This window comes from Streptomyces sp. NPDC021019, assembly GCF_044333295.1.
Taxonomy (GTDB): Bacteria; Actinomycetota; Actinomycetes; order Streptomycetales; family Streptomycetaceae; genus Streptomyces.
In genome coordinates this window covers 1-228,077 of record NZ_JBIRQR010000007.1, presented here as the reverse complement: position 1 = coordinate 228,077, position 228,077 = coordinate 1, and the positions used below count along the sequence as shown (strand labels likewise).

Annotated in this window: 195 protein-coding genes, 7 tRNA genes, 5 pseudogenes and 1 riboswitch (1 of these 208 running past the window's edge); of the genes and pseudogenes, 149 read left to right on the top strand and 58 right to left on the bottom strand. The window is 72.1% G+C overall.

The features are described from left to right. The 7 genes from ACH4RG_RS30200 to ACH4RG_RS30170 form a co-directional block, all read left to right on the top strand. A protein-coding gene (locus ACH4RG_RS30200) for a TrmH family RNA methyltransferase (RefSeq protein WP_397922819.1) crosses the window boundary here: on the top strand, positions 1–766 show its 3' portion. The gene continues 80 nt to the left of window position 1, outside the view; 766 of the gene's 846 nt are visible here — the last part of the coding sequence; its start codon lies beyond the left edge, outside the window; it ends in the stop codon at positions 764–766. A 172-nt stretch (positions 767–938) separates the two neighbouring features. Beyond that, entirely contained in the window at positions 939–2,096 is a 1,158-nt protein-coding gene (locus ACH4RG_RS30195) for an ATP-binding protein (RefSeq protein ID WP_397922820.1), read from the top strand. 116 nt (positions 2,097–2,212) lie between these two features. Beyond that, positions 2,213–3,352 (top strand): phenylalanine--tRNA ligase subunit alpha, encoded by a 1,140-nt coding sequence (pheS, locus tag ACH4RG_RS30190; protein ID WP_397922822.1) that lies wholly within the window; start codon positions 2,213–2,215, stop codon positions 3,350–3,352. Beyond that, complete coding sequence (pheT, locus tag ACH4RG_RS30185; RefSeq protein ID WP_397922824.1) at positions 3,352–5,904, top strand: phenylalanine--tRNA ligase subunit beta; 2,553 nt, start codon at positions 3,352–3,354, stop codon at positions 5,902–5,904. Before pheS ends, pheT begins: the two co-directional genes overlap by 1 nt. 417 nt (positions 5,905–6,321) lie before the next feature. Next, positions 6,322–7,674 carry a transcriptional regulator gene (locus ACH4RG_RS30180; protein WP_397931833.1) on the top strand — a complete coding sequence of 451 codons (1,353 nt, stop codon included), beginning with the start codon at positions 6,322–6,324 and terminating at the stop codon, positions 7,672–7,674. 86 nt (positions 7,675–7,760) lie between these two features. Continuing rightward, on the top strand, positions 7,761–8,291 hold the full coding sequence (locus ACH4RG_RS30175; protein ID WP_398162501.1) for an NUDIX hydrolase: 531 nt from the start codon (positions 7,761–7,763) through the stop codon (positions 8,289–8,291). A 103-nt stretch (positions 8,292–8,394) separates the two neighbouring features. Further along, positions 8,395–9,135 carry a DUF4839 domain-containing protein gene (locus ACH4RG_RS30170; protein WP_397922830.1) on the top strand — a complete coding sequence of 247 codons (741 nt, stop codon included), beginning with the start codon at positions 8,395–8,397 and terminating at the stop codon, positions 9,133–9,135. 549 nt (positions 9,136–9,684) lie between these two features. On the opposite strand, the pseudogene ACH4RG_RS30165 reads toward ACH4RG_RS30170, so the two are convergent. Further along, positions 9,685–9,789 (bottom strand): annotated as a pseudogene (locus ACH4RG_RS30165) (3-hydroxyacyl-CoA dehydrogenase family protein); the annotation flags it as partial. 642 nt (positions 9,790–10,431) lie between these two features. Here ACH4RG_RS30165 and ACH4RG_RS30160 point away from each other — a divergent pair. From ACH4RG_RS30160 to ACH4RG_RS30145, 4 genes and pseudogenes are all read left to right on the top strand, one after another. Continuing rightward, positions 10,432–10,620, top strand: coding sequence for a hypothetical protein (locus ACH4RG_RS30160; protein ID WP_397922832.1), 189 nt, complete (start codon positions 10,432–10,434; stop codon positions 10,618–10,620). Continuing rightward, on the top strand, positions 10,617–11,282 hold the full coding sequence (locus tag ACH4RG_RS30155) for a hypothetical protein (protein WP_398540525.1): 666 nt from the start codon (positions 10,617–10,619) through the stop codon (positions 11,280–11,282). Before ACH4RG_RS30160 ends, ACH4RG_RS30155 begins: the two co-directional genes overlap by 4 nt. Positions 11,283–11,284: 2 nt before the next feature. Then, a pseudogene (locus tag ACH4RG_RS30150) lies at positions 11,285–12,013 on the top strand (putative T7SS-secreted protein); the annotation flags it as partial. A 120-nt stretch (positions 12,014–12,133) separates the two neighbouring features. Next, positions 12,134–12,616 carry a hypothetical protein gene (locus ACH4RG_RS30145; protein WP_398540524.1) on the top strand — a complete coding sequence of 161 codons (483 nt, stop codon included), beginning with the start codon at positions 12,134–12,136 and terminating at the stop codon, positions 12,614–12,616. A 477-nt stretch (positions 12,617–13,093) separates the two neighbouring features. On the opposite strand, the gene ACH4RG_RS30140 is transcribed toward ACH4RG_RS30145, so the two are convergent. After that, the gene (locus ACH4RG_RS30140) at positions 13,094–13,951 is read right to left on the bottom strand and encodes a 3-hydroxybutyryl-CoA dehydrogenase (protein WP_397922839.1); all 858 of its coding nucleotides are present in this window, start codon (positions 13,949–13,951) and stop codon (positions 13,094–13,096) included. A 233-nt stretch (positions 13,952–14,184) separates the two neighbouring features. Here ACH4RG_RS30140 and ACH4RG_RS30135 point away from each other — a divergent pair, with 233 nt between their 5' ends. Further along, entirely contained in the window at positions 14,185–15,456 is a 1,272-nt protein-coding gene (locus ACH4RG_RS30135; protein ID WP_398540564.1) for a glycoside hydrolase family 10 protein, read from the top strand. A gap of 127 nt (positions 15,457–15,583) precedes the next feature. Here ACH4RG_RS30135 and ACH4RG_RS30130 read toward each other — a convergent pair whose 3' ends face one another. Together ACH4RG_RS30130 and ACH4RG_RS30125 are read right to left on the bottom strand one after the other, a co-directional pair. Then, the gene (locus tag ACH4RG_RS30130) at positions 15,584–15,787 is read right to left on the bottom strand and encodes a DUF1918 domain-containing protein (protein WP_397922843.1); all 204 of its coding nucleotides are present in this window, start codon (positions 15,785–15,787) and stop codon (positions 15,584–15,586) included. A gap of 47 nt (positions 15,788–15,834) precedes the next feature. Next, positions 15,835–16,707 (bottom strand): DMT family transporter, encoded by an 873-nt coding sequence (locus ACH4RG_RS30125; RefSeq protein ID WP_397922845.1) that lies wholly within the window; start codon positions 16,705–16,707, stop codon positions 15,835–15,837. Positions 16,708–16,873: 166 nt separating this feature from the next. On the opposite strand from ACH4RG_RS30125, the gene ACH4RG_RS30120 reads away from it, so the two are divergent. From ACH4RG_RS30120 to ACH4RG_RS30105, 4 genes are all read left to right on the top strand, one after another. Beyond that, positions 16,874–18,325: a PLP-dependent aminotransferase family protein gene (locus ACH4RG_RS30120; RefSeq protein ID WP_398540523.1), complete on the top strand. Its 1,452-nt coding sequence runs from the start codon at positions 16,874–16,876 to the stop codon at positions 18,323–18,325. Between the two features lie 61 nt (positions 18,326–18,386). Then, entirely contained in the window at positions 18,387–18,962 is a 576-nt protein-coding gene (locus ACH4RG_RS30115) for a histidine phosphatase family protein (RefSeq protein ID WP_397922849.1), read from the top strand. A gap of 55 nt (positions 18,963–19,017) precedes the next feature. Then, the gene (locus tag ACH4RG_RS30110) at positions 19,018–19,218 is read left to right on the top strand and encodes a hypothetical protein (RefSeq protein ID WP_397922851.1); all 201 of its coding nucleotides are present in this window, start codon (positions 19,018–19,020) and stop codon (positions 19,216–19,218) included. 74 nt (positions 19,219–19,292) lie between these two features. Then, positions 19,293–19,790: a peptidylprolyl isomerase gene (locus ACH4RG_RS30105; RefSeq protein ID WP_215109274.1), complete on the top strand. Its 498-nt coding sequence runs from the start codon at positions 19,293–19,295 to the stop codon at positions 19,788–19,790. A gap of 440 nt (positions 19,791–20,230) precedes the next feature. Here ACH4RG_RS30105 and ACH4RG_RS30100 read toward each other — a convergent pair whose 3' ends face one another. After that, complete coding sequence (locus ACH4RG_RS30100) at positions 20,231–20,629, bottom strand: DUF5997 family protein (RefSeq protein ID WP_018959460.1); 399 nt, start codon at positions 20,627–20,629, stop codon at positions 20,231–20,233. A 58-nt stretch (positions 20,630–20,687) separates the two neighbouring features. On the opposite strand from ACH4RG_RS30100, the gene ACH4RG_RS30095 reads away from it, so the two are divergent. Together ACH4RG_RS30095 and ACH4RG_RS30090 are read left to right on the top strand one after the other, a co-directional pair. Continuing rightward, entirely contained in the window at positions 20,688–21,488 is an 801-nt protein-coding gene (locus tag ACH4RG_RS30095) for a LysR family transcriptional regulator substrate-binding protein (protein WP_398162508.1), read from the top strand. Between the two features lie 218 nt (positions 21,489–21,706). Then, positions 21,707–23,023, top strand: a complete 1,317-nt coding sequence (locus tag ACH4RG_RS30090) for a hypothetical protein (RefSeq protein WP_397923161.1) — start codon at positions 21,707–21,709, stop codon at positions 23,021–23,023. Here ACH4RG_RS30090 and ACH4RG_RS30085 read toward each other — a convergent pair. The 3 genes from ACH4RG_RS30085 to ACH4RG_RS30075 form a co-directional block, all read right to left on the bottom strand. Beyond that, positions 23,002–24,000, bottom strand: a complete 999-nt coding sequence (locus ACH4RG_RS30085) for a MerR family transcriptional regulator (protein ID WP_398540522.1) — start codon at positions 23,998–24,000, stop codon at positions 23,002–23,004. The genes ACH4RG_RS30090 and ACH4RG_RS30085 overlap by 22 nt on opposite strands. Before the next feature lie 3 nt (positions 24,001–24,003). Next, positions 24,004–24,789, bottom strand: a complete 786-nt coding sequence (locus ACH4RG_RS30080) for a HEAT repeat domain-containing protein (RefSeq protein WP_398540521.1) — start codon at positions 24,787–24,789, stop codon at positions 24,004–24,006. Positions 24,790–24,873: 84 nt separating this feature from the next. Beyond that, a complete protein-coding gene (locus ACH4RG_RS30075; RefSeq protein WP_397922859.1) occupies positions 24,874–25,482 on the bottom strand; it encodes a GPP34 family phosphoprotein in 609 nt (202 codons plus the stop codon). Between the two features lie 195 nt (positions 25,483–25,677). Between ACH4RG_RS30075 and ACH4RG_RS30070 the strand changes: the two are divergent. Beyond that, positions 25,678–26,006: pseudogene (locus ACH4RG_RS30070) on the top strand (deoxyxylulose-5-phosphate synthase). Between the two features lie 834 nt (positions 26,007–26,840). Next, positions 26,841–27,185 (top strand): hypothetical protein, encoded by a 345-nt coding sequence (locus ACH4RG_RS30065; protein WP_397922860.1) that lies wholly within the window; start codon positions 26,841–26,843, stop codon positions 27,183–27,185. 404 nt (positions 27,186–27,589) lie between these two features. Here the strand turns inward: ACH4RG_RS30065 and ACH4RG_RS30060 are convergent, their stop codons facing one another. Further along, positions 27,590–28,027, bottom strand: coding sequence for a MerR family transcriptional regulator (locus ACH4RG_RS30060; protein WP_397922861.1), 438 nt, complete (start codon positions 28,025–28,027; stop codon positions 27,590–27,592). Positions 28,028–28,418: 391 nt separating this feature from the next. On the opposite strand from ACH4RG_RS30060, the gene ACH4RG_RS30055 reads away from it, so the two are divergent. From ACH4RG_RS30055 to ACH4RG_RS30030, 6 genes are all read left to right on the top strand, one after another. Next, complete coding sequence (locus ACH4RG_RS30055; protein ID WP_397922862.1) at positions 28,419–29,921, top strand: SulP family inorganic anion transporter; 1,503 nt, start codon at positions 28,419–28,421, stop codon at positions 29,919–29,921. A gap of 924 nt (positions 29,922–30,845) precedes the next feature. Beyond that, entirely contained in the window at positions 30,846–31,874 is a 1,029-nt protein-coding gene (gene argC, locus ACH4RG_RS30050) for an N-acetyl-gamma-glutamyl-phosphate reductase (protein ID WP_398540520.1), read from the top strand. Continuing rightward, positions 31,871–33,025 (top strand): bifunctional glutamate N-acetyltransferase/amino-acid acetyltransferase ArgJ, encoded by a 1,155-nt coding sequence (gene argJ / locus ACH4RG_RS30045; RefSeq protein ID WP_398540519.1) that lies wholly within the window; start codon positions 31,871–31,873, stop codon positions 33,023–33,025. The genes argC and argJ overlap by 4 nt, the downstream gene beginning before the upstream one ends. Next, entirely contained in the window at positions 33,022–33,951 is a 930-nt protein-coding gene (argB, locus tag ACH4RG_RS30040; protein ID WP_397922867.1) for an acetylglutamate kinase, read from the top strand. Before argJ ends, argB begins: the two co-directional genes overlap by 4 nt. Continuing rightward, positions 33,948–35,153, top strand: coding sequence for an acetylornithine transaminase (locus ACH4RG_RS30035; protein WP_397922868.1), 1,206 nt, complete (start codon positions 33,948–33,950; stop codon positions 35,151–35,153). Before argB ends, ACH4RG_RS30035 begins: the two co-directional genes overlap by 4 nt. 25 nt (positions 35,154–35,178) lie before the next feature. Continuing rightward, entirely contained in the window at positions 35,179–35,715 is a 537-nt protein-coding gene (locus ACH4RG_RS30030) for an arginine repressor (RefSeq protein WP_006123291.1), read from the top strand. A 10-nt stretch (positions 35,716–35,725) separates the two neighbouring features. On the opposite strand, the gene ACH4RG_RS30025 is transcribed toward ACH4RG_RS30030, so the two are convergent. Beyond that, positions 35,726–36,433: a L,D-transpeptidase gene (locus ACH4RG_RS30025; RefSeq protein WP_398162516.1), complete on the bottom strand. Its 708-nt coding sequence runs from the start codon at positions 36,431–36,433 to the stop codon at positions 35,726–35,728. Positions 36,434–36,497: 64 nt separating this feature from the next. Then, positions 36,498–36,846: pseudogene (locus ACH4RG_RS30020) on the bottom strand (pyridoxamine 5'-phosphate oxidase family protein); the annotation flags it as partial. A gap of 87 nt (positions 36,847–36,933) precedes the next feature. On the opposite strand from ACH4RG_RS30020, the gene ACH4RG_RS30015 reads away from it, so the two are divergent. From ACH4RG_RS30015 to ACH4RG_RS30005, 3 genes are all read left to right on the top strand, one after another. Next, positions 36,934–38,127: an argininosuccinate synthase gene (locus tag ACH4RG_RS30015; RefSeq protein ID WP_398540518.1), complete on the top strand. Its 1,194-nt coding sequence runs from the start codon at positions 36,934–36,936 to the stop codon at positions 38,125–38,127. A 113-nt stretch (positions 38,128–38,240) separates the two neighbouring features. Beyond that, complete coding sequence (gene argH, locus ACH4RG_RS30010; protein WP_398540517.1) at positions 38,241–39,668, top strand: argininosuccinate lyase; 1,428 nt, start codon at positions 38,241–38,243, stop codon at positions 39,666–39,668. Between the two features lie 108 nt (positions 39,669–39,776). After that, positions 39,777–40,748, top strand: a complete 972-nt coding sequence (locus tag ACH4RG_RS30005) for an aldo/keto reductase (protein ID WP_397931860.1) — start codon at positions 39,777–39,779, stop codon at positions 40,746–40,748. 43 nt (positions 40,749–40,791) lie between these two features. On the opposite strand, the gene helR is transcribed toward ACH4RG_RS30005, so the two are convergent. Next, on the bottom strand, positions 40,792–42,957 hold the full coding sequence (gene helR, locus ACH4RG_RS30000) for an RNA polymerase recycling motor ATPase HelR (protein WP_397931862.1): 2,166 nt from the start codon (positions 42,955–42,957) through the stop codon (positions 40,792–40,794). A gap of 285 nt (positions 42,958–43,242) precedes the next feature. Here helR and ACH4RG_RS29995 point away from each other — a divergent pair, with 285 nt between their 5' ends. Together ACH4RG_RS29995 and ACH4RG_RS29990 are read left to right on the top strand one after the other, a co-directional pair. Then, the gene (locus ACH4RG_RS29995) at positions 43,243–43,794 is read left to right on the top strand and encodes a TetR/AcrR family transcriptional regulator (protein WP_397922880.1); all 552 of its coding nucleotides are present in this window, start codon (positions 43,243–43,245) and stop codon (positions 43,792–43,794) included. After that, on the top strand, positions 43,791–45,335 hold the full coding sequence (locus ACH4RG_RS29990) for an MFS transporter (RefSeq protein ID WP_398540516.1): 1,545 nt from the start codon (positions 43,791–43,793) through the stop codon (positions 45,333–45,335). The genes ACH4RG_RS29995 and ACH4RG_RS29990 overlap by 4 nt, the downstream gene beginning before the upstream one ends. An 85-nt stretch (positions 45,336–45,420) precedes the next feature. Here ACH4RG_RS29990 and ACH4RG_RS29985 read toward each other — a convergent pair whose 3' ends face one another. Continuing rightward, positions 45,421–46,092 carry a lysophospholipid acyltransferase family protein gene (locus ACH4RG_RS29985; protein ID WP_397923163.1) on the bottom strand — a complete coding sequence of 224 codons (672 nt, stop codon included), beginning with the start codon at positions 46,090–46,092 and terminating at the stop codon, positions 45,421–45,423. Positions 46,093–46,355: 263 nt separating this feature from the next. Here ACH4RG_RS29985 and ACH4RG_RS29980 point away from each other — a divergent pair, with 263 nt between their 5' ends. The 3 genes from ACH4RG_RS29980 to ACH4RG_RS29970 all read left to right on the top strand — a co-directional run bounded on the left by ACH4RG_RS29980 (position 46,356) and on the right by ACH4RG_RS29970 (position 48,742). Then, positions 46,356–47,513 carry a glycerophosphodiester phosphodiesterase gene (locus ACH4RG_RS29980; protein ID WP_397922884.1) on the top strand — a complete coding sequence of 386 codons (1,158 nt, stop codon included), beginning with the start codon at positions 46,356–46,358 and terminating at the stop codon, positions 47,511–47,513. Positions 47,514–47,648: 135 nt separating this feature from the next. After that, a complete protein-coding gene (locus ACH4RG_RS29975; RefSeq protein ID WP_397922886.1) occupies positions 47,649–48,221 on the top strand; it encodes a sigma-70 family RNA polymerase sigma factor in 573 nt (190 codons plus the stop codon). 17 nt (positions 48,222–48,238) lie between these two features. Then, the gene (locus tag ACH4RG_RS29970) at positions 48,239–48,742 is read left to right on the top strand and encodes a GNAT family N-acetyltransferase (RefSeq protein ID WP_398540515.1); all 504 of its coding nucleotides are present in this window, start codon (positions 48,239–48,241) and stop codon (positions 48,740–48,742) included. Positions 48,743–48,778: 36 nt separating this feature from the next. Here the strand turns inward: ACH4RG_RS29970 and ACH4RG_RS29965 are convergent, their stop codons facing one another. Together ACH4RG_RS29965 and ACH4RG_RS29960 are read right to left on the bottom strand one after the other, a co-directional pair. Continuing rightward, positions 48,779–49,219 (bottom strand): hypothetical protein, encoded by a 441-nt coding sequence (locus ACH4RG_RS29965; RefSeq protein ID WP_397922891.1) that lies wholly within the window; start codon positions 49,217–49,219, stop codon positions 48,779–48,781. Position 49,220: 1 nt separating this feature from the next. Further along, entirely contained in the window at positions 49,221–49,580 is a 360-nt protein-coding gene (locus ACH4RG_RS29960; protein ID WP_030589738.1) for a hypothetical protein, read from the bottom strand. A 595-nt stretch (positions 49,581–50,175) separates the two neighbouring features. On the opposite strand from ACH4RG_RS29960, the gene ACH4RG_RS29955 reads away from it, so the two are divergent. The 8 genes from ACH4RG_RS29955 (at position 50,176) to ACH4RG_RS29920 (ending at position 61,478) form a co-directional block, all read left to right on the top strand. After that, on the top strand, positions 50,176–51,294 hold the full coding sequence (locus tag ACH4RG_RS29955) for a methionine ABC transporter ATP-binding protein (RefSeq protein WP_397922893.1): 1,119 nt from the start codon (positions 50,176–50,178) through the stop codon (positions 51,292–51,294). Continuing rightward, positions 51,291–51,962 (top strand): methionine ABC transporter permease, encoded by a 672-nt coding sequence (locus tag ACH4RG_RS29950; RefSeq protein WP_397931871.1) that lies wholly within the window; start codon positions 51,291–51,293, stop codon positions 51,960–51,962. Before ACH4RG_RS29955 ends, ACH4RG_RS29950 begins: the two co-directional genes overlap by 4 nt. A gap of 81 nt (positions 51,963–52,043) precedes the next feature. Then, positions 52,044–52,910: a MetQ/NlpA family ABC transporter substrate-binding protein gene (locus ACH4RG_RS29945; RefSeq protein WP_397922897.1), complete on the top strand. Its 867-nt coding sequence runs from the start codon at positions 52,044–52,046 to the stop codon at positions 52,908–52,910. 101 nt (positions 52,911–53,011) lie between these two features. Further along, positions 53,012–53,698: a GNAT family N-acetyltransferase gene (locus ACH4RG_RS29940; RefSeq protein ID WP_397922899.1), complete on the top strand. Its 687-nt coding sequence runs from the start codon at positions 53,012–53,014 to the stop codon at positions 53,696–53,698. 109 nt (positions 53,699–53,807) lie between these two features. Next, entirely contained in the window at positions 53,808–55,046 is a 1,239-nt protein-coding gene (gene cbiE, locus ACH4RG_RS29935; RefSeq protein ID WP_397922901.1) for a precorrin-6y C5,15-methyltransferase (decarboxylating) subunit CbiE, read from the top strand. Between the two features lie 333 nt (positions 55,047–55,379). Further along, on the top strand, positions 55,380–59,018 hold the full coding sequence (gene cobT / locus ACH4RG_RS29930) for a nicotinate-nucleotide--dimethylbenzimidazole phosphoribosyltransferase (protein ID WP_398540514.1): 3,639 nt from the start codon (positions 55,380–55,382) through the stop codon (positions 59,016–59,018). A gap of 260 nt (positions 59,019–59,278) precedes the next feature. Continuing rightward, on the top strand, positions 59,279–60,595 hold the full coding sequence (gene cobA, locus ACH4RG_RS29925; protein ID WP_397922905.1) for a uroporphyrinogen-III C-methyltransferase: 1,317 nt from the start codon (positions 59,279–59,281) through the stop codon (positions 60,593–60,595). Positions 60,596–60,659: 64 nt separating this feature from the next. Continuing rightward, complete coding sequence (locus ACH4RG_RS29920; RefSeq protein ID WP_397922907.1) at positions 60,660–61,478, top strand: TrmH family RNA methyltransferase; 819 nt, start codon at positions 60,660–60,662, stop codon at positions 61,476–61,478. Positions 61,479–61,496: 18 nt separating this feature from the next. Here ACH4RG_RS29920 and ACH4RG_RS29915 read toward each other — a convergent pair whose 3' ends face one another. Beyond that, the gene (locus ACH4RG_RS29915; RefSeq protein WP_397922909.1) at positions 61,497–62,825 is read right to left on the bottom strand and encodes a protein kinase; all 1,329 of its coding nucleotides are present in this window, start codon (positions 62,823–62,825) and stop codon (positions 61,497–61,499) included. Positions 62,826–63,443: 618 nt separating this feature from the next. Here ACH4RG_RS29915 and ACH4RG_RS29910 point away from each other — a divergent pair. From ACH4RG_RS29910 to ACH4RG_RS29900, 3 genes are all read left to right on the top strand, one after another. Continuing rightward, entirely contained in the window at positions 63,444–63,650 is a 207-nt protein-coding gene (locus tag ACH4RG_RS29910) for a hypothetical protein (protein ID WP_018959421.1), read from the top strand. A 307-nt stretch (positions 63,651–63,957) separates the two neighbouring features. Continuing rightward, complete coding sequence (locus ACH4RG_RS29905) at positions 63,958–64,959, top strand: phosphotransferase family protein (RefSeq protein WP_398540513.1); 1,002 nt, start codon at positions 63,958–63,960, stop codon at positions 64,957–64,959. Positions 64,960–65,024: 65 nt separating this feature from the next. Continuing rightward, positions 65,025–65,330 carry a zf-TFIIB domain-containing protein gene (locus ACH4RG_RS29900; RefSeq protein ID WP_371622467.1) on the top strand — a complete coding sequence of 102 codons (306 nt, stop codon included), beginning with the start codon at positions 65,025–65,027 and terminating at the stop codon, positions 65,328–65,330. 106 nt (positions 65,331–65,436) lie between these two features. Here the strand turns inward: ACH4RG_RS29900 and ACH4RG_RS29895 are convergent. From ACH4RG_RS29895 to ACH4RG_RS29875, 5 genes are all read right to left on the bottom strand, one after another. Next, a tRNA-Val gene (locus tag ACH4RG_RS29895) sits at positions 65,437–65,508 on the bottom strand. 22 nt (positions 65,509–65,530) lie between these two features. Continuing rightward, positions 65,531–65,602, bottom strand: a tRNA-Val gene (locus ACH4RG_RS29890). 36 nt (positions 65,603–65,638) lie between these two features. Beyond that, positions 65,639–65,710: transfer RNA gene (locus ACH4RG_RS29885), tRNA-Val, on the bottom strand. A gap of 1 nt (position 65,711) precedes the next feature. Beyond that, positions 65,712–65,785: transfer RNA gene (locus tag ACH4RG_RS29880), tRNA-Cys, on the bottom strand. 38 nt (positions 65,786–65,823) lie between these two features. Further along, positions 65,824–65,896, bottom strand: a tRNA-Gly gene (locus tag ACH4RG_RS29875). 145 nt (positions 65,897–66,041) lie between these two features. Between ACH4RG_RS29875 and ACH4RG_RS29870 the strand changes: the two genes are divergently transcribed. The 3 genes from ACH4RG_RS29870 to ACH4RG_RS29860 are packed head-to-tail and all read left to right on the top strand — an operon-like array spanning position 66,042 to position 68,809. Then, the gene (locus ACH4RG_RS29870; protein WP_397931876.1) at positions 66,042–67,094 is read left to right on the top strand and encodes a chorismate-binding protein; all 1,053 of its coding nucleotides are present in this window, start codon (positions 66,042–66,044) and stop codon (positions 67,092–67,094) included. Beyond that, positions 67,091–67,912 (top strand): aminotransferase class IV, encoded by an 822-nt coding sequence (locus ACH4RG_RS29865; protein WP_397922915.1) that lies wholly within the window; start codon positions 67,091–67,093, stop codon positions 67,910–67,912. The genes ACH4RG_RS29870 and ACH4RG_RS29865 overlap by 4 nt, the downstream gene beginning before the upstream one ends. Positions 67,913–67,972: 60 nt before the next feature. Then, complete coding sequence (locus tag ACH4RG_RS29860; protein WP_398540512.1) at positions 67,973–68,809, top strand: GNAT family N-acetyltransferase; 837 nt, start codon at positions 67,973–67,975, stop codon at positions 68,807–68,809. Positions 68,810–68,845: 36 nt separating this feature from the next. Here the strand turns inward: ACH4RG_RS29860 and ACH4RG_RS29855 are convergent, their stop codons facing one another. Next, the gene (locus ACH4RG_RS29855) at positions 68,846–69,364 is read right to left on the bottom strand and encodes a DsbA family protein (protein ID WP_397922919.1); all 519 of its coding nucleotides are present in this window, start codon (positions 69,362–69,364) and stop codon (positions 68,846–68,848) included. A gap of 330 nt (positions 69,365–69,694) precedes the next feature. On the opposite strand from ACH4RG_RS29855, the gene ACH4RG_RS29850 reads away from it, so the two are divergent. Both ACH4RG_RS29850 and ACH4RG_RS29845 read left to right on the top strand, forming a co-directional pair. Continuing rightward, entirely contained in the window at positions 69,695–70,162 is a 468-nt protein-coding gene (locus ACH4RG_RS29850) for a hypothetical protein (protein ID WP_397922921.1), read from the top strand. 205 nt (positions 70,163–70,367) lie between these two features. Further along, positions 70,368–70,523 carry a hypothetical protein gene (locus ACH4RG_RS29845; RefSeq protein ID WP_164494018.1) on the top strand — a complete coding sequence of 52 codons (156 nt, stop codon included), beginning with the start codon at positions 70,368–70,370 and terminating at the stop codon, positions 70,521–70,523. 24 nt (positions 70,524–70,547) lie between these two features. On the opposite strand, the gene ACH4RG_RS29840 is transcribed toward ACH4RG_RS29845, so the two are convergent. Together ACH4RG_RS29840 and ACH4RG_RS29835 are read right to left on the bottom strand one after the other, a co-directional pair. Continuing rightward, positions 70,548–71,144, bottom strand: coding sequence for a CGNR zinc finger domain-containing protein (locus ACH4RG_RS29840; protein WP_397922923.1), 597 nt, complete (start codon positions 71,142–71,144; stop codon positions 70,548–70,550). 271 nt (positions 71,145–71,415) lie between these two features. Beyond that, positions 71,416–71,829, bottom strand: a complete 414-nt coding sequence (locus ACH4RG_RS29835; RefSeq protein WP_003959770.1) for an SsgA family sporulation/cell division regulator — start codon at positions 71,827–71,829, stop codon at positions 71,416–71,418. 190 nt (positions 71,830–72,019) lie between these two features. Here ACH4RG_RS29835 and ACH4RG_RS29830 point away from each other — a divergent pair, with 190 nt between their 5' ends. Together ACH4RG_RS29830 and ACH4RG_RS29825 are read left to right on the top strand one after the other, a co-directional pair. Continuing rightward, complete coding sequence (locus ACH4RG_RS29830; protein ID WP_397922925.1) at positions 72,020–72,475, top strand: TIGR02611 family protein; 456 nt, start codon at positions 72,020–72,022, stop codon at positions 72,473–72,475. A gap of 55 nt (positions 72,476–72,530) precedes the next feature. Continuing rightward, positions 72,531–72,602, top strand: a tRNA-Val gene (locus tag ACH4RG_RS29825). A gap of 115 nt (positions 72,603–72,717) precedes the next feature. Here the strand turns inward: ACH4RG_RS29825 and ACH4RG_RS29820 are convergent. Then, positions 72,718–75,324, bottom strand: coding sequence for an SCO7613 C-terminal domain-containing membrane protein (locus ACH4RG_RS29820; RefSeq protein ID WP_398540511.1), 2,607 nt, complete (start codon positions 75,322–75,324; stop codon positions 72,718–72,720). Between the two features lie 140 nt (positions 75,325–75,464). On the opposite strand from ACH4RG_RS29820, the gene ACH4RG_RS29815 reads away from it, so the two are divergent. Further along, positions 75,465–75,536 (top strand) — tRNA-Val (locus tag ACH4RG_RS29815). 65 nt (positions 75,537–75,601) lie between these two features. Here the strand turns inward: ACH4RG_RS29815 and ACH4RG_RS29810 are convergent. Next, the gene (locus ACH4RG_RS29810) at positions 75,602–76,327 is read right to left on the bottom strand and encodes a 3'-5' exonuclease (protein WP_397922929.1); all 726 of its coding nucleotides are present in this window, start codon (positions 76,325–76,327) and stop codon (positions 75,602–75,604) included. A gap of 226 nt (positions 76,328–76,553) precedes the next feature. Here ACH4RG_RS29810 and ACH4RG_RS29805 point away from each other — a divergent pair, with 226 nt between their 5' ends. From ACH4RG_RS29805 to thrS, 3 genes are all read left to right on the top strand, one after another. Further along, a complete protein-coding gene (locus tag ACH4RG_RS29805) occupies positions 76,554–77,150 on the top strand; it encodes a DUF4365 domain-containing protein (protein WP_398540510.1) in 597 nt (198 codons plus the stop codon). After that, positions 77,150–78,403: a hypothetical protein gene (locus ACH4RG_RS29800; protein WP_397922933.1), complete on the top strand. Its 1,254-nt coding sequence runs from the start codon at positions 77,150–77,152 to the stop codon at positions 78,401–78,403. Before ACH4RG_RS29805 ends, ACH4RG_RS29800 begins: the two co-directional genes overlap by 1 nt. A gap of 98 nt (positions 78,404–78,501) precedes the next feature. After that, positions 78,502–80,478: a threonine--tRNA ligase gene (thrS, locus tag ACH4RG_RS29795; RefSeq protein ID WP_397922935.1), complete on the top strand. Its 1,977-nt coding sequence runs from the start codon at positions 78,502–78,504 to the stop codon at positions 80,476–80,478. Positions 80,479–80,521: 43 nt separating this feature from the next. On the opposite strand, the gene ACH4RG_RS29790 is transcribed toward thrS, so the two are convergent. Then, positions 80,522–81,199, bottom strand: a complete 678-nt coding sequence (locus tag ACH4RG_RS29790) for a potassium channel family protein (protein ID WP_397922937.1) — start codon at positions 81,197–81,199, stop codon at positions 80,522–80,524. Between the two features lie 66 nt (positions 81,200–81,265). Here ACH4RG_RS29790 and ACH4RG_RS29785 point away from each other — a divergent pair, with 66 nt between their 5' ends. Next, a complete protein-coding gene (locus tag ACH4RG_RS29785) occupies positions 81,266–81,841 on the top strand; it encodes an HIT family protein (RefSeq protein ID WP_397922939.1) in 576 nt (191 codons plus the stop codon). A 56-nt stretch (positions 81,842–81,897) separates the two neighbouring features. On the opposite strand, the gene ACH4RG_RS29780 is transcribed toward ACH4RG_RS29785, so the two are convergent. Together ACH4RG_RS29780 and ACH4RG_RS29775 are read right to left on the bottom strand one after the other, a co-directional pair. Beyond that, positions 81,898–83,568, bottom strand: a complete 1,671-nt coding sequence (locus tag ACH4RG_RS29780; protein WP_397922941.1) for a hypothetical protein — start codon at positions 83,566–83,568, stop codon at positions 81,898–81,900. Between the two features lie 152 nt (positions 83,569–83,720). Further along, entirely contained in the window at positions 83,721–85,946 is a 2,226-nt protein-coding gene (locus ACH4RG_RS29775) for an elongation factor G-like protein EF-G2 (protein ID WP_398162536.1), read from the bottom strand. Positions 85,947–86,378: 432 nt separating this feature from the next. Here ACH4RG_RS29775 and pgsA point away from each other — a divergent pair, with 432 nt between their 5' ends. The 15 genes from pgsA (at position 86,379) to ACH4RG_RS29700 (ending at position 101,836) form a co-directional block, all read left to right on the top strand. Next, positions 86,379–87,107, top strand: a complete 729-nt coding sequence (gene pgsA / locus ACH4RG_RS29770) for a phosphatidylinositol phosphate synthase (protein WP_397922945.1) — start codon at positions 86,379–86,381, stop codon at positions 87,105–87,107. Further along, a complete protein-coding gene (locus ACH4RG_RS29765) occupies positions 87,104–88,027 on the top strand; it encodes a phosphatidylinositol mannoside acyltransferase (protein WP_397922947.1) in 924 nt (307 codons plus the stop codon). Before pgsA ends, ACH4RG_RS29765 begins: the two co-directional genes overlap by 4 nt. Continuing rightward, entirely contained in the window at positions 88,024–89,184 is a 1,161-nt protein-coding gene (locus tag ACH4RG_RS29760; RefSeq protein ID WP_397931891.1) for a glycosyltransferase family 4 protein, read from the top strand. Before ACH4RG_RS29765 ends, ACH4RG_RS29760 begins: the two co-directional genes overlap by 4 nt. 55 nt (positions 89,185–89,239) lie before the next feature. Further along, the gene (locus ACH4RG_RS29755) at positions 89,240–89,788 is read left to right on the top strand and encodes a hypothetical protein (RefSeq protein ID WP_007457915.1); all 549 of its coding nucleotides are present in this window, start codon (positions 89,240–89,242) and stop codon (positions 89,786–89,788) included. A gap of 133 nt (positions 89,789–89,921) precedes the next feature. Beyond that, positions 89,922–90,842, top strand: a complete 921-nt coding sequence (gene pdxS / locus ACH4RG_RS29750; protein ID WP_018960500.1) for a pyridoxal 5'-phosphate synthase lyase subunit PdxS — start codon at positions 89,922–89,924, stop codon at positions 90,840–90,842. Between the two features lie 6 nt (positions 90,843–90,848). Beyond that, positions 90,849–91,442, top strand: coding sequence for a pyridoxal 5'-phosphate synthase glutaminase subunit PdxT (gene pdxT / locus ACH4RG_RS29745; RefSeq protein ID WP_397922951.1), 594 nt, complete (start codon positions 90,849–90,851; stop codon positions 91,440–91,442). Positions 91,443–91,503: 61 nt separating this feature from the next. Next, positions 91,504–92,256 carry a YebC/PmpR family DNA-binding transcriptional regulator gene (locus ACH4RG_RS29740; RefSeq protein ID WP_032794021.1) on the top strand — a complete coding sequence of 251 codons (753 nt, stop codon included), beginning with the start codon at positions 91,504–91,506 and terminating at the stop codon, positions 92,254–92,256. A gap of 162 nt (positions 92,257–92,418) precedes the next feature. Further along, on the top strand, positions 92,419–93,078 hold the full coding sequence (gene ruvC, locus ACH4RG_RS29735; protein ID WP_398540509.1) for a crossover junction endodeoxyribonuclease RuvC: 660 nt from the start codon (positions 92,419–92,421) through the stop codon (positions 93,076–93,078). After that, entirely contained in the window at positions 93,075–93,701 is a 627-nt protein-coding gene (gene ruvA, locus ACH4RG_RS29730; RefSeq protein ID WP_397922957.1) for a Holliday junction branch migration protein RuvA, read from the top strand. Before ruvC ends, ruvA begins: the two co-directional genes overlap by 4 nt. A gap of 29 nt (positions 93,702–93,730) precedes the next feature. Continuing rightward, positions 93,731–94,819, top strand: coding sequence for a Holliday junction branch migration DNA helicase RuvB (gene ruvB / locus ACH4RG_RS29725; protein WP_397922959.1), 1,089 nt, complete (start codon positions 93,731–93,733; stop codon positions 94,817–94,819). 166 nt (positions 94,820–94,985) lie between these two features. Beyond that, complete coding sequence (gene yajC, locus ACH4RG_RS29720; RefSeq protein ID WP_398540508.1) at positions 94,986–95,474, top strand: preprotein translocase subunit YajC; 489 nt, start codon at positions 94,986–94,988, stop codon at positions 95,472–95,474. 150 nt (positions 95,475–95,624) lie between these two features. Further along, complete coding sequence (secD, locus tag ACH4RG_RS29715) at positions 95,625–97,397, top strand: protein translocase subunit SecD (RefSeq protein ID WP_397931899.1); 1,773 nt, start codon at positions 95,625–95,627, stop codon at positions 97,395–97,397. 1 nt (position 97,398) lies between these two features. Further along, on the top strand, positions 97,399–98,487 hold the full coding sequence (secF, locus tag ACH4RG_RS29710; protein ID WP_397922965.1) for a protein translocase subunit SecF: 1,089 nt from the start codon (positions 97,399–97,401) through the stop codon (positions 98,485–98,487). Positions 98,488–98,490: 3 nt separating this feature from the next. Next, positions 98,491–99,042, top strand: coding sequence for an adenine phosphoribosyltransferase (locus tag ACH4RG_RS29705; RefSeq protein ID WP_397922967.1), 552 nt, complete (start codon positions 98,491–98,493; stop codon positions 99,040–99,042). A gap of 217 nt (positions 99,043–99,259) precedes the next feature. Then, positions 99,260–101,836, top strand: a complete 2,577-nt coding sequence (locus ACH4RG_RS29700) for a RelA/SpoT family protein (RefSeq protein ID WP_397931972.1) — start codon at positions 99,260–99,262, stop codon at positions 101,834–101,836. 63 nt (positions 101,837–101,899) lie between these two features. Here the strand turns inward: ACH4RG_RS29700 and ACH4RG_RS29695 are convergent, their stop codons facing one another. Further along, positions 101,900–103,129 (bottom strand): DUF349 domain-containing protein, encoded by a 1,230-nt coding sequence (locus tag ACH4RG_RS29695; protein ID WP_397922971.1) that lies wholly within the window; start codon positions 103,127–103,129, stop codon positions 101,900–101,902. A gap of 226 nt (positions 103,130–103,355) precedes the next feature. Further along, the gene (locus tag ACH4RG_RS29690; RefSeq protein ID WP_397922973.1) at positions 103,356–104,147 is read right to left on the bottom strand and encodes a peptidylprolyl isomerase; all 792 of its coding nucleotides are present in this window, start codon (positions 104,145–104,147) and stop codon (positions 103,356–103,358) included. 149 nt (positions 104,148–104,296) lie between these two features. On the opposite strand from ACH4RG_RS29690, the gene ACH4RG_RS29685 reads away from it, so the two are divergent. The 4 genes from ACH4RG_RS29685 to ACH4RG_RS29670 all read left to right on the top strand — a co-directional run bounded on the left by ACH4RG_RS29685 (position 104,297) and on the right by ACH4RG_RS29670 (position 108,651). Further along, positions 104,297–104,986 (top strand): MBL fold metallo-hydrolase, encoded by a 690-nt coding sequence (locus ACH4RG_RS29685; RefSeq protein WP_397922975.1) that lies wholly within the window; start codon positions 104,297–104,299, stop codon positions 104,984–104,986. A 15-nt stretch (positions 104,987–105,001) separates the two neighbouring features. Beyond that, on the top strand, positions 105,002–106,264 hold the full coding sequence (hisS, locus tag ACH4RG_RS29680) for a histidine--tRNA ligase (protein ID WP_397922977.1): 1,263 nt from the start codon (positions 105,002–105,004) through the stop codon (positions 106,262–106,264). A 312-nt stretch (positions 106,265–106,576) separates the two neighbouring features. Beyond that, a complete protein-coding gene (locus tag ACH4RG_RS29675; RefSeq protein WP_397922979.1) occupies positions 106,577–107,215 on the top strand; it encodes a vitamin K epoxide reductase family protein in 639 nt (212 codons plus the stop codon). Between the two features lie 65 nt (positions 107,216–107,280). Beyond that, positions 107,281–108,651, top strand: a complete 1,371-nt coding sequence (locus ACH4RG_RS29670) for a replication-associated recombination protein A (RefSeq protein ID WP_397922981.1) — start codon at positions 107,281–107,283, stop codon at positions 108,649–108,651. 261 nt (positions 108,652–108,912) lie between these two features. Here the strand turns inward: ACH4RG_RS29670 and ACH4RG_RS29665 are convergent, their stop codons facing one another. Then, positions 108,913–109,545 (bottom strand): FMN-dependent NADH-azoreductase, encoded by a 633-nt coding sequence (locus tag ACH4RG_RS29665; RefSeq protein ID WP_397922983.1) that lies wholly within the window; start codon positions 109,543–109,545, stop codon positions 108,913–108,915. A 119-nt stretch (positions 109,546–109,664) separates the two neighbouring features. Between ACH4RG_RS29665 and ACH4RG_RS29660 the strand changes: the two genes are divergently transcribed. Then, on the top strand, positions 109,665–110,300 hold the full coding sequence (locus ACH4RG_RS29660) for a TetR/AcrR family transcriptional regulator (protein ID WP_397922985.1): 636 nt from the start codon (positions 109,665–109,667) through the stop codon (positions 110,298–110,300). A 17-nt stretch (positions 110,301–110,317) separates the two neighbouring features. Here ACH4RG_RS29660 and ACH4RG_RS29655 read toward each other — a convergent pair whose 3' ends face one another. Next, positions 110,318–111,019 (bottom strand): DUF2470 domain-containing protein, encoded by a 702-nt coding sequence (locus ACH4RG_RS29655; protein ID WP_398540507.1) that lies wholly within the window; start codon positions 111,017–111,019, stop codon positions 110,318–110,320. A 188-nt stretch (positions 111,020–111,207) separates the two neighbouring features. On the opposite strand from ACH4RG_RS29655, the gene rpsD reads away from it, so the two are divergent. Continuing rightward, positions 111,208–111,822 carry a 30S ribosomal protein S4 gene (rpsD, locus tag ACH4RG_RS29650; protein ID WP_018960518.1) on the top strand — a complete coding sequence of 205 codons (615 nt, stop codon included), beginning with the start codon at positions 111,208–111,210 and terminating at the stop codon, positions 111,820–111,822. A gap of 17 nt (positions 111,823–111,839) precedes the next feature. On the opposite strand, the gene ACH4RG_RS29645 is transcribed toward rpsD, so the two are convergent. Further along, the gene (locus tag ACH4RG_RS29645) at positions 111,840–114,053 is read right to left on the bottom strand and encodes an ATP-binding protein (RefSeq protein WP_398540506.1); all 2,214 of its coding nucleotides are present in this window, start codon (positions 114,051–114,053) and stop codon (positions 111,840–111,842) included. Between the two features lie 222 nt (positions 114,054–114,275). Here ACH4RG_RS29645 and ACH4RG_RS29640 point away from each other — a divergent pair, with 222 nt between their 5' ends. From ACH4RG_RS29640 to nusB, 13 genes are all read left to right on the top strand, one after another. Further along, positions 114,276–114,737, top strand: coding sequence for a DUF948 domain-containing protein (locus ACH4RG_RS29640; RefSeq protein WP_397922991.1), 462 nt, complete (start codon positions 114,276–114,278; stop codon positions 114,735–114,737). 7 nt (positions 114,738–114,744) lie between these two features. Further along, entirely contained in the window at positions 114,745–115,092 is a 348-nt protein-coding gene (locus ACH4RG_RS29635) for a DUF6167 family protein (protein ID WP_397922993.1), read from the top strand. Continuing rightward, entirely contained in the window at positions 115,092–117,761 is a 2,670-nt protein-coding gene (gene alaS / locus ACH4RG_RS29630; protein ID WP_018960521.1) for an alanine--tRNA ligase, read from the top strand. The genes ACH4RG_RS29635 and alaS overlap by 1 nt, the downstream gene beginning before the upstream one ends. Before the next feature lie 8 nt (positions 117,762–117,769). Next, complete coding sequence (gene ruvX, locus ACH4RG_RS29625; RefSeq protein ID WP_397923165.1) at positions 117,770–118,243, top strand: Holliday junction resolvase RuvX; 474 nt, start codon at positions 117,770–117,772, stop codon at positions 118,241–118,243. 95 nt (positions 118,244–118,338) lie between these two features. Continuing rightward, the gene (gene mltG, locus ACH4RG_RS29620) at positions 118,339–120,117 is read left to right on the top strand and encodes an endolytic transglycosylase MltG (RefSeq protein ID WP_397922995.1); all 1,779 of its coding nucleotides are present in this window, start codon (positions 118,339–118,341) and stop codon (positions 120,115–120,117) included. Then, the gene (locus ACH4RG_RS29615; protein ID WP_397922997.1) at positions 120,104–120,955 is read left to right on the top strand and encodes a shikimate dehydrogenase; all 852 of its coding nucleotides are present in this window, start codon (positions 120,104–120,106) and stop codon (positions 120,953–120,955) included. Before mltG ends, ACH4RG_RS29615 begins: the two co-directional genes overlap by 14 nt. 144 nt (positions 120,956–121,099) lie before the next feature. Further along, positions 121,100–122,284, top strand: coding sequence for a chorismate synthase (gene aroC / locus ACH4RG_RS29610; RefSeq protein ID WP_397922999.1), 1,185 nt, complete (start codon positions 121,100–121,102; stop codon positions 122,282–122,284). Further along, the gene (aroB, locus tag ACH4RG_RS29605) at positions 122,281–123,918 is read left to right on the top strand and encodes a 3-dehydroquinate synthase (RefSeq protein WP_397923001.1); all 1,638 of its coding nucleotides are present in this window, start codon (positions 122,281–122,283) and stop codon (positions 123,916–123,918) included. Before aroC ends, aroB begins: the two co-directional genes overlap by 4 nt. Further along, positions 123,915–124,355 (top strand): type II 3-dehydroquinate dehydratase, encoded by a 441-nt coding sequence (locus ACH4RG_RS29600; protein WP_397923003.1) that lies wholly within the window; start codon positions 123,915–123,917, stop codon positions 124,353–124,355. Before aroB ends, ACH4RG_RS29600 begins: the two co-directional genes overlap by 4 nt. A 142-nt stretch (positions 124,356–124,497) precedes the next feature. Further along, positions 124,498–125,400 (top strand): Pro-rich N-terminal domain-containing protein, encoded by a 903-nt coding sequence (locus ACH4RG_RS29595; protein WP_397923005.1) that lies wholly within the window; start codon positions 124,498–124,500, stop codon positions 125,398–125,400. A 107-nt stretch (positions 125,401–125,507) separates the two neighbouring features. Further along, entirely contained in the window at positions 125,508–126,614 is a 1,107-nt protein-coding gene (locus ACH4RG_RS29590) for a M24 family metallopeptidase (RefSeq protein WP_398540505.1), read from the top strand. Between the two features lie 50 nt (positions 126,615–126,664). Further along, positions 126,665–127,231 carry an elongation factor P gene (efp, locus tag ACH4RG_RS29585; protein WP_007453234.1) on the top strand — a complete coding sequence of 189 codons (567 nt, stop codon included), beginning with the start codon at positions 126,665–126,667 and terminating at the stop codon, positions 127,229–127,231. A gap of 2 nt (positions 127,232–127,233) precedes the next feature. Next, the gene (gene nusB / locus ACH4RG_RS29580; protein ID WP_007453233.1) at positions 127,234–127,665 is read left to right on the top strand and encodes a transcription antitermination factor NusB; all 432 of its coding nucleotides are present in this window, start codon (positions 127,234–127,236) and stop codon (positions 127,663–127,665) included. A 203-nt stretch (positions 127,666–127,868) separates the two neighbouring features. On the opposite strand, the gene bldD is transcribed toward nusB, so the two are convergent. Then, entirely contained in the window at positions 127,869–128,369 is a 501-nt protein-coding gene (gene bldD, locus ACH4RG_RS29575; protein ID WP_003970358.1) for a transcriptional regulator BldD, read from the bottom strand. A 222-nt stretch (positions 128,370–128,591) separates the two neighbouring features. Here bldD and pyrR point away from each other — a divergent pair, with 222 nt between their 5' ends. The 14 genes from pyrR (at position 128,592) to ACH4RG_RS29505 (ending at position 145,267) form a co-directional block, all read left to right on the top strand. Beyond that, complete coding sequence (gene pyrR / locus ACH4RG_RS29570) at positions 128,592–129,176, top strand: bifunctional pyr operon transcriptional regulator/uracil phosphoribosyltransferase PyrR (RefSeq protein ID WP_397923009.1); 585 nt, start codon at positions 128,592–128,594, stop codon at positions 129,174–129,176. Positions 129,177–129,271: 95 nt separating this feature from the next. Further along, positions 129,272–130,258 (top strand): aspartate carbamoyltransferase catalytic subunit, encoded by a 987-nt coding sequence (locus tag ACH4RG_RS29565; protein ID WP_018960533.1) that lies wholly within the window; start codon positions 129,272–129,274, stop codon positions 130,256–130,258. 2 nt (positions 130,259–130,260) lie between these two features. After that, on the top strand, positions 130,261–131,547 hold the full coding sequence (locus tag ACH4RG_RS29560) for a dihydroorotase (RefSeq protein ID WP_397923011.1): 1,287 nt from the start codon (positions 130,261–130,263) through the stop codon (positions 131,545–131,547). Next, positions 131,544–132,152 (top strand): hypothetical protein, encoded by a 609-nt coding sequence (locus ACH4RG_RS29555; RefSeq protein ID WP_398540504.1) that lies wholly within the window; start codon positions 131,544–131,546, stop codon positions 132,150–132,152. Before ACH4RG_RS29560 ends, ACH4RG_RS29555 begins: the two co-directional genes overlap by 4 nt. Continuing rightward, positions 132,149–133,288, top strand: coding sequence for a glutamine-hydrolyzing carbamoyl-phosphate synthase small subunit (gene carA, locus ACH4RG_RS29550; protein ID WP_397923015.1), 1,140 nt, complete (start codon positions 132,149–132,151; stop codon positions 133,286–133,288). The genes ACH4RG_RS29555 and carA overlap by 4 nt, the downstream gene beginning before the upstream one ends. Beyond that, positions 133,281–136,589, top strand: a complete 3,309-nt coding sequence (gene carB, locus ACH4RG_RS29545) for a carbamoyl-phosphate synthase large subunit (protein ID WP_397923017.1) — start codon at positions 133,281–133,283, stop codon at positions 136,587–136,589. Before carA ends, carB begins: the two co-directional genes overlap by 8 nt. An 84-nt stretch (positions 136,590–136,673) precedes the next feature. Beyond that, entirely contained in the window at positions 136,674–137,786 is a 1,113-nt protein-coding gene (locus ACH4RG_RS29540) for a quinone-dependent dihydroorotate dehydrogenase (RefSeq protein WP_397923019.1), read from the top strand. Beyond that, positions 137,783–138,622, top strand: a complete 840-nt coding sequence (gene pyrF, locus ACH4RG_RS29535; protein WP_398162554.1) for an orotidine-5'-phosphate decarboxylase — start codon at positions 137,783–137,785, stop codon at positions 138,620–138,622. The genes ACH4RG_RS29540 and pyrF overlap by 4 nt, the downstream gene beginning before the upstream one ends. A gap of 244 nt (positions 138,623–138,866) precedes the next feature. Next, entirely contained in the window at positions 138,867–139,190 is a 324-nt protein-coding gene (locus tag ACH4RG_RS29530; RefSeq protein ID WP_003970367.1) for an integration host factor, read from the top strand. 38 nt (positions 139,191–139,228) lie between these two features. Further along, positions 139,229–139,822: a guanylate kinase gene (gmk, locus tag ACH4RG_RS29525; protein WP_026290991.1), complete on the top strand. Its 594-nt coding sequence runs from the start codon at positions 139,229–139,231 to the stop codon at positions 139,820–139,822. Between the two features lie 61 nt (positions 139,823–139,883). Continuing rightward, positions 139,884–140,156, top strand: a complete 273-nt coding sequence (gene rpoZ, locus ACH4RG_RS29520) for a DNA-directed RNA polymerase subunit omega (protein WP_003970369.1) — start codon at positions 139,884–139,886, stop codon at positions 140,154–140,156. A gap of 163 nt (positions 140,157–140,319) precedes the next feature. Next, complete coding sequence (coaBC, locus tag ACH4RG_RS29515; RefSeq protein WP_397923023.1) at positions 140,320–141,564, top strand: bifunctional phosphopantothenoylcysteine decarboxylase/phosphopantothenate--cysteine ligase CoaBC; 1,245 nt, start codon at positions 140,320–140,322, stop codon at positions 141,562–141,564. 199 nt (positions 141,565–141,763) lie between these two features. Then, a complete protein-coding gene (gene metK, locus ACH4RG_RS29510; RefSeq protein WP_397923025.1) occupies positions 141,764–142,987 on the top strand; it encodes a methionine adenosyltransferase in 1,224 nt (407 codons plus the stop codon). A 135-nt stretch (positions 142,988–143,122) separates the two neighbouring features. Next, complete coding sequence (locus ACH4RG_RS29505; protein WP_397923027.1) at positions 143,123–145,267, top strand: primosomal protein N'; 2,145 nt, start codon at positions 143,123–143,125, stop codon at positions 145,265–145,267. A gap of 92 nt (positions 145,268–145,359) precedes the next feature. Here the strand turns inward: ACH4RG_RS29505 and ACH4RG_RS29500 are convergent, their stop codons facing one another. Further along, on the bottom strand, positions 145,360–145,923 hold the full coding sequence (locus tag ACH4RG_RS29500; protein WP_397923029.1) for a hypothetical protein: 564 nt from the start codon (positions 145,921–145,923) through the stop codon (positions 145,360–145,362). 269 nt (positions 145,924–146,192) lie between these two features. Between ACH4RG_RS29500 and fmt the strand changes: the two genes are divergently transcribed. The 4 genes from fmt to ACH4RG_RS29480 all read left to right on the top strand — a co-directional run bounded on the left by fmt (position 146,193) and on the right by ACH4RG_RS29480 (position 150,693). Then, on the top strand, positions 146,193–147,125 hold the full coding sequence (gene fmt, locus ACH4RG_RS29495; RefSeq protein WP_398540503.1) for a methionyl-tRNA formyltransferase: 933 nt from the start codon (positions 146,193–146,195) through the stop codon (positions 147,123–147,125). 124 nt (positions 147,126–147,249) lie between these two features. Next, complete coding sequence (locus ACH4RG_RS29490) at positions 147,250–148,683, top strand: RsmB/NOP family class I SAM-dependent RNA methyltransferase (RefSeq protein ID WP_397923033.1); 1,434 nt, start codon at positions 147,250–147,252, stop codon at positions 148,681–148,683. A gap of 197 nt (positions 148,684–148,880) precedes the next feature. Beyond that, complete coding sequence (rpe, locus tag ACH4RG_RS29485) at positions 148,881–149,564, top strand: ribulose-phosphate 3-epimerase (RefSeq protein ID WP_397923035.1); 684 nt, start codon at positions 148,881–148,883, stop codon at positions 149,562–149,564. A 133-nt stretch (positions 149,565–149,697) separates the two neighbouring features. Continuing rightward, positions 149,698–150,693, top strand: coding sequence for a sugar-binding transcriptional regulator (locus ACH4RG_RS29480; RefSeq protein WP_397923037.1), 996 nt, complete (start codon positions 149,698–149,700; stop codon positions 150,691–150,693). Positions 150,694–150,784: 91 nt separating this feature from the next. Here the strand turns inward: ACH4RG_RS29480 and ACH4RG_RS29475 are convergent, their stop codons facing one another. Next, positions 150,785–151,861 carry a terpene cyclase gene (locus ACH4RG_RS29475; RefSeq protein WP_397923039.1) on the bottom strand — a complete coding sequence of 359 codons (1,077 nt, stop codon included), beginning with the start codon at positions 151,859–151,861 and terminating at the stop codon, positions 150,785–150,787. A 309-nt stretch (positions 151,862–152,170) separates the two neighbouring features. Here ACH4RG_RS29475 and ACH4RG_RS29470 point away from each other — a divergent pair, with 309 nt between their 5' ends. The 5 genes from ACH4RG_RS29470 to ACH4RG_RS29450 all read left to right on the top strand — a co-directional run bounded on the left by ACH4RG_RS29470 (position 152,171) and on the right by ACH4RG_RS29450 (position 158,611). Beyond that, positions 152,171–153,637, top strand: a complete 1,467-nt coding sequence (locus tag ACH4RG_RS29470; protein WP_397923041.1) for a GuaB1 family IMP dehydrogenase-related protein — start codon at positions 152,171–152,173, stop codon at positions 153,635–153,637. Positions 153,638–153,801: 164 nt separating this feature from the next. Further along, the gene (locus tag ACH4RG_RS29465; protein ID WP_397923043.1) at positions 153,802–155,259 is read left to right on the top strand and encodes an aldehyde dehydrogenase family protein; all 1,458 of its coding nucleotides are present in this window, start codon (positions 153,802–153,804) and stop codon (positions 155,257–155,259) included. 141 nt (positions 155,260–155,400) lie between these two features. Next, positions 155,401–155,871 (top strand): Lrp/AsnC family transcriptional regulator, encoded by a 471-nt coding sequence (locus ACH4RG_RS29460; protein WP_397923045.1) that lies wholly within the window; start codon positions 155,401–155,403, stop codon positions 155,869–155,871. Positions 155,872–156,069: 198 nt separating this feature from the next. After that, on the top strand, positions 156,070–156,867 hold the full coding sequence (locus ACH4RG_RS29455) for a carbon-nitrogen hydrolase family protein (protein WP_397931918.1): 798 nt from the start codon (positions 156,070–156,072) through the stop codon (positions 156,865–156,867). Between the two features lie 49 nt (positions 156,868–156,916). Next, positions 156,917–158,611: a flavin monoamine oxidase family protein gene (locus tag ACH4RG_RS29450; RefSeq protein WP_397923049.1), complete on the top strand. Its 1,695-nt coding sequence runs from the start codon at positions 156,917–156,919 to the stop codon at positions 158,609–158,611. 54 nt (positions 158,612–158,665) lie between these two features. On the opposite strand, the gene ACH4RG_RS29445 is transcribed toward ACH4RG_RS29450, so the two are convergent. Together ACH4RG_RS29445 and ACH4RG_RS29440 are read right to left on the bottom strand one after the other, a co-directional pair. Next, a complete protein-coding gene (locus ACH4RG_RS29445) occupies positions 158,666–160,102 on the bottom strand; it encodes a uracil-xanthine permease family protein (RefSeq protein ID WP_397931920.1) in 1,437 nt (478 codons plus the stop codon). Between the two features lie 217 nt (positions 160,103–160,319). Beyond that, entirely contained in the window at positions 160,320–161,549 is a 1,230-nt protein-coding gene (locus ACH4RG_RS29440; RefSeq protein ID WP_398540502.1) for an MFS transporter, read from the bottom strand. A 158-nt stretch (positions 161,550–161,707) separates the two neighbouring features. On the opposite strand from ACH4RG_RS29440, the gene ACH4RG_RS29435 reads away from it, so the two are divergent. Continuing rightward, positions 161,708–162,922, top strand: coding sequence for an ROK family protein (locus ACH4RG_RS29435; RefSeq protein ID WP_398540501.1), 1,215 nt, complete (start codon positions 161,708–161,710; stop codon positions 162,920–162,922). Positions 162,923–163,093: 171 nt separating this feature from the next. Here the strand turns inward: ACH4RG_RS29435 and ACH4RG_RS29430 are convergent, their stop codons facing one another. Then, positions 163,094–165,460: a chitinase C-terminal domain-containing protein gene (locus ACH4RG_RS29430; protein WP_397923057.1), complete on the bottom strand. Its 2,367-nt coding sequence runs from the start codon at positions 165,458–165,460 to the stop codon at positions 163,094–163,096. A 301-nt stretch (positions 165,461–165,761) separates the two neighbouring features. Beyond that, a riboswitch (FMN riboswitch) is annotated at positions 165,762–165,892 on the top strand. Positions 165,893–166,064: 172 nt separating this feature from the next. Here ACH4RG_RS29430 and ribD point away from each other — a divergent pair. From ribD to ACH4RG_RS29380, 10 genes are all read left to right on the top strand, one after another. Further along, positions 166,065–167,165: a bifunctional diaminohydroxyphosphoribosylaminopyrimidine deaminase/5-amino-6-(5-phosphoribosylamino)uracil reductase RibD gene (gene ribD, locus ACH4RG_RS29425; protein ID WP_398540500.1), complete on the top strand. Its 1,101-nt coding sequence runs from the start codon at positions 166,065–166,067 to the stop codon at positions 167,163–167,165. Continuing rightward, the gene (locus tag ACH4RG_RS29420) at positions 167,166–167,774 is read left to right on the top strand and encodes a riboflavin synthase (protein ID WP_397931927.1); all 609 of its coding nucleotides are present in this window, start codon (positions 167,166–167,168) and stop codon (positions 167,772–167,774) included. After that, a complete protein-coding gene (locus ACH4RG_RS29415; RefSeq protein ID WP_097868063.1) occupies positions 167,771–168,415 on the top strand; it encodes a nicotinamide mononucleotide transporter family protein in 645 nt (214 codons plus the stop codon). Before ACH4RG_RS29420 ends, ACH4RG_RS29415 begins: the two co-directional genes overlap by 4 nt. Beyond that, on the top strand, positions 168,412–169,710 hold the full coding sequence (locus ACH4RG_RS29410; protein ID WP_398540499.1) for a bifunctional 3,4-dihydroxy-2-butanone-4-phosphate synthase/GTP cyclohydrolase II: 1,299 nt from the start codon (positions 168,412–168,414) through the stop codon (positions 169,708–169,710). Before ACH4RG_RS29415 ends, ACH4RG_RS29410 begins: the two co-directional genes overlap by 4 nt. Positions 169,711–169,755: 45 nt before the next feature. Then, positions 169,756–170,241: a 6,7-dimethyl-8-ribityllumazine synthase gene (gene ribH / locus ACH4RG_RS29405; RefSeq protein WP_007453188.1), complete on the top strand. Its 486-nt coding sequence runs from the start codon at positions 169,756–169,758 to the stop codon at positions 170,239–170,241. Positions 170,242–170,276: 35 nt separating this feature from the next. Further along, positions 170,277–170,549 (top strand): phosphoribosyl-ATP diphosphatase, encoded by a 273-nt coding sequence (locus ACH4RG_RS29400; RefSeq protein ID WP_097868061.1) that lies wholly within the window; start codon positions 170,277–170,279, stop codon positions 170,547–170,549. 91 nt (positions 170,550–170,640) lie between these two features. Beyond that, a complete protein-coding gene (hisG, locus tag ACH4RG_RS29395) occupies positions 170,641–171,489 on the top strand; it encodes an ATP phosphoribosyltransferase (RefSeq protein ID WP_397923065.1) in 849 nt (282 codons plus the stop codon). 38 nt (positions 171,490–171,527) lie between these two features. Next, a complete protein-coding gene (locus ACH4RG_RS29390) occupies positions 171,528–171,998 on the top strand; it encodes a PH domain-containing protein (RefSeq protein ID WP_397931930.1) in 471 nt (156 codons plus the stop codon). A gap of 192 nt (positions 171,999–172,190) precedes the next feature. After that, the gene (locus tag ACH4RG_RS29385; protein ID WP_397923069.1) at positions 172,191–173,549 is read left to right on the top strand and encodes a hemolysin family protein; all 1,359 of its coding nucleotides are present in this window, start codon (positions 172,191–172,193) and stop codon (positions 173,547–173,549) included. Then, entirely contained in the window at positions 173,546–174,652 is a 1,107-nt protein-coding gene (locus tag ACH4RG_RS29380; protein WP_397931932.1) for a hemolysin family protein, read from the top strand. Before ACH4RG_RS29385 ends, ACH4RG_RS29380 begins: the two co-directional genes overlap by 4 nt. Positions 174,653–174,693: 41 nt before the next feature. Here the strand turns inward: ACH4RG_RS29380 and ACH4RG_RS29375 are convergent, their stop codons facing one another. Continuing rightward, positions 174,694–176,589, bottom strand: coding sequence for an AAA family ATPase (locus tag ACH4RG_RS29375; RefSeq protein WP_397923167.1), 1,896 nt, complete (start codon positions 176,587–176,589; stop codon positions 174,694–174,696). Between the two features lie 354 nt (positions 176,590–176,943). Next, on the bottom strand, positions 176,944–177,573 hold the full coding sequence (locus tag ACH4RG_RS29370; protein ID WP_397923073.1) for a uridine kinase: 630 nt from the start codon (positions 177,571–177,573) through the stop codon (positions 176,944–176,946). A gap of 185 nt (positions 177,574–177,758) precedes the next feature. Between ACH4RG_RS29370 and ACH4RG_RS29365 the strand changes: the two genes are divergently transcribed. From ACH4RG_RS29365 to ACH4RG_RS29355, 3 genes are all read left to right on the top strand, one after another. Beyond that, positions 177,759–179,129: a peptidase C39 family protein gene (locus tag ACH4RG_RS29365; protein WP_397931935.1), complete on the top strand. Its 1,371-nt coding sequence runs from the start codon at positions 177,759–177,761 to the stop codon at positions 179,127–179,129. A 126-nt stretch (positions 179,130–179,255) separates the two neighbouring features. Next, entirely contained in the window at positions 179,256–180,038 is a 783-nt protein-coding gene (locus ACH4RG_RS29360; protein ID WP_397923077.1) for an SAM-dependent methyltransferase, read from the top strand. A gap of 246 nt (positions 180,039–180,284) precedes the next feature. Beyond that, positions 180,285–180,437: an SCO1431 family membrane protein gene (locus tag ACH4RG_RS29355; RefSeq protein ID WP_018960604.1), complete on the top strand. Its 153-nt coding sequence runs from the start codon at positions 180,285–180,287 to the stop codon at positions 180,435–180,437. Positions 180,438–180,572: 135 nt separating this feature from the next. Here the strand turns inward: ACH4RG_RS29355 and ACH4RG_RS29350 are convergent. Beyond that, positions 180,573–181,309 (bottom strand): annotated as a pseudogene (locus ACH4RG_RS29350) (glycosyl hydrolase family 18 protein); the annotation flags it as partial. Positions 181,310–181,621: 312 nt separating this feature from the next. On the opposite strand from ACH4RG_RS29350, the gene ACH4RG_RS29345 reads away from it, so the two are divergent. Next, positions 181,622–182,794 (top strand): acyl-CoA dehydrogenase family protein, encoded by a 1,173-nt coding sequence (locus ACH4RG_RS29345; RefSeq protein ID WP_397923079.1) that lies wholly within the window; start codon positions 181,622–181,624, stop codon positions 182,792–182,794. Between the two features lie 436 nt (positions 182,795–183,230). Here the strand turns inward: ACH4RG_RS29345 and ACH4RG_RS29340 are convergent, their stop codons facing one another. Beyond that, positions 183,231–183,629 carry a hypothetical protein gene (locus tag ACH4RG_RS29340; protein WP_397931938.1) on the bottom strand — a complete coding sequence of 133 codons (399 nt, stop codon included), beginning with the start codon at positions 183,627–183,629 and terminating at the stop codon, positions 183,231–183,233. Between the two features lie 202 nt (positions 183,630–183,831). On the opposite strand from ACH4RG_RS29340, the gene ACH4RG_RS29335 reads away from it, so the two are divergent. The 4 genes from ACH4RG_RS29335 to fxsA all read left to right on the top strand — a co-directional run bounded on the left by ACH4RG_RS29335 (position 183,832) and on the right by fxsA (position 188,069). Further along, on the top strand, positions 183,832–184,272 hold the full coding sequence (locus tag ACH4RG_RS29335) for an Lrp/AsnC family transcriptional regulator (RefSeq protein WP_215111217.1): 441 nt from the start codon (positions 183,832–183,834) through the stop codon (positions 184,270–184,272). A 71-nt stretch (positions 184,273–184,343) separates the two neighbouring features. Beyond that, the gene (locus tag ACH4RG_RS29330; RefSeq protein ID WP_397923083.1) at positions 184,344–185,990 is read left to right on the top strand and encodes an amidohydrolase; all 1,647 of its coding nucleotides are present in this window, start codon (positions 184,344–184,346) and stop codon (positions 185,988–185,990) included. 583 nt (positions 185,991–186,573) lie between these two features. After that, positions 186,574–187,341: a polyprenol monophosphomannose synthase gene (locus ACH4RG_RS29325; RefSeq protein WP_397923085.1), complete on the top strand. Its 768-nt coding sequence runs from the start codon at positions 186,574–186,576 to the stop codon at positions 187,339–187,341. 119 nt (positions 187,342–187,460) lie between these two features. After that, the gene (fxsA, locus tag ACH4RG_RS29320; RefSeq protein WP_398540498.1) at positions 187,461–188,069 is read left to right on the top strand and encodes an FxsA family membrane protein; all 609 of its coding nucleotides are present in this window, start codon (positions 187,461–187,463) and stop codon (positions 188,067–188,069) included. 140 nt (positions 188,070–188,209) lie between these two features. Here the strand turns inward: fxsA and ACH4RG_RS29315 are convergent, their stop codons facing one another. The 4 genes from ACH4RG_RS29315 to ACH4RG_RS29300 all read right to left on the bottom strand — a co-directional run bounded on the left by ACH4RG_RS29315 (position 188,210) and on the right by ACH4RG_RS29300 (position 191,749). Continuing rightward, positions 188,210–188,584, bottom strand: coding sequence for an RNA polymerase-binding protein RbpA (locus ACH4RG_RS29315; protein WP_003959706.1), 375 nt, complete (start codon positions 188,582–188,584; stop codon positions 188,210–188,212). Between the two features lie 266 nt (positions 188,585–188,850). Then, the gene (locus tag ACH4RG_RS29310) at positions 188,851–190,224 is read right to left on the bottom strand and encodes an MFS transporter (RefSeq protein WP_397923089.1); all 1,374 of its coding nucleotides are present in this window, start codon (positions 190,222–190,224) and stop codon (positions 188,851–188,853) included. Between the two features lie 47 nt (positions 190,225–190,271). Continuing rightward, the gene (locus tag ACH4RG_RS29305) at positions 190,272–191,033 is read right to left on the bottom strand and encodes a glycerophosphodiester phosphodiesterase (RefSeq protein WP_397923091.1); all 762 of its coding nucleotides are present in this window, start codon (positions 191,031–191,033) and stop codon (positions 190,272–190,274) included. Next, on the bottom strand, positions 191,030–191,749 hold the full coding sequence (locus ACH4RG_RS29300; RefSeq protein WP_397923093.1) for a YitT family protein: 720 nt from the start codon (positions 191,747–191,749) through the stop codon (positions 191,030–191,032). The genes ACH4RG_RS29305 and ACH4RG_RS29300 overlap by 4 nt, the downstream gene beginning before the upstream one ends. A gap of 102 nt (positions 191,750–191,851) precedes the next feature. Here ACH4RG_RS29300 and ACH4RG_RS29295 point away from each other — a divergent pair, with 102 nt between their 5' ends. Continuing rightward, entirely contained in the window at positions 191,852–193,351 is a 1,500-nt protein-coding gene (locus tag ACH4RG_RS29295; protein WP_398540497.1) for a PLP-dependent aminotransferase family protein, read from the top strand. 92 nt (positions 193,352–193,443) lie between these two features. On the opposite strand, the gene ACH4RG_RS29290 is transcribed toward ACH4RG_RS29295, so the two are convergent. Together ACH4RG_RS29290 and ACH4RG_RS29285 are read right to left on the bottom strand one after the other, a co-directional pair. Further along, on the bottom strand, positions 193,444–195,123 hold the full coding sequence (locus ACH4RG_RS29290) for a hypothetical protein (protein ID WP_398540496.1): 1,680 nt from the start codon (positions 195,121–195,123) through the stop codon (positions 193,444–193,446). A 37-nt stretch (positions 195,124–195,160) separates the two neighbouring features. Beyond that, positions 195,161–195,355, bottom strand: coding sequence for a hypothetical protein (locus ACH4RG_RS29285; protein ID WP_003970432.1), 195 nt, complete (start codon positions 195,353–195,355; stop codon positions 195,161–195,163). Positions 195,356–195,681: 326 nt separating this feature from the next. On the opposite strand from ACH4RG_RS29285, the gene ACH4RG_RS29280 reads away from it, so the two are divergent. From ACH4RG_RS29280 to ACH4RG_RS29245, 8 genes are all read left to right on the top strand, one after another. Beyond that, on the top strand, positions 195,682–196,074 hold the full coding sequence (locus ACH4RG_RS29280) for an ankyrin repeat domain-containing protein (protein ID WP_018960616.1): 393 nt from the start codon (positions 195,682–195,684) through the stop codon (positions 196,072–196,074). Positions 196,075–196,364: 290 nt separating this feature from the next. Then, a complete protein-coding gene (locus tag ACH4RG_RS29275) occupies positions 196,365–197,783 on the top strand; it encodes a HEAT repeat domain-containing protein (RefSeq protein ID WP_397923099.1) in 1,419 nt (472 codons plus the stop codon). 98 nt (positions 197,784–197,881) lie between these two features. After that, positions 197,882–198,454 carry a DUF4240 domain-containing protein gene (locus ACH4RG_RS29270; RefSeq protein ID WP_398540495.1) on the top strand — a complete coding sequence of 191 codons (573 nt, stop codon included), beginning with the start codon at positions 197,882–197,884 and terminating at the stop codon, positions 198,452–198,454. An 84-nt stretch (positions 198,455–198,538) separates the two neighbouring features. Next, entirely contained in the window at positions 198,539–202,207 is a 3,669-nt protein-coding gene (locus ACH4RG_RS29265) for a hydantoinase B/oxoprolinase family protein (protein ID WP_398540494.1), read from the top strand. A 70-nt stretch (positions 202,208–202,277) separates the two neighbouring features. Further along, a complete protein-coding gene (locus tag ACH4RG_RS29260) occupies positions 202,278–203,807 on the top strand; it encodes a hypothetical protein (protein WP_397931949.1) in 1,530 nt (509 codons plus the stop codon). After that, positions 203,804–203,986 carry a hypothetical protein gene (locus ACH4RG_RS29255; RefSeq protein ID WP_397931951.1) on the top strand — a complete coding sequence of 61 codons (183 nt, stop codon included), beginning with the start codon at positions 203,804–203,806 and terminating at the stop codon, positions 203,984–203,986. Before ACH4RG_RS29260 ends, ACH4RG_RS29255 begins: the two co-directional genes overlap by 4 nt. After that, positions 203,983–204,927 (top strand): hypothetical protein, encoded by a 945-nt coding sequence (locus ACH4RG_RS29250; protein WP_397931954.1) that lies wholly within the window; start codon positions 203,983–203,985, stop codon positions 204,925–204,927. The genes ACH4RG_RS29255 and ACH4RG_RS29250 overlap by 4 nt, the downstream gene beginning before the upstream one ends. Before the next feature lie 108 nt (positions 204,928–205,035). Beyond that, on the top strand, positions 205,036–209,808 hold the full coding sequence (locus tag ACH4RG_RS29245; protein WP_398540493.1) for a hypothetical protein: 4,773 nt from the start codon (positions 205,036–205,038) through the stop codon (positions 209,806–209,808). A gap of 195 nt (positions 209,809–210,003) precedes the next feature. On the opposite strand, the gene ACH4RG_RS29240 is transcribed toward ACH4RG_RS29245, so the two are convergent. Further along, positions 210,004–210,357 carry a hypothetical protein gene (locus tag ACH4RG_RS29240; protein ID WP_361869570.1) on the bottom strand — a complete coding sequence of 118 codons (354 nt, stop codon included), beginning with the start codon at positions 210,355–210,357 and terminating at the stop codon, positions 210,004–210,006. Positions 210,358–210,980: 623 nt separating this feature from the next. Here ACH4RG_RS29240 and ACH4RG_RS29235 point away from each other — a divergent pair. The 4 genes from ACH4RG_RS29235 to ACH4RG_RS29220 are packed head-to-tail and all read left to right on the top strand — an operon-like array spanning position 210,981 to position 215,539. Continuing rightward, positions 210,981–214,061, top strand: coding sequence for a nitrate- and nitrite sensing domain-containing protein (locus tag ACH4RG_RS29235; protein WP_398540492.1), 3,081 nt, complete (start codon positions 210,981–210,983; stop codon positions 214,059–214,061). Beyond that, entirely contained in the window at positions 214,058–214,501 is a 444-nt protein-coding gene (locus ACH4RG_RS29230) for a roadblock/LC7 domain-containing protein (RefSeq protein WP_397923114.1), read from the top strand. Before ACH4RG_RS29235 ends, ACH4RG_RS29230 begins: the two co-directional genes overlap by 4 nt. Before the next feature lie 11 nt (positions 214,502–214,512). Continuing rightward, entirely contained in the window at positions 214,513–214,950 is a 438-nt protein-coding gene (locus tag ACH4RG_RS29225) for a DUF742 domain-containing protein (RefSeq protein ID WP_003970444.1), read from the top strand. Then, positions 214,931–215,539: a GTP-binding protein gene (locus tag ACH4RG_RS29220; RefSeq protein WP_397923116.1), complete on the top strand. Its 609-nt coding sequence runs from the start codon at positions 214,931–214,933 to the stop codon at positions 215,537–215,539. Before ACH4RG_RS29225 ends, ACH4RG_RS29220 begins: the two co-directional genes overlap by 20 nt. Before the next feature lie 160 nt (positions 215,540–215,699). Here ACH4RG_RS29220 and ACH4RG_RS29215 read toward each other — a convergent pair whose 3' ends face one another. The 4 genes from ACH4RG_RS29215 to ACH4RG_RS29200 all read right to left on the bottom strand — a co-directional run bounded on the left by ACH4RG_RS29215 (position 215,700) and on the right by ACH4RG_RS29200 (position 218,840). Continuing rightward, positions 215,700–216,902, bottom strand: coding sequence for a lipid-transfer protein (locus ACH4RG_RS29215; RefSeq protein WP_397923118.1), 1,203 nt, complete (start codon positions 216,900–216,902; stop codon positions 215,700–215,702). Continuing rightward, positions 216,899–217,366, bottom strand: coding sequence for a Zn-ribbon domain-containing OB-fold protein (locus ACH4RG_RS29210; protein ID WP_397923120.1), 468 nt, complete (start codon positions 217,364–217,366; stop codon positions 216,899–216,901). The genes ACH4RG_RS29215 and ACH4RG_RS29210 overlap by 4 nt, the downstream gene beginning before the upstream one ends. Positions 217,367–217,499: 133 nt before the next feature. After that, on the bottom strand, positions 217,500–217,901 hold the full coding sequence (locus ACH4RG_RS29205) for an Mpo1-like protein (RefSeq protein ID WP_397923122.1): 402 nt from the start codon (positions 217,899–217,901) through the stop codon (positions 217,500–217,502). A gap of 132 nt (positions 217,902–218,033) precedes the next feature. Further along, entirely contained in the window at positions 218,034–218,840 is an 807-nt protein-coding gene (locus ACH4RG_RS29200) for a M15 family metallopeptidase (protein ID WP_397923124.1), read from the bottom strand. 144 nt (positions 218,841–218,984) lie between these two features. Between ACH4RG_RS29200 and ACH4RG_RS29195 the strand changes: the two genes are divergently transcribed. Continuing rightward, complete coding sequence (locus tag ACH4RG_RS29195; protein ID WP_397923126.1) at positions 218,985–219,551, top strand: NUDIX domain-containing protein; 567 nt, start codon at positions 218,985–218,987, stop codon at positions 219,549–219,551. A gap of 156 nt (positions 219,552–219,707) precedes the next feature. Here ACH4RG_RS29195 and ACH4RG_RS29190 read toward each other — a convergent pair whose 3' ends face one another. Beyond that, complete coding sequence (locus ACH4RG_RS29190) at positions 219,708–222,071, bottom strand: glycoside hydrolase family 31 protein (RefSeq protein ID WP_398540491.1); 2,364 nt, start codon at positions 222,069–222,071, stop codon at positions 219,708–219,710. A 219-nt stretch (positions 222,072–222,290) separates the two neighbouring features. Here ACH4RG_RS29190 and ACH4RG_RS29185 point away from each other — a divergent pair, with 219 nt between their 5' ends. Next, a complete protein-coding gene (locus tag ACH4RG_RS29185) occupies positions 222,291–224,270 on the top strand; it encodes an acetoacetate--CoA ligase (protein WP_397923130.1) in 1,980 nt (659 codons plus the stop codon). Positions 224,271–224,345: 75 nt separating this feature from the next. Further along, positions 224,346–225,275, top strand: a complete 930-nt coding sequence (locus ACH4RG_RS29180; RefSeq protein ID WP_397923132.1) for a hypothetical protein — start codon at positions 224,346–224,348, stop codon at positions 225,273–225,275. A gap of 74 nt (positions 225,276–225,349) precedes the next feature. On the opposite strand, the gene ptsP is transcribed toward ACH4RG_RS29180, so the two are convergent. Further along, positions 225,350–227,020 (bottom strand): phosphoenolpyruvate--protein phosphotransferase, encoded by a 1,671-nt coding sequence (ptsP, locus tag ACH4RG_RS29175; RefSeq protein ID WP_397923134.1) that lies wholly within the window; start codon positions 227,018–227,020, stop codon positions 225,350–225,352. Positions 227,021–227,096: 76 nt separating this feature from the next. Beyond that, on the bottom strand, positions 227,097–227,546 hold the full coding sequence (locus tag ACH4RG_RS29170) for a PTS glucose transporter subunit IIA (RefSeq protein WP_397923136.1): 450 nt from the start codon (positions 227,544–227,546) through the stop codon (positions 227,097–227,099). Positions 227,547–228,077: the final 531 nt, after the last annotated feature.

Genomic DNA, 228,077 nt, shown 5'->3' with positions numbered 1-228,077 from the left:
CAAGGAGCGCAGGTTCATCGCCGAGGGGCCCCAGGCCGTACGCGAGGCAGCCGCCCACCGGGGCGGTGACGGCGAGCCGACCCTCATCGAGCTGTTCGCCACGCCCGAGGCCGCCGACCGGTACGCCGACATCGTCGAGGCCGCCCACACCGCGGGCGCCCGGGTGCACCTGGCCGACGACGACGTCCTCGCCGACGTCTCGCAGACCGTCACCCCGCAGGGCCTCATCGGCGTCTGCCGCTTCCTGGACACCCCGTTCCAGGAGATCCTCGCCGCGAAGCCCACCCTGGTGGCCGTTCTGGCCAACGTGCGGGACCCCGGGAACGCCGGGACGGTCCTGCGCTGCGCGGACGCGGCGGGCGCGGACGCGGTGATCCTGACCGACGCCTCGGTCGACCTCTACAACCCCAAGTCGGTACGGGCCTCGGTCGGTTCGCTCTACCACCTGCCCGTCGCCGTCGGCATCCCCGTCGAACAGGCCGTGCAGGGCCTCCGGGACGCCGGGGTGCGCATCCTCGCCGCCGACGGGGCCGGGGCCGACGACCTGGACGACGAGCTGGACGCGGGCACCATGGGCACCCCCACCGCCTGGGTCTTCGGCAACGAGGCCTGGGGGCTCCCCGAGGAGACCCGCGCGCTCGCCGACGCCGTCGTCCGCGTCCCCATCCACGGCAGGGCGGAGAGCCTCAACCTCGCCACCGCCGCCGCCGTCTGCCTGTACGCCTCCGCCCGCGCGCAGCGCCCCCGCCGCACCCCCGACGCGTAACGCGGCGCCGCTCCGACGACCCGTCAGCACACGATCCCAGCCATTCCCGCGCCCCTTCCACCGGCGCACTCCCCTCCGCGCCCCCACAGGGTGTCGCCGGTTCACCACCGCCTAGTAGGGTGACGAACTCGGGGGCCCACTGCACCGGTTCGAGAGGTGGGGATACGGGAAGATGGCTGTCGGCATGAGCTCGTCGCGACCGGCGCACACCACCGCGGCACGCGCTGCGGAAAAGGAACCGGACGGGTCGCCGGACGGCCTCGGCCAGGACGCTCCCGGCATCGACCCGGACGACCTTCCCGACGGTCTCGTCGTCGCCGACGCGAGCGGGCGCGTCGTCTGCTTCAACGCCGCCGCCGCCCGCATCACCGCCACCCCCCGCGCCGCCGCCATCGGACGCCCCCTGGACGTCGCCCTCCCGCTGGAGGACCTCAAGGGGAAGCGCTGGTGGGAGCTGACCGACCCGTACGGCGGTCTCGCCACCCGCAAGGCCCAGCCCGAGCGCAACCTGCTGCTGCCCGGCGGCCGCGAGGTGCTGGTCTCCGCCCGCTACGTGCGCGAGCACCCGCTCGGCCCGGTGCGACGGGTCGTGGTCTCGCTGCGGGGCACCGAGGCCCGCCGGCGTACCGAACGCAGCCACGCCGAGCTCATCGCCACCGTCGCCCACGAACTGCGCTCCCCGCTGACCTCCGTCAAGGGGTTCACCGCCACGCTGCTCGCCAAGTGGGAACGTTTCACCGACGACCAGAAACGGCTGATGCTGGAGACCGTCGACGCCGACGCCGGCCGGGTCACCCGGCTCATCGCCGAGCTGCTCGACATCTCCCGCATCGACTCCGGCCGGCTGGAGCTGCGCCGCCAGCCCGTCGACGTCTCCGCCGCCGTGGCGCGGCACATCCAGGCGCTCATCACGGGCGGCCAGGCACCCGACCGCTTCCGGGTCCGGGCCCGGGGGCCCCTGCCCGCCCTGTGGGCCGATCCCGACAAGGTCGACCAGGTCCTCGGCAACCTCCTGGAAAACGCGGTGCGCCACGGCGAGGGAACCGTCACCATTGAGATCGCCCCGGCACCCGCGCCGGGGGCGGACGACGAGACGGGAACGGCTGTCACCGTGAGCGACGAAGGCCCCGGCATCCCCGAGGAGTCGATGGGCCGTGTCTTCACCCGCTTCTGGCGGGGGAGCAAGCGCGGCGGCACGGGCCTGGGCCTCTACATCGTCAAGGGCATCGTCGAGGCCCACGGCGGCACCATCACCGTCGACCGGGGACCCGGCGGCGGAGCCGAGTTCCGATTTATTCTGCCCGTGAGCATGCCCGCCTACCTGGTGTGAGCGGCCCGCGGGCTCCCCGACCGTCCTGCGCCCTTTAGACTCGACCTTTGGCACCTTTGCGTCCTGCGGTCGTCGAGCCGGGTCGCGCCACCAGCCAATCGGAAGCACGGGAAGAGATGTCGGCACCGAACAAGTCGTACGACCCAGTCGAGGTCGAGGCACTGAAACCGGAAGAGATCGAGCGCCTGCGGGACGAGGCGTTCGCCGCCTTCGCCGCCGCCGGCGACCTCGACGCGCTCGCCCAGGCGAAGACCGCGCACACCGGAGGCACCTCGCCGCTGTCCCTCGCCAACCGCGAGATCGGCGCCCTGCCCCCGCAGGCCAAGGCCGAGGCGGGCAAGCGCGTGGGCCAGGCCCGCGGAGCCGTCTCCAAGGCGCTCGCCGCCCGCCAGGCGGAGCTCGAGGCCGAGCGGGACGCCCGGGTGCTCGTCGAGGAGGCCGTGGACGTCACGCTGCCCTACGACCGCACTCCGGCCGGCGCCCGCCACCCCCTGACGACCATCATGGAGCGCGTCGCGGACGTCTTCGTGGCCATGGGCTACGAGATCGCCGAGGGCCCCGAGGTCGAGGCGGAGTGGTTCAACTTCGACGCCCTGAACTTCGTGCCCGACCACCCGGCCCGCCAGATGCAGGACACCTTCTTCGTCCAGGGCGCCACGCCCGACGGGAAGGCGACCGAGGGCGACGAGTCCGGCGTCGTGCTGCGTACCCACACCTCCCCGGTCCAGGCCCGCTCGCTCCTGGCGCGCAAGCCCCCCGTCTACGTGGTCTGCCCCGGACGGGTCTACCGCACCGACGAGCTCGACGCCACGCACACCCCGGTCTTCCACCAGATCGAGCTGCTCGCCGTCGACGAGGGTCTCACCATGGCCGACCTCAAGGGCACCCTCGACCACATGGTCCAGGCGCTCTTCGGACCGGACATGAAGACCCGGCTGCGGCCGAACTTCTTCCCGTTCACCGAGCCGTCCGCCGAGATGGACATGGTCTGCTACGTCTGCCGCGGCGCGTCCGTCGGCAACCCGGACCGCCCCTGCCGCACCTGCGGCAGCGAGGGATGGATCGAGCTCGGCGGCTGCGGCATGGTCAACCCCAAGGTGCTCGTCGCCTGCGGCGTCGACCCCCAGAAGTACAGCGGATTCGCCTTCGGGTTCGGCATCGAACGGATGCTGATGTTCCGCCACAACGTCGAAGACATGCGAGACATGGTCGAGGGCGACGTCCGGTTCACCCGGCCGTTCGGGATGGAGATCTGATGCGCGTCCCGCTTTCCTGGCTGCGGGAGTACGTCGACCTGCCGGCGACGGAGACCGGCCGTGACGTACAGGCCAAGCTCGTCTCCGTCGGGCTCGAGGTCGAGACCGTCGAGCAGATCGGCGCGGGCCTCAAGGGCCCCCTGGTCGTCGGCAAGGTCCTGACCATCGAGGAGCTGGAGGGCTTCAAGAAGCCCATCCGTTTCTGCACGGTCGACGTCGGCACCGCCAACGGCACCGGCGAACCGCAGGAGATCGTCTGCGGCGCCCGTAACTTCTCGGTCGGCGACAAGGTCGTCGTGGTCCTCCCGGGCGCGGTCCTGCCCGGCGACTTCGCGATCGCCGCCCGCAAGACGTACGGCAAGACCTCGCACGGCATGATCTGCTCCACCGACGAGCTCGGCATGGGCGACGACGGAACGCACGGCATCATCGTGCTGCCGCCGGAGCACGAGGTCGGCACCGACGCGATCGAGCTGCTCCAGCTCGTCGACGAGGTCCTCGACATCGCCGTGACCCCCGACCGCGGCTACTGCCTCTCGATGCGCGGTGTCGCCCGGGAGACCGCCATCGCGTACGGGCTGCCGCTGCGCGACCCGGCGCTCCTGGACGTTCCCGCGCCGAACGCGTACGGCTACCCGGTCAAGATCTCGGACCCGATCGGCTGCGACCGCTTCACCGCGCGCACCGTCACCGGTCTCCAGCCCGAGGCCCGCTCCCCGATCTGGATGCGGCGCCGCCTCCAGAAGGCCGGGATGCGGCCGATCTCGCTGGCCGTCGACATCACCAACTACGTGATGCTGGAGCTCGGCCAGCCCCTGCACGCCTACGACCGCACCCGGGTCGAGGGGCCGATCGGCGTGCGCCGCGCAGCGCAGGGCGAGAAGCTCACCACGCTGGACGGCACCGTGCGCGTGCTGGACGCCGAGGACCTCGTCATCACCGACGACCGCGGGCCCATCGGCCTCGCGGGCGTCATGGGCGGGGCCAACACCGAGATCGCCGACGCGGAGGGCGAGCACGCCCTCACCACCGAGGTCGTCATCGAGGCCGCGCACTTCGACGCGATCTCGATCGCCCGTACCGCGCGCCGCCACAAGCTGTCCTCCGAGGCGTCCAAGCGCTTCGAGCGCGGCGTGGACCCGCAGGCCGCCGCCGCTGCCGCGCAGCGCACGGTGGACCTGCTGGTCCTCCTGGCGGGCGGCACCGCCGAGGCCGGGGTCACCGAGATCACCGCCCCGTCCGCGCCGCGCACCATCGCGATGCCCGCCGATCACCCGGACCGGGTCGCCGGTACGGGTTACGGCCGGGAGACCGTCGTCCGCCGCCTCCAGCAGGTCGGCTGCGACGTCTACGGGCAGGACGAGCTGATCGTCACCGTCCCGTCCTGGCGGCCCGACCTGAACGAGCCGAACGACCTCGCCGAAGAGGTCATCCGGCTGGAGGGCTACGAGAACCTGCCCTCCACCCTGCCGACGCCCCCCTCGGGCCGCGGTCTCACCGACCGCCAGCGGCTGCACCGCCGCATCGGCCGGATGCTGGCCGGAGCCGGTTACGTCGAGGCGCTGAGCTACCCGTTCATCGGCGACGCGGTCCTGGACCAGCTCGGCCTGGAGGCGGACGACGCCCGTCGCCGCACGGTCAAGCTCGTCAACCCGATCTCCGACGAGGAGCCGGCGCTGCGCACCACGCTGCTGCCGGGCCTTCTCGGCGCCCTGCGGCGCAACGACGGCCGCGGCAGCCACGACCTGGCGCTCTTCGAGACCGGTCTGGTCTTCCTTCCCCAAGCTCTCAGCTCCGTTCGAGCAGGGGAGGCCCCACTGACCGGTGAGGAGACGCCCGCCCTGCGGCTGCCCGTCGACCGCCGGCCCACCGACGAGGAGATCGCCTCTCTCGACGCGGCCCTGCCGCGTCAGCCGCGCCGCGCCGCCGTCGTCCTCGCGGGCGCCCGCGAGCAGTCCGGCTGGTGGGGCAAGGGCGCCCCGGCGACCTGGGCGGACGCCGTCGAGGCCGCTCGGTCGATCGCCGCGGAGGCCGGGGTGGAGGTCATCGTCCGCGCCGACCAGCACGCCCCCTGGCACCCGGGCCGCTGCGCCGCGCTGTACGTCACCGTGAACGGCGAGGAGACCCTCTTCGGACACGCGGGCGAACTGCACCCGCGCGTCACCAAGGCGCTCCACCTGCCCGAGCGGACCTGCGCCGCCGAGGTCGAGCTGGACGTCCTGGAACAGGCCGTCGACGGAGCGCTCCAGGCGCCCCGGATCTCCACCTTCCCGGTGGCGACCCAGGACGTCGCGCTCGTCGTCGCCGGGGACGTACCGGCCGCCGAGGTGGAGCGGGCCCTGCGCGAGGGCGCGGGCGAACTCCTCGAATCGCTGCGGCTGTTCGACGTCTTCACCGGTGAGCAGATCGGCGGGGGCAACAAGTCCCTGGCGTACGCGCTGCGCTTCCGCGCCGCCGACCGCACCCTGACCGTCGAGGAGGCCTCGGCCGCCCGCGACAGCGCGGTGGCCCTGGCCGCCGAGCGCACGGGCGCGGTGCTGCGCGGCGCGTAGCCCGTGCGGCGGCGTTGAGAAGGGGCGTATCCGGCCACCGGATACGCCCCTTCTCCATCCCGCCGAGCGACGGAGGGACCACACGCCGGAGCAGGAATCGGAACCGGGAGGAACGCGGTTCCGATGTCCGTTCCGCAGCCACCCTCCTTCGTCGTCGGTCAGTGGGCCGTGCGGTCCGGGCGCCGTCCGCGCTGCCTCGGAGTGTCGGGCAGGTCAGCAGCGCGGACGGCGCGGGTGCGGGTCGTGGGCCGTTACGAGGGGGAGCCGACGACCCGGCCGCCTCTTGCGAGGGAGCTCATTCAACCGAGCCCGGGACCCACGCGGCAGAGCGCACAGCAGGAGGGTTCGGGCATTCCGTTCACACCCCGTGTGAATCGTGCTCCACTAGGCTCATTGCGACACGCACCTGGGGGGACGATGGAGCCCAATGTCCTGCTCGAAGCCCTGATCGAGGAGGCCGGTGTGTCCCGCGCGGGCCTCGCCGGTCATGTCAACCGGGCGGGCCTGGCCCGTGGGCTGAGCCTGCGGTACGAACACACGGCGGTCTCCCGCTGGCTCAAGGGCCAGCGCCCGCGGGGGCAGGTGCCCGACCTGATCTGCGAGGTGCTGGCCGCCCGGCTGGGGCGGCCCGTCGGACTCGACGACGTCGGGATGGGCGCGTCGGCCGCTTCCGCCGGGACCGACGCCGGCGACGGGAGCGGCTCCCTCCGCGGGTTCGTCGAGCGGGCCACCGCCCTGTGGAGCTCCGACGAACAACGGCGCCCGCACCTGGCCACCGTGCCCGCCGTCACCGGCACCCCGGCGGTGATGCCGGTCTGGGAGTGGGAGAACCCCCCGGAGGACACCGACGTCTCGCGGCCGGGACCGGGCCGGGTCAGCGCGGCCGACATAGCGATGCTCAAGTCGGCCCGCGACCACTACGAGCAGATGTACCGCAAGACGGGCGGCCTCGCGACCAGATCCCGGATCGTCCGCTTCCTCAACGCCGAGGCGGCGCCGCTGCTGCGTGGCGGCTACAGCGACGTCCTGGGCCGGAGCCTGCACCGGGCGACGGCGGGACTCGTGGCGGTGGCGGGCATCTGCGCCTACGACTCCGACGCCCACGGACTCGCCCAGCGCTACTTCCACCAGGCGCTGCGGCTCGCCAAGTCCAGCGGCGACCGGGGGCTCGGCGGCTATGTGATCGCCCTGCTGGTCACCCAGTCGCTGTTCCTCGGCGACTACCGCCGTTCCATCGCCTTCGCCGAGGCCGCGCTGCGGGCCGCCGGCGGTCACATCACCCCCGCCCTCGCCGCCGATCTGCACGCCATGCAGGCCAAGGCGTACGCCCGGCTGGGCGACGCGGCGGGCACCCGGGCCTGCATCGGGCGGGCCGAGGCGCAGGCGGGCCGGATCCACACCGGACGGGAGCCGGACGAGACCGGGTACGTCCAGCCGGGCCTGGTCGACGTCCAGGTGGCGGAGGCGCTGCTCGGTCTCGGGGACCTGCCCGCGGCCCGGGAGCACGCGGCCTCCGCCGTGCGCGCCCCGGCGCACGACCGGGGGCGCGTGCACCGTCTCGCGATGTTGAGTCATATCGAGCTGCTTCAGGGCGAGGCCGACCGCGCGGCCGGTACAGCTGCCGAAATGGCGATGAGGGCCCGGGGAATGGAGTCCCAGCGGCTGCGCGACCGGCTGCGGCAGGTCCGGAGCGAACTGGCCGCGAGCGGCTGCTCCGAGGCGGTGGGGACCACCGACCTCATCGACGAGGCGCTCCGCGTGCCTCTGTGAGCTCTGCCGACGCCCCGTCATCAGCTCCCCGTGACAACCGAGCCTGCTGACATGTTGACCCCAACATGTCGAAAGGCGGCAGAACCATGCAGTGGACGAACTTGAGCGAACGGAATGTGTATCAGAACCCGTGGTTCCGGGTGAATCTGGCGGACGTCCAGCTTCCCGACGGCAGTCACCTCGACCACTTCGTCATCCGGCTGCGCCCCGTCGCGGCCGCCACCGTCGTCAACGAGGCGAACGAGGTGCTGCTGCTCTGGCGGCACCGGTTCATCACCGACAGCTGGGGGTGGGAACTGGCCGCAGGCGTCGTCGAGGACGGCGAGGACATCGCGGTGGCGGCGGCCCGCGAGATGGAGGAGGAGACCGGCTGGCGCCCCGGCGAGCTGCGCCCGCTGCTCACCGTGGAACCGTCGAACGGCCTCACCGACGCCCGCCACCACCTCTTCTGGTCGGACGAGGCGCACTGGACCGGGCATCCCGGGGACGCCTTCGAGTCCTCGCGCCGCGAGTGGATACCGCTCAAGGTGGTCCCGGACATGATCGCCCGGGGTGAGGTGCCCGCCGCGAACATGGCGGCCGCCCTGCTGATGCTGCACCACCTGAGACTGGGCTGACCCGGCCGCGCCCCCCCACGCGCGAGGAGCCGGTCCCGGGGTGACCGGGGCCGGCTCCAGGTGCAGTGCGAACTCCCACTCGATTCTGTGCACGCCGAAGCCGGTGGTCGTCGACCGATCGGCAGGCGCGCAGGGAGTGGCAGGAGCACTGACCTGGCGCGATCTCGAAGCTGGAGAAGGACGGCTGGATCTCGTTGAGCAGACCCAGGGCGTGCTTCGCTCCACCCTCACCTTTCGCCGGCCGAAGAAGCCGCAGCCGTGGCTCCTGATCGGCTCGGCAGCCGGCGTCCTCGTGATCCTGGCCATCGTCATCGGCGCTGCCTCGGTGCTCACTGACGGAGACGGGAAGAAGGACGATGCAGGCAAGTCGATGACTGCGGCGACCGAGAAGCCTGCCACTACGCCGAAGCCGGCCGCGGCCAAGTCGGCTGCCGCCGAGCTGATCACGCCCGAGAACAGACCGGAGTTCGCGGCATCGCTGAAGGCGGACTCGTGCGATGACGTGAACCTGGACTTCGCGACCAGGTATGAGGGCCGGACGGTCGCGTTCAACGGTTCGATCAGGCACATGGCGCCCCACGGTGACTTCGAGACCCGCTACGACTTCCTTCTGGGCCCAGGCGACGAGGGGTCGAACACGACGATCGGCCCGGCCTTCAAGTACGAGGACGTCAACACCGGGAACCTGAACCTGACCGGCAAGAGAATTCCTGCCACCGTCGGCGTGAACGACGCATTCCGCTTCATCGCGGAGGTACGCGAATTCAACGCGGCCCAAGACGGGCAGCCGCGTCAGCACGGAGCATTGTCCCCGACCGGCTACCGCTCGTCAGCAGCGTCCTGACGGCCTCCGCACGGCCACGATCCCTTGTCCTGGCCGCCGGTAGTCACGCCGCATCCAGTCGGGGACACCCCGACCCGCCGATGCTGACGCGCATCCTGCTGCGTGGCTGACGGACCGAGGTGTCCTGCTTCCCCAGGCGCGGCCAGCCGTGGTGAGTCGCCGCGCCGCCCGGAGGGGGCCGTCGCGGAGTCAGTGACGGTGAAGGGGAGCGCGGACCCTCTGGACGTGCCGACACGGGACGCCATGGGCGCCTCTGGCTAGTCTCTCCCGACCAGGCGAAACGACACCTGGCGGCACTCCCTCGCACGGTGTGTCAGGATCGCACGCGTACCCGAGGGAGTTCTCGCAGTACGAGCACGGAAGGCTGCGACAGCGCTGAAAGGCCCAGGGCTTCGGGCTCGCGCGCCCGCGCGCCCGCTCCGTAGCGCTCCGGCAGGGCGCCGGGTCGGCAGTAGAAGAAGAGGAACTTCGGGGCCGCCCGCGGTCCTGAGTTCGAAAAAGTCCCCTGGCGGGCCCGGCGGCGTGAGCGCCGGGCCCCGAAACGGGCGGTCAGGCGTACGGGTAGAACCCCGACCCCGTCTTGCGGCCCAGCCTGCCCGCGTCGACCATCCGCTGGAGCAGCGGGGGATCGGCGTACAGCGGCTCCTTGTACTCGCGTACAACTGGTCGGCGCCTGGCGCCCTGGTCGGTGGTCGGTGATCGGGGAGAGATTACCTACCCAAGCGTCGAGGACCGCCTGACCGCGCTCGGTTCGACGGCGTCCGTCTGAAGTAGGCGACCAAGGGACGGTTCAGCCGCGGTCGGTGTTCTTGGGCGGCCTGCCCCGGAAGTCGCGCCCGGGCGTTCGTCCTCACCTTGGACATGGCCTTCGTACCAGCTGCGGACGCCCGCGTGGAGAATCGCCTCCTCCGCCCTGGCTTCGCCGGTGGATCACGGCCCGGCTCCTTTCATACTCAAGGGGACGGGACATTCTGTCGCCGGAGGCCGGTGACGCTCCCACTCGACGGTCTCGGCGGGACGTACAGGAGGTGCCCATGCCCATGAGGCGGACGGACGGGGGCACTTGGACCTGCGAGAACCGGCCCACCCGCATACTTGTTCTGCCTTACGGTGCCATCAGCCGACCAGGACGAGGGGGGGACCCGTGGGACAGTCGAGGACGATGCTCGCTCAACGAATATCCGAGCAACGGGCGGGGGTTGACGATCCACGGGCGTTGGTGGGTGGATCTGCGCGTTCACGGACGAGACGGCGCTGGCCCGCTTAGCTGTTCATCGCGGCCCGGGTGATCGTCTGATGGATTACGTCGCGCTGCTCGGGGCGCGGATCGTGGATGAGATCGTGCCGACTCTGGACGAACCCGCCGGACTCGCGGTGGACATCGCCGACGAGGACGGTGCGATGTTCTTCCCGCCGGTCATCGGCGTCGTCCCGGACGGCGTCGCTGTCGATTCCGGCGCGGGGCAGGAGGGGGGACGGCCGTGAGCACGGACGGATCGGACCTCGCCTTCGATCAGACGTCGGTGGCGAAGTTCACGCAGGGCGTGGGCGCGACCATCGATCAACTCGGCGAACTCGGTGGCGCCACCGGGTCGGTGATGGGCAAGGGGTTCTCGGGTCTGGCCATGACGGGCATGGAGGCAGGGCATCGAGGGCTGTCGGTGGATTTCGAGGATTTCTGCGAACGGTGGGAGTGGGAAGTACGCGCCCTGGTGAGCGACGCGAGCGCGCTCGCGGACCGTCTCGGGCTGGCGGCGGGCACGCAGCGGGAGCACGACCAGTACGTCGAGGGCTCTTTCAAGGTCGGCGTCAGCGCGGCGATGGGCGGCAACCCACACGCCAGCGAGGAGGACATCTCCCAGCAGGGCTGGGGCGACATCTTGACTCCCGACTACCTGGACCCGGACTGGAGTGCCGAGTCGTTCGAGAAGGCCGGCCAGGACGTGGAGCAGACCTGGAAGGACACCGGCCGCACCGTTCTCACCGAGGGACAGGGCGGTCGGGAGGCGGAGAGGCTCAAGACCGAGCTCGCCCTCAGCGACGGTCAGTGGGACCGGGCACTGGACGACACGTTCGGGCCGTCGCCCGAGGAACGCGCCCAGCAGACACCGCAACAGGGCGACGCGAACGCAGGCGAGGACGACTGAGGATGGGCGTCGACGATTTCATCAGGGACATCACGCCCGACTCGGTCGAGGACGTGGTTGAGGACGGTGTGGAGTGGGCCGGCAACCGGGTCGAGGGCGCCGGGAACTGGACGGCGGACCGGCTGGACGACGTGGGCTGGGAATCCGATTCGGACTGGGTGCGGGAGCAGTCGCGCTCGCTTGCGAACCGGATGGGCGCCGATGTCGAGGAAATGGACCTCGGGCAGACCGAGGACAAGGCCAAGCTGGTGTACGGAAGCCCCAGCAAGCTCCATGCCACGGCAGAACAACTTCGCTCCTTTCAGAAGGCGTTCGACGACGCCGGGGGCGGGTTGAAGGGCCTCGACTCCTCGCGGCTGAAGGGCGAGACGGCCAATGCCCTGCGCACGGCGGTGAGTACCCAACCGCCGAAGTGGTTCACCGGTGCCGATGCCTTCGAGAAGGCTGCTGCCGCGCTGGAGGCGTTCGCCTACACCGTCACCTGGGCACAGCACCAGGCGCAGACGGCTATCGACATGTGGAAGGAAGGCGTCAAAGCCTCCCAGGGCGCGGCCGACGGACACCGCAAGCGGATCGACGACTACAACAAGGCCGTGAACCGCTACAACGCGCAGGCTCCCGAGGAGCGCAACCCCGGCACTCTGCCACCCTGCCCAGCGCCGACGTTCGACGACCCCGGCAAATCGATCATGCAGGACGCGCAGGAACTCCTCGCCCAGGCCCGCGAACAGCCCCACGCAGGCCACAGTGGTCCCAGGTGAGGGCGACCGTGTGTGGCTGGCCCTGTGTGTGGGCAGCGGGCAGCTGAAGGCGTATCACGTGCCCGGCAACGGCATGAGTGGAATGAGTTCATGGCTGAAGTGATCGCAATGCTGGAAGAGCTCAGGAGCATCACCCCGCTGACCGCCGAGGCTGCGGCGGCGCGGTTCGCGGCTCAGGAGTGGACGCCTGGGGGCAAGATCCGTGACGGCGTGGAGACGTCGTGGGACAAGGGCAGCGTCGGGGGGTGGATCCAGTCGTTCGGAGGTGGGGCGGTCAGCGTCTCGTTCTTCGTCTGGATCCGCGACGTCGACGAGTCGGGCTACTTCGACGACGTGGAAGCCGTCTACGAGGAGGGGGAGCAGATGCTGGCCGACTTCCTCCCCGAGATCGAGGAGTCCCCGCTTGCCGGCCACCTCATCGAGGCCGAGGTGACGGAGGCGGACAGGGACGAGTTCATCAAGCTGAGGAAGTGGACCCTCGGCGGCCGGATTCTGACCGCCGGTGTGATCCAGCATGACACCGATCTTCCGGTGATGGTCATGGTGGTGCTGGAGGATCCCGGCGCTGCCTGACTGAGCCCGTACGCCAGGGCGACCGCGTCTCCACTCGATGCCAGTCAGTGAGGGCGAAGGAGGCGCGGACCCCTCTGGAACATGCCGACACGGGACAACATGAGCGCACCCAACCAGTGCCTTCTGAACAGGCGAAACAACATCTGGCGGCACTCCCGGGCGCGGTGTGTCAGGACCGCTCGTGTACTCGCAATGCGTAGGTCCCAGGTCCGAGTCGCAGAAACTTTTCAGGGACTTTCAGCTCTGTCGGAGGGACGGGCGAGGGAGTTTTCGCAGGACAAGCACGGAAGGCTGCGACAGCGCTGAAAGGCCCAGGGCTTCGGGCTCGCGCATCCGCGCCGCCGCTCCGTGGCGCTCCGAAACGGCGGCGGGTCGGCAGTAGGGACGAAACTCTTCGGGCCGCACACGGTCCTGACCTCGGGGGAACGTGCGCCGGCGGGCCCGGCTGCGTGAGTGCCGGTCCCGCCAGAAGGACACTCAGTAGGCGTAGAACCCCGACCCCGTCTTGCGGCCGAGGCGCCCCGCGTCGACCATCCGCTGGAGCAGCGGGGGAGCGGCGTACAGCGGCTCCTTGTACTCGGCGTACATCGAGTCCGCGACCGAGGCCACGGTGTCCAGGCCGATCAGATCGGCCAGCTTGAGCGGACCCATCGGGTGGGCGCAGCCCATCTCCATGCCGTTGTCGATGTCCTCGCGGCTGGCGATGCCCGACTCGAACATCCGGATCGCGGAGAGCAGGTACGGGATCAGCAGCGCGTTCACGACGAAGCCGGACCGGTCCTGGGCGCGGATCGGGTGCTTGCCGAGCACGTCCTGCACGACGGCCTCGGCGCGGGCGATCGTCTCGTCCGAGGTGGTCAGCGCCGGGATCAGCTCGACGAGCTTCTGCACCGGGGCAGGGTTGAAGAAGTGGATGCCGATGACCCGGTCCGGGCGCGAGGTGGCGACGGCCAGCTTCACCAGCGGGATCGAGGAGGTGTTGGAGGCCAGAATCGCGTCCTGCCGGGTCACCACCTGGTCGAGCACCTGGAAGATCTCGGTCTTGACCTGTTCGTTCTCCACGACGGCCTCGATGACGAGATCGCGGTCGGCGAACTCCCCGAGGTCGGTCGTGAAGCTCAGCCGGCCGAGGGTCTCGTCCCGCTCCTCCGCGCTGATCTTGCCGCGCTCGGCGGCCTTCGAGAGGGAGTTGTACAGACGGGTGCGGCCGATCTCCAGCGCTTCGCCGGTGGTCTCGGCGACCTTCACTTCGAGGCCGCTGCGCGCGCACACCTCCGCGATACCTGCGCCCATCTGGCCACAGCCCACCACTCCGACGCGTGCAATGTCGGCCATAGAGTCCGTCACCTCGTGCCTTTCGCCGTTCTCCGTATCGCAGGGTCCCGTGTGATTCCGGTGCCCGCCTCGACCCCACGACGTTACTCCGCATGCCGATGGGGACGGCCCGCGGGTCATAGCGGCCACGGATGGGAAGGATGCGGTTACGTAGAGCTATCGGAGTCGGAGTGGGACGTGGCGGAGAGAGGTGGGCCAGGATGCGGCGTACGGGAGTGGCGAGAAGGGCGTTCGTGCTGGGTGCGGCCGGACTGCTGGCGGCGATGACGTCGGCCGGCGACGCGGTCGCCTTTCCGGCGGGGAGGAGAAGGGGCGGCGGACGGTCCGCGGCGCCCGGTCAGGTGCGCGGCATGTGGATCGCGACGGTCGCCAACATCGACTGGCCGTCCAAGCCGGGGCTCACGGCGGCGCGACAGGAGAGCGAGCTGTTCGCGTATCTGGACCGGGCCGTCGAGCTGCGGCTCAACGCGGTGGTGTTCCAGGTCCGGCCGACCGCCGATGCCCTGTGGCCCTCGCCGCACGAGCCGTGGGCCGCCTGCCTCACCGGGACCCAGGGGAAGGACCCGGGCTGGGACCCGCTCGGCACGGCGGTGCGCGCGGCGCACGACCGGAGCCTGGAGCTGCACGCCTGGTTCAACCCCTACCGGGTGGCGAACCACACCGACCCCACCCGCCTCAGCGCCTCCCACCCGGCCCGGTTGAACCCGAGCTGGGTGGTGCCGTACGGCGGGAAGCTCTACTACAACCCCGGGCTGCCGGAGGTCCGCCGCTTCGTCCAGGACGCGATGCTGGACGCCGTGCGGCGCTACGACATCGACGCGGTGCACTGGGACGACTACTTCTACCCGTACCCGGTGGCCGGTCAGACCTTCGACGACGACGCGGAGTTCGAGCGGTACGGCGGCGGCTTCGCCGACCGGGCGGCCTGGCGGCGCGACAACATCGACCGGCTCGTGCGCGAGACGGGGGAGCGGATTCGGCAGATCAAGCCCCACGTCCGCTTCGGCATCAGCCCCTTCGCCGTCTGGCGCAACGCGGGGACCGACCCGTCGGGTTCGGACACCCGGGCGGGCGTGCAGACCTACGACGACCTGTACGCCGACACGCGCAAGTGGGTCAGGGAAGGATGGATCGACTACATCTGCCCGCAGATCTACTGGTATGTCGGCCAGGCCGCCGCCGACTACGCCAAGGTCCTCGCCTGGTGGAGCCGGACCGTCCGGGGTACGGGCGTCGATCTGTACGTGGGCGAGGCGTTGTACAAGGCGGGTGACCCCGCCCAGGCGGATCCCTGGCAGGACCCGGCGGAGCTCTCCCGCCACCTCACCCTCGCCCGGGATCACGCGGAGGTGGGCGGCCATGTCTTCTTCTCGGGGAAGAGCGTGATGGCGGACCGGATCGGCGCGATGCGGCGCGTCGTGGCCGACCACTACACGAACCGGGTCCGGCTCTATCCGGACCGGGGCCGCACGTACCCGCACCGCGGTCGCCCTTCGGCGTGGTGATCCGGGTTCCGGGTCCGGTCTCCGGAGGTGTGCTGCCCCGACCGGGTCGGGGCAGCACAGCGCACCGCTGAGGGGCGCGCGGTGGCCGGGGCCCGGGTGTGCGAGCACCCGCCACGCGCTCCTGCCGCTACTGCCCGTCCTTCGGCGCCTTCCGGTGCTGGACGACGCTGTCGGGGCCCGGTGACATCAGGTGTTCGTGGCCGTTTTCGAAGCGGAGCCGGTACGGGGGAGCGCCCCCGTCGCCGAGCACCTCGATGATCTCGGCGACCCGGTCGTGCTGTCCCACGGTCCTGCCGTGCATCAGCAGCCGGTCGCCCGTGTGTGCCTCCATCGGGAGCGACCTCCTCACAGGGGGAGACGGTGTCCGTGTCGACAAGTCTATGACCGTACGCGCCGGGATTCCCCCGCTGCGCCGCGGCCGGCCCGCTGAGTGGCGGCGATGCAGAGGAGCACGGCCACCGCCGCGACCGGAGCCGCGGCGGACATCTCCTCGCCGAGCAGGAGGAAGGACCACACGAGCGTCAGCAGTGGCTGGGCGAGCTGGAGCTGGCTGGCCCGGGCGACACCGATCGCCGCCATGCCCCGGTACCAGACGTACAGTCCGAGGAAGGTCGACCCGGCGGCGACCCACACCAGGCCGAGGACGCCGTGGGCGTTCAGGTGCACGGGTTCGAGGGGCACGGCCACCAGGGCGCCCGCCACCGCGAGCGGCAGGCACAGGACCAGGGCCCAGCCGATCACGTGCCATCCCGGCATCAGCCGGGCCAGCCGGCCGCCCTCGGTGTACCCGGCCGCGCACACGAGCAGCGCGCCGAACAGGTAGAGGTCGCCGGGGGCGAGAGCCCCGCCGCTCTGCTGCATGGTGAAGGCGATCACCACGGCGGCCCCGGCGAGAGCCGCGGTCCAGAACGTGCGCGAAGGGCGCTCACCGGTGCGCAGGGTTCCCAGCACCGCCGTGGTCAACGGCAGCAGGCCCACGACCACGGCCGCGTGCGAGGTGGTGGAGGTCTGCAAAGCCAGCGTCGTCAGCAGCGGGAAGCCCACCACAACCCCGCCCCCGACGACCGCGAGACCGGCCCAGTGCCGGCGTTGGGGCAGCGGGACGCGCGCGGCCAGCAGCACACTGCCCGCGATCAGGGCGGCGAGCACGCTGCGCAGAGCGACGAGGGACCAGGGGCCGAAGCTCTCCAGGCCCCAGGCCGTGGCCGGGAAGGTGAGCGAGAACGCCACCACGCCGAGCCCGGCGAGCACGGTGCCGCTCCGACCGGCCGAGGGCTCCGGCGCGGGCGTGCTTCCCGACCTGTCCGTGGCCGAAGCCGCAGCCGCTTCCGACGGGATCTCCCGAGCGGTCCGAGGGGTGCCGACCGGCTCGGCAACCGCTATCGATGAAGGCGGGATAGCGCTATTGTCTGCTCTCATGCAAGAGCGTAGCAGCGTCGCCGAACTGGTCACTTCCCTGCGGGCCGATCTCAACCGCTACTCACCCGGTGGAAAGCTGCCGTCCAGTCGTGCGCTCGTCGAGCGGTTCCGGGTCAGCCCCGTCACCGTCTCCCGCGCCATCGCCCAGCTCGCCGCCGAGGGGCTCGTCGTCACCCGCCCCGGCTCCGGCGCCTTCCGGGCGCATCCCCGCGTCGCGCCGCCCGCGCCGGGCGACACGTCCTGGCAGGAGGTGTCGCTGAGCGGCGACGGCGGGCCCGAGGTGGTGCCGCGCACCGTGGACGCCTCCGGCGTGCTGGTCACCCTCCCCGCACCGCCGCCCGGCGTCATCGAGTTCAACGGCGGCTACCTCCACGCCTCCCTCCAGCCCGAGCGGGCGCTCTCCGCGGCCCTGGCCCGCGCGGGCCGCAGGCCCGGCGCCTGGGGCCGCCCCCCGACGGACGGGCTGCCCGAACTGCGTTCCTGGTTCGCCCGCGAGATCGGCCCCGCCGTCTCCGGCACCGATGTCCTGATCACCGCCGGTGGCCAGAGCGCCCTGGCCACCGCGCTGCGCGCGCTCGCCCCGCCCGGTGCCCCGGTCCTCGTGGAGTCGCCCACCTACCCCGGCATGCTCGCCGCCGCCCGCGCCACCGGGCTGCGCCCCGTCCCCGTGCCCATGGACGCCGACGGGGTACGTCCCGAGCTGCTCGCCGACGCCTTCCGAGCCACCGGCGCCCGGGTCTTCGTCACCCAGCCGCTCTTCCAGAACCCCACCGGGGCCGTCCTCGCCCCCGCCCGCCGCCCCGAGATCCTGGCCATCGCCCGTGCGGCCGGAGCGTTCGTGGTCGAGGACGACTTCGCCCGCCGGCTCGTCCACGACGACGCCGGGCCGCTTCCGGCGCCGCTGGCCGCCGACGATCCCGACGGCGTCGTCGTCCACGTCTGCTCGCTGACCAAGGTCACCTCGCCCAGCCTGCGGGTCGGGGCCCTGGCCGCCCGCGGGCCGGTACTGGAGCGCCTGCGGGCCATCCAGGTCGTCGACAGCTTCTTCGTACCCAGGCCGCTCCAGGAAGCCGCGCTGGAACTCGTCGGCTCCCCGTCCTGGGGCCGCCACCTCGCCGCCGTCGCCACCGAGCTGAGGCACCGCCGTACGACCATGGCGGCGGCTCTGGGCGGCGAGCTGCCGGAACTCGCGCTGCCGCATCTTCCGGCGGGCGGCGGCAGCCTCTGGCTCCGGCTCCCGGGCGGCGCGGGAACGGCCACCGGCGAGCCGGCCGTCGTCTCGGCCGCCCTGCGTGCCTCCGTCGCCATCGCCCCCGGGCGCCCCTACTTCTGCGCCGAACCCCCGGCCGGCCACGTCCGCCTGAGCTTCGCCGCGGTCTCCGGGGCGGCCGAGATCGCGGAGGGCGTCCGCCGCCTCCGTACCGCCTTCGACGGGCTCCTGGGCGGCTGAACGCGGCGCTCGACTTGCGCGCCCTCTTGACCAAACAGGCGTTCGGCCCCACGATCCCGCCATGACGCTTCGGGTCTCCCTGGTCGCAGCGGCGCGCAGCTCCTCCCGGCTGGCCGAACGCTTCGACGACGACCGGCCGCTCGACCAGGCCGGCTGGCATGAGGTGCAGCTCGTCGCCCACACGCTCGTGCCGCTCGGCGCCGCCGAACTGCGCTACTGCTCGCCCACTCCGCGCAGCCGTGCCACCGGGGACGCCCTCGGCTTCGCGCCGATGGCGCAACCGGCCCTGCGCGACTGGGACATGGGCCGCTGGCGTGGGCTGACGCTGGGCGAGGTGACCGCCCGGGAACCGGCCGCCGTGGACCACTGGCTGGCGGACCCGCGCAGCGCGCCGCACGGCGGTGAGTCGATGCTCGGCTTCATCGGGCGGGTCGGCGGCTGGCTGGACACCCGCCCCGCCGCCGACGGTCTCGTCGTCGCGGTCGCCGAACCCGCCGTGATCCGGGCCGCCCTCGTCTACGCCCTGAACGCCCCGCCCTCCGCGTACTGGAACGTCGACGTCCGTCCCCTGTCCACCATCACGCTGATCGGCCTGCCGGGCCGCTGGAGCCTGAGCCTGGAGGCGGGCATCCGCTGACCGGGGAGGGGGAGGGGCGGGATCGCGGGCGGGCGGGGGGAGGCCGGTGCCTGGCGTGCCGCCCCTTCTTTCCGGACCGCGGGCGCTCGGCCGCGGACCGGAGGTCGGCTGCTCCCGCGGTCCCGCCGGTCCGGACGCCTCGATCGCCGTCGGGTACGTCGTGAACCGCAGGGGCTCCCGGCTCGCCGACGACCCGCGCGGGACGGCCCTGGTGAACGCCGTCTGCGCGGCCGGCGAGGCGACCGCCGGGAGGTGAGCGGAACAGGGCGTCCGACGTGCCGACCCAACCCGGGTTTCGCCTGCGGTTGCCAGGAATGTGAGGATGTCACCATGACAACCAAGGTCTACTTCGACATCACCATCGACGACGCGCCCGCAGGGCGGATCACGTTCAACCTGTTCGACGACGTCGTCCCCAAGACGGCGGAGAACTTCCGCGCGCTCGCCACCGGCGAGAAGGGCTTCGGCTACGCCGGCTCATCCTTCCACCGCGTCATCACGGACTTCATGCTCCAGGGCGGCGACTTCACCCGCGGTGACGGCACCGGCGGCAAGAGCATCTACGGCGAGAAGTTCGCCGACGAGAACTTCACGCTCAAGCACGACCGTGTGGGCCTGCTCTCGATGGCCAACGCCGGGAAGAACACCAACGGTTCGCAGTTCTTCATCACCACGGTGCTCACCCCGTGGCTGGACGGCAAGCACGTGGTCTTCGGTGAGGTCGCCGACGACGACAGCATGGCCCTGGTCCGCAAGATCGAGGCGCTCGGCTCCTCCAGCGGCAAGACCCGCGCCAAGGTCACCATCGACAAGTCCGGCGTTCTCTGACCGGTCCGATAACCCGACGGGCCCGTGGCAGGGCCGTTCCACCGACGTGCGCGTCGGCGGGGCGGAACCCGGCCGCGGGCCTGTGGCGTGCGGCCGCCGGTTTCCCTGCCACGCGCCCCGGACTCGGGCACGATTCGACGTGTCCACACGGGGGAGGCGGGATGCGACGCACCGATGCCGCACTCGGCTCCGCCTCGGTCGAGGACGGACGCCCGCCGACCGAGGCCGGGGGACGGTCTTCGGCTTCGTCATCGAACCGCACGACGCGCGGAGGATCCGGGTGGACACGTTCACCGAGGACGCGAGGGAACCGGCCGAGACGATTCACCGTGCGGTGAACCCGGGCCAGTTCCCTCAGGGACGGGGCCGTCGGCCCTGACACCGGGCGCGTTCGTCCGCCGGTCTGCTGATGGCCGGACTACTGATGACGGGATTCGGGATTACTGCCGACCGGACTGCGCGGCCCGCTCGGCGTTGCGCTCCTTGATCCGTGCGGACTCCTTGCGCACCTCGGCCTGCGTGGCGCGCTCCTTCTCGAGCCACTCGGGCATCTCGTCCTTCAGCGCGTCGATCTGCTCGGTGGTGAGCGCCTCGGTGACCCCGCCGCGGGCGAGCCCCGCGATGGAGATGCCGAGCTTCGCGGCGACGACCGGGCGGGGGTGCGGGCCGGTGCGGCGCAGCTCCACCAGCCAGGCGGGCGGGTCGGTCTGGAGGGCGTTGAGCTCGGTGCGGGAGACGGCACCCTCCTGGAACTCGGCGGGGGTGGCCTGGAGGTACACACCCAGCTTCTTCGCCGCCGTGGCGGGCTTCATGGTCTGGGCGGTCTTGTGCGACGTCATGGGTCCAGGGTATCGACCATGGGACAAACCTCCGACCACCTGCCGGTAGCCTGGTTCCGTGACAGGCTCGGACATCCCCTCATCCTTCAGGCTCGCGTACGTTCCCGGCGTGACGCCCACCAAGTGGGTGAGGGTCTGGCGCGAGCGGCTGCCCCACACCTCTCTGGAACTCGTCCAGGCCACCGCGGCCGAGGCGCCGGAGCTGCTGGCGGACGGCGGGGCGGACGCCGGTCTCGTACGGCTCCCGGTCGACCGGGACGTCCTGAGCGCGATCCCCCTCTACACCGAGACGACCGTCGTCGTGATCCCCAAGGACCACGTCGCGACCGCCGCGGAGGAGGTGTCGCTCGCCGAGCTGTCCGACGAGATCGTGCTGCACCCGCTGGACGACCTCCTCGCCTGGGAGACCCTGCCCGGCCGCCCCGCCGTCGAGCGCCCGGCGACCACGGCGGACGCGATCGAGCTGGTGGCGGCGGGCGTGGGCGTCCTCCTCGTCCCGCAGTCCCTGGCCCGCCTCCACCACCGCAAGGACCTCACCTACCGTCCGGTCCCGGAAGCCCCCGAGTCACGCGTCGCCCTGTCCTGGCCCGAGGCGGAGTCCACCCCCGACCTGGTGGAGGAGTTCATCGGCATCGTCCGGGGGCGCACCGTCAACAGCACCCGTGGCCGAGCGGCCACCCCGCCGCGTCCGGCGAAGGACAAAGCGAAGGACAAAGCGAAGGACAAGGCCAAGGGCGACAAGGCCAAGCGGGCCGGGGCGGGCGGCACCCGCAACAGGGCCGCGGCGGGCAGGAAGCCCCAGTCGGGCGGCCGGACCGGCGGCCAGGGCGGTAAGCGCGGAAAGCCGCGAGGCCGGTAGCACACCGAGCTCGGGCCCGCGCCCGTCGCATCCGGATCCGGCCCGTGAACGCCACCACACGCCGGTTGTCTCGTTGATGGAGCAACCGCCGTATGCAGGGGAGCGTCCGTCCGATGCCGAACGTCCGCAGATCGATGCCGAACATCCGCAGGTGGTCGCCGACCGCGCGCGGGCCGTCGCCGAGCACCCGCAGAACCCAGCGCCTCGGCCTCGTCGGGATGCTGCTCATCGCCGTGGCCTTCGCGGGGGTCCAGCTGACAGCGGTCACCGGACGGGCCTCGCCCGACACGAAGAACTACCTCTCCTACGCCCTGAGCCTCAGCGGCGCGGACCGCCAGGAGGCGGGCCGGCTGGCCATCGGCTACTCCTGTGCCAGCGGGCAGCGCGCACCCCTGGACTTCATCCCCTGGACCAGCAGGAAGGCCGCGGGAGAGTCGGAGGAGCAGTGCGTGGGCCGGTTGAACGACTCGGTCGCGTACTGGTCGGACCACGGCAACACGTCGGGGATGACCGCGCCGTTCGCCAACCAGCGCTTCATGGCCATCTTCGAGGCCAGGCCCGGCTATCCGCTGTTCCTGGTCCCGTTCGTGGCCGCCTTCGGAGCCACCTGGGGTCTCTGGCTCGCCGGGCTCGCCGTCGCGCTGGCCGGCAGCGTCTGCGTCCTGCTCACCCTCCGGGCCGCGGGAGCTTCCCGGCGCGCCGGGCTGGCCGGGCAGGCCCTGTACCTCGCCCTGCCCACCGGCACCGTCGCCATGAACCCCCTGAGCGACGGGCTCTCCCTGGCGCTCGGCACGGTGGTCCTCCTCGGCTGTGTCCTGCTGCTGCGGGACCGGCCCCGTACGGGCGCGGCGCTCGTCGCGGGCGGCCTCGCCCTGATGTTCCTCGTCCGCTACTCCCAGGCCCTGCTGCTGGCGGCCGCTCTCGCGGGCGTCTTCCTGGCCTGGTCCGGGTTGCTCCGCCTGAAGCGGCGCGGGTCCGCCCCTGTACTCCGGGCGGCCGGACTGTGCGGTGCGCTGGCGGCGATCGTCTACGCCGGGGCGCATCTCCTGTCCTGGCCGATGGGTCAGGACAGTGCCCAGGACCTGCTGACCCACCACTACCAGCGCCCGGACCGGCCCGACCCCTGGCCCGAGTTCTTCGTCCAGGAGCGGGTCTTCTGGACGGCGTGGCTCCGGCGCCAGGCCACCTACCCGGTTCTCCCCGTCCTGCTCGCGCTCTCGGCCTGGGCGCTGCTGAAACGGCGCTCCGTGGTGCTGCCGATCGCGCTGGCGGCAGGGGCGGCGGGCCTCCTCAACCAGGCGGGCCACCCGAACCTCGACCAGCTGCTCGGCTACCGCCTCATCGTGTTCGTCTGGCTGCTGCCCGCCCTGGCGATTCCGCTGCTCCTGGACCGGCCGCCGACCGACACCGCGCCCCAGGAGGCGTCACGGGGCCCGGCGGAAGCGGAGGAGCCGTCCGACATGACGGCACACGCCGCACCGGTCCCCGCGGGCGACACCCCGGGCGAGGTCCGTCACCCCACGTCGCGCAACTGAAGAAGGTACGCGGCGGTCAGCGCGACCGCACGGTCCTCGTCGTGCAGAAGCCCCTGGAGGGCGCGTGAGGAACCCGCCCCCGGGACGCCCGCCAGCGCCTGGGCCAGCCGCCCGCGCGCCGACGCGCCGGTGGTGTCGCGGGCGAGGCGGTCGACGAGCTCGGCCGCGATCCGGTCCGCCGCCGCGTCGTCGCCGGCCAGCAGGCTCAGCGCGTCGGCCGCGTCGGTGTCGTTCGTCCCCGCCACGACCAGGTCGACGAGCACCGGGACCGCGTCCGCCTCGCCCCGAGTCCCGAGGGCCAGAGCGGCGTGGCCGCGGACCAGGTCATCGGGGCTCGCCAGGGCGTCCCGCAGCAGCGCGGTGGCCGTACCGCCGGGCATCTCGGCGAGGGACCGTACGGCTCGTTCCCGTACCGCGGCCACGGGTGCGCCGAGCCCCTCCGCCAGCAGTGCGGGGCCGCCGTCGCCCGATCGGGCCAGTGCCCATCGAAGGGCCCCGGCCACATTCGGGTCGCTCTCGCCGAGCGCCGCCTCGACCAGGGCCTCCACCGGCACCTCGTCGACCGAGGCGAGGGCCGCGCGCTGACGGGCGTCGGCGCTCTTGGACCCCAACGCCCCCAGGAGCGTGACGACTTGGAGGACGTCCTCCCAGCCTGCTGGGTCCGTGGCGTGGACCCGACGCAGCCGCGTGAGCAACTCGGTCTCCACCGCGATGCGTTCACGCGTCCGACGGATCAGGTCGTCGACGAGTGCCGAGGGCGCGAAGCCGGGATCGTCGAGGGCGCGCCCGATCTCCCGCAGCGAAAGCCCCATCGCCCGAAGGCTCTCGACATGGAAGATCCGTTGGATGTCCTCTCCGGCGTACTCCCGGTAGCCGGACCCGGTGCGGCCCGAGGGCCGCACCAGACCGAGCGACTCGTAGTGCCGGAGCATGCGGGCGCTGACCCCGGAGCGTCGCGCGACTTCGCCGATCAGCACGGCCTATGGACCTTCCTCGATGGAGCCACTGGAGCCACTGGAGCCACTGGAGTCACTGGAGCCGCTGACTCCGCCGGAGCGGACGGAGCCGGCGGAGTCACCGGGGCGGCCGGAGCCATGGGAGCCGCCATGGCCGCCGAGGGCCACGACGCGCTTCGCCTCCTCCACGGCGAGCGTGAATCCGGCGTCCGGCTCGCGCAGCAGCCGTTGCGTGGCGAGCGCGTGCGCGCGGACGAGCGGCTCGGGGGCCCTCGTCGCGGCGTCCACGGCCGGCGTCATCGCATCCCCCAGCGCGACCAGCGCCCGGCTGATACTCAGCCGGGTCTCCCGCCCGCCGCGCCCGAGCTGCGTCGCCAGCAGCGCGGCCAACGCGGCCTCCTCCCCTTCCGGTACCAGGACGACCGCCGCCCGCCAGGCACTCCGCGCCACCTCGTCGTCGGCGTCGGTCAGGAGCGCCCGGGTGATCGCCGGCCACGCCCGCCGGTCCCCGATCTTGGACAACGTGTGCAGCGCCTGGCTCCGCGCCCGCGCCCCCTCGGAGCGGACTTCGCGGATCAGCCGGGGAAGCGTGACGGACACCGGGTGACGGGTGAGCGCCCAGGTCAGCATGTCGCGTACAAAGAACTCCGGCTCGACCGCGCACCGCTCGACGAGCGTGCCGACGCAGCGCGGGTCCGGCGTCGAGCCGACCGCCAGAGCGGCTCGCAGCCGTACCGACGCACGGTCGTCCTCCAGCCCCCGGAGCGCTCGCACCATGTCCGTGTCCGTGTCGTTTCCCGTGACTGTCATCGAGACCACCTCCTCGGCAAGCAGTGAAGAGCTTGTCACCGTGTCAAGGTCAACCCTGCCGTGTGCCTCGGCCGGAGGCCCGGCTCACGGTCCGCGCCAGACGTTGGCGAAGGCCGTGTTCTCGATGGTCCGCCGCTGGCGTACGGCCTCCAGCTCCATCACCGCTTCATGGACGGTGGCGACCACGGCCGTCACCGTCTCGTCGTCGATGCGGGGCTCGTCGTCGCCGGACCGTCCGCCGTCGATGCCCACGGCCGACGCCAGGGCGGCCAGGACGGGTTCCCCCTCCTCCCGGCGGCCGATGGCCCGGCGGCGGCCGGGGGTGTCGACCAGTTCCACGCGGCGGGGGCCGAAGGGCAGCAGGCCGCTCCTCTTCTGGGTGAGCTCGCCGTCCTTCTCCAGCGCGTCCTGGTAGGTGGCCGAAAGATCCCGGCCGCGGCGCCACAGCCAGTCCTCGATCCGCTCGTAGGGCGGTTGCCGGGTGATCCGTGCGGCGGCCTCGCCGAGGAGCCGGTCGTCCGGCGTCGACGGCCCGCCCGGCACGATGAGGTCGCCGTCCACGGTGACGGTTCCCGCACCGATGAGGTCGAGCAGTTCGGCTCCCGCGAGGGCGAGCGACAGGTCGCCCTGCCCCACGGTGTGCTCCGGTACCGGATCCATGGCGATGATGAACAGGTCTTTCGCCGTGGTCATGAACGGCTCCCCTCAGAGGCATCGGCAAGGCGGGCCCCGTCGGCCGCCCCGGCCAGGAGCCGGGTCGGCGGCGGGGCGACTGCTGCGACCAGTATCGCCCCCGCCCGGGCCGTCCGGCCTGGGCCGGGGGCGGGTCCGGCGTCAGGTCCGAAGAAGTCGATGGCCGTCTCCCGGTGTGATCCCTGGGCTGAGCCGGTGAGCCATGGGAAAACCTCGTACGTCTGCCTCCCTGCCGGGTCTCCTTCAAGCAGCCCCACGATCGGGCAAGGCAGCGGAACTGTCCGCGCTGTGCGGAGCCGATGATCCACGTGGGATCGGCGTTCGCGGCTCCGAGAAGGCGGGACGTCGCGGCCTGGCGGGCCCTCGCCGTGCTGCTGAACGCGGGCGTGGGGTTCCACAAGAGCTGCTGCGGCGGGCCCGGATTCCGTCCACGGACCCCGCGTGAGGTACGCGAGCGGCTGACGTACGCGCGGCGCAGCGGCACGCCGGTCGCCAAGGCGCTCGTCCGGTTCGACGTGCCGTAGGGAGGGGTGGCCGTGGAACGGCGCAGGGCCGAGACCAGCGGCCGCGGCGGCCGGAGCGAGGGCGAGCGCGAGGCGCAGCGACACGGCGATGAACAGGGTAGGCGCGCAGGAGTCCGCCGACTCCGCCGCGCCGGCCCGGGAGCACACCGCCTGTAGTGCCGCGCTGCCGGATGCCGAGGAGAAGCAGGAAGAGCGGGAGCGTGCTGAGGGCGACCGACGCGAGGTCGGTGTGGTCGCGCACGCGGGAGTCCTCGGGGGTGTCGGTACCCGACGCGTTGGTCGCGCATACGGGTGAAGACGGGCCGGGTGAGTGCGAAGATCGCGGCGGTCACCAGCAGCCCGGTCAGCCCGGCCAGCCCGGTCGGCCTGGACAGACCGACGACGCGCGCCGTGTCACCCCCCAGGGCGCCCCGGTGCCGCGGCAGGACGGCGGACGTCGCCGCGGCGAGGCCGGGTCGAGGGCTCCCGCTCCTCGGTGACGCGGGACGGTCGTGCGGTGGGTGCATGGGACGGCCTCCCTCCGCGTTCTCCGTTCCGTACCGCACGGCCACGTCATGTCCCGGGGGACGCCGGGCGGGCCCGGCGCGGTTATCCGCCGGGCGTCGCCGCACCTGTTGTGCCCCTGCTCGCCGAGCCCCGCGGCGGTCTCGTGATCATGGTCGGTCGCTGTGTGTGTCACCATGTGTGCGCAGTGTCACGACGCTCTCACCTCGGTGACCCGTGCGTCGGCGCGCCTGCGGAAACACGTCTCCCTGCCCGGCCCCACCCGCGACCGGCCCTGCCTGCCAGGAAGAGGGCCACGGCAACACCCCCATCACCAGAAGGACTGCACCCATGCGCCTCCGCACCACCTTTGCCGCCGTTCTCGGCGCCGCTCTGCTGCTCGCCGCCGTCCCCTCCTCCGCCTCGGCCGCCGAGGGGCAGTTCCGCTACGACTATGTGACCGTCGAGGGGTATGAGGCGTCCGGCTTCCTGAACAGCCCGCCCAGTGGTGAGTGCGTCAACCTCCCGGGCGTCGGCCTGGAGAACCCCGAGCCCGGACACTCCCCGAAGAACCGCACGGACGCCTGGGCGGAGGTCTTCGCGGACGTCGACTGCGAGGGTGCTTCCTTCCCCCTCCGCCCGCACACCGGCGGGGCCTCGGAGCGGCTGAAGGTGCGTTCGGTCGTCTTCCACTGACGCGCTGCCGCACACCGAGCCGCCACACGCTCCTGCGCCACTGACGCGCTGCCGCACACCGAGCCGCCACACGCCTCTGCGCCACCGCTGCACACGCCGCCCGTGCCCCCTGAGGAGCCACGGGCGGCCGGGCGTGCTGGGGGCATCCATGTTCCCTTCGGGAAGGTAGCGGCGAAGGCGGTTGCGGGTGGGCGAAACCGTCCGGCACCTCCGCTCGAACAGCGGAGGTGCCGGACGGTTGCTCCGCTCCAGCAGCGGTCCGGCCCTGCTCAGCTCTTCTGCGGGGCAGCCGCCCTCTCCGCCCCGGCCCGCGCCGCGATCGTCACCGTCGGGGTGCAGGCGCTCCTCCACGGCTACCTGTCACACCCCGCTCCGGCGCCTCCGCGCTGAGGACAGACGTCGGGTCAAGCGCGGGCTGCCGCAGCGCGGGCGGCGGTGTCCACGCCGGGAGCGTCCCGGAGGCGGGCGCGGAGGGTGGCCGCGAAGTCTTCCGCGCGGGTCAGCTGGATACGCAGGTCCTCGATCTTCCGGGCGGCGGCCTGCTCGTAGACGCCCATGCGCTCCAGGAGCGCTTCGCGTTCGCCGCTGTCGGCCCGCGGGGCGGTGTCGAGGCGGTCGGTGATGTCAAGGAGATCGCGCATCTCGTCCAAGGTGAAGCCGAGGGGCTTCATCCGGCGGATGACCATGAGCCGGGCGACGTCGGCCTCGGTATAGAGACGGAATCCGCCCTGGGAGCGGGCGGAGGGGATGACGAGCCCGACTTCCTCGTAGTGGCGGATGGTGCGCAGGGACAGTTCGGTCCGTGCGGCGACTTCGCCGATCTGCATGTGCTCGTCGTCCACGCCTGTGGCCCTGGCCCTTCTCGTCGCGGCGGTCGCGTTCCCTGCGATCCACCGAACCCCACTCTAACGTTAGGGTAGAGTTGCTGGTGCGGCTGATCCGCGCCGTTGCTGCCGTTCCCGGGGTCGAAGACGCCCCCCGGCGAAGATTCCCGATTCTTGCAGGAGAGAGCGTGCGCGAGCCCATGACGCCGATCGCCGCCGCCTGCCCGCCGTGACCCTTCGCACCCCGATGTGACCCGCCGGCCGCACCTCGCGCCAGGCTCCCTTCCCATTCGGCTTCCGGTCCGCCCCGCGGGCCGTCCGCAGGGTTCCGCTCCGGCCCCTGCGTGTCCTTCCCGCACGCCCCGGCCTTCCCGCGGACTGTGCCCGAGCACGACAGGTGCCTGCTTCCTTGTCTTCTTCCGTAACGACTCCCGCCGGACGGCTGCGCGGCCTGCGCCCGGACTGGCTGAACAATCCGAAGGTCTGGCGCACCGAGATTCTGGCCGGCCTGGTCGTCGCACTGGCCCTGATCCCCGAGGCGATCTCGTTCTCGATCATCGCCGGTGTCGACCCGGCGGTCGGACTGTTCGCCTCGTTCACCATGGCCGTGGTCATCTCGGTCGTCGGCGGCCGGCGCGCGATGATCTCCGCCGCCACCGGCGCCGTCGCCCTCGTCATCGCCCCTCTGAACCGCGAACACGGCCTGGGCCACCTGATCGCCGCCGTCATCCTCGCCGGAATCATCCAGATCGCCCTCGGCGCCCTCGGTGTGGCGAAACTGATGCGGTTCGTCCCGCGCTCGGTGATGGTCGGCTTCGTCAACTCCCTGGCCATCCTGATCTTCATGGCCCAGGTCCCCGAAATGCGGGACGTCCCCTGGGCCGTGTACCCGCTGATTATCGGCGGGCTGGCGCTCATGGTGTTCTTCCCGAGGATCACCAAGGTCGTCCCGGCCCCTCTGGTGTCCATCGTCATCCTCACCGTCATCACGGTCGCGGCCGGGATCGCCGTGCCGACCGTCGGCGACAAGGGTGAGCTCCCCTCGTCCCTGCCGGTGCCGGGGCTGCCCGACGTACCCTTCACCTTGGACACCCTGACCACCATTGCCCCCTACGCGTTCGCGATGGCCCTGGTCGGGCTGATGGAGTCGCTGATGACCGCGAAACTGGTCGACGACATCACCGACACCCACTCCTCCAAGACCCGGGAGTCCATCGGTCAGGGCATCGCCAATATCGTCACCGGCTTCTTCGGTGGCATGGGCGGCTGCGCCATGATCGGCCAGACCATGATCAACGTGAAGGTGTCCGGCGCTCGCACCCGCCTCTCCACGTTCCTGGCGGGCGCGTTCCTGATGGTGCTGTGCATCGTCTTCGGCCCGGTCGTCTCCGACATCCCCATGGCCGCCCTCGTCGCCGTCATGGTCATGGTGGCCTTCGCGACCTTCGACTGGCATTCCGTCTCCCCGAAGACACTGAAGCGCATGCCCGCCGGTGAGATCGCCGTCATGGTCATCACGGTGGTCGTGGTGGTCGCCACCGACAACCTCGCCATCGGCGTCGTCGTCGGCTCCGTCACCGCCATGGTCATCTTCGCCAAGCGCGTCGCCCACCTCGCCCGCGTCAGCGCCGTCACCGCCCCCGACGGCAGCAGCGTCGTTTACTCCGTGACCGGCGAGCTGTTCTTCGCCTCCTCCAACGACCTCGTCGGCCAGTTCGACTACAACGGCGACCCCGACCGGATCATTGTCGACCTCTCCGCAGCCCACATCTGGGACGCCTCCTCCGTCGCCGCCCTCGACGCCATCGAGACCAAGTACAAGCAACGCGGCAAGACCGTGGAGATCATCGGCCTGAACGACCCGAGCGCCGACCTCCACACCAAGCTCACCGGCGAACTCACCAGCCACTGACTCCTCCACACCGACCAACCTCGCAGCCCAGGGCCCCGGCATCAGCGCCGGGCCCCGGGCGTTCCCGAGGCTCTGCTCCAGCCGAAGGGCCGCGGTAGGCGCCGAAGGTCCACGGGCTGCCCTCGGGCTCCCGCACCGTGCACACGAACGCCGCCGCACCCGACCCGAACCGGGCCTCGGGCGGCGGTTCGAGGACCCCGCCTCCAGCCGCGACGACCCGCCGGTGCACCGCGTCCGTCCGTGGTGTTCAGCTCCGCCCAGGTCGGCCAGGTAGTCCCGTGCACATCGTGGGGGCCAAAGCCGGCGAACTCCCCTTGCAGCCCGGGCGAGGCATCAGCCGGGAAGCCCCGGTCCTCCGCCAGGGGGCGGAAGCCGTAGGAGTTCCGGACTCCGGAGAGGCAGGCCAGGCCGTCGTAGGCGTTGCCCTGGTTGAGGAGGAAGAGATCGATGCCGACCTCCCCCACGGAGTCTTCGTCGTCGGGGCCCCATATGCGGGCCCCGGGCCGGCATTCGATCATTCCGCTGACATCGGTCGACGCGGAGCGATCCTGCCTGTGCAGGCCAGGGGACAGCACCTCCCTTTCTCCCGCGGCCGCGGGTGGCGTGTGTGCGCTTCATCCCTGTCGTGGGGCAGCCATGATGATCTCCGCGATGTGCCGCAGGGCGGCCTGGTATGCCACGGCGTCGACTGGCGGCTTCTGCCGGGTGCGCACTCGCCGTCCAGCCTGTCCAACGTGCCTGCCCAGACGTTGAGGAGGGGGTCTGGGACGGTGCGCGGGTCGAGGCGGCCTCTTCTGGTGAGGGGTTGGGGCGGCCTCTCCGGGTGGAGGTCGGGGGAAGAGGGGCTGCTGCCCGCAGCCGATACGCCTTTGCATAAACGTGCGGCTATGCGTATAGTCATGCCATCGATCAGGAGGGTAACCGATGGTGGTACGAGCAGCAGTGGCAGGGGCGAGCGGCTACGCCGGCGGGGAGCTGCTCCGTCTTCTGCTGGCGCACCCGGACGTCGAGATCGGCGCCCTCACCGGGCACACCAACGCCGGGCAGACGCTCGGGTCGCTCCAGCCGCATCTGCGGCCCCTGGCCGGCCGGGTGCTGGAGCCCACCACCGCCGAGGTGCTCGCCGGCCACGACGTCGTCTTCCTGGCGCTTCCGCACGGGCAGTCCGCCGCCGTCGCCGAACAGGTGGGACAGGAGGTCCTCGTCGTCGACATGGGGGCCGACTTCCGACTGAAGAACGCCGGGGACTGGGAAGCGTTCTACGGGTCTCCGCACGCCGGGACCTGGCCGTACGGGCTGCCCGAGCTGCCGGGCGGGCGGGCCGCGCTCGCCGGGACCCGGCGGATCGCCGTGCCCGGGTGCTACCCGACCGCCGTCTCTCTCGCGCTCTTCCCGGCGTACGAGGCCGGCCTCGCCGAGCCGGAGGCCGTGATCGTCGCCGCGTCCGGCACCTCAGGTGCGGGCAAGGCGGCCAAGCCGCATCTGCTCGGCTCCGAGGTGATGGGCAACATGACCCCGTACGGCGTCGGCGGCGGGCACCGCCACACACCCGAGATGATCCAGAACCTCAGCGCCGCCGCCGGGCAGCCGGTCACCGTCTCCTTCACGCCCACCCTCGCGCCCATGCCCCGCGGCATCCTCGCCACGTGCAGCGCGAGGGCGAGGCCCGGCGTGAGCGCCCAGAGCCTGCGCGGGGTGTACGAGAAGGCGTTCGCGGACGAGCCGTTCGTCGACCTGCTGCCCGAGGGGCAGTGGCCCGCCACCGCCGCGGTGTACGGCTCCAACGCCGCCCAGCTCCAGGTCGCGTACGACGCGGCGGCCGGGCGGATCATCGTGATCAGCGCCATCGACAACCTCGCCAAGGGCACCGCGGGTGGCGCCCTCCAGAGCATGAACATCGCCCTCGGACTTCCCGAGGACACAGGTCTTTCGACGATCGGAGTGGCACCGTGAGCGTCACGGCAGCACAGGGGTTCGTCGCGGCGGGCATCGCCGCGGGAATCAAGGAGAGCGGCAACCCGGACCTGGCCCTCGTGGTCAACAACGGGCCGCGCCGCGCCGCCGCGGGCGTCTTCACCTCCAACCGCGTCAAGGCCGCCCCGGTGCTCTGGTCGGAGCAGGTCCTCAAGGGCGGCGAGGTCACCGCCGTCGTCCTCAACTCCGGTGGCGCCAACGCCTGTACGGGGCCCCAGGGCTTCCAGGACACCCACGCCACCGCCGAGAAGGCCGCAGAGGTGCTGGAGGGTCACAGCGCCGGCGAGATCGCCGTCGCCTCCACCGGGCTCATCGGTCTCCTGCTTCCCATGGACAAGCTGCTCCCCGGCATCGAGCAGGCCGCCGCGGCCCTCAGCGAGCACGGCGGTGAGAAGGCCGCCATCGCCATCAAGACCACCGACACCGTGCACAAGACGGCCGTCGCGGGCGGCGAGGGGTGGACCGTCGGCGGCATGGCCAAGGGAGCGGGCATGCTCGCCCCGGGCCTGGCCACCATGCTCGTCGTGCTCACCACCGACGCGGATGTCGAGAGCCCCGCGCTGGACGCCGCACTGCGCGAGGCCACCCGCACCACCTTCGACCGGGTCGACTCCGACGGTTGCATGTCCACCAACGACACCGTGCTGCTGCTCGCCTCCGGCGCCAGCGGAACCGCCCCGGAACAGGCCGAGTTCGCCGAAGCCGTACGCGCCGTCTGCGCGGACCTCGCCCGGCAGCTCATCGGCGACGCCGAGGGCGCGTCCAAGGACATCAGGATCGAGGTGATCAACGCGGCCACCGAGGACGACGCCGTCGAGGTCGGCCGGTCCATCGCCCGCAACAACCTCCTCAAGTGCGCGATCCACGGTGAGGACCCCAACTGGGGCCGCGTCCTCTCCGCGATCGGCACCACGCAGGCCGCCTTCGAGCCGGACCGGCTCAACGTCGCCATCAACGACGTCTGGGTCTGCAAGAGCGGCGGCGTCGGCGAGGACCGCGACCTCGTCGACATGCGCTACCGGGAGGTCAGGATCACCGCCGACCTCGCCGCCGGCACGGAGTCGGCCGTCATCTGGGCCAACGACCTCACCGCGGACTACGTCCACGAGAACAGCGCGTACAGCTCATGAGCACCGCGCGGAAGCACACCGCACTCCCGAAGGCGCAGATCCTCATCGAGGCGCTGCCGTGGCTGACCCGGCACCACGGCAGGACCGTCGTCATCAAGTTCGGCGGCAACGCCATGATCGACGAGGAGTTGAAGGCCGCCTTCGCCCAGGACGTCGTCTTCCTGCGGCACGCCGGCCTCAAGCCCGTCGTCGTGCACGGCGGCGGCCCGCAGATCAGCGCCCAGCTCGACAAGCAGGGCCTGGTCAGCGAGTTCAAGGCCGGGCTGCGGGTCACCACCCCCGAGGCGATGGACGTCGTCCGGATGGTGCTCGCCGGACAGGTCCAGCGCGAACTCGTCGGGCTCCTCAACCAGCACGGCCCCCTCGCCGTCGGCATGACCGGCGAGGACGCCCACACCATCACCGCCACCCAGCACCGGCCCACCATCGACGGCGAGCTCGTCGACATCGGCCGGGTCGGCGAGATCACCGCCATCGACACCGGCGCCATCCAGGCGCTGCTGGACGACGGCCGCATCCCGGTCGTCTCCTCCATCGCCCGCTCCGCCGACGACCACCACGTCTACAACGTCAACGCCGACACCGCGGCCGCCGCGCTCGCCGCCGCGCTGAACGCCGAGACGCTGATGGTCCTCACCGACGTCGAGGGCCTGTACGAGGACTGGCCCAACAGCGACGACGTCATCAGCCGGCTCACCGCGAGCCAGCTGGAGAAGCTGCTGCCCGAGCTGTCCAGCGGCATGGTCCCCAAGATGCGGGGTTGTCTGCACGCCGTGCGCAACGGCGTCGAGACCGCCCGCGTCATCGACGGCCGCGTCCAGCACTCGATCCTGCTGGAGATCTTCACCGACGAGGGCGTCGGCACGATGGTCGTGCCCGACGCCCCCATCGCCGTACACACAGGGCCCGAACAGGGGGAATCATGACCGGCACAGAGGCTGCGGGACTCACCCAGCGGTGGCAGGGCGCACTGATGGACAACTACGGCACACCCCGGCTGCCGCTCGTCCGCGGCGAGGGCGCCTATGTCTGGGATGCGGAAGGCAACCGCCACCTCGACTTCGTCGGCGGTATCGCGGTCAACGCCCTCGGCCACGCCCACCCCGCCGTCGTCGAGGCCGTCTCCACCCAGATCGCCTCCCTCGGACACGTGTCGAACCTGTTCATCGCCGAGCCGCCCGTCGCGCTCGCCGAGCGGCTGCTCCAGCTGTTCGGCCGTCAGGGGCGGGTCTTCTTCGCCAACTCCGGCGCGGAGGCCAACGAGGCCGCCTTCAAGATCGGCCGGCTCACCGGGCGCACCCACATGGTCGCCACCGACGGCGGCTTCCACGGCCGGACGATGGGCGCGCTCGCCCTCACCGGCCAGCCCGGGAAGCAGGAGCCCTTCCGCCCGCTGCCCGGTGACGTCACCCACGTCCCGTACGGAGACGTCGGCGCGCTGAAGGCCGCGGTGACCACCGACACCGCGCTGGTCATCATCGAGCCGATCCAGGGCGAGAACGGTGTCGTCGTCCCGCCCGAGGACTATCTGGAGGCCGCCCGGGAGATCACCCGGGCGACCGGCACCCTGCTCGTCCTGGACGAGGTCCAGACCGGCGTCGGCCGTTGCGGCCAGTGGTTCGAGCACCAGGCGCACCAAGGCGTCGAACCGGACATCGTCACCCTCGCGAAGGGTCTCGGCGGCGGACTGCCGATCGGCGCGACGGTCGCCTTCGGACCGGCGGCCGACCTGCTGAAGCCCGGGCACCACGGCACGACGTTCGGCGGCAACCCGGTCGCCTGCGCCGCCGGACTCGCCGTCATCGACACCCTCGCGGCCGACGGCGTGCTCGCCGACGTCAAGCGGCTCGGGGAGAAGATCCGCGACGGCGTCGAGGCGCTGGGACACCCGCTCGTCTCCCACGTCCGCGGCGCGGGCCTGCTGCTGGGTATCGTGCTCACCGGACCCCTCGCACCGCAGGTGCAGCAGGCGGCCCAGGGAGCCGGCCTCCTGGTGAACGTGCCCGCCCCCGATGTCGTACGGCTCATGCCGCCGCTGATCATCGGTGACGCGGAGGTGGACGCGTTCCTGGAGGTTTTGCCGAGCGCTCTCGACGCGGCATACGGGGACGGACGATCCGGAGCATGACCCTCCGGAGAATGAGGCGACGACGATGACCGAGGCGCAGGAATCCGAGCACGGCGGGCCGTCCGTGCCGCAGACCCGCACCGCCCGCCACCGCCGGATCGTGGACATCCTGAACCGGCAGCCGGTCCGCTCGCAGAGCCAGCTGGCCAAGCTCCTCGCCGACGACGGACTGAGCGTCACCCAGGCGACGCTCTCCCGTGACCTGGACGAGCTGGGCGCGGTGAAGATCCGCAACACCGGCGGCGAACTGATCTACGCGGTGCCGAGCGAGGGCGGATTCCGCACCCCGCAGGCCCCGCTGGGCGGCTCGGCCAAGGAGGAGCGGATGCGCCGGCTCTCGGCCGAACTGCTCATCTCGGCGGAGGCCTCGGCCAACCTCGTGGTGCTGCGCACCCCGCCGGGCGCGGCCCAGTTCCTCGCCTCGGCCATCGACCAGGCCGAACTGCACGACATCCTCGGCACCATCGCGGGCGACGACACGCTGATGCTCATCAGCCGCGACCCGAACGGCGGCCAGGCGCTCGCCGACCACCTGCTGAGGCTCGCTCAGAACGACCGCTGAACAGCCCCGTTCAGTAGCGCGTGATCGCGGTCGGGCCCCAGGAGGTGCCGATCGCGATGTGCGGTCCGCTCTCCGGGTCCGCCCAGGCGAGGATCTCCGCCATGGCGTCGGCCGGGACCGAGACGCACCCGGCCGTCGGCCCGCGCCCGTTCACGTGCAGGAAGATTCCCGCGCCCCTGCCCCGTACCGGACGGGCGTAGTTGAAGCCGATCACCAGGGCGTGGGCGTACTGCGTGCCGTAGGAGACCAGGTGCTCGGCCTCCGCCGCCCGGCAGTCCGCCGGACGTGGCTCCACCCAGCGGTTGTACGCGCGCGAGTCGTTGTCCTGGCACCACCAGGAGTCCTCGGTGGCCTCGCGGTAGGGGTACGTCGTGCCGGCCGGAGCGGCCTCGGTGCCGAAGGCGTACGGCAGGTCGTACAGGCCGGTGGGCGTGGTGCTGGTGCCCTGCTCCCGGATGGCCCCCTCGGCCAGCCCGTTCGCCCCGAACCGGGCGGGCGCCGACCCGGCCTCCGTCCAGCGGCCCCCACGCCGCTCCCACCAGGTCACGGTTCCCGTCGTGGAGCCGGTGCCCGGGGCCTCGGCGGTGATCAGCTGGGAGCCGCCGCCCGTGTCCGCGAGCCGGTACGGCAGGGGAGGGGCATCGGTTCGGCCGGGCCCGGCCCCGAGGGAGCCGGCCAGGGCGAGGAGTACGGCGGCGGTCACCAGTGATCTGCGCATGCTCCGGACCGTACGGCGGCCGACGGGCGCGTCCCACCGGACCTGCTCCGTACGGCCCAGCGGCTCACCCCGGGAGCGCGGCCGGCAGGGGCGGCAGCGGGAGCGGCAGGCCCGGCAGCCCATCGATGCCCGTCGCGATGTCCTCCTCTTCGCGAAGCAGGCGCCGAGGCTCTTCTCGTCGCCGCGCCGGAACCGGTCCGCGTGCGGCGTGCCGTCCTCGTCGTAACTCAGGAACGGCACGCCGAACCCACGGGTGTCGCGGACCAGGTCGGCGGTCACCACGATGATCGGCGCAGCCCGTGCGGGGCAGGGCCGACACCGGGGAAGCGGGCGAGCGGCCCGGGGACCGGGGGGGCGTCACGGAAGACCGGCTCACCCCGGCCGTGCACGCGCACGATGTCCGGCGGCCCTTGGACTGGCCCCCGGGAAGGGCCTTTGACAAACCATACGGTGGACTGCATAGTTATACCCATCAGTGATTGCACCGTAAGGAGAAACCCGTGACCGAGCGCGTCGTTCTCGCCTACTCGGGCGGCCTGGACACCTCCGTCGCCATCGGCTGGATCGCCGAGGAGACGGGCGCCGAGGTCATCGCCGTGGCCGTGGACGTCGGCCAGGGCGGCGAGGACCTGGACGTCATCCGCAAGCGCGCGCTCGCCTGCGGTGCCGTCGAAGCCGAGGTCGCGGATGCCAAGGACGAGTTCGCCGAGGAGTACTGCCTCCCGGCGATCAAGGCCAACGCCCTCTACATGGACCGCTACCCGCTGGTCTCGGCCCTCTCCCGGCCGACCATCGTCAAGCACCTCGTCGCCGCCGCCCGCAAGCACGACGCCGGGATCGTCGCCCACGGCTGCACCGGCAAGGGCAACGACCAGGTCCGCTTCGAGGCCGGCATCTCCGCGCTCGGCCCCGACCTGAAGTGCATCGCCCCGGTCCGCGACTACGCGATGACCCGGGACAAGGCGATCGCCTTCTGCGAGGAGAAGAACCTCCCGATCGCGACCACCAAGAAGTCCCCGTACTCCATCGACCAGAACGTCTTCGGGCGCGCTGTCGAGACGGGCTTCCTGGAGGACATCTGGAACGCGCCGATCGAGGACATCTACGAGTACACCGACGACCCCGCCGTCCAGCGCGAGGCAGACGAGGTCGTCATCTCCTTCAAGGAGGGCGTGCCCGTAGCCGTCGACGGCCGTCCCGTCACCGTCCTCCAGGCGATCCAGCAGCTCAACGAGCGGGCCGGCGCGCAGGGCGTCGGCCGGATCGACATGGTCGAGGACCGGCTCGTGGGCATCAAGTCCCGCGAGGTGTACGAGGCGCCCGGCGCCATCGCGCTGATCACCGCCCACCAGGAGCTGGAGAACGTCACCGTCGAGCGCGAGCTGGCCCGCTACAAGCGGCAGGTCGAGCAGCGCTGGGGCGAGATGGTCTACGACGGCCTGTGGTTCTCCCCGCTGAAGCGCGCCCTGGACGGCTTCATCAACGAGGCCAACCAGCACGTCACCGGCGACATCCGGATGACCCTGCACGGCGGCCGCGCCGTCGTCACCGGCCGGAGGTCCGAGGAGTCGCTGTACGACTTCAACCTCGCCACCTACGACTCGGGCGACACCTTCGACCAGTCCAAGGCGCAGGGCTTCATCGAGATCTTCGGCCTCTCCTCCAAGATCGCGGCCAAGCGCGACCTCGCCTGACCCTCCCTCGTTGAACAGCCGCCTCCCCGTCGTCACGCGGCAGGGAGGCGGCCGCATATCCGCACCTCGGCCTACATTCCGGCCTTTGCCTTCGCCTTTTTGAGGAGCACGCAGTGAGCAGCAACAACGGTGACGTCCGGCTCTGGGGCGCGCGTTTCGCCGACGGACCGGCCGAGGCGCTGGCCAAGCTGTCCGCGTCCGTCCACTTCGACTGGCGGCTCGCGCCGTACGACATCGCCGGCTCCCGAGCCCACGCGCGCGTGCTCAACAAGGCGGGCCTGCTCAGCGAGGACGAGCTGACCCGGATGCTCGCCGGTCTCGACCGGCTCGAAGCGGACGTCGCCGACGGCTCCTTCACCGGGACCATCGCCGACGAGGACGTCCACACCGCACTGGAGCGCGGGCTGCTGGAGCGGCTCGGCGCCGACCTCGGCGGCAAGCTGCGGGCCGGGCGGTCGCGCAACGACCAGATCGCCACGCTCTTCCGGATGTACCTGCGCGACCACGCCCGGACCATCGGCGGCCTGATCGCCGACCTCCAGAGCGCACTGGTCGGCCTCGCCGAGGCCCACCCGGACGTGGCGATGCCCGGCCGCACCCACCTCCAGCACGCCCAGCCCGTCCTCTTCGCCCACCATGTGCTCGCCCACGTCCAGTCCCTCTCCCGGGACGCCGAGCGGCTGCGCCAGTGGGACGAGCGCACCGCCGTCTCCCCGTACGGCTCCGGGGCGCTCGCCGGATCCTCGCTCGGCCTCGACCCGGAGGCGGTCGCCGCCGACCTCGGGTTCGAGCACGGCTCGGTCGCCAACTCCATCGACGGCACCGCCTCGCGGGACTTCGTCGCGGAGTTCGCCTTCATCACCGCGATGATCGGCGTCAACCTCTCCCGGATCGCGGAGGAGGTCATCATCTGGAACACGAAGGAGTTCTCCTTCGTCACCCTCCACGACGCCTTCTCCACCGGCTCCTCGATCATGCCGCAGAAGAAGAACCCGGACATCGCGGAGCTGGCCCGGGGCAAGTCCGGCCGCCTCATCGGCAACCTGACCGGCCTGCTCGCCACGCTCAAGGCGCTCCCGCTCGCGTACAACCGGGACCTCCAGGAGGACAAGGAGCCCGTCTTCGACTCCTGCGACCAGCTGGAGGTCCTGCTCCCCGCCTTCACCGGGATGATGGCCACCCTCACCGTCAACCGTGAGCGCATGGAGGAGCTGGCCCCGGCGGGCTTCTCGCTCGCGACCGACATCGCGGAATGGCTGGTCAAGCAGGGCGTTCCGTTCCGGGTGGCGCACGAGGTGGCCGGCGCCTGCGTCAAGGAGTGCGAGCAGCAGGGCATCGAGCTCGACCAGCTCACCGACGAGCAGTTCGCCAGGATCTCCGAGCACCTCACCCCCGAGGTCCGCACCGTGCTCAACGTGCGGGGCGCCCTCGCCTCTCGCGACGGCCGGGGCGGTACGGCCCCCTCCGCCGTCGCCGTACAGCTCGCCGAGGTGAAGGAAGACCTGGCCGCGCAGCACGCCTGGGCGACCGCCCGCCAGTAGGAAGGCCGGCCAGGTGCGCGCGGGGAGCCGTGCCGCACCGGATGGACGAAGGGCATCGCGCGCTCACCGGGGTAGGAGTAACCGAAACCCGACCCCGAGGAGCCCGCGATGCCCTTCGCCGCCCTGGCCGCCGCGACGACCCCGACCGCCCACATCGGGCTGGGCCTTGCCGCCGTCGGGAGGCCCGGCTACATCAATCTGCACCGAGACCGGGACCTGCCCGCCGACCGCGACCCCGCCGCCCTGCGCGCCCGCACCCACGAACTGCTGGACGCCGCCTACGCCCAGGGAGTCCGGTACGTCGACACCGCCCGTTCCTACGGCCGCGCCGAGGAGTTCCTCGCGGAGTGGCTGGACGCCCGGCCCTCGTTCACCGACCTCGTCGTCGGCAGCAAGTGGGGGTACACCTACACCGCCGACTGGGACGTGGAGGCCGAGGCACACGAGGTCAAGGACCACAGCCTCGCCGCCTTCGAACGCCAGTACGCCGAGACCCGGGCCCTGGTCGGCGACCGGCTCAGCCTCTACCAGGTCCACTCGGTCACCCCGGACAGCCCCGCGCTCGCCGACAAGGAACTGCTCGGCCGGCTCGCCGCCCTGGCCGCCGACGGCGTCACCGTAGGCCTCTCCACCAGCGGGCCCGCCCAGGCCGACGCGATCCGGGCCGCCCTCGCCGTCACGGTCGACGGCGAACCCCTCTTCCGTACGGTCCAGGCCACCTACAACGCCCTGGAGACCTCGGCCGCGCCCGCGCTCGCCGAGGCCCACGACGCCGGGCTCACCGTGATCGTCAAGGAGGGCATGGCCAACGGGCGCCTCGCCGGGGACGAGGCCCCCGCCGTGTTCCAGGAGATCGCCGCCGCCGCGGGCGTGGGCGGCGACGCGGTGGCCCTCGCGCTGGTGCTGCACCAGCCCTGGGCGGACGTCGTGCTCTCCGGCGCCGCCACGGTGGGCCAGCTCTCCGGCAATCTGCACGCCGCCGTCGTCGACCTGGACGACGAGCAGCGGGCCGGCCTCGACGCCCTGGTCGAGGAGCCGGAGGCCTACTGGCGGCACCGGGCGGGACTGCCCTGGCACTGAACCCCGCAGGCGGGGCCGTCCCGGACGGCCCGGCCCCGACACCTCAGGAGCCCGTCAGGACGACGAGTTCCCGGGTCGCCCGCGTCATCGCGACGTAGCGGTCCACCGCCCCCGCGACACCCGCGCCGAAGTCCTCCGGCTCGACGAGGACGACCAGGTCGAACTCCAGGCCCTTCGACAGCTCCGGGGTCAGCGACCGCACGCGGGGCGTCGCCCGGAACGCGGGGTCGCCGATGACACAGGCGATCCCGTCGTCGTGCGCGGCGAGCCACCCGGCGAGGACGGCGTCCAGGTCCGCGACGGAGCCGTACCTGACGGGCATGCCGCTGCTTCGGACCGAGACCGGCACGTTGGCGTCGGGGAGCACGGCCCGGACCACCGGTTCCGCCTCCGCCATGATCTCCTCCGGCGTCCGGTAGTTGATGGTCAGGGAGGCCAGGGTGATCCGGTCGAGCCCGACCCGCTCCAGCCGCTCCTGCCACGACTCGGTGAACCCGTGCCGGGCCTGCGCACGGTCCCCGACGACGGTGAAGCTCCGCGACGGGCACCGCTGGAGCAGCATCTGCCACTGGGCGTCGGTCAGTTCCTGTGCCTCGTCCACGACGATGTGCGCGAACGGCCCGGCCAGCAGGTCGCGTTCGGTGCCGCTCGGCCGGTCGGTGGTGGCCAGGGACTCCCGGAGATCCGCCCCGCGCAGCATCACCAGCGCACCCTCGCCGTCCGCGTCCGCGTCGGCCAGGGTCTCGTCGGCGAGCAGGCTCTCGACGACCCGGTCCATCTGCTCGCGCTCGGCGGCGGCCGCGGCCTCGTGACGGAGCCTGCGCCGGGACGCCTCCGGGTCGCCGAGCCGCTGCCGTGCCGCGTCCAGGAGAGGGAGGTCGGACACCGTCCACGCGTGGGCGTCCGGGCGCTGCAACCGCCCGACCTCCTCCGAGGTCAGCCAGGGGGCGCACGTGCGGAGATAGGCGGGTACGGACCAGAGGTCGCCGATCAGGTCGGCCGCCTCGACCAGCGGCCAGGCGCGGTCGAAGAGGGCGAACAGCTCCCTGTTCCGCCGCAGCGAGGCCCGCAGCTGTTCCTCCGGGGCGTCGCCGTCGTGCTTGTCCACGAGGATCGTGAGCAGCTCCTCCCAGATCTCCTCCCGCGCCTCGTTGTGCGGTGTGCCCGGGTCCGCCGCCCCGAACGCCGAGGCCCAGTCGGCGGCGCTCAGCCAGATGTCGGACCAGTGCGTTTGGACCCGAACGCCCGTGGCGGGCGGCTCCTCGTAGAACCGGACGGCCGGCTCGACCGCCTTCACCAGCTCCGCCGACGCCTTCAGCCGCGCCACCTCCGGGTCGGTCTCGGCGCCCGCCTGCGCTCCCTCGGCGACCAGGTCCCGCAGGGTGCACGTCTGCACGCCCTCCTCCCCGAGGCTGGGCAGGACATCGGCGACGTACCCCAGATAGGGCTCGTGCGGCCCGACGAACAGCACGCCACCGCGACGGTGCCCGAGGCGCGGGTCGGAGTGGAGGAGGTAGGCGGAGCGGTGCAGGGCGACGACGGTCTTCCCGGTGCCGGGCCCTCCGTCGACGACGAGCGCGCCCCGGGAGCCCGCCCGGATGATGGCGTCCTGGTCGGCCTGGATGGTGCCCAGGACATCGCGCATCCGGGCCGACCGGTTGCCGCCCAGACTGGCGATGAACGCGGACTGGTCATCCAGCGCGGCATGACCGGCGAAGCCCTCCGGCGCGAACACCTCGTCCCAGTAGTCGCTGATCCGGCCGCCGGTCCAGCGGTAGCGGCGGCGGCTCGCCAGCCCCATCGGATCGGCGTGGGTGGCCCCGAAGAACGGCTCGGCGGCGGGGGAGCGCCAGTCGAGCAGCAGTCGGCGGCCCGTGCTGTCGGTCAGCCCGAGCCGTCCCACGTACAGCGGTCCGGAGCCGTCCGCGGCGACCATGCGCCCGAGGCACAGGTCGAGGCCGAACCGCCGCAGGGCGCGCAGCCGGCCGGTCAGCCGGTGGATCTCCGCATCCCGGTCCATCGCCTGCCGGCTCGCTCCGCCGGGCGCCCTGCGTTCGGCTGCGAGCCGGTCGGTCAGCTCGGCGACCGACTGCTCCAGGCAGTGGGCGACGGCTGCGAAGTGCTGCTCGTCGTCGGCGATCAGCGCCGGGTCGGCCTTGGGGGCGAGGCGGTCGGGGAGGTCGAACGCGCTGGCGGTCAGGGGTGTCACGGCATCGGTTCCGATCTGCGGTGCGTACGGAGGGCGGCGTACCGCCCCGGCTACGGCGGACGATTCTGCGGCAGATGGGGGGTCTTGCCGCAAGGCCCCCCGTGCGCTATAAGTTGAGAGTGGCAAGGAGTGGTTTCACCTCCGGCCACTTTTTTCGTTTCCCGTCCCGCCCTGCCTCCGGCCGCCCTGGTCGTTCCCCCGCCCTTGCCTCCCCGCTCTCCTGCCGCAGGCCCGCCCATGCCCTGTGGTGAGACGATGTTGTCTCACGTGGGTTATGGTTGTCTCATGACTCTCGATCGTGAGCAGGTGCTGCGCAGCGCCGCCGCCCTGCTGACCCGCAAATCGACCGCCACCATGGACGAGGTCGCCAGGGCGGCGGGCATCGGCCGGGCCACCCTCCACCGTCACTTCGCCGGGCGCGACGCCCTGGTGGGGGCGCTGGAGAATCTCGGCATCCAGGAGTTCGAGGCGGCCCTGGACACCGCCCGGCTCGACGAGGGCCCCTCCGAGGAGGGGCTGCGCCGCCTCATCGCGGCCGTCGAGCCCAGCGCCGGCCTGCTGTCCTTCCTCGTCAACGAGAACCAGCTCTTCGAGGGCGACGAGATCAACGAGGGCTGGGGCCGGGCCGACGCCCGTGTCTCCGCCTTCTTCCGTCGCGGGCAGGAGCGCGGCGAGTTCCGTATCGACCTCACCCCCGCCTGGCTGACGGAGGCCCTCTACGGGCTCGTCGGCACCGGCGCCTGGGCCGTCCAGGCGGGACGGGTCGCCGCACAGGACTTCCAGCACATGATCGTCGAGTTGCTGCTCGGCGGAGCACGCCGGAGCGTAGAGCAATGACCAGCATCGACCAGAACCCGGACACCCCGGACGCCGTACGCCGCCCGGGGCGGTGGATCGCGCTCGCCGTCCTCGTCCTCGCCGTGCTGCTGGTGGCCGTGGACGCGACCGTCCTCGGTCTCGCCACCCCGTTCCTCAGCGAGGACCTCGAACCGACCGGCACCCAGCTGCTCTGGATCGGTGACGTCTACTCCTTCGTCATCGCCGGTCTGCTCGTCTCGATGGGCAGCCTGGGCGACCGCATCGGCCGCAAGAAGCTGCTGCTGGTCGGCGCCGTCGCGTTCGGCGCGGTCTCCGTGCTCAACGCGTACGCGACCTCGCCCGAGATGATGATCGTGGCCCGGGCGCTGCTCGGTGTCGCGGGCGCCACCCTGATGCCGTCCACTCTGGCTCTGATCCGCAACCTCTTCCACGACCCGCGCGAGCGCAGCCTCGCCATCGGGATCTGGGGCGCGATGGCCTCGGCGGGCGCGGCCGTCGGTCCGGTCGTCGGCGGGGCCCTGCTCGAACACTTCTGGTGGGGTTCGGTCTTCCTCATCAACCTGCCCGTGATGGCCGTCCTCGTCGTCGTGGGCATCAAGTTGATCCCCGAGTCCAAGAACCCGGCTCCCGGCCCGTGGGACATGCTCAGCGTCGGGCTCTCCCTGGTCGGCATGATCGGTGTCGTGTACGCCATCAAGGAGGCGGCCGCGCACGGGGTAAACTGGGGGGCCGGGGCGGCGGCCGTCGTCGGCGTCGGCGCGCTCACCTGGTTCGTCCGCAGGCAACTGCGGCTGCCCGCGCCCCTGCTGGACATGCGGCTCTTCCACCACCGGGGCTTCTCCGGCGCGGTCCTCGCCGACCTGCTGACCATCCTCGGCCTGTCGGGTCTGGTCTTCTTCCTCTCCCAGTTCCTGCAACTGGTGCAGGGCCGTGGACCGCTGGAGGCCGGGCTCGCCGAACTGCCCGCCGCCATCGGCGCGGTGACCGCGGGTCTGCTGGCCGGGTTCGCCGCCCGTCGCTTCTCGGTCCGCTCCGTCGTCTCGGGCGGCCTGGCAGCGGTCGGTCTCGCCCTGGGCAGTGTGACACTGCTCGACCAGAACACGGGGTATCCGCTGCTCGGCTCCATGCTGCTGGTCGTCGGCGTCGGCGCGGGCTTCGCCTTCACCGTCACCGCCGACGTGATCCTCTCCAGCGTCCCCAAGGAGCAGGCGGGCTCCGCGTCCGCCGTCTCCGAGACCGCGTACGAACTGGGCGCGGCCCTCGGCATCGCCCTGCTCGGCTCCATCGTCACCGGCGTCTACCGGGGCTTCCCGACCCCGTCCGGCATCCCCGCCGACGTCGAGTCGGCCGCCCACGAGTCACTGGGCGGCGCGGTCGAGGCCGCCGGGACGCTGCCCGCCGCCCAGGCCGGGCCGCTGGTCTCGGCGGCCCAGGAGGCGTTCGTCGACGGACTGCGGTCGGCCGCGGGCCTCGGCGCGGCGGTACTGCTGGCGGCGGCGGTCGCGGCTTGGTTCCTGCTGCGGGGCCAGAAGCTGGAGGACGGCGTCGAGCACCCGTAGGGGCGGTCGACCGCGCCCGACCGGTACGGCGAAGGGCCCGCACCCCCCAGGGGACGCGGGCCCTTCGCCGTAACCGCCGTACGGGTCAGGCGGCCTTCGCTTTCGTCGCGTACATGTCCACGTACTCCTGGCCGGACAGCCGCATCACCTCGGCCATCACCGAGTCGGTCACCGCCCGCAGCACATAGCGGTCGCGGTCCATGCCCTCGTAGCGCGAGAACTCCATCGGCTCACCGAAGCGCACCGTGACCTTGCCCGGCCGGGGCAGGCCGGCGCCGCCCGGCTGCAGCTTGTCGGTCCCGATCATCGCGAACGGGATCACCGGAGCGCCCGTCATCAGTGTCAGCCGCGCGATGCCCGTACGGCCCCGGTAGAGCCGGCCGTCGGGGGAGCGGGTGCCCTCCGGGTAGATGGCGAAGGCCTGACCCCCCTCCAGCACCCGGCGCCCCGTCATCAGCGCCGCGACCCCGCCCCGGCCGCCGTCCCGGTCCACCGGGATCATGCCGCAGCCGGTGAAGAACCAGGCCATCAGCTTGCCCTTGAGGCCCTTGCCCGTCACGTACTCGTCCTTGCCGATGTAGAACACCGGCCGGTCGCAGCAGATCGGCATGATCATCGAGTCGATGAACGTGAGGTGATTGCCCGCGAGGATCACCGGCCCGGTCCCGGGGATGTTCTCGGCGCCCTCCACCTGTGGGCGGAACATCAGGCGCAGAATCGGTCCGAGCACTGCCTTGATGACCGTGAGACGGGACAACGGTTCCTCCGGTGTCGTGGCCTGGCCGGCCGCGATGGAATGGGTCGTACGGGCGGTGGCCGGTGCCGACGGGTGATGGTCGGTGCAGGTGAGGACGATACTCGCGGGTACGCGCTGATCGCACATCGGGTTCACGAAGCGGATACGCGGTGTTGACGTGTGTTTCCGCCATGTTGGCCGACGGTCCGCCTTCCCGTACACCTCCCAGCCTACGATCGGGCCTCGCTCGACCGGTCCCGGACATCACCAAGCGAGGAGCATTCATGACGGAGCGTGCGCGGAAGACACCTGGCCGACGGAGCCTCCTGGGCGCCGCGGCCCTCGGTACCGCGGCCCTCGGCCTGCCCGCCACCGCCCGGGCGGCCGAGCGGGGCCGCGGCCACGGCGGCGGCCACGGATCGCTGCGCGATCTGCCCGTGCCGACGGTGATCGGCCACCGCGGGGCCAGCGGCTACCGCCCCGAGCACACCCTCGGCTCCTACCAGCTGGCCCTGGACATGGGTGCGCACATCATCGAGCAGGACCTCGTGCCGACCAAGGACGGCCACCTCGTCTGCCGTCACGAGAACGACATCACCGCGACCACCGACGTCGCCGACCACCCCGAGTTCGCCGGCCGCAGGACGACCAAGAGCATCGACGGCCTCTCCCTGACCGGCTGGTTCACCGAGGACTTCACCCTCGCCGAACTGAAGACCCTGCGGGCCAAGGAGCGCATCCCGGGCAACCGTCCGGACAACACCCTCTACGACGGCCGCTGGACGGTCCCCACCTTCGAGGAGGTGCTGCGCTGGGCGGAGCAGGAGGGCCGCAAGCGCTCCCAGCCGGTCTGGCTGTACGTGGAGACCAAGCACCCCACCTACTTCCGCAAGCTGGGCCTCGGCCTGGAGGAGCCGCTCGCCCGGCTGCTGCGCCGCTACGGCCGGGACCGCCGGAACTCCGCGCTCATCCTCCAGTCCTTCGAGCCCGGCTCCGTCCAGCGCCTCGCGCGCCTCGTCGACACCCCGCGCATCGTGCTGCTCTCCGGCCCGAAGGAGCGTCCCTGGGACTTCGTCGAGTCGGGCGACCCGCGCACCGTCGCCGACCTGGTGACCCCCGCCGGGCTGGCGTGGATGGCCTCCTTCGCCCAGGGCATCGGCCCCACCCTCGATCTGGTCATCCCCAAGGACGCCTCGGGACGGCTCACGACCCCGACCACGCTGGTGCGGGACGCCCACGCCAAGGGCCTGCGGCTGCACCCGTACACGCTGCGCAACGAGAACAGCTTCCTGCCCGCCGACTTCCGGCGCGGCACCGACCCCAACGCCTACGGTGACGTGTTCGGCGCCTGCGCCGCCTACCTCGCCACCGGCATCGACGGGATCTTCGCCGACCATCCGGACACGGCGCTGCTCGCGGCGGCGGACCACGCCGGGCGCTGACCCGGTACGGAGGCGGGCGCGGCGCACCACTCGTACAGGAGGTGCGCCGTCAGCCGCCCGCCCCGGCGTCCCCCGGTCGGGTGGTGGAGCATCGCCCGGGGCAACCGGCGGCCGTCCCGGCACGTCCGCCGTGGCATGACGCTTCCCGATCACGACCCCGACCCGGCCGCCTCCACCGCCCTCGTCGTCCGCGCCTTACAACCTCTGGTGCGCGCGGAGGCGAGGGCCGAGGCCCCGGCCGCCGGGCTCGACCCCGCCGACCTCGAACAGAGCGTCTGGGTGCGGCTGCTGGAGCGCCCGGCCGCCGCCGGACCACCCGCCGACGCGGCCCGATGGGTGCGCGACACCGTGCGGGGCGAGGCCCGCCGCGGACGCCGCGCGGCCCGGCGGGAACGCCCGTACGCCGGAACGGAGCCCGCCGCCGGGCCGGCCGACTGCCCGGAACGCGCCGCCCTCGGGGCCGCCGAACGCCGGGCGTTGCGCTCCGCGCTGGCCCGGCTGCCCGGCCGCTGCCCCCGGCTGCTGGAGGCGATGCTCGCCCCCAGCGACCCGACCTACCGGGAAATCGCAGGGGAGTTGGGTATGTCACAGGGGAGCTTGGGCCCGATCCGTTCCCGTTGCCTTGGATGTCTGCGCAGAATGCTGGCTGCGGAGATTGTCGCTCCTTCCGTGCGGGAAGGGAGCGGTAGGCAATCGGCGAACAGGTGAGCGGGAGGCGTGCACACATGGGCATGAGCGTGACCATCTCGGCGGCGACGGCACGGGACGTCGAGCAGATCTTCAGACTTCAGTACCTCTGCTTCCAGCGCGAGGCGGAGCTGTACGACAACTACCGGATCGACCCGCTCGTCCAGACCCTCGAATCCCTGCGCGCCGAAGTCGCCGACGACCTGGTGTTCGTGGCCCGGCTCGGGGACGAGGTCGTCGGCTCGGTCCGAGGGGGCACCGACCAGGAGGGCACGGGCCTCATCGGCAAGCTCTGCGTCCACCCCCGGCTCCAGGGCCACGGCCTCGGGGCCAGGCTGCTGCTCGCCGCCGAGTCGGCGCTCTCCGCCGAGCGGGCGGCGACCCGCTTCCGGCTGCACAGCGGACACCGCAGCGAGGGCAATCTGCGGCTCTACCGGCGGGCCGGATACGCCCAGGTCGGGGCCGTCACCGGAGCCGACGGCGTCCGGATGGTCCTGCTGGAGAAGGACGCGGCCGACCGGGACTACGTGGCCAGCGCCTGACCGTGCGCCGCGCGCGGCGGGGCCCGAACGGCGTCGCTACACCGCCACCGTTCTCGCGCGGCGCAGCCAGATCATCCCGGTGACCGGCAGGATCACCGGGATGAAGAGGTAACCCATCCCGAAGTCCGACCACACCGTCGAGTCCGGGAAGGCGGCCGGCTCGACCAGCGTCCACGCGCCGACGACCAGCACACCGAGCAGCTCCGCGGCACAGCACACCAGCGCCGCCCGGCGGGCCTTCTCGCCGCCGCGCACCAGCGAGTACGTGATGAAGCCGTACACCAGGGCCGCGACGGCCGACAGCCCGTACGCCAGCGGCGCGTGGTCGAAACCCCTGACCATCTCGACGATCGTCCGCGAGGCCGCCGCGACCGTGAACACCCCGTAGAACCAGACCAGGACCCGGCCGGGACCGGTGCCCAGTTCGAAGGACGGCTTCGGGACCGTGGCCACCTCGGGGCGGTCGGTGTCGCTCACGTCAGTTTCCCCAGATGTCATAGAGCCGGACCTCCAGAACCGCCAGCACGACCGCGCCCGCCGCGACCGTGACCGAACCCCAACGGGTCCGCTCGGTCAACGAAAGGAATCCGGCCGCGGGCACGGCGGCGAACGAACCGACCAGATAGGCGATGAACACCGCCATTCCCTGCTCCGGCCGCTCCCCGCGCGCCAGCTGCACGACGCCCACGACCAACTGGGCCAACGCCAGGACGGAGACGACCGCCATCCCGATGAAGTGCCAGTCCTTCGTCGGCTGGTCCCGGTAGGCGGCATGTCCGCACCAGGCGGCGAGGGCGAGCGCGGTCACGGCGACCGCGACCGTCAGGGCGTCAAGCATGAGTCGAGGGTATTACGGACGGAACGCCCGCCCGCGTGCGGCCCCGGCCACCACGGAGGCGGCCACCGCACCGGGGCGCACATCGTGGCCTTGGCCACAACCGGCGGCCAAGGTTCCGCTCTCCGGCCATCGGCTCCCCCCTGGACCCGCCCGTGCGATCACCCTGTCACCGCAGGTCACAGCCGTGCGTCGCGCACCTTCCGGGGTAACCCGAAGGCTGGCATCCGGTCATCCAGCACTGTCCGCTATGCGGACACTCGGGATCGCGAAGACCTCACGTCTGTTTTACTTGGCCCATGACCACGACGAGCAGCCGCACCCTTGCGACCGAGGCGATCAGCACGCCCGGTGCTCGTTGTATGTGTCGAATGCGCGCCTTCTGAGGGCCCCCGCCTGAGCCTCGCGCCCCGAAGCGAGACCGAGCCTGCGCCGTCCGCACCCTGCGGAACGAGCGCGCCCGCGCATGCGCAGCACGGCCGACCGCCGCGTACAGCCATGCCGAGACACCCGGCCGACCAGCCCGAAAAGTCTCTTCAGACGAATGCCCCGTGCCCGGCGGACACCGCGCCGCGCACTCGACAGTGACGGAAACCCTGTGATCACCACGACGGGCCTCACGAAGGTCTACCAGTCGCGCGACCGTGAGGTCACCGCACTCGACGGCGTCGACCTGCACGTCCGCGAAGGCGAGGTGTACGGCGTCATCGGACAGAGCGGCGCCGGCAAGTCCTCCCTGATCCGCTGCGTCAACCTCCTGGAGCGCCCCACCTCCGGCACCGTGACGGTGGCCGGCCAGGACCTCATCGCCCTCGCCGGTCGCGGCCGACGGGCGAGCGCCGAGCTGCGCCGGGCCCGCACCCGCATCGGCATGGTCTTCCAGCACTTCAACCTGCTGGACTCCCGCACCGTGCTGGACAACGTGGAACTGCCACTGGAGATCCTCGGATTCTCCGGCCGGGAGCGCACCCGCAAGGCCGGGGAACTCCTCGACCTGGTCGGCCTCGCCGACAAGGCGAAGGCCTACCCCGGTCAGCTCTCCGGAGGTCAGAAGCAGCGTGTGGGCATCGCCCGCGCCCTGGCGGGCGACCCCCAGGTGCTGCTCTCGGACGAGGCGACCTCCGCACTCGACCCCGAGACCACCCGCTCCGTCCTCCAACTGCTGCGCGACCTCAACCAGCAGCTCGGCCTGACCGTCCTGCTCATCACCCACGAGATGGACGTCGTCAAGACCGTCTGCGACTCCGCGGCGCTCATGCGGCGTGGCCGGATCGTCGAGTCCGGGACCGTCGCGGAACTCCTCGCCACCCCCGGTTCCGAACTGGCCCACGAGCTGTTCCCGGTCGGCGGGACCGCCTCCGGACCCGACCGCACGGTCGTCGACGTCACCTTCCAGGGGGAATCGGCCTCCCGGCCGGTCATCTCCCAGCTCTCCCGTACGTACAACATCGACATCTCGATCCTCGGCGCCGCGATGGACACCGTCGGCGGCAAGCAGATCGGCCGGATGCGCATCGAGCTGCCCGGCCGCTTCGAGGAGAACGTCGTTCCCATCGGCTTCCTGCGCGAGCAGGGCCTCCAGGCCGAGGTCGTCGAGGACGCGACCGGCCCGGAGGCCGGTGCCGGGACCGACGCGCCCGCCACCGTCGTACCGGAGCAGACGTCCGCCGCCCTCGCCGAGGAGTCCGCCGCGCTCACCAAGGAGGTCGTCAAGTGACCTGGTCCGAAATGCAGCCCCTGCTGGCCCAGGGCACCGTCGACACCCTCTACATGGTGCTGTGGTCCGCGCTGGTCACCGTCGCCGGCGGACTGCCGCTCGGCGTTCTGCTGGTCCTCACCGACAAGGGCGGACTGCTGCGGAACACCCTGGTGAACAAGGTCATCGGCGTGATCGTGAACATCGGCCGCTCCCTGCCGTTCATCATCCTGCTGATCGCCCTGATCCCCTTCACCACCTGGGTCGTCGGCACCTTCATCGGTCCCACCGCGATGATCGTGCCGCTCGCCGTCGGAGCCATCCCGTTCTTCGCCCGGCTCGTCGAGACGGCCATCCGCGAGGTCGACCACGGACTCGTCGAGGCGGTGCAGTCGATGGGCGGCTCCATCCCCACGATCGTCCGCAAGGTGCTCCTGCCGCAGGCCCTGCCCTCGCTCGTCTCGGGTGTCACCACCACCCTCATCGTGCTCATCGGCTACTCCGCGATGGCCGGCGCGGTCGGTGGCGAAGGGCTCGGCTCCCAGGCCATCACCAACGGGTTCCAGCGTTTCGACAACCGGTTCATGCTGGTCACCGTCGCGCTGCTGGTCGTCCTCGTCACGGTGATCCAGCTGATCGGCGACATCGCCGTCCGGCTGCTGACCCGCCGCGGCCGCACCGCCTCCTGAGGCCCGGCCCCCAGAACTCTCTGTCCCACCGAGCCCGAACTCCTTGTCCGGGCGCACCACCACAAGAAAGAGGCACTTTTCGTGCGCAAGAACATCAAGATCACCGCAGCTGTCGCTTCCACCGCCGCCCTCGCCCTGGGCCTGAGCGCCTGCGGTACGGCCTCCGACCCGGCGTCCAAGAGCGGGACCGGCGCGAACGCCGACACCTCCAAGGCCCTGGTCGTCGCCGCGTCCCCGACGCCGCACGCCGACATCCTGAACTTCGTCAAGAAGAACCTGGCGAAGAAGGAGGGCCTGAACCTGGAGGTCAAGGAGTTCACGGACTACGTCCTGCCGAACACCGCCACCCAGAACGGCCAGGTCGACGCCAACTTCTTCCAGCACAAGCCCTACCTGGACGACTTCAACGCGAAGCAGAAGACCACCATCGTGCCCGTGGTCGACGTCCACCTGGAGCCGCTGGGCCTCTACTCCAAGACGGTCAAGGGCATCGAGGACATCAAGGCCGGCCAGACCGTCGCCGTCCCCAACGACACCACCAACGGCGGCCGCGCCCTCCAGTTGCTCGCCGAGAACGGCCTGATCACCCTCAAGGACGGCGTCGGCACCAGCGCCAAGCTGAGCGACATCACCGACAGGAAGGGCCTGGAGTTCAAGGAGCTGGAGGCCGCCACCGTGCCCCGTGCCCTGGGCGACGTGGACGCCGCCGTCATCAACGGCAACTACGCCATCGAGGCCGACCTGAAGCCCGGAAAGGACTCCCTCGCCCTGGAGAAGGCCGAGGGCAACCCGTACGCCAACTTCCTGGCGGTCAAGGGCGGCAACGAGAAGGACCCGCGCGTCGAGAAGCTCGCGAAGCTCCTCAACTCCGACGAGGTCAAGAAGTTCATCGAGGACACCTACCAGGGCTCGATCATCCCGGCCTTCGGCGCCCCCGCCACGTCCTGACGCCCACCCGGCACTTGCCGACGGAGCCCCGCACTTCCCTCCCGGAGGCGCGGGGCTCCGTCGTGCCGACCCGCCCATGCACAAGGCGGACCCGATGCTGCATGCTGTGCTTTTACCCGGTCTTCGGCATGGAGCTGCGCATGACTACCACCTTTCCGTCCATCTCCATCAGCACGGACAGGTTGGTGATGCGCCCCTTCGAGATGGCCGACATCCCCGCGCACATCGAGATGATGAACGACGAGACGGTCACCGCGTGGATGGACGGGCCGAACCCGTACACCCAGGTCGACGCCGAACGGTGGGTCCGCAGAATCGCTCCCGCGGAACGCACCGCGGGCCACGGCATCGCCCTCGCCGTCACCGAGTTCCTCACCCAGCGGCTCGTCGGCAGCGTCCGCCTCCTCAACACCGACTGGCGCACCCGCTCCACCGAGGTCCGCTACATCACCGCACCCTGGGCGCGCGGCGAGGGGTACGCCACCGAATCCGTCCTCGCCATAGCCCAGTGGCTCTTCCGCGACCAGGGCTTCGAACGCATCGAGCTGCGCACCCCCGCCGACAACACCGCCTCCCAGCAGGTCGCCCAGAAGCTCGGCTGCATCAGCGAGGGCGTCCTGCGCAACGCCCGCATCGCCCGCACCCGGACCGAGAACGGCACCGACGGCGGCTGGACCGACATCCGCACCGACCTGATCGTCTGGGGACTCCTCCCCGAGGACCTCGAAGGGGTCGCGGAACAGCTCGCCGACGCCGGCGACTACGGCACGTACAACACCTGGAAGTAGAGCCCGAGGCCACCCGCGAGCCCAAGGTCCGGACCGGGTACTCTCACCCCTGCCCGCCACCGCACGGGCAACGCCCCGCCCCCTCCGACACCTCAGGAGACAGACGACGATGGCCGACCGGGTCACGGTGATCGGCTGGGACGGCTCGCCACTGACCAGAGCGGCCACGGCCGCGCTCTCGGCCGCCACGCTCGTCGCCGGCGCCGCCCACCACCTCGCCCTGCCGGAAGTGCCCCCGCAGGCCGAACGCATCCGCCTCGGCAGCGTGGACCTCGCCGCCCGCAGGATCGCCGGCCACCGCGGCAGCGCCGTGGTCCTCGCCGACGGCGACCCCGGCTTCTTCGGCGTCGTCCGTACCCTGCGCGCCCGCGAACACGGCCTGGAGGTCGAGGTCGTCCCCGCCGTCTCCGCCGTGGCCACCGCCTTCGCCCGGGCCGGCATGCCCTGGGACGACGCCCAGGTCGTCGTCGCCCACCCCCGCACCCTGCGCCGCGCGGTCAACGTCTGCCGGGCCCACCACAAGGTCGCCGTCCTCACCTCACCGGGCGCCGGACCGGCCGAACTGGCCCTGCTCCTCGAAGGCGTCCACCGGACCTTCGTGATCTGCGAGGAACTCGGCACCGCCCGTGAGCGCGTCACCGTCCTCACCTCCGACAAGGCGGCCGACCACGCCTGGCGCGACCCCAACGTCGTCATCGTCATCGGCGGCGGCCCCGAGACAACCGCCGCCGGCGCCTGGATCGCCGGCCGCCAGCCCGCCTACCCCCAGGGGATACGGGGCTGGGCCCTGCCCGCCGAGGCCTACCGGGCCGCCGGGGCCGAGCGGATGCAGGAGTCCGGCGAGGGCGAGTTCCCCGGCCTGCGCGCGGCCCAGCTGGCCCGCCTCGGCCCCCGCACCGGCGACCTGGTCTGGGACATCGGCTCCGGCAGCGGCGCCCTCGCCGTCGAGGCGGCCCGCTTCGGCGCGGCGGTCCTGGCCGTGGACGACGACCCGGCCGCCTGCGCCCGCACCGAGGCCGCCGCCCGCGCCTTCGGCGTCCCCGTCCAGGTCGTCCGCGGCCGCGCCCCGCACGTCCTGGAACGGCTGCCCGAACCCGACGTCGTACGGATCGGCGGCGGGGGAGTCCCGGTGGCCACCGCGGTCGCCGACCGCCGCCCCGAACGCATCGTGACCCACGCCTCGACCCGCGACGAGGCCGAGGCCCTCGGCGGGGCGCTCACCGGCAACGGCTACACGGTCGAATGCGCGCTGCTCCAGTCCGTCGACCTGGACACCACCGCCTGGACCGAGCGCGAGAGGTCGGTCGTGTTCCTGCTGTCCGGACGCCGTTCGGACCTCGCCCCCTGACCCGCTCGGCCCGGTGCGGAAGGTAGGCTGGCCGATTGTTGTACCGCGCCCGGCCGTTCGTCGCTTCGTTCGTCAATGTCCGGAAAAGTGGACCGTTTTGGTCCGCACTGTGGTACGGCACAACCCGGGGGACGCGCAACGTGGCGCAGTCCACAGTGAGCCGTGGCAGAACTGCCTGTCGCGGCGGCGAACGGCCGCGAGAATAGGAAGCCCCGCGGGCGTTTCGTGCCGCGCGGCGAGCCCGCTCGTTCTTGTTGACGAGCACCGGCGTGCCGTGGTTCGGCGTCCCGGGCGAAGGGCCGAAGGAGCACTGACGATGGGCGAGGGGTACGCATGACTGACACCGGCCAGATCCCGGGCGAGGGACTGCCGGAGAACGCAGGCATGGTGGAGCAGCCGGGCATCCCCGCCCCGGACGCGTACACCTTCCTCGACCCCTCCGAGCACACCCCCGAGGACGACGACCTTCTGCTGATGCCGACCTCCCAGGGCGCCTGGAGCGACCCGCAGGCCGCCCCGGCCCCCGCGCAGGGCCAGCCCGCCGCGCAGACCGCGGTGGCGCAGCCCGCCGCTCCCGAACCCGGTGCGCCCCACACCCAGGCCCAGCAGCCGTTCCCCGCGCAGCAGGGCCAGGCCGCTCCCGCCGCCGAGACGCACAGCACCCATGAGTCCGGTGGCCGCGACCCCGGCTCCGTGGACCTCGACGGCGTCCGCAAACCCGCGCCCGCACCGGTCGCCGCGCACACGGCCGCAGCCCCCGCACGCCGCCCGCTGCACCGGGGGCCCGCCTCCGCCGAGGCCCCGACGTACAGGGGTACGCAGGGCGGCGTCGTGCGCTCGCTGGCCGACCGGGGCCCCGCCGGAGCCACCCGGGCCGCCGCCCCCGCACGCCACGCGGGCCCGCCGACGGCCGGCCCCGAGTACGTCGACGTCCCGGCCGAGGACCCCTCGACCCTGCCCGGCCCGCAGCTGGGCGAGATCCCGCCGCAGGCCGGCGCCCCATGGGGGGCCCAGCCGCCGCAGCCGGAGCAGGTCGTCGCGGAGCCGGTGCCGGCCGATACGGCTCGGCAGCCCGAGCAGGTTCGGAGTGTCGAGGCCGAGCAGCCGGCGGTCGAGACCGTCGTGGCCGAGCAGGCCCTGGCGGTTGAACAGACCGAGGCCGTGGTCGAGGCCGAGGAGCCTGTTCAGGAGGTACCGCCGGTCGAGGCGGTCGAGGCGGCTGAGGCGGTACAGCCGGCCGAGCCGGTGGCCGTGCCCGCCCCGGCGGAGGTTCCGGCGGCCCCGATCGAGCAGTCGGTGCAGCCGGAGCAGCCCGCCGCCGCTGCGCAGCCCGAGCCGGCCCCGCAGACCGCCCCGGCAGAAACGGTCGTTCCCGAGCCGGCCGCCGTGGAGACGCCCCCCGCCGACCCCGTCGTCGCCCCGGAGCCCGAGGCAGCCCGGCCGGAGGCTCCGGCAGAGGCACCCGCTCCCGCTCCGGCTCCGGCCGATGAGGTGGCCGCATCCGGGCCGCCGGAGCCGGTGGCGGCGCAGCACGGTGCCGCCACGGCCCCGGAGCCCGAGGCCCAGGCCGTCCCGGTGGAGGCCGCAGCCCCCGAACCCCAGGCCCCGGCACCGGAAACGCCTGTCGTCGAGCCGGTGGTACAGCCCGTGGCCGTGGTGCCCGAGCAGGAGCGGCCCGTCGAGCCTGCTCCTGAGCCGGCCCCGGCGGCAACAGTGGCCGAGAGCCCGGAAGCCCTCGCCGTTCCGGAAGCGGTTGTGGCCCCGGAAGTGGTTGCGCCGGAGCCGGCGGCCGAGCCGATCGCTCCCGAGCCCGTGCAGCCCGTCGCTGGGGAGCCCGCGGAGCCCGTGGGACCGGTGGTGTCCGCCGAGCCCGCGACGGAGGAAGCGGAAGGAATCGAGGGAACGGGGGGAACGGAGGCCCAGGAGCCGACGGCCCAGCAACTGCCCGCAAGGGAGCGGGAATCCACTCCGGCCCCCGCCTCCGAGCCCGGCGGCGCACCGGCGGCAGCCGCGGACGGCCTGGCCGCGCCCGAAGCCGAGGACGGCACCGGACCCGAGGTGATCGAGACACCGGAGCTCCCGGAGCCGCCGGCGCCCGACCACCAGGCACCCGCCGCCGACCGGCAGGCGACGGCTGAGGCACCGCAGCACATCGAAACACCGCAGCAGCCGGAGGCGGCACAGCGGCTCGAAGGGCCCGCCGAAGCCGCGGAACCCGCCGGACAGGCCGAGCCGTTCACCCCGCCCGCCCCCGGTTACGACGACGCCGAACGGGAAGCGGTCCTGCGGGTCATGCGCGAGCGCCGGGACATCCGCAACGGCTTCCGCAGCGACCCGATTCCGCACGAGGTCCTGCTCCGGGTGCTGGAGGCGGCGCACACCGCGCCGAGCGTCGGCCACTCGCAGCCGTGGGACTTCGTCGTCATCCGCTCCGCGGAGACCCGCCGCTCCATGCACGAACTGGCCCAGAGCCAGCGCGACGCCTACGCCAAGTCGCTGCCCAAGGGCCGGGCGAAGCAGTTCAAGGAACTGAAGATCGAGGCGATCCTCGACACCCCGGTCAACATCGTGGTGACCGCCGACCCCACCCGCGGCGGCCGCCACACCCTCGGTCGGCACACTCAGCCGCAGATGGCCCCGTACTCCTCGGCCCTCGCCGTCGAGAACCTGTGGCTCGCCGCGCGCGCCGAGGGCCTCGGTGTCGGCTGGGTCAGCTTCTTCGACGAGCGGGAGATGGTCCGCGCGCTCGGCCTCCCCGAGCACCTGGAGGTCGTGGCCTACCTCTGCGTCGGTTACGTCGACGAGTTCCCCGAGGAGCCCGAGCTGATGCAGGCGGGCTGGTCCAAGCGCCGCCCGCTGTCCTGGGTCGTCCATGAGGAGACGTACGGCCGTCGCGCGCTGCCCGGCGCCGAGCCGCACGACCTGCTCCAGGAGACGATCTCCGCGATCCGCCCGCTGGACGCGAAGGCGCTCGGCGAAGCGTGGGAACGCCAGAAGCGGATGACGAAGCCCGCCGGTGCGCTCGGCATGCTGGAGATCATCTCCGCACAGCTGTCCGGGCTCTCCCGGATGTGCCCGCCGCCGATCCCGGAGCCCGCGGCCGTCGCGATCTTCGCCGGCGACCACGGGGTGCACGCCCAGGGCGTCACCGCCTGGCCGCAGGAGGTCACCGCCCAGATGGTGGCGAACTTCCTGGGCGGCGGAGCCGTGTGCAACGCCTTCGCGGCCCAGGTCGGCGCCGAGGTCTGTGTCGTCGACGTGGGCGTGGCCACGGACCTGCCGGCGACCCCGGGGCTGCTGCCCCGCAAGGTACGGGCGGGAACAGCGGACTTCACGACGGGCCCCGCACTGTCCCGGGAAGAGGTCCTCGCGGCGATCGAGGTGGGCATCGAGACCGCCCGGGACCTGGTGGCGGCAGGCAACAAGGCCCTGCTCACCGGCGAGATGGGCATCGCCAACACCACCGCGTCGGCCGCCCTGATCTGCGTGTACACGGGGATCGACGCCTCCGAGGTGACCGGCCGGGGGACCGGGATCAACGACGAGATGCACGCCCGCAAGGTCGACGTCGTCCGCCGCGCCCTCGACCTGCACCAGCCTGACCCGGCCGACCCGATCGGTGTACTCGCGGCGGTCGGCGGTCTGGAGCACGCGGCGATGGCCGGCTTCCTCCTGGGCGGAGCCTCCCTGCGTACGCCGGTGATCCTGGACGGCGTGAGCGCGGGCGCGGCGGCCCTGGTGGCCCGTGCCATCGCCCCCGAGGCACTGGCGGCATGCATCGCCGGCCACCGCAGCGCGGAGCCGGGCCACGTAGCCGCGCTCAACAAGCTGGGCCTGCGCCCGCTGGTCGACCTCGACCTGCGACTGGGCGAGGGAACCGGCGCGCTGTTGGCGCTCCCGATCGTGCAGAGCGCGGCGCGCGCGATGCACGAGGTGGCGACGTTCGACTCGGCGGGCGTGACGGAGAAGTAGCCGCCCAACCAGCCTCTCCGGCGTTTGAGGAGCGGGGTCCGGGGCGGGGCCCCGAATCCAGCCGGTCCGGCGCTCGAGGACGAAGGGGGACCGGGGCGGCGCCCCGGTCCCGGGAAGGGGCGGGGGAGGGGACGGGCCTGCCGTGGGCGCACCCCACCCCGTATCGTGTTCCCGACCCAGACCTCAGCTTTCCGCACGTCACAGCCGCTCCACCGCCGCAGCGGCCCTACGCAGCACCCGCACGAGGAGCCCGTACCGCCATGGCCGAGCACGCAGACCACGCCGAGCACGCAGGTCACGCCGACCGCGCAGGTCACGCCGACCACCCCGCGTACCCCGTAGGACTGCGTCTGCACGGCCGTCGCGTCGTCGTCGTCGGCGGCGGCCAGGTCGCGCAGCGCAGGCTGCCGCAGCTCATCGCCACCGGGGCGGTCATCACCCTGGTCTCCCCCTCCGCGACGCCCTCCGTCGAGGCCATGGCGGACGCCGGGGAGATCCGCTGGGAGCGCCGCCGCTACCGGGACGGCGACCTCGCCGACACCTGGTACGCCCTGATCGCCTCCTCCGACACCACGGCCAACGACGCCGCCTCCGCCGAGGCCGAGCGCACCCGGACCTGGTGCGTCAGGGCCGACGACGCCGAGGCCGCCACCGCCTGGACCCCGGCCACCGGCCGTAGCGAGAACGTGACCGTCGCCGTGCTCACCACCACCTCCCAGGGCCGCGACCCCCGGCACTCCGCCGCCATCCGCGACGCCATCGTCGAGGGCCTGCGCGACGGCACCCTCGCCGCCCCGCACCACCGCACCCGCGCCCCCGGCGTCGCGCTGGTCGGCGGCGGCCCCGGCGACCCGGACCTGATCACGGTGCGCGGCCGCCGCCTCCTCGCCGAGGCCGACGTGGTCATCGCCGACCGCCTCGGCCCCCGCGACCTGCTCGACGAACTCCCGCCGCACGTCGAGGTGATCGACGCCGCGAAGATCCCGTACGGGCGGTTCATGGCCCAGGAGGCGATCAACCAGGCGCTCATCGAGCACGCCAAGGCGGGCAAGTCCGTGGTCCGGCTCAAGGGCGGCGACCCGTTCGTCTTCGGCCGCGGCATGGAAGAGGCCCAGGCACTGGCCGCCGAGGGCATTCCCTGCACGGTCGTCCCCGGGATCTCCAGCACCATCTCCGTCCCCGGGGCGGCCGGAATCCCGGTCACCCACCGGGGTGTGGCCCATGAGTTCACCGTGGTCAGCGGCCATGTCGCCCCCGAGGACCCGCGCTCGCTGGTCGACTGGGAGGCCATCGCCCGGCTGCGCGGCACCCTCGTCCTGCTGATGGCCGTCGACAAGATCGGCGCCATCGCCGCCGCCCTCATCGCCCACGGCAAGGACCCGGCCACCCCGGTCGCCCTCGTCCAGGAGGGCACCACCGCCGCCCAGCGCCGGGTCGACGCGACCCTCGCGGACGTCGGCGAACGCGCGGTCGCCGAGGACGTGCGCCCGCCCGCCGTGGTCGTCATCGGCGAGGTCGTCGCCGTCGGCCCGCACTCCGCACCCGGGACCGGCCGGAACCGGCCGGCCGTGAAGTAACCCGCGGTTACCCATCTTCACCCCAGGCGTTGGCACCACACACCGGACAAGGCAGTATCACCCTGTGGCAGAACTCATCACCGTCGACGACCCCGACGACCCGCGGCTGAGCGACTACATCGGCCTGACCGACGTCGAGTTGCGACGACGACGCGAACCCGCCGAAGGCCTCTTCATCGCCGAGGGCGAGAAGGTGATCCGCCGCGCCCGACAGACCGGGTACGAGATGCGGTCGATGCTGCTCTCGGCCAAGTGGGTCGACGTCATGCGCGACGTCATCGACGAGGTCCCGGCACCGGTGTACGCCGTCGCCCCCGAACTGGCCGAACGCGTTACCGGCTACCACGTCCACCGCGGTGCGCTCGCCTCCATGCAGCGCAAGCCGCTGCCCGCATCCGACGAACTGCTCGCCACCGCGCGCCGGGTGGTGGTCATGGAGTCGGTGAACGACCACACCAACATCGGCGCCATCTTCCGTAGCGCGGCGGCCCTGGGCATGGACGCGGTCCTGCTCTCCCCGGACTGCGCCGACCCGCTCTACCGGCGCTCCGTCAAGGTCTCCATGGGCGCGGTCTTCTCCGTCCCCTACGCCCGGCTCGAAGCCTGGCCCAAGGCGCTGGAAGGGGTACGGGAGGCCGGCTTCCGGCTGCTCGCCCTCACCCCGGACGCCAAGGCCACCAGCATCGACGAGGCGGCCCCGCACCGACTGGACCGGGTGGCGCTGATGCTCGGCGCGGAGGGCGACGGGCTGTCCACGCAGGCCCTGATGGCCGCCGACGCATGGGTCCGCATCCCGATGGCGCACGGCGTCGACTCACTGAACGTGGGCGCGGCGGCGGCCGTCGCCTTCTACGCGGTGGCCACGGGACGCCCGGAGAGCTGAGCGCCGCCGGCCGCGGCGTCAGGACGACCGCGGCTCCTGCACGGCCTGCGCCTGTGCCGACGCCTGCGGCATCCGGTACTGCTGCTCGGTGCCGGTCCCGCCGCCCAGTCCACGCGCCGGACCCTGGCAGCCCTGCGCCGCCGCGATGCCCAGCGCCACCAGCAGCGTCACCACGACGAACACCACCAGCCGCTGGCGCAGCAGCCGCGGATTGGCCGGACGCCGTCCCGCCGAGGTCGTGCGCCCCCCGGAGCGGGTTCCCGGTCGGCCGTTCGTCCCGGCCCGGGAGCCCTGCCGCTTCCCGGAGCGCGTCGTGTCCCGCGAAGCCTGCTGCGGGCGCGAGCCACCGGTGCGCGGCGGCCCCGAACGCGCGGGCGCGCCGCGCCTGCCCGGCTGGGGGCGCGAGGCGGAGGGGCCTTCCGAGCGGCGGGTGTGCTGATCGGCGTACGGGTCGGCCATCCGGCCGGTCGGCCGGTCGGCGTCCTGGGCCGAGCGCTGGGCGGGCGGCCGGCTCTCGTGCAGCCCCTGCGCCTCGCGCGCCGCGATCTCCTTGAGCCGCATGGACAGTTGCAGCGTGCTGGGCCGCTCCTCCGGGTCCTTCGCCAGACAGGCGCTGATCAGCGGGGCCAACGCGTCGTGCACCCCGCGGAGCTGCGCCTCCTCGTGCACGACGCGGTACAGCATCACCTCGGAACTGCCGTGCCCGAAGGGGGAGTCGGCCATCGCCGCGTACGCCAGGGTCGCGCCGAGCGAGAAGACGTCCGTCGCCGGCGTCACGGCCGCGCCCCGGACCTGCTCGGGCGCGAGGAAGCCGGGCGACCCCACCGCCGTACCGACATGGGTGAGGGTGCTCGCCCCGGTCGCCCAGGCGATGCCGAAGTCGATGATGCGGGGGCCCTTGGGGGAGAGGAGGATGTTCGACGGCTTCAGGTCGCGGTGGACCACCCCCGCCTCGTGCACCGCCACCAGACCCTCGGAGAGCGCGGCCCCGATCGAGGCGACCTCGGCGGCGGCCAACGGGCCCTCCTCGGCGACCTTGTCGTGCAGCGAGGGGCCGGGCACGTACTGCGTCGCGAACCACGGGCGGTCCGCCTCCAGATCGGCGGCGACCAGCCGGGCCGTGCAGCCGCCGCGGATCCGCCGGGCGGCCGACACCTCGCGCGCGAACCGCGAACGGAACTCCTGATCCTCCGCCAGGTCGGGCCGGATCACCTTGAGCGCCACCCGCTGACCGCGACGGTCGGAGCCGAGGTAGACGACGCCCATGCCGCCCGCGCCGAGCCGTCGGTGCAGCCGGAACGAGCCGACGAGACGCGGGTCCTCGCGCCGGAGCCGCATCATCGCCATCGTCTGCCCATCCCCGCTGCCTGGTCCGCCTGACGAGGCACAGCTTACGTACCCCGCGCCCGGCGCGCTCAGAGGCCGCGCCCTCGCGGGGGATCCGATTGTCCGTGCCGGGCGGGAGAGGTGAAGAGGGGGCGGGGGGCGGGGAATCCGGGCCCCTCGGTCGGCCGGTCCGCCCAAAGGGCCGCAGGGCAGGGGAGTTTGGATCACCGCGGGCACGCCGGGGCGCGGCCGTCACGGAGGCCGCTACCACCGCCCGGGCCTACGGGCTGGTGGTGTCCCGCAGGGCGCCCTCCGCCGGGGCGGCAGCCCCCCGGGGTGGTGGGCGTGAGTGAAGTCACCCGGCGCGCACGGCCCCGGGGCAGGCAGGACAAGTACCGGAAGTGTCCCGGACGGGCCCGGGCGTCCCCTCCGGGATGACCCCAACCTCCGGTGGTCCGTCTCCACCCAGGGGAGTACGCCGATCGACGACGGCTCATCCTCCGGGAGGCCCGGGATTAGGTACGCGGGCATGACGCCCTGTGCTCGCCGGTTACCTAATGTTGAGGTCAAGCGGCGGGCGCAGCACTCGTCCCCCGAGGTCACACGCCCGCCGCTCCCCATCAGGTCAGGAGAGGAACCATGTCGGACACGGCAACACGGACCATGGTCCGTACGCAGGGACGCAGGGCGTACGCCGCGTTCGGCACCCGTTCGTCCGGCACCCGTCACCCCTTGGTGGCGACGGCGATGGTCCTTCCCCTGGCGGCCCTGCTCGCGGTCGTGTTCGGCGGCTGGGAAGCGGTGGTCACACAGGCGTCGTCCGTGGCGGTGATGCTGGGGCGCTGAGCGGCGCCCGGGGTCCGGAAGAGCGGTCCGGACCCACACATCCGGCCAACAGCCCCGTGGGGACGGGGGTGCGGCGGACGGCAGCGTTTGTCCGGTCAGCTGGGGAGCTGACCGGGCATCGCGCTGTCCGGGCCCGTGCGTTTCCGTATCGGACCGACACACAGCACCGACCGCCCCGGGACCGTGTCCCGGCGTGCCGGCCCCGGAGCTCCGGCCCGGGCAGCGGCGTCCCGACCGGGTGGGCTCTCGCGTTACGCTCACGGCGGGACCGGTGCCACGGCCGGGCCGACCGCCGCCGGGGGAGCCGTTGACCACCACCCAGATCTCAGTCGTCCATGACCTGGGCGCCCTGGCGCACCGCCTCTCCCACCCCGCCGGGGCGCGTTGCGTGTGCGAGCCGCCGCAGGTCCTCGCGGACCGGTCCGACGGCACGGTGGTCCGCAGCGGCGCGATCGTCGCGAAGGCCCACGCCGCCGACATCGACCGCGAGGCGCTGGCGGCCCGGATCGCGCTGGCCGCCGCCCCGCAACTCACCGGAATCCTGCTCCCGCCGCTCACCGGCCCCGGGCAGTCGCTCACCGTCCCGGGGTACCCGGATCCCTCCGGGCACTCCACACCCGCCCCGCGTCCGGTCACCCTCTGGCCGCTCGGCGCGCCCGTGGACCCCACCGACCCCGACGCGGCCCCGTGGGCCGAGGCGGCGGTGCTGCTCGCCCGCCTCCACCGGACGGAGCCACCGTTCCGGCTCCCGCCCATGCGTGGACCGGCCAAGGCCGCGCGGGCCGTCGCCAGGATGTCCGCCGCCCTTTCCGGCGACCCGGCCGCCCTGCCCGTGCTGGCCGGCTGGCGGGCCCTGCCGGCCTGGGCCCGGGGCGAGGCTCCGGCACCCGCCCAAAGGGCTGGCTTCCTGTGCCACGGGGACCTGCACCTCGGCCAGCTGGTACGCCACCCCGCTCCGGACGGGCCCTGGCTGCTCATCGACGTGGACGACGCGGGGGCCGGTGATCCGGCATGGGACCTCGGCCGGCCCGCCGCCTGGTACGCCGCCGGACTCCTGCCCCCCGAGGACTGGTCCGCCTTCCTGGACGCCTACCGGTCCGCCGGGGGGCCCGCGGTGCCCGCCGACGGGGACCCCTGGCCCGAACTGGACGTCCCGGCCCGCGCGTTGACGGTGCAGACGGCGGCGCTCGCCCTGGTCAAGTGCGCCGTGGAGCAACGGGATCCCGACGAGCTCGAACAGCTGATGATCGAATCCTGTGCCCGAATCGCTACGTTGCCGCCCGAGTTGGCCGCCGACCACGCGTCGTAGGGTGAACGGACCGCCGCCGGGCAGACATTCCGGCGACGGCACAACGAGGGCGAGGAGCCGAGCCGATGATGCAGTGTCCGAAGTGTCACGCGCAGATGAACACGTACAACCGCAACGGCGTCCAGATCGAGCAGTGCAGCGGTTGCCGGGGGATATTCCTCGACTACGGCGAGCTGGAGTCGCTCACCCGCCTGGAGTCCCAGTGGTCCCAGCAGGCCCCGCCCGCGCCCCCCGCCCCGCAGGCCTACCCGGCCGCGCCTGCCGCCCATGCCCCCGCCCCCGCCTGGGGCGCGCCGCAGCACGGCGGGCACGGCGGGCACTACGGCCACCACCGCCAGAAGGGCTTCGGCCGGATGCTGTTCTCGTCCTGACCGTTCCGATCGTCCCTCCGTGCCCCGGCGGCCTTCGTGCCGCCGGGGCACGGACCGTACGACGAGAGAACCCCCGGTCGTGGAGACGACCGGGGGTTCTCGGCGGTGCGCGATACTGGGATTGAACCAGTGACCTCTTCCGTGTCAGGGAAGCGCTCTCCCGCTGAGCTAATCGCGCGGGGTGAACTGCCTGTACTGCGTGCGCGATACTGGGATTGAACCAGTGACCTCTTCCGTGTCAGGGAAGCGCTCTCCCGCTGAGCTAATCGCGCGGGGATCCTTGCGGACCGGTGATCCTTGCGGATCAGTGGACGATACTGGGATTGAACCAGTGACCTCTTCCGTGTCAGGGAAGCGCTCTCCCGCTGAGCTAATCGTCCTTGGAGGTGGAGACGGGATTTGAACCCGTGTAGACGGCTTTGCAGGCCGTTGCCTCGCCTCTCGGCCACTCCACCAGGGGTGGGGGCTCGGGAAGAATCCCCCACCTTCTGCGAGCGGACGACCAGGTTCGAACTGGCGACCTCAACCTTGGCAAGGTTGCGCTCTACCAACTGAGCTACGTCCGCTTGTCGTTTCCGGCCCGCTTGCGCGTCCCGGCGACGTGTTGAACTCTAGCGGATTCCTGGGCCAGTACAAAAACGCGTTTGTGCAGCGTGCTGCGGTGACCTCGCCCCGCCGCAGGTCACCGCACGCCGTCCTAGACTCATTCATGTGTCCGACCTCGCCCCCTTGGCCCGTTTCGACGGCCTCATCGCCTCCGGTCTGCAGGATGTGACCCACGATCCCGCGGCCCTCGACTCATCCGGCTTCTGGGCGGTATGCGCCGATTTCGAAGGGCGCATCGTCTGCGCCCGCTTCTCCGATGTGCGCAAGGAGACAGTGCCCCCTCCGGTACCCGGAGCATGGCGCGGGCCCGCCACCGGGGACTGGACCTCCTCGCTGGACCGTGACGCCTACACGGCGGGCGTACGGCGGATCCGTGAACACATCGCGGCGGGCGACGTCTACCAGGCCAACCTCTGCCGGGTGCTGTCCGCACCGCTCCCCGGCGGCGGGGCCGACGTCGACGCCCTGACCTCCCTGCTCGCCCGCGGCAACCCCGCCCCGTACGCGGGAACGATCCGCCTGCCGGGCCACGGCGTGGAGGTCGCCACCGCGTCGCCGGAACTCTTCCTCCGGCGCGACGGGCGGACGGTGGAGTCCGGGCCGATCAAGGGCACCGGCCGGACCGAGAACGACCTGCTGGCCAAGGACCACGCCGAGAACGTGATGATCGTGGACCTGGTCCGCAACGACCTGGGCCGGGTCTGCGCCACCGGAAGCGTGAGCGTGCCCGATCTCTGCGTCGTCGAGAAGCACCCGGGCCTCGTCCACCTGGTCTCCACCGTCCGGGGCCGGCTGGCCGACGGAGCGGGCTGGCCCGAACTGTTCTCGGCGGCCTTCCCGCCCGGCTCGGTCACCGGAGCGCCGAAGTCCAGCGCGCTGCGGATCATCGCCGAGCTGGAGCGGGCCCCGCGCGGGCCGTACTGCGGTGCGATCGGCTGGGTCGACGCCGACCGGGGTACGGCCTCGCTCGCCGTCGGGATACGGACGTTCTGGATCGACCGGGCCGGGCCCGCGCCGCTGCTGCGGTTCGGGACCGGGGCCGGGATCACCTGGGGATCCGACCCGGATCGCGAGTGGGACGAGACCGAACTCAAGGCCTCCCGGCTGCTCGCTGTAGCGTCGGGCGCGTATCCGGAGACAGGAAGGACCGCGCTATGAGGATCTGGGTCAACGGCGGACTGCGGGACGCCGACGACGCCCGGCTGTCGGTGCTCGACCACGGGCTGACCGTGGGCGACGGCATCTTCGAGACGGTGCGTACGAGCGAGGGGCGCCCCTTCGCGCTGACCCGGCACCTCGACCGGCTCACCCGGTCCGCCCGGGGCCTGGGGCTGCCGGATCCGGACCACGACGAGATCCGCCGCGCCGCCGCCGCGGTGATCGACGCCAACCCCGTCGCCCTGGGACGCCTGCGGATCACCTACACCGGCGGGCTGTCCCCGCTCGGCTCGGACCGGGGGACCGACGGGCCGAGCCTCGTCGTCGCCCTCGACGGGGTGAAGCGCCGCCCGGACAGCACGGCGGTGATCACCGTCCCCTGGACGCGCAACGAACGCGGCGCGCTCGCCGGCCTGAAGACCACCTCGTACGCCGAGAACGTCGTCGCCCTGGCACGGGCGCGGGAACGGGGCGCGTCCGAGGCGCTGTTCCCCAACACCGCGGACCGCCTCTGCGAAGGCACCGGCTCCAACGTGTTCGTCGTCCTGGACGGCCGCGTCCACACCCCGCCGGTGGCCTCCGGCTGCCTCGCCGGGATCACCCGCGCGCTGGCCGTGGAGTGGACCGGGGCCGAGGAGACCGACCTGCCGATGAGCGTTCTCGCCGAGGCCGACGAGGTGTTCCTGACCTCGACGCTCCGCGACGTCCAGGCCGTGCACCGCGTGGACGATCGCGAACTCTTCCCGGAGATCGGACCGGTGACGGCGAAGGCCATGCGGATCTTCGCCGAGCGGTCCGGCGACGACCTCGACCCGTAACGGGCCCCGGGGCCCCCGAAAGCGCGTGACGGGGCCCCGCACAGGGGATACAAACCCTTGATGACCACAACACTCCGGCCGTCCGGGCCGCTTCAGCAGGGCGCCGACGGCGCGCGGGCCCGCCAGTACGACGTGTGCGACAACGGGCGGCCCGTCGGCACCGTCGCGATCAGCACCGACGACGCGTTCGGCGCGACCGCCGGGGTGCTGCGCTCGCTCAGCGTCGAGGAGCCCCGGCGCAGGCGCGGCCGGGGCACCATCGCCGCGCTCGCCGCCGAAGAGGTGCTGCGGGGGTGGGGGTGCACCCGGGTACGGGTGGAGGTCCCCGCCGACAACGACCCGGCCCGTCGCCTCGCGGCCCCCCTCGGTTACACCGAACGCAGCCGCAACATGGTCAAGGACCTCGGCCCGGACACCGTCCGGCTTCCCGCGGGCCTCACCTCGCGCGCGATGGACGACGAGGAGTTCGCCGCCTGGCGGCAGGACGCGGTGCGCACGTACGCACAGGACTGGGCCGCCCGCGGCGTGCCGCCCGAGCAGGCCCGGCTCAAGTCCGAGGCCGACCACGCCACCCTCCTGCCGGACGGACTGGCGACCGACGGGGTGCGTTTCGAGGTGCTGGTGCACGGGGGTGAGGTCGTCGGCCATGTGTGGGTGGCCCGCCGGGAGCTGCCGCCCGGTGGCGACGCCGGGTTCGTCTTCGACGTCGAGGTGCGTCGGGAACACCGGGGACGGGGCCACGGCAGAACCCTGATGCTGCTCGCCGAGGACCTCACCCGCTCCTGGGGCGCGGACCGGCTCGGCCTGCACGTCTTCGCCTCCAACACGCCGGCTCTGCGGCTGTACGAGTCCCTCGGCTACGCCACGACGCGCTACAACCTGGCCAAGGCGCTGTAGCCGCTCTGCCCGCTTTCCGGTGGCCGCGGCCGTCCGCTAGCGGTCCCGTGCGGCCAGGATGCCGTCGACGATCTCCTCGATCCGCTCGCGCAGCCCCTCCTGGCTCTTGCCGCCGTCCAGCCGCTCGTCGCCGATCACATACGTGGGCGTGCCGGTGACGCCGATCGCCTTGCCCTCCGCCTGGTCGGCGTCGACGATCAGCAGATGCCGGCCGTCGATCAGCGCGGTGTCGAACTCCTCGGTGTCCAGGCCCAGTTCCCGTGCCACAGTGAGGAGCACCGGCTCGCCCGTGCGGCCGAGGTCGGCGGTGCGGGACAGCAGCGCCTCGATGTACGGCCAGCCCTTCCCCTGGTCCGTCGCCTCCTCGGCGGCCTGGGCCGCGGCGTAGGCGTGCTTGTGCTTGTCCAGCGGGAAATGGCGCAACCGGATCGCGACGCGGTCCCCGTACCGGGCGCGCAGGGCGTGCACATCGTCGAGGGCTTGGTGGCAGTCGGGGCATTCGAGATCGCACCAGAGGTCGAGGACGACCGGTGCCGCGGGGGAGGAATCGCTCATGTGCCCAGTCTTTCAGGCCGGGCGGGCGCGACCCAACCGGGACCTGAGGGCTGTCCCGTCGTCCCTGGCGGGCGTACGCTGACAGCTACGGCACCTCGCCGCGTTGTCGGAACATCCCCATATATCCAGTATGCGGACGTCCCTCCGCCTTGCGATGCACCGCATCTGACGCCGCGCGCTGATCCACCAGGGATGACGGGACAGCCCTCGGCCACCCCCCGGGAAGGAGTCCGGCCCTGAAATGTCCCTGAGGTGGGCGACCACCGTGGCCCCGACGGGGGTCGCCGGTGCAGGATGGAAGGGACGTATCCCCTGCGCCTGGAGGCCCTGATGCTTGCCGAGACCATCTGTTCCGCGGTGTCGGCGGCCGGCCTCGGCATCGCCGCGGTGACCGCGTACCGAAAGCGGTTCCTCACGGCGACGAGGATCGCCGCCTACTCCCTCGTCCCGGTCGGGCTCGTGCTGACCGGGGTCGTCGAGTGGGTCGCCGGGATCGCCTTCAAGCCGAGCGTCTGGCTCGGCTTCGGGGTGCTCGGCCTCTCCTGGCTGCTGTTCATGACCACCCGCGCCATCGAGCGCCGCAGCGGCACCACCCGCGCGGAACGCAAGGCCGCGCGGGCCGCCGGACGGAACGGGGCGGTGGCTCCGGCCGCCTCCGCTCCCTCGCTCGGCGCGGGCGGTGCGGCGGGACCCGCGGCAGCGGCCGCGAAGCCGCAGCCGAGGAAGAAGCAGGAGGCCGCCGCGCCCGGCGACGACTTCAGCGACATCGAGGCGATCCTCAAGAAGCACGGCATCTGAAAGCAGCGCGGTATCGGAAAGCAGCGCGGCATTCGAGACGGCGGCCCGGCCCCCGCGGGCGCGCGTGCTCGGGCCACCGGCCCGAACGTCTGACGGCCCCCCGTACGCCGAAGCGATTATCGATGGCCACGGGACGGTGAACTCCCGGGGGAATGAAGTCGGTTGATCGCCAACACGGCCGCGGGTGCGTCATGATCACTCCGAGATGGTGGACACTTCCCGGGGCGATGCCCCCGCACCCCCCGCCGAAGAGCCCCGCGGCTGTCTCTTCGCGCTTTCCCAGCCGCCCCTGATGATCTTCCTGACGGTGATCGGGGGCCTGCTGCTGATGGCCGCCCTGCACGATCTCTTCGTGCTGTGACGCCTCGCGCCACCGCGCGGAGCTTCAGCCCGCGGCTTCCTTGCGCCGGGCCCGGTACGCCGCGACGTGGAGGCGGTTGCCGCACGTACGGCTGGAGCAGTAGCGGCGGGAGCGGTTGCGCGACAGGTCGACGAACGCGTGCCCGCAGTCCGGGGCCTCGCAGCGCCGCAGTCGCTCCTGCTCGCCCGCCACGATGATGAAGGCCAGCGCCATGCCGCAGTCGGCCGCGAGATGGTCGGCGATCGAGGCGTCCGGGGCGAAGTAGTGCACGTGCCAGTCGTAGCCGTCGTGATCCGTGAGCTGCGGGGTGGTCCCGGCCGCCGCGACGAGCCGGTTGACCAGGTCGGCGGCGGCGCGGGGGTCGGGTGCCGCGAAGACCTCGGCGAAACGGGCCCGGACGTCGCGTACGGCGGTCAGGTCCTTCTCGCCGAGCGTGCCGACCCCGCTGATGAGATGCCGCTCCGCGAAGGCGTACAGCGCGGCGACGTCGGCGAGGCCGTCCTCGGATCCGCCCGCGAGTCCGCCCCCGGGGGCGTCCCGCGGCAGCTCGTTCTCCGGTGCGGTGTTCACCAGATCGACCACCGTGTCGAGGGCGATCCGGGTGTCGTGAGGGATCAGCACGCTTCGCTCCCTGGCCTTCCGGCGGGCGGGTCCCCTGCCGATGGCGGCTGACTCTACTGGCTCGGCCCCCCGACGCCAGGCCCGGTGCGGGCCCCGCAAGGAGCGGAACGGGCCCCTCCGGCCCCTGGGAGGGGGAGCCGCGGCGGCCGGGCGCGCCGACGCCGTCGTCGCGGTGGTTTCCGCGACGACGGCGCCGGTGTCTGCCCTATGCGGTTGTCAGCACGACGCCGTCGCCCCGAGTCGGACGGCGTAGAGCGGCTCTCTGCCTGGCTCAGCTCTCGGCCAGGATGTGGGAGAGCTCCGTGTCGAGATCGAAGTGACGATGCTCGGTGCCGGGCGGAACCGCGGCGTCGGTCCTTTTCAGGAACGACTCCAGGGCTCGCGCCGGGGCCTCGAGCAGGGCTTCTCCCTCCGGGGAGCTCAGGGCGATGCATACGACGCCTTGACCGTGACTACGAGATGGCCAGACGCGGACGTCTCCGGTGCCGGTGGGCCGGTGCAGCCCTTCGGCGAGGAGGTCGCGGGCGAATACCCATTCGACCGTCTCCTCCGCTCCGGTGTGGAAGGTGGCGTGCACGGCATAGGGATCGGCCGTGTCATACCGCAGGCCCGCGGGTACAGGCAGTGAGGACTCGCTCGACACAACGAGGCGCAGGTGCAGCTCGCAGCTGACCGTGGTGTTCATAAGCGCCAGGGCCTTTCGCTCAGTGTGCGCTCGGGGATTCGCACGTCGGCGAAATCGACATGCCACCTACGGTGGCGTTGTAAACCCCTCTGACCCATTTGTGATGCTTCGGGTCCCTCGCTCAGCGGCGTGTAACTTTGAGTTATGCGCCCATTCCAGTGACGAGGACAGGTCGGGTAAGTTGAGCTTCATGAACGCGGAGAGTGACGAGCGGAGCAAGGTCGCCGACCAGGCGGCACCGGCATCCGCCACGGGGGAAGCGGACCGGGCGGAGCGCGAGCTGGGCTCGCGGGCGCCGGGTTTCATCAAGGCGTCGAAAGCGCTCCATCTGAGCTGGCAGGTCGGCGTCTTCATCGTCGGGCTCGGCGTGGTGATCGCGGGCGTGCTCATGCTGGTGCTGCCGGGCCCCGGCTGGCTGGTGATCTTCGGCGGTATGGCGATCTGGGCGACCGAGTTCGTCTGGGCGCAGTTGGTGCTGCGCTGGACCAAGCGCAAGGTCACCGAGGCGGCCCAGCGGGCCATGGATCCCAAGGTCCGGCGACGCAACATCATCCTCACCACGCTGGGGCTCGTGATCATGGCGGTGCTGGCCGGGATCTACGTCTGGAAGTTCGGGCTCACCATGCCGTGGAAGATCAGCGACTAGCCCGGAGGACGGTCCAGGAGCACCGCTGACATGGGGTAATGTTTGCGGTGCGCCCGGGCGATTAGCTCAGTGGGAGAGCGCTTCGTTCACACCGAAGAGGTCACTGGTTCGAACCCAGTATCGCCCACCCGGACAGAGGGCCCGGGAGACGGAATCCGTCTCCCGGGCCCTCTGCGTTGCCCGTCGGGGCCCGGCCCGGGAGCCGCTGTGACCAGCGTGTGTGCTCCCGGACGGGGCGTGGCTCACCGCATCCGCCCCAGCGCGTCCCTGAGCCGGCGGGCGTCGCGCAGCCGCTGCTCGTACGTCGCTCCCACCACCAGCAACAACAGCCCGGCCAGGGCCGGCGGCAGCCAGCGGGGGAGCGCGCCCGCGACCTGCACCACGTACGGGGTCAGCTCGTGCAGCCCGTCCAGTGCCAGCACAGCCCCACCGAGCAGCAGCAGCGCCTGGAGGCGGTAGCGCGCGCCGAGCAGGGTGATCACCAGCGCCGCCGTCCCCAGCAGCAACGGCCGGAGCCAGTCCGTGTCGGTCAAGGCGACCGCCATGCTCGGCAGCAGCGTCGCCGCGAGCCCCGGCCCGTACGCCGTCCACGACGAGGCCTCCGGGTCCCGGCGCCGCCGCAGCACACCGACCACCAGCGCGGGCACGGTCACCGGCAGCGTGTACGCCTCCGGGAACGACACCTCCGAGGCCGCCAGCCGCACCCACGTGGCCAGCACGAACAGCGCCGCCGCCAGGTAACCCGCCACCGGCCGCCGCTCCGGCCGCACCGCCGCCCCCGCGGCCAGCACCCCGCACAACGCCAGCACCAGGGCCAGGAACGGGGCCTCGGACGCCGCGAGCCCCACGGCGACCAGCGCGCCCAGCGCGCCCGTCAGCTCCACCGGCAACGCCACCGGGTTCCGCCGCAGCCGTGCCCCGAGCAGCACCGTCAGCGCGGGCACCACGAGCACCAGCGGCGCGGTCTCCTGCGGGGCGAGGCCCAGCGACCGGCCCGCCAGCCCCGTGAGCACGGTGCCCCAGACCACTGCGGCGACCGCGAACACCGCACGCGGCAACTCGGATCCCGCCGCCCGGACAGCCGCCCCGGCGAACAGAGCCGCCAGCGCGCCGAACACCGCGTAGGAGGCCCCTTCGGACGCCAGCGACAGCACCCCGACGCTCACCGCCCCGGCCACCGCCGCCACCAGGGCGGTCACCGGCATCGCGGTCTCGCCCCGGCCGCGTCCGGTGCCCCGGACCGCCAGGGCGAGCAGACCGCCCACCAGAGCCGTCTCCCCGGCCACCGCCAGCGCGTAGGGCACGTCCAGCAGCGCCCCGGCCAGCAGGAACGCGCCCCAGCCGAGAGCCACCGCCCCGGCACCGACGACCCCGCGCAGCGTGGCCGCGGAAGGCCGCCTGCCGACACCGGCCCCGGCGCCGGACCAGGTGGTCCAGCCGGACCAGCCGGGCCAAGGCGCTGCGGCCCCGACCGCTCCCGGCGCTCCCGCTCCCGGCGTGCCGGTGTCCGCCGTCCTCGGCGCGGCCAACGGCGCCGAGATCCGCACGACCGACGGCCACCACCGGTGCGCCGCCCCCAGCAGCCCGGCCACCAGCGCGAGCACCACCGGGGCCGCGGCCAGCTCCGACCACGGCAGCGTCGTCCCCAGTGCCGCCCGGAAGCCCTCCGGCGACCCCGCCCACACGTCCGACAGCAGCGTCCCCGGCCCCAGCAGTACCACCGCGAGCGGCCGCAGCGCCCACACCAGGGCGCCGGCCACCACCACCCCCGACGCCGCCAGCACCCCGCGCGCCGCGTCCCTCGGCACCCCCGCCCGTACGACCCCGGTCAGGGCGAGGCCGCACAGCAGATACGCGAGCACTCGCCAGCCGCCCGGCAGCTCGGCGGCGGGTACGCCGCCCACCGCGGCCACCGCCGCGAGCCCCGCCACCACGCCGCCCGTCCGGGCGAAACCCTTCGGCGCGCGCCACGCCCCGGTCAGGGCCGCCGCGGCCGCGGCCAGCAGCAGCGCGCCCGGAGCCACCGCCCCGAACGGCCCGGAAGCCGTCGTGGACAGCGCCAGGCCCACCATCAGGGCAGAGAACCCCATCGCCGATCCACCGACGCACGCCGTGACCCGCACCCCGGCACCCTTGCCCCGCCGGGCGATCGCTCCGTCCAGCACCGCGGTCGCCAGCAGCGCCCACCCGACCACCAGCGCGGGTGCGCCCGCGGCCCAGGCCCAGAACAGCAGCGGCCACTGCGCCAGCACCACGGCGGCCGGCAACGGCAGGCGCAGCGTGCCCAGCGCCAGCCCGTACGCCGTCCACAGCGCCGCGAGCACCGCCGAGGCGACGGCCGTGAAGCCGAGCCCGTCGGCGTCCGGCGCGGCCACCGCGTGGACCGCGTAGACGTCCAGCAGCGTCAGCGCCAGGGCCAGGGCGGCCAGCGCCTCGGCGGTGGCCGCCAGCCCCCGCCGCAGCAGCACCGCCGGGGCGATCAGCGCCCCCAGGGTCACCGCCGCCAGCACCGCCGACCGGCCGCCGATCCCCATCGAACCCCAGCTCACCAGGGTGAACGCGACGGCCGCGACCGTCAGCAGCAGACCGCCCAGCGTCAGCAGGACGTTCTGCGCGCCGCGCGGGGCGGACGGCTGCTTCGGCACATAGCCCCACGGCTGCGCGTAGGCGCCGGGAGGCGCTCCCCAGCCGGACGGGTTCCAGCCGGGGGCGGCCGTCGGCGCGGGCGGTCGCAGCGCGGCGAGCAGCCAGCTGCGCCGGGTCAGCAGCTGGGCCCGGCGGGCGTCCAGCTCGGCCAGTTCTCGGTCGAGGAGGGCCAGTTCCTCGGCGGGCGGGGGCACGTGTTCCATGTACGGGAGTGTGGGCCCGGCCTCCCGGCCCGTACATGCGCTCGGATACTCACTTACCGGCCGTACCGCCCTGAGTAGAGCCCCGCCCGGAAGCGGTTTGAACGAAGCCCTCGGAGGCCTGTATGGTTCAACCCGTTCCCGGGCGATTAGCTCAGTGGGAGAGCGCTTCGTTCACACCGAAGAGGTCACTGGTTCGAACCCAGTATCGCCCACCGGGGAAAGCCGGTCCGCCACCATCACGCGGACCGGCTTTCGTATGTCCCACGCCTCGAACCCCTCACGCCGCCGCGGGCAGTTCCGGGCGCAGCGGCCACGCCGGGTCCACCTTCTCCGGCGTCCCGCTCTCCGCGAACCACGCCTCCAGGCCCCGCGCCTGGGCCGCGTGCCAGGTCGCCTGCAGGGCGTGCAGCTCGGACGGCGACAGCCGCTCCAGCCGGGCCGAGAAGCGCCGGCACACCGCCCGGACCAGCTCCAGCGAGGCCGTCGCGTCGGCCGCAGCGTCATGGGCGCCGTCGAGCACCACCTCGTAACTCGCGCACAGGTCCGTGAGCGTACGACGGCCCTTGCGGTAGCGGTCCAGGTGCTTGTCCAGCACCCGCGGATCCACCACGCGCATCGGCACCCCGTCGAGATAGCCGGCCAGCGACGACGCCCGGTGCCGTTTCAGCTCCCGGTCCAGCAGCGTCAGGTCGAAGGGGGCGTTCATCACCACCAGCGGCCGCCCGGTCGCGCAGCTCTCCGCCAGCGCCCGGGCTATCTCGTCCATCACCGGGGCGGGCCAACGCCCGTTGCGCTGAAGGTGATCGTCGGTCAGGCCGTGGATCCCGGTCGCCCCCGGCGGGACCGGAACCCCCGGATTGACCAGCCAGCGCGTGACGCGGACGCGACCGCCCGCGGTGTCCTGCGCGACGAGAGCGGCCGAAACGATCCGGTCCTGCTCGACGTCCACGCCTGTTGTCTCCGTGTCAAAAGCGGCCAGTGGCCCCTCGAACCAGTGCATCATCCCCGAACTCCTCGCACCCGCACGGCAGATGGAGTGATTCCTCTGCCCGATATCGGTGATACCCGGGCTGTTTGCCTGATACGCCGTTTGCGGGCGGTCCGATGCGGTGACAACACAGTTGAGACGCCGGGAAGTTGCCTCCGGCGTCCGTCGATCCGTCCAGCCCACGACACCCGTCGGCAGGCCACCTGCCATCGATCGGCACGCCCGGAAGGCACACGGAGCCATGGCGCTCGCGCAGCCCGACCCCGGGGGAACCGCCCGCGCCGAGGCCATCGGGCCCCGGCCGCCGCAGCAGCTCGACACGCCGCTGCGCGGCTCCCTCGCCACCACCGCCTGCATGGAGACCCTTCAGGTGGGCTATCTGCACGCCGTCGCGGCGGCGGCCGGATGTTCCCTGTCCCAGCCCTTCCCCGACACCGGCATCGACTGGCACGTCAGCCACGGCGCCCCGGCCCACATCGTCGACGACGAAGTGACCATCAAGGTGCAGCTCAAATGCACCTACCAGATACCACCGCACCCGGCGGGCGGAGCCTTCTCCTTCACGCTCGACAACGCCCACCTCGTCAAGCTCGCCCGCAGCCCGGTGTCGGTGCACAAGATCCTGGTCGCGATGATCGTCCCCCGCAGCCAGGACGACTGGCTGCGCGCCGGGCCCGGGGGCCTCGACCTGCGCCACTGCTGCTACTGGACCAACCTGGCCGGCCACGCGGTGACGGGCCGGCACCGGACCACTGTGCGCATCCCGACCTCACGGATCTTCGACGACCGCGCACTCTGCGACATCATGGCCCGGGTCGGGGCCGGAGGGAGACCCTGATGCACCGGTCGACGGACGAGCCCGCGGGCGGAGCCGGACTGCCCGCCGCACGCTCGCATCCCACCGCCCGCCCCGGGCCCCCGCCGCTCGCCGGGGCCGGTGAGGAACTCCCCGACCCCGCCGTCCTCGGGGCCCTTCTGCGCCGGCACGGCTGGCAGCGGCGCGGGGGAGCGCCGGGACGCTACGGCCGCTGGACCCCGCCCGGCCCCGCCGCCGGGACGACGAGCCTGCTGGTGCCCGAGAGCGCGGCCTTTCCCGACAGCGGGGAGCTGACCGAGGAGGCCCTTCTCGCCCTCGGTCGCAGCGCCGACCCCTCCGCCCGCGACATCCTGGTCTCCCTCGCCGTGCCCAGCGACGAGATCCGCTGGTGGCGCGAGGTCCCCGAGTCGGCGGCCGGAGCCGCGGGCGCCTCGGGCTGGACCGAGGCGGAGGAGCTGCGCTCGGCCGCCCGGCAGGTCCTCATGGCCGGCGCCCTCGCGGCACGCGGCCGGGCCGGCTACCACGGGGCCCGGCACCGCCGGAAAGCACGTGCCGCCCTGGACGACGCCCTGATCGGGCCCGCATCGGACGGACGGAGCCTCACCGCGTACGTCCCCGTCGACTCCGGCCGCGCCGTCGCGGTGCGGCTCTGCCACGCCCTGCACGCCACCCGCGAGGCGGTGGACTACCAGCGGGCCACCGGCGGCATGGAGGCCTTCGACAGCGCGGTCGCGGCGGGCGTCGGCCGGGAGCTGACCGAGGCGCTGATCGCCCTGGTGCGCGGCTCCGAGGGGGCCCGGATCGACCTGCGGTGGGCGCCCGCCGCGGGCACCCCGGAAGGCTGCCCGGCCCGCCCCGCGCCCGTCGAGTTCTCCCCGGGCGACCTGCCCGCCCTGCGCGCCGCCGGAGCCCGCTACCTCCGCGACGAACCCGCCGTGCAGGTGCGGCTGACCGGCGCGGTGGTCCGACTGCGCCGCTCGGGGCCGCGCGGCGCCGGGATCGTACGGCTGCGGGTGCTGGCCGGGGCCGAGGTCGCGCACGTCCGGGTGGAGCTGGACGAGGAGGCGTACCGCATCGCGGGCCACGCGCACCTGGTCGGGCTGCCGCTCCGGGTGGAGGGGCGGCTGGAGAACCGGGGTGGCTTCCGGCGGCTCACCGGGGCCTCGCAGGTCGCGCCCGTCCAGGTCGACGAGGCCGAACGGGACCGGCTGATGAAGGCCCTCCAGGAGAACGTGGACTTCTTCGAGGAGGCGTGCGCGGGGGAGGAGGGGTAGCGCGCAGGAAGGCGTTCGCGTCGGGGGCGTACGGCTCGGTACGATTCGCATTGCTTAGCCATACGAAGGCAGGCGACCCCCTCAGTCAGGAGAGACCGGTGTCAGACGTCCGTGTGATCATCCAACGCGATTCCGAGCGGGAAGAGCACGTGGTGACGACGGGCACGACGGCCGGCGAGCTCTTCCCCGGTCAGCGCACCGTCGTCGCAGCGCGCATCGGCGGCGAGCTGAAGGACCTCTCCTACGAGCTCCAGGACGGCGAGTCCGTGGAACCGGTGGAGATCTCCTCCGAGGACGGCCTGAACATCCTGCGCCACTCCACCGCGCACGTCATGGCCCAGGCCGTGCAGGAGCTCTTCCCCGACGCCAAGCTCGGCATCGGCCCGCCGGTCAAGGACGGCTTCTACTACGACTTCGACGTCGAGAAGCCGTTCACGCCCGAGGACCTCAAGGCCATCGAGAAGAAGATGCAGGAGATCCAGAAGCGGGGCCAGAAGTTCTCCCGCCGCGTGGTCTCCGACGAGGCCGCCCGCGAGGAGCTGGCGAACGAGCCGTACAAACTGGAGCTCATCGGCATCAAGGGCTCCGCCTCCTCCGACGACGGCGCGGACGTCGAGGTGGGCGGCGGCGAGCTGACCATCTACGACAACCTCGACCCGAAGACCGGCGACCTGTGCTGGAAGGACCTCTGCCGGGGTCCGCACCTGCCCACCACCCGGTTCATCCCGGCGTTCAAGCTGATGCGCAACGCCGCGGCGTACTGGCGCGGCAGCGAGAAGAACCCGATGCTCCAGCGCATCTACGGCACCGCCTGGCCGACCAAGGACGAGCTGAAGGCGCACCTGGAGTTCCTGGAGGAGGCCGCCAAGCGCGACCACCGCAAGCTCGGCAACGAGCTGGACCTCTTCTCCTTCCCCGACGAGATCGGCCCCGGCCTCGCGGTCTTCCACCCCAAGGGCGGCGTCATCCGCCGGGCCATGGAGGACTACTCGCGCCGCCGTCACGAGGAGGAGGGCTACGAGTTCGTCTACAGCCCGCACGCCACCAAGGGCAAGCTCTTCGAGAAGTCCGGCCACCTGGACTGGTACGCCGACGGCATGTACCCGCCCATGCAGCTCGACGACGGGGTGGACTACTACCTCAAGCCGATGAACTGCCCGATGCACAACCTGATCTTCGACGCGCGGGGCCGCTCGTACCGCGAACTGCCGCTGCGTCTCTTCGAGTTCGGCACCGTGTACCGGTACGAGAAGTCGGGCGTCGTGCACGGCCTGACCCGCTCGCGCGGCTTCACGCAGGACGACGCGCACATCTACTGCACCAAGGAGCAGATGGCCCAGGAGCTCGACCGCACGCTCACCTTCGTGCTCAACCTGCTCCGCGACTACGGGCTCACCGACTTCTACCTGGAGCTCTCCACCAAGGACCCGGAGAAGTACGTCGGCTCCGACGAGACCTGGGAAGAGGCCACCGAGACGCTGCGTCAGGTCGCCGAGAAGCAGGGGCTGCCCCTGGTCCCGGACCCGGGCGGCGCCGCGTTCTACGGCCCGAAGATCTCGGTGCAGTGCCGAGACGCCATCGGCCGTACCTGGCAGATGTCGACCGTGCAGCTCGACTTCAACCTGCCGGAGCGCTTCGACCTGGAGTACACCGGCCCGGACGGTTCCAAGCAGCGCCCGGTCATGATCCACCGTGCCCTGTTCGGTTCCATCGAGCGCTTCTTCGCCGTGCTCCTGGAGCACTACGCGGGCGCGTTCCCGGTCTGGCTCGCGCCGGTGCAGGCGGTCGGCATCCCGATCGGCGACGCCCACATCCCCTACCTCCAGGAGTTCGCCGCCAAGGCGCGCAAGCAGGGGCTGCGGGTGGACGTGGACGCCTCCTCGGACCGGATGCAGAAGAAGATCCGCAACCAGCAGAAGGCCAAGGTGCCCTTCATGATCATCGCTGGTGATGAGGACATGGCCAACGGCGCCGTCTCCTTCCGCTACCGCGACGGTTCTCAGGAGAACGGCATCCCGGTCGACGAGGCCCTCGCCAAGATCGCGAAGGCCGTCGAGGACCGCGTACAGGTCTGATCCGTACGACAGGATCCGTGCGGCAGACACGGCCCCCGGAGCGCTACCCGCGCTCCGGGGGCCGTTTGTCGTCCTCCCGGGTGAACACCTGGATCAGCCAGGACGAGAACGACCCCGTGACCGCGCCGAGCAGCGCCAGGCCTCCGGCCATCAGCCCCACCGCGACCGTCCGGCCCCAGAACGTGACCGGTGCGGCGTCCCCGTAACCGACCGTCGTGAGCGTCGCGCACGCCCACCACACCGCGTCGCCGAACGTGCGGATCGAGGCGCCGGGGGCCGTGTGCTCCAGGTGGTAGACCGCGAGTGACGCGGCGAAGCCGAGCAGGGCGGCGGTCAGGCCCGCGTACGAGATCACTCGCGCGTACAGCCCGAGCCGCGGGCGGTCGCGGCGTTGCTGCACCGCCGTGTACACCTTGACCATGCGCAGCGGGCGCAGCAGGGGCAGCAGCAGGACCAGCGTGTCGAGCCAGTGCGTGCGCGGGAAGCGCGCGCCCAGTCCGCTGAGGCGCAGCCGCGCCCCGTAGTCCACGAGGAACAGCAGCCAGGTCGATCGGACGAGGATCAGGGCGAGGTCACTCCAGGGCCCGTCGTCGTGCGGGGTCAGCACCCGGACCGCGTACCCGGCCAGGAAGAGCAGCCCCGCGGCGAAGAGCGGAACCTCCGTGCGCCGCTCCCAGCGGGTCAGCCGGGCGGGTGGCTCGGGGGCAGGTCGGTCGCTCATCGCCTCAGCATCGTGGGCGGCCGGGCGGTGCGGCCCCGGCGACACGCTCCGCCGGGGTGACGCAATATGCTGATCGGCATGACGAGTGAGCCGGAGCAGCAGATCGGCGTGGGGACGCCCGACGCATTCCAGCGCCTGTGGACTCCCCACCGGATGGCGTACATCCAGGGCGAGAACAAGCCGAGCGGCCCGGGCGCCGAGGACGGTTGTCCGTTCTGTTCGATCCCCGCCAAATCCGACGAGGACGGGCTCCTCGTGGCACGCGGCGAGCACGTCTACGCGGTGCTGAACCTGTACCCGTACAACGGTGGTCACCTCATGGTCGTCCCCTACCGTCATGTGGCCGACTACACCGAACTGGACGGCCCGGAGACGGCGGAGCTGGCGGACCTCACCAAGCGGGCGATGGTCGCGCTGCGGGCGGCCTCCGGGGCGCACGGCTTCAACATCGGCATGAACCAGGGCTCCGTGGCCGGCGCCGGGATCGCCGCGCATCTGCACCAGCATCTGGTGCCGCGCTGGGGCGGGGACGCCAACTTCATGCCGGTCATCGGCCACACCAGGGTGCTGCCCCAGCTGCTGGGCGACACCCGGGCGATGCTGGCCGACGCCTGGCCGAAGGGCGAGCTGCCTGCCCGCTGAGCGCGGTACGTGAAAGGGGGGAGGACCGGCCCGGTCCTCCCCTCTCTCGTGCGCTCCTAGGCGTCGTAGACGTCGGCCTTGCGCGGGGCCGGGTCCTGGACGAGGCCGCTCAGTATCATCGAGCGGTTGTCGAAGCGCTCCGTGTCGACGCCGTTCTCCGCGAGGACCCGCATCGCCGCCGTGTGCACGGCCCGCAGTACCGGGGTGGCGGCGCGCATCGCGTCGTCCGCCATGAAGCGGTGGTTCCACGGCTTGGCCGCCCACGCGTGCCGCAGCCCGAACGGCTCGGGCAGCACGATCTTCCCGCCCAGGTAGTCCAGCAGCGGCGGATACCAGGTGAGCGGGGCCCGCAGGGCCAGCCGGACGACCTCCTTGGCGTCCACCAGCGCCAGCTGGATGTCCCGGGTCTCCCAGAAGCGGACGGTCTTGTTGACCGTCTTCGTCTTCGCCGCGGGCTTGGAGAGGAACAGGCCGTGCACCGGCCCCAGCGCGTGGCCCGTGACCTCGATCCGCAGGGTCTCGTGGAGCACGGTGACGGTGATCATCATGGTGATCACCAGCTGGCCGTCCCACAGGGTGAACTGGACGCCCAGGTAGTGCCGGTCACCGCTGCCGAACTGCTGGTGATTGCAGATCCGCTGTATCTCGTGGGGCTTCACCTGGAAGGTGGCGACGTCCTCGCCCTCCGGACGGGTGACGGAGTCGGCGTTCTCCCCGATGGGCGAGACGATCCAGTGCTTCACGGAAGGCTTCGGGAAGCCGCCGGTGTTCAGCGGCCCGCGCTCCAGCATCTTCAACTGGTCGTGGATGATCCGGATCAGGTCCCAGCTGCGGAACTGGTGGATCTCCCTCGTCGGGTCCTTGGGGAGCAGCTCCTCGGCCAGCTGCCAGCTGCCCCAGCGGGTGCCCATCCCGAGGACGCCCTTGGGACCGGCGTAGAAGACGGCGTTCGACTGCTGCTCGGCCGACAGCTTCTCCAGGCCCTGGCGGAGGGCCTCGCGGGCGGTCTCGTTGGGGTTCTTCGGCACCGCCTCGGGGATCTTCGCGATCACCCCGGTGCCGGAGAGCAGGCCTTCCCAGCGGGCCCGCATGTCCTTGGCCGAGGTCTCCGCGATCCGCTTGGCGATCAGCCAGCCGATCACCGGGGCGATGAGCGCGCCCCGGACGTAGAGTGCGAGCAGCCCGTCCAGGGGGAGCTTGACCATCAGGACCAGCGCGCCGATCCCGAAGGCGGCCAGGAGGACCGTGCCGACGGCCCGGAACGCCGTGTCCTTGGACTTGTTGAGCGCGTCACGGACCCGGAAGGCGATCACCCAGGCCAGCATGCCGGGCAGGAACAGGACGCCGAACACCACGGTCACCAGGGTGAGCCGGGTGTCACGCGCCTTGCGCAGGTTGTTCGCCGACAGGCAGTGTTCCACCACGGTCTGCGGGTCCGTGCCGAAGGACTGGATGAGCGCCTTGCGGGCGCCGCCGAGCATCCGCTCCTGAACGGCGCGGGCGAACGCCTCGCCCAGATTCGGCTTGAAGTAGTCGGACTTGAAGAGTTTCGATGAGCCCGGCTTCACCACCGATTTGTGCCACTCGCTGTTGGCGTCGAGGATCGTCTCCACCGGACTGTCCCGATACGCAGCCGAGGCCAGGGCATTGGTCGCCACGGTCTGGCCGCCCGAGCCCTGGATCGGGATCTGGGCCCCGGGTGAGAAGTCGAATCCGTCGTTGGCCACCTGTCGCCCCCACTCGCCGCACGTCTGCTCCTGCGGTGTGCCCAACTACCGTACGCGGCATACCTTCTGAGCTGCGACCACAGCGTATCGTCCGGATCACACCACTGCCCGTCACCCGCGTGCATGGAACGGCGTGTGCGACAGTGCGCCGGTCACGCGCCGGGCGGCCCGTCCGCCCGCTCCGCACGGACGCGGTCGGCCACCTGCGGCGGCATCGCCTCGTGCCGGGCGTACGCGCGGTCGAAGCGGCCGGTGCCGTGCGACAGGGAGCGCAGGTCCACCGCGTACCGGCCGACCTCGATCTCCGGCACCTCGGCCCGTACGACAGTGCGCCCGCCCGGACTCTGCTCGGTGCCCACGACACGCCCTCGCCGTCCCGAGAGGTCGCTCATCACCGGGCCCACGTAGGCGTCGGGGATCAGGACGCTCACCTCGCACACCGGTTCCAGGAGCTGGACACGGGCGTCGGACGCGGCCTCGCGCAGCGCGAGCGCCCCGGCGGTCTGGAAGGCGGCGTCCGAGGAGTCCACCGAGTGCGCCTTGCCGTCCAGCAGCGTGACGCGCACGTCGACCAGGGGGCGCCCGGCGGCCAGCCCCCGGGCGGCCTGGGCCCGCACGCCCTTCTCCACCGAGGGAACGAACTGACGCGGCACCGAACCGCCGACAACCTTGTCGACGAACTCGACGCCCGAGCCCGGTGGCAGCGGCTCCACCTCGATCTCGCAGATCGCGAACTGGCCGTGCCCGCCCGACTGTTTGACGTGTCGTCCGCGCCCGACGGCCCGCCCGGCGAACGTCTCGCGCAGCGGCACCCGGTGCGGTTCCGCGTCGACCTGGACACCGTAGCGGCTGCGCAGCCGCTCCAGGGCCACCTCCTGGTGGGCCTCGCCCAGGCACCACAGGACGACCTGACCGGTGTCCGGGTTCTGTTCGAGGCGCAGCGTGGGGTCCTCGGCGACCAGCCGGGCCAGGCCCTGCGACAGCTTGTCCTCGTCCGCCTTGCCGTGCGCCCGTACGGCCAGCGGGAGCAGCGGGTCGGGCGTCGACCAGGGTTCGATCAGGACGGGGTCGCCGGCCGGGGAGAGCGTGTCGCCGGTCTCCGCCTCGCCGAGCCGGGCCACGCACGCCAGATCGCCCGCGACGCACCGGTCCATGGCGTGCTGGTGGCGGCCGAACGGTGAGGTGAGCGCCCCGACGCGGATCTCCGCCTCGTGACAGGGGCGCGGCGCGTGTCCCGTCGCGTCCAGGCCGTGGCCGCAGAGGTGTACGGGGTCGTCGGGGCGCAGGGTGCCGGAGAAGACGCGGACCAGCGAGACCCGGCCCACGTACGGGTCGGAGGCGGTCTTGACGACCTCGGCGACCAGCGGGCCCCCGGGATCGCAGACCGGGGCGGGACGCGGCTCGCCCGACGGGGTGGTGACGGCGGGCGGGGTGCGCTCCAGCGGGGTCGGGAAGCCGCGGGTGATCAGCTCCAGCAGTTCGACGGTGCCGATGCCCTGGCGGGCGCCATCGGCCGCGGGCGCCGCGGTGAGCACGGGGTGGAAGGAGCCCCGGGCGACGGCCCGTTCGAGGTCCGCGATCAGCGTCGCGACGTCGAGGTCCTCGCCGGCGAGATAGCGGTCCATCAGGGACTCGTCCTCGCTCTCGGCGATGATCCCCTCGATCAGCCGGTCCCGGGCCGCCCGCAGGGGTTCCTCCTGGTCGGGCGCCGGGGGCCGCTCGGCGCGCTCCCCCGAGGAGTAGTCGAGGATCCGCCGGCTCAGCAGGCCGGTGAGCCCGGTCAGCGGGGCGTGTCCGTCGGCGCCCTCGGGGCCCAGCACGGGCAGGTACAGGGGCAGTACGGCGTCGGGGTCCTCGCCCCCGAAGGCCTCGGCGCAGATCCGGGTCATCTCCCGGTAGGAGGTGCGGGCGGTGTCCAGGTGCGTCACGACGATCGCGCGCGGCATGCCGACGAGCGCGCACTCCTCCCAGGCGGCCCGGGTGGTCGCGGCCACGGTCGCCGCGTCCTGGGCCGCGGAGACGACGAAGAGGGCCGCGTCCGCCGCGCGCAGACCGGCCCGCAGCTCCCCGACGAAGTCCGCGTAGCCGGGAGTGTCCAGCAGATTGATCTTGCAGCCTTCCCAGGCCACCGGGACCAGCGAGAGCTGTACGGAGCGCCGTCGGCGCCGCTCGATCTCGTCGTGGTCGGAGACGGTCGCCCCGTCCTCGACCCGCCCGGCCCGGTTCACGGCTCCCGCAGTCAGGGCCAGGGCCTCGACCAGCGTGGTCTTGCCCGATCCGCTGGGGCCGACCAGCACCACGTTCCGTACGGCGGAGGGGTGGCCGGCCGTCGGTACTCCTCCGGCGGCCCCGGGGTGTGCGTGTGCCTTGTCGCCCATGGTGCGTGCCTCCCGGTCGACGGCGCGGTGCGGGGGAGGGCGACCGCGCGCGGAGCAGCGGTGGTCACGGGCGGGGAGAGGCCGCCGCGGCGGCTTCGGCGACACCCGCGGTCCTTCGAGCTTGGCACCGCGACGGGGTCCCGTCCATACGTCGCGCGATGCGCGGTTCGTACGGAGGGGGCCCTGCTCGTACGTCGCGCACGGCGCGGTTCGTACGTCGCGCGCGGCAGGGTGCGTACGCCGCGCACCGGCACGCCGTCGGAGGCCGGGCACCGGCTCGGGCCATGGCGTCGCGTACGCGCCCGGCCCGTGGCGGGGGCGGTGTGACACCCGGCGGCGGGTGCCCGTCCGGTGGAAGGCACCGGCGGTGACTACGATGGGCCAGCCGGTGGCCGAAGGGGCCGCCCGGCGAACCGAACCCTCGGGAAGGCCATGCTGAACAAGTACGCGCGTGCATTTTTCACGCGTGTCCTCACACCGTTCGCCGCTCTGCTGCTCCGCCTCGGGGTCAGCCCCGACGCGGTCACTCTCGTCGGCACGGCCGGAGTGATGGCAGGTGCGCTGGTCTTTTTCCCCATGGGGGAGTTCTTCTGGGGCACGATCGTCATCACGATCTTCGTCTTCTCCGACCTGGTCGACGGCAACATGGCGCGGCAGGCCGGGATCTCCAGCCGGTGGGGCGCGTTCCTCGACTCGACACTGGACCGGGTCGCCGACGGGGCGATCTTCGCCGGATTCGCCCTCTGGTACGCGGGCAGCGGTGACGACTCCATCCTGTGCGCCGTCGCGATCTTCTGCCTGGCCAGCGGCCAGGTGGTCTCGTACACCAAGGCGCGCGGCGAGTCGATCGGCCTGCCGGTCGCGGTCAACGGCCTCGTGGAGCGCGCCGAGCGCCTGGTGATCTCGCTGGTCGCCGCCGGTCTCGCCGGACTGCACGCCTTCGGCGTCCCCGGTATCGACATCCTGCTGCCGATCGCGCTGTGGATCGTCGCCGCGGGCAGCCTCGTGACGCTGATCCAGCGCGTCGTGACCGTACGCCGTGAATCCGCCGAGGCGGACGCCGCGGAGACCGCCTCGGGACCGGCCCCGGTGGACCCGTCCGCCGCCGGTTCCGCCGGTCAGGTCGGTCAGGTCGGCCACGGGAGCGAGGGCGACCGGTGAGCGCCGGCGCGTCCGACCTGAAGGGGCGGCTCACCGACGGGCTCTACGGACTGGGCTGGGGCGCCGTCAAGAAGCTGCCCGAGCCCGCCGCCGCCCGGCTCTTCCGTACCATCGCCGACCAGGTGTGGAAGCGGCGCGGCAAGAGCGTGCTGCGCCTGGAGTCGAACCTGGCCCGGGTCGTCCCCGACGCGGGTCCGGAGCGGCTGGCCGAACTGTCGCGGGCCGGGATGCGCTCCTACATGCGCTACTGGATGGAGTCGTTCCGGCTGCCGGCCTGGAGCCCGGAGCGCATCAAGGACAGCATCGACATCGCCGACGTCCACCACCTGACCGAGGGCCTGGACGCCGGTAAGGGCGTGATCGTCGCCCTGCCGCACCTGGCCAACTGGGACCTCGCGGGAGCCTGGGTCACCACCGACCTCAAGGTCCCCTTCACCACCGTCGCCGAACGCCTGGAGCCCGCGACGCTCTACGACCGGTTCGTCGCCTACCGCGAGGGCCTGGGCATGGAGGTCCTGCCGCACAGCGGCGGGGCCGCGTTCGGAACCCTGGCCCGGCGGCTGCGCGCGGGCGGTCTGATCTGCCTGGTCGCGGACCGGGACCTGTCCGCCTCCGGCGTCGAGGTGTCGTTCTTCGACGCCACCGCCCGGATGCCCGCGGGCCCGGCGCTGCTCGCCCAGCAGACCGGTGCGCTGCTGATGCCGGTAACGCTCTGGTACGACGGCGCATCCGTGATGAAGGGGCGCATCCACCCGGCGGTCGAGGCGCCGGCAGAAGGCACCCGCGCCGAGAAGACCGCCGCCATGACCCAGGCGATGGCCGACGCCTTCGCGGGCGGCATCGCCGAACACCCGGAGGACTGGCACATGCTCCAGCGACTCTGGCTGGACGACCTGGACCCCCGGGGGGAACCCGCGTGAAGATCGGCATCGTCTGCCCGTACTCCTGGGACGTACCGGGCGGCGTGCAGTTCCACATCCGGGACCTCGCCGAACACCTGATCCGGCTCGGCCACGAGGTCTCCGTCCTGGCCCCCGCCGACGACGAGACGCCCCTGCCTCCTTACGTCGTCTCGGCGGGCCGGGCCGTCCCCGTCCCGTACAACGGCTCCGTCGCCCGGCTGAACTTCGGCTTCCTCTCGGCGGCCCGGGTGCGGCGCTGGCTCCACGACGGCACGTTCGACGTCATCCACATCCACGAGCCGACCTCCCCGTCGCTGGGCCTGCTGGCCTGCTGGGCGGCGCAGGGGCCGATCGTGGCCACCTTCCACACGTCCAACCCGCGCTCCCGGGCGATGATCGCCGCGTACCCGATCCTCCAGCCCGCGCTGGAGAAGATCAGCGCCCGGATCGCCGTCAGCGAGTACGCCCGGCGCACCCTGGTCGAGCACCTCGGCGGGGACGCCGTCGTCATCCCCAACGGCGTCGACGTCGGCTTCTTCGCCAAGGCCGAGCCGAAGGCCGCATGGCAGGGCGGGACCCTCGGCTTCATCGGCCGCATCGACGAACCCCGCAAGGGCCTGCCCGTCCTGATGAAGGCGCTGCCCGCGATCCTCGCCGCCCACCCCGAAGCCCGGCTGCTGGTCGCCGGGCGCGGCGACGAGGAGGAGGCGGTTCAGACCCTGCCGAAGGAACTGCGCGAGCGCGTCGAGTTCCTCGGCATGGTCAGCGACGAGGACAAGGCCCGGCTGCTGCGCAGCGTCGATGTGTACGTGGCCCCCAACACTGGCGGCGAGAGCTTCGGCATCATCCTGGTCGAGGCGCTGTCGGCCGGTGCGCCGGTGCTGGCGAGCGACCTGGACGCCTTCGCACAGGTGCTGGACCGGGGCGCGGCGGGCGACCTGTTCGCCAACGAGGACGCCGACGCGCTGGCCGCCGCCGCGATCCGGCTGCTGGGCGACCCCGAGCGCCGGGCCGGGCTGCGCGAGCGCGGCGAGGCCCACGTACGGCGCTTCGACTGGACGACGGTGGGGGCCGACATCCTCGCGGTGTACGAGACGGTGACCGACGGGGCCGCCTCGGTCGCGGCGGACGAACGCTCCGGGCTGCGGGCCCGGTTCGGGCTGGCCCGGGACTGAGACCCGGGGGCTCCTGTTGAAGCGGGGGCCCCCGGCGACGGTAGCGTGTGGGCCCGTGACCGTAACCCTCATCGTCTGGATCGTCGTCGCCCTCATCGCGGTCGGCGTGTACCTCAGCTGGACCGCCGGCCGGCTCGACCGGCTGCACTCCCGGATCGACGCCGCCCGCGCCGCCCTCGACGCCCAACTGCTGCGCCGCGCCTCGGTCACCCAGGAGCTGGCCACCTCGGGCGTCCTGGACCCGGCCGCCTCGATCGTCCTGTACGAGGCGGCGCACGCCGCCCGGCAGGCGGAGGAGGACCACCGCGAGGTCGCCGAGAGCGAACTGAGCACGGCCCTGCGCGCCGTCTTCGGCGAACCCGCCCAGGTCGACGCGGTGAAGGAGATCCCCGGCGGCGAGGAGGCGGCCACCGAACTGGCCGCCGCCGTACGCCGCGTCCCCATGGCCCGGCGCTTCCACAACGACTCCGTGCGCGCCGCCCGCGCGCTGCGCCGGCACCGTACCGTCCGGCTCTTCCGGCTGGCCGGGCACGCGCCGTTCCCGCTCGCCTTCGAGATGGACGACGCCCCGCCGGTGGCTCTCGCGGACCGGCCCGGCACCTGACAGCCTCCGCGACGGAGGTCGGTTCAGGGCCAGAACGATCCACGGCCTGACCATTGGCCCTTGCTGTGGACTGGTCCCGGGGCGTTTGCTCGGCGTTGCCGTCTCCAGCGTCTTTTTCACCGAGTGAGGTCCCGTGTCCACGCTTCCCAGCACCCCGCAGTCCGCCGAGTACCCCGCCACCGGCACCGCCCGCGTCAAGCGCGGCATGGCCGAGCAGCTCAAGGGCGGCGTGATCATGGACGTCGTCGACGCCGAACAGGCGAAGATCGCCGAGGACGCGGGCGCCGTCGCCGTCATGGCCCTGGAGCGGGTCCCGGCCGACATCCGCAAGGACGGCGGCGTGGCCCGGATGTCCGACCCCAACATGATCGAGGAGATCATCGGGGCCGTCTCCATCCCCGTCATGGCCAAGTCCCGGATCGGCCACTTCGTCGAGGCCCAGGTGCTCCAGTCCCTCGGCGTCGACTACATCGACGAGTCCGAGGTCCTCACCCCGGCCGACGAGGTCAACCACAGCGACAAGTTCGCCTTCACCACCCCCTTCGTCTGCGGCGCCACCAACCTGGGCGAGGCCCTGCGCCGCATCGCCGAGGGCGCGGCCATGATCCGCTCGAAGGGCGAGGCCGGCACCGGCAACGTCGTCGAGGCCGTCCGCCACCTGCGCCAGATCAAGAACGAGATCGCCCGGCTGCGCGGCTTCGACAACAACGAGCTGTACGCCGCGGCCAAGGACCTCCGCGCCCCCTACGAGCTGGTCAAGGAGGTCGCGGAGCTCGGCAAGCTGCCCGTCGTGCTGTTCTCCGCCGGTGGCGTCGCCACCCCGGCCGACGCCGCGCTGATGCGCCAGCTCGGTGCCGAGGGCGTCTTCGTCGGCTCCGGCATCTTCAAGTCCGGCGACCCGGCCAAGCGCGCCGCCGCCATCGTGAAGGCCACCACCTTCTACGACGACCCGAAGGTCATCGCGGACGCCTCCCGCAACCTGGGCGAGGCCATGGTCGGCATCAACTGCGACACGCTGCCCGAGTCCGAGCGCTACGCCAACCGCGGCTGGTAACCACTGATGAGCGACACCCCCCTGATCGGCGTGCTGGCTCTCCAGGGCGACGTACGGGAGCACCTGATCGCCCTGGCCTCGGCGGACGCCCTGGCCAGGCCGGTCCGGCGCCCCGAGGAGCTCGCCGAGGTCGACGGCCTGGTCATACCGGGCGGTGAGTCCACCACCATGTCCAAACTGGCCGTGCTCTTCGGCATGATGGAGCCGCTCCGCGAGCGGGTCCGGGCCGGGATGCCCGTCTACGGCACCTGCGCCGGAATGATCCTGCTGGCCGACAAGATCCTCGACCCGCGCTCGGGCCAGGAGACCGTCGGCGGCATCGACATGATCGTGCGGCGCAACGCCTTCGGCCGGCAGAACGAGTCGTTCGAGGCCGCGGTCGAGGTCGGCGGTGTCGAAGGCGGCCCGGTGGACGGTGTGTTCATCCGCGCGCCGTGGGTCGAGTCCGTCGGGGCCGAGACCGAGGTCATCGCCGAACACGGCGGGCATATCGTGGCCGTCCGGCAGGAAAACGCCCTCGCCACCTCGTTCCATCCCGAACTGACCGGCGACCATCGCGTACACGCTCTGTTCGTGGACATGGTGCGCGCGGTGAACTGAGCGGACCCCGGTAGGATCTCTCGGGTTCGACTCGATTTTGGTGACGCGAAGGAGAAGGCAGATGTCCGGCCACTCTAAATGGGCTACGACGAAGCACAAGAAGGCCGTGATTGACGCCAAGCGCGGCAAGCTCTTCGCGAAGCTGATCAAGAACATCGAGGTCGCGGCGCGCTCCGGCGGCGTGGACCCCGACGGCAACCCCACGCTCGTCGACGCCATCCAGAAGGCGAAGAAGAGCTCCGTCCCGAACAAGAACATCGACTCCGCGGTCAAGCGTGGTGGCGGTCTCGAAGCGGGCGGCGCCGACTACGAGACGATCATGTACGAAGGCTACGGCCCCAACGGTGTCGCGGTGCTCATCGAGTGCCTCACCGACAACCGCAACCGTGCCGCGTCCGACGTACGTGTCGCGATGACCCGGAACGGCGGCTCCATGGCCGACCCGGGCTCCGTCTCGTACCTGTTCAACCGCAAGGGCGTCGTGATCGTGCCCAAGGGCGAGCTGACCGAGGACGACGTCCTCGGCGCGGTCCTCGACGCGGGCGCCGAGGAGGTCAACGACCTCGGCGAGACCTTCGAGGTGGTCAGCGAGGCCACCGACATGGTCGCGGTGCGCACCGCGCTCCAGGAGGCGGGCATCGACTACGACTCCGCCGAGGCCAACTTCCTCCCGACCATGCAGGTCGAGCTGGAGGAAGAGGGCGCCCGCAAGATCTTCAAGCTCATCGACGCGCTGGAGGACAGCGACGACGTGCAGAACGTCTTCGCCAACTTCGACGTGTCCGACGAGGTCATGGAGAAGGTCGACGCCTGACGGCGCGGCCGACAGGTCTCACACGACGGGCCGACGGGGCACTCCCCGTCGGCCCGTCGTCCGTGGTTGCGACGGATTGTCAGTGCGAGCCGATAGCCTGCGGGAACAGATGATCGAGCGGGCGCGGCGCGCGTCGGCGACGGGCTGAGGACAGGGGGCTCCATGCGGGTGCTGGGCATCGACCCGGGGCTGACCCGGTGCGGCGTCGGCGTGGTCGAAGGAGTCGCGGGAAGACCCCTGACCATGATCGGCGTCGGCGTCGTGCGCACCTCCTCCGACGCGGAGCTCGGCGACCGGCTCGTCGCCGTCGAGCGCGGTATCGAACAGTGGCTCGACGAACACTCCCCGGGCTTCGTCGCGGTCGAGCGCGTCTTCGCCCAGCACAACGTCCGCACCGTGATGGGCACCGCCCAGGCCAGCGCGGTCGCCATGCTCTGCGCCGCCCGCCGCGGCATCCCCGTCGCCCTGCACACCCCCAGCGAGGTCAAGGCGGCGGTCACCGGATCGGGCCGCGCCGACAAGGACCAGGTCGGCGCCATGGTGACCCGGCTGCTGCGGTTGGACACACCGCCCAAGCCCGCCGACGCCGCCGACGCCCTGGCCCTGGCCATCTGCCACATCTGGCGCGCCCCCGCGCAGAACCGGCTCCAGCGGGCCGTCGCCGCCCACCGCACCTCCGGCGCGTCCCGCACATCCGGCGCGTCCCGCACATCCGGGGCGGCCGGCGCTCCGGGCGCCTCCCGTACGCCCGGGGTCTCCCGTACACCCGGCCCGCCCGGGCCCCCCGGCACGTCCCGCACGCTGAAAGGCCGCACCGCATGATCGCCTTCGTCTCCGGCCCGGTGGCCGCCCTCGCCCCGACCACGGCCGTCATCGAGGTCGGCGGCATCGGCATGGCGGTCCAGTGCACCCCGCACACCCTCGCCGACCTGCGCGTCGGCAAGGAGGCCAAGCTCGCCACCTCGCTGGTCGTCCGCGAGGACTCGCTCACGCTGTACGGCTTCGCGGACGACGACGAGCGGCAGGTGTTCGAGCTCCTCCAGACCGCCAGCGGCGTCGGCCCCCGCCTCGCCCAGGCGATGCTCGCCACCCACAGCCCCGACGCCCTGCGCCTCGCGGTCTCCACCGGCGACGAGAAGGCGCTGACCGCCGTCTCCGGCATCGGCAAGAAGGGTGCGCAGAAGCTGCTCCTGGAGCTCAAGGACCGGCTCGGCGAACCGGTAGGCGCGCACATCGGCCAGCAGGGCATCGGCACCCCCGTCACCTCCGGCTGGCGCGACCAGCTCCAGGCCGCCCTCATCGGCCTCGGTTACGCGAGCCGCGAGGCCGACGAGGCCGTCAACGCCGTCGCCCCGCAGGCGGAGGCCGCCGTCGCCGAAGGCACGCCACCCCCCGTGCCGCAGTTGCTGCGGGCCGCCCTGCAGACTCTCAACCGCGCACGCTGACCGGCACCGAACCACCGAAGAGGCCCTTGATGAACTGGGACGAGACCGGACCCGAGACCGACGAGGCCACCGGCCCGGTCTTCGACGACCGGCTGGTCGACGCCGGCCATCTCGACGGCGAGGACACCGCGGTCGAGGCGGCGCTGCGCCCCAAGGACCTGGAGGAGTTCGTCGGCCAGGAGAAGGTCCGCGAGCAGCTCGACCTGGTCCTCAAGGCCGCTCTCGCCCGCGGGGCCACCGCCGACCACGTGCTGCTCTCCGGTGCCCCCGGCCTCGGCAAGACCACTCTTTCGATGATCATCGCGGCGGAGATGAACGCCCCGATCAGAATCACCTCGGGCCCCGCCATCCAGCACGCCGGCGACCTCGCGGCGATCCTCTCCTCCCTCCAGGAGGGCGAGGTCCTCTTCCTCGACGAGATCCACCGCATGTCCCGGCCCGCCGAGGAGATGCTCTACATGGCGATGGAGGACTTCCGGGTCGACGTCATCGTCGGCAAGGGCCCCGGCGCCACCGCCATCCCGCTCGAACTGCCCCCCTTCACCCTGGTCGGGGCCACCACCAGGGCCGGACTGCTGCCGCCCCCGCTGCGCGACCGCTTCGGCTTCACCGGGCACATGGAGTTCTACGCCCCCGCCGAGCTGGAGCGCGTCATCCACCGCTCCGCCCGCCTCCTCGACGTCGGCATCGACGTGGAGGGCGCCGCCGAGATCGCCGGACGCTCCCGGGGCACCCCCCGTATCGCCAACCGTCTGCTGCGCCGCGTCCGCGACTACGCCCAGGTCAAGGCGGAGGGCACGATCGACCGGGAGATCGCGATGGCGGCCCTCAAGGTGTACGAGGTTGACGCCCGTGGACTCGATCGGCTGGACCGTGCCGTCCTCGGCGCCCTGCTGAAGCTCTTCGGCGGCGGCCCGGTGGGGCTGTCCACGCTGGCGGTCGCGGTGGGGGAGGAGCGGGAGACCGTCGAGGAGGTCGCCGAGCCCTTCCTCGTACGGGAAGGACTGCTGGCCAGGACTCCGCGCGGCCGCGTCGCCACCCCGGCGGCCTGGGCGCATCTGGGACTGGTCCCGCCGCAGCACGGAGCAAAGGGACAACAGGGCCTGTTCGGGGCGTGAAGCGTCACAGGTTCGCGTGCACAGGAACCCCGGTGCCATGCTGGGCGTTGTTCCATCGATGCGGACTCGCTTAGACTCCGCCGATGCCGCCCTTACCGGTCGGTGTACCCACCCCCGTATATACAGGCCGCATTCCAGCGCGGTCGTGCGAAGGAATTCCCGTCCCGTGGATATCTTGACTCTCCTCCCCTTCATCGTGCTCATCGGGGCCATGTTCCTGATGACCCGCTCCGCCAAGAAGAAGCAGGCGGCGGCCGCGCAGATGCGCAACGACATGCAGCCCGGCACCGGCGTCCGGACGATCGGGGGCATGTACGCCACCGTCAAGGAAGTCCACGACGACACCGTTATCCTCGAGGTCGCTCCCGGCGTGCACGCCATCTACGCGAAGAACTCCATCGGCGCCGTCCTGGACGACGCGGAGTACAACCGCATCGTGCACGGTGACGACCCGGAGCTGGACGCGGACGGCACCGTCGTTCCCGACGACGCCTCCTCGCTGACCGGCGAGTCCGACTCCGCCGAGGTCGCCAAGATCGACCTGGCCAAGGACGACGCGGGTGACGACGACGCGGTCAGGGACGCCGAGGAAGTCAAGGACGTCAAGGACGCCAAGGACGAGAGCAAGACCGACGGCGACGCCGACTCCAAGTAGTTCTCACGATCCCGGGGACGTCGCGCGCCCACCGGCGCGCGGCGTCCCCGGGACCGTGCGGTCGTCTGCGGGGGCAGGGTCCCCACTACACTTCGTGGCCGCTCGGGCGCGTACCCGGCGCGGGGCGGTTGGACAGGGAGAAACGAGAAGGTGGCAGCACCCAAGAAGGGCCGAGGGCCGTCCGGCGGTCAAGGCAGGCCGGGGCGGGCCCTGGCTCTGATCCTCATCGCCATGGTCGCGCTCACCGGCGGGTTGTTCCTGTCCGGGCACACCACGCCCCGGCTGGGCATCGACCTGGCCGGCGGGACGTCGATCACGCTGGAGGCACAGAACCAGCCCGGCAAGCCGAACGCGATCAACCCGACCAACATGAACACCGCGGTCGGGATCATCGAGCGGCGTGTCAACGGTCTGGGCGTCTCCGAGGCCGAGGTCCAGACCCAGGGCTCGAAGAACATCATCGTCAACATCCCCAAGGGGACGAACTCCAAGCAGGCCCAGGAGCAGGTCGGCACCACCGCCCAGCTCTACTTCCGGCCTGTTCTGACGGTGCAGGCCAGCGGCCCCGCAGAGCCCACGCCCTCCGGTTCCGCGACTTCCTCGGGCAGCGCCACCCCGAAGCCCGGTGAGTCCGCCGAAGGGGCGGACAAGCCCAAGGACGAGGAGGCCACCGGTTCGGAGGCCACCCCCTCGGCGAGCGCCACCACCCAGGGCCGCGCGGTCACCGGCGCCCTGACGAAGGACGACCCGACCCCCGGCGCCTCCGACAAGCCGAAGCCGTCCGACTCCCCCGAGGCCTCGCCTCCCGCGGACCCGGCCACGGCCAAGCTCCAGGAGGAGTTCGCCAAGCTCGACTGCGCCGACCCCAAGCAGCGGACCGACGCGGGCAAGAACGCCAAGCCCACCGACACGATCGTCGCCTGCGGCTCGAACGTCCCGGGCAGCTACGAGAAGTACATCCTCGGCCCGGCCGAGGTCTCCGGCAGCGACGTCGACGACGCCAAGGGCGCCATCGAGCAGCAGACCGGCGAGTGGATCGTGTCGATGGAGTTCACCTCCGCCGGCGCCAAGAAGTTCCAGAAGATCACCAGCCGGCTCTCGCAGCAGCAGCCGCCGATGAACCAGTTCGCGATCGTCCTCGACGGCGAGGTCGTCTCCGCTCCCTCGGTGCGCACGGCGCTCAGCAAGAACGCCCAGATCTCCGGCAGCTTCGACCAGCAGTCGGCCGAGGACCTCGGCAACATCCTCTCCTACGGCGCACTGCCGCTGACCTTCGAGGAAGTCAGCGTCACCACGGTGACCGCCGCGCTCGGCAGCGAGCAGCTCAAGGGCGGACTGATCGCCGGCGCCATCGGTCTGGCACTGGTCGTCGTCTACCTGGTCGTCTACTACCGGGGGCTCGCGTTCATCGCGCTCCTGAGCCTCCTGGTCTCCGGCGCACTGACATACACGATCATGGCTCTGCTGGGCCCGGCCATCGGCTTCGCGCTGAACCTGCCGGCGGTCTGCGGGGCCATCGTCGCCATCGGCATCACAGCGGACTCGTTCATCGTCTACTTCGAACGCGTCAGAGACGAGATCCGCGAGGGGCGCACGCTCCGTCCCGCCATCGAGCGCGCCTGGCCGCGCGCCCGGCGCACCATCCTGGTCTCCGACTTCGTGTCGTTCCTGGCCGCCGCGGTGCTCTTCATCGTCACCGTCGGCAAGGTGCAGGGCTTCGCCTTCACGCTCGGCCTCACCACGCTCCTCGACGTCGTCGTGGTCTTCTTCTTCACGAAGCCCCTCATGACGCTCATGGGCCGGACGAAGTTCTTCTCCAGGGGCGGCCCGTGGTCCGGGCTGGACCCGAAGCGGCTCGGCGCCCAGCCGCCGCTGCGCCGCTCGCGCCGTGTCAACGCCCCCACCGAACCGAAGGAGGCGTGAGATGTCGCGACTCGGCAATCTCGGCGCCCGGCTCTACCGCGGCGAGGTCGGCTACGACTTCATCCGTAACCGCAAGATCTGGTACGGCATCTCGATCCTGATCACCATCACGGCCATCATCGGCGTGGCGGTCGGCGGTCTGCGCATGGGCATCGAGTTCAAGGGCGGCGCGGTCTTCACGACCGACACCAAGGCCCAGATCTCGACCGCCCAGGCCACGGACGTGGCGACCGAGGCCTCCGGCCACATGGCGATCGTGCAGGAGCTCGGCAACGGTGGTCTGCGCATCCAGATCACCGAGGTCGACACCGCCAAGGCCAACGAGATCAAGGAGACGCTCTCCGACGAGCTCGGCATCCCCGCCAACGACATCAACGCGGACCTGGTCGGCCCCAGCTGGGGCGAGCAGATCGCCAACAAGGCGTGGACCGGCCTCGGGGTCTTCATGATCCTGGTGGTGATCTATCTGGCCATCGCCTTCGAGTGGCGGATGGCCGTCGCCGCTCTCATCGCGCTGATCCACGACATCACCATCACGGTCGGCGTCTACGCCCTCGTCGGCTTCGAGGTCACCCCGGGCACGGTGATCGGTCTGCTGACCATTCTCGGTTACTCCCTGTACGACACGGTGGTGGTCTTCGACAGCCTCAAGGAGGGCCAGAAGGACATCACCAAGCAGACCCGCTTCACGTACAGCGAGATCGCCAACCGGTCCATCAACAGCACCCTGGTCCGCTCCATCAACACCACCGTGGTGGCGCTCCTGCCGGTGGCCGGTCTGCTGTTCATCGGCGGCGGCGTCTTCGGCGCGGGCATGCTGAACGACATCTCGCTGTCGCTGTTCGTCGGTCTCGCCGCCGGTGCCTACTCCTCGATCTTCATCGCCACGCCGCTCGTCGCCGACCTCAAGGAACGCGAGCCGCAGATGAAGGCGCTGAAGAAGCGGATCCTCGCCAAGCGGGCCGCCGCGGCCGCCAAGGGCGAGTCCCCCGACGACGACGGCCCCGAGGACCTGCGCGACGACACCGAGACGGCGGGCACGACGATCGGCCGCCCCCGGTCGCACGGCCGTACCCCCGGGAAGCGCTGAGCGATGACGAGCACCACCGAATCCACCAGAGAACTGCTGCTCAGCCGGATCCGCGATGTCGCGGACTATCCGAAGCCGGGCGTGATGTTCAAGGACATCACCCCGCTGCTCGCGGACCCGGTGGCCTTCACGGCGCTCACCGACGCCCTCGCGGAGCTGTGCGTACGGCACGGCGCCACGAAGATCGTCGGCCTGGAGGCGCGCGGCTTCATCCTGGCCGCGCCCGTCGCGGTCCGGGCGGGCATCGGATTCATCCCGGTCCGCAAGGCCGGCAAGCTCCCCGGTGCCACGCTGAGCCAGTCCTACGAGCTGGAGTACGGCAGCGCGGAGATCGAGATCCACGCCGAGGACCTCGACGCGGAGGACCGCGTCATGATCATCGACGACGTCCTGGCCACCGGCGGTACCGCCGAGGCCTCGCTGGAGCTCATTCGCCGGGCCGGCGCCCAGGTCGCGGGCGTCGCGGTCCTCATGGAGCTCGGCTTCCTCGCGGGCCGGGCCCGTCTGGAACGGGGCCTCGCAGGCGCACCGCTGGAGGCTCTGATCACGGTCTGAACCGCCGGTCCACATTCCGCGACGGACACCGAGCACGAGGGATGGGCACCCGGGAACACCGGGTGCCCATCCCTCGTTGTGCGGGCTCCCACCGTCCCCGGGCGAGGTCCCGCCGGAGGATCGATACCATGGGCTCTCCGGGTACCCCGGATCCGCACGAGGAGCGCTCTTGCCAGACGAGGCCCAGTCAGCCGCCGCCCCGCAGCCCGACAAGCCCGTGGCGGCCCCCGCCACGCCGGAAAAGGCCGCGCCCTCGAACGCGCCGGAGCCCGCGCCCGCCGCCGACGCCGCGCGCCCCCCGGCCGCCGCGAAGCCCGCCGGGCCGGGCGCTCCCCCCGCGAAGCCCGCAGGCCCCGAGACGCCGCCGAAACCGGCCGGAACGACCGGGCCCGCGCAGCCGCCGGCCAGGAAGCCGGCCCCTGAGGCGCCCAAGCCCCCGGCCCCCGGGCCTCCCGCGAGGACCGGGGCCACCGCCGGGTCCGCCTCCCGCACCGGTGGCTCCTCCAACCGGGTGCGGGCCCGCCTCGCCCGACTGGGCGTCCAGCGCTCCAGCCCGTACAACCCGGTCCTGGAACCCCTGCTGCGTACGGTCCGGGGCAACGACCCCAAGATCGAGTCGGCCACGCTCCGCCAGATCGAGAAGGCCTACCAGGTCGCCGAGCGCTGGCACCGCGGGCAGAAGCGCAAGAGCGGCGACCCCTACATCACCCACCCGCTGGCCGTCACCACGATCCTCGCCGAGCTGGGCATGGACCCGGCGACGCTGATGGCGGGCCTCCTGCACGACACCGTCGAGGACACCGAGTACGGCCTGGACACCCTGCGCCGCGACTTCGGGGACCAGGTCGCCCTCCTCGTCGACGGCGTCACCAAGCTGGACAAGGTCAAGTTCGGCGAGGCCGCGCAGGCCGAGACCGTACGCAAGATGGTCGTCGCCATGGCCAAGGACCCCCGGGTCCTGGTCATCAAGCTCGCCGACCGGCTGCACAACATGCGCACCATGCGCTACCTCAAGCGGGAGAAGCAGGAGAAGAAGGCCCGCGAGACGCTGGAGATCTACGCCCCGCTGGCCCACCGGCTCGGCATGAACACCATCAAGTGGGAGCTGGAGGACCTCGCCTTCGCGATCCTCTACCCCAAGATGTACGACGAGATCGTCCGGCTCGTCGCCGAGCGGGCCCCCAAGCGCGACGAATACCTCGCCATAGTGACCGACGAGGTCCAGGCCGACCTGCGCGCCGCCCGCATCAAGGCCACCGTCACCGGCCGCCCCAAGCACTACTACAGCGTCTACCAGAAGATGATCGTGCGAGGCCGCGACTTCGCCGAGATCTACGACCTGGTGGGCATCCGCGTCCTCGTCGACACCGTCCGCGACTGCTACGCGGCGCTCGGCACCGTCCACGCCCGGTGGAACCCGGTGCCCGGGCGGTTCAAGGACTACATCGCGATGCCCAAGTTCAACATGTACCAGTCACTGCACACCACGGTGATCGGCCCCAGTGGCAAGCCCGTCGAGCTCCAGATCCGCACCTTCGACATGCACCGCCGCGCCGAGTACGGCATCGCCGCCCACTGGAAGTACAAGCAGGAGCCCTCCGCCGGCGCCTCCAAGGTGCGTACCGACGTACCCCGGAGCACCGGGCGCGGGCAGGACACCGTCAATGACATGGCGTGGCTGCGCCAGCTCCTGGACTGGCAGAAGGAGACCGAGGACCCCAGCGAGTTCCTGGAGTCCCTGCGCTTCGACCTCTCGCGCAACGAGGTGTTCGTCTTCACGCCGAAGGGCGACGTGATAGCGCTGCCCGCGGGCGCGACCCCCGTCGACTTCGCGTACGCCGTCCACACCGAGGTCGGCCACCGGACCATAGGGGCACGCGTCAACGGGCGGCTCGTCCCGCTCGAATCGACGCTCGACAACGGCGACCTGGTCGAGGTCTTCACCTCGAAGGCGGCCGGCGCCGGACCCTCCCGGGACTGGCTCGGCTTCGTCAAGTCGCCGCGCGCCCGCAACAAGATCCGCGCCTGGTTCTCCAAGGAACGCCGCGACGAGGCCATCGAGCAGGGCAAGGACTCCATCGCGCGCGCCATGCGCAAGCAGAACCTGCCGATCCAGCGCATCCTGACCGGCGACTCCCTGGTCACCCTCGCCCACGAGATGCGCTACCCCGACATCTCCTCGCTGTACGCGGCGATCGGCGAGGGCCACGTCGCGGCGGCGGGCGTCGTGCAGAAGCTGGTGCAGGCGCTCGGCGGCCACGACGAGGCCAACGAGGACCTGGCCGAGTCCACCCCGCCCTCGCACGGCGGTCGCGGCAAACGCCGCGGCAACGCCGATCCCGGGGTCGTCGTCAAGGGCGTCGAGGACGTCTGGGTCAAGCTGGCCCGCTGCTGTACGCCCGTCCCCGGCGACCCGATCATCGGCTTCGTCACCCGGGGCAGCGGCGTCTCCGTGCACCGCGCCGACTGCGTCAACGTGGAGTCGCTCTCCCAGCAGCCCGAACGGATCCTGGAGGTCGAGTGGGCCCCCACCCAGTCCTCCGTCTTCCTGGTCGCCATCCAGGTCGAGGCGCTGGACCGCTCCCGGCTGCTCTCGGACGTCACGCGGATCCTCTCCGACCAGCACGTCAACATCCTGTCGGCGGCCGTCCAGACCTCCCGTGACCGAGTGGCCACCTCGCGCTTCACCTTCGAGATGGGCGACCCCAAGCACCTGGGCCACGTCCTGAAGGCCGTGCGCGGCGTGGAGGGCGTCTACGACGTCTACCGGGTCACCTCGGCCCGCAGGCCCTGAGCACCGGCAACGGAAAGGCCCCGGTACGCGCGACGCGCACCGGGGCCTTCTCACAGCGGCCTCTCAGCCGCCGAACTCCTCCAGGCCCTTGAGCGCCTGGTCCAGCAGCGCCTGGCGGCCCTCCAGCTCCTTGGCCAGCTTGTCCGCACGGGCGTTGTTGCCCTGGGCGCGCGCGGTGTCGATCTGGCCGCGCAGCTTGTCCACGGCTGCCTGGAGCTGACCCGTCAGACCCGCGGCGCGGGCCCGCGCCTCCGGGTTCGTCCGGCGCCACTCCGACTCCTCGGACTCCTGGAGCGCCCGCTCCACCGCCTGCATCCGGCCCTCGACCTTCGGGCGGGCGTCACGCGGTACGTGGCCGATGGCCTCCCAGCGCTCGTTGATGGACCGGAACGCGGCCCGGGCCGCCTTGAGGTCCTTCACCGGCACCAGCTTCTCGGCCTCCGCGGCGAGCTCCTCCTTCAGCTTGAGGTTCTCGCCCTGCTCGGCGTCCCGCTCCGCGAAGACCTCGCCGCGGGCGGCGAAGAAGACGTCCTGGGCACCGCGGAAACGGTTCCACAGGTCGTCCTCGGACTCGCGCTGGGCGCGGCCCGCCGCCTTCCACTCGGTCATCAGGTCGCGGTAGCGCGCGGCCGTGGTCACCCAGTCCGTGGAGCCGGACAGCGCCTCGGCCTCGGTGACCAGCTTCTCCTTGGCCTTGCGGGCGTCCTCGCGCTGGGCGTCCAGCGCGGCGAAGTGGGCCTTGCGCCGCTTGGAGAACGCCGAGCGGGCGTGCGAGAAGCGGTGCCACAGCTCGTCGTCCGACTTGCGGTCGAGGCGGGGGAGACCCTTCCAGGTGTCCACCAGCGCCCGCAGCCGCTCGCCGGCCGAGCGCCACTGCTCACTCTGCGCCAGCTCCTCCGCCTCGGCGACCAGTGCCTGCTTGGCCTGCTTGGCCTCGTCGGTCTGCTTCGCCTTGAGGACCTTGCGCTCCTCGCGCCGCGCCTCGACCGTCGCGACAAGGGCGTCCAGCCGCTTGCTCAGCGCGTCGAGGTCGCCCACCGCGTGGTGCTCGTCGACCTGCTGCCGCAGGTGGTCGATGGCCGTCGTCGCGTCCTTCGCCGACAGATCGGTGGTCTTCACCCGCCGTTCGAGGAGGCCGATCTCGACCACAATGCCGTCGTACTTGCGCTCGAAATAGGCCAGAGCCTCCTCGGGCGAACCGGCCTGCCACGATCCGACGACCTGCTCGCCCTCGGCTGTACGCACGTACACGGTGCCCGTCTCATCGACGCGGCCCCACGGGTCGCTGCTCACAGCGCCTCCTCCACCTGATGCCTGCGAGGGGGTTCGCCCCCCGGGCATCGTCCACAGTTTCCTGGGGCGGGCATCGCCCGCCCTGCACAACGCCAATCTAGGCGACCGGCCACCCGGCTGTCCGCACTCAGCACGGCTGAAATTCTCCGCTCCGGCCACCGGCAGCGCTCCGCCCGCCGGTGGCCGCCCGGCCGGTCGCCGTACCGTCGGGTCCCGTCCCGACGGTTCAGCCCTTCTCGACCGAAGCCTTCTCGACCGTCACGGCCTTCTTCGGGGCGCCGTCGCCCGCACCGCCCTCGACACCGGCCTCGCCGACCTTCTGGACGGCCTTCAGCGAGGCGTCGTCCATCGTGCCGAACGGGGTGTAGGTGGGCGGGAGCTTCGTCTCCTTGTAGACCAGGAAGTACTGGCTGCCACCGGAGTTCGGCTGACCGGTATTGGCCATCGCCACCGTGCCCGGCGGATAGACGACCGTGCCGTCGGCGCCCGCCTTGCCGAGCGCGTCCAGGTTCTCGTCCGGGATGTTGTAGCCGGGACCGCCCGTGCCGTCGCCCTTGGGGTCGCCGCACTGGAGCACGAAGATGCCCTGGGTGGTCAGCCGGTGGCACTTGGTGTCGTCGAAGTAGCCCTTGTCGGCCAGCGCCTTGAAGGAGTTCACCGTCTCCGGAGTCTTCGCCGCGTCCATCGAGAACGCTATGTCGCCCTGGCTCGTCCTGAGCGACATCGTGTACTTCGCCTTCTTGTCGATCTTCATCGGCGGTGTGGGAGCCTTGCTCTCGCTCTCCGAAGGATCCGGAGCGGGGCTCTGGCTCGACGCCGCGTCGCTCTTCTTGTCCTTGTCGTCGTCCTTGCCCGCCACGACGAAGGCGCTCACACTCACGACGGCGACCACGGCCACCGAGGCCGCGACGATCGCGGTGATACGCCTCGTCCTGCTGCGGGCCTCCTCCCGGCGCTTCTGCTGGCGCTCGAACTTTTCCCGGGCGAGCTGCCGCCGCCGCTGTTCGCTGCTGGACACCGGTTGGGCTCCTTGTTACGTCGTGGGGTGAGGGCCTGAGTTGCCCGTACCGTATATGGGTTACCTGTGTCATGAGGAGCGCCGGTAGGCTCTGATCTGCCGCATCCTTCGCCGTTGCCGCATCCTCCGGACGAACATTAAGGACGATCGTGCTCATTGCCGGGTTCCCCGCCGGGGCCTGGGGGACCAATTGCTATCTGGTCGCCCCCGCCGCCGGTGAGGAGTGCGTGATCATCGACCCGGGCCACCAGGCCGCCCAGGGCGTCGAGGAAACGTTGAAGAAGCATCGGCTCAAGCCCGTCGCCGTCGTCCTCACCCACGGCCATATCGACCACGTCGCCTCGGTCGTCCCCGTCTGCGGCGCCCATGACGTCCCCGCCTGGATCCATCCCGAGGACCGCTACATGATGAGCGACCCGGAGAAGGCGCTCGGCCGCTCGATCGGGATGCCGCTCATGGGCGAGCTGACCGTGGGGGAGCCGGACGACGTCAAGGAGCTGACCGACGGCTCGAAGCTGACCCTGGCCGGTCTGGAGTTCGGCGTCTCGCACGCGCCCGGCCATACCAAGGGGTCGGTGACGTTCGGGATGCCCGAGACCGCGGACGTTCCGCCGGTCTTCTTCTCGGGCGACCTGCTCTTCGCCGGCTCCGTCGGACGCACCGACCTGCCCGGCGGCGACCACGCCGAGCTGCTCGAGTCGCTGGCCCGTGTGTGCCTGCCGCTCGACGACTCGACCGTGGTGCTGTCCGGCCACGGCCCCCAGACGACCATCGGCCGCGAGCGCGCCTCCAACCCGTTCCTGAACGGTCTGGACGCGGCGCCGCGCCGAGGAATGTAGACGAGAGACGCAATCGTGAGCACCTTTCAGGCCCCCAAGGGCACGTACGACCTGACCCCGCCCCGTTCCGCGACGTTCCTCGCCGTGCGCGAGGCCATCGCGGCCCCGCTGCGGGACTCGGGTTACGGCTACATCGAGACGCCCGGCTTCGAGAACGTCGAGCTCTTCGCCCGCGGTGTCGGTGAGTCCACCGACATCGTCACCAAGGAGATGTACACCCTCACCACCAAGGGCGGCTCCCAGCTGGCCCTGCGCCCCGAGGGCACCGCGTCCGTGCTCCGCGCCGCCCTGGAGGCCAACCTCCACAAGGCGGGCAACCTCCCCGTCAAGCTCTGGTACTCCGGCTCGTACTACCGCTACGAGCGCCCGCAGGCGGGCCGTTACCGCCACTTCTCGCAGGTCGGCGCCGAGGCCATCGGCACCGAGGACCCGGTCCTGGACGCCGAGCTGATCATCCTCGCCGACCAGGCGTACCGCTCGCTGGGACTGCGCCGGTTCCGGATCCTGCTGAACTCGCTGGGCGACAAGGAGTGCCGCCCGGTCTACCGCGAGGCGCTCCAGACCTTCCTGCGGGACCTGGACCTCGACGAGGAGACCCGCCGCCGCATCGAGATCAACCCGCTGCGCGTCCTGGACGACAAGCGGACCGACGTACAGAAGCAGCTCACCGACGCCCCGAAGCTCCGCGACTACCTCTGCGACACGTGCAAGGCGTACCACGAGGAGGTCCGGGCGCTCCTCACGACCGCCGGGGTGGCCTTCGAGGACGACGAGAAGCTGGTGCGCGGCCTCGACTACTACACCCGGACGACCTTCGAGTTCGTCCACGACGGTCTCGGCGCCCAGTCCGCGGTGGGCGGCGGCGGCCGCTACGACGGACTGTCCGAGATGATCGGCGGCCCCGAGCTGCCGTCCGTCGGCTGGGCGCTCGGCGTGGACCGCACGGTACTCGCGCTGGAGGCCGAGGGCATCGAGCTCGACCTGCCCCGCACCACCAGCGTCTACGCGGTCCCGCTCGGCGAGGAGGCACGCCGGGTGCTGTTCGGCGTCGTCACCGAACTGCGCCGCGCGGGGATCGCCGCCGACTTCGCGTTCGGCGGCCGCGGCCTGAAGGGCGCGATGAAGAGCGCCAACCGCTCGGGCGCGCGCTACACCCTGGTCGCGGGCGAGCGCGATCTCGCCGAGGGCGTCGTCCAGCTCAAGGACATGGAGTCCGGCGAGCAGGGCCCGGTGGAGCTGGCCGAGGTCGCGGCGGAGCTGACGAAGCGCCTCGGCTGACCGAGCCGTGAGGGGGCGCGGGCGGAAGGACATGAGCTCCCGCCGCCCGCGCCTTTCCCGTCCGCCGTCAACCCGGCGGGACGGGCTTCATCCTGGTCGGTGACCCCGACTTGGAGCCGCCCGCGCGGTCGGCGTCGCCGGACCGGCGCAGGGGACTCGTACATCTCCCGTCGTCCCGGCCCCGCCACCCCGGGGGCCCGCCCCGAAGAGTGTTCGCGGGCGCGCGTCTGTACGTCCATCGAACGGTTGATCCGTACGGGGGTGCGGCACAATGACCATGCCCGGCTGACCACTCGGTGATGGAACGGCGATATGACGACTGCAGCGGTAGACCACGACCTCTCCTCCGATCAGGACGAGGGTGGCCGCAAGCGCACCTTCGGGGCCGGACGCGGTCTCGCCCTGCTCCTGGTGATCACCGGCGCGGCCGGACTGCTGGCCGCCTGGGTCATCACGCTCGACAAGTTCAAGCTGCTGGAGGACCCCTCCTTCACCCCCGGGTGCAGCCTCAACCCCGTCGTCGCGTGCGGCAACATCATGAAGAGCGAGCAGGCCTCCGTGTTCGGGTTCCCCAACCCGATGCTGGGCCTCGTCACGTACGGCATGGTCATCGCGATCGGCGTGGGGCTCCTCGCCGGCGCACGCTTCCGCGCCTGGTTCTGGCTCGGGCTGAACGCCGGGACGCTCTTCGGCGTCGGCTTCTGCACCTGGCTCCAGTACCAGTCGCTGTACAACATCAACTCGCTCTGCCTGTGGTGCTGCCTGGCCTGGGTCGCCACCATCGTCATGTTCTGCTACGTGACCACGCACAACGTCAAGCACCGCATCCTCCCGGCCCCCGCCTGGCTGCGCAGCGGGCTCACCGAGTTCCCGTGGGTGCTGCCGGTGATGTGGATCGGGATCATCGGCATGCTGATCCTGACCCGCTGGTGGGACTTCTGGACCAGCTGACCCTCACCTACCGATCCGGTAGGTGACCGGCGGCACTGTCAGTGGGGTCGCATAGGCTTCATGACGTGGAGCCCGACCTCTTTACCGCAGCCGCCGAAGACCGCCAGGAGAAGGACCCGTCCAGCAGCCCCCTCGCTGTCCGGATGCGTCCTCGTGTCCTCGACGAGGTCGTCGGCCAGCAGCATCTGCTGAAGCCGGGCTCGCCGCTGCGCCGCCTCGTGGGCGAGGGGGGCGGCGGTCCGGCCGGCGCGTCCTCGGTCATCCTGTGGGGCCCGCCCGGTACCGGCAAGACGACCCTGGCGTACGTGGTCAGCAAGGCGACCAACAAGCGTTTCGTCGAGCTCTCCGCGATCACCGCGGGCGTCAAGGAGGTCCGGGCCGTCATCGAGAGCGCGCGTCGCGCCACCGGTGGCTTCGGCAAGGAGACCGTCCTCTTCCTCGACGAGATCCACCGCTTCTCCAAGGCCCAGCAGGACTCCCTGCTCCCCGCCGTGGAGAACCGCTGGGTCACCCTCATCGCCGCCACCACGGAGAATCCGTACTTCTCGATCATCTCCCCGCTGCTGTCGCGGTCCCTGCTGCTCACCCTGGAATCGCTCACCGACGACGACCTGCGTGATCTGCTGCGCCGGGCGCTGACCGACGAGCGGGGGCTCGGCGGGGCGGTCACCCTGCCCGAGGACGCCGAGGCGCATCTGCTGCGCATCGCGGGCGGCGACGCGCGCCGGGCTCTGACGGCGCTGGAGGCCGCGGCGGGCGCGGCCATCGCCACGGGCGAGGCGGAGATCACCCTGGAGACGGTGGAGACGACCGTCGACCGCGCCGCCGTGAAGTACGACCGGGACGGTGACCAGCACTACGACGTGGCCAGCGCGCTCATCAAGTCCATCCGCGGCTCCGACGTGGACGCCGCACTGCACTACCTGGCCCGCATGATCGAGGCGGGGGAGGACCCGCGGTTCATCGCCCGCCGGCTGATGATCTCGGCCAGCGAGGACATCGGCCTGGCCGACCCCACCGCGCTGCCGACCGCTGTGGCCGCCGCCCAGGCGGTGGCCCTGATCGGGTTCCCGGAGGCGGCGCTCACCCTCAGCCACGCCACCATCGCACTGGCGCTCGCCCCCAAGTCCAACGCGGCGACCCTGGCGATCTCCGCCGCGCGGGAGGACGTGCGCAAGGGGCTCGCGGGACCCGTCCCGGCCCATCTGCGCGACGGCCATTACCAGGGCGCCGCCAAGCTCGGCCATGCCCAGGGGTACGTCTATCCGCACGACGTGCAGGGGGGCATCGCCGCCCAGCAGTACGCCCCGGACGCGGTCCGCGACCGGCGGTACTACACCCCGACCCGCTACGGCGCCGAGGCGCGGTACGCGGACGTCGTCGAGCGTGTTCGCGAGCGCCTGGGCCGTTCCGGCGAGAGTGCGGAGCCGTCCTAGCGCTCTCGCAGCGGATCGTGTCGTGAGGCGCTGAAAGGCCGCCGGCTCCTGGGAGGACTCGGCGATCAGACGGTCCTGAGCGGGGCGAAGGACCTCGCCGTCCACGGCGCGGTCGTCTTCGCCGGGGCCGGCGAAGAGCGTCAACGCGGCCGGCCGCTCGGACCCCCGCTCACTGCACGCGGCAAGCGAGAGGACCATGCCGAGCACCCGGCGACGGATGAGCCCGGCCGGCCCTGGTGATCACGCGGGCCGAGGGCCGCGTCAGTTGCCGGCCATGGCGAGTCCGGCCTCGCGCGCCTGTTCCTTGGCGGCGGAGTGGTGCTGGTCCGCGAGGTCCCGCAGCTGCTCCATGGCCGGTGTGGTGGCAGCCAGGGTCAGCTCGCGCTTGACCAGGGTGAGGTCGGCCTGCCACACGTCGCGGACGATGCGCTCGAGGTACGAGGTGGAGTGGTCCCATCCTTCGCGCGGCGCGCCGGGGCCGTAGCCGCCGCCGATGGTGGTGATCAGGGTGGTGGGCCTGCCCTTGAGCACCGGGTCGGTGGGGCCGGCTCCGGCGATCACGAGGTCGACCCAGGCCTTGAAGTGCTGGGAGACGCCGAAGTTGTAGAACGGCACCGCGAGGATGACCGCGTCCGCGTTGCGCAGCTCTTCCACGAGCGTGGCCGCGAGGGCCGCCGCGTCGCGCTGGGCAGGGCTCCGGTCCGCCTCGGGGGTGAAGCCGGCCGCGGTCGCCAGGGCCCAGGCATCGGAGGGAAGGGGATCCGTGGCGACGTGCCGTCGCGTCACGGTGGCGCCGGGGTGTGCGGCAGTCCACTCGGCCTCGGCCAGGGAGGCCAGTTCGGCGCTGGCCGAAGTGGTCGGAAAAATGCTCGCGTCCAGACGGAACAGGTTCATGGCGGAACTCCTCAGGGGCAGTCGTAGAGGGCGGCCGACGGAAACGTCCGGGGCGGGCTCCTCGCCGCCGCCATAAACGGACTATACCCCGCTTAGCGTGGGGGCGGTAGGTTGGACAGGTGAACGGATCCCTCGTCCCCCTGGGCCGGCCCCGCCCCGAACGCGCCGACGCCGTGCGCAACCGCGAGCTGCTCCTCGCGACCGTCCGGGAGATGCTGGCCGACGAGGGCGCCTGCAGCGTCACGATGGACGCCCTCGCCGAACGTGCCGGCCTGGGCAAGGGCACTGTCTTCCGGCGCTTCGGCACCCGCGCCGGTATCTTCCGCGCCCTGCTCGACGCCGACGACCGCGCCTTCCAGGAACAGGTGCTCAAGGGCCCGCCCCCCCTGGGCCCGGGAGCGCCGGCGCTCGACCGCATGGTCGCTTACGGGCAGGCCAGGATCGCCTTCCTGCTGGACCATCACGGCGTCGCCCGCGCCGCTCTCGACCGGAACCAGCCCGCCCCCGCCGGTGCGGCGTCGATGACACGTGTGCACCTGCGCGTCCTGCTGGGGCAGGCCGAGGTCGATCTCCCCGACCTGGACAGCCTGGCCGTCCAGCTGACCGGCGCCCTCGAGGGCCCGCTGCTGCTGTTCCTGGCCATGCCCGAGGCCGATGAGCCCCTCTCCTCGGCCGAAGGCCGCCCGCTGGCCGACAGCTGGAGCGTCCTCGTCCACCGTCTGCTGAGCGCCCCTCCCGACCGCGAGAGCCGCTGACCGGGAGCGCCGCCGGATCAGGAGGCCGCCGCCTCGAAGAGCGTGTGCATGGCGCGGCGCAGTTCGGTGACGTCGCGGACCGGCTCCGGGAACTCGAAGCGGGCGTCGAAGCAGGAACCCCGGTCCTCGACGAAGCGGACCCGCAGCCCGAAGCGGTCCAGGGCGACCGGCACGGCCCTGGGCCGGCGGGAGGAGCGGGCGCGGGCGGTGCGCTCGCCCAGCAGACCGCACAGATGGCGCATCTGCTCGTCGTGGGCGGAGTGCAGATGCTGGAGCAGCTCCGGCTCGTGGAGGACCAGCGGGTCGGGCGTCGCGTCCCGGAAGTCCTCCGGCTCGACGTCCTCGGCGCCCCAGAGGTCGTCCACGTACGCCTCGCCGAACTCCAGGCGCAGCGTCATCCGGCCGGGCTCGGCCAGCCCGGGGATGGAGGTGAGCCAGCCGGAGACCCACGCGCGGCCGCGGATCCGGTGCGGTACGGAGACCGGGGCGACGTCCGTGATCTCCAGCACGGCGGTCAGCTCGTCGCCCTGCGCGTGCGTGGCGGCCCGGACGGCCGGGGAATCCGCGGGGAACTCGAGGAACAGGTCGCCCTCGGGGCCCACGCTCCTGCTGTCCGCGATCAGGGGTTGGGTGCGGGCGACATCCAGCCCCGGTACGACGAGCAACGCGGAGCAGGTACTCTGTACGAGAGTTCGTGTGCGCTCGGCTGCTGACGGCATCCGAGTGTTTTCAAGCCCGCTGGGACGCGGCTGACCACGATCAGATCGGCCTTCCGTCGTAGCAGCACCTTCTGGTGTGCTGCCGCTGTCTGTGCTGTCCGTGACGTGAGTGGTGTTCCCAGGGCGAGACATGCGATCTCCTTGAGTAAGGTAAGCCTAACCTAACCTACAACGGAGGTCTGGAGAACGTGCCTAACCAGTCGCGTCCCAAGGTCAAGAAGTCGCGTGCCCTCGGCATCGCTCTGACGCCCAAGGCTGTCAAGTACTTCGAAGCTCGTCCGTACCCGCCGGGCGAGCACGGCCGTGGCCGCAAGCAGAACTCGGACTACAAGGTCCGTCTGCTGGAGAAGCAGCGCCTGCGTGCGCAGTACGACATCAGCGAGCGCCAGATGGCGCGCGCCTACGACCGTGCCAAGAAGGCCGAAGGCAAGACGGGCGAGGCGCTGGTCGTCGAGCTCGAGCGCCGCCTCGACGCCCTGGTCCTGCGTTCGGGCATCGCCCGCACCATCTACCAGGCCCGTCAGATGGTCGTCCACGGCCACATCGAGGTCAACGGTGGCAAGGTCGACAAGCCGTCGTTCCGCGTCCGTCCCGACGACGTCGTGATGGTCCGCGAGCGCAGCCGCTCCAAGGTCCCCTTCCAGGTGGCCCGCGAGGGTGGCTACGACACCGACGGTGAGACCCCGCGCTACCTCCAGGTGAACCTGAAGGCCCTGGCCTTCCGCCTGGACCGGGACCCGAACCGCAAGGAGATCCCGGTGATCTGCGACGAGCAGCTCGTCGTCGAGTACTACGCCCGCTGATCCAGGCGTAGCCGCTCTCACCAGCGCTCCGGCCCGCCCCTCCCTGTCATCCGGGAGGCGGCGGGCCTTCGCGTTCCCCTGGGTCCGCCCGCCGTCGGCGCGCCGCCCGCGCCCCGTCCGTCCATCGCCGCGGCCGGTCCGCCGCCGGCCAGGGCCCGGTCGACCGCGGTGGCGGGATCCAGCCGCCGGCCCGCCCGCAGCCCCTCCTCGTACGCCGCGTTCCCCAGCTCCCGGCGCGCCTGCTCCTCGCACTCCGCCCGCGGCCGCCCGTAGAACGCCGAGCCGAACAGCCGCAGACCCACGGACGGCCAGATGCCCTCCGCCGCGCCCTGGAGTACGGCGGCCTCCCCGGCGTCCCCCTCCACCGCCGTCACCAGGGCAAGCAGCTCCAGCGACAGCACCGTGCCCAGCAGATCGTTGAAGGTCCGGCCGATCGCCAGGCACTCCCGGAGCATCTGCCGCGCCCGGGCCGGCCGCCCCCGCCGCAGCGCCGCGTACGCCAGGACGTACAGCGCGTACGCCAGCGCCCACCGCTCCCCGTGGTCCTCGCAGACCTCCCGGACCTCGTCGCAGATCGCCGCGGCCGCGTCGAGATCACCGAGGAACGCCACCGCCATGGCCAACTCGACCCGCGCCATCAGCACATTGCTGTTCAGCTCGCCGACGTCGCGGTACCTGCCGAGCGCGTCACGGAGCAGCTCCTCGGCGCGCGGCAGGTCGTCCGTCACGATCGCCAGGCACCCCGTGCGGTGCACCGCGTACGCCAGTGCCGTCGCGTCCCCGGAGCGCTCGGCCTCCTCCCGGCACTCCTGGAGCGCCGAGATCGCGCCGACCGCGTCACCCTGCAGCACGGCCACGTAGCCCAGCACCCACAGCACCTTCAGCCGTGCGGCGTCGTGCGGGGTCGGCTCCTCCAGGACGTGGTCCAGCCAGTGCCGCCCCTCGGACAGCCGCCCGCAGCCGGCCCAGTAGAACCACAGCGTGCCCGCCAGATACTGCGCCAGATGCACCTCGTCGGGGCTCTCCATCGAACATTCCATCGCCCGGCGGAGATTGGGCAGCTCGCTGTCGATGCGCGCCGCCACCTCCGCCTGGCGCGGACTGAACCAGTCCAGCTCGCACCAGGTCGCGAGCCCCAGGAACCAGTCCCGGTGCCGCCGTCGCAGCCGCGGGGTGTCCCCGGCGGCCGCCAGCCACTGCGCCCCGTACTCGCTGACCGTGTCCAGCAGCCGGTAGCGGGCGCCGGTCGGGCCGTCCTCGCCCTCGACCACCGACTGGGCGAGCAGCTCGTCCAGCACATCGAGCACCGAGTCGGCCGGCAGTTCCGGCCCGCCGCAGATGTACTCGGCGGCCTCCAGATCGAACGATCCCGCGAACACCGAGAGTCGCGCCCACAGCAGTCGTTGCTCGGGCGTGCACAGCTCATGGCTCCAGCCGATCGCCGTACGCAGGGTCTGGTGGCGGGGCGGCGCGCCGCGACGGCCCCCGGTCAACAGCCGGAAGCGGTCGTCCAGGCGCAGGAGCACCTGTTCCACCGAGAGGGCGCGCAGCCGCCCGGCCGCGAGTTCGAGGGCCAGGGGAATGCCGTCGAGGCGGCGGCAGAGCTCCAGCACGGACGCCCGCTCGCCCGCCGTCGGCTCCCAGCCCGGCCGGACCCCGCGCACCCGCTCGGTGAAGAGCTCCACGGCGTCCCCGTCGGACATCGGGGCGAGCGGGAACGTCCGCTCCCCGTCCACCCGGAGGGGGCAGCGCCCGGCCGCGAGTACCTGGAGGCGCGGGGCCCGGCGCAGGAGTTCGGTGACGAGGTCGGCGCAGGCGTCGACAAGGTGCTCGAAGCCGTCGATCACCAGGAGCGTCCGGCGCTCGGAGAGATGTTCGACGAGGGTGGCGCGCGGGGGCCTGCTGGTGTGATCGGTCAGGCCCAGGGCGTCGATCAGGGCGTGTTCCAGCAGATCGGGGTGGCGGACGGCGGAGAGCTCGGCCAGAAGGACCCCGTCGCAGTACCGTTTCTCCCGAAGCGCGGCGACCCGAATGACGCACCGGGTCTTGCCCACGCCCGCCACTCCGGCGACGGTGACGAGCCTGGACTCCTCCAGCAGCCCGCCCAGCTCGGCCAGTTCGTCCTCGCGCCCGACGAAGGGGTTCAGTTCGGCCGGGAGGTTGCCGGGCGCCGGTGCGGGGCGGGCGTCCGGATCGTCGGGATTCGGGCAGGGGTCGTGCAGGCGTCGCATGAAACACGGAGCGTACTGGCTTGAAAGCTCTCCGTACAATCTCGTCGGGGCAACTCCCGCCCGGCCCGCGCGGAATGCGGTAGGGGAGGAGATGCGCGGCGCGATAGGCTCGTACGACGACGATCGGGCGTCCGGGCCGGGGCCCGGACGCGACCGACGGAGACAAGGCCCGGCAGGGCGCGAGCGACGAGCAGAGAGCGGTGCACAGTGTCCGGTGGAGAGGTGGCCGGGATCCTCGTGGCCGTCTTCTGGGCGATCCTGGTCTCGTTCCTCGCCGTGGTGCTGGTGAGGCTCGCCCAGACGCTCAGAGCGACCACCAAGCTCGTGGCGGACGTGACCGACCAGGCCGTTCCGCTGCTGGCCGACGCCTCGGCGACGGTGCGCTCCGCGCAGACCCAGCTGGACAAGGTCGACGCCATCGCGAGCGACGTCCAGGAGGTCACCTCCAACGCCTCCGCGCTCTCCACGACCGTCGCCTCCACCTTCGGCGGCCCCCTCGTCAAGGTCGCCGCGTTCGGCTACGGCGTACGGCAGGCCCTCGGCCGTCGCACCGCACCCGAGCCCACACCGGAACCGGCGCGGGGCCGCGGCTCCGCCCGCCGCACGGTGATCGTCGGCCGGACCGTACCCTCGGCGCGCGGACGCAGGCGCGAACGCCGAAACGCCCGCGGACAGAAGGACTGATCGAGCGATGTTCCGCCGTACGTTCTGGTTCACCGCCGGCGCAGCCGCCGGTGTGTGGGCCACCACCAAGGTCAACCGCAAGCTCAAGCAGCTGACCCCCGAGAGCCTCGCGGCGCAGGCCGCGGACAAGGCGATCGAGACCGGTCACAGGCTCAAGGACTTCGCCCTCGACGTGCGCGAGGGCATGATCCGGCGCGAAACCGAACTGGGCGGCGCCCTGGGCCTGGAAGCGCCGGTCGACCCCGACCTTCCCGTACAGCCGCACTTCGCCGTCGAAGCGGCCGAACCGCGCGCGAACGCGACCACGTACCGCACGCTCCCCTACAACTCGAACAACCGGAATGAGGACCACTGATGGAGTCGGCTGAAATTCGCCGCCGCTGGCTGAGCTTCTTCGAGGAGCGCGGTCACACCGCCGTGCCTTCGGCGTCGCTCATCGCGGACGACCCGACTCTGCTGCTGGTCCCCGCGGGCATGGTCCCCTTCAAGCCGTACTTCCTCGGCGAGGTCAAGCCGCCCGCCCCGCGCGTCACCAGCGTGCAGAAGTGCGTCCGTACGCCGGACATCGAAGAGGTCGGCAAGACCACCCGCCACGGCACCTTCTTCCAGATGTGCGGCAACTTCTCCTTCGGGGACTACTTCAAGGAAGGCGCCATCCAGCTCGCCTGGGAGGCGCTGACCAACTCCGTCGAGGACGGCGGCTACGGCCTCGACCCCGAGAAGCTCTGGATCACGGTCTACCTCGACGACGACGAGGCCGAGCAGATCTGGCGTGACAAGATCGGCGTTCCCGCCGAGCGCATCCAGCGCCTGGGCAAGAAGGACAACTTCTGGTCCATGGGCGTCCCCGGCCCCTGCGGCCCGTGCTCGGAGATCAACTACGACCGCGGCCCCGAGTTCGGCGTCGAGGGCGGCCCGGCCGTCAACGACGAGCGCTACGTGGAGATCTGGAACCTGGTCTTCATGCAGTACGAGCGCGGCGCCGGCGACGGCAAGGAGGACTTCCCGATCCTCGGGGACCTGCCGTCGAAGAACATCGACACCGGTCTCGGCCTCGAACGCCTCGCCATGATCCTCCAGGGCGTACAGAACATGTACGAGACCGACACCCTGCGCGTCGTCATGGACAAGGCCACCGAGCTGACCGGCGTCCGCTACGGCGCCGAGCAGGGAACCGACGTCTCGCTCCGCGTCGTCGCCGACCACATCCGTACGTCGGTGATGCTCATCGGCGACGGCGTCACCCCCGGCAACGAGGGCCGCGGCTACGTGTTGCGACGCATCATGCGCCGCGCCATCCGCAACATGCGTCTCATGGGCGCCACCGGCTCCGTGGTGAAGGACCTGGTCGACGTCGTGATCGACACGATGGGCCTCCAGTACCCGGAGCTGATCACCGACCGCAGGCGCATCGAGACGGTCGCGCTCGCCGAGGAGGCCGCCTTCCTCAAGGCGCTCAAGGGCGGCACCAACATCCTGGAGACCGCCGTCACCGAGACCAAGGCCGCCGGCGGCCAGGTCCTCGCCGGCGACAAGGCGTTCCTGCTCCACGACACCTGGGGCTTCCCGATCGACCTCACCCTGGAGATGGCCGCCGAGCAGGGGCTCTCCGTGGACGAGGACGGCTTCCGCCGCCTCATGCAGGAGCAGCGGGACAAGGCCAAGGCCGACGCCCGCGCCAAGAAGACCGGTCACGCCGACCTCTCCGCCTACCGCGAGGTCGCCGACACCTCCGGCGCCACCGAGTTCACCGGCTACACCGCCACCGCCGGCGAGTCCACCATCGTCGGCCTGCTGGTCGACGGCGTGCCCTCGCCCGCCGCCACCGAGGGCGACGAGGTCGAGGTCGTCCTCGACCGCACCCCCTTCTACGCCGAGGGCGGCGGCCAGCTCGCCGACACCGGCCGCATCCGGCTCGACACCGGCGCCGTGATCGAGATCCGCGACGTCCAGAAGCCGGTCCCCGGCGTCCACGTGCACAAGGGCGTCGTCCAGGTCGGCGAGGTGACGGTCGGGGCTCCCGTCTTCGCCTCCATCGACAGCACCCGCCGCCGCGCCATCGCCCGCGCCCACAGCGCCACGCACCTCACGCACCAGGCACTGCGCGACGCGCTCGGCCCGACGGCGGCCCAGGCCGGCTCGGAGAACTCGCCCGGCCGCTTCCGCTTCGACTTCGGTTCGCCCGCCGCCGTCCCCGGCACGGTCCTCACCGACGTCGAGCAGCGGATCAACGAGGTCCTCTCGCGGGAACTCGACGTCCAGGCCGAGGTCATGTCCATCGACGAGGCCAAGAAGCAGGGCGCCATCGCCGAGTTCGGCGAGAAGTACGGCGAGCGGGTCCGGGTCGTCACCATCGGAGACTTCTCCAAGGAGCTGTGCGGCGGCACCCACGTCCACAACACCGCCCAGCTGGGTCTGGTGAAGCTGCTCGGCGAGTCCTCCATCGGCTCCGGCGTGCGCCGTATCGAGGCCCTCGTCGGCGTGGACGCGTACAACTTCCTCGCCCGGGAGCACACGGTCGTCGCCCAGCTCCAGGAGCTGGTCAAGGGCCGCCCCGAGGAGCTCCCCGAGAAGATCGCGGGCATGCTCGGCAAGCTCAAGGACGCCGAGAAGGAGATCGAGAAGTTCCGCGCGGAGAAGGTCCTCGCGGCCGCCGCCGGACTCGTCGAGTCCGCCAAGGACGTCCGCGGCACCGCCCTGGTCACCGGCCAGGTCCCCGACGGCACCTCCGCCGACGACCTGCGCAAGCTGGTCCTGGACGTCCGCGGCCGCATCCAGGGCGGCCGGCCGGCCGTCGTGGCCCTGTTCACCACGGCCAACGGCCGCCCGCTCACCGTCATCGCCACCAACGAGGCCGCCCGCGAGCGCGGTCTCAAGGCCGGTGACCTGGTGCGCGCCGCGGCCAAGACCCTCGGCGGCGGTGGCGGCGGCAAGCCGGACGTCGCCCAGGGCGGCGGCACGAACCCGGCCGCCATCGGCGACGCCGTGGCCGCCGTCGAACGCCTCGTCACCGAGACCGCGTGACGAGCGGGATGACGCCGATGCGCCGGGGCCGACGGCTCGCCGTCGACGTCGGGGACGCCCGGATCGGGGTCGCCTCGTGCGACCCCGACGGGATCCTGGCCACGCCGGTGGAGACCGTGCCGGGACGCGACGTCCCGGCCGCCCACCGGCGGCTCCGCCAACTCGTCGAGGAGTACGAGCCGATCGAGGTCATCCTCGGCCTGCCGCGCTCCCTCGGCGGCGGCGAGGGCCCGGCGGCCGTCAAGGTCCGGGATTTCGCCCAGGTGTTCGCCCGCTCGATCGCACCCGTTCCGGTGAGACTGGTGGACGAGAGGATGACCACAGTGACGGCCGCTCAGGGGATGCGCGCCTCGGGCGTGAAGTCCAAGAAGGGCCGGTCTGTCATCGACCAGGCTGCCGCTGTGGTGATCCTTCAGAACGCTCTGGAGTCCGAACGGGCGTCAGGCAACCCCCCGGGCGAGGGCGTCGAAGTGGTTGTCTGATCGCGATACGGTAACGTTCCGCGCGATGCGGCGGTGTTCGAACAAACACCGCACAGCGAAGAGACGGAACGTCGTCTCGCGGCTCTAGGGGATCGATGACTGAGTATGGCCGGGGCCCCGGCTCCGAACCGTGGCATCCCGAGGACCCCTCGTACGGGGACCAGGGATGGGGAGGCCAGCAGGCCGCCCACGGCCAGGGCCAGTACGGCGACCAGCAGCAGTCCTTTCCGCAGGACCCGTACGCCCAGCAGCAGTCCTATCCGCAGGACCCGTACGCCCAGAACCACCAGCAGTACCCGCAGCAGCAGTACGAGCAGCAGAACCAGCAACAGCAGCAGTACGACCAGCAGAACCAGCAGCAGTACGACCAACAGAACCAGCAGCAGTACGGCACGCCTCGGCAGGAGCCGTACGCCCAGCAGTCGGGCGCCCAGCCGCAGTACAACGGCGGCTGGGACACCGGGCAGCAGACGGCCATGCCGTACGGGGCCGAGCCCCAGGACCCGTACGCCCAGCAGTCCGGTGGCTACGACGCATCGCAGGACTACTACGGCACCCCTGAGGCCTACCCTCCGCCGCAGCCTCCGGGCCGCCGCGACGCCACAGCCGAGCAGCAGCAGCAACAGCCGACGGAGTGGGACCCGGACGAGCCGCAGGAGGAGACGCACCCCTTCTTCACCGGTGCGGACGAACCGGCCGGCCGCGAGCCGCGCGACGACGACGATGACCCGGACGACGACGGTTCGCGCGGCTCGCGCCGCGACCGCGGCGGCAGCGACCGCCGGGGCGGCAAGGGCAAGAAGAAGAGCCGCAGCGGCGTGGCCTGTCTGGTGGTCTCCGTCGTCCTGATCGGCGGCCTCGGCGGGGTCAGTTACGTCGGCTACACCTTCTGGAAGAAGCAGTTCGGCGCCCCGGCCGACTACGCGGGGGCGGGTACCGGCCAGGTCGAGGTCGAGATCCCCGAAGGGTCGCTCGGCTACGACATCGCCAACATCCTGCGCAAGAAGGGCGTCATCAAGTCCTCCGACGCCTTCGTCGCGGCGCAGAACGACAACCCCAAGGGCAAGTTGCTCCAGGCCGGCGTCTACCTCATGAAGAAGGAGATGTCCGCCGCCAGCGCGATCGAGTTGATGCTCGACCCCAAGAGCCAGAACGCCTTCGTGATCCCCGAGGGCACCCGCAACTCCGAGGTCTACAAGAAGATCGACGAGCGGCTGGAGCTGGAGAAGGGCACCACGGCGAAGATCGCCAAGACCAAGGCGGAGTCCCTGGGGCTGCCCGACTGGGTGGTCGACGACCCGGAGGTGAAGGACCCGCTGGAGGGCTTCCTGTACCCGGCCGCCTATCCGGTCGCCAAGGGGTCGAAGCCCGAGGACGCGTTGAAGCGGATGGTCGCGCGGGCCAACAAGGAGTACGGCAAGCACGACCTCGAAGCCGCCGCCAGGAAGTACGATCTCGACGGGCCGTGGCAGGTGATCACGGTGGCGAGTCTGGTCCAGGTGGAGGGCAAGACGCATGACGACTTCCGCAAGATGTCCGAGGTCGTCTACAACCGCCTCAAGCCGTCCAACACGGAGACGAACCAGCTGCTCCAGTTCGACTCGGCGCTGAACTACCTCAAGAACCAGAGCAACATCAAGATCAGCGAGGCGGAGACCCGGGAGAACAAGGACCCGTACAACACGTACAGGCAGCCGGGCCTCACTCCGGGGCCCATCAGCAACCCCGGGGCCGACGCCCTCGGCGCCGCCCTGAACCCCACCACGGACGGCTGGCTGTACTTCGTCGCGACCGACGGTCAGCACAAGACCGAGTTCGCCAAGACCTACGACGAGCACCTCAGGCTGAAGAAGAAGTTCGATGCCCTCGACTGATGCGATGCCCTCGACGGAGAAGCGCCGGGCGGCCGTCCTCGGCTCGCCCATCGCCCACTCCCTCTCCCCGGTCCTGCACCGCGCCGCGTACGCCGAACTCGGCCTCGACCGCTGGTCCTACGACCGGTTCGAGGTCGACGAGGCCGCCTTGCCGGGCTTCGTCGCGGGACTGGACGCCTCCTGGGCCGGGCTGTCGCTGACCATGCCGCTCAAGCGGGCGATCATCCCGCTGCTCGACGAGATCAGCGCGACGGCCGCCTCCGTGGAGGCCGTCAACACGGTCGTGTTCACCGAGGACGGGCGGCGGGTCGGTGACAACACCGACATCCCCGGCATGATCGCCGCCCTGCGGGAGCGCGGGATCGACAGGGTCGACTCCGCCGCCGTCCTCGGCGCCGGAGCCACCGCCTCCTCCGCGCTCGCCGCGCTCGCCGCGGTCTGCGCCGGACCCGTGACGGCGTATGTGCGCGGCCCCGAGCGCGCGGCCGAGATGCGGGCCTGGGGGGAGCGGCTCGGCGTCGACGTCGTGATCGCCGACTGGGCGGACGCGGCGGCGGCACTGACCGCGCCGCTCGTCATCGCCACCACCCCGGCCGGTGCCTCCGACTCCCTGGCCGGATCCGTGCCGACGGCCCCGGGCATCCTTTTCGACGTGCTGTACGAGCCGTGGCCCACCGCGCTCGCCGCCGCCTGGTCTGCGCACGGCGGGGCCGTCGTCGGCGGACTCGACCTCCTCGTTCACCAGGCGCTGCTCCAGGTCGAGCAGATGACCGGCCGGATCCCGGCGCCGTTGGCCGCCATGCGGCAGGCCGGGGAAGCCGCGCTCGCGGCCCGCTGACGGGTCCGCCGGACGGCGCCGCCCGTCCGTCTGCTGGACCGGCGGCGGAATCGTGCCCCGGTCATGGGAGGATCGGGGGCGGCGGGCCAGGGCCGCGCACCCGGTGGCGCCGTTGGATTTCAGGCGCGAGCATGAGGAGCACCGTTGAGCAGGTTGCGCTGGCTGACCGCGGGGGAGTCGCATGGCCCCGCACTGGTGGCGACGCTGGAGGGCCTTCCCGCCGGTGTCCCGATCACCACGGAGATGGTGGCGGAGGCGCTGGCCCGGCGACGGCTCGGTTACGGCCGCGGCGCGCGCATGAAGTTCGAGAAGGACGAGGTCACCTTCCTCGGCGGCGTACGCCACGGCCTCACCATGGGCTCCCCGGTCGCCGTCATGGTCGGCAACACCGAGTGGCCCAAGTGGGAGCAGGTCATGTCGGCCGACCCGGTCGACCCCGAGGAGCTGGCGAAGCTCGCCCGTAACGCTCCGCTGACCCGCCCCCGGCCCGGCCACGCCGACCTCGCGGGGATGCAGAAGTACGGCTTCGACGAGGCCCGGCCGGTCCTGGAGCGTGCCAGCGCCCGGGAGACCGCCGCGCGCGTCGCCCTCGGGGCCGTCGCCCGGTCCTACCTCAAGGAGACCGCGGGCATCGAGATCGTCAGTCATGTCGTCGAGCTGGCCGCCGCGAAGGCCCCGTACGGCGTCCTTCCCGTCCCCGCCGACGTGGAGAAGCTGGACGCCGACCCGGTCCGCTGCCTGGACGCCGACGCGTCGAAGGCGATGGTGGCCGAGATCGACCAGGCCCACAAGGACGGCGACACCCTCGGCGGGGTCGTCGAGGTGCTGGCGTACGGCGTGCCCGTCGGGCTCGGCTCGCACGTGCACTGGGACCGACGCCTGGACGCCCGGCTCGCCGCCGCGCTCATGGGCATCCAGGCCATCAAGGGCGTCGAGGTCGGGGACGGCTTCGACCTGGCCCGGGTCCCCGGCTCCAAGGCGCACGACGAGATCGTCTCCACCGAGGACGGCATCAGGCGCACCTCGGGCCGTTCCGGCGGTACCGAGGGCGGTCTCACCACCGGTGAGCTGCTGCGGGTCCGCGCCGCGATGAAGCCGATCGCGACCGTGCCGCGCGCCCTGGCCACCGTGGACGTCGTCACCGGCGAGGCCACCAAGGCCCACCACCAGCGCTCCGACGTCTGCGCCGTCCCGGCCGCGGGCATCGTCGCGGAGGCCATGGTGGCCCTCGTCCTGGCCGACGCGGTCGCGGAGAAGTTCGGCGGCGACAGCGTCCCCGAGACCCACCGCAACGTCCAGTCGTACCTCGACCACCTCCAGATCCGATGAGCGGCCCCCTGGTCGTCCTCGTCGGCCCGATGGGCGTCGGCAAGTCCACCGTCGGCGAACTGCTCGCCGCCCGCCTCGGCACCACCTACCGGGACACCGACGCGGACGTCGTCGCCGCGGCCGGCAAGCCGATCGCCGAGATCTTCTACGACGAGGGCGAGGAGCACTTCCGCGCCCTGGAGCGCCGGGCCGTCGCGGCGGCCGTCGCCGGGCACACGGGCGTCCTCTCCCTCGGCGGCGGGGCCGTCCTGGACGCGGCGACCAGGGAGCTGCTGGCCGGCCGTCCGGTCGTCTACCTCTCCATGGACGTGGACGAGGCCGTCCGCCGCGTCGGCCTGGGCGCCGCCCGCCCCCTGCTCGCGGTCAACCCGCGCCGGCAATGGCGCGATCTGATGGACGCCCGTCGTCACCTCTACGAAGAGGTCGCCCGCACCGTCGTCGCCACCGACGAGCACACCCCCGAAGAGGTCGCCCAGGCGATCATCGACGCACTGGAACTGCCGGAGGGCCAAGCCGCCCCCGGCGTGGAGAACACCGGTATGACGCAGCAGGGCCCCACCCGCATCCAGGTCGCAGGCTCCGCGGGCTCCGACCCGTACGAGGTCCTCGTCGGCCACCAGCTCCTGGGCGAGCTGCCCCAGCTGATCGGCGACCGCGCGCGACGCGTCGCCGTACTGCACCCGGAGGCCCTCGCCGAGACCGGTGAGGCGGTCCGTCAGGACCTCGCCGACCAGGGGTACGAGGCCATCGCCGTCCAGCTGCCCAACGCGGAGGAGGCCAAGACCGCCGAGGTCGCCGCCTACTGCTGGAAGGCGCTCGGTCAGACCGGCTTCACCCGCACCGACGTCATCGTCGGCATCGGGGGCGGCGCCACCACGGACGTCGCCGGGTTCGTCGCGGCCACCTGGCTGCGCGGGGTGCGCTGGATCGCGATCCCGACCACCGTGCTCGGCATGGTCGACGCGGCCGTCGGCGGCAAGACCGGCATCAACACCGCCGAGGGCAAGAACCTGGTGGGCGCCTTCCACCCGCCCGCCGGGGTCCTCTGCGACCTCGCCGCGCTGGACTCGCTGCCGGTCAACGACTACGTCTCCGGCATGGCCGAGATCATCAAGGCCGGGTTCATCGCCGACCCGGTCATCCTGGACCTGGTCGAGGCCGACCCCGAGGGCGCGCGCACCCCGGCCGGGCCGCACACCGCCGAACTCATCGAGCGGTCCATCCGGGTCAAGGCCGAGGTCGTCTCCAGCGACCTCAAGGAGTCCGGACTCCGCGAGATCCTCAACTACGGCCACACCCTGGCCCACGCCATCGAGAAGAACGAGCGCTACAAGTGGCGCCACGGCGCGGCCGTCTCCATCGGCATGGTCTTCGCCGCCGAGCTGGGCCGGCTCGCCGGACGCCTCGACGACGCCACCGCCGACCGGCACCGCAGCGTCCTCGCATCGGTGGGACTGCCGCTCGCCTACCGCGGCGACCAGTGGCCCAAGCTGCTGGAGAACATGAAGGTCGACAAGAAGTCGCGCGGCGACCTGCTGCGCTTCATCGTCCTGGACGGCATCGGCAGGCCCACCGTCCTGGAGGGTCCCGACCCGGCCGTGCTGCTCGCCGCCTACGGGGAGGTCTCCGCGTGAGGCGAAGGGTCTTCGTCCTGAACGGCCCCAACCTCGGACGGCTCGGCTCGCGTGAGCCCGACGTCTACGGGGCCACCTCCTACGCCGGACTCGTCGACGCCTGCACGACCCTCGGCAAGGAGCTCGGCTTCGACGTCGAGGTGCGGGAGACCAACGACGAGGGCCGGCTGATCCGCTGGCTCCACGAGGCGGCGGACGGATCGATTCCGGTCGTTCTCAACCCGGGGGCCTTCACGCACTACTCGTACGGCATGCGGGACGCGGCCGCCCAGCGCACCGCCCCGCTGATCGAGGTGCACATCTCCAACCCGTACACCCGCGAGGAGTTCCGCCACACGTCCGTGGTCGCCGCGGTGGCCACGGGCACGGTGGCCGGGTTCGGCATCGGCTCCTACCGGCTCGCCCTGCGCGCCCTGGCCGACGAACTGACGGACTGACACCTCGCGGATGCCCGTCCGCCCTCCGCACGGCCGACGGGCACTTCGCGCCCTCCCGGGCCGTTCACCCCGAGACGGCCCGGGAAGGTACGGTGGCCGTCCCATCAGCGTCAGTTGCAGTTACGAGACGGAGTGGCACCGGATGCAGCACGCAGTGGGGGCCCCGCTGCCGCCGCCCCACGGCCCCGGTATCGGGAACGTCGGCCGGCCGTACCAGGCCCAGCACGCCGGCCACCCCGGCCCGCCCCCGATATCCCCGCCGCCCGGCCAGGCCCCGCCTCCGCCCCCTCCCGGCCAGGCGCCCCAGGCTCCGCCCCCGGCCCAGGGCCGGCCCCAGCAGCCCGCCGCCCCCGGCCAGGCCCCGCAGCCGGGCTGGAGCGGCACCGGACCCACGCCGCCGCCCGCCGGGCAGGTCACCGGGCACGTCCAACTGCCCCCGGGCGGCCCCGTTCCGCTGCCCGCACCGCCCGCCGGGGCCGGCACCGGCGGTGCGACGCTCGCCGTCCTGCTCATCGGTCCCGCCGGGGCGGGCAAGACCACGGTCGCCAAGCTCTGGGCGGCCCGCCGCCGCGTGCCCACCGCCCACGTCTCCCTCGACGACGTCCGCGAATGGGTCCGCTCCGGCTTCGCCGACCCGCAGGCCGGCTGGAACGACCATTCCGAGGCCCAGTACCGGCTGGCCCGCCGCACCTGCGGCTTCGCCGCCCGCAACTTCCTCGCCAACGGCATCTCCTGCATCCTCGACGACGCCGTCTTCCCCGACCGCCCGGTCGTCGGCCTCGGCGGCTGGAAGCGCCACGTGGGCCCCGGCCTGCTGCCCGTGGTCCTGCTGCCCGGCCTGGAGATCGTCCTGGAGCGCAACGCCGCCCGCAGCGGCAACCGCAGGCTCTCCGACGAGGAGGTCGCCCGTATCCACGGCCGGATGGCCGGCTGGTACGGCTCCGGCCTCCCGATCATCGACAACTCCACGTACGACGTCGAGACCACCGCCCGGGTCCTGGACGACGTACTGGCCCGCTCCATCGCGAGCCCGCCCGCCTGGTAGCCGTCGGGGGCCCCGACGGCGGGCGACCGCGTGGCGCCCCGGGGCCCGGAACCCCGGTCGGGTGCGCTGACCGGGCGGGGAGCCGTCCTCGCTCGTACGCTCGAACCATGTCAGAGGTGCACGCCGTCCGACGCGGGCTGCTCCGCGACCGGTGCGCCGCCGCGGGCTCCGCGGCCGCCCTGGTCTCCCGCCCCGCCAACGTCCGCTATCTCGCGGGCGGAGCGCCGCCCGGCGCCGTGCTGCTGCTCGGCCCCGGCGAGGACGTTCTGCTCTGTCCCCGCGCCCCGACCGCTGAACCCGCCCACGGGCGGCCCGACGAGGCGCTCCGGATCGACCTCCTGCCCGCCCCGGACGGGGACCCGGTGGTCGCCGCGGCGGGCCTCGCCGCCTCGGCGGGCGCCGATTCGCTCGCCGTCGAGGAGCACGATCTGACCGTGGCCCGGCACCGTGCCATGGGGAAGGCCGCCCCACGGCTCCGGCTGGCCGATCTGGGCTTCACCGTGGAGCAGCAGCGGATCGTCAAGGACGAGGAGGAGATCGGCTGCCTCCGGATCGCCGCCGAGATCACCGACCAGGCCCTCGGCGAACTCCTCGAATCGATCCTGGTCGGCCGCACCGAACGGCACCTCGCCCTCGAACTGGAGCGCCGCCTGGTCGACCACGGGGCGGACGGTCCCGCCTTCGCCACCTCCGTGGCCACCGGCCCCAACTCCGGCCAGGGCCGCCACCGGCCCTCGGACCGCAGGGTGGAGGAGGGGGATTTCCTCTCCGTCCGCCTCGGCGCGAGCTACCACGGCTACCGCTGCGAGATCGGCCGGACCTTCGTCATCGGCACCGCCCCCGCCGCGTGGCAGATCGAGCTCTACGACCTCGTTTTCGCCGCTCAGCGGGCCGGCCGGGAAGCCCTGGCGCCGGGGGCGGCCTATCGGGACGTGGACCGTGCGGCCCGACATCCGCTGGAGTCGGCGGGGCACGGAGAGGGGCTTCAGCCGAGGACCGGGCACGGTGTGGGCCTGGAAATCGAGGAGGACCCGCAACTTGCACCGACAGCCATGGGTAAACTGGACGCTTGTGTGCCGGTCACCGTCGAACCGGGGGTCCACCTCCCGGGCCGGGGCGGTGTCCGGATCGATGACACGCTCGTCGTGCGCCCCGAGGCGGACGGCGGACCCGAGCTACTCACCATGACGACCAAGGAGCTGCTCGCGCTCTAGCGCGCATCCTCGGTCGTTCCACCAGCTTCAGTCCAGGAGATTCCGCAACCGTGGCTTCCACGAACGACCTCAAGAACGGCCTGGTGCTCAAGCTCGACGGAGGCCAGCTCTGGTCCGTCGTCGAGTTCCAGCACGTCAAGCCCGGCAAGGGCCCCGCCTTCGTGCGCACCAAGCTCAAGAACGTGCTCTCCGGCAAGGTCGTCGACAAGACGTTCAACGCCGGCGTGAAGGTCGAGACGGCCACCATTGACCGCCGAGACATGCAGTTCTCGTACATGGACGGCGAGTACTTCGTCTTCATGGACATGGACACCTACGACCAGCTGATGGTCGACCGCAAGGCAGTCGGCGACGCCGCCAACTTCCTGATCGAGGGCTTCACCGCCTCCGTCGCCCAGCACGAGGGCGAGGTGCTCTACGTCGAGCTGCCCGCTGCGGTCGAGCTGACGATCCAGCACACCGACCCGGGCGTCCAGGGCGACCGCTCCACCGGCGGCACCAAGCCCGCCACCCTGGAGACCGGTTACGAGATCGGCGTGCCGCTCTTCATCAGCACCGGCGAGAAGATCAAGGTCGACACCCGCTCGGGCGACTACCTCGGCCGGGTGAACAGCTAACCGTGGCTGCCCGGAACAAGGCCCGCAAGCGCGCCTTCCAGATCCTCTTCGAGGCCGACCAGCGCGGTGAGTCCGTGCAGAGCGTCCTCGCGGACTGGGTTCGGCTCTCGCGGACCGACGACCGTCAGCCGCCGGTCGGTGAATTCACGATGGAGCTCGTCGAGGGGTACGCGCAGTACGCGGACCGGATCGACGACCTCATCGTCACCTACGCCGTGGACTGGGAGATCGACCGCATGCCGGTCGTCGACCGGAGCATCCTGCGGCTCGGCGCGTACGAGCTGATCTGGATGGACGAGACTCCGGACGCCGTGGTGATCGACGAGGCCGTCCAGCTCGCCAAGGAGTTCTCCACCGATGACTCCCCATCCTTCGTGAACGGCCTGCTGGCCCGTTTCAAGGACCTGAAACCGAACCTCCGCCGGGAGCAGTAGCCCCGGCCGCGACGGTTCGGTCGCACACGCCACGAAGGGGCCCGCGGTCAGCCGACCGCGGGCCCCTTCCGTCGTACCCGGGAGCCGGCGCGGGCCCGCCGTGCCGACCGGGGACGCGGACACGGAAACGCCGGGAGGGCGGGGCACTAAGGTCCCCGCCCACCCGGCGGTACGTTTCTGCTGTGGGGCCCTGCCCCGCCCGCTCAGCCCTCGTCGTGGGAGACCGCGCGGCGCGCGTCCGCGTCCAGCACGCCCCAGCTGATGAGCTGCTCCGTGAGCACGGAAGGCGACTGGTCGTAGATGACGGCGAGCGTGCGCAGGTCGTCCTGGCGGATCGAGAGCACCTTGCCGTTGTAGTCACCGCGCTGGCTCTGGATGGTCGCCGCGTAACGCTGCAGCGGACCGGCCTTCTCCGGCGGCACGTGAGCGAGGCGCTCCAGGTCCAGGACGAGCTTCGGCGGCGGCTCCGCGGCCCCGCCCGGCGTCGTACCGGGCAGCAGCTCCTGCACGGGGACCCCGTAGAAATCCGCCAGCTCGGCGAGGCGCTGTACGGTCACGGCACGGTCGCCGCGCTCGTACGAACCGACCACGACGGCCTTCCAGCGACCCTGTGACTTCTCCTCCACGCCGTGGAGGGAAAGGCCCTGCTGGGTGCGGATGGCACGGAGTTTGGCCCCGAGCTGTTTTGCGTATTCGCTGGACATATGGCTCCCCGGACGCTGGAACAGTGTGCGGCTCCGCCGCGTGGCTGGTAACTCACTGTGAGGTTACGCAGCGTTACTTGGATGCGTCAAGCCGAATGGTCCGGACCGGTGCCTCCCGGGGGCGGGGCCAGGGCCGGGCGCAAGCCCTGGTAGCGTGGATGACGCAATTTCGACGTCCTTTAACGATCCGTCCCGTGAGGCGGAGAAGGAGGTCCGTTTCTTATGGACGCACAGCACGACGACACCGGCAACGCGGCACGCCCCGTTCTCGAGGCCCCCGACATCGCCCGTGTTCTGACCCGTATCGCCCACGAGATCGTCGAACGCGCCAAGGGCGCCGACGACGTGGTCCTGCTCGGCATCCCGACCCGGGGCGTCTTCCTCGCCCGTCGGCTGGCCGAGAAACTCCAGGAGATCACCGGCCGGAAGACGCCGGTCGGGTCTCTCGACATCACCATGTACCGCGACGACCTGCGGATGCGCCCGGCACGCACCCTGGCCCGTACCGACATCCCCGGTGAGGGGATCGAGGGCAGCCTGGTCGTCCTGGTCGACGACGTGCTCTTCTCCGGCCGCACGATCCGCGCCGCCCTCGACGCGCTCGGCGACATCGGCCGCCCCCGCGCGGTGCAGCTCGCGGTCCTCGTCGACCGCGGCCACCGGGAGCTCCCGATCCGCGCGGACTACGTCGGCAAGAACCTCCCCACGTCGCTGCGGGAGACGGTCAAGGTCCAGCTCGCCGAGGAGGACGGCCGCGACGCCGTGCTGCTGGGCGTCAAGCAGGCCACCCCCGCGGACACGCAGTAGCCCTGAGCCCTCCCGTACGGCCTTTCGGGGACGTACGGCCGCTCCCGTGTGCCCGCATGCCTGAAACTCCCTCCAGCAACCCGGAGAACCCCCAGATGAAGCGTCACCTCATCTCGGCCGCCGACCTCACCCGCGACGACGCCGTCCTGATCCTCGACACCGCCGAGGAGATGGCCCGGGTCGCGGACCGGCCGATCAAGAAGCTCCCCACCCTGCGCGGCCGTACCGTCGTCAACCTCTTCTTCGAGGACTCGACCCGCACCCGCATCTCCTTCGAGGCGGCCGCCAAACGGCTGTCCGCCGACGTCATCAACTTCTCCGCCAAGGGCTCGTCCGTCTCCAAGGGCGAGTCCCTGAAGGACACCGCGCTGACCCTGGAGGCGATGGGCGCCGACGCCGTCGTCATCCGGCACGGCGCCTCCGGGGCCCCCTACCGGCTCGCCACCTCCGGCTGGATCGACGGCGCCGTGGTCAACGCCGGGGACGGCACCCACGAACACCCCACCCAGGCCCTGCTGGACGCCTTCACGATGCGCCGCCGGCTCGTCGGCGCCGACACCGGGCTGGGACGCGACCTGGACGGCCGCCGCATCACGATCGTCGGCGACATCCTGCACAGCCGCGTCGCCCGCTCCAACGTCCACCTGCTCACCACGCTCGGCGCGCACGTCACGCTGGTGGCCCCGCCCACCCTGGTCCCCGTGGGCGTCGAGAAGTGGCCCTGCGACGTCAGCTACAGCCTCGACGACGTGCTGGCGAAGTCCGATGCGGTGATGATGCTGCGTGTGCAGCGTGAACGGATGAACGCCGCGTACTTCCCGACCGAGCGCGAGTACTCGCGCCGCTACGGCCTGGACGGCGAGCGCATGGCGAAGATGCCCGGGCACGCCATCGTCATGCACCCCGGCCCGATGGTCCGCGGCATGGAGATCACCGCCGAGGTCGCCGACTCCGACCGCTGCACGGTCGTCGAGCAGGTCGCCAACGGCGTCTCCATCCGCATGGCCGTGCTCTACCTGCTGCTCGGCGGCTCCGACACCGCACTGTCCGCCGCCCCCGCCCGTACCGAGGAGAACAAGTAACCATGAGCAAGATCATTGTCCGCGGTGCGCGGATCCTCGGCGGCGAGCCCAGGGACGTGCTGATCGACGGCGAGACAGTCACCGAGGTGGGCACCGGCCTCGACGCCGCCGGCGCCACCGTGATCGAGGCCGAGGGGCAGATCCTGCTGCCCGGCCTGGTCGACCTGCACACCCATCTGCGCGAGCCCGGCCGCGAGGACTCCGAGACCGTTCTCACCGGCACCAAGGCCGCGGCCGTCGGCGGCTTCACCGCCGTGCACGCCATGGCCAACACCTTCCCCGTCGCCGACACCGCCGGCGTCGTCGAGCAGGTCTGGCGCCTCGGCAAGGAGTCCGGCTACTGCGACGTGCAGCCCGTGGGCGCCGTCACCGTCGGCCTGGAGGGCAAGCAGCTCGCCGAGCTCGGCGCGATGCACGACTCCGCCGCCGGGGTGAAGGTCTTCTCCGACGACGGCAAGTGCGTCGACGACGCGGTGATCATGCGCCGCGCCCTGGAGTACGTGAAGGCCTTCGACGGCGTCGTCGCCCAGCACGCCCAGGAGCCCCGCCTCACCGAGGGCGCCCAGATGAACGAGGGCGTCGTCTCCGCCGAACTCGGGCTCGGCGGCTGGCCCGCCGTCGCCGAGGAGTCGATCATCGCCCGCGACGTCCTCCTCGCCGCCCACGTCGGCTCCCGCGTCCACATCTGCCACCTCTCCACGGCCGGCTCCGTGGAGATCGTCCGCTGGGCCAAGTCCAAGGGCTGGAACGTCACCGCCGAAGTGACCCCGCACCACCTCCTCCTCACCGACGAGCTGGTCCGCACCTACAACCCGGTCTACAAGGTGAACCCGCCGCTGCGCACCGAGGCCGACGTCCTGGCCCTGCGCGAGGCGCTCGCCGACGGCACGATCGACTGCGTCGCCACCGACCACGCCCCGCACCCGCACGAGGACAAGGACTGCGAGTGGGCCGCGGCCGCCATGGGCATGGTGGGCCTGGAGACCGCGCTCTCGGTCGTCCAGCAGACGATGGTGGACACCGGGCTCATGGACTGGGCGGGCGTCGCGGACCGCATGTCCTTCCGCCCCGCGGCCATCGGCCGGCTCGAAGGACACGGCCGCCCCGTCTCGGCGGGTGAGCCCGCCAACCTCACTCTGGTCGATCCGGCATACCGTGGAGCCGTGGACCCCGCGGGCTTCGCGTCCCGCAGCCGAAACACCCCCTACGAGGGCCGTGAGCTGCCGGGCCGCGTCACCCATACCTTCCTGCGGGGCCGTGCCACGGTCGTCGACGGGAAGCTCGCGTGACAACTCTGACCCCCCTGTACCACCTGGCCGCCGAGCAGAAGTCGGCGGAAGTGACGGACTGGGCCGCCCGCATCGCCTGGGTGGTCGGCCTGTTCGTCTTCATCGCCCTCGTCTACTGGCTGATGCGCCAGGGCTGGAAGTGGCGCGCCAGCCTCCAGTCCGGCCTGCCCGAGCTCCCGGCCACCCCCGAGGACCTCGCCGACGACGAGACGCTGCTGACGCTTCGGGGGCGCTACCACGCCTCCACCACCGCAGGGCAGTGGCTCGACCGGATCGTCGCGCACGGCCTCGGCACCCGCAGCCGCACCGAGCTCACGCTCACCGCCCGCGGCCTGGACGTCGTACGCCCCGGGGCGACCGACTTCTTCATCCCGGCCGACGCCCTGCGCGAGGCCCGCCTCGACAAGGCGCTCGCGGGCAAGGTCCTCCCCGAGGGCGGCCTGCTGATCATCACCTGGGCGCACGGCGAGACGCTGATCGACTCCGGCTTCCGCTCCGACCACGCCGCCGAGCACCAGGCCTGGGTCGACGCCGTCAACCGGCTCACCGGCGCACCTGCCGCCACGGAACTCACCAGCACCACTACGGAAGGCACCGCACGATGACGATCTCCACCCGGGGGGCCCAGGCCCCCGCCGTACTCGTCCTGGAGGACGGCCGCGCCTTCCGCGGCCGTGCCTACGGGGCCGTGGGGGAGACCTTCGGCGAAGCGGTGTTCTCCACCGGCATGACCGGCTACCAGGAAACGCTGACCGACCCCTCGTACCACCGCCAGGTCGTCGTCATGACGGCCCCGCACGTCGGCAACACCGGCGTGAACGACGAGGACCCCGAGTCCGCTCGCATCTGGGTCTCCGGCTACGTCGTCCGCGACCCCGCCCGCAAGCCCTCCAACTGGCGCTCCCAGCGCTCGCTGGACGAGGAACTGGCGGCGCAGGGCGTCGTCGGCATCAGCGGCGTCGACACCCGCGCCCTCACCCGCCACCTGCGCGAGCGCGGCGCGATGCGCGTCGGGATCTTCTCCGGCGAGGCGCTGGCCGACGAGGCCGCGCTGCTGGCCCGGGTCCAGCAGGCCCCCGAGATGGTGGGCGCCGACCTCTCCGCCGAGGTCGCCACCAAGGAGGCCTACGTCGTCCCCGCGATCGGCACGAAGAAGTTCACCGTCGCCGCGATCGACCTCGGCATCAAGGGCATGACCCCCCACCGGATGGCCGAACGCGGCATCGAGGTGCACGTGCTGCCCGCCACCGCCACGCTGGAGGAGGTGTACGCCGTCAGCCCCGACGGCGTCTTCTTCTCCAACGGCCCCGGCGACCCGTCCACCGCCGACCACCCGGTCGCCCTCATGAAGGGCGTCCTGGAGCGGTCCACGCCCCTCTTCGGCATCTGCTTCGGCAACCAGATCCTCGGCCGCGCGCTCGGCTTCGGCACCTACAAGCTGAAGTACGGCCACCGCGGCATCAACCAGCCGGTGCAGGACCGCACCACCGGCAAGGTCGAGGTCACCGCGCACAACCACGGGTTCGCCGTCGACGCCCCGCTGGACCAGGTCTCCGACACGGAGTTCGGCCGCGCCGAGGTCTCCCACGTCTGCCTGAACGACCAGGTGGTCGAGGGCCTCCAGCTCCTGGACCGGCCCGCCTTCAGCGTCCAGTACCACCCCGAGGCGGCCGCGGGCCCGCACGACGCCGCGTACCTCTTCGACCGTTTCACCACCCTGATGGAGGGCCAGCGTGCCTAAGCGCTCCGATATCCAGTCCGTCCTGGTCATCGGCTCCGGTCCGATCGTCATCGGCCAGGCCGCCGAGTTCGACTACTCCGGCACCCAGGCCTGCCGCGTCCTCAAGGCCGAGGGCCTGCGCGTCATCCTGGTGAACTCCAACCCGGCGACGATCATGACCGACCCGGAGATCGCCGACGCCACCTACGTCGAGCCGATCACCCCCGAGTTCGTCGAGAAGATCATCGCCAAGGAGCGCCCCGACGCGCTCCTGCCCACCCTCGGCGGCCAGACCGCGCTGAACACCGCGATCTCCATGCACGAGAACGGCGTCCTGGAGAAGTACGGCGTCGAGCTCATCGGCGCCAACGTCGAGGCGATCAACAAGGGCGAGGACCGCGACCTCTTCAAGGGCGTCGTCGCGGCCGTCAAGGAGAAGATCGGGTACGGCGAGTCCGCCCGTTCCGTCATCTGCCACACCATGGACGACGTCATCGCCGGCGTCGACACCCTCGGCGGCTACCCCGTCGTCGTCCGCCCCTCCTTCACCATGGGCGGCGCCGGCTCCGGCTTCGCCCACGACGAGGAGGAACTGCGCCGCATCGCCGGACAGGGCCTCACGCTCTCCCCGACCACCGAGGTGCTCCTGGAGGAGTCCATCCTCGGCTGGAAGGAGTACGAGCTGGAGCTGATGCGCGACAAGCACGACAACGTCGTGGTCGTCTGCTCCATCGAGAACTTCGACCCGATGGGCGTCCACACCGGCGACTCCATCACCGTCGCGCCCGCGATGACGCTCACGGACCGCGAGTACCAGCGGCTGCGCGACGTCGGCATCGCGATCATCCGTGAGGTCGGCGTCGACACCGGCGGCTGCAACATCCAGTTCGCCATCGACCCCGCCGACGGCCGGGTCATCGTCATCGAGATGAACCCGCGCGTCTCCCGCTCCTCGGCGCTCGCCTCCAAGGCCACCGGCTTCCCGATCGCCAAGATCGCCGCCAAGCTGGCCGTCGGCTACACCCTGGACGAGATCCCCAACGACATCACCGAGAAGACGCCGGCCTCCTTCGAGCCGACCCTCGACTACGTCGTCGTCAAGGCCCCGCGCTTCGCCTTCGAGAAGTTCCCCTCCGCCGACTCCACCCTCACCACCACCATGAAGTCGGTGGGCGAGGCCATGGCGATCGGCCGGAACTTCACCGAGGCCCTCCAGAAGGCCCTGCGCTCCCTGGAGAAGAAGGGCTCGCAGTTCGCCTTCACCGGCCCGGTCGGCGACAAGGCCGAGCTGCTCGCGGAGGCGGTCCGCCCCACCGACGGCCGCATCAACACCGTCATGCAGGCGATCCGGGCCGGAGCCACCCAGGAGGAGGTCTTCGACTCCACGAAGATCGACCCCTGGTTCGTCGACCAGCTCTTCCTGATCAAGGAGATCGCCGACGAGCTGGCCTCCGCGGAGCGCCTGGACGCCGACCTGATCGCCGAGGCCAAGCGGCACGGCTTCTCCGACGCCCAGATCGGCGAGATCCGCGGGCTGCGCGAGGACGTCGTCCGTGAGGTCCGGCACGCGCTCGGCATCCGCCCGGTCTACAAGACGGTCGACACCTGCGCCGCCGAGTTCGCCGCGAACACGCCGTACTTCTACTCCTCCTACGACGAGGAGAGCGAGGTCGCGAGCCGCACCAAGCCGGCCGTGATCATCCTCGGCTCGGGCCCCAACCGCATCGGCCAGGGCATCGAGTTCGACTACTCCTGTGTGCACGCCTCCTTCGCCCTGAGCGACGCGGGCTACGAGACCGTCATGGTCAACTGCAACCCGGAGACCGTCTCCACCGACTACGACACCTCCGACCGGCTCTACTTCGAGCCGCTCACCCTGGAGGACGTCCTGGAGATCGTGCACGCCGAATCGCTGGCGGGCCCGATCGCCGGTGTCATCGTGCAGCTCGGCGGCCAGACCCCGCTCGGCCTCGCGCAGGCCCTCAAGGACAACGGCGTGCCCGTCGTCGGCACCTCCCCGGAGGCCATCCACGCCGCCGAGGACCGCGGCGCCTTCGGCCGGGTCCTGGCCGAGGCCGGACTGCCCGCGCCCAAGCACGGCACCGCCACCACCTTCGGCGAGGCCAAGGCCATCGCCGACGAGATCGGCTACCCGGTCCTGGTCCGACCGAGCTACGTGCTCGGCGGGCGCGGCATGGAGATCGTGTACGACGAGACGCGCCTCGCCTCGTACATCTCCGAGTCCACCGAGATCAGCCCCACCCGGCCGGTCCTCGTCGACCGCTTCCTCGACGACGCCATCGAGATCGACGTGGACGCCCTCTACGACGGCACCGAGCTCTACCTCGGCGGCGTCATGGAACACATCGAGGAAGCCGGCATCCACTCCGGCGACTCGGCCTGCGCCCTGCCCCCGATCACACTCGGCGGCTTCGACATCAAGCGGCTGCGCGCCTCCACCGAGGGCATCGCCAAGGGCGTCGGCGTCCTCGGACTGATCAACATCCAGTTCGCGCTCTCCGGCGACATCCTCTACGTCCTGGAGGCCAACCCGCGCGCCTCCCGCACGGTCCCCTTCACCTCGAAGGCGACCGCCGTCCCGCTCGCCAAGGCCGCCGCCCGCATCTCGCTGGGCGCGACCATCGCCGAGCTGCGCGCGGAGGGCCTGCTGCCGAAGACCGGCGACGGCGGCACCCTGCCGCTGGACGCGCCGATCTCCGTCAAGGAGGCCGTGATGCCGTGGTCGCGCTTCCGCGACATCCACGGCCGGGGCGTCGACACGGTCCTCGGCCCGGAGATGCGCTCCACCGGCGAGGTCATGGGCATCGACTCGGTCTTCGGCACGGCGTACGCCAAGTCGCAGGCCGGCGCCTACGGCCCGCTGCCCACCAAGGGCCGCGCGTTCATCTCGGTCGCCAACCGCGACAAGCGCTCGATGATCTTCCCGGCCCGCGAACTGGTCGCCCACGGCTTCGAGCTGATGGCCACCTCCGGCACGGCCGAGGTCCTCAAGCGCAACGGCATCAACGCCACCGTCGTGCGCAAGCAGTCCGAGGGCGCCGGTCCGAACGGCGAGAAGACCATCGTCCAGCTCATCCACGACGGCGAGGTCGACCTCATCGTCAACACGCCGTACGGCACCGGCGGCCGGCTCGACGGCTACGAGATCCGCACCGCGGCCGTCGCCCGCTCCGTACCGTGCCTGACCACGGTCCAGGCGCTCGCCGCCGCCGTCCAGGGCATCGACGCCCTCAACCACGGCGACGTCGGGGTCCGTTCCCTCCAGGAACACGCGGAACACTTGATCGCGGCGCGCGACTAGCCGCCCGGAGAGGGGGACACCGAGAACGGTGTCCCCCTCTTCGCGAGCCCTGTCGAGCACACCGAGCACCAAGGACACCTCTTCATGTACGAGCTCTTCTTCCGGCTGGTCCTCAAGCGGATGGATCCCGAGCAGGCCCACTACGCCGCCTTCCGCTGGATCCGCCTCGCCGCCCGGATCCCCGTCCTGCGCACCTTCGTCGCCGCCGCCCTCGCCCCGCGCTACAAGGAACTGCGCACCGAGGCCCTCGGCCTGCGGATGCACGGCCCCTTCGGGCTCGCCGCCGGCTTCGACAAGAACGCCGTCGCGATCGACGGCATGGCGATGCTCGGCTTCGACCACATCGAGATCGGCACCGTCACCGGCGAACCGCAGCCGGGCAACCCCAAGAAGCGCCTCTTCCGGCTGGTCGCGGACCGCGCGCTGATCAACCGCATGGGCTTCAACAACGAGGGCTCCGCCGCCGTCGCCGCCCGCCTGGCCGCCCGCAACCCGGTCTTCCGCACCACGGTCGGCGTCAACATCGGCAAGACCAAGGCCGTCCCGGAGGCCGAGGCCGCCGCCGACTACGTGAAGTCCACCGAGGCGCTGGCCGGCCACGCCGACTACCTGGTCGTCAACGTCTCCTCGCCCAACACCCCCGGGCTGCGCAACCTCCAGGCCACCGAGTCGCTGCGCCCGCTGCTCACCGCCGTGCGCGAGGCAGCCGACCGCACCGTCACCACCCGGCGCGTCCCGCTGCTGGTCAAGATCGCCCCGGACCTCGCGGACGAGGACGTCGACGCCGTCGCCGACCTCGCCGTGGAGCTGGGCCTGGACGGCATCATCGCCACCAACACCACCATCGCGCGCGAGGGCCTGGGCCTGAAGTCGGCCCCCGGTCTGGTGGAGGAGACCGGTGGACTGTCCGGCGCACCCCTCAAGGAGCGCTCGCTGGAGGTCCTGAGCCGCCTGTACGCCCGTGTGGGGGACCGGATCACCCTGGTGGGCGTCGGGGGCGTGGAGAACGCCGAGGACGCCTGGCAGCGCATCCTCGCCGGAGCCACCCTCGTCCAGGGCTACAGCGCCTTCATCTACGAAGGACCCTTCTACGCCCGCGCGATCCACAAGGGCCTCGCCGCCCGGCTCGCCACCTCTCCGTACGCCACCCTCGCCGAGGCCGTCGGCGCCGAGACCCGGAAGAAGGCCGCCCTGTGACGCCCGAACCCTTCGGCGCCCGCCTGCGCCGTGCCATGGACACCCGCGGGCCGCTCTGCGTCGGCATCGACCCGCACGCCTCCCTGCTCACCTCCTGGGGCCTGAACGACGACATCGCCGGCCTGGAGCGCTTCACCCGGACCGTGGTGGAGGCGCTGGCCGACCGGGTCGCCGTCCTCAAACCGCAGTCCGCGTTCTTCGAGCGCTTCGGCTCGCGCGGCGTCGCCGTCCTGGAGAAGGCCGTCGAGGAGGCACGCGCCGCCGGGGCGCTCGTCCTGATGGACGCCAAGCGCGGCGACATCGGCTCCACCATGGGCGCCTACGCGGCGACCTACCTGGACAAGGACTCCCCGCTCTTCTCCGACGCGGTCACCGTCTCCCCGTACCTGGGCTTCGGCTCGCTGCGCCCGGCGCTCGACGCGGCCGCCGTCTCCGGCGCGGGCGTCTTCGTCCTCGCCCTCACCTCCAACCCGGAGGGCGCCGAGGTCCAGCGGGCCACGGCGGCCGACGGCCGCTCGCTCGCCCAGCTGATGCTCGACCACATGGCCGCCGAGAACGCCGGGGCCGTCCCGCTCGGCTCGGTCGGCGCGGTGGTCGGCGCGACGCTCGGCGACGCCGGGGTCAACCTGGCGATCAACGGGCCGCTCCTCGCGCCCGGCATCGGGGCCCAGGGCGCGACCCCGGCGGATCTTCCGGCGGTGTTCGGCGACGCGGTGGGCAACGTGGTCCCCAGCGTGAGCCGGGGCGTGCTGCGCCACGGCCCGGACGTGTCCGGGCTGCGCGAGGCCGCCGAACGGTATTCGGACGAGGTCCGCGGGGCCGTATCCGGCAGCTGACCCTGACACGTTTACAGCGTGTTGACGAAATACTGACGAGAAACCTGGTCGATATGTCGCGAAAATCCTGGTCGGCCACAGCTGACCAGGACTTTTCGTCTGTTCTCGCTGACTACAGCGGCCCTTGCCGCTAGTCTCCGTCGGGAGCGGCAGAACACAGTGTGTTCTCCGCTCACCTGGTGGGTGGCGTCCAGCTTCCCCGCCGGTCCGTATCCGACAGATCGACATCCGAGGTGACGTAGGCGTGGCTCTTCCGCCCCTTACCCCTGAACAGCGCGCAGCCGCGCTCGAAAAGGCCGCCGCGGCTCGCCGGGAGCGGGCCGAGGTCAAGAATCGACTCAAGCACTCCGGTGCTTCCCTCCACGAGGTCATCAAGCAGGGCCAGGAGAACGACGTCATCGGGAAGATGAAGGTCTCCGCACTGCTCGAATCCCTGCCGGGCGTCGGCAAGGTCCGCGCCAAGCAGATCATGGAGCGTCTCGGCATCTCCGAGAGCCGCCGGGTCAGGGGTCTTGGCTCCAATCAGATCGCGTCCTTGGAGCGTGAGTTCGGCGGCAGCCCCGCCTGACGTTCTCAGGCACTCCTGAGAACGGGGATAATCGCCCCATGGCTGCAACATCCCGGGGGACGTCCCCCGTGCCCCCGGACGTACGTCCGCGGCTGACCGTGCTCTCCGGCCCCTCAGGGGTCGGCAAGAGCACGGTCGTCGCTCATATGCGCACCGTGCACCCCGAGGTCTGGCTCTCCGTGTCGGCGACGACACGGAAGCCGCGCCCCGGGGAGCGCAACGGTGTGCACTACTTCTTCGTGGACGACGAGGAGTTCGACAAGCTCGTCGCCAACGGCGAACTGCTGGAGTGGGCCGAGTTCGCGGGCAACCGCTACGGCACGCCCCGGCGCGCCGTGCTCGACCGCCTGGAGGCCGGCGAACCGGTCCTGCTGGAGATCGACCTCCAGGGCGCCCGGCTGGTCCGCCAGTCGATGTCCGACGCACGCCTGGTCTTCCTGGCCCCGCCGAGCTGGGAGGAGCTGGTGCGCCGGCTCACCGGCCGGGGCACCGAGGCCCCCGAGGTCATCGAGCGCCGGCTCGCCGCAGCGAAGATCGAACTGGCCGCCGAGGCCGAGTTCGATACGACGCTCGTCAACACCTCCGTCGAGGACGTGGCGCGTGAGCTGCTAACGTTGATGCTTCAGGCCTAGATCTCCACAGTCGCTCAGACTGCTCTGATCTTTGATCTACATCCCCTTCGGAAGGCAGAGAGTGTCCTCTTCCATCACCACGCCCGAGGGCATCATCAACCCGCCGATTGATGAGCTCCTCGAAGCCACCGACTCGAAGTACAGCCTGGTGATCTACGCGGCCAAGCGCGCCCGCCAGATCAACGCGTACTACTCGCAGCTCGGTGAAGGCCTCCTCGAGTACGTCGGTCCGCTCGTCGACACCCACGTGCACGAGAAGCCGCTCTCGATCGCACTGCGCGAGATCAACGCCGGCCTGCTGACCTCCGAGGCCATCGAGGGCCCCGCGCAGTAACGCAGGAGCACCACGGCACCTTCACTCCAGGCCCGGCGGCCCGTCCGCCGGGCCTGAGGTGTGTCCGGGGCCGGGTGAACGCGTTCTGTGCGGTGAGGCAGCATGGGACGCGTACGTATGGGACGCGTACGTTGCCTTACGTTGCCGAGTGCGGGGAGACGCAGTGGACAAGCCGAAGGTCGTCCTGGGGGTCAGCGGGGGCATCGCCGCCTACAAGGCGTGCGAGCTGCTGCGCCGGTTGACCGAGTCCGGCCACGACGTACGGGTCGTCCCGACCGCCGCGTCGCTGCACTTCGTAGGAGCCGCCACCTGGTCCGCGCTCTCCGGGCACCCGGTGTCCGACGAGGTCTGGGAAGACGTCCACGAGGTCCCGCACGTGCGGATCGGGCAGGGCGCCGACCTCGTGGTGGTCGCCCCGGCCACCGCGGACATGCTGGCCAAGGCCGCCCACGGGCTCGCCGACGACCTGCTCACCAACACGCTCCTGACCGCCCGCTGTCCGGTGGTCTTCGCCCCCGCGATGCACACCGAGATGTGGGAGCACCCGGCCACCCAGGAGAACGTGGCCACCCTGCGCCGCCGGGGAGCCGTCGTCATCGAGCCCGCCGTCGGGCGGCTCACCGGCGTCGACACCGGCAAGGGCCGGCTCCCCGACCCCGGCGAGATCTTCGAGGTCTGCCGCCGGGTGCTGGTGCGCGGGGTCACCGAGCCCGACCTCGCGGGGCGCCACGTGGTGATCAGCGCCGGCGGCACGCGCGAGCCGCTCGACCCGGTGCGCTTCCTTGGCAACCGCTCCTCCGGCAAGCAGGGGTACGCGCTGGCGCGCACCGCGGTGGCCCGCGGGGCGCGGGTCACGCTGATCGAGGCCAACACCGGGCTGCCCGACCCGGCCGGGGCCGATGTCCTCCGCGTCGGCACGGCCGTCCAGCTGCGCGAGGCCGTGCTGAAGGCCGCACCCGACGCCGACGTCATCGTGATGGCGGCCGCGGTGGCCGACTTCCGCCCTGCCGCGTACGCCTCCGGCAAGATCAAGAAGAAGGACGGCGAGGAGGCGCCCGCCGTCACGCTGGTCCGTAACCCCGACATCCTCGCCGAGGTCTCCGGCGAGCGGGCCCGCCCGGACCAGATCGTCGTCGGATTCGCCGCCGAGACCGACGACGTGCTGGTCAACGGTCGGGCGAAGCTCCGCCGCAAGGGCTGCGACCTCCTCGTGGTCAACGAGGTGGGGGAGCGCAAGACCTTCGGCGCGGAAGAGAGCGAAGCGGTCGTCCTCGCCGCCGACGGCCAGGAGACACCGGTGCCGTACGGCCCCAAGGAAGCGCTCGCCGACACGGTCTGGGATCTGGTTTCGGGCAGGTTCCGGCCGATTTCACAATCAACCCTCCGAGCGGGCGAAAACGCCTCATAAGGCATGAAACGCAGGTCGAAAAGGGTGGATTGCCCTACTGGTTCCCTGTGTGGCGCACGTCACGAACCTCCCAAAGGGCGAGACAGCTGCCCCGGCGGCCCGATGCGACCGATAAACTGGCCGACGGTACGTGCCGAGCGCAGCTCTCGGTCGTGCCACCCATGATCAGCCAGCAGCCGCTGCAACCCCAGGGAGCGATGTGTCCCGCCGTCTCTTCACCTCGGAATCCGTCACCGAGGGTCACCCCGACAAGATCGCTGACCAGATCAGCGACACGATTCTCGACGCGCTCCTGCGCGAGGACCCCTCCTCGCGCGTCGCCGTCGAGACCTTGATCACCACTGGTCTGGTGCATGTCGCGGGCGAGGTCACCACCAAGGCCTACGCCGACATCCCCAACCTCGTGCGCAACAAGGTTCTGGAGATCGGTTACGACTCCTCCAAAAAGGGCTTCGACGGTGCTTCCTGTGGCGTCTCGGTATCGATCGGCGCGCAGTCGCCGGACATCGCGCAGGGCGTCGACACCGCGTACGAGAATCGGGTCGGGGGTGCCGCCGCGGGGGGAGAGGTCGACGAGCTCGACCAGCAGGGCGCGGGCGACCAGGGCCTGATGTTCGGCTACGCCTGCGACGAGACCCCGGAGCTGATGCCGCTCCCGATCCACGTGGCGCACCGCCTCTCCCGGCGGCTGTCCGAGGTGCGCAAGAACGGGACCATCCCCTACCTGCGCCCCGACGGCAAGACCCAGGTCACCATCGAGTACGACGGTGACAAGGCGGTACGCCTGGACACGGTGGTCGTCTCCTCGCAGCACGCCTCCGACATCGACCTGGACTCGCTGCTCGCCCCCGACATCCGCGAGTTCGTCGTCGAGCACGTGCTCGCACAGCTCGTCGAGGACGGCATCAAGCTGGACACCGAGGGCTACCGCCTGCTGGTGAACCCGACCGGCCGCTTCGAGATCGGCGGCCCGATGGGCGACGCCGGCCTGACCGGCCGCAAGATCATCATCGACACCTACGGCGGCATGGCCCGGCACGGCGGCGGCGCCTTCTCGGGCAAGGACCCGTCCAAGGTCGACCGCTCCGCCGCGTACGCGATGCGCTGGGTCGCCAAGAACGTGGTGGCCGCCGGTCTCGCAGCGCGCTGCGAGGTCCAGGTCGCCTACGCGATCGGCAAGGCCGAGCCCGTCGGACTCTTCGTCGAGACCTTCGGCACCGCCGCGGTCGACACCGAGAAGATCGAGAACGCGATCGGTGAGGTCTTCGACCTCCGCCCGGCCGCGATCATCCGGGACCTCGACCTGCTCCGCCCGATCTACGCCCAGACCGCCGCCTACGGCCACTTCGGCCGCGAGCTCCCCGACTTCACCTGGGAGCGCACCGACCGCGTGGACGCCCTGCGCGCCGCCGCCGGTCTGTAGCGAATCCGCCCGCGTACGACAACAGCGGGGCGGGTGTCATCGAGTACGACAGCGGGGCCCGGACACCGAACGCGGTGGCCGGGCCCCGCTGCCGTGTCCCCGCCGGTGTCAGTGCTCTCTGGTAGGAATTCAGCTGTGAGCAGCGAGAACGAGCAGTCCGCCGAACCCGGTGCCGGGGCGCCGGAGCAGCTTGCGCTGATCCGGGAGACCGTGCGCCGGGCGAAGGTGCCGCGTGCCAAGCCGCGCACCTGGCGCGGCGCGGCCCTCGCCGAGGAGCTGCCCGTCGCCCGCGTCCTGGTCAACAAGGGCGTCCTCCACCTCGACCAGTACTTCGACTACGCGGTCCCCGAGGAGCTGGACGCCGACGCGCAGCCGGGTGTCCGGGTGCGGGTCCGGTTCGGGGCGGGAGGGCGCAATATCCAGGGCGGGCGGCGCGAGGGCGGCGGGCTGATCGACGGCTTCATCGTCGAGCGCCGCGCCGACTCCGACTACCGGGGGGCTCTGGCGGCCCTCGCCTCCGTGGTCTCTCCGGAGCCGGTCCTGGGGCCCGACCTGCTCGCCCTCTGCCGCGCCGTCGCCGACCGGTACGCGGGCAGCCTCGCCGATGTCCTCCAGCTCGCCGTCCCGCCCCGCAACGGCCGCGCCGAGTCCAAGCCGTCCCCGGACCCGCTGCCCCCGCCCCCCGCCCCGGAGCCGGGCACCTGGGAGCGGTACGGCCAGGGCCCGGCCTTCCTGCGCGCGCTGGCCGAGGGCGGCGCTCCGCGCGCGGTGTGGACCGCCCTGCCGGGCCCGCACTGGCCCGCCGAGATCGCCGGGGCCGTCGCCGCGACGCTCTCCTCCGGGCGTGGCGCGCTCGTCGTCGTCCCGGACGGACGGGCCGCCGGACGGGTCGACGCGGCCCTGACCGAGGCGCTCGGCGCGGGCCGTCACGCCCTGCTGACCGCCGAATCCGGCCCCGAGAAGCGTTACCGGCAGTGGCTCGCGGTGCGCCGGGGCTCGGTGCGGGCGGTCGTGGGGACCAGGGCCGCCATGTTCGCCCCCGTCCAGGACCTCGGCCTGGTCGTCGTCTGGGACGACGGGGACTCCAGCCACAGCGACGACAACGCCCCCTTCCCGCATGTCCGCGAGGTCCTGGAGCTGCGTTCGGCACAGGGTCGCTGCGGCTTCCTCCTCGGCGGGACCAGCTGCACGGTCGAGGCCGCCCAGCTCGTGGAGAGCGGCTGGGCGCTGCCGCTTCTCGCGGACCGCGAGCGGCTGCGCCGGGCCGCGCCCCTCATCCGTACGGTCGGGGACGGTGAGCTGGCCCGGGACGGCGCCGCCCGTACCGCCCGGCTGCCCAGCCTCGCCTGGGGGGCCGTGCGTGACGGTCTGCGCAGCGGTCCGGTGCTGGTCCAGGTGCCCCGCCGGGGTTACGCCCCCCGCCTCGCCTGCGAACGCTGCCGCACCCCCGCCCGCTGCCGGCACTGCGCGGGCCCGCTCCAGGCCCCGGACCAGCAGGATCTGAACTGCGCCTGGTGCGGCCGGGCCGAGCGGGCCTGGCACTGCGCGGAGTGCGGCTCCGCCCGGCTGCGCGCTCAGATCGTCGGCGCCCGCCGCACGGCGGAGGAGCTGGGCCGGGCCTTTCCCGCCGTGCCCGTCCGCACCTCGGGCCGCGACCACGTCCTGGACGCGGTGCCGGACACCCCGGCCCTGGTCGTCAGCACGCCCGGAGCGGAGCCCGTCGCCGAAGGCGGCTACGCGGCGGCCCTGCTCCTGGACGGCTGGGCCATGCTCGGCCGTCCCGATCTGCGCGCGGGGGAGGAGGCGCTGCGCCGGTGGACGGCCGCGGGGGCGCTGGTACGGGGCCAGGACGAGGGCGGCACGGTGGTGATCGTGGCCGAGCCGACGGAGCGCGCGGTACAGGCGCTGGTCCGCTGGGACCCGGCGGGATTCGCCCGGCGGGAGCTGGCGGAGCGGGCCGAGCTGGGCTTCCCGCCGGTCTCCCGGATGGCCTCGGCGACCGGCCCCGCCGAGGCCCTGGCCGCGTTTCTCCGGACCGCCGGGCTGCCGCCGGAGGCCGAGATCCTGGGTCCGGTGCCGGTCCCGTCGGCCGAGCCGGGCAGGCCCCGCCGACCGGGGGACGCCCCGCCGGGCGAGACCTGGGAGCGGGTCCTGATCCGGGTGGCCCCGGGGCGGGGGGCGGCGCTCGCCCGCGCCCTGAAGACGGCGCTCGCGGCCCGCATGGCCAAGGGGGCGACCGACCCGGTGCGCATCAGGATCGACCCGCCCGACATCGGCTGAGACCGCGGGCGGCCCTGCGGGGGCCGCGGGCCCCGGGCAGGGGACTGCCCCGCCGTGCGACCGGCACGGTGGGGCAGAGAAGCGGCGTCCGGTCAGCCGTTGCGGGGGCCCGGGAAGGCGCCGGGACGCAGTTCCTCGCGGACCGGCCGGTCCGCGAGAGGCTGCGGCGGCATCGAGCGGGCCGCCGGGACCGAGGGCACCGCGGAGCCGGACTCCCCGGCGGAGGAACCGGCCGACCCGCTCCCGACGGAGACCGGGCGTGCCACGGCCGCGGTCTCGCCGCCCGTTTCGGTGGTGGGCGGCGGCGTGGCCCGGCGCGTTCCGTAACGGCGGTGCACGGCCTGCTTGGTGACGCCGAGGGCGGAGCCCACCGCGTCCCAGGAGAAGCCCAGGGAGCGGTCGAAGTCCACCGCGGCCGTGACCAGGGTCTCGACGCTGTCCCGCAGTTCCTGCGCGAGGCGGACGGTGGGGGCCGGGGCCCTGCCGTAGACGACGAAGCCCGCGGAGGGGCCGGAGCGGCGCGGACGGTAGACGTTGCCCAGCTGGGCGGTGAGGGTGCGCAGCGCGTCCACCTGCCGCCGGACCCGCTCGATGTCCCGCACCAGAAGATGCAGGCTGGCCCGCGCTTGGGCGTCGTGGGTTGCGTGGTCGGCCATGAAGAAGCCTCTCGAACCGGCGTTGAAAGGGATCGGGCCGCATGTCGGGGCGGCCCGCTTCGGTCAATCTCCTTTGACCAACGCCCGAGCCGGGTATGTGGTCACGCCATCGGGGCGTATGTGCATATGCACGGGGCGTGCGCGGCGCGCGTACGCCCCCCGGTCGCCGCCCCCGCGCAAGGGAGCGGCCGGGCCCCGATCGGCAGCACCCCTAGACTGGTGTGCTGCTCGTCACCGTACGTCTTGGCCCGAGAGGCAGTCAGCCACCCATGAAGCTCGTCTTCGCCGGCACTCCCGAAGTCGCCGTCCCCGCACTGGACGCCCTGATCGCCTCCGGCCGCCACGAGGTGGCCGCCGTCGTGACCCGCCCGGACGCCCCCGCCGGGCGGGGCCGTCGGCTCGTCGCGAGTCCGGTGGCCGAGCGGGCGGAGGAGGCCGGGATCGAGGTGCTCAAGCCCGCGAAGCCCCGGGACGAGGAGTTCCTCGCCCGGCTGCGCGAGATCGCCCCGGACTGCTGCCCGGTCGTCGCCTACGGGGCCCTGCTGCCCAAGGTCGCCCTCGACGTGCCCGCCCGGGGCTGGGTCAACCTGCACTTCTCGCTGCTGCCCGCCTGGCGGGGCGCGGCACCGGTCCAGCACGCGGTGATGGCCGGGGACGAGGTGACCGGCGCGTCGACCTTCCTGATCGAGGAGGGACTGGACTCCGGCCCGGTCTACGGTGTCCTCACCGAGGAGGTCCGCCCCACCGACACCAGCGGCGACCTGCTCACCCGGCTCGCCTTCGCGGGCGCCGGGCTGCTCGCCGCCACCATGGACGGCATCGAGGACGGCACGCTGCACGCCGTGCCCCAGCCGCACGACGGCGTCACCCTGGCCCCGAAGATCACCGTCGAGGACGCCCAGGTCCAGTGGTCCGCGCCCGCCCTGCGGGTCGACCGGGTGGTGCGCGGCTGCACCCCGGCCCCCGGCGCCTGGACCCTGTTCCGCGGCGAGCGGCTCAAGCTGGTCCAGGCCACGCCGGTCCTGGACCGCACCGACCTGGCCCCCGGCGAGCTGTCGGCCGCCAAGAACAACGTGTACGTGGGCACCGGATCGCACGCGGTCGAACTGCTCTGGGTCCAGCCGCAGGGCAAGAAGCCGATGAAGGGCGCCGACTGGGCGCGCGGCGTCCGCATCGTCCACGGCGAGCTGCTCGGCCCGTAGGGAGGCGCCCCGAGCGGCGGGGACGGTCGGGCCCCAGGGGCCCGGGCTGCCGTTCGGGCGCCCGGGGGCGGCGACGTACGCTGGGAGGGTTCGCACCTCTCACCATCAGCGGAGCACCTTTCACGTGAACGACCAGCCGCGTCGCCGTCCCGCCAAGCCCCACCGTCGTCCGCAGAAGGACCCGGTCCGTTTCCTCGCCTTCGAGGCGCTCCGGGCCGTCGACGAGCGTGACGCGTACGCCAACCTCGTGCTGCCCCCGCTGCTGAAGAAGGCCCGCGCCAAGGGTGACTTCGACAGCCGGGACGCGGCGCTGGCGACCGAGCTGGTCTACGGGACGCTGCGCCGGCAGGGCACGTACGACGCGATCGTGGCGGCCTGCGTCGACCGGCCGCTGCGCGAGGTCGACCCGCCGGTCCTCGACGTCCTGAACATGGGCGTCCACCAGCTGCTCGGCACCCGCATCCCCACCCACGCGGCCGTCTCCGCCAGTGTGGAGCTGGCCCGGGTGGTGCTGGGGGAGGGGCGCGCGAAGTTCGTCAACGCGGTGCTGCGCAAGGTCACCGCCCACGACCTCGACGGCTGGGTGGAGAAGGTCGCCCCGTCGTACGACGAGGACGCCGAGGACCATCTGTCCGTCGTCCACTCCCACCCCCGCTGGATCGTCTCCGCCCTCTGGGACGCGCTGGGCGGCGGCCGGGCGGGCATCGAGGACCTGCTGGAAGCGGACAACGAGCGGCCCGAGGTGACGCTGGCGGCCCGCCCCGGCCGTTCCACCACCGAGGAGCTGGCGCAGGCCCTGGGCGAGGACAACTCCCTGCCGGGCCGCTGGTCCCCGTACGCGGTCCGGATGGCCGAGGGCGGCGAGCCCGGCGCGCTGGAGGCCGTCCAGGAGGGCCGGGCTGGCGTCCAGGACGAGGGCAGCCAGCTCGTCGCCGCCGCCCTGGCCGCAGCACCCGTCGAGGGCCGCGACACGCGCTGGCTGGACGGCTGCGCGGGCCCCGGTGGCAAGGCCGCCCTGCTCGCCGCCCTCGCCGCCGGGCGGGGCGCCGCCCTGCTCGCCGCCGAGAAGCAGCCGCACCGCGCCCGGCTGGTCGAGCGGGCGCTCGCCGGCAACCCCGGCCCGTATCAGGTGATCACCGCGGACGGCACCCGTCCGCCGTGGCTGCCCGGCACGTTCGACCGGATCCTGATGGACGTGCCCTGCTCCGGCCTGGGCGCTCTGCGGCGTCGTCCGGAGTCCCGCTGGCGGCGTCGGGCCGAGGACCTGGAAGCCTTCGCCCCACTCCAACGAGGCCTGTTGCGTGAGGCGTTGAAGGCCGTACGGGTCGGCGGCGTGGTCGGCTACGCGACCTGCTCGCCGCATCTCGCGGAGACCCGTGTGGTGGTCGAGGACGTCCTCAAGGGCCGGGGCGGGGAGCCGGTGCAGGCGGAGTGGATCGACGCCCGCCCGCTGATGCCCGGGGTGCCCGCCCTGGGGGAGGGCCCAGACGTCCAGCTGTGGCCGCATCTGCACGGCACGGACGCGATGTATCTGGCGCTGCTGCGCCGGACCGGCTGAGCGTCCCGCACGTGGACGGGCGGCCGTGACGGGTCGTCGGCCCCGCACCGCCCGGTCTTCCCCGATAACCGTGGAGAACGGCAAAGGAACAGTAAAGCGCTGGCAAAATGCGCAGAATGTGCGAAGTGTGATGGCCCTGTGAGGCTTCGGAGCGCATCGAGGCGGGGAACGGGCGGGAGACGTGGCAGGCTTGGGTCATGGCGCAGATCAACCCCAGCATCCTGTCCGCCGATTTCGCGCGTCTCGCCGAGGAGGCGAAGGCCGTCGAAGGCGCGGACTGGCTCCACGTCGATGTCATGGACAACCACTTCGTGCCCAACCTGACCCTCGGCGTGCCGATCGTCGAGGCGCTCAGCAAGGCCACGGACACCCCGCTGGACTGCCACCTCATGATCGAGAACGCGGACCGCTGGGCCCCTCAGTACGTGGAGGCGGGGGCCGGGTCCGTCACCTTCCACGCGGAGGCCGCGGCGGCTCCGGTGCGCCTGGCCCGGGAGATCCGCGCGAAGGGGGCGCGCGCCTCGATGGCGCTCAAGCCCGCGACGCCCATCGAACCGTACGAGGACCTGCTCCCCGAGTTGGACATGCTGCTGATCATGACGGTCGAGCCGGGCTTCGGCGGCCAGGCCTTCCTGGACATCATGCTGCCCAAGATCCGCCGCACCCGGGAGCTGATCAGCAAGCACGGTCTCGAACTGTGGCTCCAGGTCGACGGCGGAGTATCGGCCACCACCATCGAGCGCTGCGCCGAGGCCGGCGCCGACGTCTTCGTGGCGGGCTCCGCGGTCTACGGAGCGCAGGACCCGGCCGTGGCGGTGCGGGAGCTGCGGGCACAGGCGGACGCGGCCACGGCCGTCGCCCCCTGGGTGTGCGGACACTGAACCAAGGGCAGATGAACGCGGTCCGACAGGGCCGATCAAGGATCGCCGGATCTGACAGGATGAACGGCGTATCGGGCGTGTGAACAGCAGTGAGGAGATCGCGGTGTCTGGCATCTCGGCGGGTCGGTCAGCCATGCGGATGGGACCCGCGGAGCTGGTGCAGGCGGCGGCCATGGCCCGCCGGTTCTACCTGGAGGGCAAGTCCAAGATCCAGATCGCCGAGGAGTTCGGCGTGAGCCGCTTCAAGGTGGCCCGGGTCCTGGAGACAGCCCTCGAACGCGATCTCGTACGCATCGAGATCCGGGTACCGGCCGAGCTGGACGCCGAACGCTCCGACGCCCTGCGGGCCCGTTACGGGCTGCGGCACGCGGTGGTCGTCGAGTCCCCGGCCGAGGAACAGGAGGACGCCCCCGACCCGGAGAACCTCGGCGAGGTCGCGGCCGACCTCCTCGGCGAGCTGGTCGCCGAGGGCGATGTGCTCGGCCTGGCCTGGGGCCGCTCCACCATCCACATGGCGGCCGCCCTCGACCGGCTCCCGCCGTGCACGGTCGTCCAGCTGACCGGCGTGTACGACGCGGGCACCGCCGAGCGCGGCTCGGTCGAGGCGGTCCGCCGGGCGGCGCAGGTCTCCGGTGGCGAGGCGCACCCCATCTACGCACCGATGCTGCTGCCCGATCCCGCGACGGCCGCCGCGCTGCGCGAGCAGACCGGCATCGCCCGGGCCTTCGAGTACTTCGACAAGGTGACGGTCGCCGCCGTCTCCATCGGTTCCTGGGAGCCGGGCATCTCCACGGTCCACGACATGCTCTCGGACGCCGAACGCGCCCACTACGCCTCGCTCGGCGTCGCCGCCGAAATGTCCGCGCACCTCTTCGACTCAGACGGCCGTCGGGTCGGCCGTGACCTGGGGGAGCGCTGCATCACCGTGGAGGCGGACCGGCTGCGCCGGATCCCCGAAGTGGTCGCGATCGCGGGCGGTCTGCGCAAGGCGGCGGCGATCGGCGCGGTGCTGCGCTCCGGACTCGTCACCAGCCTGGTGACGGACACCGCCGCGGCCGACTTCCTGCTCACCGAGTCCCCCGCGGGCGTCCGTCCGGCACTGGAGCGGGCCGACCCCGACGGGGAGTGACGGGGCGGAACACACCGAGGGCCGTGCACCCGATGCGGTGCACGGCCCTCGGTGTGTTCCGCCCCGTGTCCAGGGGGTGCCCGGACACCCCCTAGCCCGTCGGCGGGGCCTTGGCCGCGCACGGGGCGGGGGCGGCGGTCCCGGTGCGCGCGGACGGCACGCCCAGCACGGTCTCCTCCAGATACTCCTCGGGCTCCTCGTACTGGCCCACGTCGGCGGGGTTGTAGCGCGGCGTCCGGCGGGACCAGTCCAGGTTGCCGCGCATCCAGCTCCGCATCCCGTCGAGGTAGGGCACCAGCATCCCGGACAGCTCCGGGTACAGCTCCAGCAGCTCGTCCTCGGCCGTCAGGAACCGCTCGGTCTCCATCGCGAGACGCTCCGCGACGTGGTCCAGCGCCTGCTGCTCCCCGAGGCCCCGGTGGTGGCGGACCAGGTGGACGAGGTTGTGGATCTCGCCGAGCACCTGCTCCTTCTCGAAGGAGTACACGTCGTTGGCCCAGCACACGTGGTTGCACGCGGCTTCCAGGGCGGTGATGAAGCGGGGGTCGTTGTGGATCGACTCCGGGGCGTCGATGCCCGCCACGATCTCTATGAGGTCCATGCAGACGTGGATGGCCCCGGTGTGCCGCCGCTTGGCGATGTACGTGTCCTCCGAGGGCACGACGTCCTCGGCGCGGTTCCCCGCCTCCCAGGTCGTGGCGGTCGTGAGGTAGGTGACCAGGTGCCAGGCGAACCGGGTCCGCCAATGCGGGGCGGCGTTCGGCATCGTACGTTTCCACAGGTCGGCCAGGGCCGTCACGGCAGCCGGGACGTTCTCGCCCGGCAGCGGCTCGGGGGCGGAGCCGTCGACCACCGCGCGCATCCGGTCGACGACGTCTCGCACCCGGTCGGGCGAACGTCCGAGGTGGCCGTCGTCGAGCTGGTCGTCGACCAGGAAGAGCCAGACGAACCAGTCGGCCACCAGATCGAGGTGCTCCTCGTCGGCCGTCGGATAGACCATGCCGACGAACGCTCCGAAATCGGCTTGTTCGAATCGGTTCCTCGCGGACTCGCGGTGGACCAGGCCCGTCCGTCTGGTCCAGCTGTCCAGATGCCGACGGGTGTGTGCCACGTGCGGGTTGGTCCGCTGTGGGAACGGGCAGTAGATGTCCGGCAGTTCGCTGTCCACAGGCGGATCGGGATCCTCTCCGGTCAAACGGTGTGCCCAGGGGTGCCGAGAAGCCGGATCGGCGCTTCGGACACCAACGGGACCTGCGGGTTTGAAGCTACCTGACCCCTTGTCACCCGGTCCAGGGATGGTGATCACGAATGATTCGAATCCTGTTCGGGTAGGGTCCGTGGGTAAGGCAGGTTCCACTTGCCCGGAGCCCCCGGCCCGTCTCTTCGTGCCACTTCGGAGGAAGAGACGAACGTGGGGGCCCTTTGTTGTGTCTTCGTGGAAACGACCTGCACCGTTTCGTATGAAAAAATGAGTGTTATGCGTTTTCTTGAGCCGGGCACCGGTCGCTACACAGAGTCCCCCGCGGTTCCGTACGACCTCACGTACGACGATGTCTTCATGGTCCCGGGCCGTTCCGCGGTCGGCTCCCGGCAGGGTGTGGACCTCTCGTCGCCCGACGGGACCGGTACCACCATCCCGCTCGTGGTCGCCAACATGACCGCCATCGCGGGCCGTCGGATGGCCGAGACCATCGCCCGTCGGGGCGGCCTCGTCGTCATCCCCCAGGACATCCCGATCGAGGTCGTCACCGACGTCATCTCCTGGGTCAAGACGCGCCACCTCGTCCTCGACACCCCGATCGAGCTGGCCCCCGGCCAGACCGTCGCCGACGCGCTGTCCCTGCTGCCCAAGCGGGCCCACGGCGCGGGCGTCGTCGTCGACGCCGACCGCCGTCCGGTGGGCGTCGTCACCGACCACGACCTCACGGGTGTCGACCGCTTCACCCAGCTCTCCGAGGTCATGTCCAAGGACCTGGTGCTGCTCGACGCGGACATCGACCCGCGCGACGCCTTCAACAAGCTCGACGGCGCCAACCGCAAGCTCGCCCCCGCGGTCGACGCGCAGGGACGCCTCGTCGGCATCCTCACCCGCAAGGCCGCCCTGCGCGCCACGCTCTACACCCCCGCCACCGACGCCGAGGGCAAGCTGCGCATCGCGGCCGCCGTCGGCATCAACGGTGACGTGGCCGGCAAGGCCAAGCAGCTCCTGGACGCGGGCGCCGACGTCCTCGTCGTGGACACGGCCCACGGCCACCAGGAGTCCATGATCAGCGCGGTGAAGGCCGTCCGGGCGCTCGACCCGCGGGTGCCGATCGTCGCGGGCAACATCGTCGCCGCCGAGGGCGTGCGCGACCTGATCGAGGCGGGCGCGGACATCATCAAGGTCGGCGTCGGCCCCGGCGCCATGTGCACCACCCGGATGATGACGGGCGTCGGCCGCCCGCAGTTCTCCGCCGTCCTGGAGTGCGCCGCCGAGGCGAAGAAGCACGGCAAGCACGTCTGGGCGGACGGTGGCGTCCGGCACCCGCGCGACGTCGCGATGGCGCTCGCCGCCGGCGCGTCCAACGTGATGATCGGCTCCTGGTTCGCGGGGACGTACGAGTCGCCCGGCGACCTCCAGCAGTCCGCCGACGGCCGCTTCTACAAGGAGTCCTTCGGGATGGCCTCGGCCCGCGCCGTGAAGAACCGCACCTCGGACGAGTCCGCGTACGACCGCGCCCGCAAGGCGCTCTTCGAGGAGGGCATCTCCACCTCGCGGATGTTCCTCGACCCGACACGCCCGGGAGTCGAGGACCTCGTCGACTCGATCATCGCGGGTGTCCGTTCCTCCTGCACGTACGCCGGCGCCGGTTCCCTCGAGGAATTCGCCGAGAAGGCGGTCGTCGGCGTCCAGAGCGCCGCCGGTTACGCCGAGGGCAAGCCGCTCCACGCCAGCTGGAGTTGATCCCGAATTACCGCAACGACCCTGCCCTCTCCGGCATTTCGCGCCGGAGAGGGCAGGGTCGTTTCCGGGCTTCCGGAGGCGGGGCGGGGGTGCGCTTCAACTTCGTTGAGTGGTAAGTAATATGAAGCGCACTCAGCTGCTGCCTCTCTGCGGTAAGGGATCTCATGTCCTTCTTCACTGACCTGGCCCACCAGTACATCGACGGCGAGTGGAGGCCGGGGAAGGGGTCCTGGGACATCATCGACTTCAACCCGTTCGACGGGGAGAAGCTCGCCTCGATCCCGGTCGCCACCGCCGACGAGGTCGACCAGGCCTACCGCGCCGCCGAGCGTGCCCAGCAGGCGTGGGCGGACACCAATCCGTACAGCAGGCGGACCGTCCTGGAGAAGGCGCTGCACCTCGTGGAGGAGCGCGAGCCGGAGATCAGCGACGCGATCGTCGCCGAGCTCGGCGGCACCCGGCTGAAGGCCGCCTTCGAACTGCACCTGGCCAAGGAGTTCCTCCGCGAGGCGATCCAGCTGGCGCTGCGCCCCGCCGGACAGATCCTCCCGTCGCCGACCGAGGGCAAGGAGAACCGCGTCTACCGCGTGCCCGTCGGGGTCGTCGGCGTGATCAGCCCGTTCAACTTCCCGTTCCTGCTCTCCCTCAAGTCCGTCGCCCCCGCGCTGGCCCTCGGCAACGCAGTCGTCCTCAAGCCGCACCAGAACACCCCGATCTGCGGCGGCACCCTGCTGGCCAGGATCTTCGAGGACGCGGGGCTGCCCGCCGGGCTCCTGAACGTCGTGATCACCGACATCGCGGAGATCGGCGACACGCTGCTGGAGCACCCCGTTCCGCAGGTCATCTCCTTCACCGGCTCGGACAAGGTCGGCCGTCACGTCGCCACCGTCTGTGCCCGGAACCTCAAGCGCGTCGTCCTCGAACTCGGCGGCAACAGCGCCCTCATCGTGCTCGACGACGCGGACGTGGACTACGCCGTCGACGCGGCGGTCTTCAGCCGGTACGTCCACCAGGGCCAGGTCTGCATGGCCGCCAACCGCATCCTCGTCGACCGCGCCGTGGAGGCGGAGTTCACCGAGAAGTTCGTCGCCAAGGTGGCCTCGCTCACCGTCGGCGACCCCGCCGACCCGGCCACCCAGATCGGCCCGCTGATCAACTCCTCGCAGGCCGAGTCCATCTCCAAGCTCGTCGACCAGACCGTGGCGGCCGGGGCGACGGCGCTGCTGCACGGCCGCGCCGACGGCAACCTGGTGAGCCCCTCCGTGCTGACCGGTCTCGCCGCCGACTCGCCCGTCCTGCACCAGGAGATCTTCGGCCCCGTCGCCCTGCTGGTGCCCTTCGACGGTGAGGACGAGGCCGTCCGCATCGCCAACGACACCCCGTACGGCCTCAGCGGCGCCGTCCACACCGGCAACATCGAGCGCGGGGTGCGGATCGGCCAGCGCATCCACACCGGAATGATCCACATCAACGACGGCACCGTCCACGACGAGCCGATCGTCCCCTTCGGCGGGGAGAAGAGCTCCGGCCTCGGTCGGCTGAACGGCGACTCGATGGTCGAGGCCTTCACCACCCAGAAGTGGATCTCCATCCAGCACGGCCGCTCGCAGTTCCCCTTCTGAGGGCCTGCCCGGCCGGGTCCGGGCCGGCCCTCGGCCCCGTCACGCCGGGCACGCCCGGACGGCGGCGCATGGTCTACTGCGGGAGGCGGCACGCTCCGCCTCCCACAAGCCGACCCATCGCAGAGAAGTGAACCGCCCGACGTGCGCCTGAACGACCTCGACGAACGCATCGTCCACGCCCTCGCCGAAGACGCCCGGCGCTCGTACGCCGACATCGGCGCGATCGTCGGCCTCTCCGCCCCCGCTGTGAAACGCCGGGTCGACCGGCTGCGGGCCGAGGGGGCGATCACCGGCTTCACCGTGCGGGTCGACCCGGCGGCGCTCGGCTGGGAGACCGAGGGTTTCATCGAGATCTACTGCAGTCGCAACACCTCCCCGGACGCCATCAAGCAGGGCCTCGCCCGCTATCCGGAGGTCGCCTCGGCTTCGACGGTGACCGGCGAGGCGGACGCGGTGGTGCAGGTCTTCGCCGCCGACATGCGCCACTTCGAACAGGTCCTGGAGCGGATCGCGGGAGAGCCGTACGTCGAGCGCACCAAATCCGTCCTGGTGCTCTCGCCGCTGCTGCGGCGGTACTCGGCGGAGGGCCCGCCCGCCCAGGACCCGCGCTGATGGACTCCTTCCCCCGGCAGTGGCGCACGTCACCCCGCTGACCTGCGAACACGCCCCACGCAACGATTCGCCGCGCCGGGCCCTCCCCGCGCAACGATTCAACGGTTGGTGCGCAACACTCGCGCCTTGTCCGCGCCGATCGGGGCCACGTACCTTCGATACGTCTCCCCACCCCGCCCGCACCGCCCGAGGTCAGCCATGCCGTCGTTGCGCACCGCCCTGCTCCAGAGCTCCGGACGCCCGGGTGCCGTCGCCGAGAACCTGAAGGCGCTGGACGAGGCCGCCGCGCGGGCCGCCGGAGCGGGGGCCCGGCTGCTGGTCTCGCCCGAACTGTTCCTCACCGGATACGCCATCGGCGACGCCGTCCCCGAGCTGGCCGAACCCGCCGACGGCCCCGGTGCCCGGGCCGTCGCAGAGATCGCCGTACGCCACGGCCTCGCGGTCCTCTACGGCTACCCGGAGCGCGACGGGGAGCGGATCTTCAACGCGTCCCAGCTCATCGGCCCCGACGGCGGGCGGCTCGCGAACTACCGCAAGACCCACCTGTTCGGCTGCTTCGAGCAGGAGTGGTTCACCCCCGGCGACCAGGCGGTCGTCCAGGCCGACCTCGACGGCATCCGCGTGGGCCTGCTGATCTGCTACGACGTCGAGTTCCCGGAGAACGTCCGGGCGCACGCCCTCGCCGGCACCGATCTGCTGCTGGTGCCCACCGCGCAGATGCACCCCTTCCAGTTCGTCGCCGAATCCGTCGTCCCCGTACGGGCCTTCGAGAGCCAGATGTACGTGGCGTACGTCAACCGCACCGGCCCGGAAGGCGAGTTCGAGTTCGTCGGGCTCAGCTGCCTGGCCGGCCCCGACGGCACCGTGCGCACCCGCGCCGGTCGGGGCGAGGAGCTCGTCGTCGGCGAGGTGGACCCGGAGTTCCTGGCCGCCTCGCGCGCCGCCAACCCGTATCTGCACGACCGCCGCCCGGGCCTGTACGGCTCCCTCGCCTGAACCCGCCTCCTCCCGAACTTCCCCGTACAGCGCAAGGAGTCCGTACCCCATGACGTCCACGGTGCCCAACGCAGTCCAGCACACCGACGCGGCCGCCCCGCCGATCACCATGTTCGGGCCGGACTTCCCGTACGCGTACGACGACTTCCTCGCCCACCCGGCGGGCCTCGGGCAGATACCGGCGACCGAGCACGGCCAGGAGGTCGCCGTCATCGGCGGCGGGCTCTCCGGGATCATCGCCGCGTACGAGCTGATGAAGATGGGCCTCAAGCCCGTCGTCTACGAGGCCGACCGGATCGGCGGTCGGCTGCGCACCGTCGGCTTCGACGGCTGCGACCCCGCACTCACCGCCGAGATGGGCGCCATGCGCTTCCCGCCCTCCTCCACGGCGCTCCAGCACTACATCGACCTGGTGGGCCTGGAGACCCGGCCCTTCCCCAATCCGCTCTCCCCGGCCACACCCTCGACCGTCGTCGATCTCAAGGGGGAGTCGCACTACGCCGAGACCATCGACGACCTGCCGCAGGTCTACCGCGACGTGGCCGAGGCGTGGAGCGCCGCTCTGGAGGAGGGCGCCGACTTCTCCGACATGAACCGGGCGCTGCGCGAGCGCGACGTGCCGCGCATCCGGGAGATCTGGTCGCAGCTCGTCGAGCGGCTGGACAACCAGACGTTCTACGGCTTCCTCTGCGACTCCGACGCGTTCAGGTCCTTCCGGCACCGCGAGATCTTCGGCCAGGTCGGCTTCGGCACCGGCGGCTGGGACACCGACTTCCCCAACTCCATCCTGGAGATCCTGCGCGTCGTCTACACCGAGGCCGACGACCACCACCGCGGCATCGTCGGCGGCAGCCAGCAGCTCCCGCTGCGCCTGTGGGACCGCGAGCCGCGGAAGATCGTCCACTGGCCGCTCGGCACCTCGCTGTCCTCCCTCCACGGCGGCGAGCCCCGTGGCGCCGTGACCCGGCTGACCCGTACGGCGGGCAACCGCATCACGGTCACCGACGCCACCGGCGACATCCGCACCTTCCGGGCCGCGGTCTTCACCGGCCAGTCCTGGCTGCTGCTCTCCAAGATCGACTGCGACGACGCGCTCTTCCCGATCGACCACTGGACGGCGATGGAGCGCACCCACTACATGGAGTCGTCCAAGCTGTTCGTGCCGGTCGACCGGCCGTTCTGGCTGGACAAGGACGAGACCACCGGCCGCGACACCATGTCGATGACGCTCACCGACCGGATGACCCGGGGGACGTACCTCCTGGACGACGGGCCCGACAAGCCCGCCGTCATCTGCCTCTCCTACACGTGGTGCGACGACAGCCTGAAGTGGCTGCCGCTCTCCCCGAAGGAGCGCATGGAGGTCATGCTCAAGTCGCTCGGCGAGATCTACCCGAACGTCGACGTCCGCAGCCACATCATCGGCAACCCGGTCACCGTCTCCTGGGAGAACGAGCCCTGGTTCATGGGCGCGTTCAAGGCGAACCTGCCCGGCCACTACCGCTACCAGCGGCGGCTGTTCACCCACTTCATGCAGGACGCGCTGCCCGCAGACAAGCGGGGCCTGTTCCTGGCGGGCGACGACATCTCCTGGACGGCAGGCTGGGCCGAGGGCGCGGTGCAGACCGCGCTGAACGCCGTATGGGGCGTCATGCACCAGTTCGGCGGGGCGACCGACGCGACCAACCCCGGGCCCGGCGACGTCTTCGACGAGATCGCCCCGGTGGAACTCCCCGAGGACTGAGCGGGACCCGGGCGGGGACTCGGCGGTCGTGGTCCCGGAGCAGCGCCCGCCGGATCAGGACTTCCGGGGCCCCGCGCCCTGGTCGCCGTAACCCCCGTCCGACGCGCCCTCGTCGTCCGAGGGCTCGTCGTACGCGGAAGTGCCGGCGTCCAGCAGCGGTTCCTGCGTCTTGAGATGGGCCGGGGCGAAGGCCCGCAGCACGTGGTACCCGGTGATCACGACGATCGTGCCGAGTGCGATGCCGCCCAGTTCGAAGTTGTCGGTGATCTTCAGGCTGACCCCGCCCACGCCGATGATGATGCCCGCGGCGGCCGGGACGAGGTTGAGCGGGTTGCGCAGGTCCACCCGGCCGTTGAGCCAGATCTGCGCACCGAGCAGGCCGATCATCCCGTACAGGATCACGGTGATTCCGCCGAGCACCCCACCCGGGATCGCGGCGACGACCGCGCCGAACTTCGGGCACAGGCCGAAGAGCAGCGCGAAGCAGGCCGCCGCCCAGTACGCCGCGGTGGAGTAGACGCGGGTCGCGGCCATCACGCCGATGTTCTCGGAGTACGTGGTGTTGGGCGGCCCGCCCACGGCGGTGGAGAGCATCGACGCCGCGCCGTCCGCCGCGATGGCGGTGCCGAGCTTGTCGTCCAGCGGGTCGCCGGTCATCTCGCCCACGGCCTTCACGTGCCCGGCGTTCTCCGCGACCAGCGCGATCACCACGGGCAGCGCCACCAGGATCGCGGACCACTCGAAGCTCGGCGCGTGGAAGGACGGCAGCCCGATCCAGTCGGCCTGCCCGACGGCGGAGAGGTCCAGACGCCAGTGGTCCACGGCCTCCGCGCCGCCCACCGGGGAGTGGATCTTGCCGAGGACCAGGTCCAGGACCCACGACAGCGCGTACCCGAAGACCAGTCCCAGGAAGATCGCGATCCGGGAGAGGAAGCCGCGCAGACAGACGACGGCGAGCCCGGTGAACAGCATCACCGCGAGCGCCGTCCACTGGTCCTGCGGCCAGTAGGTCGAGGCGGTCACCGGGGCGAGGTTGAAGCCGATCAGCATCACCACCGCGCCCGTCACCACCGGCGGCATCGCCGCGTGGATGATCCGCGCGCCGAACCGCTGCACGGCGAGACCCACGAGGAAGAGGACCACCGCGACCACGAACACCGCGCCCGTGATGGTGGCGACATCGCCGCCGCTCGCCCGGATCGTTGCCGCGACGCCGACGAAGGAGAGCGAGCAGCCCAGATAGCTGGGTACCCGGCCCTTGGTCGCCAGCAGGAAGATCGCGGTCGCGACGCCGGACATCATGATCGCGAGGTTCGGGTCCAGGCCCATCAGGACCGGAGCGACGAACGACGCCCCGAACATCGCGACCACGTGCTGTGCGCCGAGTCCGAACGTACGGGGCCAGGAGAGCCGCTCGTCGGGCCGCACCACCGCCCCGGGCGCCGGTGTCTTCCCGTCGCCGTGCAAGGTCCAGCGCACGCCGAGGCTCATGGTTGCTCCCTGAAGGTCTGCTCGGTGTGCCGGCCGGTCTGCGACCCGGTTGTTCGGTGTTCACCTGCGGAAAAGATCAGCGCCATGGTAGTGGTGCGGCGGTCGGCGGCCGCGCGGAGGTCACCCGCCGCGCGCCGCCGTACCGCGTCCGGGCCTGCCGTACCGAGCCGCCGCACCGCGTCCGCGCCGCCGCCCGTGCGCACCACCGCCCGCTCTGTCAGCTCCCCGTCGAGCTCTTCGCCGTCGTACCGCTTCCGGCCGCCGAGCCGGTGACCTTGCGGTCGGCCGACCGCAGCACCCCGGCGCCCAGCACCAGGCCGAAGGCCAGTGCCGTCACCACGCCGAACGACACGACCAGCGAGGTGGCCTCGGCCAGCGAGCCGATCGCGGAGGGAGCGATCAGGCTGGAGGTGTACGTGATGGTGGCGACGCCCGCGATGGCCTGACTCGGGTTCGGCCCGCTGCGCCCCGCCGCCGCGAAGGCCAGCGGGACCACGACCGCCACGCCGAGGCCCAGCAGTGCGAAGCCGCACATCGCGGCCGCGGCGGAGGGTGAGAACACGACCAGCAGCCCGCCCGCGGTGGCCATCAGTCCGCCGGTGCGCACCGTGCGGACCGCGCCGAACCGGTCGACGATCCGGTCCCCGGCGATCCGGGCTATCGCCATCGTCAGGGTGAACGCCGTGGTGGACGCGGCGGCGAGACCGTCCGAGCTGTCCAGGACGTCCCGCAGGTAGACCGCCGACCAGTCCAGGCTCGCGCCCTCCGCGAACACCGCGCAGAACCCGACCGCCCCGATGATCAGGGCCGACTTCGGCGGCAGCGTGAAACGCGGCGGCGGCTCCTCGTCCGGGCGGCTCTGGAGATCGAGGACGCCCCGGCAGGCGATCAGCCCCAGTGCCGTGAGCACCAGGGCCGCGATGGCGTGGTGCAGACGGGCATCGGTCGCGGTGTGCGCGGCGACGGTGCCCGCCGCCGAACCGATCAGCGCGCCCACGCTCCACATGCCGTGCAGGCCCGACATGATCGACTTGTCGAGACGGTTCTCCACCTCGATGCCCAGGGCGTTCATCGCCACATCGGACATCCCGGCCGTCGCCCCGTAGACGAACAGCGCCGCGCACAGCGTGACCAGGCTCGGCGCGAGCGCGGGCAGGATCAGCGCCAGTGTCCACAGCGCCAGCAGCCCCCGCAGGGCGGTCCGCGCGCCGAACCGGTGGCTGACCCGGCCCGCGAGCGGCATCGCGATCGACGCGCCGATCGCCGGGAAGGCCAGCGCCAGACCGAGCTGGCCCGCGCTCACTCCGGCGTGGTCCTGGATCCACGGCACCCGGGTCGCGAAACTGCCGGTCACCGCCCCGTGGACGGTGAAGACCGCGGCGATGGCGATCCGCGCCCGCTTCACCTGCTCCGTGCTGTAGACCGTGACGGTCGAGTCGTTCGTCATGCCGTCGTGTCCCTCCCCTGGGAATTCTCGGAGGCCGGCGGTCCCGGCGCCTCCGTGCGACGATGCGGGCCGTAAACTATCAGGAACCCTGCCTGATAAATAGTCGTTACTGAGCGGCCCCGGAAAGCGGCGGGGCGGCGATCTGGAAGGATCCCGGTATGCCCGCATCACCGAGCACGGCTCGGGCCATCAACGACCGGCTCGCCCTGCGGCTGCTCCAGCAGGACGGCCCGCTGACGGCCTCCCAGCTCAAGACGTTGACCGGACTCTCCCGCCCGACCGTCGCCGACCTCGTCGAACGACTCCAGGGCGCCGGGCTGATCCAGGTCGTGGGCGAGTCCGGGGCCGTCCGCCGCGGACCCAACGCCCGGCTGTACGGGATCGTCGCCGACCGGGCCCATCTCGCGGCGCTGGACGTACGGCTCGGAAGCGTCAGCGTGGTCGTCACCGACCTGTTGGGGGCCACGCTCGCCGAGGGCTCCCTGCCCATCGGCAGCGACACGGGCACCGGACCGGCCGTCGAGCGGGCCGCCGCCCTTCTGGAGCGCACCGCCCGCGCGGCCGGGGCCGTCCCGCTGCACAGCGTCGGGGTCGGAGCGCCGGGGCTGATCGACCCCGGCACCGGCGAACTGCGCGACAGCACCGGCCTGCCCGCCTGGCACCGGGGCCTGGTCCGGGAGCTCCAGCGGCGGCTTCCCGCCGCCGTCCTGGTGGAGAACGAGACCAACCTCGCGGCCGTCGCGGAGCACCGGGCGGGCGCCGCCCGCGACCGGGAGACCTTCGTCCTGCTCTGGCTCGGCCAGGGGGTCGGAGCCGCCGTCATGCTGGACGGCAAGCTGCGTCAGGGTGCGTCCGGCGGCGCGGGCGAGATCGGTTTCCTCCCCGTCCCCGGCGTGAGCGGGCTGCCATCGGCGGTCAACTGCGAGGGCGGCTTCCACTCCCTGGCCGGCTCCGCCGCGCTGTGCGAACTCGCCGTCGCGCACGGTCTCGTGGACCCCGGCGAGGTGACCTGCGGCCGCGAGGAGGCGGCGGCCGTGGACGCGGTGCGAACCTCCCTGGGAGCGGGGGAGGCGGGCGAGCCCTTCCTGAAGGAGCTGGCGGACCGCCTCGCCCTCGGCGCCGCCGCCGTCGTCTCGGTGCTCGACCCCGGCTGCGTCCTGCTCGCGGGGGCCGTGGGCCACGCGGGCGGTCCCGCGCTCGCCGCCCGGGTCGAGGAGCGGCTGGCCGCGATGTCACCCCTGCGGACCGAGGTGCGGGCCGGTTCGCTGGGCGACGGGGCGGTGCTGCGCGGTGCGCTGATCACCGCCCGGGACGCGGCGCAGGACGCGCTGTTCGCGCCGGAGGGCCGACCGGCGGCCTACAGCTCCGCGTAGGCGGCGGCGGACCGGTCCGGCTCAGGCCGGGCAGCGCCCGGGGCCTGTCAGCGGCCGCCGACAACGCCCCCGGCCCCGGCGGTGGGCGCCGGGGCCGGGGACGACAGGGCCGGTCGCCCGGTGGTGAACGGAGAGGTGGAGCTGCTCACCACCGAGCGGTCGGAGAAGGGATCAGCAGGCGCCGAGGTCCTTCCAGGCGCCCCACTGGCCGGCGGATCCGGGCGTCTCGCCCTTGGTCCACCACGAGGCCTTCCACTGGTGGCCGCCGTGGCTGACGGTGGAGCCGCCGCCGTACTCGGTGGCCGCGCTCCAGGCCGGGGCCGTGCAGCTGCCGCCCGGCTGCGTCGGGGTCGGGGTCGGGGTCGGCGTCGGGCCGGTCGGGTCCGGCGTCGGGGTCGGCGTGGGGTCGGTCCCGGCGCCGGGCTCGACCAGGGTGGTGCCCCGGGCCAGGTCACCGGCGAGGGAGTAGGACTTCCCGCCGAAGGTCACGGTCCAGTTCGACGGCGTGGAGGTCGGCAGGTAGTAGACGAAGTCCAGCTCCACCGAGGCGCCGGGGGCCAGCGTCTGCCAGGCCGGGAGCTTCAGCGAGACGCGGTTGTAGTCGCCCTTGAGGCCGCCGATGTTGTTGGCCGCCGTGTGGTCGCTGCGGATGATCGTCGTGCCGAAGCCGGACTGGTCCTTGGCGTTGGCCGGGGCGGAGGTGGAGTAGTCGAACTGGAACTCCGTACCGCCGGGCAGCGTGGCCTTGGTCCGGTTGGTGATCTTCAGCTTGGGGCTGATCGGGTAGTTGGAGTCGCCCAGCGGGAACTGCCCGAAGGAGACGTCGATGTTCACGGCCTGGGTGGGCAGGTCGATCGTGGAGCGCTTCGCGCCGTACGGGGTCGCCGACTTGAAGGCGTCGTACATCGCGGTGGTCAGCGTCGAGCCGGTCTCGTACTGGCCCTTGGCCGCGTTCCACCGGTAGTCGCCCGCCAGCTCCCAGATCATCGTGCCGCCGATGCCCTTGTCCACGACGTAGTCGGCCTTGGCCTTCACCGACTGCTCGTCCTCGGTGGAGAGGAACACCTTCTTCTGGGCGTTCCACAGCCACGGCGCGACCAGCGTCGAGTCGTACTTGCGGACGTAGGCGCCGGTCAGCTGGGTGTTCGCGGGGAAGCCGTAGTCGGTGACGTAGTCGCCGACGATGCCCTTCTCCAGGTTCTTCGCGTGCCACATCGGGTTGGAACCGGCAGGTGATTCCTTGCCGTTGGTGTCCTTGTCGTGCCAGAGGTTGTCGATGCCGACCGCGCCGTCACCGCACTTGGTCAGCCCCGCGCCCGCCGGGCAGTCGGTCGTGGCCGCCCTGCCCCACAGGCCGTCCGTGCCGCCCTGCACGTTCTTGAAGCCGCGGGTGTAGTACGGCAGACCGATGTTGATCCGGCCGGCCGGCATCGAGCCGCGGAAGTAGTGGTAGGCCCAGTCGGTGTTGAGGTAGCCCGTGCCTCCGTACTGCGAGGTGGAGTACACGCTCGCCTGCGCCAGTTCGGCGTCCTTGCCGTCGTCGAACAGGGAGGCGTTCGGGCCGACGTACTCGTTCCAGGCGCCGTGCAGGTCGTAGGACATGATGTTGACGTAGTCCAGGTACTTCTGCATCTGGTACGTCTCCATGCCCCGCAGCAGGTAGCCGGAGGAGGGGGCGGCGACGGTCAGCAGGTAGTGCTTGCCGTCGGCGGCGCCCGCGCGGTCGAGCTTCTCGCGCAACGTCTTCATCAGGGCGTCGTAGCCCTTGACCAGCCCGGCGCGGCGGCCGTTGGACAGCGTGTGGTCCAGCGGGTTGCCCGCGTCCTTCATGGTCGTCGCGTACTCGTAGTCGATGTCGACGCCGTTGAAGCCGTACTTCTTGATGAAGTCGACGGCCGAGTCCGCGAAGGTGTTGATGCCCGCCTGGTTGACCGACCCGTCGGCGTTGGTCGCCATCGAGTAGAAGCCGCCCGAGTCGACGCGCTTGCCGTCGGGGCCGAAGTAGCCGCCGGTCTCGGCCCAACCGCCCACGGAGACCAGGGTCTTCACGTTCGGGTGCTTCTTCTTGTACTTCGTCAGCAGGTTGAAGTGCCCCTTGTAGGGGAGCGCCGGGTCCATCTCCGCGCCCACGACACCGGGCCAGGTCATACCGGTGGAGGCGTTGTCGGCGCTGTCGGGGCCGACCGAGAGCTTGTTGGAGCCGTCGACGTGCGCGAAGGCGTAGTTGAGGTGCGTGACCTTGTCCCACGGGATGTCCGGGACCAGATAGGCGTCCTTGCCGTCCTTGCCGGTACGCCAGTTGGTGAAGTAGCCGATCACGCGGCGCTTGTGGTCGGCGCCCATCATCTCGCGGCCGTCGGCGTCGTAGACGGAGCAGTACGGGACGTCGACGCCGGGGGTCTGGTAAAGCCCGTCGGGGCGACAGGAGGTCTGGTCGGCGGCGGCCGACGGACTTGCGGAGAGTGAGCTCATCAGCAGTCCGGCGACGGCGGCGCCGGCGGCGAGCAGGGTGGCTCTCGCTCGGGTGGGGGACAGCATGTGGTCGTTCCTCCTGGGGAGGTCGGCAGAACACAACTGGCAAAAGGGGGTGGGTCGTGTCGGGGTCCTGGTGTGCGCACACCGCCGGACCGAACCTCGGAGGTGACGCAGAGATTAAGAGGACTAGACCAGTGCGTCAATAGGTCTGGACCTTCAAGCGTCAACTTTCCCGACGGCTCCCCGATGACTACGTTGTCGACTTCTCGCCGACGGAAACGCGCCAGGTTTCTTGTGACCCAGCCCACAGTGCTCACCCGCATGGCCGTGAGGCGTCCGTGGCAGACTGGTTCCGTACCAGTAGCAGCGCACTCCGGGGTCGGTGCAATTCCGAACCGGCGGTTATAGTCCGCGACCCGTCCGCAGCCAGCGGCCGGTTGACCAGGTGAGATTCCTGGACCGACGGTGAAAGTCCGGATGGGAGGCAGTGCGCGGCGGGTCGTCATCGGTACGCCGCCGTCGGCGGACGCATGGCCGGGAGTCTCCCGTGACGCCGTGCGTTCCTGGCGTTCCCGTTCTCGGGATCTCGGCGTTTCCGCTGGTGAACCGCTCTATCTGTCGTCATCGACAGCCCCGGAGTCCGTGCCCGAAGAGGCAGGAGGACCCGGTGGACACCGCAGCCGACATCACCGCCATGCGCCGAGCGATCACGCTCGCGGCGCGCGGTCTCGGCTCCACCAGCCCCAACCCGGTCGTCGGATGTGTGATCACCGACGCCGCCGGAGCCGTCGTCGGCGAAGGCTTCCACCAGCGCGCCGGAGGGCCGCACGCCGAGGTCCACGCCCTGCGCGCGGCCGGCGAGCGGGCCCGCGGCTCCACCGCCTACGTCACCCTCGAACCCTGTGACCACACCGGCCGCACCGGCCCCTGCTCCCGGGCCCTCCTGGCCGCCGGGATCAGCCGCGTGGTGTACGCGGTCGCCGACCCGAACCCGGGGGCCGCGGGCGGCGGCGACACGCTGCGCGCGGCCGGTGTCCGGGTGGAGCGGGGCCTTCTCGCGGAGGAGGCCGAGGCGGGCAACGCCGCCTGGCTGACCTCGGTGCGCCTCGGGCGGCCGTACGTCCTGTGGAAGTACGCCGCCACCCTCGACGGCCGGATCGCCGCCGCCGACGCCACCAGCCGCTGGATCACCTCGCCCGAGGCCCGCGCCGACGTCCACCGGCTGCGCGCCGAGGCGGACGCCGTACTCGTCGGCTCCGGCACCGCCCACACCGACGACCCCCAGCTGGCGGTACGCGGCATCGACGGCGTCACCCAGCCGCTGCGGGTCGTCGTCGACACGAACGCCACCGCCGTGAAGCCCGGCGCCCGGGTCCTGGACGACACCTCGCCCACCCTGGTCGCCGTCGCCGACGACGCCCCCGCCGGCCACCTTCCCGAGGCCGCCGTCCTGCGCCTGCCCCGCGCCGCCGCCGGCCCCGGCCTCGACCTCGACGCCCTCCTCGGTGCCCTGCACGAGCGCGGCGTCCTCTCCGTACTCCTCGAAGGCGGCCCCACTCTCGCCGGCGCGTTCGTCGCCGCGGGAAAGGTCGACAAGGTCGTCGGCTATCTCGCCCCGGTGCTCCTCGGCGCGGGCCCCGCCGCCCTCGCCGACGCCGGAATCTCCACGATCGCCGAGGCGTTGCGCCTCGATGTGACCGAGACCGTGCCGATCGGCCCCGATCTGCGCATCACCGCCGTCCCCGCCCCTGCTCGGAAGGGAAACTGAGTGTTCACCGGAATTGTCGAAGAACTGGGTGAGGTCACCGCCGTCGAGCAGCTGGCGGACGCCTCCCGCTTCCGGCTGCGCGGCCCCGTCGTCACCGAGGGGGCCAAGCACGGTGACTCCATCGCGGTGAACGGCGTCTGCCTCACCGTCGTGGACACCGCCGACGGCGAGTTCACCGCCGACGTGATGGCCGAGACGCTGAAGCGCTCCAGCCTCGGCGCGCTCACCACCGGCTCCCGGGTCAACCTGGAGCGCCCGATGGCGCTCGGCGGCAGGCTCGGCGGACACCTCGTCCAGGGCCACGTGGACGGCACCGGCACCATCGTCGAGCGCACCCCCTCCGAGCACTGGGAGCTCGTCAAGGTCTCCCTGCCGCCCGAGCTGACCCGGTACGTCGTGGAGAAGGGCTCCATCACCGTCGACGGCGTGAGCCTGACCGTCGTGGACGCCGAGACCGATCACTTCACCATCAGCCTCATCCCCACCACCCTCGCCCTGACCACGCTCGGCCGCAAGCAGCCCGGCGACCCGGTCAACCTGGAGGTGGACGTCCTCGCCAAGTACGTCGAGCGGCTGCTCGGCGACCGGGCCGGACAGGACCCGCGATGAACCTCGCGAACTGGCTCAACTCCGAGGCCTTCACCGTCTTCGGCCAGCACATCAAGTGGTCGGACATGATCGGCAACATCGTCGGCCTGATCGCCCTGGCCCTCGGCTGGCGGCGCTCGATCTGGACCTGGCCCGCCCAGCTCCTCTCCGGCGTGATCCTGCTCGTCGCCTTCGCCTCCGCGCACCTCTCCGGCAGCGCGGGCAAGCAACTGGTCGTCATCGTCGTCGCCCTGTGGGGCTGGTGGTCCTGGAACCGCGGCAGGCAGCAGGCCCAGGACGGCTCCATCGCCGTCCGCTTCGCCACCTGGCGCGAGCGCGGTGTGCTGATCGGCGCCGCCGCTCTCGGCACCCTCGCCGTCGGCGGCCTGTTCACCGCCTTCCCGTCGCTGTCCTGGGACCCGTGGCCGGACGCGTACATCTTCGTCGGCACCGTCGTCGCGATGTACGCCCAGGCCCGCGGCATGGTCGAGTTCTGGTTCGCCTGGCTGCTCGTCGACCTCGTCGGCGTCCCGCTGAACTTCGCCAACGGATTCGCCTTCTCCGGCTTCGTCTACGTCATCTACGGCGCCCTCGTCCTGTGGGGGATGCGCGACTGGTGGCTGCGTACGCGGACACCCGCTCTGGAAGGAGCCACGGCATGACTGCCCAGCCCACCTGGCTGCACCCCGACCACGGACCGCTCCCCGAGAACCTCCTCCTGGACCCGGTCGAGCAGGCCGTCCGCGACATCGCCGCCGGCCGGCCCGTCGTCGTCGTGGACGACGAGGACCGCGAGAACGAGGGCGACCTCGTCATCGCCGCCGAGAAGGCCACCCCGGAGATCGTGGCCTTCATGATGAGCGAGTGCCGCGGTCTGATCTGCGCGCCCATGGAGAGCGACGAGCTGGAACGCCTCGACCTCCCGCAGATGGTCGAGCACAACACCGAGTCGATGCGGACCGCGTTCACCGTCTCCGTCGACGCCTCCGCCGCGCACGGCGTCACGACCGGCATCTCCGCCGCCGACCGCGCCACCACCCTGCGGATGCTCGCGGGCGGCGTCGCCGGCCCCGCCGACTTCGTCCGGCCCGGCCACGTCTTCCCGCTGCGCGCCCGCTCCGGCGGCGTCCTCGTCCGCAACGGCCACACCGAGGCCGCCGTCGACCTCGCCCGGCTCGCCGGACTCCGCCCCGCCGGGGCCATCGTCGAGATCGCGGGCGAGGACGGCGTCATGCTCCGGCTGCCCGAGTTGATCCCCTTCGCCCGCAAGCACGGCCTGACGATCATCTCCATCGAGGACCTCATCGCCTACCGCCGCGGCAACGAGCCGACCGTCCGCCGCGAGGCCGAGACCCGGCTGCCCACCGCGTTCGGCGACTTCACCGCGTACGGCTACCGCTCCAGCGTCGACGGCGTCGAGCACGTCGCGCTGGTCCACGGCGACGTCGGCGACGGCGAGGACGTCCTCGTCCGGATCCACTCAGAGTGCCTGACCGGCGACATCTTCCAGTCCCAGCGCTGCGACTGCGGCCCCCAGCTGCACGCCTCCATGCGGCGCATCACCGAACAGGGCCGAGGCGTCGTCGTCTACCTGCGCGGCCACGAGGGACGCGGCATCGGCCTGCTCTCCAAGCTGCGCGCGTACGAACTCCAGGAGCGCGGCGTGGACACCCTCGACGCCAACCTGGAGCTGGGTCTGCCCGCCGACGCCCGCGACTACGCGGCGGGCGCCCAGATCCTCGCGGACCTCGGCGTGCGCAGCCTGCGGCTGATGACCAACAACCCCGACAAGACCGCGGCCGTCGTCCGCCACGGCCTCGCCGTCACCGGCCGGGAGCCCATGCCCGTCCAGGCCGGCGAGCACAACCTGCGCTACCTGCGCACCAAGCGCGACCGCATGGGCCACGACCTGCCCTGGCTGGACGGCGCCCCCGCGTCGACCTGCGCCAACCAGTAGCGAACGACCGAACACCTCGTCACCAGCATCGGCATCAGGAGAGACATGAGCGGCAAGGGTGCACCCGAACTGTCCGTACGCAACTGCGGCGACCTGCGCGTGGCCGTGATCGCGGCCCAGTGGCACGAGAAGGTCATGGACGGACTCGTCGACGGCGCGCTGCGCGCGCTGCGCGAGCTGGGCATCGACGAGCCGACCCTCCTCCGCGTCCCGGGCAGCTTCGAGCTGCCCGTAGTCGCCAAGGTGCTCGCCGGACGCGGCTACGACGCGATCGTCGCCCTCGGTGTGGTCATCCGGGGCGGCACCCCCCACTTCGAGTACGTCTCCCAGGGCGTCACCCTCGGCCTCACCCAGGTCACCGTCGACACCGGTGTTCCCGTCGGCTTCGGCGTACTGACCTGCGACACCGAGGAGCAGGCGCTGGACCGGGCCGGCCTCGAAGGCTCCAACGAGGACAAGGGGCACGAAGCGGTCACCGCCGCCGTGGCCACCGCGGCCACGCTGCGCACCGTCAGCGAACCCTGGCGCTGAGTACCCTCCGGCGACCCCGTATTCTGAGGACCATCATGGCTGACAAAACCTTCGAAGAGCTCTTCGCCGAGCTCCAGCTCAAGGCCGCCGAGGGCGACCCCGCGACCTCCCGCACCGCCGAACTGGTGGGCAAGGGCGTGCATGCCATCGGCAAGAAGGTCGTCGAGGAGGCCGCCGAGGTCTGGATGGCGGCCGAGTACGAGGGCAAGGAAGCCGCCGCCGAGGAGATCTCCCAGCTGCTGTATCACGTCCAGGTGATGATGGTCGCCCGCGGTATCTCGCTCGACGACGTCTACGCCCATCTCTGAGCCGACCGCAACGCCGCCGCCCGGGCCCGGCCCGGGCGGCCCCAAGGCGAAACCGCCCGCACACTCCCACCGCACGAAGGAAGCCGACCTCATGCTGCGCATCGCCGTTCCCAACAAGGGTTCACTCTCCGGACCTGCGATGGCGATGCTCCATGAGGCCGGCTACCAGCAGCGCAAGGAGTCGAAGGAACTGGTCCTGGTCGACCCCGGGAACGAGGTGGAGTTCTTCTACCTCCGCCCCCGCGACATCGCGATCTACGTCAGCTCCGGCAAGCTCGACATCGGCATCACCGGCCGCGACCTGCTGCTGGACTCCGGGGCCGACTCCGAGGAGATCCTCCAGCTCGGCTTCGCCCGCTCCACCTTCCGCTACGCCACCAAGCCCGGCACCGCGGCGGGCCCGCAGGACTTCGACGGCATGACGATCGCCACCTCCTACGAGGGCATCGTCGCCGCCCACCTCGCCGAGGCGGGCGTCAAGGCCTCCGTCGTCCACCTCGACGGCGCCGTCGAGACCGCCATCGAACTGGGCGTCGCCCAGGTCATCGCCGACGTGGTGGAGACGGGCACCAGCCTGCGCAACGCCGGACTGGAGGTGATCGGCGACCCGATCATGACCTCCGAGGCCGTCGTCATCCGCCGCAACGGCGCCCCCGCCGACGACCCCAAGGTGCAGCAGTTCCTCCGCCGCCTCCAGGGCGTCCTGGTAGCCCGGTCCTACGTGATGATGGACTACGACTGCCGCGTCGAGCACCTGGAGCGCGCCGTCGCCCTCACCCCGGGCCTGGAGTCGCCCACCATCTCCCCGCTGCACCACGAGGGCTGGGTCGCCGTCCGCTCCATGGTCGCCGCCAAGGAGGCCCAGCGGATCATGGACGACCTGTACGAGCTCGGCGCCCGCGCCATCCTCACCACGGCCATCCACGCCTGCCGCCTCTGACGGTCCCGGCCCGCCCGCACCTCCCGAGAGAAGATCCGATGTCCGCGACCAGGCCCGAACAGCCCACCCTGCCGGTCACCTTCCGGCCCACCCTCACCCGGGTGGTCCTGCTGAGCACGGGCCTGGTGATGTTCCTCGTCATCACCGTCATCGCGCTGATGCTGGAGCGGCTGACCCCGGGGGAGCGGATCACCTTCGTCTTCGTCGCGGCACTCTTCTTCGGCGTCCTGGCCCTGCTCAGCAGGCCCAAGGTCACCGCCGACGACTCCGGGGTCACGGTCGTCAACCTCACCCTGACCCGCAGGCTGGCCTGGGAGGAGATCCTCCGCGTCAACCTGCGCTCCGGCGACCCCTGGGTCTACCTCGACCTCAGCGACGGCACCAGTCTGCCCGCCCTCGGCATCCAGCCCGGTCTGGCCAAGCAGCAGGCCATCCGCGACGCCCGCGCCCTGCGCTCCCTCGCCGAGTCGCGCGGCTCCGGGAGCGACGCCACTCCGGGCAGCGGCTGAGCCCTGCCCCACACGGGGCCTTCTTGTCTACTCTGGTGGGCGGCGGCGCCCCGCGCGCCCCGCCCCGCCCGTTCCACGGCCCCCACCCGGGCCCGCGGGGCTTCACCTGCGACCCAAGGAGTGACTCCCTCCAGCAATGGACGGATCGTCCGGTAGTACCTGCGCCGCCCCTTCCCCGGAGGCGGCGGCCTCATGACCACCCCCCTGCTGCTCCTCGGAGCGGCTTTTCTCCTCATCCTCGCCAACGGATTCTTCGTGGCGGCCGAATTCGGGCTCGTCACCGTGGAGAAGCCCGATGCCGAACGGGCCGCCGCCGAAGGCGACCGACGGGCCCGTACCGTCGTCGAAGCCCTGCGCGAACTCTCCTTCCAGCTCTCCGGCACCCAGCTCGGCATCACCCTCACCTCCCTGGTGGTGGGCATGCTCGCCGAACCCGCCCTCGCCCAGCTGCTCGCCGGACCCCTCACCGCCGCCGGACTCCCCGCGGGGGCCGTCCCGGGCGTCGGCGTCGTCGTCGGCATGCTCCTGGCCTCGGCCGTGCAGATGGTCGTCGGCGAACTCGTGCCCAAGAACTGGGCGGTCTCCCGGCCGCTCCAGGTGGCCCGTTTCGTCGCCGGACCGCAGGCCCGCTTCGCCGCGCTCCTGCGACCGGTGATCACCCTCCTCAACGCCCTGGCCAACCGGCTGGTGCGGCTTCTGGGCGTCGAGCCCACCGCCGAACTGGCCTCCGCCCGCACCCCGGGGGAGCTGGTCTCCCTGGCCCGGCACTCCGCCGAGGCCGGAGCCCTGGAACAGGACACCGCCGACCTCTTCGTCCGGACCCTCGCGCTGGCCGGTCTCACCGCCCAGCACGTCATGACGCCCCGGGTGAAGGTCAGCGCCCTGCACTCCACAGCGACCGCCGCGGACGTCCTCAACCTCACCCGCGCCACCGGCCTCTCCCGCTTCCCGGTCTACCGGGACCGCATCGACGAGGTCATCGGCATGGTCCACCTCAAGGACGCCCTCGCCGTCCCCGCCTCCGAACGCCTGCGCACCCCGGCCGGACGGATCGCCGTCCCCCCGCTCCTGGTGCCCGGGACGCTGCCGGTGGAGGCGCTGCTGCGACGGCTGCGCCACGAGCAGCCGATAGCCGTGGTCGTCGACGAGTACGGCGGCACCGCGGGCGTCGTGACCCTGGAGGACATCATCGAGGAGCTCGTCGGAGAGGTGCGCGACGAGCACGACGCCGAGGGTGCGGGCCGCCCCGAGCTGACCGCCGCCCCCGGCGAGGACGGCCGCCCGGTGTGGGACGCCGAGGGCAGCTGCCGGGTGCATACCCTGCGCCGCAGCGGACTCGACGTGCCCGAGGGGCCCTACGAGACCGTCGCCGGGCTCGTCGCCGGACTGCTGGGCCGCATCCCCGCCCCCGGCGACCGGGCCGAACTCACCGGCTGGCTGATCACCGTCCGCCAGGTCGGCCACAACCGCGCCGAACGGGTCCGTTTCACCCGGGCGGCCGACCCGCTGCCGGACAGGGCCGCACCGGCACTGCTGGAGGCCGCGCGATGAGCATGCTCCAACTCCTCCTCGCCGCCCTCCTCGTGCTGGCGAACGGCTTCTTCGTCGGCGCCGAGTTCGCCCTCGTCTCCGTACGCCGCAGCCAGATCGAACCGCTGGCCGCACAGGGCTCGGGCCGGGCCCGCACGGTCCTGCACGGCCTGGAGAACCTGCCCCAGATGATGGCCGCGGCCCAGTTCGGCATCACCGTCTGCTCCCTCACCCTGGGAGCCGTCGCCGAGCCGACGCTCGCCCATCTCCTGGAGCCGGTCTTCCACGCGGCGCACGTCCCCGACGGGCTCGTCCACCCCCTCGGCTTCGCCCTCGCGCTCCTGTCGGTGGTCGTCCTGCACCTGGTCATCGGTGAGATGGTCCCGAAGAACCTCGCGATGGCGGCGCCCGAGCGGACCGCACTGTGGCTGAGCCCCGGTCTGGTCGCCTTCGCCCGGCTCTGCCGTCCGGTCACCACCGCGCTCGGCGCCTGCGCCGGCCTGGTGCTGCGGCTGTTCGGCGTCGAACCGAAGGACGAGGTGGAGGCCGTCTTCACCAGCGAGCAGCTCAACCGGCTCGTGGAGGACTCCGGACAGGCCGGGCTCCTCGGACCGGAGGCGGCGACACGCCTGGAGGACGCCCTGGAACTGGGCAGCAGGCCCGTCGCCGACGTCCTGCTGGAGCGGGCGACCCTGGTCACGGTCGACCCGTCGGTCACCCCGCGCCGGATCGAGGAGCTGACCGTGCGTACCGGTTTCTCCCGCTTCCCGGTCTGCGCGGACGGCGGCGGCCCCTATCTGGGCTACCTCCACGTCAAGGACGTCCTGGAGCTGGAGGACGCCGACCGCGCGGTCCCGCGGCAGATCTGGCGCCCGATGGCGACCGTACGGGCCGAACTCCCGCTGGACGACGCCCTGACCGTGATGCGCCGGGCCGCGACGCACCTGGCGCAGGTCGCGGACGCCTCGGGCCGGGTCCTCGGCCTGGTCGCCATGGAGGACGTCCTGGAGACGCTGGTGGGGGAGGTCCGCGACCCGGCCCACCGGACGGTCTCGGTGCCCCGCCGCACGGTGGACGCGCCCAAGGCGCCGGAGCTTCCGGCGCCCGGAGCCCTCGTGCACTGAGGTGAGGCGACGCCACGCCGGAGCGGACGCCCGGCGCGGCGTCAGCCCGCGCCCGGCTCCTGCCTTCCCCGGCCCACCGGGCCGCGCCCCGACAACACCTCGCCGTAGGCCTGCATCAGGTCCGCCAGCCGCAGCGTCGACAGGTCCTGGCGGGTCAGCTCGCCCGGACAGCCGGAGAGCCGCAGATCACGGTAGGCACAGCTCTTCTCGTACAGCGTCCGCAGGAAACGCCCGTTGCCCAGCTCGTCGATCCAGCCCTGGTCCACCACATGGCCGCTGATCGAGCGCAGCTCGTCCACCGCCTCCTCGTCCCAGACGTCGTCGTTCTCCGCGGCAAGCACGCTCCCGATCGCGGTGAGTTCGAGCGGCCGGTAGCTGGGGAAGTCGACCCGGCTGGTGAAGCGGGAGGAGAGCCCCGGGTTGGCGGCGAGCAGCCGGTCCATGCCCTCCGGGTAACCCGCGAGGATGACGACGAGATGGTCCCGGTTGTCCTCGGCCCGCTTGAGGAGCACCTGTAGCGCCTCGTCGCCGTACGCGTCGCCCTTGCTGTAACCGGAGTTGGCCAGGCTGTAGGCCTCGTCGACGAACAGCACCCCGCCCAGGGCCGAGTCGATCAGCTCATTGGCCTTCACCGCCGTCTGCCCCAGGAACTCCCCGACCAGATCAGATCGTTGGGCCTCGACCAGATGATCGCCGCCGAGCAGCCCGAGGGCGTAGAAGACCCGGCCCAGGATGCGTGCCACGGTGGTCTTGCCGGTGCCGGAGGGGCCGGAGAAGACGAAGTGACGCTTCGGCGGCTGGACGGGGAGACCCTGCTCGGCCCGCAGCCGGGCCATGTTCAACTGCGCCGAGAGCGCCTTGACCTGCCGCTTGACCGGTTCGAGACCGACCATGCGCTCCAGCTGTGCCAGCGCGTCGGCGAGCAGCGCGGGATCGCTCGGCCCGGCCGGGAAGGGCGGCGGCTTACGGGTCTTGGTGCGGCGGGCGCCCTCGACGGGGGCGGGCGGCCCGGGGGCCGGTTCGTCGCCGAGCAGCCCCGCGTCGCTCACCGGCCAGGTATCCCGCCCGTCCACCGGGTCGGCGCCGAGCAGCGCGTCGCCCTCCGGCTGCGCCCCCGCCCCCGATCCGAAACCGGTCAGGGTCACGGCGGCCAGGTCCGCCGACTCGTCGTACCCGTCGCCCTCCACGAGCGCGGCGAGCCGGGCGGAGGTGTCCATGAAGGCCGGGTCGACCCGGTGCACCGCCCGGTACAGCGGCAGGGCGGCCGCGCTGCGCCCCGTGCCCTCGTGGGCCCGCGCCAGCCAGTAGCGCAACTCCTTGCGTTGCGGCTGTTCGCTGCGGCAGCGCATCAGCGCGGCCGACAGCAGGGGCTCCGCCTGCCCGAACATCTCCAGCCGCACCCGCGCCATCCCGCCGAACAGGCCCGCCTCGATGCCCAGCATCGGATCGTTGACGAGCTGCTCGGTACAGCGCACCAACTGCTCCCAGTCCTTGACCAGATAGGACCGGCAGGCGTGCAGGAACCGCACCTGCGGATCCGCGTCCACCGGCGGGAGCCCCGCCAACGCCCGGTCCAGTTCCGGCACATGACGTCCGTCCAGCCAGTGCGAGGCGTGCGCCAGCAGCAGATCGCGCTGGCTCTCCAGCACCGGCTGCACCCACCAGCCCAGCCAGTACCAGGAGTTGAGTGTGCGGCGGTGGCGCGCGCGCTGTTCGCCGAAGCGGTCGCGGTGCCGGTACATGCGTAACAGGGCCGTGGTGGTGTCGATGCGCAGCGCGTGGAGGCCGAGCCAGCCGTCCGCCATGCCCGGATCGAACCGCACCGCGGCTCTGAACTCCTCCTCGGCCTGCGGGTAGGCGCCCATCGTGTAGGCGTCCACACCACGCAGCCAGGCGAGGTCGGCAGGGGCGCCAGCGCCCTGTGTGCCGATGTCCATCAGGTCCCCCACAAACCGTGCCCCCAGGATGTCCCGCCCGCACAGCATGCCCACCGGAGCGTGCTGAATCACGGCGTGGAGGAAGGGAATTGACCACACCGAGGTGCATCGTACCCGCGCACAGGGAGGGGCCCCGATGACCGGCCCCCTGAGGTGGTGACCCAGGGTGAGTGAATCGCTCTGCGTGGTCGCGGGGTGGCGGTGGGAGCACAGGGCGAAGCCCCCGATCACGGGGGAACAATCGGGGGCTTCGCGTCCATGGGGGCTCCGAAAAGCCGCACAATGAGAACGTAAGACCAGTAAGGCCCCCCGGTCAAGCAGAGTTGGGGCACTTCCGGGGCAAATTCCGACTGCTCAGTATGGAGGGACGTCCTGGCTACCGTGCGTGACAGTCCGGTTCGATCCCGCTGTCACGCGGGGCCCCGCCAGCCACGCGTACCCCTCAGGCAACTGACGTACCAGAGTGTCGGCGTAGGGCCGTGAGGGATCTTCGGCGAAATGCCGTCCCTCGGCGCGAGTCCACCCGTCCCAGAACGCGGTGAGCCCGGCGCCGTCCCGCCGCCGGCCCCGCTCCCAGGACGTGTCCCGGTCCAACTCCATCCAGCACAGCGCCGCCAGCCACGGGCGCACCCGGCGGCGCCCCGCGCCGACCCCCTCCATCAGCACCACCGGAGCCGGCTCCAGGGTCCGCGCCGGGCCGAAGCGCCGCTCCGTCCAGTCGTACGGGGCGTAGCGGGCGCTCTCGCCGCGCGAGAGGGGCAGGATCACCTGCTCCCGCAGCCGTCCCGTCCAGCCGAACAGCTCCTCGTGCGTGGCGAGGTCGTCCAGATGAAGGACCGGCGCGCCGCCCAGCGCCGCCGCGAGACGGGCGGCGAAGGTGCTCTTGCCCGAACCGGCGTGCCCGTCGACCGCGACGAGCCGCACCGGCCCGCAGGAGGGGGGCAGTGCGGCGAGGTCATCGGCGTGGCGGGCCAGGTCGTCCATGGCCCCAGGGTACGTTCCGGCACGGAAGCGCCCGGGTCCAGCGCAGGTCACGCCAGTGGTCCAGACCCATATTCGGTCCGGCGGCGGGTGCCGAACACTGGCCCGATCCGGGGGCGAACCGGGATAGTTGGCCCACCGCACGGCACCCGCAGACCACCTTCCGCATCCGACCGGGGGTCACGACCATGACCAGTCCGACTTCGCGCAGAACCGTTCTGACCGCCGCGCTCGCCGCGGCGGCCGCCGCCGGCACGGTGAGCTCCACCGCGTCCGCGTCCGCGTCCGCCGCCCCGCCCTCGCCCACCGGCTCCTCCGCCGCCCCGGAGTCCCTCGTGGACAACCGTTTCTGGCACACCTACACCGACTGGCGCTGCGGCACGGGCGACGGAACCCGGGTGCTTCCGGGGTCCCGGCCCGGCGTCGTGATCGCCGTCCCGGCCGGCCGCACCGACTACACCGACCCGCACACCGGCAGGACGGCCGCCTGGGACTACGCCACCTGGACCTCCCCGGTGCACCGTTCCGCCGTCCCCGCCACCGAGGTGGTCGCCTCCTGGAACGCCCGCACCCCGGCCGGCACGTGGATCCAGGTCGAGCTGAGCGGCGTCTACGCGGACGGCACGGCGACGCCCTGGTTCGTGATGGGCCGCTGGGCGGCGGGCGACGGCGACATCCGCCGCACGTCCGTCGACGGCCAGGGCGACCCGTACAGCTCCGTGTGGACGGACACCTTCTCGGTGGACGACCCCGCGAGCGGCGTCCGCCTGGCCTCCTACCGGCTGCGGCTCACGCTGTACCGCGCCCCGGGCAGCCGCCTCACCCCGACCGTCTGGCGGGTCGGCGCGATGGCCTCCGACGTGCCCGACCGCTTCACCGTGCCCGCGAGCACCCCCGCGCTCGCCCGCGAACTGCCCGTGCCCCGCTACTCGCAGAACATCCACATCGGGCAGTACCCCGAGTACGACAACGGCGGCGAGGCCTGGTGCAGCCCCACCTCCTCGCAGATGATCATCGAACACTGGGGCCGCCGCCCCACGGCCGAGGACCTGGCCTGGGTCAAGCCCGGCCTGCCCGACCCCCAGGTCTGCCACGCCGCCCGCCAGACCTACGACTACGCGTACGCGGGCTGCGGCAACTGGCCGTTCAACGCCGCCTACGCCGCCACGTACCGCGACCTGAACGCCGTCGTCACCCGGCTCGGCTCGCTCACCGACGTGGAGCGGCTGATCCGCGCCGGCATCCCCGTCATCACCTCCCAGTCCTTCCTGAAGGAGGAACTGACCGGCGCCGGATACGGGACGGCCGGCCACCTGATGACGGTCATCGGCTTCACCCCCGGGGGCGACGTCATCGCCAACGACCCCGCGTCCCCCGACAACGAAGCGGTACGCCGCGTCTACCGGCGGCGCGAGTTCGAGAACATCTGGCTGCGGACCAAGCGCCACGACGCGGGCGGCAAGGTCAGAAGCGGTACGGGCGGGGTGTGTTACGTCTACTGGCCGACCCGGACGACACCGGGGCAGTGGCGCGTGCTGAGGGCGCTCGGCCTGCTGTGAGCAGGGGGGGGCGGGGTCACACCGTGCGGGGAGTTCTCCGCACGGTTCCGGTCGGGTGAGGCAGGGGCGGGGCCAAAGCGGTCTGGGGGCAAGGAAGTTGCAGGTGCACCGCGCTATGTTGAAGAGGTGACCGACACCAACTCGCGCATCGACACATCCCGCCCGCACACGGCCCGGATATGGAATTACTGGACCGGTGGCAAGGACAACTACCCCGTCGATCGGCAGGCCGGTGACGAGATCCGGGACCTGCACCCCGGGATCGGTGAGTACGCGAAGGCGGACCGCCTGTTCCTGGGGCGGGCGGTGCGCCACCTGGCCGAGCAGGAGGGCATCACGCAGTTCCTGGACATCGGAACGGGGCTGCCCAGCGCCGACAACACCCACGAGGTCGCCCAGCGCGTGACGCCGGACGCCCGTGTCGTGTACGTGGACAACGACCCGCTCGTGCTGGCGCACGCCCAGGCCCTCCTGGTCGGGACGCCCGAGGGGCGCGTCGACTACCTGGACGCCGATCTGCGGGACGTCGACGCGATCCTGGCGGCTGCGGCGAAGACACTCGACTTCTCGCAGCCGGTGGCGCTGATGCTGCTCGGGGTCGTCATCTTCATCGAGGACGACGAGGAGTCGTACGGAATCGTCCGCCGGCTGCTGCGCGCGCTCGCTCCCGGCAGCTGCCTCGTCCTGTCCCACACGGTCACGCACCCGGACATGCCGGACGTCGACGAGGCGGTGGCGTTCTGGAACGAGCACGGGACACCGAAGCTCACGCAGCGCACCCCCGCCGCCGTGACGCGTTACTTCGAGGGCCTGGAGCTGCTGGAGCCCGGGGTCGTGTCCTGCTCCGCGTGGCGGACCGAGGCTCCGGCCCCCGACGTCGCGATGTACGCCGGCGTCGGCCGCAAGTGAGGGACGGCTCCCGGTGGCCCGTCGGGCCACCGGGCGGCGGGGCCGGTGTGGCGTGCCCCACTGCGCGCTCCCGCGCGCGTGGCCCGTCCCGTCCCGTTTTCCTTGTGGTACCTGCGGAGCGCGACGCCCGCGGAGGCTCGGCAGGCCCGGGACCGTGACGGGGATCTCGTTTTCCGTGGCGCGGGGTGCTGGCACTCTGGTCGGGTCCCGGGGGACCAGCCGAAGCCGTACGAAGAGCGAGACGCCATGACCGCGACCACCGCCGCAGGAAACGCCCACCACGCCCGCCGCGCGCGCACCGGCGGTCCCGAGGACGGCTCGAAGCTGATGGAGCACATCGCCGGCTGGGCCTTCGTGGTCGTGTTCGCGATGCTCGTCACCCAGCTCGGCCTGCTGTGACGGCCCGACTCCGATCGCGGGTACCGGGCAGTGCGTGCGAAGGGGCGGGCCGCTCGCAGGCGGGGCGGACCGTGCGCAAGGGCGGGGCGCCGTCCGGCACCCCGCCCGTTCCGTCCGTCGATCCCGTGAACGCTGGCGGATCGCCTTGATCAGCTCGCCGTTCCGGGTGTCACCGCTCAGCTCCCAGAAGAAGGTGCCTCCCCGGCCCTGTTCGTTCTTGTGGGCCGTCTCGGCGCCGATGCTCTCCGGGGTGTCGTAGCTCCACCGGTCGGTGCCGCAGCGCGCGTACGCCGTACCGGCCACCTCGCCCGTGGCGGGGCAACTGCTCTTGAGGGCCCGGTGGTCCGCGATGCCCGCCTCGTACGTACCCGCCGCCGCACCGGTCGCGCTGCCGCCCGGCTCGGACCGGGTGACGCCGGTCCAGCCGCGGCCGTAGGAGCCCATGCCCAGCAGCAGCTTCTCCGGCGGGACGCCGAGGGCTTTCAGCTTGGCGGCCGCGGCGTCGGAGTCGGTGTCACAGCGACCTCCTCGACCGACTGCTCGGTGGCGCAGGCCTTCACGTGGTCAGCGTACGGGGCACCGATCGCGCACTTGTCGCCGGTCACGTCGCCGAAGGCGTAGTTGATGTCGGTGAGCTCGTCCGCGGATCCCGACGTCTCGATGTTCTTGACCTGGTGATCGCGGTCGTAGGCACCCCAGTTGGTGAACGATCCGATCACCTTGTCTTCCGTCGCCATGGGGGCGGCCTCGGCCGCGGCGAGCGCCCGGAGGCGGGCGCGGGGGCGGGTGCGGTTGAGCATCGTGGCTCCTCGTGGGGGAGGACTGGCGCGCGGGGGCGCGGGGGAACCGCGAGCGGGAGTGCTCGATTCGGCGTGGCCGCGACAGGCGTCCGGCTGAACCGCGGGTGGACTGGACCAGTTGGATCAATGGCTCGGACCGATTCGCCGATGGCTCGCGGCCGTCGCGGACCGTCCGGCCTGCGCGGTTGCCCCCGTGACGGGAGGCATCCGATCGGGCATACTCATCCCGCCACAGCCGATCACCGCGCCACCCGTGACCCGGGGAGGCAGGATCGGCCGGGCAGTCTGTCTTTCCCGGGCCACTTCCGGGAGATCACCCGGCGGCGCCTCTCCCACCCCGAGCGAGTGACCGCCGCAACCCCCGACAGGGAGGAGAGCGCCGTCATGTCCGACCGTGCCCCGCAGCCGGTGGAACGCCGTCTGCCCACCGAGGAGTCCCGGCAGCTCGTCGCGCTCGTCCGCGACATCGTGTCGAAGGAGATCGCTCCCCGGGCGGCCGAGGAGGAGGAAGCGGGCGTCTTCCCCCGCGAGGTCTTCACCCTCCTGTCCGAGGCCGGACTCCTGGGACTCCCGTACGACTCCGCCCACGGCGGCGGCGACCAGCCCTACGAGGTCTACCTCCAGGTCCTGGAAGAACTGGCCGCCGCCCGGCTCACCGTCGGTCTCGGCGTCAGCGTCCACTCCCTCGCCTGCCACGCCCTGGCCGGATACGGCACCGACGAGCAGCGCGCCACGCACCTGACGGCGATGCTCTCCGGGGGCCTGCTGGGCGCCTACTGCCTCTCCGAACCCGCCTCGGGCTCCGACGCCGCCTCCCTGCGCACCAAGGCCGTGCGGGACGGGGGCGACTGGGTCATCACCGGGACCAAGGCGTGGATCACCCACGGTGGCGTCGCGGACTTCTACACCGTGCTCGCCCGCACCGGCGTCGAGGGCCCCCGCGGCATCACGGCCTTCCTCGTCCCCGGTGACGCCGAGGGGCTGAACGCCGCTCTCCCCGAGAAGAAAATGGGGATGAAGGGCTCGCCCACGGTCCAGCTCCACTTCGACGGCGTACGGGTCGGCGACGACCGGCGCATCGGTGAGGAGGGGCAGGGCTTCGCCATCGCCCTGTCCGCGCTCGACTCCGGGCGCCTCGGCATCGCCGCCTGCGCCGTCGGGGTCGCCCAGGCCGCCCTGGACGAGGCCGTCCGGTACGCCACGGACCGGCGGCAGTTCGGCCGCCCCATCGCGGACTTCCAGGGGCTGCGGTTCCTGCTCGCCGACATGGCCACCCAGATCGAGGCCGGCCGGGCGCTGTACCTGGAGGCGGCGCGGCTGCGGGACGCGGGGGAGTCCTTCTCCCGGCAGGCCGCCATGGCGAAGCTGTTCTGCACGGACGCGGCCATGCGGGTGACCACCGACGCCGTCCAGGTGCTCGGCGGCTACGGCTACACGCTCGACTTCCCGGTCGAACGGCTGATGCGCGAGGCGAAGGTGCTCCAGATCGTGGAGGGCACCAATCAGATCCAGCGCATGGTCATCGCGCGCCACCTCGCGGGTCCCGAGACGCGCTGAACGGCAGCGGCGCCTCGGGCCACGGGGGCAGTGCCGCGGCCTGGCGCCACTCCGGGTCGCGGCGGCCCGGCAGCGTGCGGCCGTCGCTCTCCCACTGTCTCAGCAGCGCGCTGTAGATCGGCGGGTCCGCGGGGGCGCCCATGGGCGAGCTCCCCGTGGAGCGGGGCAGTCGCTGGGTGGGCGTTCCCGGCTGCGGAACCGATTCTTCGGGGGCGGAGGCGGGGGCGGCGAGCCGGCGGTGACCCCGGCCGACTGTTGTATGGAGCGTGGTCATACGGGGCCAACGCGGCGGGGCGGGCCCGGGTCACTCCCACGCCGATTCGAGCGCTCGTTCGCGGGTGCCCGCCCCCGGCCGCCGGCCCATGGCGGATGCGGCGCCCCGGGCACCACGGCGGCCGGGCCGTCGTGGTGCTGGGCAGCGCGTACGGCGTACGGGTCAGGCGGCCTCGCGCCGCATCCCCGGCACGCGCAGCGGACGGGAGCCGGGCCCCCCGGCGTGCGAGAAGGGCTGCATCCGCCAGTCGAGTCCCTGGGGGAGTGTCAGCAGCAGCCCCGCCTCCTGCTCCTGGAGCTCCAGCGTCTCGTCCGCGGGCCGGGCGTCGCTCACGCCGCGGCCGGTTCCGGCGCAGACGGTGAGCACGAACGGGTTCCACGGCGTGGGGCACCGGGCGTGCTCCGGCAGGACGTCCTCGTCGGCCAGCAGCGCGATGGGCTGGGCGCAGTCCGGGCAGATCACCCGGACCATCTCGAACATGTCGTACGCGTCGGCGCTACCGTCGTCGTCCGGATCAACAGGCTCCGGTTCGGTACGTTCGGTGAGCTTCAGGCTCTGCATGGAAATTCCCCCCTCGGGTGGGCCGGCAAGGCGCCACGGCCTCGACCACAGCAAGCACTTCCCGCCGCGCATCCCGGATAACCGCGAGGCGGCCCGCTACCGACCCGCGAGCATGTGGCATTCGTCACATGCGGCCCGCAGGTGCCGAACCGTGACCCGTGCGACTGTGCCGAGCGGCGCCCTGGGCCATAGGTTGATCCACATGGAGGAGCTGGACCGTCAGATCGTTGAGTTGCTCGTCAAGGACGGGCGGATGAGCTACACCGACCTGGGCAAGGCCACGGGCCTGTCCACTTCGGCGGTTCATCAGCGCGTCCGCCGACTGGAGCAGCGCGGGGTGATCCGCGGCTACGCCGCGGTCGTCGACCCCGAGGCCGTCGGGCTGCCCATCACCGCGTTCATCTCGGTGAAACCGTTCGACCCGAGCGCACCCGACGACATCGCCGAACGGCTCGCCGGAGTGCCCGAACTGGAGGCCTGCCACAGCGTCGCCGGGGACGAGAACTACATCCTCAAGGTGCGCGTGGCGACCCCGCTGGAGCTGGAGCACCTGCTCACCCGGATCCGCACGCTCGCCGGTGTGTCCACCCGGACCACCGTCGTCCTGTCCACCCCGTACGAGGCCCGGCCCCCGCGTATCTGAGCGGCGGGCCGCCCGCCGCTCAGGAGGGGGCCGGGGACCGGGCGGCGGCCGACTGGCGCGAGACTGGTCCCATGAGCCAGAGCACCGCCCCCCAGAGCGCCCCCGAACACCGCACCGTGCTGTTGCGCGGCGGAGACGTCCACAGCCCCGCAGACCCGTTCGCCACCGCGATGGTCGTCGAGCGCGGCCATGTCGCCTGGGTGGGGTCCGAGGGCGCCGCCGACGCCTTCGCGAGCGGCGTGGACGAGGTGGTCGACCTCGAAGGCGCCCTGGTCACCCCGGCGTTCACCGACGCCCATGTGCACACCACCGCCACCGGCCTGGCCCTGACGGGGCTCGACCTCTCCGCCGCCCGCACCCTGTCCGAGGCCCTCGGCCTCGTCCGTGCGTTCGCGAACGGGCGCCCCGCCGGGGACGTGCTCCTCGGACACGGCTGGGACGCCGCCCGCTGGCCCGAGCGGCGTCACCCCTCGCGCGCCGAACTCGACGAGGCGGCCGGCGGCCGGGCCCTGTACCTGCCGCGGATCGACGTGCACTCCGCGATCGTCACGACCGCCCTGCTCGACCTCGTCCCCGGCGTCACCGCGATGACCGGCTACCACCCCGACGCGCCGCTCACCGGCGACGCCCACCACGCGGTACGGGCCGCCGCCCACGGCGCGCTCCCGGCCCTCCAGCGGGAAGCCGCGCAGCGCGCCGCCCTCGACCACGCCGCCTCCCTCGGCATCGGCAGCGTGCACGAGTGCGGGGGGCCGGAGATCTCCGACGAGGAGGACTTCACCTCGCTGCTCGCCCTCGCCGCCGAGCGGCCCGGCCCCCGCGTCCTCGGCCTCTGGGCCGAGGAGATCGCCGACGGGAAGGACGCCCGGCGTATCCGCGAGCTGGGCGCGATCGGCGCGGCCGGCGACCTGTTCGTCGACGGTTCCCTCGGCTCGCACACCGCCTGCCTGCACCGGCCCTACGCGGACGACCCGCACACCGGCACCGCCCACCTGGACGCCGCCCGGATCGCCGCACATGTCACCGCCTGCACCGAGGCGGGCCTCCAGGCGGGCTTCCACGCCATCGGCGACGCCGCGGTCACCGCCGTGGTGGACGGGATCAGGGCCGCCGCCGGGACGCTCGGCCTCGACCGGATCCGGGCCGCCCGCCACCGTGTCGAACACGCCGAGATGCTCACCCCCGAGACGATCGCCACCTTCGCGGAACTGGGCCTCACCGCCTCGGTCCAGCCCGCTTTCGACGCCGCCTGGGGCGGCTCGGAGGGAATGTACGCCGAGCGCCTCGGCGCGGAGCGGGCCGCCACCCTCAATCCGTACGCGGCGCTGCTGCGGGCCGGAGTGCCGCTGGCCTTCGGCTCCGACAGCCCGGTCACCCCGCTCGACCCCTGGGGCACCGTGCGGGCCGCCGCCCACCACCGCACTCCGGAGCACCGCATCTCGGTCCGCGCCGGGTTCGCCGCACACACCCGCGGCGGCTGGCGGGCCGTCGGTCGCGACGACGCGGGCCTCCTGGTGCCCGGCGCCCCGGCCGACTACGCCGTCTGGCGCACCGCCGAACTCCTGGTCCAGGCCCCCGACGACCGGGTCGCCCGATGGTCCACCGACCCCCGGTCCGGCACGCCCGGCCTGCCGGATCTCACCCCCGGGGCCGACCTTCCGGTCTGCCTGCGGACCGTGGTCTTCGGACACACTGTCTACGTGCGACCGAACGAGTGACGTCGGGATATCTCGTACCGCCGATCGATGGCCCGATCGCTGGTCCGCGACCTGCGGCCCTTCCGTACTGACCAGGCGATTCCGGAAAAAGTCGCAGGTCGCACGGGTGTTGACAGAAAGCGCCCACGGGCCGGTAGGTTCGGCCGGGTCCACCACAGGACATCCGTCCGGTTGAACCTCCACGCAGTCGTCGAACGCCGCTGGGTCATGAGGTGATGTGCCGCACCGGCCCACCACCGCCGACAGCCAGGTTCAGCGCCCGCGCCTCGGGGGCGAGGGAAGGTTTCAGCCGGACGGAGGGTGGGACCCGGGTGGGGCCCGGACGTTCAGTAGACAACGGCTTTCGGTCGACCCGCAGCCAGCGGGTCCCAGGTCGGCCCGAAGGGCGCCGGGCCCCTATCCGAAGTTCCGCCGCTTTCTCCCGCGGCTTCTCCCGCGGGGGAGCCGTGTCCCCGGGCCGTGTTCTGTCCGCAGTTCCACGGGTCTGTCCGCGCCGCGCCGCGCGCCCGCGCGACCGCGTCGGCGCCCGACGGCGGTGCGCTGGATATGGTGTCCCCCTGTGTACGGACTCTAAGGGGCAGTAGTGAACGACGGCGGTCAGAGGCAGTTCGGCCCGCTCGGCAAGGTTCTGGTGATCATTCCGACCTACAACGAGGTCGAGAACATCGGGCCGATCGTCGACCGGGTGCGTACCGCCGTCCCGGGTGCCGACATCCTGGTGGCCGACGACAACAGCCCCGACGGCACGGGCAAGGCGGCCGACGAGATCGCCGCGGCCGACGACCAGGTCCACGTCCTGCACCGCAAGGGCAAGGAAGGGCTCGGCGCCGCCTATCTCGCGGGCTTCGCCTGGGGCTCCGAGCACGGCTACGGCGTGCTCGTCGAGATGGACGCGGACGGCTCCCACCAGCCCGAGGAGCTGCCCCGGCTGCTCACCGCCCTGAAGGGCGCCGACCTGGTCCTCGGATCCCGCTGGGTGCCGGGCGGCCGCGTGGTCAACTGGCCGAAGAGCCGCGAGGTGATCTCGCGCGGCGGCAGTCTCTACTCCCGGCTCGCCCTCGGTCTCTCCGTCCGGGACGTCACCGGCGGCTACCGCGCCTTCCGCACCGGGACGCTCGACGGCCTCGGGCTGGACGAGGTCGCCTCGCAGGGCTACTGCTTCCAGGTGGACCTCGCCCGCCGTGCGGTCGAGGCCGGCTATCACGTGGTCGAGGTCCCCATCACCTTCGTCGACCGGGAGATCGGCGACTCCAAGATGAGCCGGGACATCCTCGTCGAGGCACTGTGGCGGGTCACCGGCTGGGGCATCACCTCCCGTGCGAACAAGGTCCTGGGCCGCAAGACCCTCTGAGGCGCCCCGGACCGGTGAACGCCGAAGCGTCGGACCGGCTGACGAGGGCGATGGCCCGGCCCCGGCTTCATGATCACCCGCTTACGCCGTTCGCACGCCCGTACAGGCACACTGGGGACATGACGACCGGCACTCCGCCCCCGACCCGTCCCCGGCGCTCGCGCGCCCGTAGATTCCTGCCGCCGGCCCTGGCCGCCTGGCTGGTGCTGGAGATCTGGCTCCTGACCCTGGTCGCCTCGGCCGCCGGCGGCCTCGCCGTCCTGCTGATCCTGGTGGCCGGGGCCGCGCTCGGCGCCGCGGTCATCAAGAGCGCTGGCCGACGCGCCTTCAAGAACCTGACCGAGACCCTCCAGCAGATGCCGGGGCAGCCCGGCGCCCCGGCCACGCCGCCGGCCGCCCCGGCGGGCGGCAAGGGCTCCCGGGGCAACGGGCTGCTGATGCTGGGCGGGCTGCTGCTCCTGATCCCCGGCCTGATCTCGGACGCGGCCGGACTGATCCTGCTGGTGCCGCCGGTGCGCACCATGATCAGCCGGTACGCGGAGCGCTCGCTGGAGCGCCGTATGCGGGACGCGGCGCCCGGCGGCCTCTCCGACGCCTTCCAGCAGGCCAGGATGGGCCGACCGGACGGAAAGGTCGTCCAGGGCGAGGTCATCCGCGACGACGGCTCCCAGGCGCCCTCCGGGCCCGACGGCGACCCTCGGGGCTCCCGCCCGCCCCTCACGCCCTGACGGGGGAGGCTCCCGGCGTGCCGGGGGCCATGCCGTCGGGACCATGCCTCGGGGCATACCGAAGAGCCGCGGGCCGTGACACATGTTCTGTGTCACGGCCCGCGGCTCTTGGCGCAGTGCTGCTGTGCGGTACTACGCGGTCAGGCAGACTTCCTGCTGTCCCGCGGGTGCACGGCGATGTTCATGGCTCCGGAGCGCAGAACCGCCAGCCTCTCGGCCAGCACCTCCTCCAGCTCCTCGCGGGTGCGCCGCTCCATGAGCATGTCCCAGTGCGTGCGCGCCGGCTTGCCCTTCTTCTCCTCGGGGCCATCCCCGTCCACCAGGAGTGCCTGGGCGCCGCACGCCTTGCACTCCCACTCCGGCGGAATCTCTGCTTCTACCGAGAACGGCATCTCAAATCGATGTCCGTTCTGGCATGCGTACTCCACCGCCTGGCGCGGGGCCAGATCGATGCCGCGGTCCGTCTCGTAGCTGGTAACCACAAGTCGCGTGCCGCGGAGAGCTCGCTCACTCATGAATCGTGCCTCCCGGGCTTGTCGCCCACAGGACAAAATGTCGCTGTCGTCGTCATCCGGTCAACGTCCGGTCGGCGGTAAAGATTCCCGTTGCCGGTCATGCGTCGCCCGTCGTGCCGCTGCTTTATCTGGGTTGAGTACCCGCGCATGCCCGGTTTGTCACCTTTGATGGAAGTTGTCACTCAACGGTTGAGTCGCTCCCACTGGCAGTAACGGTCCTCCCGGGCAGGCCAAAGACGTATACTACCGCCCTTTGACTTCAACGTCTAAATCCGTTCCGGCACGGGGTTGCCCGCGGCCTCCACCGCACGCCTCACCGGGACCCGCGCCAGCAGCACCGCGCCGAGCGCGAAGAACACGATCAGCGAGATGATCGCGTCGCGATAGCTGCCGGTCAGCTGGTACGCCAGACCGAACACCAAGGGTCCCAGCCAGCTCAGTCCGCGGTCGCTCAGCTCGTACGCGGAGAAGTACTCCGCCTCCTTGCCGCGCGGCACCAGGTGCGAGAACAGCGACCGCGACAGGGCCTGGCTGCCGCCCAGCACCAGGCCGATCGCCGCCGCCAGAACGAAGAAGAACGCCGGAGCGTCGGCGGGCAGCAGATAGGCGGAGATCAGGATGAGGGTCCAGATCACCAGCGATCCCAGAATGGTGCGCTTCGCCCCGTACGTCCGGGCGAGCCGCCCCATGCCGAGCGCCCCCGCCACCGCCAGGATCTGCACCAGCAGCACGGCGACGATCAGCGTCGTCGGAGCCAGGCCCAGTTCCTCGGAGCCGTACAGCGAGGCCTGCGAGATCACCGTCTGGATCCCGTCGTTGTAGACGAGATAGGCGAGCAGGAAGGAGAGCGTCAGCGGGTGGCGCCGCATGTCGCGCAGGGTCGCTCTCAGCTGCTGCCACCCGGATCCGACCGCTCCCTCGCCGCCCGGCGGGATCCGGCGGTCGCGCAGCCGGCGCAGCGGTACGAGGGTGAACGCGCCCCACCACACACCGGCCGAGGCGAGGCAGATCCGCACCGCGTCGGACTCCGCGAGCCCGAAGGACTCGTGGCCGGTGTACAGGATCAGGTTGAGGACCAGGACGACGGCGCCCGAGGTGTAGCCGAAGGCCCAGCCGCGCGAGGAGACCGCGTCGCGCTCCTCCGGCTCGGCGATCTGCGGCAGGTAGGCGTTGTACAGGACCATCGACACGGAGATGGAGGCGTTCGCCACGATCAGCAGGAACGCCCCCAGCAGATAGCGGTGGCCGTCCAGGAAGAACATGCCCGCAGTCGCCGCGGCCCCCGTGTAGGCCGCCGCCGCCAGCAGCGGTTTCTTGCGCCCCGTGCGGTCCGCCGCCGCGCCCACGATCGGCATCAGCACGACGGCCACCACGATGGACGCCGAGACGGAGTAGGCGAACAGCGAGCCCGCGCGCACGGGTATGCCCAGCGGGTGCACGAACCCGTCGGGACCCGCCGCCGCCTTGGCGATCGACGTCAGATACGGACCGAGGAAGACGGTCAGCACGCTGGTGGAGTAGACGGAGCAGGCGAAGTCGTAGAAGTACCAGCCGTGCTGCTCGCGTCTGCGGGCGGCCGCCGTCCCGTCGTCCGGCGGCTGCCCGGCCGGATCGGCCTTCCCTGTGGTTCCGGTGCTCAAGCCGCGCCCCCTCCGTCGTCCCCCTGTGGACGTGGACGGACCGGGCGTCAGGACCATGCCCCCCGCTCGCTCAGCACCGTACGCAGCGTCTCGATGTGATCGGTCATGATGCCATCCACGCCGAGGTCCAGGAGCGCCGCCATCCGCTCCGGTTCGTTCACCGTCCAGACGTGCACCTGGAGCCCGAGCGCGTGCGCCGTGCGGACGAAGCGGGCGTCCACCACCGGAATGGCGCCCTGCCGCTCCGGGACCTGGGCGCAGACCGCGCCCGCGCGCAGTGCCGCCCGGATGCCGTACGAACGCAGGCGCAGCCCCAGGACGCCGCGCACCCCGTACGACGTGGCCAGCCGAGGACCCGCCAGGCGGTGGGCGCGGGCCACCCGCGCCTCCGAGAACGAGCCGACGCAGACCCGGTCCCAGGCATCGGTGCGACGGATCAGGCCGAGCAGCGGCTCCAGCGCCGATTCCGCCTTGAGATCCACGTTCCAACGGGCCTTCGGGAACTCCTCCAGAAGCTCCTCGAAGAGCGGGAGCGGCTCACTGCCTCCGACCCGGGCCCGGCGCACCTCGCTCCAGGGCAGTGCGGAGATCCGGCCCCGGGCGTCGGTGACCCGGTCCAGCGTCGCGTCGTGGAAGGCGACGAGACGGCCGTCCGCCGTGGTGTGCACATCGGTCTCGAAGTAGCGGTAGCCCGCCTCGGACGCCCGGCGGAAGGCGGTCGCGGTGTTCTCCACGCCGTCCGCCGCCCCGCCGCGATGGGCGAAGGCGATCGGCGCCGGGTGGTCCAGATAGGGGTGGCTCGGATTCACTGCGGCAGTATGGCCTGCCCGGATGCCGGGTCGGCAACGGGGCCGGAACCGGCGGGCGGCGCGGGGGTGGACGGCTCGCCCGAGGCGACGGTGGCACCCGGTCCGGCGGGCTCGGGGAGCGCGAACATCCGCAGGAAGAACTGGGCCAGCGGGCCGATGGCCAGCGCGTACAGCACCGTGCCCGCCCCCAGTGAGCCGCCCAGCAGGAACCCGGTCACCACGACCGCCACCTCGATCGCCGTGCGGACCAACCGGATGGAACGCCCGGTGACCCGGTTCAGCCCGGTCATCAGCCCGTCGCGCGGCCCCGGCCCGAACCGGGCCGCGATGTAGAGCCCGGTCGCCACCCCGTTGAGCACGATGCCCAGGACCATCACCGGAACCCGGAACCCGAGCCCGTCCACGTCGCCGACCACGGCGAGCGTCCCGTCCATCGCCAGCCCGACCACGAAGACGTTCGAGACCGTGCCGAGCCCCGGCCGCTGGCGCAGCGGGATCCACAGCAGCAGCACCACCGCGCCGATGACGATCGACACCACGCCGATCGATATCCCGGTCAGCTCCGCGAGGCCCTGATGCAGCACGCCCCATGGCTCCAGGCCCAGTTCGGCCCGCACCAGGAGCGCGGAGCTCGCCCCGTACAGCGTCAGGCCGACGTACAGCTGGACCAGTCGCCGGGTGAGGTGAGTGGTGCTCCGGCCGGTGGTCCTGGCCACGTCGTGCCCCCTGCTGTAGTGGTAGTGGACTGGGTCATGCCACTCTGTGGCAGGGGATCGGTCACCAACTATGGCCAATTCGAGGAAGGTGGACTGATTTCGATGGCGCAGTGGACATCGACGGTGGGGGCGGCCCAGCTCGCCCGGCAGCTCCGGACGCAGCAGGCCCGGCCCACCGGACCCGGCGGCCGCAAGCCGCCCGCCTACCGTGCGCTCGCCGACGGGGTGCGGCTGCTCGTCCTGGAGGGCCGGGTCCCGGTCGCCGCCCGGCTCCCCGCCGAACGCGAACTGGCCCTCGCCCTGGCCGTCAGCCGTACGACCGTCGCGGCGGCCTACGAGGCACTGCGCACCGAGGGCTTCCTGGAGTCCCGGCGCGGCGCCGGCAGCTGGACCGCCGTCCCGGCCGGCAACCCGCTGCCCGCCCGCGGGCTCGAACCGCTGCCGCCGGAGTCGCTCGGCTCGATGATCGACCTGGGCTGTGCGGCCCTGCCCGCGCCCGAGCCCTGGCTGACCCGCGCCGTCCAGGGGGCGTTGGAGGAGCTGCCGCCGTACGCCCACACACACGGCGACTACCCGGCCGGACTGCCCGCCCTGCGGCAGATGATCGCCGACCGCTACACCGCGCTCGGCATCCCGACCATGCCCGAACAGATCATGGTCACCACCGGCGCGATGGGCGCCATCGACGCGATCTGTCACCTCTTCGCGGGCCGCGGCGAACGGATCGCGGTCGAGTCCCCCAGTTACGCCAACATCCTCCAGCTGATGCGCGAGACGGGCGCCCGACTCGTCCCGGTCGCGATGGAGGAGGGGCTCGGCGGCTGGGACATGAACCGCTGGCGCCAGGTGCTGCGGGACGCCGCGCCCCGGCTCGCCTACGTGGTGGCCGACTTCCACAACCCCACCGGCGCGCTCGCCGACGAGCAGCAGCGCCGGGAGCTGGTGGACGCGGCGCGGTCCGCCGGAACGGTCCTGGTCGTCGACGAGACCATGAACGAACTGCGCCTGGACGCCGACATCGACATGCCACGCCGCGTCTGCGCCTTCGACCCGGCGGGCAGCACCGTCCTGACCGTCGGCTCGGCCAGCAAGGCCTTCTGGGCCGGCATGCGCATCGGCTGGGTGCGCGCGGCCCCCGACGTCATCCGCAGCCTGGTCGCCGCCCGCGCCTACGCCGACATGGGCACCCCCGTCCTGGAACAGCTCGCCATCCACTGGCTCATGGGCACGGGCGGCTGGGAACAGGCCGTCGAGGTCCGGCGCGGCCAGGCGCGGGAGAACCGGGACGCTCTGGTCGCGGCGGTGCGCCGGGAGCTGCCGGACTGGGAGTTCGCCGTGCCGCGCGGCGGACTGACGCTGTGGGTGCGCACCGGGGGCCTCTCCGGATCGCGACTGGCCGTGGCCGGCGAACGGGTCGGCGTCCGGGTGCCGTCGGGCCCCCGCTTCGGAGTCGACGGGGCCTTCGAGGGATACGTACGGCTGCCGTTCACGGTCAGCGGGCCCGTCGCGGACGAGGCGGCCGTACGGCTGGCCGCCGCGGTGGACCTGGTGCGTTCCGGGGCGGGTGTGGGGGCCGACGCCCCGCGCAGCTTCGTGGCCTGAGGGGCTTAGGGTCTCGCGCAGGCGACGGCGGGCGGGAGGCGGGCCATCGACGGTCCGTTTCCCGCCCGCGGTGGCGCGGCCCGGCTCCCCGTTCAGCTCTCGGCGCCCGCCGGCTGCGCCAGCGGCTCGGACGGCATCGCCTCGGCGACCATCGTCTCCACCGGGACGGCCGCGCCCGGACGGGCCGCCGCTTCCACCGCCACGGGGACCTGCTCCGTCGCGGGACCCTCGTCGGAGAGCTCCCTCGCCGGAGCCGCTTCCATCGGGGGGTGCCGGTCGGGCAGCAGGTCGAGCACCGCCTGCCGGTGCGCGTCGCTCGTGGCGTCGTCGTACGGGTCCGGGGTGGCGGGCACCTGGAGCCGCAGGACCGGGCCCGCGCCGAGGCGGACGTAACCGCGCCCCGCGGGGACCTCGGGCGGCGGCGTGGTGTGCGGTTCGAGGCGGAGGACGGCCTCGATCTGCTCGCGGGAGGCCGGTCCGAGGACCGCGCGGGCGCGGGTGTGGGTCGTGACGGTCTCGGTGAGGGTGTCCAGCGCGTCGAACTGCTCGGCCAGGACGACGGTGACCTGGGCGGCCCGGCCGTGCCGCAGCGGGATCCGGAGCAGGTCCAGCGGATCGGGCCTGCCGTCGGCCGCCGCGAGATGGCCCAGGGCGCAGGGGCGGTCCAGCAGGATCCACAGCGGGCGCCGGATGTCGTCCGGCACGGGGTGGCCGCTCTGCCGGGCCCGGTTGGCGGCGATCAGCCGGCGCTCCGTCTCGTGTGCCGCCCACTCCAGTGTGGCCAGCGCCCCACCGAGGCCGGACTCCACGGCGAGGACGCCGCCGCGCCCGGCGAGGGCGCCGTGCTCACCGGTGCCGCTGCCGTCGACGACGATGACGTCGCCGTCCCGGAGGGCCTGGAGGGCGATCGAGCGGACCAGGGTCGTGGTGCCGCCGCCGGGCTGCCCGACGGCCAGCAGGTGCGGTTCGGTGGAGCGGACGCCGGTCCGCCAGACCACCGGCGAGGCGTCCACCGTCATGTCGCCGTCGCGCACGGGGACGGTGCGCGAGACGGCGTCCGGGTCGGTGAAGCCGAGCACCGTCTCGCCGGGGGCGGTGACGAAGCGCTGGGCGGCGATCGTCGTGGGGAGCGCGTCCAGCACGGTCATGACGAGACGGTTGGCCTCCTCGTCCCAGCCGAAGTGGTATTCGCGACCCCGGCCGGACTTGGTGTGGAGCAACTGCTCGATCCGGGAGCGGGCGGCCGGCTCGCCGTCCGTGAAGTACGCCGGGTAGGAGATCCGCAGACGGGTGAGCCGCGCGTCGGCGTCGAAGGCGTACCCGTCGAAGGCCTTCGTCCAGTCGCCGCCGTGGGCGAACAGCGGATCGGGGTCTTCGGGCGTCGAGAAGTACGGCACGAGCGCCTCGTACAGCGACCGCAGACGCGCGGTCTCCGCGTCGTCGGGTCCGGTTCGCACCGGGGTCCGCTCCCGCCCCTTCCACGCGGCAGCGCCCATCACCGTGACGAGGGCCAGGATCGGCCCGTAGGGGACGAGCGCCACCACGAGCACGCAGGCCGCGCCGAGGAGCAGCTTGGAACCGCGCCGCTCCTTGGGCGTCGCGACCCACTTCCGCCGACCGGACACGGCCAGCAGCCGTAGTCCGCGGACCACGGTGATCAGCGGATGGAGGACATCGGTGGCACTGTCGGCGGCCGTACGCGCGATCTCTCTGCCGCGAGTGATCGAAACGCCGCCGCTGCTCAGAATGCGGGGGAGTGGTCGCCGTGCCACATCGGTCTCCTGTAGGGGTGGGAGCGGTTGCGGAGCGTCAGAACTTGATCCCGCCCAGCAGGCCGGCGAGGCTCGCCCCGCCCGCTGTGATGCTCGGTGCGATGGCGGTGCCGGCCAGGTAGAAGCCGAACAGGGCGCAGACGATGGCGTGGGAGGCCTTGAGCCCGTCCTTCTTGAAGAACAGGAAGACGACGATGGCGAGCAGTACCACGCCCGAGATGGAAAGGATCATGAGTGGTTCTCTCCTGATCGAAGGGGACAGTCACCATGAGTCCTTCCAGGATCACGAGAAGTATCTATATGACAAAAGGTGCAATCGAGTGAATATCCTGCACTTTCACTTGACTGGCTCATGGAAGTAGGCCCCCGAGGAGCGGCATCACCTCGTCCGTGCCGGGCAGGATCAGCCGCGGTGATCCCTTGCCGTATCCGGGCCGGGTCATGTCGGCCCGGGAGCAGTACCCTGTCGATTCACTCGTACGGTCCCGTGCCGTACTCCCCACCAGGTCAACCACGGCCGTGGCAGCCGTGGCAGCAGTCAAGGAAGGCGGCCGTCCGATGAGCGAAACCCCTGATCCCGAGGTGGTCGAGCTGGCGACCAAGGTCTTCGACCTGGCCCGCGCCGGCGACACCGAGGCGCTCACCGCGTACGTCGAGGCCGGAGTCCCCGCCAACCTCACCAACGACCGGGGCGACACGCTGCTCATGCTCGCCGCCTACCACGGGCACGCCGGGACGGTCGCCGCCCTCGTCGCCCGTGAGGCCGATCCGGACCGGGCCAACGACCGGGGCCAGACCCCGCTGGCCGGAGCCGTCTTCAAGGGCGAGGACGCCGTCGTCGACGCGCTGCTCGCCGCCGGCGCCGACCCGGCCGCGGGAACGCCGTCCGCGCTGGACACGGCCCGGATGTTCGGCAAGACCGACCTGCTGGAACGCTTCGGTGCCCGGTGAGGCGCCGGCGGGCACGCCCCGTCGCGCGTCCGTAGTCGGCTCCGCTGACCGGTCCGTCGTAAATGTGGTCGCGGTGGCGAAATGGCTGGGTCATCATGACGTCGCGGGCCCGCTCAGGGCCACCGACGAGAGGCAGAGGAAGATGCTCTACACCAGGCGAAAGACGGCGGTCGGCCGATCATGTCACTGCGCGGCGTAACGGTGTCCCCCGGACATTCCCCGCGTGCCGAGAGGCACGGGGTACTGCACAGTCCCGGTTGCGTCGACAGCTTGATGTGAGGCTTTCTCCCATGTTCGATCCGTTCATAGCGCCGAGCGGCACCCTGCTCGGCCTGTTGCAGAGGGGCCGCGGTGACGGCACGCTCCACGCGCTCGCCGCACCGCGCCCCGAGGCCCTCGCGGCTCTCAACCACTGCGTCGTGAGCGACCCCCGTCACGACTGGCAGGTGGAGAACCGCTCCCTCTACTACGCGCGCCTCTACCTCGACCTCGACGGCGGTATCGAGGAGATCGAGCGACACCTCGCCGATCCCGACGACCACCTCGATACCGACGACTCCCGGACCGGCCTGGCGCTGTCCGTCCTCGGCCACCTCGCCTCCTACGGGCGCGACGACGCCCTGGCCCTGCTCCGCCGCTACGCGGCGACCGGTGCCAACTGGGCCTGGGCCCTGGACGAACTCGCCCTGCGCGACGACGACGCCGGCCTGCGCTCCCTCGCGCTGCCCGTCCTCGCCCGCTTCCCGGCCACCGACCAGGGATCGGCCGACCTCGCCGCCGCCGTACGGGACTCCTTCGAGCCGCGCCCCTGGCGGCTGTGGGCCGACGACCCGCGCGCGGCGGTCGGCGCCAGGGTCAGGGCCGCCGGCGAACAGGGCTCGTTCGACCGATGGCAACGCCAGATGCGCCCCGGGGGTCCCCGCCCCGGCTGGAGCGTCCAGGCCGTCTTCGACTGGGCCCAGCAGGCCCTGGAACGCGGCAGCGAACTGCACGTCCCCGCGGCCCGCTGTCTCTCCGCCGTCGCCGGACCCGACGACCTGCCCCTGATCGTCGAGGCTGCCCGCAGCGGCCCCGAAGGCGCCCGCTGCGCCGCCCTGCACTACCTCGCGGAGGCGGGCGACCCCGCCGTCCTCGACCTCATCGAGGCTGCCGCCGTCAGCCCCTCCCGCACCGTCGCCGACACGGCCATCGCCGCCTTCGAGCGGATGACCTGCGACGACGCCGTGGAACGGGCCCGGCGCTGGGCCCACCGCCCCGACGCCCTCGGGGCCTCGGCCGCCGGCGTGCTCGCCTGCCGAGGCACCGCCCAGGACGCTCCCCAAGTCCTCGGCGCGCTGCGGGAGGCCGTACGCGGCGACGGACCCGACGCCCCCCGGCTGTGGCCCCTGGTCGACGGAGCGGGCAGCCTCGGCATCGCCTGCGCCGCGCCCGTGCTGCGCCACGTCTACCGCGAGACGTCCTCCTCGCACCTGCGGGGCAGGGCCGCCCGCGCGCTGGCAGCCACCGACCCGTCCTTCGCGACCGGGTTCGCGGTGGAGTGCCTCTGGGACTGCGAGGAGACCACCCGCGAGGTGGCCGCCCTGCACGCCGAGACCGGAGACATCCGCGTCGCCGAACGCCTGCGCCGCCTCGCCGCCGACCCGGCCGAGGAGGCCGAGGTCCAGACGGCGGTACGGAGCCGGATCGGGCCGGACGCACCGGCCATCTGACCGCCGCGGGCCGGGAGCACGCGGAGGGCGCGGAGCCCGGGGTACGCGGCAGCCCAGGAGGAGGGTCACTGTCAGACCCTCCTCCTAGGCTTCTCCCCATGGACATCAACGAGTGGTGGGGGCTCGTCGAACGGGCTCGCGAAGCGGCCGGGGACCGGGCGGACGACCGGGACCCGCCCGACGACCCCCTGCCCGGGGCCCTGACCGACGTGCTCGCCTCCCTGGAGCCGGAGCGGATCGCCGCCTTCGCGGTCACCGCGGTGGACGTGACCCGGTCCGCCTACCGGTGGCCCCTGTGGAACGCGGCCTACCTCATCGAGGGCGGCTGCGGCGACGACGGCTTCATGGACTTCCGCGACGGGCTCGCCCTGCTCGGCCGGGAGACCTTCACCCGGGCGGTGGCCGACCCGGACGCGCTGGCCGGACTGCCGGTGGTGATCCGGATGAGCCGGGGAGAGTGCGGCTGGATCGGATACGAGTCCCTGAACGCCCCGATCGCCGAGGCCTACCACCGCCTCCGGGGCGAGACCGCCTCCCTCGACACCGCGGTCGAAGCGGCGCTGCGCGACCGCATACGCCCGGCGGACCCGGCGGGCGAGAGCTGGGACGCCGAGGACGCCGCCGCGAACCGCCGCCATCTGCCCCGGCTGGCGGCGCTCTTCCAGGACTGAACCCCTGCGGGCGCTTCCCCCTGCGAGATCCCCTGCGGGTGCTCAGCCCCTGCGAGCCCCGGGGTGCGGGCACAGAATGGCGCCATGACCGGACGCTGGGAGTTCTGGATCGACCGGGGCGGCACTTTCACCGATGTGGTCGGCCGCCGCCCCGACGGCCGCCTGATCACCCGCAAGCTCCTCTCCCACGACCCCGCCCGCTACGACGACGCGGCCGTCGCAGGTATCCGGCTGCTCCTCGGCCTGGACCCCGGCGACCCGGTGCCCGCCGACCGGGTCGCCGCCGTCCGGATGGGCACCACGGTCGCCACCAACGCCCTGCTGGAACGGCGGGGCGAGCCGACGGTCCTGCTGATCACCGAGGGCTTCCGGGACGCGCTGCGGATCGCGTACCAGAACCGGCCCCGCCTCTTCGACCGGCATATCGTCCTGCCCGAGTCCGTCCACGAACGCGTGATCGAGGTTCCCGAACGCCTCGACGCCCACGGCCGCACCGTACGCCCTCTCGAACTCGACCCCGTACGTGAACAGTTGCGCGCCGCCCACGCCGACGGTCTGCGCAGCGCCGCCGTCGTCCTGATGCACGGCTACCGCCACCCCGCCCACGAACGGGCCGTCGCCGAGGCGGCCCGTGAGGCGGGCTTCACCCAGGTCAGCAGCTCCCACGAGGTCAGCCCGCTGATCAGACTCGTCCCCCGGGGCGACACCACGGTCGTCGACGCCTACCTCTCACCCGTTCTGCGCCGGTACGTCGACGAGGTCGCCGCCCGCCTCGACGGGATCCGGCTGATGTTCCTCCAGTCCAACGGCGGCCTGCGCGAGGCCGCCCGGTTCCGCGGCAAGGACGCCGTCCTCTCCGGCCCGGCCGGGGGCGTCGTCGGCATGGTCCGCACGTCGCGGCAGGCCGGATACGACCGCGTCATCGGGTTCGACATGGGCGGCACCTCCACCGACGTCTCCCACTACGCCGGCGCGTTCGAACGGGAACTGGGCACCGAGGTCGCCGGGGTCCGGATGCGCGCCCCGATGATGAGCATCCACACCGTCGCGGCCGGTGGCGGTTCCGTCCTGCACTTCGACGGCAGCCGTTACCGCGTCGGCCCCGACTCGGCGGGCGCCGACCCCGGCCCCGCCTGCTACCGCCGGGGCGGCCCCCTCACCGTCACCGACGCCAACGTGATGCTCGGCCGCGTCCAGCCCGGCCACTTCCCGGCGGTCTTCGGCGAGGGCGGCGACCTCCCGCTCGACGCCGACCTGGTGCGGACGCGGTTCGCCACCCTCGCCGACGAGGTGGCGCGCGCCACCGGGCGACGGCCGGACGAGGCGGAAGTGGCGGCGGGCTTCCTGGAGATCGCCGTGCTCAACATGGCCAACGCCGTCAAGAAGATCTCCGTGCAGCGCGGCCACGACGTCACCCGCTACGCCCTGACCGGCTTCGGCGGCGCGGGCGGCCAGCACGTCTGCGCGGTCGCCGACGCCCTGGGCATCGGCACGGTCCTCGTCCCCCCGCTCGCCGGGGTGCTCTCCGCGTACGGCATCGGCCTGGCGGACGCCACCGCGATGCGCGAACAGTCGGTGGAGGAGGAGCTCGGCGAGGCCGCCCGGGAGCGCGTGGAGAGGCTCTGCGCGGAGCTGGCCGACCGTACCCGCGAAGCCCTGCGCGCCGACGGGACGCCGGACTCCGCGATCACCACACAGGCCCGCGTCCTGCTGCGGTACGCGGGGACGGACGCGGCGCTGCCGGTGGACCTGGACACGGAGACCACCATGGGCGAGGCGTTCGCCGCCGCCCACCGGGCCCGGTTCGGCTTCACGATGGACAGGCCCGTCGTCGTCGAGACGGTCACGGTGGAAGCCACCGGAGCCACCGGAGCCACCGGAGCCACCGGAGCCACCGGTGCGACCGGTGCGACCGGTGATGCCGCGCCCGCCACGGGCTCGGGTCCGCGCGACGGCCACCGCGACACCCCGCCGCGCCCGGCCGACACCGTGGACCTGTACGCCGAGGGGCGATGGCAGCGCGCCCCGCTGTACCGCCGGACGGACCTGCGCCCCGCCGACACCGTCGCCGGGCCCGCCGTCGTCGCCGAGGACGACGCCACCACCGTCGTCGACCCCGGCTGGTGCGCCGAAACGGCCCCCACCGGACATCTCGTCCTCGCGCGCCGCAGCCCCCGGCCCGAGCGCACCGCCGTCGGCACCCGGGTGGACCCGGTGATGCTGGAGGTCTTCAACAGCCTCTTCATGTCGATCGCCGAGCAGATGGGCGTCCGCCTGGAGAACACCGCCCACTCGGTCAACATCAAGGAACGCCTCGACTTCTCCTGCGCCCTGTTCGACGCCGAGGGCGACCTGATCGCCAACGCCCCGCACATCCCGGTGCACCTCGGCTCGATGGGCGAGTCGATCAAGGAGGTCCTGCGGCGCGACGAGGGGAGCCTGCGCCCCGGCGACGTGTACGCCGTCAACGACCCGTACCACGGCGGCACCCACCTGCCCGACGTCACCGTGGTGACCCCCGTGTTCGACGCGGGCGAAGCAGGAGAACCGGACCGCCTGCGCTTCCTGGTGGCCTCGCGCGGGCACCACGCCGAGATCGGCGGCATCACCCCCGGCTCCATGCCCGCCTTCAGCCGGACGATCCACGAGGAGGGGGTGCTCTTCGACAACTGGCCGCTCGTCCGCGACGGCCGACTGCGCGAGGACGAGACCCGCGACCTGCTCACCTCCGCCCCGTACCCCTCCCGCGACCCGGACACCAACCTCGCCGACCTGCGCGCCCAGGTCGCCGCCAACGAGAAGGGCATCGCCGAACTACGGCGCATGACCGACGAGTTCGGCGCCGACGTCGTCGCCGCCTACATGGGCCACGTCCAGGACAACGCCGAGGAGTCCGTACGCCGCATCGTCGCCGGACTGCACGACGGCCACTGCCGCTACGAGACCGACAGCGGGGCCCTGATCCAGGTACGGCTGACCGTGGACCGGGAGGCCCGCAGCGCCCACCTCGACTTCACCGGGACCTCGCCCCAGCAGCCCGGCAACGCCAACGCGCCCCGGTCCGTCGTCATGGCCGCCGTCCTCTACGTCTTCCGCACTCTCGTCGGGGAGGACATCCCGCTCAACAGCGGCTGCCTGAAACCCCTGGAGGTGACGATCCCGCCCGGGTCCATGCTCGACCCCGTCTACCCGGCGGCGACCGTCGCGGGCAACGTGGAGACCTCCCAGGCCGTCACCGGAGCCCTGTACGGAGCGATCGGCGGCCAGGCCGAGGGCTCCGGCACCATGAACAACCTCACCTTCGGCAACGACCACGTCCAGTACTACGAGACGATCGCCAGCGGATCCGGTGCGGGGGACGGCTTCGACGGAGCCGACGCCGTACAGACCCACATGACCAACTCCCGGCTCACCGACCCCGAGATCCTGGAGTGGCGGCTGCCCGCCCTGCTGGAGGGCTTCGCCGTCCGGGACGGCAGCGGGGGAGCGGGGCGGTGGCACGGCGGCGACGGCGTCGAGCGTCGTATCCGCTTCCTGGAACCGGTCACGGTCGCGCTGCTCTCCGGACACCGCCGCGTCCCGCCGTACGGAGCGGACGGCGGCGAGCCGGGGGCGCTCGGGGAGCAGCACATCGAGCGGGCGGACGGCGAGCTGGTCCCGCTGGAGGGCTGCGACACCGCCGAACTGGACGCCGGAGACGTGCTCGTGATGCGCACACCGGGCGGCGGAGGATACGGACCCGCACAGACCTGACCCCCGCCCGGAGCCGGTCGCATAAACGCCGTTTCGACCGTTGTCGGTGCGAGGACCTAATCTGTCCCACGTGACTTCGCCTGCCTACCCGGACGCCACCTCGCCGCAGCTCAGCGCGGGGCCTCGGCCTGCCCCGGGCCCCGCCGCCGACGAGGGGCTCTCGCGGCGGCTGCGCGCGCTCGCGTGCACGGCGCCGCTGCACGACCTCGACGTCCGCAAGGCGAATCTGGCCGGCGAGTACACGGTGTACGCCATGGCGGAGGTCGCCCTCGCCGCGATCGACCACGTCACGCTCAACATGGACTTCGACACCGGAGCCGACCACGACCAGATAGTGGCCAGACTGCTGCCCCGGGTCGGCGCCCAGGCCCCCGACCGTCCGGTCGCCGAGCACGAACGGGTCGCGCGCTGGGTCCTGGAGAACCTGATCAACGTCGGCAGCGTCGACCGCGGCTTCCGCGCGGTCTACGGCACCTTCGGCCCCGACGGCGTCTACGTACGCCGGGACTACGACTTCAAGCTCATCGAGGAGGTCCCGGGCTACGGCGGCGCGGTCTACCTCCGCGCCACCGACGAAGCGGTCAACGTCCTGGTCGGCGCGCTGGACACCGATGTCACCAGCGCCCAGATCGCCGCCGAGGTCAAGCTGGAGGTCCTCATCAGCCGGGGCCGCCTCGCCGACGCCCAGCTCGCCGCCGAACAGGCCCGCTACCGCACCGTGCAGTACGCCGAGACCCTGCGCCGGACCCTGGAGGCCACCCGGCGCAACGTCCGCGCCGTCGACTGGCTCCACACCGTCCCGGACATGATCGCCGAGGCCCTGGACCACGTGGCCGACCGCTACCGCCACGAGAACGCGATCCTCACCAACATCCGCAAGGCGCGCGACGAGGCCGAGGAGCCCGAGCACAAGCGCCGGGCCGCCGAGCTGGTCGACATCGTCAAGGACTGCATCCGCCGTCACACCCAGCTCCAGTCCCGGCTCCTGGAGGCGGGCCCCCTCTTCCGCGCGGAGCAGGACCGGCAGGCGTTCGCCCCGCCCGCCGCCCACGCGGGCCTCGACCTGTACGGGCAGTTGCTCGCCCCGCTCCTCCCCCTCCCCGTCGAACAGTCCACCCGTGCCACCGACGCCTTCTTCGCCCACGGCACCGGACTGCGCACCCCCACCTCCGTACGGGTCGGGGACCTGGTCGACCTGCTGCTCACCCCGCCGCTGGAGCGCGAGCACCTGGGCGCGGAGATGCCCGAGCCGGACCTCATCGCCACCCCCGACGACAGCCGGTTCAGCGAGGAGCAGCTCGCCCGCGCCACGACCCTGCTCGACCTGGAGCACGACGCCCCGCGCCGGCTCTCCGGACTGCTCGCCGAAGCCCGCGGCACCGGAGACACCGACCTGCCGTACCTGGTCGCCCTGCTCGCCGTCCACGCCGCCAGCCCGCCGGTCGGCACCGCCTACCGCCAGGGCGAACGACGCCTGCTGTTCGCCGTGGACGACGGGGCGCAGCTGGACGACCCGGAGTTCGGCGGCGCCGACCTGATCGTGGGTACCGCCCTGCTGGACGCCGTCGGCATGGCCGCCGACCGCAAGGAGGCCTCATGACCGGCCCGGCGGCCTCTGTGGTGAACAGCTCCGCGGCCTTCGCCAGGGCCGGCTCCGCGGCCTTCGCCAGGACCGGCACCGCGGCGTCCGTCGTGAACAGTCCCGCGCTCTGCGCCGTGACCGGGCCCGTCCTCCTTCCGCACCCGCACGATTTCCTTACCGAGGAGTCCAAGCCGTGAGCGACCACGACGCCGAGCACCCCGACGCGTGGACCGAGCCCTCCGCGTACGCCGGGCCCGCCACCCCGCACGCGGCCGACTCCGCGCACCAGGGCGCCGCCGAACCCGCCGGGCAGACGCCCGTCACCCCGGCCGACGCCGCCGACGCCGCCCGACTGGTCTCCTTCGGGCTCCAGCCCAAGCTGCTGCCCGCCCGCGACGCCGAATACGCCGACCTGCTGCGGCGCTACCGCGAGGAGAGCGCCTTCGCCCGGCTCGCCGACGCCGTCGCCACCGGCCTCGGCCTCATCGTCCTGGAGGTCTCCCCGCGCGCCGGGATGGCCGTGACCGCGGGTGAGGATTCCGTCTTCGCCGTCCGCATGGGCGACTACGCCCGCCGCGCATCGTCCGACGCCGCCGACCGCTTCCTGCACGGCCTCGCGCACCTCGCCGTCGCCGCCCTGGCCTTCCCCCGCCCCGAGGACCTCGCCGACGACGCGTACATCGGCCGCATCACGGTCAACGGCGTCGACGCCTTCGTTCGCCAGGCCTGCCGGCGGCTGGAGGAGCGCGCCGAGGAGCAGGGCGACAACACCGACCCGGCCAGCGACGCCCCCGGACTCGAAGCCGGCTGGCGGATCTACGCCCGCCGCAGCTCCACCGGCGCGACGAAGGACGCCCGTCGGCTCGCCGGATCCACCACCGGCATCATCGGCAAGGCCGTCGCCTTCCTCACCGACTCCGGCTTCCTCCAGCGCACCGGCGACGACGCGGGCGGCGCCTACCGCACCACCGCCCGCTATCAGCTCCAGGTCCGCGACCTGGCGGGCAGCGCCGCCATGGCCGAACTGCTGGAGCTCGGTGTCGTCCCCGTCACCGACGGTTCCGCCACCCTGCTGCCGCCGCCCGACCCCGACAGCACGGAGCTGGCCGCCGACGCGGGCCTGCCCTTCCACTCCTGACCTGACCTGACCTGACCTGACCTGAGCTGACCGGCCGTTCCCGAGAACGCCGCCCAGCCCGCACCTGCCGCTCCGCCCCCGCTCACCGAACGACGAGAGTCCGCCGCCATGTACGAGTTGTCCCGGGTCCGCCTCTACTCCATCGGGCCTGCCGGTGCGCGCTACGCCGACACCGTCCTCGACCTGCGCGGCGTCGGCGCACCCGTTCCCAGCCCCGCCCCCGCCCAGGCGGAGTTCTTCGAGGACGAGCCGGTCGGCCCGCCCCGCCGCCCCGCTCCCGCGGGCGTCCTCTTCCTGGAGAACGGCGGCGGCAAGTCCGTCCTGCTCAAGCTGATCTTCTCGGTGATGCTCCCCGGCCACCGCAACACCCTCGGCGGCGCCAGCTCCGGCGTGCTGCGGAAGTTCCTCCTCGCCGACGACTGCGGGCACGTCGCCCTGGAGTGGCAGCACACCCTCACCGGTGAGTGCGTCGTCGTCGGCAAGGTCAGCGAGTGGCGCGGCCGTCAGGTCTCCAACGACCCGCGCAAGTTCGCCGAGGCCTGGTATTCGTTCCGGCCCGGCCCCGGGCTCAGTCTGGACAGCCTGCCCGTCGCGGAGTCCTCCGCCGTGGGCCGCCCCGCCGAAGGCGTCTCCGGCGCACGCGGCAGGCGGCGCACCATGAAGGGCTTCCGCGACGCGCTGATGGACGCGGGCAAGTTCTACGCCCACCTCGACGTGCACTGGGAAGAGATCCACGACCGCTGGAACGAACACCTCGGAGACCTCGGCCTCGACCCCGAACTCTTCCGCTACCAGCGTGAGATGAACTCCGACGAGGGCGAGGCAGCCGGTCTCTTCGCGGTGAAGAAGGACTCCGACTTCACCGACCTCCTGCTCCGCGCCGTCACCGACACCCGCGACACCGACGGACTCGCCGACCTGGTCAGCGGCTTCGGCAACAAGCTGGGCCGCCGCGCCGAGCTGACAGCCGAACGCGACTTCACCGCAGGCTCCGTCGACCTCCTCAACCGGATCGTCGAGGCCACCGACGCCCGCGCCCGCGCCCGCGACATCCACGCCGGCGCGGAACGCCGCACCCGCACCCTGGCCCGCCGGCTGACCGCCCGCGCCGCCGAGGAGCGCGGCCGCACCGCCGAGCTGGCCGAACGGGTCACCGCCGCCGCCCACACCGTCACCGAGGCCGAGTCCACCCGGGGCAGCCGTTCCCTGATCGCCGCCGAACTCGCCTACCGGCACGCCTCGCTGGCCTTGGCCGCCGCCGAGAAGAGCGCCGCCGCCGGCCGCAAGGAGCTGGTCGAGGCCCGCACCCTGCACGCCGCCTGGCAGGCCGCCGAAGCCGTCCTGCGCCATCGGGCTGCCGCCGACCGCTCCGCCAGGGTCGCCGCCGCCATCCGCGAAGCCGAACGCGACGCCGCCCCCGCCCTCGCCGCCCGCTCCGCCGCCGCCACCGACCTCGTCCGCGCCCTGCACCGGGCCGCCGAGGAGGGCGAGCGCGTCGCCAACGAGGAGGAGGAGCGCTCCGACACCCTCCAGGCCACCGGCGAACGCGCCCACCGCGACGCCACCGTCGCCGCCACCGAGGCCCAGCGCGCCCGCAGCGAGGCCGGACACCTGCGCCAGCGCCTCGCCGAAGTGGGCCAGGAGACCGCCGAAGCCGTCAAGGCGGGCTGGCTCGACGACACCGCGCCCGACGCCGACCCGGCCCGCGCTGCCCTCGCCGCCAGCGACGCCGAACAGTCCGCCGTAACCGCCTGGGACACCGCCCGCGAAGCCGCGCGCGCCGCCGCCGACACCGCCCGCGAGGCGGCCGTCGCCGAGAGCCGCGCCGACCTGGCCGCCGCCCGCGCCGCCGACGGGGCCAGGGCGGCCGAGCAGAGTTACGAGGACGAGCTCCGCGCCGCCGAATCCATCGCCGCCGACCCTCGCCTGGGCGACCTGCTGGGCCTTCCGTCCGGCGCCAGCGTCCCGCAGCCCCGCAGGGAGGCCGCCGACGAACCGTCCGGACCGGACCGGGGATCCGGGACACGTCCCGGTCCGGGGGCCGACGACGGCACGGCCACCTCCGCCGAACCGGCCGCCGATCGCGCGGTGGCCCTCGCCGACCAGCCCGCCGCCCCCCAGCAGCCGCTGACCGCCGAGGAGTTCGACCGCAGCGCCGACGAGCTGCGCGACCTCCTCGACCAGTCCGTCGCCGCCGCCGAGCGCCGCCTCTTCGACCTGCGCACCGCCGCCGCCGACGACGCCCGCATCCTCGGTGCCCTCGGTGAGGGCGGACTGCTGCCGCCCGGCCCGGACGTCCTCGCCACCGTCGAGTATCTGGGCGAGCACGGCATCCCCGCCCTGCCCGGCTGGCGCTACCTCGCGCAGGCCGTCGACCCGGCCGACCACGCCGCCGTCCTCGCCGCCCGCCCGGAGCTCGTCGACGGCGTCGTCATCACCGACCCCGACGCCCACACCCGCGCCCGCGAGGTCCTCGGCGGCGCGGCCCTGCTGCCCCGCTCCGCCGTCGCCGTCGGCACCGCCGCCGCCCTCCTAGCCCCTGTTCCGGCCGCCGGCACCGGCTCCGACGCGCAGAGCGACGGCGTCTTCCTCGTCCCGCCGAACCCGGCCATGCACGACGAGCACGCCGCCGACGAGGAGCGCCACGCGCTGCGCAGCCGCACCGCCGCCCGCGACGAGGACATCAGGAGGCTCGCCGCCCGTCTCTCCGGGGACCGCGCCCTCGCCGCCCGCATCGGCTCCTGGCGCGCCGACTGCCCGCCCGGCATGCTCACGGAACTGGCCGAGGCCGCCGCCACCGCCCGTACGGCGGCCGAGAGCGCCGAGGCCGTCCTCGCCGAGGCCCGCACCGCCCGCGCTGAGGCCGACGAGGCCGCCGCCGACACCGCCCGGGTCCGCGACGAGCGCCAGGAAGCCGCCCAGCGGGCCCGCCGCGCCGCCGACGCCCTGGCCGGACTCGCCCACCGGCTGCGGGAGCGCGCCGGCTGGCAGGTCCGGCTGCGCGAACTGGTCGACGAGGCCGCCGAGTCCGAGGCCCGTGCCGCCGTCTGCCTCGACCTCGCCCGCTCCGCCGACGAGGACCGCAGGGCCGCCCAGCGCGCCGGGGACGACGCGCGCCGCACCGCACGCGCCCTGCGGGCCGAGCGCGCCGAGATCGCCGGCGTCCCCGAGGTCCTCCCCGAGGAGGACGAGTCGAAGGCCCGCACCGCCCTGCCCACCCTGCGCGAGGCCTACCGCGCCGCTTCCCAGCTCTACGAGAAGGTCGGCGTCGGCGCCGACCTCCGCGCCGAACAGGCCCGCGCCGAGAGCGACGAGAGCGCCGCCCTCGCCGAGCTGGACCGCCTCACCAACAAGGTCCGCACCCGCGCCGCCCAGCTCCTGGAGGGCACCGACGGAGCCGACGGCCCCTCCCGCCAGGCCGCCGCCGCCCGCGCCGAAGCGCACGTCCAGCTCCTGGAGACCCGCGCCTCCACCGCCAGCGAGCACCTGGGAAGGCTGCGCGGCGAGGCCGAACGGCTCGCCCCCGACGACGAGCGGCAGCACCACACCGAACTGCCGGACCACCTCGTCCCGGCCGACGCCGAAGGGGCCCAGGCCCTCCTGCGTACTGCCAACGGCGAACTGGCCGAAGCCACCGCCACCCTGGACACCGCCCGCGCCGCCCACAGCGAGCTGCTGCACGCCCACCGCACCGCCGAGGACTCCGCCGGCGGCTTCGACGAGACCGCGGCCCTGCTGCGGGACCTCCTGCGCGACCACGGCACGGAGGACGGCACCGAGCACCCCGACCCCTACGCCGGCACCCTGGAGGAGGCCCGGCAGTCCGCGGCCGAGTCCCGCCGCTCCCTGCGTGGCTGCAACACCGACCTCTCGGCGGCCGAGAGCGCCGTCCGGGAAGCGAGCGACGTCCTCGTCCGGCACGCCAACTCCACCCGGTACGAACAGGTCCGCACCCCGGCCCGCCAGCAGATCCGCGAGCTGCCCGCCTCCGCCCTGCCCGAGCACGCCCAGAAGTGGGCCGACGCCTTCGCCCCCCGGCTCCGCGTCCTCACCGACGAACTGATCCAGCTGGAACGCAACCGCGACTCGATCGTCGACCGGCTGCGCGGCCTGGTCGACTCCGCGCTCACCACCCTGCGCTCCGCCCAGCGGCTCTCCCAGCTTCCCGAAGGGCTGGGGGAGTGGTCGGGGCAGGAGTTCCTCCGGATCCGCTTCGAGGAACCCGACCAGGCCACCCTCACCGAACGCCTCGGCGAGGTCGTCGACGAGGCCACCCGCGCCGCCCTCAAGAAGAACTCCGACCTGCGCCGGGACGGCATGTCCCTGCTGCTCAGGGGTGTCGAGGCGGCGCTGCGGCCCAAGGGCATCGCGGTGGAGATCCTCAAGCCGGACGCCGTGCTGCGCGCCGAGCGCGTCCCCGTCGGGCAGATGGGCGACGTCTTCTCCGGCGGGCAGTTGCTCACCGCCGCCATCGCCCTCTACTGCACGATGGCGGCGCTGCGCAGCAACGACCGGGGTCGCGACCGCCACCGGCACGCGGGCACCCTGTTCCTCGACAATCCGATCGGCCGCGCCAACGCCACGTACCTGCTGGAGCTCCAGCGGGCGGTGTCGGACGCGCTGGGCGTGCAACTGCTCTACACCACCGGCCTGTTCGACACGACGGCGCTCGCCGAGTTCCCCCTCGTCATCCGGCTGCGCAACGACGCGGACCTGAGGGCGGGGCTCAAGTACATCAGCGTGGAGGAACATCTGCGTCCCGGTCTGCCGCAGCAGGACCCGGACGGAGAGACGGTCCACGGCGAGATCACGGCAACCCGCATGTTCAGGAGGAACGAGCAGGCGGCCGCCGAAACCCCGGCACCACGGCCCGGTGCCTGACCACGGATCACGACCTCCGCCGGTCGGGCGGAGCCGCCCGGCGGAAGTGGCCGAACCGCGGAGAGGTCCCCTCAGCGATGGCGGTCCGCGATCAGTTCCGCGGGTTGGGCCTGCGGATCAGTTCCGCGGGTCGGGCCTGCGGATCAAGTCCGCGGGCCAGACCTGCGGAACAAGTGCGCGGATCAGTTCCGCGGGTCAGGCACGGGAGAGGTCTCCGGTCTTCCGGCGGCCGTCTATGCCACCACCTGTGCCGTCCCGCTCGGCGGCTCGCTCGGCCCGGCGGGACCGCCGCCGCTCACGACGTATCTGCCGGGCCGAACTGCTCGGCACCGACACCACGCCGTTGCGCTGGTTCCACACCTGCCGGGTCACCCAGACGTCGAGCACCGACCAGGTGGCGACCACCGTGCTGGCCACACTGCTGAGCACCATCGGGAAGGCCAGCCAGGAGCCGGTCAAGGTGCTCAGAAAAGCGACCATCGCCTGGATGATCGTCAGCGACATGATGAGCACGGCGCGCACGGCGGCCGTCCGCACCGCGTCGGGCATCCGCCGCTTCGACGCCGGCTCCTCCACCCACAACTGCCGCGGTACCCGTGCCCCGTCCGCGGCTTCCGTATCCGCGGCCGCCGGTGCTCCGGCGCTCCCGCGTTCCTGCGTGCTCAAGGACCTTCAACTCCCCACCACTGTCCGACTTCAGGGTGGCTGCCCGGCTTGCGCCGGTTCTACGCGGGCGGAACACGTCCACCCTGCCGCGCACGACCCCACCGTGCGTCTACCCCGTACATATGGACGAACCACCCGTCCCGAAGATTCCCCAGGAAAACGCCCGCAGAGCACAGAAGGGCACGGAGCGAAGAATTCCAGCCAACTGATACGTGCTGGTACCGGCAGGTCCGGTCGGCATCCTCTGTCGCTTTCGCGAATTTCATCTCCGGGAATACGGGGACAACTCATGATCAAGTCCAGGGTGGGCGGCTGAAAATCATCCGGACGTGTCTTCGAGTTGTCTCTGTGTCGGTAGTAGGCTCGCGCCGTTTATTGACGCAGGACGGACCTCTCCCGCGTCCGCCCGATGCGCGCCGGTGTACGCACGGTGCGCGGCGGGGCAGGGCCGAGGGACGTCCGGGAGAAGACCACCCCCGCGGTGCGGGGCCGATCTGGGGGAGGCCATGCGCTTTCGCGGGAAGTCCATCCGCAGGAAGATCGTGGCGTTGCTGCTGGTGCCGCTCGTCTCCCTCACGGGCCTCTGGGTCTTCGCGACCTACATCACCGGCCGTCAGGCGGACGAGCTGATGAGCGCCGGATCCATCGTGGAGAAGGTCGGCCACCCCCTGGAGGACGCCGTCCGAGCCGTCCAGGACGAGCGACGGCAGACACTGGTCTTCCTCGCCGATCCCCGGGCCTCCGACGCGCTCCCCGTCCTCATGGGCCGACGCGCCGCCACCGACCGCATCGTGGGCGAGGTCAGGGAGAACGCCCAGGAGCAGGACGTCCGGGAAGCTCTGAGCGCCTCCGACGCGAGCCGCCTGGACGCGATCCTCAGCGCCGTCGACGGACTGGACGCCCTGCGCGCATCGGTCGAGAAGCGCACCATCAGCCGGGCCAGGGCGCTGGACTTCTACAACGGCCTCGTCGACCCCTCGTACCGCTTCCTCACCGGGCTCCACACCCTGGAGAACGTGTCGATGGACCAGCAGATGCGGGCCCTGGTCGGGGTCTCCCGGGCCCGGGAGATGCTCTCCCGCGAGGACGCCCTGATCGCCTCGGGCCTCATCGCGGGTCGCTTCACCACCTCCGAACTGCGCCAGGTATCCGCGCTCGTGGCCCAGCGCGAGCTGCTCTACGAGGTCAGCCTGGGCAACCTGCCCGCCGCGGAGCGCCGACGCGTCGAGCAGTTCTGGGGCAGCCCCGACACCGAACCGCTGCGCAACGCCGAGGACGCCCTGATCGCCGCCGGTCCGACGAAGCGCCCCGGCGCCGTCGACGCCGACCACTGGGAGGAATCGGCCGTCACCGTCCTCGACCGGCTGGCGGGCGACGCCACGGAGATGGGCAACCGTTTCCAGGACCGCGCCGAACCGGCCGCCTACCGGGTCCTCCTCCAGGCGGGGATCGCCGGAGTCCTCGGCTTCCTGGCCCTGATCGTCTCGGTCTTCGTCTCCGTACGCATCGGCCGTCAACTCGTCCGCGACCTCTCCCGGCTGCGCAAGGACGCCCACGAGGTCTCCGGCGTCCGGCTGCCCAGCGTCATGCGCAGGCTGGCCGCGGGCGAGCAGGTGGACGTAGAGACCGAGGCCCCGCACCTCAGCTACGAGCCCGACGAGATCGGCCAGGTCGGACAGGCGCTCAACACCCTTCAGCGGGCCGCCGTCGAGGCCGCGGTCAAGCAGGCGGACATGCGGCGCGGTGTCTCCGAGGTCTTCGTCAACCTCGCCCGCCGCAACCAGGTCCTCCTGCACCGCCAGCTCACGCTGCTGGACGCGATGGAGCGCCGCACCGAGAACGGCGACGAGCTGGCCGACCTTTTCCGCCTCGACCACCTCACCACCCGCATGCGGCGCCACGCCGAGGGCCTCGTGATCCTCTCCGGCGCCGCCCCCTCCCGTCAGTGGCGCAAGCCCATCCAGCTGATGGACGTCGTGCGGGCGGCCGTCGCCGAGGTCGAGGACTACGAACGCATCGAGGTCCGGCGCCTCGCCCGGATCGGGGTGGGTGGCCCCGCCGTGGCCGACCTCACCCACCTGATCGCCGAACTCCTGGAGAACGCCACCGTCTTCTCACCCCCGCACACCGCGGTCCAGGTGCACGGTGAACGCGTCTCCAACGGCTTCACGCTCGAGATCCACGACCGGGGCCTCGGCATGGCCCCCGAGATCCTCCTCGACGCCAACCTGCGGCTCGCCGAGACCCCCGACTTCGAGCTCTCCGACACCGACCGGCTGGGCCTGTTCGTCGTCAGCCGGCTCGCCCAGCGGCAGAACGTTCGCGTCTCCCTGCAGAAGTCGCCGTACGGAGGCACCACCGCGGTCGTGTTCATCCCCGCGGCGCTGCTCACCGACGCCCCCGACACCCACGGCACCGGGTTCCGCCTCGACCGCCGGGCCGAGCGGGCGATCGGCAGCGGCCGGAGCTCCGACGCGGCGCAGGACGCGCCCAGCACGGCCCCGGGCGCGGAGCGCCGCGTCAACGGCAGGTCCCCGGCCCTGTCTCCGGTGCCCACCGGGCTCACCGCCCCGGGTGTCCTGGACGGGCCGGTCGAGCTGGAGCCCCCGGTCGGCCCGCTGGACTTCACCGGCGACCCGCTGGACCGCTCGCCGGATCCGGATCCGGAACTGGACCCGGCCCTCGGCCCCGTCCTGGACGGCGTGTCCGACCTGGAGGACACCGAGAGCGAGCGAGGCGGCATCTTCCGCGCCCGGGACCTGCGCCGCGAGGGCGACCGAGAGCCCCGCCGCGACGAGTCCGGGTCCATGCGCCGGGCCACCGACCGGGACCAGCACCAGCAGGCCCGCGACCACGCCGTCGAGCCGACGGCGGAGGTGCGCCCGATGCGCCCCGCAGGACCCGTCCCGCTGCCGCGCCGTACTCCGCCGACGCTGGTCACCGACCGGGGCCGCCGGGTCGACGACCCGGGCGACGACCCGGTCGAGACCCCCGCGAAGGCCACCGGCCCGGTCCGGCACACCGCCGACCGGGAGCCCGAGGCGGCCGACAGGTCCCGGACCACCGACGCGCCCTGGACCGTACGAGCCGCCGTGCACCGCACGACAGAAAGGGACCGTACGACAGAGACGGACCGTACGGCGGAGAGGGACCGTACGGCGGAGAGGGACCGTACGGCGGAGCCGTCCCGTGCCACAGAGGCATCCGACCCCACGGAAGCACCGCGCGCCACAGAGCCGTCCCCGGCCCCCGGGGCACGGCACGACAGGATTTCGTCCCCGGCCGGCCCACCGATGCCCGACACCGTGGGCGGACTGCCCCGGCGGGTCCGGCAGGCCAGCCTCGCCCGCCAGCTCCGTGAGGAGTCCGCGGACCGGACCCCGCAGCGGGCGCCCGTGGACACGTTCGACGACGGCGAGCGCGACGCGGACGAGGTACGCGACCGCATGGCCTCCCTCCAGCGGGGCTGGCAGCGCGGCCGTCGGCAGAACGCCGCCGAATCCGCCGAAAGCACGGCGAACACCGAACCCACCGGCGGCCCCGGTGGCACAGCACCAGGAACCACTCCGGGAGGGGACGGTCGATGACCGCACCGAACGCCGCAGCACACAACCCCGCACGCCAGGGCTCGGGCGAACTGAACTGGCTGCTCGACGAGCTCGTCCAGCGCGTCGCGAGCATCCGCAAGGCGCTGGTGCTCTCCAGCGACGGACTCGCCACCGGGGCGTCGGGCGACCTGACGCGGGAGGACAGCGAGCATCTCGCCGCCGTCGCCTCCGGGTTCCACAGCCTCGCCAAGGGAGTGGGCCACCACTTCGACGCGGGCCGGGTCCGCCAGACCGTCGTCGAACTGGACCAGGCCTTCCTCTTCGTGACGGCCGCCGGCGACGGGAGCTGTCTCGCCGTCCTGGCGGACGCCGACTCCGACGTGGGCCAGGTCGCGTACGAGATGACCCTGATGGTCAAGCGCGTGGGGGCGCATCTGGCCAACGCCCCACGGACGACCGGTCTGCCCGCCGGAGGGTGAGGGTGGCGGGCATGAGCGCCGACTCCCCCCGGGGCACCGGCCCCGGATCCACGGACGGGTCCGTCGACCCCCAGGTCTCGCGGTGGTACGACGCGGAGGCGGGACCGGTGGTCCGCCCGTACGCGATGACCCGCGGGCGCACCAGCAGCGCCTCCCGTCACCGCCTCGACCTGATCGCGCTCGTCGTGCCGGAACCGGCCGCCGACGATCCCGGCCGGGACCAGACGCTCGCCCCCGAACACGTGGCGATCGTCGAACTCTGCAGCGACATGCCCCAGTCGATCGCCGAGCTCGCCGCCGAACTCGACCTTCCCGTAGGGGTGGTACGGGTCCTGGTGGGCGACCTCGTCGAGGACGAACTCGTGCACGTCACCCGTCCCGTTCCGCCGGCCGAGCTGCCGGACGTGAACATTCTTCGCGAGGTTATCAATGGCCTTCGGGCGCTCTAGCCGCCGCAAGCAGCGGCACGTCGAGCCCGTCACCCTGAAGATCCTGGTGGCGGGAGGGTTCGGCGTCGGCAAGACGACCGCGGTCGGCTCGGTCAGCGAGATCAGGCCGCTGCGCACCGAGGAACGCCTCACCGAGGCGGGCCGCCCGGTGGACGATCTGTCGGGGGTCGAGTCCAAGACCACCACCACGGTCGCGATGGACTTCGGCCGGATCACCTTGCGGGAGGATCTGGTCCTCTATCTGTTCGGCACGCCGGGCCAGGACCGCTTCTGGTTCCTGTGGGACGAACTGGCCCAGGGCTCCCTGGGCGCGGTCGTCCTCGCCGACACCCGGCGTCTCGAGGACTGCTTCGCCGCGGTCGACTACTTCGAGCGCAGGCGGATCCCGTTCACGGTCGCGGTCAACACCTTCGAGGGCGCCGAGCGGTTCCCGACGGAGACCGTGCAGGCCGCCCTAGACCTCGACCCCGAGGTCCCGGTGCTCGTCTGCGACGCGCGGGACCGGTCCTCCGTCCGCGACGTCCTGGTCGCGGTCGTGGAGCATGCCCTGGAGCGCGCGGCACGGGCCCGCGAACCCGTCGCCACCTGAGCCGCGAGACGCCCCAGCACGCCCTGACACGCGTACGGCCCGTACCCCCGCCGACAGGGGTACGGGCCGCACGTCGTCCGGCGGACCGGGCCCCGAGTGTTCTGCGGCGGTGACGCCCGGTCAAGTAAAGGGCAGGGAAAACCTGGCGGGGACGGCCGGCTCAGCGGACCGCCACCACCGCCGAGCCGTGCCCGAACAGCCCCTGGTTCGCCGTGATGCCGACCCGTGCGCCCGGTATCTGCCGTTCCCCGGCCCGCCCGCGCAACTGCCGGGTGAGCTCGCAGACCTGCGCGATGGCCTGGGCCGGGACCGCTTCGCCGAACGAGGCCAGACCGCCGCTCGCGTTCACCGGGACCCGGCCGCCCAGCGCGGTCGCCCCCGTCCGCAGCAGTTTCGCTCCCTCGCCGGGCCCGCAGAGCCCGATGTCCTCGTACCACTCCAGCTCCAGGGCCGTGGACAGGTCGTAGACCTCGGCCAGTGAGAGATCCTCCGGCCCGGTCCCCGCCTCCTCGTACGCGGCCCGTGCGATCGAGGCGCGGAAGCTCTCGGGGGAGGGGTCCACGGCCACCGCCGAGTCCGTGCCGATGTCCGGCAGATCCAGGACGGTCCTCGGGAACGTCGGCGTCACGGTGGAGACGGCCCGGATCCGCACCGGATCACGCAATCCGCGACGCCGCGCGAACTCCATGCTGGACAGCACCAGGGCGGCCGCTCCGTCGGACGTGGCACAGACGTCCAGCAGCCGCAGCGGATCGGCGACCATCGCGGAGGCGGCGACCTCCTCGGCCGTCACCGGCACCCGGTAGCGGGCGTACTCGTTCAGCGCTCCCGCCGCCGCGTTCTTCACCTTGACCAGGGCGAAGTCCTCCTGGGTGTCCCCGTACAGCGCCATGCGGCGGCGGGCGTACAGCCCGAAGTACGCCGGATTCGTCGCCCCGAGCACCCGGAAGCGCAGCCAGTCCGGGTCGTCCGGCCGCTCCCCGCCCGCCGGGGCGAAGAACCCCTTGGGCGCCGCGTCGGCCCCCACCACCAGCACCACGTCCGCCAGACCCGCCAGGATCTGCGCCCGCGCCGTGTCGATCGCCTGAGCCCCGGACGCGCAGGCCGCGTACACGGACGTCACCCGCGCCCCCTGCCACCCGAGCGCCCGGGCGAACGTCGCCCCCGCCACGTACCCCGGATAGCCCCCGCGCACCGTCTGCGCGCCGACCACCGACCGGACCTCGGGCCAGCCGATGCCCGCGTCCGCGAGGGCTGCGTGCGCGGCGATCCGTCCGTACGTGGCGAAACCGCGCCCCCACTTGCCCCACGGGTGCATCCCGGCCCCGAGGACGGCCACGTCGCCGGCCCTTCCGCCGGTCATGAGCCGGCCCCTGCCGCCGCGACGGGACGCCAGTGCCAGGTCGTGTGGACGACTCCCGCCGCCGGGTCCTCGTCCAGGACACCCGGTACGACCTCCACCACCGAGCCGACGGGGAGATCGGCCACGCCCACCCCCGGGGCGGCCTGCCCCAGCACCACCATGCGCTCGGCGGCCAGCTCGACGGCGACCAGGGTGTACGGAGTCCACGGCGTCTCGGGGTCGCTGACGTACGGGGGAGGGGGCCGGTAGCGCCCGTCGGTGCAGGACCACACCGTGCCCCGCTTCGACAGCGGAGCCTCCGCCAGTTCGCCGCCGGGGCAGTCAGGGTTGCGGCAGTGGCCGTCCTCCCGGGGGAAGTGCACCGACCGGCAGCCGGAGCACCGGGTGCCCAGCAGCCGGAAGTCCTCCTCCGCGGCGTCCTCGGTGAACCAACCGGCCACCACGGGTATGCGCGTGCGCGACAAAGCCCCTCCCCGGCACTGGATATGACGGAACGTCAGAAGTGTGCCACGGACGCCCTCGTCCGGCGAGGGGTCCGGCCCGCCGGTCCCGGTCGGTCCCGGTCCCGGTCGGGCCCGTTTCCGGTCGCGCCGGGCCTCAGCCGCGCCCGTCCCCGCGCCGCGTCTGCTCACCCCCGCCGGCGCTCCCGCCCCCACCGCGCTCCGCCAGCCACTTCGCCGCGGTCTCCGCCAGCTCCGCGTCCCGGCCCGCGAGCATCGTCCGGATCATCTGCGCGTCACCGCGCAGTGACCACGCCGGATGCCCGAACGTGGCCGGATTGTTCTTCTCGATCAGGAAATGCGCGGGCCACGCCGTGCCGTAACCGATCAGGGGCAGGGCCGCGAGATAGCGTTTCCGGCCCCGCGCGAGCCCGTACGCGGAGATCGCGAGCCCGGTCAGGGTGCCGGCGAGATGGACCCAGCGGGTGGCGGCACGCGAGTGCATCGCGACGTAGTACGGCCAGAAGTCCTCGTACGTATCGAACGTCTGCTGTGACATACGGGCACCGTAACCGCCCGATCGGCAACCGAACACGCCCCTTTCGCGTCCGAGATGAAGAACGGGCGGCCGGAGCCCACGGGGGTGGTCCCGGTCGCCCGTTCCCCACCCCTCGGGGCGGTCGGATTTCGGTCAGCGCCCGGCGACCGACCGGCGGTGCACCGGGAAGTCGAAATAGGTGTCCGGGAACGGCTCCGGCCTGAACGTGAAGTGCCACCACTCCTCCGGCAGGTTCACGAACCCCACGTCGCTCAACGTCCGCTTCAGAAGCTGCCGGTTGGCGCGCTGGGGCCCCTGGATCCGGGGATCGTCCGTGTGCGACAGGGTGTCGAAGCAGTCATAACCCGTGCCCATGTCCACCGAGTTGTCGGGGAACCGCACGTCCTTCGGCGCGAAGCAGGGAGTCAGCCGCTCGCCCGGACGGTACGGCCTGGTCGGCAGTGCGGGGAGCCGGACCAGGGTCAGGTCCACCGTGCTGCCCCGGCTGTGCCCGGACTTCTCCGCGATGTAGCCGTCCTCGAACAGCCGGTCCTTGTCGACCCGGGGATAGAACTCCCCCTTCATGGTCCGGTCGTCGAGGTTCTTCGCCCACCGCACGAAGTGGTCCACCGCCCGCTGCGGCCGGTAGCAGTCGTACACCTTCAGCGAGTACCCCTGGCGCAACAGGCGCTGCTGCGCCAGGTGCAGGGCACGGGCGGCGGGCCGAGTCAGGATGCAGACGGGCTGCCGGTATCCGTCCACCCGCTCGCCGAGGAAGGTGTGCGCCGTGGTGTAACGCATCTCCTGAATGATCGTCGGGTCCACCGAGCGCAGCGCCACGAACTCCTCGGGAGCCTTCGGTTCGGGGCGCGCCTGTGCCGCGGGGGAGGGGGCGGTGACGGCGAGGAGGGCGGCGGCCGTGGCCGCCAGAGCACGCAGAGCGGTACGCAATCCTGTCATGGGCACACCGTCTATCAGCTTCGTGGCCTCCAGGAAAGGACACGGCGTCGCTTCCCCCGGAAACCAGGGGCGGCCGGAGAGCCGAAAACGCCGAAAAGCCGGAAGGGGCGGAAAGCCGGAAGGTCGGTTCGATACAGTCCGCCCGTGTCCGAACCCGGCAGCAGCCCATCCCCGACCGCCGCCCCGCGGCCGACCCGTCACGTACGGGACTCCCACTGCGGCACCTGCGGAGCCCCGTACACCGCGCTGCCGTACGCCGACGCCTGGCCCCGCACCTGCGCACACTGCGGAACCACCGCCTACCGCAACCCGCTCCCCGTCGCGGTGGCCCTGCTCCCCGTCACCGGCCCGGGCCCCACCGGACTGGTCGTCATCACCCGCACCATCGAGCCGCAGAAGGGAGGTACGGCCCTGCCCGGCGGGTTCGTCGACCATGCCGAGGACTGGCGTGCTGCGGTCGTCCGGGAGCTGCGCGAGGAGACCGGCATCGAGGCCGCCGCAGAGGACGTCCGTCTCGCCGACACGCTCAGCGACACCGCCGGACACCTCCTGGTCTTCGGCCTTCTCCCGGCACGCCCCGTCGCGAGCCTTCCGCCCTCGGTCCCCACCGACGAGACATCCGGCTACGACGTCCTGTACGGCCCGCGCCCCCTGGCCTTCCCCCTGCACACGGAAGCGGCCGACGCCTGGTTCGCCGGCCGCTACAGCTGAGGCCGCCACAGCTGAAGCCGCTACAGCTGAAGCCGCTACGACTGAGGCCGCCGCAGCCGGGGCCACCGAGCCCCGCGCACCGGACACGCACGCGCCGGGCCCCGCCCCGTGATCCGACCTGATCCGAACGAAAACCCCCGGGCGGCGGGACGGCCCTCAGGCCCGCCCCCGTGCCCCCCGCACCCGCACCGGACCGTCGACCCCGCCCTCCGTGCCGTCCCGCTCCACCACCACGCGGTCGCCCTCCCACCGCGACACATACCGCTCGACCTCCGCCTCCTCCCACCCGTCCCCCGGGTCCCGCACCACCAGCCCGCCACCGGCGGCCCCCGGCGCGGGCGCCCACACCTCCAGCTCCGGACCGCCGTCCGCACCCCGCACCGGAACCACCGCACCCGCCCTCGCCAGCACCGGCACCCGCGACAGCGGAGCATCGACCAGGACCTGGCCCGGGCCCTCGTACGCCCGCCCGGTCGCCGTGTCGTACCACCGCCCCCGGGGCAGCCGCACCGCCCGCCGCCGCGCCCCGGCCTCCAGCACCGGAGCCACCAGCAGCGCGTCGCCCAGCAGGAACGCGTCCTCGCACTCCCGCAGCGCCCGGTCGCCCGGCGCGCCCCACCACATCGGCCGCACATAGGGCGCACCGGTCAGCCGCGCCACATGCGACAGCGTCACGAAGTACGGGCGCAGCCGCTCCCGCTCCACCAGCGCCGCCCGCGCGTGCTCCAGCACCTCAGGACCGAACTCCCACGGCTCCCGCCGTCCCGCGTCGATCGCCGCATGGGTCCGGAACAACGGCAGATACGCCCCCAGCTGGAACCACCGCAGATACAGCTCCTTCGACGGGAACCCGTCGAACCCGCCCACATCCGGACCCGAGTACGGCACCCCGCACAGCCCGAGCCCCACCACCAGCGACAACGACGCCCGCAGCCCCGGCCACCCCGTCGACACCTCACCGGACCAGGTGCCCCCGTACCTCTGCATCCCCGCCCAGCCCGACCGCGAGAACAGGAACGGCCGCTCCTCAGGACGGAACCGGAGCAGCCCCTCATGACCCGCCCGCGCCATCGCCAGGGCGTACACGTTGTGCGCCTCCCGATGATCACCACCGGCGCCCTCCAGCACATGCCGGGCCGAACGCGGCAGCGACGGATCCCCGAACGCCGCGAATGACACCGGTTCGTTCATGTGGTGCCAGGCCCCCGAGAAGCCCTGCGCAAGACGTTCCTCGTACAGAGATCCCCACCAATCCCGCACAAGCGGATCAGTGAAGTCCGGATAGACCGAGGCCCCCGCCCACACCTCCCCGACCACCACCCGCCCCCGCGCGTCCCGGACGTACGCCCCCCGCTCCCCGACCGCCGACCCCGCGTCGAACACCGCCTCGCCCGCCTCCGCCTTCACCGCCGGATCCACGATCGAGACCAGCCGCACCCCGTCCTCGCGCAGTTTCTCCGCCAGCGCGGGCAGATCGGGGAACCGCTCACGGTCCACCGTGAACACCCGGTGCGCGTCGTAATGGTCGATGTCCAGATGCAGCACCGACAGCGGCAGCCCCCGCTCCCGGTACCCGTCGACCACCCGCCGCACCTCCACCTCGCTGCCGAACCCCCACCGGGCATGCTGGGGCCCCAGCGCCCAGGACGGCGGCAGCGCCGGCGCACCCGTCAGCGCCGTCCAGCCCTGGAGCACCCGGGCCGGCGTCCCCGCCACCACCCAACAGCGCAGCGGCCCGCCCTCCATCCGCACCTCGCAGGCGCCCGGCCGGTCGTGCCCCGAACCGGCGCCCTCCTCGCCCTCCCGCAGCACCACCCGGCCCGCCCAGCTGTTGTCGTGGAACACCAGATGCGTCCCCGCGTCCGACACCACCACCTGCACCGGCATCGTCAGATACAGGGGATCGTCCCCCGGACCGAAACGCCCGCCCGGATCGGTGTTCCACAGCCCGTACACCCCGTCCCGCAGCCGGGGCCCGCCCGCCCGGCCTCCGAGCCCGAAGAAACGCGCGTCCGCCGGCACCTCCGAACGCTGCACCCACCGCACCGGCCCCCCGCCCACCGGCTCCCACCAGCGCGGCGGCAGTTCCCGTCGCAACAGCAGCCCGCCCGGCGTCCGCAGTTCCACCGCCCCGGTCCGCGACACCACCACCGTCAGCCGCTCCGACACCACCTGCCAGCCGCCGTCCTTGTCCGGCTCCAGCACCGCCCGCGGATCCGGCGCGGGCGCCTCCCCCGCCACCGCGTACGACGGCAGCGGCTCCGCCCCGTCCCACGCCCAGAACACCGCACCGCCCACCGACACACGGATGCGCAGCTCCGAACGGACGAACCGCACCACACCCCCGCCCGGGCCCGGCTCCGCACCCGTCAGCGCACCGGGCACCCGGGCCCGCTCCACCCCGCGCGCCGGCAGCACCGCCGCGTCCGCGGACCGCCGCCGCCACGCCGAACGCACCGTGCGCAGCCCCCGCACCGAACCGACCAACCTCACCCGACGCACCAGGTCACGACCGTCCATGGCGCACACCCTGCCACCCGCCCGACCCGCAGAACCTCCCGTTCAACTCCCGTTCACCATCCCGCGCCCCGCGAACAGGAGCCCCCGTCACACCGGGCCACCCTGGTGCCGAAGACGATCACATGGCATCGTCCGTGTCAGCCGCTCACGCGCACATCCCGGCCCGTGCGGCACCGACACGCCCACCCCGCGTACCCGTACAGCCAGGGAGCAGCCCTCATGACCGCAGCCACGCCCGACGCCCCCCTCTGGCAGCCCGGCCCCGACCGCATCGAGGCCGCGGCCGTCACCCGCTTCCAGAACTGGGCCGCGACCCGGTACGGCGCCCCGGCCGAGGGCGGATACGCGGCCCTGCACCGCTGGTCCGTCGACGAACTCGACACCTTCTGGCAGGCCGTCGCCGCATGGTTCGACATCCGCTTCTCCACGCCGTACGAGAGCGTCCTCGGCGACCGCGCGATGCCCGGAGCCACCTGGTTCCCCGGCGCCACCATCAACTACGCCGAACACGCCCTGCGCACCGCCGAGGACCCGGCCCGCGCCGACACCCCCGCCCTGCTGTACGTCGACGAGACCCACACCCAGACCCCCGTCAGCTGGGCCGAGCTCCGTCGCCAGGTCGGCGCGCTCGCCGCCGAACTCCGCGCCCTCGGCGTCACCCCCGGCGACCGTGTCAGCGGCTACCTCCCCAACATCCCGCAGGCCGTCGTCGCCTTCCTCGCCACCGCCGCGGTCGGCGGCATCTGGACCTCCTGCGCCCCCGACTTCGGCGCCCGCAGCGTCCTCGACCGGTTCCAGCAGATCGAACCCGTCGTCCTGTTCACCGTCGACGGCTACCGCTACGGCGGCAAGGAACACGACCGCACCGAGACCGTCGCCGAACTCCGCCGCGAACTGCCCACCCTGCGCGCCGTGGTCCACATCCCGCTCCTGGGCACCGACGCACCCGAAGGCGCACTCGCCTGGGCCGCCCTCACCTCCGCCGACACCGAGCCGGTCTTCGAGCAGGTCCCCTTCGAGCACCCGCTCTGGGTCCTCTACTCCTCCGGCACCACCGGCCTGCCCAAGGCCATCGTCCAGTCCCAGGGCGGCATCCTGCTCGAACACTTCAAGCAGATCGGCCTGCACTGCGACCTCGGACCCGAGGACCGCTTCTTCTGGTACACCTCCACCGGCTGGATGATGTGGAACTTCCTCGTCTCCGGCCTCCTCACCGGCACCACCGTCGTTCTGTACGACGGCAGCCCCGGCTATCCGGACGTCAGCGCCCAGTGGCGGATCGCCGAACAGACCGGCGCGACGCTCTACGGCACCTCCGCCGCGTACGTCATGGCCTGCCGCAAGGCCGGCATCCACCCCGGCCGCGACTTCGACCTCTCCCGCGTCCAGTGTGTCGCCACCACCGGATCCCCCCTCCCCCCCGACGGCTTCCGCTGGCTCCACGACGAGGTGGCCGAAGACCTCTGGATCGCCTCCGTCAGCGGCGGCACCGACGTCTGCAGCTGCTTCGCCGGAGCCGTCCCCACCCTCCCCGTCCACATCGGTGAACTCCAGGCCCCCTGCCTGGGCACCGACCTCCAGTCCTGGGACCCGGCCGGAGAACCCCTCATCGGCGAGGTCGGCGAACTCGTCGTCACCAACCCCCTCCCGTCCATGCCGATCCGCTTCTGGAACGACCCCGACGGCAGCCGCTACCACGACAGCTACTTCGACATGTACCCCGGCGTCTGGCGGCACGGGGACTGGATCACGCTCACCGACCGCGGCTCGGTGATCATCCACGGCCGCTCCGACTCCACCCTGAACCGCCAGGGCGTCCGCATGGGCTCCGCCGACATCTACGAGGCCGTCGAACGGCTCCCCGAGATCCGCGAATCCCTCGTCATCGGCCTCGAAGAACCCGACGGCGGCTACTGGATGCCGCTCTTCGTCCACCTCGCCGACGGCGCGACCCTCGACGACGAGCTGCGCGACGCGATCAAGCGGACCATCCGCGAGAACCTCTCCCCGCGCCACGTACCGGACGAGGTCATCGAGGTCCCCGCCATCCCGCACACCCTCACCGGCAAGCGCATCGAGGTCCCGGTCAAGCGCCTCCTCCAGGGAACCGAGCTGGCCAAGGCGGTCAACCCGGGCTCCGTCGACAACCTCGGCCTCCTCCCCTTCTACGCCGAACTGGCCGCGAAGCGAAACCGTTAGGCCGCTGGGCAGCCCGCTTGTCAGTCCCCCTGATTACGCTGAGTGAGCAAGGATCCACCGCGCACAGGGGGACACATGGCGCAGACCGACCACACCGAGAACAGCACCACCCACCACACCAAGCACGGCACCGGCACCACCATGCGACGCACGTTGCGCCGCGAAGCACCCAGCACGATCGGCCTCCTCGCCGACGCACAGGACTTCGCGGCCATGCGGCGCTACCGCACCTTCGCCTTCGACGACCACACCGTCTACCTCCAGCAGGTCGAAGGCCTGCTCAAAGCGCTCGCGGCCCAAGGCGTGCACACCACCGTCGCCCTCTTCGACCCGGAGGACTACGCGGAGTTCTGCGCCGAATCGGGCCTCGACGCCGACACCGGGGCCAGTCGCAGCCGCTTCACCGCGGAGATCGCCGCCGCCGGAGCCACGGTCGCCTACACCGGCCAACGCCTGAGCGACCTCATCCCCGTCCTCGTCTCCCGAGCGGTCCGCCAGGCCACCTGGGAGTACGCCACCCTCCTCCTCGCCGACCTCGGCACCTGCGCCGACTGCGGCCAGGACATCGGACGCGCGGCCTTCGACCGCGCCTCGCACCTCCTCACGCGCCTGCTGGAAGCGGCGGGACCGGGCACCCACCATCTGGTGTGCAGCACCCCGACGGAGAACGACCAGCTCCTGGCCGTGCTCCACACCCACCGCGACACCGCGGGCCCGGCCCGCCTCGACAGCTCGGAGGGGGCGGAGTTCGCCACCGTCCTCGCGGTGGCCATCGCCCTGGAATCGCGCGGGGGAGTCGTCCTGCGGACCAGCGCCCCCGGCCACCCGGACCGGGTCCACGGCTGGCGCCTGGCCTACGGAGCCCTCGCCCCGCTCACCGCGGGAGAGGTCTTCAACGCCTACTGCACCGACGCGGACACCGGAGATCCCGTCTCCCCGGAATCCGGCGTGGAGTACTGCGCGGGATTCGACATCGGAGCAGACCCGGCGGAGCCCCACCACTGACACGCCACAGCCAACACAGCAGGAGGGGCTTCCCGCCACCCGGCGGAAAGCCCCTCCTCTACCCGCGGGTCCGGCTACTCGCCGGACAGCACAGCCTGAGCGGCGCTGCGCGCCTCGTCGGCCGAGTCCGCCGCACGAGCGGCGTTCGCCGCCCGCTCGCACTGCGCCAGCGTGTACTTGGCCAGCGTGGCCCGCACATAAGGAATGGACGCGGCGCCCATCGACAGGGAGGTGACGCCCAGGCCCGTCAGCACACACGCCAGCAGTGGATCCGCCGCCGCCTCACCGCACACCCCACAGCTCTTGCCCTCGGCACGAGCCGCGTCGGCGGACAGCGCCACGAGATCCAGCAGCGCCGGCTGCCACGGGTCCTGGAGCCGCGACACCGCGCCCACCTGACGGTCGGCCGCGAAGGTGTACTGCGCCAGGTCGTTGGTGCCCAGCGACAGGAACTCCACCTCCTGAAGGATCGACCGCGCCCGCAGAGCGGCGGACGGAATCTCCACCATCGCGCCGAACTTCGCCCGCAGCCCGGCCTCGCGACACGCGTCCGCGAACGCCTTGGCGTCGATGCGGTCGGCCACCATGGGGGCCATGACCTCCAGGTACACCGGCAGCCCCTCGGCGGCCTTCGCCAGCGCGGTCAGCTGGGTCCGCAGCACCTCGGGGTGGTCCAGCAGGCTTCGCAGCCCACGGACGCCGAGCGCCGGGTTCGGCTCGTCGGCCGGCGTGAGGAAGTCCAGCGGCTTGTCGGCGCCGGCGTCCAGCACACGCACGACGACCCGCCCCTCGGGGAACGCCTCCAGCACCGCGCGGTAGGCCGCGATCTGCTTCTCCTCGGAAGGAGCCTGCTTGCTGTCGTCCAGGAACAGGAACTCGGTCCGGAACAGCCCGACACCCTCAGCCCCCGCCTCGACCGCCGCGGGCACGTCGCCCGGACCGCCGACATTGGCGAGCAGCGGCACCTTGTGCCCGTCCGACGTGGCACCCGGACCGGTCGACGCGGACAGCGCCGCCTTACGCGCGGCGGCGGCACTCTCCAACTCGGCGCGCTTCTCGTCGCTCGGGTCGACGAAGATCTCGCCCGTGCTGCCGTCCACCGCGACGACCGTGCCCTCGGCCAGCTCGCCGGCGCCGGGCAGCGCCACCACGGCGGGAACGCCGAGCGCCCGCGCCAGGATCGCGCTGTGACTGGTCGGCCCGCCCTCCTCGGTGACGAAGCCGAGCACCAGCGTCGGGTCGAGGAGCGCGGTGTCGGCGGGCGCGAGGTCGCGCGCGATCAGCACGTACGGCTCGTCGCTGTCCGGCACGCCGGGCATCGGCACACCGAGCAGCCGCGCCACGATCCGGTTCCGCACGTCGTCGAGGTCCGCGACCCGGCCCGCCAGGTACTCCCCGGCATTGGCGAGCAACGCCCGGTACGCGGCGAACGCGTCGTACACCGCACGCTCGGCGGTGCTGCCCACGGCGATCCGCCGATCGACGTCGGACATCAGCTCGGGGTCCTGCGCCATCATGGCCTGCGCCTCGAGCACGTGCTGTGCCTCGCCGCCGGCCAGGTTGCCGCGCGCGACCAGATCGGCGGCAACCGCTTCCACCGCCTGCCTGGCGCGCCCCTGTTCGCGACCGGCCTCCTCGGCGGGGATCGATTTGGCGGGCGGTTCCAGCACCGCCGTACCCATGTGCCGAACCTCGCCGATGGCCACACCGTGGCTCACGCCGACGCCTCGCAGCGTTGTCTCCATTTCACCCGTCTCCGGTTGTGCGGCGACCGAGTCACCGCGGTGGTTGTGCAACTGGCTTGTCACTGCGCCCGAGGCGTCACTGCCAGCCGAACAGCGGGTCGCCGACCTTCACGTCCCCGTCCTCACGGACATCGGAGAGCGACTCCGCGGTGGCCTCGAGGGCCACGATCGGACAGATGGGTGACTTGCCGGCGGCCTCGACGGCGACCGGGTCCCAGCGCACGATGCTCTGGCCCCGGGTCACCGTGTCCCCCTTGTTCACGAGGAGCTCGAAGCCCTCGCCGTTGAGCTGGACGGTGTCGATGCCGAGGTGCGTCAGGACTCCGTGCCCCTCCGCGTCGACGACGACGAACGCGTGGGGGTGCAGGGAGACGACGATGCCGTCGACCGGGGACACAGCCTCGGAGGGCTCACGTACGGGGTCGATGGCGGTGCCGGGACCGACCATCGCGCCCGAGAAGACCGGGTCGGGAACCGCGGCGAGTCCGATGGCGCGTCCAGCAAGAGGGGACGTCACGTTGGTCATGGGGAGCCTCCCAGGGGGTGGAGATTCAGGTGTCGCCGCCGCGACTGATGGGGGACGGCGTACTGCTCAGCAGAGTAAGTCATATGAAGTCCCGGTTCCGCCCGAGACCTACCGCTTGGCGGACCTAGAGGTGCACCAGAAACGATTTGCCTCGATCCCAGGCGGCCTGTACTGTCGTACTCCTGCCTGACCCCAACGCGACTTTGAGTCGGGGGTCGGCGGCGACCTTCAAGCCCAGATCCTAACCTTGAACCTTCCTTCGGCATGCCCGCAGGACGTGGTCAGAGGGACAGGAAAGGCCTGATAGAGTCGGACTCGCCGAAAGGGAAAACGCGAAAGCGAATTACCGGGAAGCGAAAAGTAAGACCCGCTTCGACCGGGAATCGGACACGAAAGAGTCTGATAGAGTCGGAAACGCAAGACAGCAGGACAAAGCAGTAAACGAAGGGAAGCGCCCGGAGGGCCCCGGTGAAACGGGACCGAAGGAAGCGTCCGTTCCTTGAGAACTCAACAGCGTGCCAAAAGTCAACG

Bases quoted from the DNA above. Each gene is read 5' to 3' on its own strand.
- ACH4RG_RS30195 (WP_397922820.1), top strand. From the start codon at position 939: ATGGCTGTCGGCATGAGCTCGTCGCGACCGGCGCACACCACCGCGGCA.
- pheS (WP_397922822.1), top strand. From the start codon at position 2,213: ATGTCGGCACCGAACAAGTCGTACGACCCAGTCGAGGTCGAGGCACTG.
- pheT (WP_397922824.1), top strand. From the start codon at position 3,352: ATGCGCGTCCCGCTTTCCTGGCTGCGGGAGTACGTCGACCTGCCGGCG.
- ACH4RG_RS30180 (WP_397931833.1), top strand. From the start codon at position 6,322: ATGGAGCCCAATGTCCTGCTCGAAGCCCTGATCGAGGAGGCCGGTGTG.
- ACH4RG_RS30175 (WP_398162501.1), top strand. From the start codon at position 7,761: ATGCAGTGGACGAACTTGAGCGAACGGAATGTGTATCAGAACCCGTGG.
- ACH4RG_RS30160 (WP_397922832.1), top strand. From the start codon at position 10,432: ATGGATTACGTCGCGCTGCTCGGGGCGCGGATCGTGGATGAGATCGTG.
- ACH4RG_RS30145 (WP_398540524.1), top strand. From the start codon at position 12,134: ATGGCTGAAGTGATCGCAATGCTGGAAGAGCTCAGGAGCATCACCCCG.
- ACH4RG_RS30140 (WP_397922839.1), bottom strand. From the start codon at position 13,951: ATGGCCGACATTGCACGCGTCGGAGTGGTGGGCTGTGGCCAGATGGGC.
- ACH4RG_RS30130 (WP_397922843.1), bottom strand. From the start codon at position 15,787: ATGGAGGCACACACGGGCGACCGGCTGCTGATGCACGGCAGGACCGTG.
- ACH4RG_RS30120 (WP_398540523.1), top strand. From the start codon at position 16,874: ATGCAAGAGCGTAGCAGCGTCGCCGAACTGGTCACTTCCCTGCGGGCC.
- ACH4RG_RS30115 (WP_397922849.1), top strand. From the start codon at position 18,387: ATGACGCTTCGGGTCTCCCTGGTCGCAGCGGCGCGCAGCTCCTCCCGG.
- ACH4RG_RS30105 (WP_215109274.1), top strand. From the start codon at position 19,293: ATGACAACCAAGGTCTACTTCGACATCACCATCGACGACGCGCCCGCA.
- ACH4RG_RS30100 (WP_018959460.1), bottom strand. From the start codon at position 20,629: ATGACGTCGCACAAGACCGCCCAGACCATGAAGCCCGCCACGGCGGCG.
- ACH4RG_RS30090 (WP_397923161.1), top strand. From the start codon at position 21,707: ATGCTGCTCATCGCCGTGGCCTTCGCGGGGGTCCAGCTGACAGCGGTC.
- ACH4RG_RS30080 (WP_398540521.1), bottom strand. From the start codon at position 24,789: ATGACAGTCACGGGAAACGACACGGACACGGACATGGTGCGAGCGCTC.
- ACH4RG_RS30075 (WP_397922859.1), bottom strand. From the start codon at position 25,482: ATGACCACGGCGAAAGACCTGTTCATCATCGCCATGGATCCGGTACCG.
- ACH4RG_RS30065 (WP_397922860.1), top strand. From the start codon at position 26,841: ATGCGCCTCCGCACCACCTTTGCCGCCGTTCTCGGCGCCGCTCTGCTG.
- argC (WP_398540520.1), top strand. From the start codon at position 30,846: ATGGTGGTACGAGCAGCAGTGGCAGGGGCGAGCGGCTACGCCGGCGGG.
- argB (WP_397922867.1), top strand. From the start codon at position 33,022: ATGAGCACCGCGCGGAAGCACACCGCACTCCCGAAGGCGCAGATCCTC.
- ACH4RG_RS30035 (WP_397922868.1), top strand. From the start codon at position 33,948: ATGACCGGCACAGAGGCTGCGGGACTCACCCAGCGGTGGCAGGGCGCA.
- ACH4RG_RS30030 (WP_006123291.1), top strand. From the start codon at position 35,179: ATGACCGAGGCGCAGGAATCCGAGCACGGCGGGCCGTCCGTGCCGCAG.
- ACH4RG_RS30025 (WP_398162516.1), bottom strand. From the start codon at position 36,433: ATGCGCAGATCACTGGTGACCGCCGCCGTACTCCTCGCCCTGGCCGGC.
- ACH4RG_RS30005 (WP_397931860.1), top strand. From the start codon at position 39,777: ATGCCCTTCGCCGCCCTGGCCGCCGCGACGACCCCGACCGCCCACATC.
- ACH4RG_RS29995 (WP_397922880.1), top strand. From the start codon at position 43,243: ATGACTCTCGATCGTGAGCAGGTGCTGCGCAGCGCCGCCGCCCTGCTG.
- ACH4RG_RS29990 (WP_398540516.1), top strand. From the start codon at position 43,791: ATGACCAGCATCGACCAGAACCCGGACACCCCGGACGCCGTACGCCGC.
- ACH4RG_RS29980 (WP_397922884.1), top strand. From the start codon at position 46,356: ATGACGGAGCGTGCGCGGAAGACACCTGGCCGACGGAGCCTCCTGGGC.
- ACH4RG_RS29975 (WP_397922886.1), top strand. From the start codon at position 47,649: ATGACGCTTCCCGATCACGACCCCGACCCGGCCGCCTCCACCGCCCTC.
- ACH4RG_RS29970 (WP_398540515.1), top strand. From the start codon at position 48,239: ATGGGCATGAGCGTGACCATCTCGGCGGCGACGGCACGGGACGTCGAG.
- ACH4RG_RS29960 (WP_030589738.1), bottom strand. From the start codon at position 49,580: ATGCTTGACGCCCTGACGGTCGCGGTCGCCGTGACCGCGCTCGCCCTC.
- ACH4RG_RS29940 (WP_397922899.1), top strand. From the start codon at position 53,012: ATGCTGTGCTTTTACCCGGTCTTCGGCATGGAGCTGCGCATGACTACC.
- cbiE (WP_397922901.1), top strand. From the start codon at position 53,808: ATGGCCGACCGGGTCACGGTGATCGGCTGGGACGGCTCGCCACTGACC.
- cobT (WP_398540514.1), top strand. From the start codon at position 55,380: ATGACTGACACCGGCCAGATCCCGGGCGAGGGACTGCCGGAGAACGCA.
- cobA (WP_397922905.1), top strand. From the start codon at position 59,279: ATGGCCGAGCACGCAGACCACGCCGAGCACGCAGGTCACGCCGACCGC.
- ACH4RG_RS29915 (WP_397922909.1), bottom strand. From the start codon at position 62,825: ATGGCGATGATGCGGCTCCGGCGCGAGGACCCGCGTCTCGTCGGCTCG.
- ACH4RG_RS29910 (WP_018959421.1), top strand. From the start codon at position 63,444: ATGTCGGACACGGCAACACGGACCATGGTCCGTACGCAGGGACGCAGG.
- ACH4RG_RS29900 (WP_371622467.1), top strand. From the start codon at position 65,025: ATGATGCAGTGTCCGAAGTGTCACGCGCAGATGAACACGTACAACCGC.
- ACH4RG_RS29865 (WP_397922915.1), top strand. From the start codon at position 67,091: ATGAGGATCTGGGTCAACGGCGGACTGCGGGACGCCGACGACGCCCGG.
- ACH4RG_RS29860 (WP_398540512.1), top strand. From the start codon at position 67,973: ATGACCACAACACTCCGGCCGTCCGGGCCGCTTCAGCAGGGCGCCGAC.
- ACH4RG_RS29855 (WP_397922919.1), bottom strand. From the start codon at position 69,364: ATGAGCGATTCCTCCCCCGCGGCACCGGTCGTCCTCGACCTCTGGTGC.
- ACH4RG_RS29850 (WP_397922921.1), top strand. From the start codon at position 69,695: ATGCTTGCCGAGACCATCTGTTCCGCGGTGTCGGCGGCCGGCCTCGGC.
- ACH4RG_RS29845 (WP_164494018.1), top strand. From the start codon at position 70,368: ATGGTGGACACTTCCCGGGGCGATGCCCCCGCACCCCCCGCCGAAGAG.
- ACH4RG_RS29835 (WP_003959770.1), bottom strand. From the start codon at position 71,829: ATGAACACCACGGTCAGCTGCGAGCTGCACCTGCGCCTCGTTGTGTCG.
- ACH4RG_RS29830 (WP_397922925.1), top strand. From the start codon at position 72,020: ATGAACGCGGAGAGTGACGAGCGGAGCAAGGTCGCCGACCAGGCGGCA.
- ACH4RG_RS29820 (WP_398540511.1), bottom strand. From the start codon at position 75,324: ATGGAACACGTGCCCCCGCCCGCCGAGGAACTGGCCCTCCTCGACCGA.
- ACH4RG_RS29810 (WP_397922929.1), bottom strand. From the start codon at position 76,327: ATGATGCACTGGTTCGAGGGGCCACTGGCCGCTTTTGACACGGAGACA.
- ACH4RG_RS29805 (WP_398540510.1), top strand. From the start codon at position 76,554: ATGGCGCTCGCGCAGCCCGACCCCGGGGGAACCGCCCGCGCCGAGGCC.
- ACH4RG_RS29800 (WP_397922933.1), top strand. From the start codon at position 77,150: ATGCACCGGTCGACGGACGAGCCCGCGGGCGGAGCCGGACTGCCCGCC.
- ACH4RG_RS29790 (WP_397922937.1), bottom strand. From the start codon at position 81,199: ATGAGCGACCGACCTGCCCCCGAGCCACCCGCCCGGCTGACCCGCTGG.
- ACH4RG_RS29785 (WP_397922939.1), top strand. From the start codon at position 81,266: ATGCTGATCGGCATGACGAGTGAGCCGGAGCAGCAGATCGGCGTGGGG.
- ACH4RG_RS29775 (WP_398162536.1), bottom strand. From the start codon at position 85,946: ATGGGCGACAAGGCACACGCACACCCCGGGGCCGCCGGAGGAGTACCG.
- pgsA (WP_397922945.1), top strand. From the start codon at position 86,379: ATGCTGAACAAGTACGCGCGTGCATTTTTCACGCGTGTCCTCACACCG.
- pdxT (WP_397922951.1), top strand. From the start codon at position 90,849: ATGAGCGACACCCCCCTGATCGGCGTGCTGGCTCTCCAGGGCGACGTA.
- ACH4RG_RS29740 (WP_032794021.1), top strand. From the start codon at position 91,504: ATGTCCGGCCACTCTAAATGGGCTACGACGAAGCACAAGAAGGCCGTG.
- ruvC (WP_398540509.1), top strand. From the start codon at position 92,419: ATGCGGGTGCTGGGCATCGACCCGGGGCTGACCCGGTGCGGCGTCGGC.
- ruvA (WP_397922957.1), top strand. From the start codon at position 93,075: ATGATCGCCTTCGTCTCCGGCCCGGTGGCCGCCCTCGCCCCGACCACG.
- ruvB (WP_397922959.1), top strand. From the start codon at position 93,731: ATGAACTGGGACGAGACCGGACCCGAGACCGACGAGGCCACCGGCCCG.
- secF (WP_397922965.1), top strand. From the start codon at position 97,399: ATGTCGCGACTCGGCAATCTCGGCGCCCGGCTCTACCGCGGCGAGGTC.
- ACH4RG_RS29705 (WP_397922967.1), top strand. From the start codon at position 98,491: ATGACGAGCACCACCGAATCCACCAGAGAACTGCTGCTCAGCCGGATC.
- ACH4RG_RS29675 (WP_397922979.1), top strand. From the start codon at position 106,577: ATGACGACTGCAGCGGTAGACCACGACCTCTCCTCCGATCAGGACGAG.
- ACH4RG_RS29665 (WP_397922983.1), bottom strand. From the start codon at position 109,545: ATGAACCTGTTCCGTCTGGACGCGAGCATTTTTCCGACCACTTCGGCC.
- ACH4RG_RS29655 (WP_398540507.1), bottom strand. From the start codon at position 111,019: ATGCCGTCAGCAGCCGAGCGCACACGAACTCTCGTACAGAGTACCTGC.
- ACH4RG_RS29645 (WP_398540506.1), bottom strand. From the start codon at position 114,053: ATGCGACGCCTGCACGACCCCTGCCCGAATCCCGACGATCCGGACGCC.
- ACH4RG_RS29635 (WP_397922993.1), top strand. From the start codon at position 114,745: ATGTTCCGCCGTACGTTCTGGTTCACCGCCGGCGCAGCCGCCGGTGTG.
- alaS (WP_018960521.1), top strand. From the start codon at position 115,092: ATGGAGTCGGCTGAAATTCGCCGCCGCTGGCTGAGCTTCTTCGAGGAG.
- ruvX (WP_397923165.1), top strand. From the start codon at position 117,770: ATGACGCCGATGCGCCGGGGCCGACGGCTCGCCGTCGACGTCGGGGAC.
- mltG (WP_397922995.1), top strand. From the start codon at position 118,339: ATGACTGAGTATGGCCGGGGCCCCGGCTCCGAACCGTGGCATCCCGAG.
- ACH4RG_RS29615 (WP_397922997.1), top strand. From the start codon at position 120,104: ATGCCCTCGACTGATGCGATGCCCTCGACGGAGAAGCGCCGGGCGGCC.
- aroB (WP_397923001.1), top strand. From the start codon at position 122,281: ATGAGCGGCCCCCTGGTCGTCCTCGTCGGCCCGATGGGCGTCGGCAAG.
- ACH4RG_RS29595 (WP_397923005.1), top strand. From the start codon at position 124,498: ATGCAGCACGCAGTGGGGGCCCCGCTGCCGCCGCCCCACGGCCCCGGT.
- ACH4RG_RS29590 (WP_398540505.1), top strand. From the start codon at position 125,508: ATGTCAGAGGTGCACGCCGTCCGACGCGGGCTGCTCCGCGACCGGTGC.
- bldD (WP_003970358.1), bottom strand. From the start codon at position 128,369: ATGTCCAGCGAATACGCAAAACAGCTCGGGGCCAAACTCCGTGCCATC.
- pyrR (WP_397923009.1), top strand. From the start codon at position 128,592: ATGGACGCACAGCACGACGACACCGGCAACGCGGCACGCCCCGTTCTC.
- ACH4RG_RS29565 (WP_018960533.1), top strand. From the start codon at position 129,272: ATGAAGCGTCACCTCATCTCGGCCGCCGACCTCACCCGCGACGACGCC.
- ACH4RG_RS29560 (WP_397923011.1), top strand. From the start codon at position 130,261: ATGAGCAAGATCATTGTCCGCGGTGCGCGGATCCTCGGCGGCGAGCCC.
- carA (WP_397923015.1), top strand. From the start codon at position 132,149: ATGACGATCTCCACCCGGGGGGCCCAGGCCCCCGCCGTACTCGTCCTG.
- ACH4RG_RS29540 (WP_397923019.1), top strand. From the start codon at position 136,674: ATGTACGAGCTCTTCTTCCGGCTGGTCCTCAAGCGGATGGATCCCGAG.
- gmk (WP_026290991.1), top strand. From the start codon at position 139,229: ATGGCTGCAACATCCCGGGGGACGTCCCCCGTGCCCCCGGACGTACGT.
- ACH4RG_RS29500 (WP_397923029.1), bottom strand. From the start codon at position 145,923: ATGGCCGACCACGCAACCCACGACGCCCAAGCGCGGGCCAGCCTGCAT.
- fmt (WP_398540503.1), top strand. From the start codon at position 146,193: ATGAAGCTCGTCTTCGCCGGCACTCCCGAAGTCGCCGTCCCCGCACTG.
- rpe (WP_397923035.1), top strand. From the start codon at position 148,881: ATGGCGCAGATCAACCCCAGCATCCTGTCCGCCGATTTCGCGCGTCTC.
- ACH4RG_RS29480 (WP_397923037.1), top strand. From the start codon at position 149,698: ATGCGGATGGGACCCGCGGAGCTGGTGCAGGCGGCGGCCATGGCCCGC.
- ACH4RG_RS29470 (WP_397923041.1), top strand. From the start codon at position 152,171: ATGCGTTTTCTTGAGCCGGGCACCGGTCGCTACACAGAGTCCCCCGCG.
- ACH4RG_RS29465 (WP_397923043.1), top strand. From the start codon at position 153,802: ATGTCCTTCTTCACTGACCTGGCCCACCAGTACATCGACGGCGAGTGG.
- ACH4RG_RS29455 (WP_397931918.1), top strand. From the start codon at position 156,070: ATGCCGTCGTTGCGCACCGCCCTGCTCCAGAGCTCCGGACGCCCGGGT.
- ACH4RG_RS29450 (WP_397923049.1), top strand. From the start codon at position 156,917: ATGACGTCCACGGTGCCCAACGCAGTCCAGCACACCGACGCGGCCGCC.
- ACH4RG_RS29445 (WP_397931920.1), bottom strand. From the start codon at position 160,102: ATGAGCCTCGGCGTGCGCTGGACCTTGCACGGCGACGGGAAGACACCG.
- ACH4RG_RS29440 (WP_398540502.1), bottom strand. From the start codon at position 161,549: ATGACGAACGACTCGACCGTCACGGTCTACAGCACGGAGCAGGTGAAG.
- ACH4RG_RS29435 (WP_398540501.1), top strand. From the start codon at position 161,708: ATGCCCGCATCACCGAGCACGGCTCGGGCCATCAACGACCGGCTCGCC.
- ACH4RG_RS29430 (WP_397923057.1), bottom strand. From the start codon at position 165,460: ATGCTGTCCCCCACCCGAGCGAGAGCCACCCTGCTCGCCGCCGGCGCC.
- ACH4RG_RS29415 (WP_097868063.1), top strand. From the start codon at position 167,771: ATGAACCTCGCGAACTGGCTCAACTCCGAGGCCTTCACCGTCTTCGGC.
- ACH4RG_RS29410 (WP_398540499.1), top strand. From the start codon at position 168,412: ATGACTGCCCAGCCCACCTGGCTGCACCCCGACCACGGACCGCTCCCC.
- ribH (WP_007453188.1), top strand. From the start codon at position 169,756: ATGAGCGGCAAGGGTGCACCCGAACTGTCCGTACGCAACTGCGGCGAC.
- ACH4RG_RS29400 (WP_097868061.1), top strand. From the start codon at position 170,277: ATGGCTGACAAAACCTTCGAAGAGCTCTTCGCCGAGCTCCAGCTCAAG.
- hisG (WP_397923065.1), top strand. From the start codon at position 170,641: ATGCTGCGCATCGCCGTTCCCAACAAGGGTTCACTCTCCGGACCTGCG.
- ACH4RG_RS29390 (WP_397931930.1), top strand. From the start codon at position 171,528: ATGTCCGCGACCAGGCCCGAACAGCCCACCCTGCCGGTCACCTTCCGG.
- ACH4RG_RS29385 (WP_397923069.1), top strand. From the start codon at position 172,191: ATGACCACCCCCCTGCTGCTCCTCGGAGCGGCTTTTCTCCTCATCCTC.
- ACH4RG_RS29380 (WP_397931932.1), top strand. From the start codon at position 173,546: ATGAGCATGCTCCAACTCCTCCTCGCCGCCCTCCTCGTGCTGGCGAAC.
- ACH4RG_RS29375 (WP_397923167.1), bottom strand. From the start codon at position 176,589: ATGGACATCGGCACACAGGGCGCTGGCGCCCCTGCCGACCTCGCCTGG.
- ACH4RG_RS29370 (WP_397923073.1), bottom strand. From the start codon at position 177,573: ATGGACGACCTGGCCCGCCACGCCGATGACCTCGCCGCACTGCCCCCC.
- ACH4RG_RS29365 (WP_397931935.1), top strand. From the start codon at position 177,759: ATGACCAGTCCGACTTCGCGCAGAACCGTTCTGACCGCCGCGCTCGCC.
- ACH4RG_RS29355 (WP_018960604.1), top strand. From the start codon at position 180,285: ATGACCGCGACCACCGCCGCAGGAAACGCCCACCACGCCCGCCGCGCG.
- ACH4RG_RS29345 (WP_397923079.1), top strand. From the start codon at position 181,622: ATGTCCGACCGTGCCCCGCAGCCGGTGGAACGCCGTCTGCCCACCGAG.
- ACH4RG_RS29340 (WP_397931938.1), bottom strand. From the start codon at position 183,629: ATGCAGAGCCTGAAGCTCACCGAACGTACCGAACCGGAGCCTGTTGAT.
- ACH4RG_RS29335 (WP_215111217.1), top strand. From the start codon at position 183,832: ATGGAGGAGCTGGACCGTCAGATCGTTGAGTTGCTCGTCAAGGACGGG.
- ACH4RG_RS29330 (WP_397923083.1), top strand. From the start codon at position 184,344: ATGAGCCAGAGCACCGCCCCCCAGAGCGCCCCCGAACACCGCACCGTG.
- fxsA (WP_398540498.1), top strand. From the start codon at position 187,461: ATGACGACCGGCACTCCGCCCCCGACCCGTCCCCGGCGCTCGCGCGCC.
- ACH4RG_RS29315 (WP_003959706.1), bottom strand. From the start codon at position 188,584: ATGAGTGAGCGAGCTCTCCGCGGCACGCGACTTGTGGTTACCAGCTAC.
- ACH4RG_RS29295 (WP_398540497.1), top strand. From the start codon at position 191,852: ATGGCGCAGTGGACATCGACGGTGGGGGCGGCCCAGCTCGCCCGGCAG.
- ACH4RG_RS29285 (WP_003970432.1), bottom strand. From the start codon at position 195,355: ATGATCCTTTCCATCTCGGGCGTGGTACTGCTCGCCATCGTCGTCTTC.
- ACH4RG_RS29280 (WP_018960616.1), top strand. From the start codon at position 195,682: ATGAGCGAAACCCCTGATCCCGAGGTGGTCGAGCTGGCGACCAAGGTC.
- ACH4RG_RS29275 (WP_397923099.1), top strand. From the start codon at position 196,365: ATGTTCGATCCGTTCATAGCGCCGAGCGGCACCCTGCTCGGCCTGTTG.
- ACH4RG_RS29270 (WP_398540495.1), top strand. From the start codon at position 197,882: ATGGACATCAACGAGTGGTGGGGGCTCGTCGAACGGGCTCGCGAAGCG.
- ACH4RG_RS29265 (WP_398540494.1), top strand. From the start codon at position 198,539: ATGACCGGACGCTGGGAGTTCTGGATCGACCGGGGCGGCACTTTCACC.
- ACH4RG_RS29255 (WP_397931951.1), top strand. From the start codon at position 203,804: ATGACCGGCCCGGCGGCCTCTGTGGTGAACAGCTCCGCGGCCTTCGCC.
- ACH4RG_RS29245 (WP_398540493.1), top strand. From the start codon at position 205,036: ATGTACGAGTTGTCCCGGGTCCGCCTCTACTCCATCGGGCCTGCCGGT.
- ACH4RG_RS29240 (WP_361869570.1), bottom strand. From the start codon at position 210,357: ATGCCCGACGCGGTGCGGACGGCCGCCGTGCGCGCCGTGCTCATCATG.
- ACH4RG_RS29235 (WP_398540492.1), top strand. From the start codon at position 210,981: ATGCGCTTTCGCGGGAAGTCCATCCGCAGGAAGATCGTGGCGTTGCTG.
- ACH4RG_RS29230 (WP_397923114.1), top strand. From the start codon at position 214,058: ATGACCGCACCGAACGCCGCAGCACACAACCCCGCACGCCAGGGCTCG.
- ACH4RG_RS29225 (WP_003970444.1), top strand. From the start codon at position 214,513: ATGAGCGCCGACTCCCCCCGGGGCACCGGCCCCGGATCCACGGACGGG.
- ACH4RG_RS29220 (WP_397923116.1), top strand. From the start codon at position 214,931: ATGGCCTTCGGGCGCTCTAGCCGCCGCAAGCAGCGGCACGTCGAGCCC.
- ACH4RG_RS29215 (WP_397923118.1), bottom strand. From the start codon at position 216,902: ATGACCGGCGGAAGGGCCGGCGACGTGGCCGTCCTCGGGGCCGGGATG.
- ACH4RG_RS29205 (WP_397923122.1), bottom strand. From the start codon at position 217,901: ATGTCACAGCAGACGTTCGATACGTACGAGGACTTCTGGCCGTACTAC.
- ACH4RG_RS29200 (WP_397923124.1), bottom strand. From the start codon at position 218,840: ATGACAGGATTGCGTACCGCTCTGCGTGCTCTGGCGGCCACGGCCGCC.
- ACH4RG_RS29190 (WP_398540491.1), bottom strand. From the start codon at position 222,071: ATGGACGGTCGTGACCTGGTGCGTCGGGTGAGGTTGGTCGGTTCGGTG.
- ACH4RG_RS29185 (WP_397923130.1), top strand. From the start codon at position 222,291: ATGACCGCAGCCACGCCCGACGCCCCCCTCTGGCAGCCCGGCCCCGAC.
- ACH4RG_RS29180 (WP_397923132.1), top strand. From the start codon at position 224,346: ATGGCGCAGACCGACCACACCGAGAACAGCACCACCCACCACACCAAG.
- ptsP (WP_397923134.1), bottom strand. From the start codon at position 227,020: ATGGAGACAACGCTGCGAGGCGTCGGCGTGAGCCACGGTGTGGCCATC.
- ACH4RG_RS29170 (WP_397923136.1), bottom strand. From the start codon at position 227,546: ATGACCAACGTGACGTCCCCTCTTGCTGGACGCGCCATCGGACTCGCC.